Genomic DNA, 226,484 nt, shown 5'->3' on the forward strand with positions numbered 1-226,484 from the left:
CCCCCGCATACAGGGCCCGACCGCTCGCGACGGCGATGTCCAGAGCCTGGAGCGTCTCGTCCAGCGGTGTGACGGGGTCGAAGGCGTGGATCTGCCACAGGTCCACGTAATCCGTCCCGAGCCGCTCCAGCGACGCGTCGAGCGCGGCGAGCAGATGCCCGCGCGACCCGTCGAAGCGCCGGTCCGGATCGGGCACGCTGCCCGCCTTCGTCGCTATGACCAGGTCCCGGCGCGGCACGAGCCGCTCCACGATCCGGCCCAGCAGATACTCGGCATCCCCGCCGCCGTAGACGTCGGCCGTGTCGACGAGCGTCCCGCCCGCCTCCCAGAAGACCTTCAACAGGTCGGCGGCATCGTGCTCGTCGGTGTCCCGGCCCCAGGTGAGGGTGCCGAGTCCGATACGGGACACGCGCAGGCCGGTGCGGCCGAGATGCCTCTGCTCCATGGGCGCTGAGATTACTGGCCAGGGGCCGACGCCGAGAGAGCCTGTGGACAACCTCCCCCTGCCGTATCCCGGGCACCCGCGCTAGAGTCCCCGGAACAGGGACGTTACTGATCAGTAAGAGGGAGCGGTTATGCGGCTCGGTATCAACCTCGGTTACTGGGGTGCGGGGATGGACGGCGACAACCTCGCCGTCGCGCAGGAGGCCGACAGGCTCGGCTACGACGTCTGCTGGGCCGCGGAGGCGTACGGCTCCGACGCGCCCACCGTGCTCAGCTGGATCGCCGCCCAGACCGAGCGCATCGACGTCGGTTCCGCGATCCTCCAGATCCCGGCCCGCCAGCCCGCCATGACGGCGATGACCGCCGCCACCCTCGACTCGCTCTCCGGCGGCCGCTTCCGCCTCGGCCTCGGCGTCTCCGGCCCCCAGGTCTCGGAGGGCTGGTACGGCGTGAAGTTCGACAAGCCGCTCGCCCGCACCCGCGAGTACGTCGAGATCGTCCGCAAGGCGATGACCCGCGAGCGTCTGACGTACGAGGGCGAGCACTGGACGCTCCCGCTCCCCGGCGGTCCGGGCAAGCCGATCAAGCTCACCGTCCACCCGCAGCGCGAGCACATCCCCCTCTACATCGCCGCGATCGGCCCGAAGAACCTGGAGCAGACCGGCGAGATCGCCGACGGCGCCCTGCTGATCTTCCCCTCCGCCGACCACCTGGAGGAGACCGCCGTCACGTACCTGCGCGCGGGCCGGGAGAAGGCCGGCAAGACGATGGACGGCTTCGATGTCTGCCCCACCCTGCCGCTGGCCGTCGGTGACGACGTCACCGGTCTCGCCGACATGTTCCGCCCGTACACCGCGCTGTACGTCGGCGGCATGGGCAGCCGCAAGCAGAACTTCTACAACCAGCTCGCCCAGCGCATGGGATACGAGAAGGAGGCCGCCGAGATCCAGGACAAGTACCTGTCCGGCGACAAGGCGGGCGCGGCCGCGGCGGTGCCGCATCAGCTGATCGACCAGACGGCGCTGCTCGGTTCCGTGGAGCGGATCGCCGACCGGATGACGGCCTACGCCGCCGCCGGGGTCACCACCCTGACCCTCTCCCCGGCCGGTTTCACGCTCGACGAGCGCATCGCCGGGCTGCGCGCCGGCACCGAGGCCCTGGAACTCGCCGGCGTCGCCTGACGAGGAGTCTGCGGCCGTGGTGGGGGCTCGGGGGTCTTCCCCGCCACGGCCGTCACGCGGTACAACGCGCGACCGGCGCGGCGGTTACTGCCGCGGCGCCGCGTGCCACCGCCCGTTCGGACGAGTCGGTCCCGTCACCTGTTGCCGCGTTCGGCGGCCCGCATTTGACTCGTTCTCTGCGGATGCCTTCACGGAGGTGGCAGCGATGCTCTCGGCCCGAAGCATTTTCCAGGAGATCGTCGACAGCGACGAGACCTACCAGTTGTTCTGCTCCATCGCGGCCAGCGGCGAGACGCAGGGCGGCTGGGAGAACGCGCGCATCGCGGCTCTGGTCCCCGAGAGCATGCGTCATCTTGCACCGAAGATCACCCGCCACGGCGCGGACGAGGACAAGCACGGCCGGATCTTCGGCGCGCTCCTCAGGAAGCGGGGGCTGGACCCTGTCCCCGTACCACCCGAGACCGACTACACGATGCTGCTCGAGAAGCGGGGCATAGGGCTCGCACACGACAAACTGCGCCGCGACGAGCCGCTCACCGAAGAGGACATCGTCGTCTATCTCGCGCACAGCCGGGTCACCGAGCAGCGCGCCGCCGACCAGATGGTCACGCTCGTCACGTACTTCGGCGACCACCCGGAGGTCGGGAGGGCCATCACGATGATCTCCGCGGACGAGAACAACCATCTGGCCTACTGCCACGAGGAGTTGCTCCGCCTCGCCGCGGCCGGGCACGGCCGCAGGATCCAGCAGGTGCTGCGGGAGAGTGCGCTCAACGAGATCGCGGTCTACCGCGACGTCAGCCTGGCCGTGATGGGCCACATGGGCCGGCTGCTGCGCTGGCCGGCGGCCAAGTCGGCGGCGCTCGCCGCGGGCATCCACGGGGTGTACGCGTACGAGCGGCTCGGCGGCTGGCGGCGCATGGTCTCCCTCGCGATGCCGGAGCGGCGCGGAGCGCTCGACGGGCCGCCCACCCCCGCGCCCGCCGTCTGACCGGTCCGACGCCGGACCTACAGCCAGCCCCGGTGCTTGAACAGCCGGTGCAGGCCGACGACCGCGCCCGCCATCAGCAGCAGGACCGCCGGATACGCCCACACCCAGTGCAGCTCCGGCATGTGGGTGAAGTTCATCCCGTAGACGCCGGCGACCATCGTCGGGACCGCGGCCATCGCGGCCCAGGCCGAGATCTTGCGCATGTCGTCGTTCTGCCGCACGCCCATCTGCGCGAGATGGGCGGACAGGATGTCCGACAGCAGCCGGTCCAGCCCCTCCACCTGCTCGTTCGCCCGGGTCAGATGGTCGCTGACATCCCGGAAGAACGGCTGCGAGTGCTCGTCGACGAACGGCACGCCGGCCCCCGCGAGCCGCGTCATCGGCGCCGCCAGCGGCCCCGCCGCCCGGCGGAACTCCAGCACCTGGCGCTTGAAGGTGTAGATCCGCGCCGCCGTGTTCCTGGCGTCCTTGCCGCCCGGGGCGAAGACCTCCGCCTCCATCTCCTCCAGGTCCAGTTGCAGCTCGGCGGCCACGTCTATGTAGTGGTCGACGACCGCGTCGCTGATCGCGTAGAGCACCGCGGTCGGCCCGTGCCGCAGCACCATGGGCTCGGCCTCCAGCCGTTCGCGCACGGCGCGCAGCGGGGCGCCCTCGCCGTGGCGGACCGTCACCACGAACGAGTCCCCTATGAAGACCATCAGTTCGCCGGCGCTGACCGCATCGCTCTCGGGCTCGTAGACCACCGGCTTCAGCACCACGAACAGCGAGTCGTCGTACACCTCCAGCTTCGGCCGCTGATGCGCCTTGAGCGCGTCCTCCACCGCCAGCGGGTGCAGGCCGAACTCCTCGGAGACATGGTCGAACTCCTTCTCCGTCGGTTCGTGCAGGCCGATCCACAAGAAGGCGTCCCCCGTGGCCCGCGCCTCGTCCAGGGCGTCGGAGAAGTCCGACGGGCCCTCGGTGCGGCGTCCGTCGCGGTAGATGGCGCAATCTACGATCATCCGAGCATTTTCTCCAGGTCGACGGCCGCACAGTAGGAGGCCGAGGTTGCGTCACAGTCTCACTTCTCCGGAGACGATTGTGTCCGGCGGCCCGTCGTCGAACCACGCGGTAGGCGGATACCCACCGCACCGGGGCTGACACGGCCCGCCCACGCAGGGGGCTTTGTCACGCTCAGGGGATGCCTCCTGCCCGATCACCCGGCAGACCCCGGCATGCGGGACGGACCGCCGTAGGCTTGCGGCCATGGCCACGCTCATCCTCGTACGGCACGGACGTTCCACCGCCAACACCGCCGGTGTGCTCGCCGGCCGGACGCCCGGCGTCCACCTCGACGAACGCGGGGCAGCCCAGGCCGCCGGCCTGCCTGCCCGCCTCGCCGGGGTGCCCCTCGCCGCCGTCGTCTCCAGCCCGCTGGAGCGCTGCCGCGAGACCCTGCAGCCGCTGCTCGACGCGCGGCCCGGGCTGACCCTGGAGACCGACGGGCGGATCGGCGAGTGCGACTACGGCGACTGGTCGGGCCGCAAACTCGGCGAACTCACCGACGAGCCGCTGATGGAGGTCGTGCAGCAGCATCCGTCCGCCGCCGCCTTCCCCGGCGGCGAGTCGATGCGCGCCATGCAGGCCCGCGCCGTCGACGCCGTCCGCGACTGGAACGCGCGCGTCGAGCAGGAGCACGGCGACGGCGCCGTCTATGCGATGTGCTCGCACGGGGACATCATCAAGTCCCTGGTCGCCGACGCCCTCGGCATGCATCTCGACCTCTTCCAGCGCATCCACGTAGAGCCCTGCTCGGTCACCGCGATCCGCTACACCCGCACCCGCCCCTTCCTGCTGCGCCTTGGCGACACAGGGGACTTCAACTCGCTCGTGCCGCGCGTGAGCGGCGAGGAGGAGAGGAGCGAGGAGAGCGGACGTGCCGTCGTCGGAGGCGGCGCGGGCGCACCGTGATCGCGTCGCGCAGTAGGGTGGACGGGCCGAAAGACCGATCCGAAGACCGATCCCAAGGGAGACAGGACGTGTCCCGTCAGGTGTTCCTCTACGACCCGCCGGAGCGTTTCGTGGCCGGCACGGTCGGGTTGCCTGGACGCCGTACGTTCTTCCTGCAGGCTTCCGCCGCAGGGCGCGTCACCAGCGTCGCTCTGGAGAAGACCCAGGTCGCCGCGCTCGCCGAGCGGATCGACGAGCTCCTGGACGAGGTGGTGCGCCGCACCGGGGGCAACGCACCCGTGCCGGCCATGGCCCCCGCGGACGTCGCCGACACCGCGCCGCTCGACAATCCGGTCGAGGAGGAGTTCCGCGTCGGCACGATGGCGTTGGCGTGGGACGGCGAGGAACAGCGCATGATCGTCGAGGCGCAGGCGCTCGTCGAGCTCGACGCGGACTCCGAGGAGGACCTCGCGGAGGCCGAGGAGCGGCTGCTGCAGGACGAGGAGAACGGCCCCCCGATGCTGCGCGTCCGGCTCACCGGCGCCCAGGCCAGGGCGTTCGCCAAGCGTGCGCTGGACGTGGTGAACGCCGGCCGGCCCCCGTGCCCGCTGTGCAGCCTGCCGCTCGATCCGGAAGGACACGTATGCCCGCGCCAGAACGGATACCGACGGGGCGCGTGAGCACGGCCGACGTGCTCACCCTCCTGGCGAAGGGCGAGATCACCGTGCGCGGACGGCTCCGTGAGGCGTCCAACGCGGTGCTCTACTGCACCGTGGCCTACGAGGGCGACGAGGCTTACTGCGTCTACAAACCGATCGCCGGCGAGCGTCCGCTGTGGGACTTCCCCGACGGCACGCTCGCCCAGCGCGAGGTGGCGGCGTACGAGCTCTCGGAAGCCACCGGCTGGGGTCTCGTGCCGCCCACCGTGCTGCGGGACGGCCCCTACGGGCAGGGCATGGTCCAGCTGTGGATCGAGGCCGACCCGGAGGCCGCGCTGCTCGCGCTCGTCGAGGACGAGGAGCCGGGCGAGGGCTGGAAGGCGGTCGGCTTCGCCGATGTCGGCGAGGGGCGCACGGCCCTGCTCGTCCACGCCGACGACGAGCGGCTGCGCCGCCTGGCCGTGCTCGACGCGGTGATCAACAACGGCGACCGCAAGGGCGGCCACCTGCTGCCCACGGTCGATGGAGCCCTGTACGCGATCGACCACGGGGTGACGTTCAACACCGAGGACAAGCTGCGCACGCTGCTGTGGGGCTGGGCGGGGGAGCCGCTGCCCGCCGAGGCGACCGAGACGCTCACGTCGGTGGCCGCCGCGCTCACGGACGGGGCGCCGCTCGCCACCCGTCTGGCCGAATTGCTCACCTCCGCCGAAGTCGCCGCCGTACGGGCCCGTGTGGCGGCGCTGCTGGCCTCGGGTGCCCATCCCGTCCCGTCGGGCGAGTGGCCTGCGATTCCCTGGCCGCCGGTGTAGCGGGTCGCTCTGGCACAGTTCCCAGCTGATCGCAAGAGTGCCCAACCGGCCAAGAGCAGTGATCCGGTTCGTATGCGGAACATGCGTCCGGTTAGGCTCGAGGCATGCATGCCTGGCCCGCTTCTGAGGTCCCCGCCCTGCCCGGCAAGGGCCGCGACCTCCGGATCCACGACACCGCGACCGACGGTCTGGTGACCCTCGACCCCGGTCCCGTCGCCCGTATCTACGTCTGCGGCATCACGCCGTACGACGCGACCCACATGGGTCACGCGGCGACCTACAACGCGTTCGACCTCGTGCAGCGCGTGTGGCTCGACACCAAGCGGCAGGTTCACTACGTCCAGAACGTGACGGACGTGGACGATCCGCTGCTCGAGCGCGCGATCCGCGACGGGCATGACTGGACCGAGCTCGCCGAGCGCGAAACGGCCCTGTTCCGCGAGGACATGACCGCCCTGAGGATGCTGCCCCCGCAGCACTACATCGGCGCCGTCGAGGCGATACCGGGCATCGTTCCCCTCGTGGAACGGCTCCGGGACGCGGGCGCCGCGTACGAGCTCGAGGGCGACGTCTACTTCTCCGTGGAGGCGGACCCGCACTTCGGCGAGGTCTCCCGGCTCGACGCCGAGGCGATGCGGCTGCTGTCCGCGGAGCGCGGCGGCGACCCGGAGCGCCCCGGCAAGAAGAACCCCCTCGACCCGATGCTGTGGATGGCCGCCCGTGAGGGCGAGCCCAGCTGGGACGGCGGCAGCCTCGGCCGCGGCCGGCCGGGCTGGCACATCGAGTGCGTCGCCATCGCCCTCGATCACCTCGGCATGGGATTCGACGTGCAGGGCGGCGGCTCCGACCTGGCCTTCCCGCACCACGAGATGGGCGCGTCGCACGCCCAGGTGCTCACCGGCGAGCACCCCTTCGCCAAGGCGTACGTGCACGCGGGCATGGTCGCCCTCGACGGCGAGAAGATGTCCAAGTCCAAGGGCAACCTGGTCTTCGTCTCCAAGCTGCGCCGTGACGGCGTGGACCCCGCCGCGATCCGCCTCTCCCTCCTGTCGCACCACTACCGGGCCGACTGGGAGTGGACGGACACGGTGCTGAGCGACGCGGTCGAGCGGCTCGGGCGCTGGCGCGCGGCCGTCTCCCGGCCCGACGGCCCGTCCGCGGACAGCCTGGTGGAGGAGATCCGCGAGGCGCTCGCGAACGACCTCGACGCCCCCGCGGCGCTCGCCGCGGTCGACCGCTGGGCCGCACTGCAGCAGTCCGAGGGCGGCTCGGACGAGGGCGCTCCGGGGCTGGTGTCCCGCGCGGTCGACGCTCTGCTGGGCGTGGCGCTCTAGGGACGGAGCCGGGCGTGCCGGGCGGGCGGTCGCCCGCCCGGCACGCGGGCGCTTGCCCTGCGACCCTCGCCGCTCAGTCGCCGGCCTCAGGACCGACCGTTGTGAGCGCCGGCTCTGTCCGAGCCGCGGATCCAGCTTCGACGTGCCGCCGACGCCCGACACCGAGGACGACGTGGTCGCCCTCGACCAGGGCTGAGCGGCCGTACGCGCGGCGGGGTGGCACCGGCTTGCGGCACCACCCCGCTCCTCGTCGTGTCCCTAGGTCCTCGGACCCTCAGTCCTCCGACGACCCGGTCGCCTCGCCGCCGTCGTCCCCGCGGTCCGGCTCCCGCTCGGCGCCCGGCTCGTCACCCGGCTCCGCCGCATCCGGTTCCGGCCGGGGCGGCGCGGGCGGACGCGTGCGCCCGCTGGAGGTGTCGCGCAGGTACGAGCTGCCCTCGCCGCCGTCGGTCGCGTGGCCGCCGTGCCCGCCGTCACGCCGCCGCAGGTAGCGCTCGAACTCCCGGGCGATGGCCTCGCCGGACGCCTCGGGCAGCTCGGCGGTGTCCCGCGCCTCCTCCAGCGTCTGCACGTACTCGGCCACTTCCGTGTCCTCGGCGGCCAGTTGGTCCACCCCCAGCTGCCAGGCCCGTGCGTCCTCGGGCAGTTCGCCGAGCGGGATGCGCAGGCCGATCAGGTCCTCCAGGCGGTTCAGCAGCGCCAGGGTGGCTTTGGGGTTGGGCGGCTGGGACACGTAGTGCGGGACCGCGGCCCACAGGCTCACCGCGGGGACCCCGGCGTGGGTGCACGCCTCCTGGAGGATGCCGACGATGCCGGTCGGCCCCTCGTACCGCGTCTCCTCCAGGTCCATCGTCCGCGCGAGATCCGGGTCGGAGGTGATGCCGCTGACCGGCACCGGCCGCGTGTGCGGGGTGTCGCCGAGCAGCGCTCCCAGGATCACGACCATCTCGACGCCCAGCTCGTGGGCGAAGCCCAGGATCTCGTTGCAGAACGAACGCCAGCGCATGGACGGCTCGATGCCGCGGACCAGGACCAGGTCGCGTGGCTTGTCACCGCCGACGCGCACCACGGAGAGCCGGGTGGTGGGCCAGGTGATCTTCCGTACACCGCCGTCCAGCCACACCGTGGGCCGGTTGACCTGGAAGTCGTAGTAGTCCTCGGCGTCGAGCGCCGCGAACACCTCGCCCTTCCACTCCCGGTCCAGGTGAGCGACCGCGGTGGATGCGGCGTCGCCGGCGTCGTTCCAGCCTTCGAACGCGGCCACCATGACCGGGTCGATCAGCTCGGGTACCCCCTCGAGCTCGATCACCCAGGCCTCCTTCCGAAGTTCCCTTTATTACGTCCCAACCTTACGGCTTGTCGGGTGCCCCGCCGCAGCCCCCTTGCACGCCCGGGTGAACATCCCGGAGCCGGGCAGATGTCGGGGGGCGGGGACGACGAGAGGCTTATTCATCCGAGCTGTGAGGGGATTTTCCGTCCGGACCCTGGACTGGCGCGCCCGTTCGGCGCTATACATCGGATGTCCATCAGGGAGATCCGATGTTCCGCTCACCGGGGGTGCGTGCATGAGTCAGACCGTCACGGAGTTCGAGGTCCACGACGTCCGCTTCCCCACCTCGGAACAGCTCGACGGCTCCGACGCCATGAACCCGGACCCCGACTACTCCGCGGCCTACGTCGTGCTGCGCCTCGGCGACGGAAGCGAAGGCCACGGATTCTGCTTCACCATCGGACGCGGCAACGAAGTCGTCGCCGCCGCCGTGGAGGCGCTGCGGCCCTATGTGGTCGGCCGCCCCGCACCCTTCACCGCCGCCGGACTCGCCGCGCTGCACACCGACCTCACCCATGACTCCCAACTGCGCTGGCTCGGCCCCGAGAAGGGCGTGATGCACATGGCGGCGGGCGCGGTCGTCAACGCCGCCTGGGACCTCGCCGCCACCCACGCCGGGCTCCCCGTATGGGAGTTCCTCGCCTCCATGACGCCCGAGGAACTCGTCGGACTGGTCGACTTCCGCTACCTGACCGACGTCCTCACCCGCGACGAGGCACTCGCCATCCTGCGCGCCGCCGAGCCCGGCAGGGCCGAGCGCGCCGCGCGGCTGCGGGAGCGCGGCTACCCGGCATACACCACGTCGCCCGGCTGGCTCGGATACACCGACGAGAAACTCGTCCGGCTGGCCAAGGAGGCCGTCGCCGACGGATTCGGTCAGATCAAGCTGAAGGTCGGCGGCGACATCGAAGACGACGTCCGGCGCATGAAGCTGGCCCGCGCCGCCGTCGGACCCTCCGTACGCATCGCCGTCGACGCCAACCAGCGCTGGGACGTCGACGACGCCGTCCGCTGGATGACCGCCCTCGCACCGTACGAGCCCCACTGGATCGAGGAGCCGACCAGCCCCGACGACGTACTCGGCCACGCCGCCGTCCGCGCGGGCCAGCCCGTCAAGGTCGCCACCGGTGAACACGTCGCCAACCGCGTCGTGTTCAAGCAGCTCCTGCAGGCCGGGGCCGTCGACTTCGTGCAGATCGACGCGGCACGGGTCGCAGGGGTCAACGAGAACCTCGCCATCCTGCTGCTCGCCGCCAAGTACGGCGTCCCGGTCTGTCCGCACGCGGGCGGGGTCGGGCTGTGCGAACTCGTCCAGCACCTGGCCATGTTCGACTACGTCGCCGTGTCCGGCACCTGGGAGGACCGCGTCATCGAGTACGTCGACCACCTCCACGAGCACTTCACCGACCCGGCCGTGGTCGTCGGCGGCCGGTACGCGGCGCCGCGCGCACCCGGGTTCTCCGCGCGCATGCTGCCCGCGTCGATCGCCGCCCACAGTTATCCGTACGGGCCCGTCTGGCAGGCCCGCCGCACCGCACCGGAGGTCAGCCGATGAGCGCCGCAGGACCGGACTTCGCACGGGACTTCGAAGGACTGGGTGCGGTGGTGACCGGGGGAGCGTCCGGCATCGGCGCGGCCGTGGCCGCGCTGCTGCGGGACCGGGGCGCCCGCGTCGCCGTCCTGGACCGCGACCCGTCCGGAGCGCCGGACGGGGTCCTCGCGCTGAAGGCCGACGTCACCGACGACGACGCCGTGCGCACGGCCGTCGACACGGCGGCCGCCGAGTTCGGGGCCCTGCACACGGTCGTGTCCAACGCGGGCGTCGGCGCCGTCGGCACGGTCGCGGACAACTCCGACGACGAGTGGCACCGCGTGCTGGACATCAACGTGACGGGCATGGTCCGCGTCGCCCGGCACGCCCTTCCCCATCTGCGCGCCGCGGCCGCCGAACGTCCTGGCTGCGTCTCCGTCACGCACACCTGCTCCATCGCCGCCACCGCCGGTCTGCCCGGGCGCGCCCTCTACAGTGCGAGCAAGGGCGCCGTCCTGTCCCTGACCCTCGCCATGGCAGCCGACCACGTCCGCGAGGGCATCCGCGTCAACTGCGTCAATCCGGGCACCGCCGACACCCCGTGGATCGGCCGGCTGCTCGACCGGGCCGACGACCCCGCCGCCGAGCGCGCCGCGCTGGAGGCCCGCCAGCCCACGGGCCGGCTGGTCACGGCCGCCGAGGTCGCCGCGGCCATCGCCTATCTCGCAAGCCCCGCCGCGGCGGCCGTCACCGGTACGGCACTCGCGGTCGACGGCGGAATGCAGGGACTGCGCCTGCGACCCGCCACCTGAGCCGCCGACACCCAACGAAGGACGGGACCATGAGAGTGCGTACGACGAGTGCCGCGGCCTGCGCCGTGCTTCTGGCCGTCACGGCCCTGGCCGGCTGCAACCGGGGCACGGACAGCGCATCCGGCGCCGGCAAGGTGGGCATCGACCTGCCGCGCAGCGACAGCGACTTCTGGAACTCCTACCAGAGCTACATCGAGAAGGGCGTCAAGGGCGGGGAGGTCGACGCGCTGTCCCTGACCAACTCCCAGAACGACATCGGAAAGCTCGTCTCCAACGTGCAGGTCTTCACCGACCAGGGAGCCAAGGCCGTCGTCATGGCCCCGCAGGACACCGGCGCGATAGCCGAGACCCTGGACACGCTGGAGGAGAAGAAGATCCCGGTCGTCAGCGTCGACACCCGCCCCGACAAGGGCAGCGTCTACATGGTGGTGCGCGCGGACAACCGGGCGTACGGCGAGAAGGCCTGCGAGTACCTCGGCGACCAGCTGAAGGGGAAGGGCAAGGTCGTCGAGTTCCAGGGCGACCTGTCCTCGATCAACGGCCGCGACCGCTCCGAGGCGTTCAAGTCCTGCATGGACAAGAACTACCCCGGCATCCGGGTCTTCGAGCTCGCCACCGAGTGGAAGGGCGACGTGGCCTCGGCCAAGCTCCAGTCCACCCTCGCCGCCCACCCCGACATCAACGGCATCTACATGCAGGCCGGCGGCGTCTTCCTGCAGCCGACCCTCGCCCTGCTGGAGCAGAAGAAGCTCCTCAAGGCGCCGGGGCAGCCGGGCCACATCACGATCATCTCCAACGACGGCATCCCCGAGGAGCTGGACGCCATCCGTGCCGGGAAGATCGACGCGACGGTCTCGCAGCCGGCCGACCTGTACGCCAAGTACGCGCTGTACTACGCCAAGGCGGCGCTCGAAGGGAAGACGTTCAAGGAAGGTCCCACCGACCACGACTCCGTGATCGTCAAGCTCCCGAACGGCTTCGAGGACCAGCTCCCCGCACCGCTGGTGACCAGGGAGAACGTGGACAACCCCGAACTGTGGGCCAACCAGCTGGAGAAGTGACCATGCGAACGGCGCCCGCAGCAGCGGCAGTTCACGCGCAAGGCATCGTCAAACGCTTCGGCCCCACCGTCGCGCTCGACGGCGTCCGCCTCACCGTGGCCCCCGGCGAGTCCCACGCGCTCGTCGGGCGCAACGGCGCGGGCAAGTCGACGCTCGTCAGCGTCCTTACGGGCCTGCACCGGCCGGACGCGGGCACGGTGACCTTCGACGGCGAACCCGCGCCCCCCTTCGGCGACACGGCGGCGTGGCAGTCCAAGGTCGCCTGCGTCTACCAGAAGTCGATGGTCGTCCCGGACCTGACCGTCGCCGAGAACCTGTTCCTGAACCGGTTCGAGGAAGGCAGCCGCTTCATCGGCTGGCGGCGGCTGCGGCAGCGCGCGTCCGAACTGCTGGGCGCGTACGGGGTGGACGTCGATCCCGGGGCGCGGGCGAAGGACATCGGCGTCGAGCAGCGGCAGTTCGTCGAGATCGCCCGGGCCCTCTCCTTCGGCGCCCGGCTGATCATCCTCGACGAACCCACCGCCCAGCTCGACGCCGCGGGCATCCAGCGCCTGTTCGGCAAGCTGCGGGAGCTGCAGGACCAGGGCGTCGCCTTCCTGTTCATCTCGCACCACCTTCAGGAGGTCTACGACCTGTGCGCCACTGTCACCGTCTACCGTGACGCCCGCCATGTCGTCACGGCGCCCGTCGCCGACCTGCCCAAGGCGGACCTGGTCTCGGCGATGACCGGCGACGCCACGAGCAGCGCCTCCGCCTGGCACGCGCCCGTCGGCGCGCTGCGCGAGGCCGAGACGGTGCTGCGCACGGAAGGGCTCGGCCTGGAGGGTGCGTTCGAACCCGTCGACATCGAGGTGCGGGCGGGTGAGGTGCTCGGCATCGCGGGCGCCGCCGCCAGCGGCAACACCGCGCTCGGGGAGACGCTGGCCGGGCTGCGCAAGGCGACCACGGGCCGTCTCACCGTACGCGGCAGGCCGGTGAGAACCGGCAGCGTGCCGCACGCCCTGGACGCCGGGATCGGCTACATCCCCGAGGACCGGCACATCCAGGGCCTGGTGCCCGGGCGCAGCGTCGCCGAGAACGCCACGCTCACCGTGACCGACCAGCTCGGCCCCTGGGGGACCGTCCTGCCCTCGCGGACCCGGGAGTTCGCCGACGCCATGATCAGCGCGCTGGACATCAAGACGCAGGGACCCTCGCAACCGGTGTCCGGGCTGTCCGGCGGCAACCAGCAGAAGGTCGTCGTCGCCCGTGCGCTGGCCCGAGATCCCAGCGCGCTCGTGGCGGTGCGCCCCACCGCGGGCGTCGACGTGAAGTCCAAGGACGCGCTTCTCGGCGTCGTACGGAAGGTGGCCGACGAAGGGCGCGCGGCCGTGATCATCTCGGACGAGCTGGACGACCTGCGGGTGTGCGACCGGGTGCTCGCGCTGTTCCACGGGCGGGTCGTGGCGACGTTCGGCAGCGGGTGGACGGACGGAGAGCTGGTGGCGGCGATGGAAGGCGTGGGAGAGCAGCGATGACAGGGACGATACGGCCGCTGACAGGCGACGAGCCGGCCACCGCAGCCGGCGGCGGCGCACGAGGGACACTGCGGCTGATCCGCTGGAGCGACTTCTCGCTCGTGCCGGTGATCCTGGTGCTGATGGTGATCGGTTTCATCGTCTCGCCGGTGTTCCTGACCGCCGGCAACCTCATCAGCGTGGTCCAGCAGTCCTCGGAGCTGAGCCTGCTCGTGCTGGGCCAGGCGCTCATCCTGATCTGCGGACGGATGGACCTGTCGCTGGAGTCGACGATCGGGATCGCGCCCGTCGTCGCGATGTGGCTCGTCCTGCCGGTCGGGGGCGGCCGGTTCGCGGGCCTCGAACTGCTGCCGGTCTGGACGGCCATCCCCGTCTGCCTGCTGGTCGGGACGGCGATCGGCGTGGCCAACGGCTTCCTGATGCTGAAGCTGCGGGTGAACGGCTTCATCGCGACGCTCGGGATGCTGACGATGCTGCGTGGCCTGCACATCGGCATCACCGAGGGCAAGTCGATCACGGACGTGCCGGAGTCGTTCCGCTACCTCGGCAAGACGGACTGGTTCGGTGCGCCGGCCGCGGTGTGGATCTGCCTGGTGCTTTTCGCGGCGGGCGGGGCGGCACTGGCGTACCTGCGCCACGGGCGCGCGCTGTACGCGATCGGCGGCAACCCGGAGGCGGCACGGGCGGCGGGCATCCGCGTGGACCGCATCACCTGGATCGTGCTGGCGGTCGGCGGCCTGCTGGCGGCGTTCGCCGGTGTGCTGTACACGGGCCACTACGGCTCGGTGGCGGCGACACAGGGCAACGGCTGGATCTTCCAGGTCTTCGCGGCGGCGGTGATCGGCGGGATCAGCCTGAAGGGCGGGCGGGGGACGCTGTTCGGGGCGCTGACGGGTGTGCTGACGCTGCAGCTGGTGGTGAACGTGATGACGCTGGGCGGGGTGCCGGCGCTGTGGAACCAGTTCCTGAACGGAGCGATCATCATCGTGGCCCTGGTGATCTCCCGCTTCGCGAGCGGCGAACGCCAGGACTGACGTCGGTAACCGGGGGCTCCGCCCCCGGACCCCCGCGCCTCAACCGCCGGCGGGGCTGGATGTGCGCGGCATACTCGTCGGGCTCCGCCCCGGACTCCGCGCCGGGCACGGACGGGGACTGCCTGTGCCAGTCGCCCTGTCGGGGCTCGGCCCCCGTCCCGTCTCGGGCCTCGCCCCGAGCTCCGCGGCCTGGGACGCCGACGGGGGCGCCCCGTCGGATCTCGGCCCCCGCCTCCGTCGTGGCTCCCCCGAGCCCCGCGGCCTGGGACGCGCGCGTGGCTGCCTGTGCCTGGCCCTCCATCGGGGCTCGGGCCGGCCTCCGTCCCGAGCTCGGGCCGGACGCGGACGGGCTGGATGTGCCGGGGGTACTCGTCGGGTTCCAGCCCCGCCCCCGGGCCTCGGACGCGTGTGTGGCTGCCTGTGCCTGGCCCCCCATCGGGGCTCGGCCCGGCCTCCGTCCCGAGCTCCGCCCCCAGCTCGGGCCGGACGCGGACGGGCTGGATGTGCCGGGGGTACTCGTCGGGTTCCAGCCCCGCCCCCAGGCCTCGGACGCGGGCGGGGCTGTCTGGTGCCCGGCGCCCCATCGGGCTCCGCGCCGGGCGCGGGCGGGGCTGTGTGCGCCTGGGGTAGTCGTCGGGTTCCAGCCCCGGGTTCCGCGTGTGAGACGCGGACAGGGCTGTCCGTGCCGGGAGTGCTCGTCGGGTTCCAGCCCCTTGAACGCCGGCGGCGTTGCCTGTGCCCGGCGCCCCGTCGAGGTCCCGAGGTCCGGGACGGGAAGTGTCCGCCGACGGCTGGGCTGCCGCGCAGCGGCGATCCCAGCCCGTCCGGGGGCGCCTCCCCACGGCCGCCATGCCGTAGGGAGTTCCAGGACACCGCGCGAAGCGCGGTACGGGCCGGGGCGGAGCCCCGAGCGCCCGCGCCCGCCAGGGCGCAGGGCCACGGGGGCCGGGGCGGAGCCCCGGTTCGGGAAGGGGGTGGGGAACCGTCACAAAGTCGACCGCAGCCACTGCTCCACGCTCGCCACATGCACCGTCGCCCACGACCGCGCCGCCTCCGCGTCGCGGTCCCGCAGGGCCGCCAGGATCGCGCGGTGTTCGTGGAGCGTGCGGCTCACCGCGTCCTCCTGGGTCAGGCCGCGCCAGATGCGCGCCCGGGTCGTCGGGCCGGAGAGGCCGTCGAGCAGGGAGCACAGCACCGAGTTCCCCGAGGACTGCACGATGCCGCGGTGGAACTCCAGGTCCGCCGCGACCAGTTCCTCCACCGACGGCTGTGCCCCCAGCGCATCCAACTGCTCGCCCAGCGCCGCCAGTTCGGACTCGCTGATCCGCGTCGCCGCCATCGCCGTGGCCGCCGGTTCCAGGATCCTGCGTACCGCCAGGAACTCCAGCACCGTGTCGTCCCGGTGGAAGTCGACGACGAAGCTCAGCGCCTCCAGGAGCAACTGCGGGTCCAGGCTCGTCACATACGTGCCGTCGCCCTGCCGCACATCGAGGATGCGGATCAGGGACAGCGCCCGCACCGCCTCCCGCAGCGAGTTCCGCGACAGGCCCAGCTCCGCGGCCAGTTCGCTCTCCTTGGGGAGCCGGTCGCCCGGGCGCAGTGCGCCGGAGACGATCATCCCCTTGATCTTCTCGATGGCCTCGTCGGTGACAGCCACGGGCGACCTCCATACATCCGATGTATCGATGATTATGCCGCCTGCGGCCGCCCACGGTCACGGCCTTCCCTCGCGTACGCCACGTCCCCGGGGACGTGGCGTAAGTTGACGCAGTCTGCTGTCTGCCCGTTTCCGCAGATCCCCGTCCGCGGGAGGAACCCTCATGACGACTGTGGCCAACCCGCCTGTCCATTACTCGATAGCCGCGCGACTCGAGCGGCTTCCTCACTCCCGCTGGCACGTCAAGGTCCGTTTCCTGATCGGTGCCGTCACCTTCTTCGAGGCGTTCGACCAGCTGCTGGCCGCCTCCGCGCTCCCCGTCCTGCGGAAGGAGTGGAACCTGACGACGGCAGGGGCCACCCTCGCCCTGACGGCGGCGTCGATCGGCATGCTCTTCGGCGCTCTCGCGGCCGGCTGGCTCGGCGACCGCATCGGCCGCGTGCGCACGGTCGCCCTCGGCGTCGCCGTGACGGGCCTCGCCTCGCTCGCCGTGGCGCTCTCCGACGGGATCGAGGCATTCTCCCTCTTCCGCCTGATCCAGGGCATCGGTATCGGCGGCGTCGTCCCCGTCGCCGCCACCTACATCAACGAGATCGCACGCTCCGACAACCGCGGCCGCCTGGTACTCCTCTACGAGATGATCTTCCCGGCCGGCCTGGCGGCGGCCAGCCTCGTCGCCGTGTGGGTGGTCCCCACCCTCGGCTGGCGGGCGATGTTCGTCATCGGCGCCGTACCCGTCCTGTTCGCCGCCCTGCTCCCGCGCCACGTGGCCGAGTCCCCGCGCTGGCTGCTGGCCCGCGGCCGTACGCAGGAGGCCGAGCAGGTCATCGCGCGCATCGAGGCGGAGGTCGCCGAGGCCACGCGGGGGCCACTGCCCGCCCCGGCGCCGTCCGTACGGTCGGAGGAGGACACGTCGCGGGGCCGGCTGCGGGAACTGTTCTCGGGCCGCTACCTGCGCCGTACGGCGGTCGTCTCCGCGCTCTGGTTCGTCGCCTACTACGTCAACCACGGCATCTCCACCTGGCTGCCGTCCCTCTACACCAAGAACTTCGGCCTCGACCTGAGCACCGCGCTCGGCTACACCCTGCTCGGCAACGTCACCGGACTGCTCGGCACGCTCGTCGTCGCGCTGGTGATCGACCGGGTGGGCCGCAGACCCGCCCTCGTGACCGCACTCGGCGGCACCGCGGTCACCCTCGGCATGCTGGCTCTGGCCGGTGCGACCTCCGGCCTCCAGGTCGCTCTCCTCGCCTCCGGCACGACCTTCTTCCTCTACACGGTCAACTCCGGGCTCTACCTGTACTCGCCCGAGCTCTACCCGACCCGCAACCGTGCCAAGGGCGCCGCGTTCGGCGGCCTGTGCAACCGGCTCGGCGTCATCCTCGGGCCGGTCGCCCTGGGCGCGATCCTCGGCGCGGGCGGCAGCCTGGCCATGGTGTTCGCGCAGTTCGCGGCGGTGGCGGCGGTGGGCGCCGTCGTCGCCCTGCTCGCCGTCGAGACGAAGGGCAGGACGCTGGAGGAGCTCAACGCATGACGAGAGGGGCGGCACACCCGCGGTGTGCCGCCCCTCTCGTACCGGTTCCTACTTCTTGCCGAGCAGGTCCTCGACCTTTCCGCGGATCTCGTCCGTCGCGAGACCCCGGATCGTCAGGGTCGTACGGCGGCGCAGCACGTCGTCCGCCGTCTCGGCCCACTCGTGGTCACGCGCGTACACGACCTGCGCCCAGATCTCCGGCGCGTCGGGGTGGACGCGCTCGGCCAGCGCCGGGTCCTCGCTCGCCAGACGGGCTATGTCGAAGGACAGGGAGCCGTAGTGGGTCGCGAGGTGGCGGGCGGTGTCGGCCGCCATGCGCGGGCCCGGCGTGCCGCCGTCGACGAGCAGGCGGTGCGCGACCGCGTTCGGGTTGGCGATGCCCGGCAGCGGCAGCTTCTTCGGCAGCTGGGCGATCGGCTCCATGTCCTCCGCGAGCGGCCGGCCCGGGAGCGTCGCCAGCTTGTGCATCACCGTGCGGCCGATGTGGCGGAAGGTCGTCCACTTGCCGCCGGCCACCGACAGCATGCCGCCGCGGCCCTCGGTGACGACGGTCTCCCGCTTGGCCTTGGACGTGTCGCCGGGGCCGCCGGGCAGGACGCGCAGACCCGCGAAGGAGTACGTGATCAGATCGCGCGACAGCTGCTGGTCGCGGATCGAGAACGCGGCCTCGTCCAGGATCTGCGTGATGTCCTTCTCGTTGACCGCGACGTCCCCCGGGTCGCCCTCGTACTCCTCGTCCGTCGTACCGAGCAGCAGCATGTCCTCCCAGGGCAGGGCGAACGTGATGCGGTACTTGTCGATCGGGGTCGCGAGCGCCGCCTTCCAGGGAGAGGTGCGCTTGAGGACGAGGTGCGCGCCCTTCGACAGGCGGATGGAGGGGGCCGCCTCCGGGTCCTCCATGCGGCGCAGGTGGTCCACCCACGGACCGGTGGCGTTGAGCACGAGGCGGGCGTCGACACCGAACTCGGTGCCGTCGGTGCGGTCCTTGAGCTCGGCGCCGGTGACCCGGCCGCGGGTGAAGCGCAGGCCGGTGACCTCGGCGTGGTTGAGGACGGTCGCACCGGCCTCGACGGTCGCGCGGACGGTCATCAGGGCCATGCGCGCGTCGTTCATCTGGTCGTCGCCGTAGACCGCGACGGCCTTCAGGTTGTCGGTGCGCAGCTCGGGTACGTCGGCCGCGGCCTTCGCCGGGCTGAGCAGGTGACCGACGCCGTCGCCGAAGGCGGAGAGCGCGGAGTAGGCGAACACGCCCGCGCCGAGCTTCGCCGCACCGTGCGGGCCGCCCTTGTAGACCGGCAGGTAGAACGTGAGCGGGTTGGCCAGGTGCGGCGCCACCTGGCGGGAGACGGCACGCCGCTCGAAGTGGTTCTCCGCGACCAGCTTCACCGCGCCGGTCTGCAGGTAGCGCAGACCGCCGTGGAGGAGCTTGGAGGAGGCGGAGGAGGTGGCGCCGGCGAAGTCGCCGGCGTCCACCAGGGCCACCCGCAGCCCGGACTGCGCGGCATGCCAGGCGGTGGAGATGCCCAGGATGCCGCCGCCGATCACCAGGAGGTCGTACGTCGCCGTGGAGAGCTGCTCCCGGGTCTCGGCGCGGCTCGCTGCCTTGAAGGAGGACACCGTCGAGCCGGAGGCCGGGCGCGTCCCGTGGTCGGGGACGCTCTGCAGGGTGGTCATCATTGCTCCTCGTCAGTTTTCCTCGTCGAGCCAGCCCATGGTCCGCTCCACGGCCTTGAGCCAGTTCTTGTACTCGGCATCACGCTTGTCAGCGTCCATGCGCGGGGTCCACTCGGCGGCCCGGCGCCAGTTGGCGCGCAGCGCGTCGGTGTCCGGCCAGAAGCCGACGGCCAGGCCGGCGGCGTAGGCAGCGCCGAGGCAGGTGGTCTCGGCGACCATCGGACGCACGACCGGCGCGTCCAGGAAGTCCGAGAGCGTCTGCATCAGCAGGTTGTTGGAGGTCATGCCGCCGTCGACCTTGAGCGCGGTCAGCTCGACGCCGGAGTCCTTCGTCATGGCGTCGGTGATCTCGCGGGTCTGCCAGGCGGTGGCCTCGAGAACGGCGCGCGCGATGTGCGCCTTGGTGACGTACCGGGTCAGTCCGGCGATCACACCGCGGGCGTCGGAGCGCCAGTACGGGGCGAAGAGGCCGGAGAAGGCCGGGACGAAGTAGGCGCCGCCGTTGTCCTCGACCGAGGAGGCGAGGGTCTCGATCTCGGCGGCCGAGTTGATCAGGCCCATCTGGTCGCGCATCCACTGCACCAGCGAACCGGTGACGGCGATCGAGCCCTCCAGGGCGTAGACCGCCTTCTGGTCGCCGATGCGGTAGCCGACGGTGGTCAGCAGGCCGTTGTAGGAGTTGACGGGCTCGTCACCGGTGTTCATCAGCATGAAGGTGCCGGTGCCGTACGTGGACTTGGCCTCGCCCTTCGAGTAGCAGGTCTGGCCGAACAGGGCCGCCTGCTGGTCGCCGAGCGCGGAGGCCACCGGGATGCCGTCCAGCGCGCCGCCCTTGGCCAGCCCGTACACCTCGGCGGAGGAACGGATCTCCGGCAGGATCGCCGCGGGCACCTCCATGGACTGGAGGATCTTGTCGTCCCACTCCATGGTGTGCAGGTTCATCAGCATGGTGCGGGAGGCGTTGGTGACGTCGGTGACGTGGACGCCGCCGTCGACTCCACCGGTCAGGTTCCAGATGACCCAGGAGTCCATGGTGCCGAAGAGGATCTCGCCGCGCTCGGCGCGCTCACGCAGGCCCTCGACGTTGTCGAGCAGCCAGCGCGCCTTGGGGCCGGCGAAGTACGAGGCGAGCGGCAGGCCCGTCTCACGGCGGAAGCGGTCCTGGCCCACATTGCGGCCGAGCTCCTTGCAGAGCGCGTCGGTGCGGGTGTCCTGCCAGACGATGGCGTTGTGGACGGGCTCACCGGTGTTCTTGTCCCACAGCAGCGTCGTCTCGCGCTGGTTGGTGATACCGATGGCCTTGACGTCCGCGGAGGTGATGCCGGCCTTCCCGATGGCGCCCGCCACGACCTCCTGGACGTTCGTCCAGATCTCGGCGGCGTCGTGCTCGACCCAGCCCGGCTTCGGGAAGATCTGCTCGTGCTCCTTCTGGTCGACGGAGACGATCCGGCCGTCCTTGTCGAAGACGATGCAGCGGCTGGAGGTGGTGCCCTGGTCGATGGCCGCGATGAACGGCCCGGTGGTGTGTGCGTCGGTCACGGGGTGCTCCTGCTCATGTCTGTCATGAATACGGCTCGTGCTGCTGATACGGCTCAGGCGAACGCGATGTTGTAGATACCCGCACCGACGGCCGCACCGATCAGCGGACCGACGACGGGGATCCAGGCGTAGCTCCAGTCGGAGCCGCCCTTGTTCGGCAGCGGGAGCAGCGCGTGCACGATGCGCGGACCCAGGTCGCGGGCGGGGTTGATGGCGTAGCCGGTGGGGCCGCCGAGGGAGAGACCGATGCCGACGACGACGAGGGCGACCATCAGTCCGCCGAGCGGGCCGAGGCCCTTGCCGCTGTCGTTCAGACCCTGCGTGAGCACCGCGAGGACCAGCACTGCCGTGCCGATGATCTCGGTGGCGAGGTTCTGCCAGACATTGCGGATCTCCGGGCCGGTGGAGAAGACGCCGAGCACCGGGCCGGCCTTGCCGCTGCCCTCCTCGTGCGGGCCCTCGATCGCCTTGTCGGCCGGGTCGCCCACGATCTCGGGGTCGGTGAGATGGGCGTGGAACTGTCCGTAGTAGGCGATCCAGACCAGCGCCGCGCCGATCATGGCGCCGAGCAGCTGGCCGGCGAGGTAGACGGGGACGGTGCCCCAGTCGTTGTCCTTGATCGCGATGCCGACGGTGACGGCCGGGTTGAGGTGGGCCCCCGAAAGGGCTCCCGTCATGTAGACCGCGGTCAGGACCGCGAAGCCCCACCCGAAGGTGATGGCCAGCCAGCCGGCGTTCTGCGCCTTCGAGCGCTTGAGTACGACAGCGGCGACGACGCCGCCGCCGAGCAGGATGAGAACGGCGGTACCGATGATCTCGCCGATGAAGATGTCGGAGTTGGACACCCGCGACTCCTTTGTCCTTCGTCCAGGGGAAGGCGAACCCCGGGTCCCTCCGGTGGTCCGCGCCCTCAGCAGAGGGCGTTCTCCCGGTCTGGCGTTGCCACACTCTAGCGCGTATTGCCGTTAGCTGTTCGACATTGCCGACCGGTGAACGGCAGTTTTGCCCCCTGGTAAACACGACGTCAAGGGTTGTGTCCGGCGAAAACCGGATCGTTACCGATGATGCGCCAAGGCGATCAGAACCGCCCGGCGCCGAGGTCCCTCGATACGGCCCGCGCGCAGTCGCGCACCGCCGCCACCAGCTCGGACCGCAGCTCCCTGGTGCCGTCGCAGACGCGCTCCACGGCGCCCGTGATGGCCACGGCGCCCACGGGCATGCGCCGCCGGTCGTGGATGGGGGCGGCGACAGCCGCCACGCCCTCCCACGTCTCCTCCACGTCGGCCGCCCAGCCGCGCGCCCTGGTGTGGTCCAGCACGGTCTCGAACTCGTCGAGCCCGGTCACCGTCCGCGGGGTGAACGCCTTGCGGTCGACCTCGAGCGCCTCGCTGTGCGCCACGGGGTCGTACGCCGCCAGCACCTTGCCCAGGGCCGTGGAGTGCAGCGGCTGCATGGCCCCCACCTCGAGGACCTGCCGGCTGTCGTCCGGCCGGAAGACGTGGTGGACGATGAGCACGCCGTGCTGGTGCAGGACGCCGAGATGCACGCTCTCGCCGCTGGAGCGCGCGAGGTCGTCGGTCCACACGAGGGCGCGGGCCCGCAGCTCGTGCACGTCCAGATAGCTGTTGCCGAGCCGCAGGAGCTCGGCCCCCAGCTGGTAGCGGCCGGACGCGGTGTCCTGTTCGACGAACCCCTCGGCCTGGAGGGTGCGCAGAATGCCATGGGCCGTACCCTTGGCCAGTTCCAGTGAGGAGGCGATGTCCGACAGTCCCAGCCGACGTTCTCCGCCGGCGAGCAGCCGCAGCATCGCGGCCGCACGCTCCAGGGACTGAATGTTCTTCGCCATCGGATCGGCCCTTCTCACTGCGGTTCGACGATCTTGGTAGTGGTTCGACAATGCTGAACACTATCGGCCCATGCCGACCTTGGTCATCGCGGAGTGAGTATCCCCCGGTCGAGCTACCCACGGAAACCCCGCACGGCACCGTTCCGTCCGCCTCGTGGGACACCTCCCCGCAGGAAGGAGGCGCACGGCTACTCTGGCTGCGTGCGCCTTCCACCGGAAGACGCAAAGCCGACAGCCGTCGCATCCCAGGGAGCACATTCCATGGCCTCGTCGCCGACCCCTTCCGCTGACAGCCGGACTCGAATCGACGCACTGCGCGAAGCGCTCGCCACCCGGGTGGTGGTGGCCGACGGCGCGATGGGCACGATGCTCCAGGCCCAGGACCCCAGTCTCGAGGACTTCGAGAACCTCGAGGGCTGCAACGAGGTCCTGAACGTCACGCGCCCCGACATCGTCCGTTCCGTCCACGAGGCCTACTTCGAGGTCGGCGTCGACTGTGTCGAGACGAACACGTTCGGCGCGAACCTCGCGGCGCTCGGCGAGTACGACATCCCCGAGCGCGTCTTCGAACTGTCCGAGGCAGGCGCCCGCCTCGCCCGCGAGGTCGCCGACGCATACACGGCCTCGACCGGGCAGCAGCGCTGGGTGCTGGGCTCCATGGGCCCGGGCACCAAGCTGCCGACGCTGGGCCACGCCCCGTACACGGCCCTGCGCGACGCCTATCAGCAGAACGCCGAGGGCATGATCGCCGGTGGCGCCGACGCGCTGCTCGTCGAGACGACCCAGGACCTGCTCCAGACGAAGGCCGCCATCCTCGGCGCGCGCCGCGCGCTGGACGCGACCGGCTCCAGCCTGCCCGTGATCTGCTCCGTGACGGTCGAGACGACCGGCACGATGCTGCTCGGCTCGGAGATCGGCGCGGCCCTGACCGCGCTGGAGCCGCTGGGCATCGACATGATCGGTCTGAACTGCGCCACCGGCCCGGCCGAGATGAGCGAGCACCTGCGGTATCTCGCCCGCCACTCCCGTGTCCCGCTGTCCTGCATGCCGAACGCCGGCCTCCCGGTCCTCGGCAAGGACGGCGCCCACTACCCGCTGACGGCGCCCGAGCTCGCCGACGCGCAGGAGACGTTCGTCCGCGAGTACGGCCTCTCGCTCGTCGGTGGCTGCTGCGGTACGACGCCGGAGCACCTGCGTCAGGTCGTCGAGCGGGTGCGCGGCATCCGGCCGGCGGTCCGCGAGCCGCGCCCGGAGCCGGGCGCCGCGTCGCTGTACCAGACGGTGCCGTTCCGGCAGGACACCGCCTACATGGCGATCGGTGAGCGGACGAACGCCAACGGCTCGAAGAAGTTCCGCGAGGCCATGCTGGAGGGCCGCTGGGACGACTGTGTGGAGATGGCCCGCGACCAGATCCGCGAGGGCGCCCACATGCTCGACCTGTGCGTCGACTACGTCGGCCGTGACGGCGTGGCGGACATGGAGGAGCTGGCCGGCCGGTTCGCCACCGCGTCGACGCTGCCGATCGTGCTGGACTCGACCGAGGTCGAGGTCATCCGCGCCGGCCTGGAGAAGCTGGGCGGCCGGGCCGTCATCAACTCGGTGAACTACGAGGACGGCGACGGGCCCGAGTCCCGCTTCGCGAAGGTCACGCGCCTGGCCCAGGAGCACGGTGCCGCGCTGATCGCGCTGACGATCGACGAGGAGGGCCAGGCCCGTAGCGTCGAGCACAAGGTGGCGGTCGCGGAGCGGCTCATCGACGACCTCACCGGCAACTGGGGCATCCACGAGTCGGACATCCTCATCGACACGCTGACGTTCACGATCTGTACGGGCCAGGAGGAGTCCCGCAAGGACGGCGTCAACACCATCGAGGCGATCCGGGAGCTGAAGAGGCGTCACCCGGACGTGCAGACCACCCTCGGTCTGTCGAACATCTCCTTCGGCCTCAACCCGGCCGCCCGCATCCTGCTCAACTCCGTCTTCCTCGACGAGTGCGTGAAGGCCGGCCTGGACTCGGCGATCGTCCACGCCTCCAAGATCCTGCCGATCGCGCGCTTCGACGAGGAGCAGGTCAGCACGGCGCTCGACCTGATCTACGACCGGCGCGCCGAGGGCTACGACCCGCTGCAGAAGCTGATGGCGCTGTTCGAGGGCGTCAACACCAAGTCGATGAAGGCCGGCAAGGCGGAGGAACTGCTCGCCCTGCCGCTGGAGGAGCGCCTCAAGCGGCGCATCATCGACGGCGAGAAGAACGGCCTCGAGGCCGACCTCGACGAGGCGCTGCGGGACCGGCCCGCCCTGGACATCGTCAACGACACGCTGCTCGACGGCATGAAGGTCGTCGGCGAGCTGTTCGGCTCGGGCCAGATGCAGCTGCCGTTCGTGCTCCAGTCGGCCGAGGTGATGAAGACCGCGGTCGCCTACCTGGAACCGCACATGGAGAAGACGGACGACGAGGGCAAGGGCACCATCGTCCTGGCCACCGTCCGCGGCGACGTGCACGACATCGGCAAGAACCTCGTCGACATCATCCTGTCCAACAACGGCTACAACGTGGTCAACCTGGGTATCAAGCAGCCCGTCGCCGCGATCCTGGACGCGGCGAAGGAGCACAAGGCCGACGTCATCGGCATGTCCGGCCTGCTCGTCAAGTCCACGGTGATCATGAAGGAGAACCTGGAGGAGCTCAACCAGCGCAAGCTGGCCGCCGACTACCCCGTCATCCTCGGCGGCGCCGCCCTCACCCGCGCCTACGTCGAGCAGGACCTCCACGAGATCTACGAGGGCGAGGTGCGTTACGCCCGTGACGCCTTCGAGGGCCTGCGCCTGATGGACGCCCTCATCGCGGTCAAGCGCGGTGTGCCCGGCGCCGTCCTGCCCGAGCTCAAGCAGCGCCGGGTGCGCGCCACCGCCTCCGCCGTGGTGGAGGAGGCGGCCCCGGCCGAGGGCGCGGTCCGCTCCGACGTGGCCACGGACAACCGGGTACCGGAGCCGCCGTTCTGGGGCACTCGCGTCGTCAAGGGCATCCCGCTCAAGGAGTACGCCTCCTGGCTCGACGAAGGCGCCCTCTTCAAGGGCCAGTGGGGGCTCAAGCAGTCCCGCACCGGTGACGGACCGTCGTACGAGGAGCTGGTGGAGAGCGAGGGCCGGCCCCGCCTGCGCGGCTGGCTGGACCAGCTGCACACGCAGAACATGCTGGAGGCGGCCGTCGTCTACGGCTACTTCCCCTGTGTGTCCAAGGGCGACGACCTGATCCTCCTGAACGAGGACGGCTCCGAGCGCACGCGCTTCTCCTTCCCGCGCCAGCGCCGTGGCCGCAGGCTGTGCCTCGCGGACTTTTTCCGTCCCGAGGAGTCCGGCGAGACCGATGTCGTCGGCCTCCAGGTGGTCACCGTCGGGTCCAGGATCGGTGAGGAGACCGCGAAGCTCTTCGAGGCCGACTCCTACCGCGACTACCTCGAACTGCACGGGCTGTCCGTCCAGCTTGCGGAGGCCCTCGCCGAGTACTGGCACGCGCGCGTCCGCGCCGAGCTCGGTTTCGGCGGCGAGGACCCCGCGGACGTCGAGGACATGTTCGCGCTCAAGTACCGCGGCGCCCGGTTCTCGCTGGGTTACGGCGCCTGCCCCGATCTGGAGGACCGCGCCAAGATCGCCGAGCTGCTGCAGCCCGAGCGGATCGGCGTGCAGCTGTCCGAGGAGTTCCAGCTCCATCCGGAGCAGTCCACGGACGCGATCGTGATTCACCACCCCGAGGCAAAGTATTTCAACGCACGCTGATCGGACGAGTCGTACACTGGTCGGTCCAGTGCAGGCCGGTCACCAGACCGTGCGGGAAAGCCGCAGGGTCAGGTGGCCGGCCTTCTCGTCCCTTCCGGAGGTGTGCCCATGACCAGCACGGTCCCCGCGTCCCTGACCCGTTCGGCCGATGGGGCGGCGCTCCAGGCCGTCTTCCTCGACATGGACGGCACCCTGGTCGACACCGAGGGCTTCTGGTGGGACGCGGAGGTGGAGGTCTTCGCGGATCTCGGGCACCAGCTGGACGAGACATGGCGGGACGTCGTCGTCGGCGGTCCCATGACCCGCAGCGCCGGCTACCTGATCGAGGCAACGGGTGCGGACATCAGCCTGGCCGAGCTGACCGTGCTGCTCAACGACAAGTTCGAGGACCGGATCGGACGCGGTGTGCCCCTGATGCCGGGAGCGGAGCGGCTGCTCGCCGAGCTGGCCGCGCACAACGTGCCCACGGCGCTGGTCTCCGCCTCCCACCGCCGCATCATCGACCGCGTCATGGCCTCCCTCGGCCCCCAGTACTTCGCCCTGTCCGTCGCGGGGGACGAGGTGCCGCGGACCAAGCCGCACCCCGACCCGTACCTGCTGGCCGCCCAGGGGCTGGGCGCCGACCCCTTGAGATGCGCGGTCGTCGAGGACACGGCGACCGGGGTGGCCGCCGCCGAAGCGGCCGGGTGCCGGGTCGTCGCGGTGCCGTCGGTGGCGCCGATCGCGCCCGCCGCGGGCCGAATCGTCGTTCAGTCGCTCGAAGAAGTCGATGTGCTTTTCCTGCGCACGCTGATCACCTCACCGCACTGATGCGTGTACTGTCCGTGTTTCTCGAATGCCCGGGAAACTCGGGGCGGCGGGTCACGCTTTTTCCGTGACTCTTGCGATGACTGTTCGATGATCGAGAGTGCGTTCCCCATGGTGACGTTCGTCACTGTGTGTGCCGTCTCAGTGGGCCGCGCCCGGCGCCCGATGCCCCGTTCGACCGGGATCGGGCGTCTTGGGCTGTCCGGTTTGCGGGAGGAGCGCATGAATCCTCCAGGCGCGAACCGCATCTGCCCAGGGGTTGATGATCACTCAGCGATTACGCCCCAACTCGGGTCCGGTCACGCTTTCCTGGCGCCGCCGACTAATCTCATCGCGAGAACTTCACCGCGTCGCCGTGGTGTCCCGCCGGCCACCAAGCCGTCGGAAACACAGGACCGATCGCTCTGTATCCCCGGCCCGATCGCGCCGCCCCGACCGGGTGGAAGCGGTGGAGTGACTTGCACACACGCTGTATCACAGTGCCGGATGGATAAGGGAGTACGTCCAGGATGAACCGTAAGACTTTGGTGCCGCTGGCCATGATCGGCCTGCTCGCGCCCGTGCTCGTCGCCTGCGGCAGCACGGACGGCGGGTCGGGCGGCGGTGACGCCATCGTCGTGGGCACCACGGACCAGTTCGCCGCCACCGCCGACTCTCCCGCGCCGCTCGACCCGGCCTACGCCTACGACACCGGCGCCTGGAACGTCCTGCGCCAGACCGTCCAGACGCTGATGCACCCGCCGCGCGGCGGTGGCGAGCCCGTCCCGGACGCCGCCGAGTCCTGCGTGTTCACGGACACCGCGAGCGAGAGCTACCGCTGCAAGCTGCGCAGCGGACTGAAGTTCGCCGACGGCACCCCGGTGACCGCGGAGGACGTCAAGTTCTCCATCCAGCGCGTGCTCGACATCGACGCCGACAACGGCACCGCCGCCCTCCTGTCGAACATCGACACCATCGAGACCAAGGGCGACGACGAGGTCATCTTCCATCTCTCCACGCCCGACGCCACCTTCCCGTACAAGCTCTCGACGCCGGTCGCCGCCATCGTCAGCCCCAAGCAGTACGACGGGAAGAAGCTCCGGGAGGGCTTCGAGGTCGAGGGCACCGGCCCGTACACCATGGAGAGCGAGACCGATGGGGACCGCGTCTCCAAGGTCGTCTTCACCAAGAACCCCAACTACAAGGGCGACATCAAGCTCCGCAACGACCGGGTCGAACTGCGGTCGTTCCCCGACGCCGAGGCCATGGGCAAGGCGCTCGAGTCCGGTGAGATCGACATGATGACCCGCGCGATGTCCCCCGAGCAGATCAAGGAACTCTCCACCGCACCCAAAGAGGGCATCACGCTCACCGAGGTCCCCGGCCTGGAGATCCGCTACCTCGCCTTCAACACGAACGACCCGTCGGTGAAGAACAAGGCCGTGCGTCAGGCGATGGCGGCCGTCATCGACCGCGGCCAGATCGCAGGCCAGGTGTACGGCTCCACCGCCGAGCCGCTCTACTCGCTCATCCCGTCGAGCATCGCCGCGCACACCAACTCGTTCTACAACAAGTACGGCGAGCCGAGCCGCAAGAAGGCCGCGGCCCTCCTGAACGACGCGGGCATCGACACCCCCGTCGAGCTGGAGCTGAACTACACCACCGACCACTACGGCGCGGGCACGGCCAAGGAGTTCGAGACGCTCCGCGACCAGCTGAACGCGACCGGACTCTTCGACGTGACCATCAAGGGCACCGAGTGGGCCAAGTTCCGCCCCGCCCAGAAGCGCGGCGACTACGCGGTCTACGGCCTCGGCTGGTTCCCCGACTTCCCGGACCCGGACAACTACACCGCCCCGTTCCTCGACAAGGGCAACTTCCTCAACTCTCCCTACGTGAGCGAAGAGGCGCGCAGCCTCATCCCGCAGTCGCGCCGCGAGGCCGACCGCACCGCGGCCTCCCCGGCCTTCAAGAAGATCCAGGAGATCGTCGCCAACGACGTGCCCGTGCTGCCGCTGTGGCAGGGCAAGCAGTACGTCGCCGCCCACGACGACATCACGGGTGTCGAATGGGCGCTCAACACCAGCTCCGACCTTCAGCTGTGGGAGCTGGCCCGGGGCAGCGGCGTCTGATACCGGCGCACCCGCAGACGCGAACGGCCGGTGTCCGTCGGTGGAACCCACCGACGGACACCGGCCGTTGCCCGTCGTGCCCCGCGCTCACTGAGCGCCGGGGCGCACCAGACCGCTCTCGTAGGCGTACACCGCGGCCTGGACGCGGTCGCGCAGGCCCAGCTTGGTGAGCACATGGCCGACATGCGTCTTCACGGTCGTCTCGCTCACGAAGAGATCCGCGGCGATCTCCGCGTTCGACAAACCCCGGGCGACCAGCTTCAGCACCTCGACCTCGCGGTCGGTCAGCGTGTGCAGCGTGTCCGGCACGGGCTCCTCGCCCGACGGCAGATGATCGGCGTACTTGTCGAGGAGCCGCCGGGTGATGCTCGGCGCCAGCATCGCCTCGCCGGCCGCGACCACCCGGATCGCCTGCACCAGCTCATTGGCCGGGGCGTCCTTCAGGAGGAAGCCGCTGGCGCCGGCGCGCAACGCCTCCACCACGTACTCGTCGAGGTCGAACGTCGTCAGCACCAGCACCTTCGCCGGGCCGTCCCGGCCCGGGCCCGTGATCTGCCGGGTCGCCTCGACACCGTCCATCCGCGGCATCCGGATGTCCATCAGCACCACATCGGGCTGCAGTGCCCGCACCTGATCGAGGGCCTGGAGGCCGTCCCCGGCCTCGCCCACCACCGCGATGTCCTGCTCAGCCTCCAGGATCATCCTGAAGCCGGTGCGCAACAGCGGCTGGTCGTCGACCAGTAGGACGCGGATTGCCACGGGTACTCCTTCTTTAGACCGGGCCCATTCTGCCCTGACCATCCTCGGCCGACGCGGCCGGGGAAATGCTCAGCGGATAAACCGGGGGAGTGCCCCCGAATTCCGGACAGAACTCCTGGTGGTCGCACCAGCCGCACAGCTTGGTCGGGCGCGGGCGCCAGTCGCCGGTCCGCGTCGCCTGCCGGATCGCCTCCCACAGGGCCAGCAGCTTGCGCTCCATCCGCTCCAGGTCCGCCATCACCGGGTCGTACGTCAGCACGTCACCGCTGCCCAGGTACACGAGCTGGAGCCGGCGGGGGAGCACGTTCTTCAGGCGCCAGATCACCAGCGCGTAGAACTTCATCTGGAACAGCGCGCCCTCGCTGTACTCGGGGCGGGGTGCCTTGCCCGTCTTGTAGTCGACGATCCGCACCTCGCCGGTCGGCGCGATGTCCACCCGGTCGATCACCCCGCGCAGCCGCAGTCCCGAATCCAGCTCCGTCTCGACGAACATCTCCCGCTCGGCGGGCTCCAGCCGGGTCGGGTCCTCCAGCGAGAACCACCGCTCCACCAGCTGCTCCGCCTCGCCCAGCCAGCGCGCAAGCCGCTCGCCTCCGGCGTCCTCGGCGAACAGCTCGCCCAGCTCCGGCTTCGTCTCCAGCAGCCTCTGCCACTGGCCGGGAATCATCGCCTTCGCCCGCGGAGCCGTGCGCTGGAGGGCCGGATCGTCGAAGAGCCGCTCCAGCACCGCGTGCACCAGCGTCCCGCGGGTCGCCGCCTCGCTCGGCTTCTCCGGCAGCCGGTCGATCACCCGGAACCGGTACAGCAGGGGGCACTGCATGAAGTCGCCCGCCCGGGAAGGCGACAGGGACATCGGCTCCGCGGCCGGCCTCGGCACCACGGCAGCGGTCGCCGCACCGTCCGCCTCGGCGTCGGACCCGGGCTCGGCGGCAGCGGCGGACGGCCCGCCGACGGGCTGCTGGCTCGTACTCATGACGCAGACCCTACGGCCCGCCACTGACAGCGAGCGGCATACCATCGACGACAGGACCTCGCGCGTGCATGATCGAGCGAGCGACACCTTTTGCGAAGAGGCTCGGCGACGAAGGGACCCCGTGAACGAGGACGACACGAGCGGCGAGCGCGAGCGGCCGCGGTCCGACGCGGGCAAGACCGCGCCGGGCGGCGGCAGGAAGCGCGGCTCGGGCGAACCGGGCGGAGGCATTCTCATGGGCCGCCCCTTCGGCGTGCCCGTGTACGTCGCCCCCAGCTGGTTCGTCGTCGCCGCACTGATCACGTGGATCTTCGGCGGTCAACTGGACCGCGTCCTGCCCGAACTGGGCGGCGCCCGCTACCTCGTGTCGCTGTTCTTCGCGGTCGCCTTCTACGCCTCCGTCCTCGTCCACGAACTCGCCCACACCGTCGCCGCGCTCCGCTTCAAACTGCCGGTGCGGCGCATCCAGCTCCAGTTCTTCGGCGGCGTCTCCGAGATCGAGAAGGAGACCGAGACACCCGGCCGCGAATTCGTCCTCGCCTTCGTCGGCCCGCTGCTCTCCCTCGTCCTGGCCGGGCTGTTCTATCTCGGCATGACGGCCGTCGAGCCCGGCACCGTGCCCGGCGTGCTGCTCGCAGGACTGATGATCTCCAACCTGATCGTCGCCGCGTTCAACCTGCTGCCCGGACTGCCCCTCGACGGCGGCCGCATGCTGCGCGCGGTCGTCTGGAAGATCAGCGGCAAGCCCATGACCGGCACCATCGCGGCCGCCTGGGTCGGCCGCGCCCTCGCCGTCGCCGTCCTCATCGGCCTCCCGCTGCTCACCCACACCGGTGCCCTCGGCAACGCCACCGAGGACATCGGGGGCATGGAGACCGTCACCGACGCGCTGCTCGCTGCGATCCTCGCCGCCATCATCTGGACCGGCGCCGGCAACAGCCTGCGCATGGCCCGGCTCCGCGAGCACCTGCCCGAACTCGCCGCCCGCGCGCTCACCCGCCGCGCCGTCCCCGTCGAGTCGGACACCCCGCTCTCCGAGGCGCTGCGCCGCGCCAACGAGGCCGGGGCCCGCGCCCTCGTCGTCGTCGACGGCCACGGGGAGCCCACGGCCCTGGTGCGCGAGGCCGCCATCGTCGGTGTCCCCGAGCACCGCCGCCCCTGGGTCGCGGTGAGCGGCCTGGCCCAGGAGCTCACCGAGGACATGATGGTCCCCGCCGAGCTCGCCGGCGAGGCCCTGCTCGACAGGCTCCGCGCCGCGCCCGCGACGGAGTACCTGGTGGTGGAGGAGACCGGCGAGATCTACGGCGTCCTGTCCACGGCGGACGTCGAACGCGCCTTCGTCGCGGCGATGGCGCGGCCGGCTTCTTCCTCATAGGGGCTCGGTTCTCCTCCGGGGCGCTCAGGCGTGCGTCGACCTGCAACAGAGCAGACGGCGAGTGTCTGTGCCGCCCGGGGCGTGGTCCGGGGCGGGGCCGGGGCCCGGTAGGCTGGTCACATGTCCGAACCGACCGGTGCCGCCCGCCGTCGCGGGCCCTTCAAGGTCGGGGACCAGGTCCAGCTCACCGACCCCAAGGGACGCCACTACACGTTCACGCTCGAGGCCGGGAAGAACTTCCACACCCACAAGGGTTCCTTCCCGCACGACGAGCTGATCGGCGCTCCCGAGGGCAGTGTTGTCCGTACCACGGGAAACGTCGCCTACCTCGCGCTGCGCCCCCTGCTCCCCGACTACGTCCTGTCCATGCCCCGCGGCGCCGCCGTGGTCTACCCCAAGGACGCGGGGCAGATCCTGGCCTTCGCCGACATCTTCCCCGGCGCACGCGTCGTGGAGGCCGGTGTGGGCTCGGGCTCGCTGAGCAGCTTCCTCCTGCGCGCCATCGGCGACCACGGCATGCTCCACTCCTACGAGCGCCGCGCGGACTTCGCCGAGATCGCCCAGCAGAACGTGGAGCGCTACTTCGGCGGCCCGCACCCCCGCCTGGCAGCTCACGGTCGGCGACCTCCAGGACAACCTCACCGACTCCGACGTCGACCGCGTCATCCTGGACATGCTCGCGCCCTGGGAGTGCCTGGAGGCCGTTTCCAAGGCGCTCGTCCCCGGCGGCATCCTGTGCTGCTACGTCGCCACGACCACCCAGCTCGCGCGCACCGTCGAGTCCATCCGTGAGATCGGCTGCTTCGCCGAGCCGCAGCCCTGGGAATCGATGATCCGCAACTGGCACGTCGAGGGACTGGCCGTCCGCCCCGACCACCGGATGATCGGACATACCGGCTTCCTGGTCACAGCCCGCCGTCTCGCCGACGGCGTGGAGCCCCCGATGCGCCGCCGCCGTCCCGCCAAGGGCGCGTACGGCGAGGACTACGAAGGGCCCAACAAGGGCTGACCGCACCCGTACAACACGACGGCGCCGCCGCCGAGTTCCCGTGCCCTGGCCGGAACTCGACGGCGGCGCCGTCGTATTGACCCCGCGTCGGCGAGCCTTTTGCGCCCGGGGCCTGTCACCGCGGACTCTTTACCCGAGGCTTACGGACCCCCCTGTTCCGGTCCCTTGTGACGTATGGCACGATGCTGGCCACCCCCACAAGCCCTGGCCTCTCAGGAGACTCCCCGCGTGCAGAACTCCGCAGCCGTCCCGGACCTCGCGCACACCCACGCCCGCCCGGTGCACTGGCTGGCCACCGCGACGGCGATGGCCGCGGTCGTGGCCGCCGCCGGCTTCGTCCAGCCCGACGCCGCCACGGCGTCCCAGAAGGGCTCGGAATCACGCACCGTGACGGCACCCGCCCCCACGCCGGCCCCCGATCCGGAGGGCGTCGAGATGCCCCTGGAATGCGGCGGTGTCGACAGCGTCGTCACCAAGCGGGCCACCGGCGACCTCGACGGCGACGGCGGTCCCGAGACCGTGGTGGCGGCCCGGTGCGACGCTGGTTCGGGCACCCCGCCCAGCGGCGTGTACGTCCTCGCGGCCGGCCGCGGGACCGCGGCACGCGTCGTGGCGACGCTGGTTCAGCCGGCAGAGAAACTCAGCGTCGGCTCGCTCGCCGTACGTGACGGAGCGATCACGGCAACTCTGCTCGGATACTCCTCGCCGGAGGTGCCCAGCTGCTGCCCCGACGAGCGGGAGAACGTCGAATGGCGGTGGCAGGGCGGGAAGTTCGTGCGAGCCGTCCAGCCGGAAGCGCGCGGTATGTGACCACTCACTCCGCGTCGGGGCCGTAGACCTCTACCCTGTCCGAAACCCGACGTACGTGAATGCAGTCGCCCGGGCACTCCTTGGCGGAGTCGACGACGTCGTTCAGCAGCGGCAGGGGCACCGGCGTTGTCGCGCCCGGGTCCTGGAGCAGTTCGTCGTCCCCGGACTTCACGTATGCGAGGCCGTCGATGTCGAGTTCGAAGACCTCGGGGGCGTACTGCGCACAGATTCCGTCGCCGGTGCAGAGGTCCTGGTCGATCCAGACCTCGAGAGCCTCGGCGGCACCGTCGGTGGGAACCTCGTGCTGCACGGTCATATCTCCTGCCGTTTCCTTCGTCGGGCGCAGTAAGTGATACAAGTCGCGCCAGCCCTGACGGGTGTTGAACGCTTCGACGATACAACCGACCGCTTTCCGATGTTGCCGGGTGGGTATCTGCTGGGTATTCCCCTGGCACGAGGGAGAGCGCAAGGGTGAAGATCGGACACACCCCTTCCGTCTTTGTGATCTAGGGGTTTCAATCACCACCCACACAGGTAGGGTCAGGAAGCGTCCAGCTCCCCTTGGAGGAGGTGAGGACCGTGGCAGCCCACGACGACGACATCAACCGCGGCATCCGGCCGGGGCGGGGGTCTGAAGACCCAGCCGGCCAGGTTGCCTATCTCGAGCAGGAAATCGCCGTCCTGCGCCGCAAGCTCGCCGACTCTCCGCGTCATACGAGGATTCTCGAAGAGCGGATCGTCGAGCTGCAGACCAACCTGGCCGGCGTGTCCGCACAGAACGAGCGGCTCGCCAACACGCTCCGTGAGGCCCGCGACCAGATCGTGGCCCTCAAGGAGGAGGTCGACCGGCTCGCGCAGCCGCCGGCCGGCTTCGGTGTCTTCCTGCAGGCGAACGAGGACGGCACGTGCGACATCTTCACCGGGGGCCGCAAGCTCCGGGTGAACGTGAGCCCCAGCGTCGAGGCCGAAGACCTCCGGCGCGGCCAGGAGGTCATGCTCAACGAGGCGCTCAACGTGGTCGACGCCATGGAATTCGAGCGCGCCGGGGACATCGTCACCCTCAAGGAGATCCTGGAGGACGGCGAGCGCGCCCTGGTGATCGGGCACACCGACGAGGAGCGGGTGGTGCGGCTCGCCGAGCCGCTGCTGGACACCACCATCCGCCCCGGCGACGCGCTGCTGCTCGAGCCGCGCTCGGGCTACGTCTACGAGGTGATCCCGAAGAGCGAGGTCGAGGAGCTCGTCCTCGAAGAGGTCCCGGACGTCGACTACGACAAGATCGGCGGCCTCGGCGGCCAGATCGAGATGATCCGCGACGCGGTCGAGCTGCCGTACCTCTACCCCGACCTCTTCAAGGAGCACGAACTGCGGCCGCCGAAGGGCATCCTGCTCTACGGCCCGCCCGGATGCGGCAAGACGCTCATCGCCAAGGCCGTCGCCAACTCCCTTGCCAAGAAGGTCGCCGAGGTGACCGGGCAGCCCGCGGGGAAGAGCTACTTCCTCAACATCAAGGGCCCCGAGCTCCTCAACAAGTACGTCGGTGAGACCGAGCGGCACATCCGCCTCGTCTTCCAGCGTGCCCGGGAGAAGGCGGGCGAGGGCACCCCTGTCATCGTCTTCTTCGACGAGATGGAGTCCCTCTTCCGCACGCGTGGATCGGGCGTCAGCTCGGACGTGGAGAACACCATCGTCCCGCAGCTGCTCGCCGAGATCGACGGTGTGGAGGGCCTGGAGAACGTCATCGTCATCGGCGCCTCCAACCGCGAGGACATGATCGACCCCGCGATCCTGCGGCCCGGCCGGCTCGATGTAAAGATCAAGATCGAGCGTCCGGACGCGGAGGCCGCCAAGGACATCTTCGCCAAGTACCTGACCCCCTCGCTCCCGCTGCACGCCGACGACCTCGGCGAGCACAGCGGATCGAAGGAGGCCGCGGCCCACGCCATGATCCAGTCGGTCGTGGAGCAGATGTACGCGGAGTCCGAGGAGAACCGCTTCCTCGAGGTCACGTATGCCAACGGCGACAAGGAAGTCCTCTACTTCAAGGACTTCAACTCCGGCGCGATGATCCAGAACATCGTCGACCGGGCCAAGAAGATGGCCATCAAGGCCTTCCTCGACCACAACCAGAAGGGCATCCGCGTCTCCCACCTGCTCCAGGCCTGCGTGGACGAGTTCAAGGAGAACGAGGACCTGCCCAACACCACCAACCCGGACGACTGGGCCCGGATCTCCGGAAAGAAGGGCGAGCGGATCGTCTTCATCCGCACCCTCGTCACCGGAAAGCAGGGCGCCGACACCGGCCGGTCCATCGACACGGTGGCGAACACCGGTCAGTACCTGTAAGGCAGGCGTACCGGCTGCGGATGCCGCGGTCCCCCGCGACGGCAGGGGGCGGGTATCCGCAGCCGGATGCTTTCCGGCCAGGTGGGACCACACCGAGCAATGACCGAATTGATCTCCCCACCCACGCGACGGCGTTCTAGGCTCGTCGGTACCGCCGAGTCGCGGAGTGCGGGGACGGGCACCGCACGCGCACCGGAGAGCCAGCGGTATCTGAGCGCCGCTCCCAGCGGGGAGCGCCGCCGGGCAAGGAGGGCCGCATGACCGTACGGCGAGTAATGGGAATCGAGACGGAGTACGGCATCTCCGTCCCCGGCCACCCGAACGCCAATGCCATGCTCACCTCGTCCCAGATCGTCAATGCCTACGCGGCGGCGATGCACAGGGCGCGCCGCGCCCGCTGGGACTTCGAGGAGGAGAATCCGCTGCGGGACGCCCGCGGCTTCGACCTCGCCCGCGAGGCCGCCGACTCCAGCCAGCTCACCGACGAGGACATCGGCCTGGCCAATGTGATCCTCACCAACGGCGCACGGCTCTACGTCGACCACGCCCACCCCGAGTACAGCTCGCCCGAGGTGACCAATCCGCGCGATGCCGTGCTCTGGGACAAGGCCGGCGAACGGATCATGGCCGAGGCCGCCGAGCGGGCGGCCCAGCTGCCCGGGGCGCAGCCCATCCATCTGTACAAGAACAACACCGACAACAAGGGCGCGTCCTACGGCACGCACGAGAACTACCTGATGAAGCGGGAGACCCCGTTCTCGGACATCGTGCGCCATCTGACGCCGTTCTTCGTCTCCCGCCAGGTCGTCACGGGCGCGGGGCGGGTGGGCATCGGCCAGGACGGCCACGAGCACGGCTTCCAGATCAGCCAGCGCGCGGACTATTTCGAGGTCGAAGTGGGCCTCGAGACCACCCTCAAGCGCCCGATCATCAACACCCGCGACGAACCGCACTCCGACGCCGAGAAGTACCGCAGGCTGCATGTGATCATCGGCGACGCGAACCTGTCGGAGATCTCCACGTACCTCAAGCTGGGCACCACGGCCCTGGTGCTCTCCATGATCGAGGACGGATTCATCGCGGTCGACCTCGCGGTCGAGCAACCCGTGCGCACACTGCACCAGGTCTCGCACGACCCGAGCCTCCAGCATCTCGTCACACTCCGTAGCGGCCGCACACTCACCGCCGTCCAGTTGCAGATGGAGTACTTCGAGCTCGCGCGCAAGTACGTCGAGGAGCGGTTCGGCGCCGACGCCGACGACCAGACCAAGGACGTCCTCACGCGCTGGGAGGACACGCTCAACCGCCTCGAGAACGACCCCATGAGCCTGTCCGGCGAGCTGGACTGGATCGCCAAGCGGGAGCTCATGGAGGGCTACCGTCGCCGCGACAGCCTGGACTGGGACGCGGCACGCCTCCACCTCGTGGACCTGCAGTACGCGGACGTGCGGCCGGACAAGGGCCTGTACAACCGTCTGGCGGCCCGAGGGAAGATGAAGCGCCTTCTGGACGAGCAGGCCGTCGAGCGGGCCCAGGCCAGCCCTCCGGAGGACACCAGGGCCTATTTCCGCGGCCGCTGCCTGGAGCAGTACGCGGACGACGTTGCGGCCGCGTCGTGGGACTCGGTCATCTTTGACCTGCCCGGCCGTGACTCTCTGCAACGAGTGCCCACGCTGGAGCCGTTGCGTGGTACACGTAATCACGTCAAGGAACTCCTGGACCGCTGCCGCACGGCCGAAGAGCTGGTCCGCGTGCTGTCGGGGGGCTGACCGGGGGCTGAAAGTCCTCCCGTCCGGGAATCATCGAGGTGGTCCCCGGACGTTGAGCGAAAGTGCGGGGCCGATGTCGGACCCGGCTTGTAGGGTCTGATCTTGACCGAACGAACTCACGTCAGGGCAAACCGAGCGGGGTGAGGGACATGGCGACCAAGGACACCGGCGGCGGACAGCAGAAGGCCACGCGTTCCACTGAGGAGGTCGAGGAGCAGACGCAGGACGCGCAGGCGGCCGAAGACCTCAAGGAGCGCCAGGAGAAGCTGTCGGACGACGTCGACTCCGTACTGGACGAGATCGACGACGTCCTCGAGGAGAACGCGGAGGACTTCGTGCGTTCCTTCGTCCAAAAGGGCGGCGAGTAACGACCGTTGTCCGTCCCGGCTCCCGTCGGCGAAAGCCGGGGGGACCGGGACGGATGACCGGCCGCGGCGCGGGTAAGGTCCGTGCACAGTTCGAAAGATCGGCCCGCGCGTGCAGAGGCGGGCCGCCGCCTACCCGGAAGGAAACGCGTGGAAGCCAACCCTCGTAGCACCGGGCGTCTGCCGGCAGCCTTCCTGACGCCGGGCTCCTCGTCCTTCATGGACTTCCTCGGCGAGCACTCACCGGAGCTGCTCCCGGGCAACCGCTCGCTGCCGCCCGTGCAGGGAGTCTTCGAGGCCCCGCACGGCACGACCATCGTCGCGACGACGTTCGCCGGCGGCGTGGTGCTGGCCGGCGACCGCCGCGCCACCATGGGCAACATGATCGCGCAGCGCGACATGCAGAAGGTCTTCCCGGCCGACGAGTACTCGGCCGTGGGCATCGCCGGCACCGCCGGCCTGGCCGTGGAGATGGTCAAGCTGTTCCAGCTGGAGCTGGAGCACTTCGAGAAGGTCGAGGGCGTCCAGCTCTCCCTGGAGGGCAAGGCCAACCGCCTCTCCACGATGATCCGCAGCAATCTCGGCATGGCCATGCAGGGCCTGGCCGTGGTGCCGCTCTTCGCCGGTTACGACATCGACCGCGACAAGGGCCGCATCTTCTCGTACGACGTCACGGGCGGCCGCTCCGAGGAACAGGGGTACGCGGCCACCGGCTCCGGCTCGATCTTCGCGCGCGGCGCCATGAAGAAGCTCTACCGCGAGGACCAGACCGAGCAGCAGGCCACCACGCTGGTCGTCCAGGCGCTCTACGACGCCGCCGACGACGACTCGGCGACGGGCGGCCCGGACGTGGCCCGGCGGATCTACCCCATCGTCACGGTCATCACCGACGAGGGCTTCCGCAGGCTCACCGAGGCCGAGACCTCCGAGATCGCCCGTTCGATCCTCGAAGGCCGCCTGGCCCACCCCGACGGCCCGCGTGCCGCGCTGCTCTGATCCATGTACTCGCCTTTGACAGAAAGGGACGGATAGCCGGTGTCGACGCCGTTCTATGTCTCACCCCAGCAGGCCATGGCCGACCGGGCGGAGTACGCCCGCAAGGGCATCGCCCGCGGTCGCAGCCTCGTCGTCATGCAGTACGCCGACGGCATCGTCTTCGTCGGCGAGAACCCGTCCCGCGCCCTGCACAAGTTCAGTGAGATCTACGACCGGATCGGCTTCGCCGCGGCCGGCAAGTACAACGAGTACGAGAACCTGCGCATCGGCGGTGTGCGCTATGCGGACCTGCGGGGATACACCTACGACCGCGACGACGTCACGGCCCGCGGCCTCGCCAACGTGTACGCGCAGACGCTCGGCACCATCTTCTCCAGCGCCGGTGAGAAGCCGTACGAGGTGGAGCTGGTCGTCGCCGAGGTCGGCGCGTCCCCCGAGGGTGACCAGATCTACCGCCTCCCGCACGACGGTTCGATCGTGGACGAGCACGGCTCGGTCGCCGTCGGCGGCAACGCGGAGCAGATCAGCAGCTTCCTCGACCAGCGGCACCGCGACGGGATGTCGCTGGCCGAGGCGCTGAAGCTCGCCGTCCAGGCCCTGTCCAGCCAGGCCAACGGCAGCGATCGGGAAATCCCCGCCGAGCGCCTGGAGGTCGCGGTTCTGGACCGTACGAGGCCGCAGGCGCGGAAGTTCAAGCGGATCATCGGGCGGCAGCTGTCGCGGTTGCTGGAGGCCGAGGAGGCCGCCACGGCGCCCACCGACGCCCCTTCGGACATCGAGGACACGGAGGAGGGCGCGGAGTAGCGCGCTCGACATCCCCTGTCGCCCGTGCCCCGGGCCGCCCGTGCGGTCCGGGGCACGGCCGTGCCGGGGGCCGGAGGGGCCTTACGGGGTCAGGTACGGCCTGCGGGGCGCACGGTGGGCGGGAGTGCCCAGTGGTGGAGTTCGTCGCCGTGACGGGTCAGCCAGGTGCCGTCGCCGAGCGCGGTGACGGCCGTGCCGACCCGGCGGGGATAGCGCAGCCTGCCCAGCGGCGCGAGGGTCCGCGCGTCGCACAGCCAGTGGCGGGTGGCGGGCGGCCTGCACCGGGCGAAGATCCGGCCCGCGACGAGGACATGGGCGGCGTCGATCAGGCAGGCCGCGGTGAACTCGTCGTTCTCGGGGTCCGCGGCGAGCGCGGACAGGTCGAACAGCGCGGTCTGCTCGTCGCTCGCGGCGTCGTGCGCGGCGAGCTCGTCACGGTCGTCGTTGACGGCGATATGTTCGGCGCGCCGCAGGGTGAGGGCCCGGCTGGTGCCGGGCAGGAAGCCGACGACCTCGTGCATGCCGACCCCGCCGCGGATGTGGAGCCCGTCACGGCGGGGTTCGACCCACCAGGTCGTCCAGCTCGCCCATGCCGTCCAGCAGGACAGCGCCAGCAGGTGGCCGTCGGGGTGCCAGGTGCCGGTCAGGTCGGAGGCGATCGAGCCGACGGGCCGCTCGGCGAGGACGGCGCCGGTGGCGGTGTCCAGGAGCAGCAGCGTGTCCCGGACGTACACGCGCTCCTCGGTGTCCGGCTTGAGCGTCGGCACGACGGCGCAGACCAGCCGGCCGTCGGGGCTGACGACCGGAGCACCTGGTGGCCGCGGGTCGCGTGAGCCGTGGTGCCAGACGGGGTGGGGGAGCGCCCAACGGGTGTGCCCGTCGGAGCCGACCGCCCGGATCCTGGCGCTCTCGGCCGCGACGACCGACCCGTCGGGCAGCGGGGTGGCTTGGGACGGGCAGGGCAGCGCCAGGGAGTGCAGCAGCGACGGTCCGCCCGCGAGGAACGCCGTGCGGTCGTGCAGCTCCAGCCGGTCCTCGTGCCGGACGCCGAGACGCCCGCCGGACGCGGGGTGCACCGAGCCCGGAGTTCGTACGCCGCCGAGCAGCGTCGCGTCGATCGGGCGCTGGGCCGCACTGGTCATGATCGCGATCGTTCCACGGCCCGTCGCGGCGCCTCAAGAGCGGACGCAGCGAATCGGTCAGGCGGACGGCCGGCCGTCCGCGGCCGGTCGCGCGGCGCCGTCGGCGGACGCCGGGCCGCTGTGCGCCGGGGGCGCCGAGGAGCCGCGTACGGCCAGTTCGACGGGGAGGACGTCCTGTTCGGGCGGCCGGTTGTCCAGCACCGCGAGGAGCGCCGACATGCCGCGTTCGCCGATCCGTTCCGCGGGGAGGCGGACCGTGGTGAGCTCCGGCTCCACCGCGGTGGCCAGCGCGAGGTCGTCGAAGCCCGTGACCGAGACGTCCTCGGGGACGCGCAGCCCGAGCCGGCGCACCGCCTTGCAGGCGCCCGCGGCCAGGATGTCGTCGTCGCAGACCAGCGCGGTCGGTCTGGGGCCCGGCGCGGTGAGGGCCCGCTCGGCCGCCGCGCGGCCGGAGTCCACGTCGAGCGGTGCCGCGACCGTCGTCAGTTCCGCGTCGGCCACGTCTGCAAGGGCCGAGCGCAGCGCCCGCGCGCGCACGTCGAACGTCCAGGAGGCGACGGCGGACGCGAGATGGACGAAACGCCGGTGCCCCAGCCCGAGCAGATGGTCCGTCACCTGCCGCATGCCGTCGGCGATGTCCAGGTTGACGTGGGCGGCGACGCCGGTGTCCGAGGGGTCGCTGTCCAGCATCACGAGCGGCAGGTCGCTGCCGCGGATCGCGGCGAGGGTATCGGCGGCCATCGAGGAGGCGATGACGCCGTCGAGAGCGGCGCGGGCGGACGCGAACGGGTCCCTGGCGGGCCCGATGCCCTCGGGGGACGGGTAGAGGACGACGCCGAAGCCGTGCCGGGCGGCGACGGTGGCCGCACCGGTGTAGACGCGGGCGAAGAACTCGTTGGTGAGGGCCGGTACGACGAGCAGCGCCGTCCTCGTGCGTCCGAGACGCAGATTGCGCGCGGCGAGGTTGGGCCGGTAGCCGATCTCCCGGGCAGCGTCGCGCACCACAGAGGCGGTGCGCTCGGAGACGCGGCCGCGCCACTTGTCGCCCAGGACCAGGGAGACCGTGGCTTGTGAGACCCCGGCGACGCGGGCCACGTCCTTGCTGGTGGGCCGGGTGGAGCCCACTTCCGCCGGGACGGGACGGCCCTCGGGGGTCGGGTGTGCCATGCGGTGCCGTCCTCGGCCGCGCTGTGTGTTCTGCGAGCGTCCGGGGTGGCGGCACGGTGGACCCGCGGACTGCCGACATGGTACGTATGGACGAGAAAGTTATACGTAAAACCTCGGCAGGTCCGGGGGAGAGGGGTCCCGGATGGCCGTCGGATACGCAGAGATCCTCAGGGCGCCGCATGCGGCACGGCTGCTGACCGGCACCCTCGTGGGCCGGCTGCCCGCCGCCACCGCCCACATCGCCATCGTCCTGTTCACACGCGCCGAAGGCGGCAGCTACACCCTCGCCGGCGCCCTCGCCGCGGTGTACGGGCTGGCCACGGCGGTGGGCCAGCCGCTGCTCGGCCGCGCCGTCGACCTGTACGGACAGCCGAGGGTCCAGTTCCCCTCCGCCGTCGTCTCGGCGCTCGGAATGCTGCTGCTGGCCGTCGTCGGGACCGGCTCGCTGCCCCTCGCGTACACCGCGGTGATCGTGGCAGGACTGTTCACGCCGCCGCTCGAGGGCGGACTGCGGGCCCTGTGGCCGAGCGTGCTCGGCCAGGAGGAGCGCGTGCACCGGGCCTACGCCATGGACGCGGTCGCGCAGGAGATCATGTTCACCGTGGGCCCGCTGCTGGTCACCCTCCTGGTCTCGGTCTGGTCGCCCGCCGCCGCGCTCCTCGTCATCAACGCGACAGGCGTCGCCGGTGCCCTGTCCGTCGTGCTCTCCCAGCCGTCCCGTGCCTGGCGCTCGGCCCCTCGCGAGGCGCACTGGCTCGGTGCCCTGCGCTCGCCGGGGCTTCTCGCCCTGCTCGGCGCGTTCTTCTTCGTGGGCCTCGCGCTCGGCTCCATCACCGTCGCCGGCGTCGCCTACGCCGACGACCACGGCCGCGAGGCCGTCTACGGCTGGCTGATGGCCGCACTCGGTCTGGGCGCCCTCGTCGGCGGCACCGTGTACGGAGCGCGGCAGTGGGCGGGAGCGCCCGAGTCCAGGCTGCGCGCCATCGTCGCCCTGCTCGCCCTCGGCTACCTGCCGCTCGTGCTCACTCCGGGTGTCGTCGCGATGACCGCGCTGTCGGCGCTGGCCGGCGTCTTCCTCGCCCCCGCCATCGCCTGCGCGTTCATCGTCGTCGACCGGCACGCCCCGCGCGGCACCGTCACCGAGGCGTTCTCGTGGCTGGTGACCACCTTCGGCGTCGGCGCGGCCGTCGGCACGGCTGTCGCGGGCCCCGCCGTCGAGATCGGCGGCACCGCGTGGAGCTTCGCCGTCGCCGGCGCGGGCGGATTCGCCGCCCTGCTCGTTCTGACGGCCACTCAGCGCGTGCTCGCCGTCGCGGGCCGTACCGAGGACATTGCGGGCTCAGGTCCGGACTCATCGGAAAATGATCGAAACGGGGCCGCCCAACCCGGTTTCAGTTCAGGCCGTGAGGCGTAATGTTCAGACATGGACCGCCGCATTTTCGGGCTGGAGAACGAGTACGGCGTCACGTGCACGTTCAGGGGACAGCGCCGACTGTCACCTGACGAAGTGGCGCGCTACCTCTTCCGCCGTGTCGTGTCATGGGGCCGCAGCAGCAATGTCTTTCTGCGGAACGGCGCCCGCCTGTACCTCGACGTGGGCTCGCATCCGGAATACGCAACGCCGGAATGCGACAACGTGACCGAGCTGGTCACGCACGACAAGGCCGGCGAGCGCATTCTGGAAGGCCTGCTCGTCGACGCCGAACGCCGCCTGCACGAGGAGGGAATCGCGGGCGACGTCTATCTCTTCAAGAACAACACCGACTCGGCGGGAAACTCCTACGGCTGCCACGAGAACTATCTCGTCGCCCGGCACGGCGAGTTCTCCCGGCTGGCCGACATCCTCATTCCCTTCCTCGTGACCCGGCAGCTGCTCTGCGGCGCGGGCAAAGTGCTGCAGACGCCGCGTGGCGCGGTCTACTGCGTCAGCCAGCGCGCCGAGCACATCTGGGAGGGCGTCAGTTCCGCCACCACCCGATCCCGTCCGATCATCAACACCCGCGACGAACCGCACGCGGACGCCGAGCGCTACCGCCGTCTCCACGTCATCGTCGGCGACTCGAACATGTCCGAGACGACCATGCTCCTCAAGGTCGGCGCCACCGACCTCGTGCTGCGCATGATCGAGGCGGGCACCGTCATGCGCGACCTCACCCTGGAGAACCCGATCCGGGCCATCCGCGAGGTCAGTCACGACATCACCGGCCAGCGCAAGGTGCGCCTCGCCTCCGGCCGAGAGGCCTCCGCCCTGGAGGTCCAGCGGGAGTACTACGAGAAGGCCGTCGACTTCGTCGACCGCCGGGGCATCCGCACCGGCACGGTCGCCCAGGTCCTCGAGCTCTGGGGCCGCACGCTCGACGCGATCGAGACCGAGGACCTCGACCGCATCGGCACCGAGATCGACTGGGTCATGAAGTACAAGCTCCTGGAGCGCTACCGCGCCAAGCACAACATGACCATGTCGCACCCGAGGGTCGCCCAGATAGACCTCGCGTACCACGACATCCACCGTCGGCGCGGGCTCTACTACCTCCTGGAGAAGAAGGGACAGGCCGCCCGCATCTGCAACGACCTGAAGATCTTCGAGGGCAAGTCCGTGCCCCCGCAGACCACCCGGGCCCGGCTGCGCGGCGACTTCATCCGCCGTGCGCAGGAGCAGCGGCGGGACTTCACGGTCGACTGGGTGCACCTCAAGCTCAACGACCAGGCGCAGCGCACCGTGCTGTGCAAGGACCCGTTCCGTTCGGTGGACGACCGCGTGGAGAAGCTCATCGCCGGTATGTAGCACGCGTCAGCACCGACGGCCGGAACGCCACACGGGCCCCGCACGTTCCTCGTGCGGGGCCCTTGGCACGCCCTAGAGTGTCCGCAACTACTGAGTCGTAAGAGATCTGAGGAACACGTGCGCCGACTTGCCGGCCTTCTCGTCGTGCCCCTGCTGCTGTTGTCGACAGCGGCTTGCGGCAGCGAAGACAAGGACTCCGATTCCGCTTCCACCTCTGCCGTCTCGATGACGAACGGGCTGCCCACGATCACCGCCGGCAAGAAGTTCGGCGAGAAGCCGACCCTTGCCAAGGGCGAGGGCAAGCCGCCGGGGGACCTGAAGGTCAACGTCATCAGCGAGGGTGACGGCCCTGCCCTGAAGAAGGGCGACCTCGCCAAGGTCGACTACCTCGGGCAGCTGTGGGACGGCGACAAGCCGTTCGACAACAGCTTCGACCGCGGTGAGCCCTTCGCGGTCACGATCGGTGGCGGCGGTGTCATCGAGGGCTGGCAGAAGGCCCTGGAAGGCCAGAAGGTCGGCAGCCGGATCGAGGTCTCCATCCCGCCGGAGCTCGGTTACGGGGCCCAGGGCCAGGGCGAGATCCCGGCCAACGCGACGCTCGTGTTCGTGATGGACATCGTCAAGGGCACCAGCCTGCCGGCCACCGCCAAGGGCAGCGAGGTCGCCCAGGACAACATCGACCTGCCCAAGGTCGGCACCAACACCGACGGCAAGGCGCCCTCCATCACCGTGCCCAAGAAGGACGCGCCGGCCAAGCTCGTGTCCAACTACATCATCGAGGGCACCGGACCCGCGGTGAAGGCGAGCGACACGGTGGCCGTCCAGTACAAGGGCGTCCTGTGGAAGACCGGCAAGGAATTCGACAGCAGCTACGCCAGGGGCGGAGCGCCGGTCAACTTCCCGCTGGCGCAGGTGATTCCGGGCTGGCAGAAGGGCCTGGAGGGCAAGAAGGCCGGCAGCCGCGTCCTGCTGGTCGTGCCGCCGGACATGGCCTACGGGGACCAGGAGCAGCAGGGCATCCCCGCCAAGTCCACGCTGGTCTTCTCCGTCGACATCCTGGCAGTTCTGTAAGACTGTCCCGGTTGACTCGCACGAAGAACGCAAGGAGCGACATCCGTGAGCATCGATAAGCCCGAGATCGACTTCCCGGGCGGCGAGCCGCCGGCCGACCTGGAGATCAAGGACATCTGGGAGGGCGACGGCCCGGAGGCCAAGGCGGGCGATACCGTCTCCGTCCACTACGTGGGCGTGGCCTTCTCCACCGGCGAGGAGTTCGACGCCTCGTGGAACCGCGGCACCCCGCTGCAGTTCCAGCTCGGCGCCGGCCAGGTCATCGCGGGCTGGGACCAGGGCGTTCAGGGCATGAAGGTCGGCGGCCGTCGCCAGCTGACCATCCCCGCACACCTGGCCTACGGCGACCGCGGCGCCGGCGGCGGCCGCATCGCCCCCGGCGAGACGCTGATCTTCGTCTGCGACCTGGTCGCCGCCTGACGGAGCGTTCCGCAGCGCTGCACAGCGTGACGAGGGCCCGTGCCTTCCCCTGACTGCGTCCGGGGACCCAGGCACGGGCCCTCGCTTTTGTCCGGACACCCCGGGGCGGTACGGTCGACGGGCGTAAGGACTCCATCAGATGAGGTGAAGGGCGTCGATGGCCATTGCCAAGGCCGAGCGGCTGATGAATCTCGCGCTGTGTCTGCTCGGGACCCGGCGCCCGCTCAGCAAGCGCGAGCTGCGCGGGTCCATCGAGGCGTACCTGGAGGCCGGCTCCGACGACTCCTTCAACCGGATGTTCGAGCGCGACAAGGACGATCTGCGCGAACTCGGCCTGGTCATCGAGACGGTGGAGTCCCTCGACGGCGACATCGGCTACCTCGCGCGCCGCGACAGCAACCGCCTGCCCCCGATCACCCTCGACGCCGAGGAGGCCGCCGCCCTGGGCCTGGCCGCCAAGGTGTGGCAGCAGGCCCGCCTCGCCGGCGCCGCGAGCGGCGCCCTGCAGAAGCTGCGCGCGGCCGGCATGCCCGAGACCGAGGACGCCTACGAGGCGCACCACAGCGCCCTCGAACCCCGTATCCCCGTCCACGAGTCCGCGTTCGAGCCGCTGATGCTCGCCTGCCGCGACCGCCGCCCGGTCCTGTTCGACTACCGCAAGGCCAACGCCGCACAGCCCGAGCAGCGCCATGTCGAGCCGTGGGCCCTCGAATGCTGGCGCGGCCACTGGTACCTCGCCGGATACGACCGGGGGCGCGGGGCCGAGCGGGTCTTCCGGCTGTCCCGGATCAGCGGCAGGGTCCGCTCCTCGCGGTCCGGCGCGTTCACCGTGCCCGTGCCCGACGTCGTCACCGTACGGGAGACCGTCGAGAGCTGGGCGGGGGAGACCGCGACCCGCTCCGCCCGGATCCGGCTGCGGTCCGGCTGCGGCTACCCGTTGCGCTCACGGGCCACGGCCGTACGGGAACTCGGCGACGGCTGGGACGAGTTGGAGATTCCGTACGGACACGGACTGGACGCCTGGCTCGTCGAGTTCGGCCCGGACGTCGTCGTGCTGGAGCCCGCGGATCTGCGGGCCGACGTGGTGGACCGGCTGCGTGCCGTGGCCAAGGGCTGAGGGGGACTCGAGGACCATGGCCGCGAACGCCATCGACCAGACCCGGCGCATGCTGTCGCTGGTGACGTATCTGCGGGAGCGCCCCGGCGCGCGCATCGCCGACGTCGCCCGCGCCTTCGGCATCAGCGAGGACGAGCTGATCTCCGACCTCGACGTCCTGCCCATGTGCGGGACGAGCTTCCGCGGCGGCGACCTGCTGGACATCGACACCGACGGCGAGCGCATCTGGTGGCGCAACCCCGACGCGTCCGGCGAGTCCACCGCCGAGCCGCTGCGCCTGGCCGCCGACGAGGCGACCGCGCTCCTCGTGGCGGCGAGGGCCGTCGCCACCCTGCCCGGCCTGCGGGAGGGCGACCGGGACGCGCTGCTGCGGGCCACCGCGAAGATCGAGGGCGCCGCCGGCGAGGCAGCCGGAGCGAGCTCCAGACTGTCGGTGACCTTCGAGTCCGAGGGCGGCGTCTTCGCCGACGTCGACCGGGCCATCTCCGAGCGCCGCCGGCTGTGGCTGCGCTACTACTCGCCGGCGCGCGACGAGCTCACCGAGCGCGAGGTCGACCCCATCCGCCTCTTCGCCGTCGGCCACACGTACATGGAGGCGTGGTGCCGCCTCTCCGAGGCGCGCCGGACCTTCCGGCTGGACCGCGTGGCCGAGATCCGGCTCCTCGACGCCCCGGCCGCGCCGCCCGAGATCGAACTGCGCGACCTGTCCGAAGGACTCGTGCAGCCCTCCGCCGACGACCCCGAGGTGATCGTCGACGTCGGCCCCGGCGGACGCTGGGTCGCCGAGTACTACCCGCACGACAGCGCCGAGGAGCTCGCCGACGGGGGGCTGCGCATCACCCTGCGCACACCGGCGCCCGCCTCCCTGCGCAGGCTCGCACTGCGGCTCGGCCGCGACGGGCGGATCGTCTCCCCGCCCGAGCTCGCGGCCAGCGCGAGGACGGCGGCACAGGACGCGCTCGCCGCCTATGACGGCCAGGACGACGGACGGGACGAAGGAGTACGGCGCCTGTGACTGTGATCCCCCAGATCCCCGCCGCCGTCGCGCCGGTCCTCTTCAAGGCGGCCTGCCCCGACTGCCGGGCGCGCTTCGAACTGTCCGCGGGCGCGCTGCGGCTGGCGATCGGCGGCAGCCGCCGTACCACCTTCTACTCGTTCACCTGCCCCGAGTGCGGCTCCGCCGTCCGCAAGCCGGCCGGTGAGCGCATCGTCGAGCTGCTGACCGGCGGCGGCGTGCGGACCCTGCGCCTGCACAGCACCGGCTGAGGACGGTCTAGGCTCGTCGCATGTTCTGGCCCATGCTCGCCATCGCCCTCGGATTCCTCGGCGTCGCCGTCCTGGGGGTCCTCGGTATCAAGGTCTTCGTCGAGGCCCAGCGCCTGGGCCGGGAGGTCGCCCGCACCGCCGAGCGGATCGACCGGGCGGCCGAGGACCTGGAGCGGGCGGCGACATCCCTCGCGCGGAACGGGGAGACGCTGCGCTGAGCCGCCCGGAGAAGGCGGCCGGAGATCACGGACGCACCCTGCTGCGAGGCTGATCAGGGCGGTACGCTGCTGATGGCGGCACCGGAGATGAGGCGCCGACCGCTGATGGGTGTATGCACAGGGATTGCCCTGCGTTTACCCGTCCGAGTTACGATCGCTGCCGAGTCGCTTCGGACGTCAGTCCGAGGTGGCCCGAAGCCAAGAGCCCCAAGCCGCCTCGGTGAGAAGGTAGAGACAGTTATGTTCCGACAGATCGGCCCCACCGAGATCATCATCATCGCGCTGCTCATCCTTCTGCTGTTCGGGGCCAAGAAGCTTCCCGACATGGCGCGTTCGCTGGGCAAGTCCGCCCGCATCCTCAAGAGCGAGGCCAAGGCGATGAAGTCGGAGGGCCAGCCCGCGGCGACGCCCGCGGAGCCGAAGGACCCGGCGCAGGGTCAGACCGCGCCCCGCACGATTCAGGCCGCGCCCGGCGATGTCACCAGCGCTCGCCCTGTGACCGAGCCCACCGACACCCCCCAGCGCTGACCCAAGGCCATTCGATGGTGGCCTGCCGCACGAGATGAGGACGTGGGTTGCTCAAGTCTGCCCGCTCGAATGAGAAGGAGAAGGACCCCGAGGGGCGGATGCCGCTCGCGGACCATCTGCGTGAGCTCCGCAACAGGCTCGCGAAGGCCATGCTGGCGATCATCATTGCCTCGGCCGTCGCGGTGGCCTACAGCCAGGAGCTGATGGAGTTCCTCACCTCGCCCGTGCCGGAGTGCGGGAACGACGGCCCGAAGACCGGCGGCGTGTGCGCCACTGTCGTCTACACCGACCTGCTGTCGCCGTTCACCACGACGGTCAAGGTGGTGCTGATGGCGGGCATCGTCGTCTCCTGCCCGATCTGGCTCTACCAGTTGTGGGCCTTCGTCGCCCCGGGCCTGCACAAGAACGAGAAGAAGTACAGCTACTACTTCGCCGCCGCCGCGGCCCCGTTGTTCGCCCTTGGCGTCTACTTCGCCTACCTGATCATGCCGGTGAGCATGAAGGTGCTGCTCTCCATCACCCCGGCCCCGGCGGAGAACCTGCTCAGCGTCGACAAGATCCTGGACTTCACCGTCCGGATGGTGCTGATCTTCGGCTTCTCCTTCGAGCTGCCGCTCCTGCTGATCATGCTGAACCTGACGGGCATCGTGACCGGCCGGCGCATGCTCGGCTGGTGGCGGGGCGCCGTCATGGGCATCTTCGTCTTCGGCGCGATCGCCACGCCCTCCACCGACCCGCTGGGCATGGTGGCTCTGTCCGGGCCGATCATCCTGCTCTACTTCGTCGCCGTCGGCTTCTCGCTCCTCAACGACCGCCGCAGGCACCGCAACGACCCCGATGCGGGGCTCGACGACGACGAGGCGTCCCACCTCGATCTGACCCCGTCGGAGATCGGCGAGATCGAGACGGTCCCGGCCTCCCGCGCGTTGCCCGAGCAGGCCACCGGCGACGCCGACGGCGGCCGCTCGAACCGGCTCAACGGGTACGACGACGTCACCTGATCCGTAGTCATGGACGCACGCACAGTGAGGGGCCGGGGGGAATCCCCGGCCCCTCCTCGTGTGCAAACGGCGCCCGGCGCGGGTAGGCCCAGAGGTAGGTGCGCCCGTCATTTAAAGATCCGCTCACTGTCAGAGGGGGCGGGTAGGCTCATGAGCAAGATGACCGAGGATCTCTCTCCCGCCGAGCGCTATGCCGCCGCACGCGTCCGCGCTGCTGAGGAGGCCACTGCGCTGGCCCCCTTCCGCGCGTTGTACGACTTCGACCTCGATCCGTTCCAGATCGAGGCATGCCAGGCCCTGGAGGCGGGCAAGGGCGTGCTCGTCGCCGCACCCACCGGCTCCGGCAAGACCATCGTCGGTGAGTTCGCCGTCCACCTGGCCCTCGCGCAGGGCCGTAAATGCTTCTACACCACGCCCATCAAGGCCCTGTCCAACCAGAAGTACACGGATCTCGTCAGGCGCTACGGCGCGGAGAAGGTCGGCCTCCTCACCGGGGACAACAGCGTCAACTCCGAGGCGCCCGTGGTCGTCATGACCACCGAGGTCCTGAGGAACATGCTGTACGCGGGCTCCCAGTCGCTCAGGGGCCTGGGCTACGTGGTCATGGACGAGGTCCACTACCTCTCGGACCGCTTCCGCGGCGCCGTCTGGGAGGAAGTGATCATTCACCTCCCCGAGTCCGTGACGCTCGTGTCACTGTCCGCGACGGTGTCCAACGCGGAGGAGTTCGGCGACTGGCTGGACACCGTGCGCGGCGACACCGAGGTGATCGTCTCCGAGGAGCGGCCCGTCCCGCTGTGGCAGCACGTCATGGCCGGCCGCCGGATGTACGACCTCTTCGAGGAGGGCACCGACCACGGCGGCCGCGGCCGGAGCAGGCGCGAGGTCAACCCCGACCTGGTGCGTCTGGCCCGCATGGAGAACCAGCGCACGTACAACCCCCGCGACCGGCGCCGCGGGAAGATGGTCCGCGAGGCCGACCGCGAGCGCGAGCGGCGCCAGCGCAGCCGCATCTGGACGCCCGGCAGGCCCGAGGTCATCGACCGGCTGGACGCCGAAGGACTGCTGCCCGCCATCACGTTCATCTTCAGCCGCGCGGCCTGTGAGGCCGCCGTGCAGCAGTGTCTGTACGCGGGCCTTCGGCTCAACGACGACGAGGCGCGCGGCAGGGTGCGGGAGATCGTCGAGCAGCGCACGGCCGCCATACCCACCGAGGACCTCCACGTCCTCGGCTACTACGAGTGGCTCGAAGGTCTGGAGCGCGGTATCGCCGCCCACCACGCGGGCATGCTGCCGACCTTCAAGGAGGTCGTGGAGGAGCTGTTCGTACAGGGCCTGGTGAAGGCCGTTTTCGCCACGGAGACGCTGGCGCTCGGCATCAACATGCCCGCCCGCTCGGTGGTGTTGGAGAAGCTCGTCAAGTGGAACGGCGAGCAGCACGCGGACATCACCCCCGGCGAGTACACCCAGTTGACCGGCCGGGCCGGCCGGCGCGGCATCGACGTCGAGGGGCACGCCGTCGTCCTGTGGCAGCGCGCCATGGACCCGGAGGCGCTCGCCGGACTCGCCGGCACCCGTACGTATCCGCTGCGTTCCAGCTTCAAGCCGTCGTACAACATGGCGGTCAACCTGGTGCACCAGTTCGGCCGGCACCGCTCGCGCGAGCTGCTGGAGACGTCGTTCGCGCAGTTCCAGGCGGACCGGTCGGTGGTCGGCATCTCCCGCCAGGTCCAGCGCAACGAGGAGGGCCTGCAGGGTTACCGGGAGGGCATGACCTGCCACCTCGGCGACTTCGAGGAGTACGCGCGGCTGCGCCGCGACCTCAAGGACCGCGAGACGGAGCTGGCCAAGCAGGGCGCCGCCCAGCGCAGGGCGGCGGCGGCCGCCTCGCTGGAGAAGCTCAAGCCGGGAGACGTCATCCACGTCCCGACCGGCAAGTTCGCGGGCCTCGCGCTGGTGCTGGACCCGGGGCTGCCCGCGGGCCGGACCAACGGACACCGCGGCGGCTTCGAATACCACGACGGGCCGCGCCCGTTGGTGCTCACGGCCGAGCGCCAGGTCAAGCGGCTGGCGTCCATAGATTTCCCGGTGCCCGTCGAGGCGCTGGAGCGGATGCGCATCCCGAGGTCGTTCAACGCCCGTTCCCCGCAGTCGCGACGCGACCTGGCGTCCGCCCTGCGCACCAAGGCCGGTCACATCGTCCCCGACCGGCACCGCAAGTCGCGGTCGCCCGCGGCGGACGACCGTGAGATCACGCGCCTGCGCGCCGAGTTGCGCGCGCACCCCTGCCACGGCTGCGACGAGCGTGAGGACCACGCCCGGTGGGCCGAGCGCTACCACCGCCTCCATCGCGACACCCGCCAGCTGGAGCGCCGGATCGAGGGGCGCACGAACACGATCGCGTGGACCTTCGACCGGATCGTCGCCCTGCTGACCGAGATGGACTACCTGCGGGGCAACGAGGTCACCGAGCACGGCAAGCGGCTCGCCCGGCTGTACGGCGAGCTGGACCTGCTGGCGAGCGAATGCCTGCGCGACCGGGTCTGGGAGGGGCTCAACCCGGCCGAACTGGCCGCCTGTGTATCCGCGTTGGTCTACGAGGCGCGGCAGGCGGACGACGCGGTGGCGCCCAAGGTGCCGACGGGCCGGGCGAAGACCGCGCTGGCCGAGATGGTCCGCATCTGGGGCCGGCTGGACGCCCTGGAGGAGGAGTTCAAGATCAACCAGGCGGAGGGCGTCGGGCAGCGTGAGCCGGACTTCGGCTTCGCCTGGGCCGCGCACCAGTGGGCGTCCGACAAGGGGCTCGACGAGGTGCTGCGCGAGGCGGAGATGCCCGCGGGAGACTTCGTGCGCTGGTGCAAGCAGGTCATCGACGTGCTCGGCCAGATAGCGGCGGCCGCGCCCCGTGAGAACAGCACCGTCGCGAAGAACGCCCGCAAGGCGGTCGACGCGCTGCTGCGGGGCGTCGTGGCCTACAGCTCGGTCGGCTGAGACCAGGAGCGTTCGGCTGGGACCAGGGGCCGGGCCCCCACCCGACGGTGGGGGGCCCGGCCGCACCCGGCTCAGCTCCAGAACCGGTCTTCCTCGTCGATGTCCTCGGTGCACTGGTCGATGTCGGTGACCTTGCCGCCGACGATCGTGAAGAACAGTCCCTGGCGGATCTCGAGGCCGTGGTCGCCCCGGTCGGCACGGGACGTGTGGAAGGACATGACGTGTCCGCGCCCGTCGGCGAGCACCGCGTCCAGCTGGACCTGCATGGTGCCGTTGGTCGCCTCGCCCATGCGGCGGAAGAGATCGAGAATGGCATCGCGTCCCTTGTGGTGCCCGGAGAGCATGTTGTTGCCCGGGACGTGGTAGACCGCGTCGGCCGTCAACAGGGAGCCCATCGTCTCCATGTCGCCTTCGCTGAACGCTACGTAACCCTTGCGGACCAGGGCGCAGTCGGGGTGCTCAGACATGGCGAACCACACCTTTCGTGCCTGTTCCTACTGTTTGTTCAATCATCCGCCGGGGCCGACGGACTGTCCACGCCCGTGGAATCCGGCCAGCGACCCGGCCAGTTCGGTGAGCTCGGCGAGCCGTAGCACCCGGTTGCCCCAGCCCGGCAGCGGCACGTGCAGGGCCCGCGTCCAGCGCGCGGGTACGGCCCCGATCCCGTGGACCGCGCCGGCCAGCGCGCCGGTCACCGCCGCGACGGTGTCCGTGTCGCCGCCCAGATCGATCGCGGCCGCCAGCGACGCCTCGAACGACGACGTGGTGCGCAGCGCCCAGACCGCCGAGCCGAGGCAGGGCCACACCGCGCCGTTGAACTCCGTCGCGAGGCCAGGGTGCCAGTCAGGGGCGAGGACCGCGGCCCAGCGGGCACGGTGGCCGGGATCCACCTGGGCGAGCGCCTGGGGGACGGCGGCCAGCGGGTCGGCCCCCTCAAGGGCCACGCGGATCAGCTCGTGCAGCACGGCTGTGCCCTCCCAGGCGGCGCGGTCGCCGTGCGTGAGCGCCGCGAGCTCGCGTGCCGCGGCCATCGTCGCCGAGCGGCCTGCCCCGGCGAAGAAGACCGCGGAGGTCGAGGCGCGCATCAGACTTCCGTTGCCGGCGGCGCGACCCGTCATCTGGAAATGCAGGGCCGCTGCCATGTCCCACGGGTCCCCGCCGGTGAGGACCTGCTCCGTCTGGAGCCCGATGTCCTTGGGATCGCCGGCGGCCCACATCTGGAACCGCGCGAAGACGTCCTGGCCGTTCACCCCGCCGTGCTCGAGCAGCGACTCGCCGACGAGTACGGCCATGTGCGTGTCGTCCGTCGCCTCGCCCGGATCCCAGCCGCCCCCTCCGCGCATCTCGCCCGGCCCGTCCCCGAAGCGGGCGCGGTACACGCCCGGTTCACCGAACTCGAAGGGCGCGCCGAGGGCGTCGCCGACGGCCGAACCGACGACGGTGCCGACGGCACGGTCCAGGCGCGAGGGGGCGGGGGGCTGCTCCATCGCGTCAGCATAGGAGCGGCCGTTGCGGCCGTGACGCCGAGGGTCAGGACGCGCCGCCGGGGCGGTGGCGCGGCTTCGTGCCGCGTGCGCGGTGCGCGTCGCGCGCAGCGCCAGGAAGGCGAGCAGCCCGATCGGGGACAGCAGGACGGTCAGTACCGGCAGGGGGCTCATCACCAGGGGGTGGATCTCCAGGCGCCGGCCCTCCCGGTACATCCACCGGCCGAGCAGCAGGTCCCACTCGCCGGCCAGAAGGAGACCTCGAAGAGGGAGCGGGTCATGCGACGAGCTCCTTGCCGTCGTGCGCGGAGTCGCTCACTCCGACAGGAGGACTTGCCGAGGGCGTCGTGCGCAGGGCGGCCCACGTGCCCGCCGCAGCGGCGGCGACGATCGCGGCGGCGGCGCCGAGCGTCGTCCCGTCGGGGTGGATCAGGGCCTGACCGCGCAGGGCCTGCCACGTCACCAGGGCGAACACGGCGGCGTACGTCCCGCAGGCGACGAGGACGAGGCGGAGGCGGACGCGCTCGTCGGCGAGGCGGGTGAAGCGCGGGGCGAGGGCGACGAGCAGGAACAGGGCGAACGGCAGCACCTGCAGGGCGTGCAGTCCCACGAAGTGCGCGATGCGCAGATCGCCGCCGGTGGTCTCCCAGCCCGTGAGCGGCATCGAGGGGCCGCCGTCCGTGACGCCCACGCCATGGGCGCCGACGACATCGGCGGTGCCCTGCTCCATCCGTATCCGCTGCTCCGGGGTGGGTTGCGCCATCACGAAGCCGAGAGCGGCGCCGGCCAGTGCCAGCACCGCGCCGCACCGCATCGCCCAGGCGGACGCGCGGTCCGCGAGCTCCGCGCGGAACAGCAGGGCGGCGATGAGCAGCGTGGCGGCCCACAGGACGACGACCGTCACCGCCATGGTGTCGAACACGGCCTTGTCGAAAGGCGTTTCGTTGTTGAAGTGGCTGCGCCTGCCGCGCGCCGCCTGGCCGGTGATCAGGATCATCTCGATCCCGCTGGTCACGGCCACGACGGTGCCGCCCCACCAGCCGGCCCGTCGGAAGCGGGGCAGCAGGGACAGCATCCAGGCGAGGGACAGCGCGTACGCGACGAACGACACCGAGAACTTGAACGGCTTGAACCAGACCGGTGCGCCGGCGACGACCCGGTCGTCGACGGCCAGGCCGACGGCCGAGACGACGGCGAGCACGGCCATCGACGCGGCGAACGCGAGCAGCGGCCTGTGCCACGACGTCCATGCGGACATGGAGACCCCCAAAGGTGATTATGGATAGCAGAGCTGTCCGCTATCCGATAGGGGGACTATCTATGATGGGTGCGGTGAAGGCAAGGGCGGAAAGGTGAACGCGTAGTGCGCATCGGTGAGTTGAGCCGCAGGACCGGGGTTTCGGTCCCCACGATCAAGTACTACGTGCGGGAAGGGCTGCTGCCCGCAGGGGAGTTGAGCAGCCCGAACCAGGCGAGCTACGACGACCGGCACGAACGCAGGCTGCGCCTGATCCGGGCGCTGCTCGACATCGGAGGGTTGTCCGTGGCGGCGATCCGGGAGGTGGTCGCGGCGGTCGACGACCCGGACAGGTCGGTGCACAAGGTGCTGGGGGAGGCGGCGCACCGGATCACTCCGCGGTACGCGCAGGGCGGTGACGACGCGTCACTCGCGAGGGCGCGGGCCGAGGTCGAACGGCTGATCGCCCGGCGGGGCTGGCAGGTCGACGTCGGCGACCCGGCGGCCATGGCCCTGTCCGAGACGCTGGCGGCACTGGACCGCGTGGGCCACGGGGCGTTCGCGGAGGTTCTCGACGACTACGCCGACGCGGCCGACCGGGTGGCCGACGCGGACCTGGCGTACGTGGCCGGCAGGGCGGGCCTGGACGACCTGGTGGAGGGCGTCGTGGTCGGTACGGTCCTGGGCGACGCGATGCTGGCGTCCCTGCGACGCCTGGCCCAGACGCACCGCTCGGCGAAGAGGTACGTGGACTAGCCCGGGGGTACGACCCGGGTACGCGGACCGCCCGGCTTCGAACGTCAAGGCCGTTCGGGTTTGTGGGCGAGAAAGGTGGCGAAAGTCCTCTCAGCCCCTTCGCTGGGTTCCTCCACCAGACGTGCGGTGAGGACCAGCCCCGCCTGCTTCAGGAGTTCGGCAATCCGATGAGGCGGCAACAGGTAGGACTCGTAGGACACCGGATGACCGCCGTATGCCTGTGTGGGACGTAGATGCTGGCCCGCCCCTACGTGGCCGGCCAGCATCAAACAGCCGCCAGGCGCGAGAGTGCGGTGGAACTCGCCGAACACCACCGGCAACAACGCCGGTGGGGTGTGGTGGGTGGAGTAGTACGCGAGGATGCCGCCGAGGTCGTCGTCCTCGATCGGGAGCGAGGTCATCGAGCCGACGCTGAAACGCAGATCTGGGTAGGCCTTACGGGCCAGCTCGACCATGGCGGGCGAGAGGTCCATGCCGAACGCAGGCACTTGCCGCTCGGCAAGGTAAGCCGTGACTTTGCCGGGCCCGCATCCCAGGTCGGCGACGGGCCCGAGACCGGCCGTTCGCACCACCTCTGCGAACACGTTCAGCATCCCTCGGGACAGCGGATCCAACTCCGCCGGAGGCTTGACCTGTTCGAAGTAGTCGGAGGCGACCGTGTCGTACGACTCCCGGACGGCGGCGAGGTAGGAGAGATCAGGCATGCGGGCGACTCTAGTGAGGACCCGCAGCCCACGTGATCACTTTCTTGGTCCGGAAAAGCGGCGCATGGCCCCGGCACGACCCTCCGCGGGGCCCCTGCGCAGGCGCGCGGGTACGGACCGGCCTCGGTTACGCCGCCCGCTCCTGTTCGCGCTCCACCTGATCGTTCCACTCGCGCTTGATCGCGCGCCACGCCTCGTCCGACTTGCCCAGGCGCCAGTAGCCCGAGATCGACAACTGCTCGCGCGGGACGCCGCGTTCCATGCGCAGGTGGCGGCGCAGTTCCTTCACGCAGCCCGCCTCGCCGTGCACGAACGCGCTGACCTCGCCCTCCGGGAAGTCCAGCGCCGCCACCGCGGCCACCAGCGCCTCGCCCGCCGGGCGGTCGCCGCGGTGCAGCCAGGTGATCTCCACGTCACCGGGCGCGGCGATCTTCTGTTCGTCCTCCGGGCCGGCCACCTCCACGAAGGCGTGCACCACCGCGTCGGCCGGCATCTGCTCGAGCGCCACGGCGATCGCCGGGAGCGCGCTCTCGTCGCCTGCCAGCAGGTGCCAGTCGGCCGTGGGCGCGGGGGCGTAACCGCCGCCCGGGCCCAGGAAGCGCACCGTCTCGCCGACGCGGGCGCGCGCCGCCCACGGCCCCGCGAGGCCCTCGTCGCCGTGGACGACGAAGTCGATGGTCAGCTCGCGGTGCACCGCGTCCCAGTACCGCACGGTGTACGTGCGGTTGGCGGGCCACTGGTCGCGCGGGAACTCCTCGCGGATCCGCTCCATGTCGAACGGCTCCGGGTAGCGCACGCCCGCCGCCGGGAAGACGAGCTTCACGTAGTGGTCGGTGTACTCGCCGCCGATCTCGAACGAGGACGACGCGTCGAGGCCCAGCACCACCCGCACCATGTGCGGCGTCAGTCGCTCGGTGCGCAAGACCTTCGCCTCGTGGACCTTCGGTGCCTTGCGGGCCGGTCGCTCTGCCACGGTGCTCTCCCCTGGAAGTGTGCGCATGCTTAGGCTTGCCTAAGTTAACACTTCCGCGGGCTCGGCACCTCAGCGCTCCAGCGCCGACAGCAGCCGTACCACCGCCCCGCCCAGTCCCCACCGCTCCGCCAGCTCCTTCAGCGCGCCCGGGTCGCGCGGTGCGCTCGGCCGGGACGCGTCGAACTCGGGCAGCGGCACGTCGGAGGCGACCCTGACGACCTTCGGCGCCACGGCGACGTATTCCCGCGCCTCGTCCAGGCGCTTGCGCTGCGAGGGCGTCAGCTTCGACGTGCGGTCGTCGACCGCCGCCATGATCCCGGCCAGGTCGCCGTACGTGTCGAGCAGCTTGGCCGCCGTCTTCTCGCCGATGCCCGGAACGCCCGGCAGCCCGTCGCTCGGGTCGCCGCGCAGCAGGGCGAGGTCGACATACCCGGGCCCGTCCACGCCGTACTTCTCGTGCAGCCACGCCTCGTCCGTCACCTGCAGCGTCCCGACGCCCTTCAGCGGGTAGAGCACCCGCCGCTCGCGGGCGTCGTCGACCAGCTGGAAGAGGTCGCGGTCGCCGGTGACGATGTCGACCGGGCCCGGGGCACGCGCCGTCAGCGTGCCGATCACGTCGTCCGCCTCGTATCCGTCGGCGCCGACGCGGGCGATGCCGACCGCCGCCAGCACCTCCTGGATCACCGGCACCTGCGGATCCAGCGTGTCCGGCGTCTCCTCGACGTCCGGGCCCACCTCGTGCTCCTCGGCCACCCGGTGCGCCTTGTACGTCGGGATGAGGTCGACCCGCCACTGCGGCCGCCAGTCGTTGTCCCAGCAGGCGACGAGGTCGTCCGGGCGGTGGTCCTGCACGAGCCGTGCGATGAAGTCCATCAGCCCGCGCACCGCGTTGACCGGGGTGCCGTCGGGAGCCCGGACCGAGTCGGGGACCCCGTAGTAGGCGCGGAAGTACAGGGAAGCGGTGTCGAGGAGCATCAGGCGTCGCGTCACATCGAAGATGATGCCGTACCCCACTGACAGCGACCCGCCGCCCCCGCAAGACACCTCCGCCGTGAAGTGGATCACCTTTCTGTTTGCCCTTTTCGGGCCGGGGCAGGCGCGGAAGCGGAGCGAATCCCGTCGCAATTTCAACCATTGCACCGGGCAAGCGGGCGGACCCCGCAGTGCTCCACGGCCTGCTCACGGCGGTGGCGGGCCGTTCCCCGTTCTACGCGTGAGGTGTATGTGTCCAGGCTGCAGGCCGAGCACTTGTACAAAGTGTTCGGCAGACGACCCGACGAAGCGGTGACCCGGCTCGAGAGCGGCGCCGACCGAGGCGAGCTGCGCGCCGACGGAACGACCGCGGCGGTCATCGACGCCTCGTTCACCGTCGAGCCCGGTCAGATCTTCGTCGTCATGGGTCTGTCGGGATCCGGCAAGTCCACGTTGCTGCGCATGCTCAACGGACTGCTGGAGCCCACCGCCGGACGCGTGCTCTTCGACGGTCAGGACCTGACCGCCCTCAGCCCCCGCGAACTGCGCGCCGTGCGCTCCACCAGGATCAGCATGGTGTTCCAGCACTTCGCGCTCTTCCCGCACCGCAGCGTGCTGGAGAACGCGGCCTACGGCCTCGAGGTGCAGGGCGTCCCCCGCGCCGAACGCGCCGAGCGGGCCGCCGAGGCACTGGAACTGGTCGGCCTGGCCGGCTGGGAGAACTCCTGGCCCGACGAGCTCTCCGGAGGCATGCAGCAGCGTGTGGGCCTCGCCCGTGCCCTGGCCACCGACGCCGATCTGCTGCTCATGGACGAGTCCTTCAGCGCGCTCGACCCCCTGATCCGCCGCGACATGCAGGACCAGCTGCTGGAGCTGCAGAAGCGCCTGAGGAAGACCATCGTCTTCATCACCCACGACCTCAACGAGGCCATGCGCCTCGGCGACTCGATCGCGGTGATGCGCGACGGCAGGATCGTCCAGCTCGGCACCGCCGAGGACATCCTCGTCACGCCCGCCAACGACTACGTGGCCTCCTTCACCCAGGACGTCGACCGCTCCCGCGTGCTCACCGCCGGTGCGATCATGGCCGACGCGGACACCGTGTACGGCACCCTGACGGACAGCGGCGAGGAGATGCGCGTCGCGAAGGACGTGCTGGCCGCGGCCCCCGCCACGGTCGGCGCCGACACCCCGATCCTCGAGCTGTTCACTCCCTGCTCCACCAGCGGCGTCGCCGTCGCGGTCACGGACGACGACGGCGCGCTCATCGGCGTCGTACCGAGGGAGCGGCTGCTCGCGGTCCTCGGCGAGCCGATGAACCCGGGCACGCCCCTCGACGTGCCCGCGCAGCTGACGCCCGCAGCCGCGAAGACGGCCGCCCCCGCGGACAAGGCGGTCGCCAGTGCCTAGGCTTCACCTCGGCGACTGGGTCGACAGCGGTGTCGACTGGCTCCAGCGCCATCTGTCCTGGCTGTTCGACGCGATCAGCTCGCTCGTCACCGGGATGTACGACGGGATCGACGCGGCCCTGTCCGCGCCCGAGCCCCTGCTCTTCGCCGGCGTCCTCGCTGTGGCCGCCTGGTGGCTGCGCGGTCTGCTCGCCGGTGTGCTCGCGTTCGCCGGCTTCGCCCTGATCGACTCCATCGAGCTGTGGAACGACGCGATGTCGACCCTCTCGCTGGTGCTCGTCGCGACCATCGTGACGCTGGTGATCTCCGTACCGCTCGGCATCTGGGCCTCGCGCTCCAAGGCCGTCAGCGCCGTCACACGGCCGGTACTGGACTTCATGCAGACCATGCCGGCGATGGTCTACCTGATCCCCGGCATCATCTTCTTCGGCGTCGGCGTCGTCCCCGGCATCATCGCCACCATCGTGTTCGCCCTGCCGCCCGGCGTCCGCATGACCGAGCTCGGCATCCGGCAGGTCGACGGCGAACTCGTCGAGGCGGCCGAGGCGTTCGGCACCACCCAGCGCAACACCCTGCTGCGCGTCCAGCTGCCGCTCGCCCTGCCGACGATCATGGCCGGCATCAACCAGGTCATCATGCTGGGCCTGTCGATGGTGGTCATCGCCGGCATGGTCGGCGGCGGCGGCCTCGGCGGCGCGGTCTACCGCGCCATCGGCAACGTCGACATCGGTCTCGGCTTCGAGGCCGGCATCTCCATCGTCATCCTCGCCATGTACCTGGACCGGATCACCGGTGCGTTGGGCCGCCAGGTCTCGCCGCTCGGACGCCGCGCGCTCGCCAAGGCCCGCGCGATGGCCGGCGGTGTCAAGATCTGGAACCACCGCCCCCGGCCCGCCGTGGCCGTCGTGGGCGTCGTCGTCCTCGCGCTCGCCGCGGGCGGCATGGGCATGTTCGGCGGCGCGAAGACGCAGAACACCTCGGACGCGGCGGACGTCGGCCAGGGCAAGAAGATCTCCGTCGGCTACATCCCGTGGGACGAGGGCATCGCCTCCACGTTCCTGTGGAAGGAACTGCTGGAGCAGCGAGGTTTCGAGGTCGACACCAAGCAGCTGGAGGCCGGTTCGCTCTACACCGGGCTCGCCGGCGGCCAGATCGACTTCCAGACCGACGCCTGGCTCCCCGTCACCCACGCCTCCTACTGGGAGAAGTACCAGGACGAGCTGGAGGACATGGGCACCTGGTACGGCCCCACCTCGCTGGAGCTGTCCGTCCCGTCGTACATGAAGGGCATCGACTCCCTGGAGGACCTCAAGGGCAGGTCGGGCCAGTTCAAGGGCCGCATCATCGGCATCGAGCCGAGCGCCGGGATGATGGGCCTCCTCAAGGACAAGGTCCTGAAGGACTACGGCCTGGAGGGCGAGTACGAGGTCGTCGACGGCTCCACGCCCGGCATGCTCGCCGAGCTGAAGCGGGCGTACGACAAGAAGGAGCCCATCGTCACCACCCTGTGGTCGCCGCACTGGGCGTACAGCACCTACGACCTGAAGAAGCTCAAGGACCCGAAGGGCTCCTGGGGCAAGGGCGACGGTGTGCACACGCTCGCGCGCAAGGGCTTCGGCGCCGACAACCCGCAGGTCGCCGCGTGGCTGAAGAACTTCAGCATGACCGAGAAGCAGCTCACGGACCTCGAGGCGAAGATCCAGGAGACCGGCAAGGGCAAGGAGCAGGAAGCCGTCCGCGCCTGGCTGAAGGACAACCCCGGCCTCGCCGACAAGTGGGCCCCCCTAGGCAAGGCGGGCAAGACCGCAGGCGGCAAGGAGAGCGCGACCGCGCCCTGAACGGTACGTCGAAGGAGTGGACTCCCTCGACTACCTCAAGGGGCCTGGATGGAGAAGAACCCGGGCATCGCCGACCGCATGGCCCTGAGGTAGCCGCGGTAACCGCGCCGCATCGCCGCCGCACCCGCGAAAGGGGTGGGTCCCCTGCCGAGCCGCACCGCCGCTCGGCAGGGGACCCACCCCTTTCGGCCGTGACCGCCGTGATCGCGCTACTCCAGCGCTCGATGAGTACGGATGGGCCAATGCTGCGTATGGTGATACAGGACCCAGGGGAGGGGAGCCCGGCCCATGGACGCGAAGGACGCGAAGGACGCCAAGGAGAGGGAAGAGCCTCTCCGGGTGGGCGCGGCCGTGCGCAAACGGCGCCGGGCACTGCGTCTGACCCTCGCCGCCGTCGCGGCCCGCAGCGGCCTGTCCGTGCCCTTCCTCAGCCAGATCGAGAACGAGCGCGCCCGCCCCAGCATCCGCTCCCTCCAGCGCGTCGCCGACGCCCTCGACACCACGGCGGAGACGCTGCTCGCCGCCTCCGACTCGGCCCGCACCATCGACCTCGTACGCGCCGGTGACAGCACCCACCCCGGCGCGCCGCCGCCGGGAGTCCGCTCCCTGGTGCGCGGCCGCCACCAGCTGCACGCCACCGAGTACAGCGGCGAGCGCGAGACCGAGGGCGAGTTCCAGCACCGCAACGACGAGCTGATGTACGTGGCCGAGGGGGCCGTCGAGGTGGAGGCCGAGGGCCGCGCCCACCGGCTCGGCCGCGGCGACTCGCTCTTCCTGTCCGGCGGCGTGCGGCACCGCTGGCGGGCCACCAGTGCGGACACCCGCATCCTCGTCGTCGCGGTCGCCGACCACATCGCGGCGAACAACGACCCGCGGGGCTGACCGCGTGCGCGTCGTCTCCCTGGTGCCCTCGCTGACCGAGGCCGTCGCCGCGACCGCGCCCGGGTTGCTGGTCGGCGCCACCGACTGGTGCAGCAGGCCCGCCGGCCTCGACGTCGTACGCGTCGGCGGCACCAAGAACCCCGACGTGGCGGCCGTCGCGGCGCTGCGGCCCGACCTCGTGATCGCCAACGAGGAGGAGAACCGGGAGCCCGATCTCGCGGCGCTGCGTGCGGCGGGGATCGAGGTCGTGGTCACCGAGGTGCGCGGCCTGGACCAGGCGCTGAGCGAGCTGGAGCGCGTCCTCGTCGACGGCTGCGGCCTCGCCCGGCCGCGCTGGCTCGACGAGGCCCGGCGGGTCTGGTCGTCCATCGAGCCCGTCGTCGGCGTGCGGGCCGTCGTCCCGATCTGGCGCAGGCCCTGGATGGTGCTCGGCCGCGACACCTTCGCCGGGGACCTGCTCGCCCGGCTCGGCGTCGCCAACGTCTACGCCGGCCACGCCGACCGCTACCCGCGCATCCCGCTCGACGAGCTGCGGGGGAGCGGCGCAGACCTGGTCGTCCTGCCCGACGAGCCCTACGCCTTCGGCCCCGACGACGGTCCCGAGGCCTTCCCGGCCCTGCCCGCCGCCCTCGTCGACGGGCGTTCGCTGACCTGGTACGGGCCCTCCCTGGTCGACGCCCCCGGGGTGCTCAGCGCCGCCCTGCGAGCAGCTCCCCGCGCAGCACACCCCGGACGGTGAGGGCACCGGCCACGGCCCAGGCCACGGCGAGGAAGACGTACAGGACGATCGCCAGCCACTCGTAGGCCACCAGTCCCGTGTGGCGGGCCAGCGTCTGCGCCCCCGTCACGCACGTGCCGACCGGGAAGGTGAACGCCCACCAGCTCATCGTGAACGGCAGCCCCGCACGGGCGGCGCGCACCACCATCGCACCGGCGAGCGCCAGCCACAGCAGCGCGAAGCCCATCACCGGCACGCCGTACACGACGGCGAGCGCGCCGAGACCGTGCGCGTACGACGCCTCGATCGCGCGCGGGGCCACGTCCGCCAGCTTGTTCACGGCGGTCGTCGACTGGCCGAGCGGACCGAGGACCAGGAACAGGGCGGGCGTCAGTGCCAGGGGCAGCGGGCCGTGGTGCACGAGCCGCGCGAAGACGACCGGCAGGATGAGCAGCGTCGCCAGCAGGCTGATCCCGAACATGGCGTAGCTCGCCAGCAGCAGCGCCTCCCGCCCCTGGCCGGCGGGCAGATGCGGCACCAGCAGCGGCCCGAAGGACGCGGAGACCATCGGCGCCACGACCGGCAGCAGCCACACGGGCGAGGCACTGCCCGGGGTCACCTTGTGGCGCACGACCATGAGGTACGGCACGGCCACGGCGGCCACGAGACCCACGGCCGTCCCCACCGCGAACAGCGCCGCCGCGACCGGCAGGGCCGCGTGGCCGCCGACCAGGCCACGGCCCACCGTCGGCGCGCCCGCACCGACCGCCAGCAGCGCCATCGACAGACAGCCGTAGAACGGCGCGACGGCCGGGTCGAGCAGGTGCGCGCGGGCCCGGTCACGGTGACGGACCCAGTGCGCGGCACGGGCCGCCAGCAGGACCGTCAGCAGCACGGCCGACAGCGCCCACACGGCGGCGCACACGGTGTGCAGTCCCGGGACGCGCACCGGAAGCGCGTCGCCGGCCGTGCCGACGATCGCGGTTCCCATGACCGCCGCGTACCAGTTCGGGCCGAGCTCCCTGACGGACGGCAGCCGCACCGCGAGCGGTCGCCGGGGCGAGGCGGACAGGCGGCTGCGGGGATGGGCGACGGTGACCATGGCGTCACCCTCCCGCCTGGCCGCACGGCCCACCAGGGACCATTTCCCTATCACCTCATAAACTGGTCTTATGAGTGACGAGGAGCGTGTGCCGCTCGCCCACCGCGTGCCCGACCTGGGAGCGCTCGAACTGCTGCTCGCCGTCGCCCGGCACGGCAGCCTGGGGCGTGCCGCCCGCGAGCTGGGCATCACCCAGCCGGCGGCCAGCAGCCGCATCCGCTCCATGGAACGCCAGCTCGGCGTGGCCCTCGTCGACCGCTCACCGCGCGGCTCCCGGCTCACCGAGGCGGGGGCGCTCGTGACCGACTGGGCGCGCCGGGTCGTCGAGGCGGCCGAGGCGTTCGACGCGGGGGCGCAGGCGCTGCGGGGGCGTCGTGACTCACGGCTGCGGGTGGCCGCGAGCATGACGATCGCCGAGTACCTCCTGCCCGGCTGGCTGATCGCGCTGCGCGCCGAGCGCCCCGGCACGGCCGTCTCGCTGCTCGCAGGGAACTCCGCGGCGGTCGCGGAGCGGCTGCTCGCCGGGGAGGCGGACCTGGGCTTCGTCGAGGGCCTGGCGGTCCCGGAGGGGCTGGACGGGGCGATCATCGGCCACGACCGCCTGTTCGTGGTCGCCGCGCCGGCCCACGCGTGGGCGAGGCGGCGGCGCGCCGCCCTCACCCCCGAGGAACTGGCCGCCTCGCCGCTCGTCCTGCGCGAACGCGGCTCCGGTACGCGGCAGGTCCTCGACTCCGCGCTGTCCCGGTACGGCGGGCTGTCCGACCCGCTCCTGGAACTCGCCTCGACGACCGCGGTGAAGGCGGCGGCGGTGAGCGGGGCGGGTCCGGCGGTGCTCAGTGAGCTGGCGGTGACGGAGGAGCTGGCGTCGCGCCGCCTGGTCCGCATCCCGGTGGCGGGGGTCCGTCTCGACCGCGACCTGCGGGCCGTCTGGCCCCACGGCCAACGCCCCGCGGGCCCGGCCCGCGACCTGCTCTCGCTGACGCGGGCGCCGCGGTAGGGGGCGGGCAAATCCAGCCCCGCCGGCGTTTGAGGCGCGGGGGTCCGGGGCGGAGCCCCCGGTTACGGGAAGGGGCGGGGAGAGGAAAAGGCCCCGCGCAGCGCTACCCCGCCGCCGCGTCCACCAGCGCCGACATCACCCGGACGTCCGTGCCCATCTCCGGATGCCACTGGACCCCCAGCACCCACGCGTCGCCCGGCCTCTCCACCGCCTCCACCGTGCCGTCCTCCGCGTACGCGGACGGAACCAGGCCCTCTCCCAGGCGGTCCACCGCCTGGTGGTGGTACGTCGGCACCGGCGCGGCCTCCGGCACGATCCCCGCGTACAGCGTTCCCGGCACCGGCTTCACCGCGTGTTCGCCGAACACGCCCACCGCCCCGTCCGGCCCGATGTGGCCGTCCAGGTGCTGGACCAGCGTCCCGCCGAGCGCCACGTTGAGCAGCTGCATGCCGCGGCAGATGCCCAGCAGCGGTGTCCCGGAAGCCAGCGCGGCCCGGATCAGGGCCAGTTCCCAGGTGTCGCGCTCGGGAGCCGGCGGGCCCGTGCGGGGCGAGCGTTCGGCGCCGTACCGCTCCGGTTCGACGTCGGGGCCGCCCGCGACGACCAGGCCGTCGAGCCGGGCGACCACCGATCCGGCGACCGCCGGGTCGTCGGGCGGGAGCATCGCGGCGAGGCCGCCGGCCGCCTGGACCAGCCGGGGATAAGCGGCCGGCAGCAGGGCGGCGGACATGTCCCACACACCCCACCGCGCGGACGCCTCCAGGTAGGTGCTGACACCGATGAGCGGCTTGGACCCACGCGACACGTGCACTGCGTTCACTTCCGTTCGAGCTCGGCCTCGGCCGCCGCCAGCGCGGCGAACTCCTCCTCGGGAGCCTGCGCCACCAGCCGGTGCCGACTGTAGAACGCGAAGTAGGCGAGGGCCACGGCGTAGACGGCGAGCGCCGTGAAGGCGGCGTCCTTGTCCACCAGGAACGTCGCCACCAGCGCGGACAGCGCCAGCACGAAGGCGACGGACGAGGTGACGACACCGCCGGGAGTCCGGTAGGGGCGGGGGAGTTCGGGTTCGCGGCGGCGCAGCACGATGTGGGAGAGGGCCATCAGCGCGTAGCTGATCGTGGCGCCGAAGACCGCGATGTTCAGCATCCGCGCGCCGTTTCCGGTCCCCGCCGCCAGCGCGAAGCCGATCGCGCCGGGGATCAGCAGCCCCAGGTACGGGGACTTGCGCCGGCTGGTCAGCGACAGGAACCGCGGCAGGTACCCGGCCCGGGACAGGGCGAAGAGCTGCCGGGAGCCCGCGTAGATCAGGGAGAAGAAGGAGGCGACGAGACCGGCGAGGCCGGCGTAGTTCACGAAGCGGCTGAGCGGGGTCGGGTCGCCGTCCCCCTGGAGGGCCACGACCAGCGGGTTGCCCGCCTCCTGGATGGCCGCCGAGCCGCGCGCGCCGGTCGAGGCGAAGAACGTCAGCACCGCGAGCAGGACCAGGATGCCCATGGAGATCGCCAGCGCACGCGGCATCGAGCGCACCGGGTCCTTGGCCTCCTCCGCCGCGAGCGGCACCCCCTCGACGCCGAGGAAGAACCACATGCCGAACGGGAAGGCGGCCCAGATGCCGAGCAGACCGAACGGCAGCCACGAACTCGCGCCGAAGGCGTCCTTGTCGACCGGGATGTCGTCCAGGCCGCCCGCGTGGAATTCGGTGAACGCGCCGAGGGCGAAGATCAGCAGGGCGGCGACGGCGATGGCCGTCACGACCAGACTGAAGCGCAGCGCCTCGCCGACGCCCCACAGATGGATGCCGATGAAGATCGCGAAGCAGGCGAGATAGACCGGCCAGCCGGACTCCAGGCCGAACAGTCCGAGGGATTCGACGTAGTCGCCGATGAAGATCGAGATCGCGGCGGGCGCGAGGATGTACTCGATGAGGATCGCCGTGCCGGTGAGGAAACCGCCCCACGTGCCGAGCGCTCGACGGGCGAAGCCGTAACCGCCGCCGGCAGTCGGCAGAATCGCGGACAGTTCGGCGAGGGCGAAGACGAGACAGGCGTACATCGCGCCCATCAGCAGGGTGGCGACGGCGAGTCCGCCGAAGCCGCCCTTGGAGAGGCCGATGTTCCAGCCGGAGAAGTCGCCGGAGACGACGTACGCGACGCCGAGACCGGTCAGGAGCAGCCAGCCGGCGCTGCCCCTGCGCAGGGTGCGGCGGTTCAGATAGGCGTCCCCCACGGGCTCGGCCGAGGAGGGCGCGGGGGACGGGGTGCGCGAGGTGGTGCCTTCAGCCATGGGTCGCTCCTGGCTCAGGTCGCTCAGGTCAAAGGTTTGTGCGGACACCTTTGCGGTACTCCGGCGGCAGCGCAAGCCCTCCGGGTAAAGCCGAGGTTACGGATCGGCCCTCGGCCCCCTGGCCGACGCCCGCCAGCGCCCTGTGGACCGGCCCGCGGCCACCCTGCCGGCGCCGTCCCTCGCGCCCGCCTCTCAGGGCAGAAAGCCGCGCAGCAGCGCCGCCGTCCCCTCGCAGTGCTCCCGCATCACCTCTCGCGCCGCGTCCGCGTCCCCCTCCAGGACCGCCTCGACGAGTGCCGCGTGCTGGTGCTGCGAGTGCTCCAGGTTCCGCACGAGCAGCGGGATGCAGTCGAGCAGATCGTTCAGCTTCGCCCGCACCGCGGCGTACTGCGCGGTCAGACTGGGCGAGCCCGACAGCTCGGCCAGCGTCAGGTGCAGCAGCGTGTCCTGCCTGCGGTACTCCGCGAGCGGCGCGTCGTGCGTCGCCGCCAGCGCCGTGCGCAGCCGTTCGGCGCACTCGTCGGTCAGTCCGCGCGTCGCGCACAGTCCGGCCGCGCCCACCTCCAGCACCTCGCGGAAGCGCAGGGTGTCGTCCACGTCCACACCCGCGAGCCGCCGGCGCAGCTCGTCCTCGCCCTGGCTGTCCGGCCGGTGCAGCACGAACGTTCCGCCGTAGCGGCCCCGCCGGCTCTCCACCAGGCCCTGATCGGTCAGCACCTTGAGCACCTCGCGCAGCGTGACCCGGCTGATGCCCATCCGCTCGGCCAGCTCCCGCTCCGCGGGCAGCCGCTCGCCGCCGGAGACCAGCCCGAGCCGCAACAGCTGGAGGATCTGCTCGAGCGCCTCCTCGAAGCCGTTGCCCGCGCGCACGGGGCGCAGCACGGGGGTGAGCCGGTCGGCCGGCCCGTCCGTCGTCCCGCCTGTCTTCGCCACCTCGCCGTTTCCCCTTCCCAAGCAATGGTCTTCAGCAATACCTTATGACTCCCGGCTGACCCAAGGAGGCGTAATCCCGTGGCAGACCGCACACCACCACTCGCCGTCGAGGAGCTGCGCGCCCTCGTCGCGAGCGGCGAGATCGACACAGTCGTCCTGGCCTTCCCCGATATGCAGGGACGGCTCCAGGGCAAGCGGTTCGCCGCACCCTTCTTCCTCGACGAGGTCGTCGAACACGGCACGGAGGGCTGTAACTACCTCCTTGCCGTCGACGCCGAGATGAACACCGTCGACGGCTACGAGATGTCCTCCTGGGAGCGGGGGTACGGCGACTTCGCCATGCACCCCGATCTCACCACGCTGCGCCGCGTCCCGTGGAACGAGGGCACCGCACTGCTCGTCGCCGACCTCGCGTGGAACGACGGCTCGCCCGTCGCCGCCGCGCCCCGCCAGATCCTGCGCCGCCAGCTGGAGCGCCTGGCCGAGCACGGGTACACCGCGCACGTGGGCACGGAGCTGGAGTTCATCGTCTTCAAGGACACCTACGAACAGGCGTGGGACCGCGACTACCGCGGCCTCACCCCGGCCAACCAGTACAACATCGACTACTCCGTCCTCGGCACCGGCCGCATCGAACCCCTGCTGCGCCGGATCCGCAACGAGATGGCGGTGGCCGGACTGACGGTCGAGTCCGCCAAGGGGGAGTGCAACCCCGGTCAGCACGAGATCGCCTTCAAGTACGACGAGGCCCTGGTCACCTGCGACCAGCACGCCGTCTACAAGACGGGCGCCAAGGAGATCGCCGCGCAGGAGGGCGTCTCGCTCACCTTCATGGCCAAGTACAACGAGCGCGAGGGCAACTCCTGCCACATCCACCTGTCGCTCCAGTCGATCGACGAGGCCGGCACCAACGTCATGGCGGGCGACGGGCCGGGCGGCATGTCGCCCGTGATGCGCCACTTCCTCGCGGGCCAGCTCGCCGCCCTGCGCGATTTCTCCCTGCTGTACGCGCCGAACATCAACTCCTACAAGCGCTTCCAGCCCGGCACCTTCGCCCCGACGGCCGTCGCCTGGGGCTACGACAACCGCACCTGCGCGCTCCGCGTCGTGGGACACGGCCGCTCTATGCGGTTCGAGAACCGGCTGCCCGGCGGCGACGTCAATCCGCACCTCGCCGTCGCCGGTCTCGTCGCGGCCGGCCTCCACGGCATCGAGCAGCGGCTCGAACTGCCCGACGCGTGTGCGGGCAACGCCTACACCGCCGACTACGAACACGTCCCGACCACCCTGCGCGAGGCCGCCGAGCTCTGGGAGAACAGCCCCATCGCCAAGGCCGCCTTCGGCGACGAGGTCGTCGCCCACTACCGGAACATGGCGCGCGTCGAACTCGAAGCCTTCGACGCAGCGGTCACCGACTGGGAGCTCCGCCGCTCCTTCGAACGCATGTGAGGCCCTCCTTGACCGCCCAGCACCACGTACTGAACCCCGCCACCGAAGAGGTCGTGCGCACCGTCCCGGCGACCACGGCCGCCGAGGTCGACGCCGCAGTCACCCGCGCCGCCGCGGCCCAGCGGCAGTGGGCGGCAGCCGCCCCCGCCGACCGGGCGAGGCTGCTGCGGCGCTTCGCCGCGGTCGTCGACGACCACGTCGAGGAGCTGGCCCGCCTCGAAGTCCTGGAAGCCGGGCACACCGTCAACAACGCCCGCTGGGAAGCGGGCAACGCCCGCGACCTGTTCGACTACGCGGCCGGGGGAGTGGAACGCCTGAACGGCCGCCAGATCCCCGTCCCCGGCGGCCTGGACATCACCGTCCTCGAACCGCTCGGTGTCGTCGGCGTCATCGCGCCGTGGAACTTCCCCATGCCGATCGCCGCCTGGGGCACCGCCCCCGCGCTCGCCGCCGGCAACGCCGTCCTGCTCAAGCCCGCCGAGACCACCCCGCTCACCGCGCTGCGCCTCGCGGAACTCGCGCTGGAGGCGGGCCTTCCCGAGCACCTGTTCCAGGTGCTGCCGGGCGCCGGGGACGTGGCGGGCAACGCCCTGGTCGAGCACCCGGGCGTCGCCAAGATCGTCTTCACCGGGTCGACCCGTGTCGGCAAGCAGATCATGGCCAAGTGCGCCGACCGCGTGAAGCGGGTGACCCTCGAACTCGGCGGCAAGAGCCCCAACATCGTCTTCGCCGACAGCGACCTCGACGCCGCGGCGGCGGCCACCCCGATGTCGTTCCTCGACAACTGCGGCCAGGACTGCTGCGCCCGCACCCGCATCCTCGTGCAGCGCTCTGTGTACGACCGCTTCCTCGACCTGCTCGCACCCGCGATCGAGTCCGTGGTCGTCGGCGACCCGTCGGACGAGAAGACACAGATGGGACCCCTGATCTCCCGGACCCAGCTGGACCGGGTGCGGTCCTACGTCCCCGACGACGCGAAGGCGATCCGCGGCACCGCCCCCGAGGGGCCCGGCTTCTGGTTCCCGCCGACGGTCCTCACCGACCTCGCGCCCGACGCGCCCGCCGCCTGCGAAGAGGTCTTCGGGCCCGTGGCCGCCGTGCTTCCGTTCGAGGACGAGGAGGACGCCGTACGGCTCGCCAATGCCACCGAGTACGGACTGTCCGGTTCGATCTGGACCCGCGACGTGGGCCGTGCGCTGCGCGTCTCACGGGCGGTCCAGGCGGGCAACCTGTCCGTCAACTCCCACTCCAGCGTCCGCTACTGGACGCCGTTCGGGGGCTACAAGCAGTCCGGCCTCGGCCGCGAACTCGGCCCCGACGCCCTCACCGCTTTCACCGAGACCAAGAACGTCTTCATCAGCACGGAGGCCTGAGCACCCATGACCGTTGACACCCCCATCTGCCGCCGCCTCGTGGGCCGCACCGCAGTCATCACCGGCGCCGGCAGCGGCATCGGTCTCGCCGCCGCGCGCCGACTGGCCGCCGAGGGCGCGAACGTCGTCTGCGGCGACATCGACGAGACCGCCGGCAAGGCGGCTGCCGACGAGGTCGGCGGGACGTTCGTACGCGTCGACGTCACCGACGCCGAGCAGGTCGAGGCGCTGTTCAAGACGGCGTACGACACCTACGGCAGCGTCGACATCGCGTTCAACAACGCGGGCATCTCGCCGCCCGACGACGACTCGATCCTGGAGACGGGCCTGGAGGCGTGGAAGCGCGTCCAGGAGGTCAACCTGACCTCGGTCTACCTGTGCTGCAAGGCGGCCATCCCCTACATGCGGCAGCAGGGGAAGGGCTCGATCATCAACACCGCATCGTTCGTGGCACGCATGGGCGCCGCGACCTCGCAGATCTCGTACACCGCGTCCAAGGGCGGCGTACTCGCGATGTCGCGCGAACTCGGCGTGCAGTTCGCCAGGGAGGGCATCCGGGTGAACGCGCTGTGCCCCGGGCCGGTCAACACCCCGCTCCTCCAGGAGCTGTTCGCCAAGGACCCGGAGCGGGCCGCGCGCCGCCTGGTGCACATTCCGGTCGGGCGGTTCGCGGAGGCGGAGGAGATCGCCGCCGCGGTGGCGTTCCTCGCCAGCGACGACTCGTCGTTCGTCAACGCCACCGACTTCCTGGTCGACGGCGGCATCGCGGGGGCGTACGTCACCCCTGTGTAGTGCCCGCCGGTGCCGCGCATAGGGTGTCCGGATGAGCATGACGACCCCTCCCGGCTGGTATCCGGACCCGCAGGCGCCCGGCACCGAACGGTGGTGGGACGGCTCGGTCTGGGCCGCGCACACGCGCGCGGCCCAGGCGCCGTCGGACACCGGGGCGCAGGCGTACGGACCCGGGCAGATGCCTGGGCACGGACCCGGGCAGCCGGCGTACGGCCCCGGCTCCGGTGCCCTGTCACAGGGCCAGGGCGGTGGATTCGGGCCCCCCGCCGTGCCCCAGCCCCTCGCGGCCGGTGGCCCGGGCGGTGGCAGGCGCCGGGTCGTGGCGCTGGCCGCCGCGGGCGCCGTGCTCGTCGCCGCGGTCGCCACCGGCGCCGTGCTGCTCGCCGACGACGATTCGGGCACGCCCGACGCCGCGCCGGCCACCACGGCCGCTTCCGTCCCGGCGACCTCGGGGCCGGAGCAGAGCGCGTCGCCCACCGCGACCGCCGACGAGGACTCCACGGAGCTCGTCGACCAGCTCAACGGCATCACCATGCCCATCCCCGAGGGCTGGGAGAAGTCGAGCAGCGCTCTCGGCTCCGGCACGACGATGTACACGGACGAGACCTACGACTGTCCGGGCGGCGGTTCGTCGATCTGCCGGCACGGCCGGGTGACCTCCATGACGGCCACCCAGTCCGGCGGCGCAGGCACACCGAAGGCCGTGGCCGAACAGGACATCGAGAAGGCGGCCGAGGAGGCGTACGACGAGGACGCGCTCGGCACCCGCATCCACGGCGGCATCACATCGCACACCGTCGTGAAGTCGCAGAACTTCGCCGTCGCCGGACGCTCCGGGTACCTCGTGCGCTGGCGGGTCGTCACGGGAGCGGGCCCCGGCGGCTATGTGCAGTCGCTCGTCTTCCCCTCCCACACGGGCACGGAGGCGCTGGTCGTCGTGCGCTTCTCCTTCGACGCCGGACCGGACGGACCCCCGCTCGCCGACATGGACAGGATCGCGTCCAGCATCCGCCCGATCGGTGACGCCACCAGCGGCGGCGTCGGCAGCACCATCGGCCCCGGCTGACGCACCTGCCCGGCGCACCGGGTGAGCGCATCACGGCGCACCGGGGAGGAGTCTGACTGTGCCCCCCCGCTGGGATATGACGGAGCGTCAGGCGACGGGCGCTGACGGTGCATCGGGCGACCGCGTGACGGTCACTCGGCGAGCGCGCGGTAGAGCGAGGCGACGGAGGGGTGCCGGCCCGCGTTCTTCCCCGTCCGTATGGTGAGCCGGCCGGCGATCTCGGAGACCGGCACACCCTGGTCGCGCAGCGCGCGGGCGGTGGCCAGCATCTCGTCGTCGATCACCTTCGGGCGCCCGCCGCCGCGCCGCGGCCGCACGTCGCCGTGCCCCGCGTACTCGATACGGAGGGGCCCCTCACCGAAGTCCTGCGACGGTTTTTCGCAGAACTCGTTCTCATAATCCGGCGTCTCGGCATAGCCCGTGGTGTCCGCCGGGACGGTGTCGCCGAGCGATTCCAGCAACTCGCGCAGCAGACCGGCGAGGGTGTGGCGGCCGCTCTCGTCCAGCGCTCCCAGCACCCGGTTCTCGGTGGCCAGATGGTCGGGGAGCACCCGGTCGACGAGCGCCAGACCCTCGTCGGTGAGTGAGACGTGCACGACGCGCCCGTCCGAGGCGCTCGGGGTGCGGGTGACCAGGCCGCGAGCCTGCAGACGGTCCAGGCGCTGGGTGATGGCCCCCGAGGTGACCATCGCCGATCGCGTCAGCGCCGCGGGCGTGAGGCGGTGCTCGGGCCCGCTGCGCCGCAGGGTGGCGAGGACGTCGAAGGAGGCCCTGTCCAGGCCGTGGGCGGCGAAGGTCTGCCCGAGTTCCGACGCGATGAGGCGGGAGAGCCGCGTCAGGCGCCCGATCACCGCCATGGGCGACACGTCGAGGTCGGGGCGCTGGGCTCCCCACTGCCTCACTACGAGATCCACGTGGTCTGCCATGAAAAGAGTCTAGCGAATCTCTTAGTGATGAGTTACTTTGGCTTAGTGCTAAGCAACCAATTGAGAAACGGCCGACTTGGCGTCGTGCTGTTGACCGCGCTTGCTCCGGCCATCTGGGGCACCACCTATCTCGTCACGACCGAGCTGCTGCCGCCCGGGCGCCCGTTGCTCGCCGCGGTGATCCGCGCACTGCCCGCGGGCCTGCTGCTCGTGGCCGTCACGCGGCGGCTGCCGCGGGGCATCTGGTGGTGGCGTGCACTGGTTCTCGGCGCGCTGAACATAGGCGTGTTCCTCGCGCTCCTCTTCGTCGCGGCCTACCGGCTGCCGGGCGGAGTCGCGGCCACCGTGGGCGCCGTGCAGCCCCTGTTCGCCGCAGGACTGTCCGCCGCGATCCTCGGGGACCGGCTCACCCGGCGCACCGCGCTCGCGGGGGTCGCGGGCATCGCCGGCGTGAGCCTGCTCGTCCTGCAGGCCGACGCCCGGCTGGACGCGCTCGGGGTCGCCGCCGCCCTCGGCGGCGCCCTGGTCATGGCCACCGGCGTGGTGCTCGCCAAGCGGTGGACCTCGCCCGCACCGCTGCTCGCCACGACCGGGTGGCAGCTCGTCGCCGGCGGACTGCTGCTCCTCCCGGTGGCGCTGCTCGTCGAGGGTCCGCCCCCGGCCGGCCTGACCACGCAGAACGTGCTGGGTTACGCCTACCTGTCACTCATCGGCGCGGCCGTCGCCTATGCGCTCTGGTTCCGAGGGATCCGCGCACTGCCGCCGACCGCGGTGTCCTTCCTCGGGCTCCTGAGCCCGCTCGTCGCGACCGTGCTCGGCCTGATCGTCGCCGGCGAGCGGCTCAACGGCCTCCAGGCCGTCGGCGGCATCGTCGTCGTCGCCGCCCTCATAGCCGCGCAGACGCAGAGGCAGCCATCCCCTCGTACGGCAGCCGCTTCCGCCGCCGTGCCTCAGCCCGTCCCGTCCTCGGCCGGGGCCACCGGCCACGGCGGTACCCCGACCCCCACCGGCCGGGGGGCACGACAGCAAGGAGCCCAGCCATGCGCATGACCGTCTTCGGAGCCGCGGGGAACGTCGGACGAAGGACCGTGACCGAGGCGCTCTCCCGGGGACACGACGTGACCGCCGTCGTCAGGCACCCGGATCGCTTCGCGGACCTGCCCCACCGGGCCCGACCCCACGTGGCCGACGCCGCCGACCCGGACGCCGTCGCCCGCGCGAGTGCCGGGCAGGACCTCGTGATCAGTGCGACGAGACCGGCGCCCGGCCGTGAGCGGGAGCTCGTGGCGACCGCCGAGGCGCTGCTCGCAGGAGTCGCCCGCACCGGCGTACGGCTCCTCCTCGTCGGCGGCGCCGCATCGCTCACGCTCCCCGGCAAGGGGCCGCTCACCCTGGCCGAAGGGCCCGGTTTTCCGTCGGAGTTGGGGCCGATCGCCGCCGCCTGCGCCGCGCAGCTCGATGCCTGCCGGGCCTTCGCGTCCGACGCGGACTGGACGTATCTGAGCCCGCCGGCCCTGCTCGAGCCGGGCGAGCGCACCGGTGACTACCGGCTGGGCCGCGACGAACTGCTCGTCGACGACGAGGGCCGCTCCGCCATATCCATGGAGGACTTCGCCGTGGCCCTGCTGGACGAGGCGGAGCGGCCCCGGCACCGGCGGGCGCGGTTCACCGTGGCGTACTGACCTCCGTCATGCCGACCGCTACAGGAAGGTGCGGCCCTCACCCCGGTAGGTCGGCGCCGTGCCCGTCACCCGCTCGCCCTCGACCAGGTGCAGGGTGTCGAAGCGCTCGCACAGCTCACCGGCCTTCGCGTGGCGGAACCACACCTTGTCACCGATCAGCAGATCGTCGGCAGCGTGCCCGATCAGCGGGGTCTGCACCTCGCCCGCCCCCTCCTTGGGGTCGTAACGCAGGCCCTCCGGGAGGTGGGGGACCGGCAGCCGGTCCGGCCCGGCCGCCCCCGACGCGGGATAGCCCCCGCCGAGTACAGTCACGACACCCACGCCCGGCCGGCGGACGACGGGCTGTGCGAACAATGCGGCCGGACGCCCGGAGAAGGAGGTGTAGTTGTCGAACAGTCGCGGCACGTACAGGCCCGAACCGGCCGCGATCTCCGTGACCGCGTCCTCCTCCGCCGTGTGCTGGACGCTCCCGGTCCCGCCGCCGTTGACGAACTCCAGATCGGGCTCCACCGCACGCACCGCCCGCACCACGGCTGCCCGGCGGGCGGCGAGCTCCACCCGAGCGGCGCGCTGCATGAGCCGTACGGCCCGCGACCGCAGCGGCGAACCGTCGACCGAGTCACCCACCCCCGCGATGTGGCCCTCGTACGCCATCAGGCCCACCAGCCGGAAACCCGGCCGCCGCACCACGGACCGGGCGATCTCGGCCATGTGGGCGGGCTCGCGGATCGGCGACCGGCGGGCGCCGATCCGCACCCGGCCGCCGAGCAGGTGCAGCGCCGTGTCCAGCTCCAGGCAGACCCGGATCTCCTCCTTGCCGCCGCCACGGGACCGGTCGATGAGCTCCAGCTGGGAGAGGTCGTCGACCATCACCGTCACGGCCCCGGCAAGCTTGGGATCGCCCGCGAGCTCCGCGAAACCGGACCGGTCCGCTGACGGGTAGGCGAGCAGCACGTCGTCGAATCCGGCCCGCGCCAGCCACAGGGACTCGTCCAGCGTGAACGACATGATCCCGGCGAAGCCGTCGCGTGCCAGGACGCGCTCCAACAGGGCCCGGCACCGGACCGACTTGCTCGCCACCCGGATCGGCTTGCCTGCGGCCCGGCGGACGAGGTCGTCGGCGTTGGCGTCGAACGCCCCGAGGTCGACGATCGCGACAGGGGCGTCCAGATGCGCGGTGGCCTTGTCGTAGCGGGCCCGGTCTGCGGGACGGGGAGTCATGGGCCGAGCTTGCCAGACCGGATTACCCCGGGGTAGGGGATGTTCTGGGCAGATCCCCCGGACCCCCCGCCGCATGGCGGTCCGGCCCAGCGCAGCCCGTTAGAGTGACATGCACAGTGGCCTGCACGAGGTGGCGAACAGGCCTGCCCCGAACGGTGATCCGTCGGTGGTACGTGTCGAGCAACGGGGGGCGGAATGAGCACGGAGGCACAACGCCCTTCCGGCGCCCAGCCCCCGCCCCGCTCCCGCATCGCCGACGCGCTCCTCCCACCCGAACCGCCCACCCCGGACCCGTCCTCCTCGCTGCCGCCCAGTGCCGCGCCGGGGGCGCCCGCTCCGGCATCCGTATCCGTGGCCGCGACCGCTCCGGCGTCCACACCGGCTCCGGCCGCGCCCGGGCCTGCCGTGCCCTCCCAGGACCGGTCCGGCGGCTCCGGTCCCACAGTGGCGCCACAGACGGTGGCGCCCCAGCGCACCGCACCTCGCGCGGCGGACACGGCTGCCCCATCAGGTCAGCCCGGTCAGCCCGCGGCCGCGTCCGGCACGCCCGCCGCACAGCCGCCTGCCGCCGGGGCCGCGACACCGCGCCCCGGCATGACCGCGCCTGGCGCCGAACGTTCGGGCGACGGCTCCCGTGCCGGGTCCGCCCCGCGCACGCCACGGCCCGCGCCTGCCGCTCCGGCGCCCGCGTCGCGTCCGAGCGTGTCCCCGCAGCGGACCACGCCGCCCCCCGCTCGCGACGCCGCCGCGCCCGCGACGGGAGCGACCCCACAGGCCACCCGGGCCGTGCCCGCTCCCGCCGGGCCGTCGGCGCCGCCACCGCAGGCCGCCACGCCCGCGCCTGCCGCCGGGCCGGCGACCCCGCCGCCCGCATCCGCCCCGGACACGCTCCGTACGAGTCCGCCCCGCCCCGCCGTGTCCCCCGAGCGCCCCACGCCGCCCGCGACCGCCGGTGCTCCCTGGGCCCCGCCGGGGGACGGGAGCATCCCGGAGGAGACCACCACCCGCCTGCGTCCCACCGCCCCGGCGCCCGGACCCCGGCGGGTACCCGCCCCCGCAGCGCAGCCGCCGGTCGTGCCACCCGTGCCGCGGCGAAGGCCCGTCGGACACGTCGACATGACGCCGCGGCCCGGTGCGCCCCGCCCGCCCGCCAATCACTGGGCCCCGCCCGAGGCCCCCACCGAACTGACCACGCGGCTGCGGCCCGTACGCACCCGGCACCCCGCGCGGACCATCGGCGCCGTCGCCTGCGTCGTCCTCGGGCTCGGGCTCATCGGCGGCGCCGTGACCGGCCTGTGGCTCACCGGCGACTCCAGCGCCGACACCGCCGAGCGCGACACCTACGGGAAGGTGCGCGCCATGTGGCACAGCGTCCCCGTGGACAAGCTGTTCCCGCCCACCCTCAAGGGCAACGGCGCCGGACCCGGCGGGGCCGATCGCGTCTGGACGCGGATCGCCGTCGCCCCGGACAGCGGCTGCGCACCCGCGCTCGACCCATTGCTCGTCAAGACGCTGGAGCCGGTCGGCTGCGCCCGTGTCGTGCGCGCCACGTACACCGACGCGACCGCGAGCAGCGTCACCACGGTCGGCCTCGTCTTCACCGAGGCCGAGCATGGCGGCATGCTCGCGCTCCACAACCGGTTCGCCACCGAAGGGCTCGGCGAGCGCACCGACCTGATGCCCCGCACGCTGCCGGCCAAGGGCACGGTCGCTGCCGGATTCGGCGACGAGCAGCGTGCCAGCTGGACCGTCGACGTCGTGACCGAGGCGCCCGTCGTCGTCTACGCCGTCTCCGGTTTCGCCGACGGCCGCCCCGTCCCCGACCCGCAGCCCGCCGACGAGGCCAAGGCGGACGGCGCGACGACCGCCCCCGCGCAGTCCGGGCTCGGCCACGACGCCGCCGGCATCGCCGACCGCATCGAACGGGGCCTGCGGACCGCCGTCGGCCGTGCCGCGGAGGAGACCGAATGAGCCTCCACCCGCGCGTCCCGCGCCCTCGCCGTCTCCACCCGCGCCGCCACCGCCTCAGCGCCGCACTCGTCGCCGCGGCCTTCGCCGTGCTGCCCGCCGCGACGCCCGCGCACGCCGACGCGATCCGCGCCCAGCAGTGGAGCCTGGACGCCCTCCACACCGACCAGGCCTGGCAGACGACCAAGGGCGAGGGCATCACGGTCGCCGTCCTGGACACGGGCGTCGACGACCAGCACCCCGACCTCGCCGGATCCGTGCTGCCCGGCAAGGACTTCATCGGCTTCGGCGCCCAGCGCGGCGACCGCCCCTGGGCCCGTCACGGCACCGCGATGGCGGGCATCATCGCCGCCCACGGGCACGGCCCCGGCCAGGAGGCCGGCGTGATGGGCATCGCCCCGGAGGCGAAGATCCTTCCCGTCCGCGTCATCCTCGAAGGCGGCGACAAGGCGCGTGACCGGGCCCGCAAGTCACGTGGCACGGCCCTCGCCCAGGGCATCCGCTGGGCGGCCGACCAAGGTGCCGACGTCATCAACCTCTCGCTCGGCGACGACAGCGAGTCGGCCCACCCCGAGGCGGGCGAGGACGCCGCCGTCCAGTACGCCCTCTCCAAGGGCGCCGTCGTCGTCGCCTCCGCGGGCAACGGCGGCGAGAAGGGCGACCACATCTCCTACCCCGCCGCCTACCCGGGCGTGATCGCGGTGACGGCGGTCAACCGTTTCGGGACGCACGCCTCCTTCTCCACCCGCCGCTGGTACGCCACGGTCAGCGCCCCCGGCGTCGACATCGTGCTGGCCGACCCGGACCGGAAGTACTACCAGGGTTGGGGCACCAGCGCCGCCGCGGCCTTCGTCTCCGGCGCCGTCGCCCTCGTCCGGTCCGCCCACCCGGACCTCACCCCGGCCCAGATCAAGAAGCTCCTGCGCGACACGGCCCGCAACGCCCCCGAGGGCGGCCGCGACGACTCCCGGGGCTACGGGTTCGTCGATCCGGCAGCGGCGATCACCGAAGGTGCGCGGCTGCGGCCCGGCGACCTGAAGGCGGCTGCGTCCGGTTACGACGAGCGGTACTTCGGCCGGGGCCCCGACCCGGAGGAGGACGGCGTCGAACCGGCAGGCTGGCTCGCCCCCGTGGCCGGCGGCCTCGGCGTGCTCACCCTCGCCGCGGCCGTCGTGCTCTGGAGCGGAGGCCGCCGGAGCCACGGCGGCTCCTTCTGACGCGAGCCGGGACCATCGGCCGCCGCGCAACGCGCGAGCCGGGGACCGCCGCAACCCGCGACCGCGGAGGCCGCGGCCCGCGGCCCCTTCCTGACGAGAGGCGCGCGCCGGCGGTCACGAGCAGGACGTTAGGCTCGACGCGTGGCGCTCAAGAACATCCCGGACCCCGGTTTCTCCGACGACGACGGCACCGCCGACCCCTCCCTGGAGGCGGCGCTCGCCGCCTGGGCCGAGGACCGCACCGCTGAACGGCCCGTGCTGGAGGCGCTCAGGAGCGCACGGCTCCTCGTCCCCGTCGTCGCCGTCCTCGGCGAGGTCGAGGAGGACGAGAACGGGCTGCGTCGCGAGAAGACCAGCGACATGGCCGTGCCCACCCTGACGGCCGGTGATCGCCGCGCCCTGCCCGCGTTCACCTCGCTCGCCTCGCTCGCCCTGTGGGACCCCGAGGCCCGCCCCGTCGCCGTCCCGCTGCACCAGGCGCTCCAGGCCGCGGCGCACGAGAAGGCGGACACGCTCGTCATCGACCTGGCCGGCCCGGTCCCGTACCAGCTGACCGGACACGCCCTGCTCGCCCTCGCCGAGGGCCGCACCAGCACCGACCCCCTCGCCGATCCGGCCGTCACCGCCGCCGTGCGCGACAGGCTGGCCGCCGAGCCCGCCGTCCTGCGCGCGCACCTGGGGCCCGGCCGTGACGCTGACGGCACCCTCGCGCTCGTCCTCGCGCCGGACGCGGTCCCGGCCGAGGCGGGGCGACGTGTCGCCGAGGCGCTGGCGTCCGACGACGTACTGAGGGCCCGCCTGGTGCGGGGCCTCGACCTGGCACTGCTGCCGGCCGGGGCCACCCCTCCGGGCGGGCCCTTCTACGTCAGGGAGTAGGTCTCCGAACAGGTCAGCCGTAGACCGGGCCGGTGTACTTCTCGCCCGGTCCCTGGCCCGGCTCGTCCGGCACCAGCGACGCCTCGCGGAACGCGAGCTGCAGCGACTTCAGTCCGTCGCGCAGCGGAGCCGCGTGGAAGGAGCTGATCTCGGTCGTGCTCGCGTCGAGCAGACCGGCCAGCGCGTGCACCAGCTTGCGGGCCTCGTCGAGGTCCTTGTGGTCATCGCCGTCCTCGGTCAGACCGAGCTTGACGGCGGCGGCGCTCATCAGGTTGACGGCGACCGTGACGATCACCTCGACCGCGGGGACCTCGGCGATGTCGCGGGTCATGGCGTCGAAGTCGGGGGCCTCCTGGGCGGAGGGCTCTTGGGGGGAGGTCGCGTCACTCATGACGCACACGATATGCCCCGCCGCGCAGGTCACCGCCGCGGCCACCGGTTAGCCGCATCGCCCGGGAGCTGCTAACCTTGTGTGACGACCGGCTGGACACCTGCGTGCCCAGCCCACAAGTGGAGGCTCCGATCTCCCACCTGGCCGCCCTCCGGGCGGCGGGTCACCGGTCAGGCGGCGCCCATCGTTCCGTACGGACGATGGAGTCGCCCGATGTGCGCCCCGCGGTCCACCGCGGCGGTGCTCCGGTATTCATGGAGCAGCCGCCTGTGTCCCGTCCGGGGCATTTTTCGTGTTCCGGCGCGGTTGGTCTGACGAAACAGACGTTACGCGGCTGTCTGCCAGGCGGTCGTGTGGTGCTACTTAGGAGGATCCATCAGCGCCGAGCCCCGCATCAACGACCGGATTCGCGTTCCCGAGGTGCGACTTGTCGGTCCCAGCGGCGAGCAGGTCGGGATTGTTCCGCTTGCCAAGGCCCTGGAGCTTGCGCAGGAGTACGACCTTGACCTGGTCGAGGTCGCGGCGAACGCCCGTCCGCCCGTGTGCAAGCTCATGGACTACGGGAAGTTCAAGTACGAGTCGGCCATGAAGGCCCGTGAGGCGCGCAAGAACCAGGCGCACACGGTCATCAAGGAGATGAAGCTCCGGCCGAAGATCGACCCGCACGACTACGACACCAAGAAGGGTCACGTCGTCCGGTTCCTCAAGCAGGGCGACAAGGTCAAGATCACGATCATGTTCCGTGGTCGTGAGCAGTCCCGCCCCGAACTTGGCTTCCGTCTTCTGCAGCGTCTCGCGGCGGACGTCGAGGACCTCGGCTTCATCGAGTCGAACCCGAAGCAGGACGGCCGGAACATGATCATGGTTCTCGGCCCCCACAAGAAGAAGACCGAGGCCATGGCCGAGGCCCGTGAGGCCCAGGCCGCACGCAAGGCGGAGCGCCAGGGCTCGCAGGACGCCGACGCCCCGGCCGACACATCCTCCGAGGGGTGACCCGCGGGGCCAGCCGGACAGGCGGCCCCCGGTCCCGCCCGGAACCCACAACGAAGATCTGACGCTCCCGCAGTCCGGTGCCCGCACCGGGGGAGCGCCACTGATGAGGAGATACGGCGCGATGCCGAAGAACAAGACGCACAGCGGTGCCAAGAAGCGCTTCAAGATCACCGGCTCCGGCAAGGTGCTCCGTGAGCGCGCCGGCAAGCGCCACCTGCTCGAGCACAAGTCGTCCCGTCTGACGCGCCGCCTCACCGGCAACGCCGAGATGGCCCCGGGCGACGCCGCGAAGATCAAGAAGCTTCTCGGCAAGTGACGTCCTCCGTCCCCGACGCAGGGGACGGGACGCCGGGACCGGGACCTATTCGTTTCCGGGCCGTGTGATCACGCACCACGGCCCCGCTACAAGGAGTTAACAAGTGGCACGCGTCAAGCGGGCAGTCAACGCCCACAAGAAGCGCCGGGCGATCCTCGAGCAGGCCAGCGGTTACCGCGGCCAGCGTTCGCGCCTGTACCGCAAGGCCAAGGAGCAGGTCACCCACTCTCTGGTCTACAACTACAACGACCGCAAGAAGCGCAAGGGCGACTTCCGTCAGCTGTGGATCCAGCGCATCAACGCCGCTGCCCGCGCCAACGGCATCACCTACAACCGCTTCATCCAGGGTCTGAAGGCCGCCAACATCGAGGTGGACCGCAAGATCCTGGCCGAGCTCGCGGTCAACGACGCAGGCGCGTTCGCCGCGCTGGTCGAGGTCGCCCAGAAGGCGCTGCCGAGCGACGTCAACGCGCCCAAGGCTGCCTGACGGCCGCACCGAGCGTGACCGGACCCGCAGGCCCCAGGGCCTGCGGGTCCGGTGTGTTTGACCGAGCCCCGCGACCGACCCCCAGCCGACCGAGGAAGAGAGCCCCAGGCGCCCATGCCCACCCCCGAGCTGATCTCCCCGCGTTCCCCGCGGGTCGCCGCCGCCCGGCGGCTCGCCAAGCGGAACTTCCGGGGGAAGGACCGGCTGTTCATCGCCGAGGGGCCGCAGGCCGTCCGTGAGGCCGTCGCCCACCGGGGCCCCGGCGGCGAACCGACCCTCGTCGAGCTGTTCACCACCGTCGAGGCGGCCGAGCGGTACGCCGACATCGTCGACGCCGCCCGCGCCGCGGGCGCCCGCGTGCACCACGCCGCCGACACCGTGCTCGCCGAGGTGTCCCAGACCGTCACCCCGCAGGGGCTCGTCGGGGTGTGCCGTTTCCTGGACTCGCCGTTCGAGGACATCCTCGCCGCCCGGCCCCAGCTCGTCGCCGTCCTCGCCCACGTACGGGACCCCGGCAACGCGGGCACCGTGCTGCGCTGCGCCGACGCCGCGGGCGCCGACGCCGTCGTCCTCACGGACGCCTCCGTCGACCTCTACAACCCCAAGTCCGTACGCGCGTCGGTCGGGTCGCACTTCCACCTGCCGGTCGCCGTGGGCGTTCCGGTGGAACAGGCCGTCCGGGGCCTGAAGGAGGCCGGGGTGCGCGTACTCGCCGCCGACGGCGCGGGCGACGACGACCTCGACGACGAGCTCGACGCCGGGACCATGGGCGGCCCCACCGCCTGGATCTTCGGCAACGAGGCATGGGGCCTGCCGGAGGAGACCCGCGCCCTCGCCGACGCCGTCGTACGCGTCCCCATCCACGGCAAGGCCGAGAGTCTGAACCTGGCCACCGCCGCCGCCGTATGTCTGTATGCCTCGGCGCGCGCCCAGCGGGCCGGGGCCCGGGGCGCCACCCGCTGAGGGAGTACTCGCTCAGGGGGTCCGCCACGTCACGTTCAGCTAGTAGGGTGACGGGCTCGGGGCCCACTCGGCAGCGGAGAGGTGGGGTACGGGGACATGACCGTCGGGACCAGCAGGCCGAACCGGACACCGGAGGCCGTCCTGTGCCGCACCGGCGGTCCCGAGGTGTCCGGGGCCGTGTCCGTCGTCGACCCCGACGACCTCCCCGACGGGCTGGTCGTCGCCGACGAGACCGGCCGCGTCGTCTGCTTCAACGAGGCCGCCGAGCGCATCACCGCCGTGTCCAAGGCCGACGCCATCGGCGCCCCGCTGGAGCGTGCGCTGCCGCTGGAGGACCTCAAGGGCCGTCGCTGGTGGACGCTGACCGATCCCTACGGCGGACTCTCCACCCGGGTCGGCCAGCCCGAGCGCAACCTGCTGCTCCCCGGCGGCCGCGAGATCCTCGTGTCCGCCCGCTACGTGCGCGACGTTCCCACCGGGCCGCTGCGCCGGCTCGTCGTCAGCCTCCGCGGCACCGAGGCCCGGCGCCGCACCGAACGCAGCCACGCCGAACTGATCGCCACCGTCGCCCACGAGCTGCGCTCCCCGCTGACCTCCGTCAAAGGTTTCACGGCGACCCTGCTCGCCAAGTGGGAGAGGTTCACGGACGACCAGAAGCGGCTGATGCTGGAGACCGTCGACGCCGACGCGGGCCGGGTCACCCGGCTCATCGCCGAGCTCCTCGACATATCCCGCATCGACTCCGGCCGGCTCGAGATCCGGCGCCAGCCCGTCGACATCGCCGCCGCCGTCACCCGCCACGTCCAGGCGCACACAGCCGCCGGCCAGGCGCCCGACCGGTTCCTCGTCCGCATCCGGCCGGGGCTGCCGGATCTGTGGGCCGACCCCGACAAGATCGACCAGGTCCTCGGCAACCTGCTGGAAAATGCGGTGCGCCACGGCGAGGGAACCGTCACCATCGAGGTGGCGCCGGCACCGGCGAAGGACGACGAGAAGGGCACGGCAGTCACCGTGAGCGACGAGGGTCCCGGCATCCCCGAGGAGTCGATGGGCCGTGTCTTCACCCGCTTCTGGCGGGGGAGCAAGCGCGGCGGCACCGGGCTGGGCCTCTACATCGTCAAGGGCATCGTCGAGGCGCACGGCGGGACGATCACCGTCGGCCGGGGACCCGGCGGCGGCGCCGAGTTCCGATTTATCCTGCCCGTCGGCACTCCGGCCCACCTCCTGTAGAGGCCGCCGGGCAGCCCACGGGCTCATCCGCATCCCCGCACCCCGTTAGACTCGGCCTTTGGCACCTTTGCGTCCTCGGTCGTCCCTGGTCGACGTGCGGGGTCCCCAGCCAGCCCATTCGGAAGTACGGGAAGAGATGTCCGCACCCAATAAGTCGTACGACCCTGTTGAGGTCGAGGCACTGAAACCGGAAGAGATCGAGCGCATGCGGGACGAGGCGCTCGCCGCCTTCGCCGCCGCCGCCGACCTCGAAGCGCTCGCCCACGCGAAGACCGCGCACACCGGTGGCACCTCGCCGCTCTCCCTCGCCAACCGCGAGATCGGCGCACTGCCGCCGCAGGCCAAGGCCGAGGCCGGCAAGCGCGTGGGCCAGGCCCGTGGCGCCGTCAGCAAGGCGCTGGCCGCGCGCCAGTCCGAGCTGGAGGCCGAGCGGGACGCCCGGGTGCTCGTCGAGGAGTCCGTCGACGTCACGCTGCCCCACGACCGCGTCCCGGCAGGTGCCCGCCACCCGCTGACCACGCTCATGGAGCGTATCGAGGACGTCTTCGTGGCCATGGGCTACGAGGTGGCCGAAGGCCCCGAGGTCGAGACCGAGTGGCTCAATTTCGACGCGCTCAACATCGCCGCCGACCACCCCGCCCGCGGAGAGCACGACACCTTCTTCGTCGCCGACGCCGACGGCACCTCGGACTCCGGCGTCGTGCTGCGCACGCACACGTCGCCCGTCCAGGTCCGGTCGATGCTGGACCGCGAGCCGCCGGTCTACGTGATCTGCCCCGGCCGCGTCTACCGCACCGATGAGCTGGACGCCACGCACACCCCGGTGTTCCACCAGGTCGAGCTGCTCGCCGTCGACGAGGGCCTGACCATGGCCGACCTCAAGGGCACTCTCGACCACATGGTCCAGGCGCTGTTCGGCGAGGGCATGAAGACCCGGCTGCGGCCGAACTTCTTCCCGTTCACCGAGCCGTCCGCCGAGATGGACATGGTCTGCTACGTGTGCCGCGGCGAGTCCGTCGGCAACCCGGACCGGCCCTGCCGCACCTGCTCCAGCGAGGGCTGGATCGAGCTCGGCGGCTGCGGCATGGTCAACCCGAAGGTGCTCATCGCCTGCGGTGTCGACCCCCAGAAGTACAGCGGATTCGCCTTCGGGTTCGGCATCGAGCGGATGCTGATGTTCCGCCACAACGTCGAAGACATGCGAGACATGGTCGAGGGTGACGTCCGGTTCACCCGGCCGTTCGGGATGGAGATCTGATGCGGGTCCCGCTTTCTTGGCTGCGGGAGTACGTCGACCTGCCGGCGACGGAGACCGGCCGTGACGTCCAGGCCAAGCTCATCTCCGCCGGCCTCGAGGTCGAGACCGTCGAGCAGCTCGGCACCGGGCTCAAGGGCCCGCTCGTCGTCGGCCAGGTCCTGACCATCGAGGAGCTCGACGGCTTCAAGAAGCCGATCCGCTTCTGCACCGTCGACGTCGGCCAGGCCAACGGCACGGGTGAGCCGCAGGAGATCGTCTGCGGCGCGCGGAACTTCTCCGTCGGCGACAAGGTCGTCGTCGTGCTCCCCGGTGCGGTGCTGCCCGGTGACTTCGCGATCTCCGCCCGCAAGACGTACGGCAGGACGTCCCACGGCATGATCTGCTCGGGCGACGAGCTCGGCATGGGCGACGACGGCAGCGGCGGCATCATCGTGCTGCCGCCCGAGCACGAGGTCGGAACCGACGCGATCGAGCTCCTCGAGCTCGTCGACGAGGTCCTCGACATCGCCGTCACCCCGGACCGCGGATACTGCCTGTCCATGCGCGGTGTCGCCCGCGAGGCGGCCATCGCCTACGGACTGCCACTGCGCGATCCGGCGCTGCTCGACGTGCCCGCGCCCAACTCCTACGGCTACGAGGTCCAGGTCTCCGACCCCGTCGGCTGCGACCGCTTCACCGCGCGCACCGTCGTCGGCCTGGAGCCCGAGGCCCGCTCCCCGATCTGGCTGCAGCGCCGGCTGCAGAAGGCCGGGATGCGACCGATCTCGCTCGCCGTCGACATCACCAACTACGTGATGCTCGAGCTCGGCCAGCCGCTCCACGCCTACGACCGCTCCCGTGTCGACGGGCCGATCGGGGTGCGCCGCGCCCAGCCCGGCGAGCAGCTCACCACCCTCGACGGCACCAAGCGCGTCCTCGACGCCGAGGACCTCGTCATCACCGACAACCGCGGCCCCATCGGCCTCGCGGGCGTCATGGGCGGGGCCAACACCGAGATCGCGGACGCCCAGCCCGACCCGGAGACCGGCCGGATCAGCGGCACGACCGAGGTCGTGATCGAGGCCGCGCACTTCCACCCGGTCGCCATCGCCCGTACGGCGCGCCGCCACAAGCTGTCCTCCGAGGCGTCCAAGCGCTTCGAGCGCGGCGTCGACCCGCAGGCCGCGGCCGCCGCCGCGCAGCGGACCGTCGACCTGCTGGTGCTGCTCGCGGGCGGCACCGCCGAGGCCGGCGTCACCCAGATCACCGCGGCCGCCGCGCCGCGCACCGTCACGATGCCGGCCGACCACCCCGACCGGGTGGCGGGCGTCGCGTACGGGCGCGAGACCGTGGTGCGCCGCCTCCAGGAGGTCGGCTGCGACGTCCTGGGCCAGGACGAGCTCGTCGTCACCGTCCCGTCGTGGCGCCCCGACCTCGCCCACCCGAACGACCTCGCCGAGGAGGTCATCCGGCTCGAGGGCTACGAGAACCTGCCCTCCACGCTGCCCACGCCGCCGTCCGGCCGCGGCCTCACCGCCCGGCAGCGGCTGCACCGCCGGATCGGCCGGGCGCTGGCCGGTGCCGGGTACGTCGAGGCGCCGAACTACCCGTTCGTCTCCGAGCAGGTCTTCGACCAGCTCGGCCTCGACGCGGACGACCCGTGCCGCAGTGTCGTCAAGCTCGTCAACCCCCTCTCCGACGAGGAGCCGGCGCTGCGCACCACGCTGCTGCCGGGTCTGCTCGGCGCACTGCGCCGCAACGACGGCAGGGGCAGCCACGACCTGGCGCTCTTCGAGACCGGACTGGTCTTCCGGCCGACCGGCCAGGAGCGGCGGGCGGTCCAGCTGCCCGTCGACCGCCGTCCGACCGACGAGCAGATCGCCGAGCTGAACGCGGCGCTGCCGCACCAGCCGCGTCACGCGGCGGTCGTGCTGTCCGGCGCCCGTGAGCAGGCCGGCTGGTGGGGCAAGGGCCGCCCGGCGGGCTGGGCGGACGCCGTCGAGGCCGCCCGGACCGTGGCGGCCGAGGCAGGTGTCGAACTCATCGTCCGCAAGGGCCAGTACGGTCCCTGGCACCCGGGACGCTGCGCCGTCCTCTCGGTCGCCGTGGACGGCGAGGAGCACACCGTCGGCTTCGCCGGCGAGCTGCACCCGCGCGTGCTGAAGTCCCTGGGCCTGCCGGAGCGCACCTGCGCGATGGAGCTGGACCTGGACCGGGTCGAGGGCGCGGCGACGGGTGTCGTGCAGGCACCGAGCATCTCCACCTTCCCGGTGGCCACGCAGGACGTGGCGCTCGTCGTCGCGGACGACGTGCCCGCGGTGGACGTGGAGGCGGCGCTGCGGGAGGGCGCGGGCGAACTGCTGGAGGCGGTCCGGCTGTTCGACGTGTTCACCGGCGAGCAGATCGGCGAGGGCCGCAAGTCGCTGGCGTACGCGCTGCGGTTCCGCGCGCCCGACCGCACCCTGACGGTCGACGAGGCGTCGGCCGCGCGGGACGCGGCGGTGTCGCTGGCGGCGGAGCGCACGGGAGCGGTACTGCGGGGCGCGTGACGCCTCTGGGATCCGGGGCCCGGGGGCGCTGCCCCCGGGCCCCGTCGTGCTTCCGCCCAGCCCCAGCCCCGGCGCCGCGACGCTCCTCGTCACCTGCGTGACGACCGCGCGCGCGGGTGCCGGCGCAGTCGGGGAAGCACTGCGCCGGCACCCGCCCGGAACCCTCCCATCTCCAGGGCCTGTGCTGCCTCGCGGTGTCCGGCAGGAGGGGGACTGCCGCTGCGGCCGGCGCCGTCCGCCCTGCCGCGGAGTGTCGGGCAGATCAGCAGGGCAGACGACGCGAGGGGGGCCGCCGCACTGTACGAGGGGGAGCCGGCGGCCCGGCCGCCTCTGTGAGAGGCAGTTCAGTCAACCGACCCCCGGTGTGCGGCGGGAGAGCACGCACGGTGCGGAACGGGGCACTTGTTTCACACCCCGTGCGAATCGTCCTCTACTAGGCTGAGGCGGACCGAGTCACCGGAGGGGCCCATGCAGCCCAATACTCTGCTCGACGCCCTGCTCGACGAAGCGGGCATCTCCCACGCCGGTCTCGCGGCGCGCGTCAATCAGGCCGGCCGGGCCAGAGGACTGTCGCTGCGCTACGAACACACCGCGGTCGCCCGCTGGTTGAAGGGCCAGCGCCCGCGAGGGCAGGTGCCGGATCTGATCTGCGAGGTCTTCGCCGTCCGGCTGCGCCGCGTCGTCACGCTCGACGACATCGGCCTCGGCGTACCGGGCGAGCCAGCGCCGCCGCAGGGGTCGTCGCTGTCCGGCTTCGTGGAGCGCGCCGCGGCCCTGTGGCGCTCCGACGAACAGCAGCGTCCGCACATCGTCGAGGCGCCCGCCGTCACCGGAACGCCGGCCGTGATGCCGGTCTGGGAATGGGAGAACCCTCCCGAGGACTCGGACGTCTCCCGCGCCGGCCTGACGTGCGTGAGCATGGCCGACATAGAGATGCTCAGGGCCGCCCGTGCCCACTACGAGCTGATGTACCGCAAGGCCGGCGGGATCGCGACCCGCTTCCGCGTCGTCGGCTTTCTCAACGCAGAGACCGCCCCGCTGCTGCGCGGCGCGTACAGCGACACCCTCGGCCGCCAACTGCACCGCGCGACCGGCGGACTTGTCGCCGTCGCCGGGATCTGTGCGTACGACTCCGACGCGCACGGTCTCGCCCAGCGCTACTTCCACCAGGCGCTGCGCCTGGCGAAGGCCAGCGGCGACCGGGGACTTGGCGCGTACGTGATCGCGCTGCTCGTCAACCAGTCGCTGTTCATGTCCGACTTCCGCCAGGCCGTGGCCTTCGCGGAGGCCGCGCTGCGTGCCGCCGGACACCAGATCACTCCCGCGCTCGCGGCCGACCTGTACGCGATGCAGGCCAAGGCATACGCTCACCTCGGCGACGCCACGAGCGCTCTGCGGTGCATCCGCCGGGCCGAGTCGGAGGCGGAGCGGATCCGTCCGGGGTACGAGCCGGACGAGACGGGCTACGTCCAGCCGGGGCTGGTCAACGTCCAGGTGGCGGAAGCCCTGTTGAGCCTGGGCGACCTGGCCGCGGCCCGCGAGCACGCGGCGACCGCGGTGGACACCCCCGCGCACGACCGCGGCCGGGTGCACCGGCTGGCGATGCTCAGCCAGATCGAACTGCGCCAGGGCGAGGCGGACCGCGCGGCGCGGACGGCGGCACGGATGGTGGAGCGGGTCCGGGGGATGGAGTCGCAGCGGCTGCGGGACCGTCTGCGGACCGTGCGCGAGCATCTGGTGACCAGTGGCTGTGCCGATGCCGCCGAGGCGGCCCACCTCATCGACGGAGCGCTGCGCGTTCCCCTCTGAGCCGGGCCCTGCTGCCATATTGCCATCGACTTGTCGGAAGGTGGCAGAAGCGTGCAGTGGATGAACTTAAGCGAACGAACTGTGTATGAGAACCGTTGGTTCAGGGTCAATCTGGCGGATGTCGCCCTCCCGGACGGCCGTCACCTGGACCACTTCCTGATTCGGCTGCGCCCGGTCGCCGTCGCGACCGCGGTCAACGAGGCCAACGAGGTGCTGATGCTCTGGCGTCACCGGTTCATCACCGACAGCTGGGGCTGGGAACTCGCCGCGGGAGTCGTCGAGGACGGTGAGAGCGTCGCCGACGCGGCGGCGCGCGAGATGGAGGAGGAGACCGGCTGGCGTCCCGGTCCCCTCCGTCATCTGCTCACCGTCGAGCCGTCCAACGGCCTCACCGATGCCCGGCACCACCTCTACTGGGCCGAGGACGCCACCTACATCGGCCACCCCGAGGACGACTTCGAGTCCTCACGCCGCGAGTGGGTACCGCTCAAGCTGGTGCCCGACATGATCGCCCGCGGTGAGGTCCCGGCCGCCAACATGGCGGCCGGACTGCTGATGCTCCACCATCTGCGCCTGGGGTAAGGCCCCGGTCTGCGCCTGGGGTGAGGCCCCGGCCACGGCCTAGGGGCTCACCGCCTGCCACACCGCGACCGCCAGCGCCCCCAGCGCGGTGAGCGCCGCCACGGCGGGCAGGGGCCATCGGGCGTGTTCGAGCGCCCCGACGCGAGCGGTCAGGTCGGCCAGTTCCCGGTCGATCTGGTCGCCCCGCTGGGCCAGCAGTGCCAGGTGGCCGTCGATACGGGCCAGTCCCACGTCGATGCTGCGGCGCAGTTCGGCGAATTCCTCGACGGCCAGTAAGTGATCAGGGTCGGTGGACACGGATGCTTCTCCTGTTCGGGTAGTCGTACGCGGACCCTTGCTGAACGGGACCGAGTCAACTCACCCCGACGGGAGGGCGGGAGCGTGCGCGCATGGCATATGCGGGCACGCCCCGCGCACCCCGTGTGAATCCTTGTTCGAATTCTCCTGCGGCCGTGTCAGGAGTAGGTGTAGAAGCCCGAGCCGGACTTCCGGCCGAGCCGGCCCGCGTCGACCATCCGCTGGAGCAGCGGGGGAGCGGCGTACAGAGGCTCCTTGTACTCGGCGTACATCGAGTCGGCGACCGAGGCGACCGTGTCCAGGCCGATCAGGTCCGACAGCTTCAGCGGCCCCATCGGGTGGGCGCAGCCCATCTCCATGCCGTTGTCGATGTCCTCACGGCTGGCGATGCCCGACTCGAACATCCGGATCGCGGACAGCAGGTACGGGATGAGCAGGGCGTTCACCACGAAGCCGGAGCGGTCCTGCGCCCGGATCGGGTGCTTGTCCAGCACCTGCTGCACCACGGCCTCGGAGCGCTTGATCGTCTCCTCGGAGGTGGTCAGCGCCGGAATCAGTTCGACCAGCTTCTGCACCGGGGCCGGGTTGAAGAAGTGGATGCCGATGACCTGGTCGGGACGCGAGGTCGCGACGGCCAGCCTCACCAGCGGGATCGAGGAGGTGTTGGAGGCGAGGATCGCGTCCTGCCGGGTCACCACCTGATCGAGTACCTGGAAGATCTCAGTCTTGACCTGCTCGTTCTCGACCACGGCCTCGATGACGAGATCGCGGTCGGCGAACTCCCCGAGGTCGGTCGTGAAGGAGAGGCGCTCCAGGGTGGCGTCGCGCTCCTCCTCGGTGATCTTTCCGCGCTCGGCCGCCTTGGTCAGGGAGTTGTACAGCCGGGTGCGGCCGATCTCCAGCGCCTCGCCCGTGGTCTCGGCCACCTTCACCTCGAGGCCGCTGCGGGCACACACCTCCGCGATGCCCGCGCCCATCTGGCCGCAGCCCACCACTCCGACGCGTGCAATGTCGGCCATTGAGTCCGTCACCTGATGCCTTTCGCTGGTCCTTCGGTCGGCAGGTCCCCCGTACGGTTCCGGCGCCCGCCGACCCCCCGACGTTACTCCGGACGCGTGGGTGACCGAGCCGCAGGGGCGGGCATGCTCTGCGGGACACGGCAATCGCTACCGTCAGCGACAAGGGTGGGCATATGGGGCATTTGAGGAGAAGAGGTTTTGTGGTCGCGGCGGCCGGAGCACTGGCCGCGCTCGCGACGAGCGGGGAGGCGGCCTTCGCCCGCTCCTCGGAGGGGGCCGGGGCAGCGGGGGAAGGGGTGCCGATGGGCAGGGCCGCGCGGGGGAAGCGGGCCACGCGGGAGTTCCGCGGGATGTGGCTGGCGACGGTCGGCAACCGCGACTGGCCGTCGGTGCCGGGCCTGAGCGCGGCCGAGCAGCGCGCCGAGCTGCTGGCCCACCTCGACACCGCGGTGGAGCGCCGGCTGAACGCGGTGATGTTCCAGGTGCGGCCGACGGCCGACGCGCTGTGGCCGTCGCCGCACGAGCCGTGGAGCCAGTACCTCACCGGTGTCCAGGGGCGGGATCCCGGCTGGGACCCGCTCGGTACCGCGGTGCGGGAGGCGCACCGGCGCGGTCTGGAACTGCACGCCTGGTTCAACCCGTACCGGGTGGCGATCCACGCGGACCCCTCCAGGCTGGTGCCCGGCCATCCGGCCAGGCAGCACCCGGACTGGATCGTTCCGTACGGCGGGAAGCTGTACTACAACCCTGGCATGCCTGAGGTCCGGGCCTTCGTCGAGGACGCCATACTGGACGCCGTCCGCCGCTACGACATCGATGCCGTGCACTTCGACGACTACTTCTACCCGTATCCCGTCGCCGGCCAGTACTTCGACGACGACGCGGCCTGGGCCCGCTACGGCTCGGGATACGCGAACAGGGCCGCCTGGCGCCGGGCCAACGTCGACCTGCTGGTGCGGGAGATGGGCGCGCGGATCAGGAGCGAGAAGAAGCACATCCGCTTCGGGATCAGCCCCTTCGGCGTTTGGCGCAACGCCTCCACCGACCCGGCCGGGTCCCGTACGACAGCGGGCGTGCAGACGTACGACGACCTCTACGCCGACACCCGTACCTGGGTCAGGCGGGGCTGGATCGACTACGTCGTCCCGCAGGTGTACTGGCACATGGGCTTCGCCGCCGCCGACTACTCGACACTCGTGCCCTGGTGGTCGGCCGTCGCCGACGGCACGGGAGTCGACCTGTACATCGGCGAGGCGCTGTACAAGGCGGGAATCCCGGGCCAGCCCGCGGCATGGCACGACCCCGCGGAACTCTCCCGCCACCTCACGTACGCCTCGCGGTACCCGCAGGTGGGCGGACACTGCTTCTTCTCCGCGCTGGAGGTGAGGGCCGATCCCCTGGGGGCGATGACGAAGGTGGTGGAGGACCACTACCCGACCCGGGTGCGGACGGGGGGCTGAGCCCGGCGCCCGCGCTCCCGGACCGGGACGGTGTGGTCAGGACTTCTCGTGGTGCTGGACCACGCAGTCGGGCCCGGGGGACAGCACCGCTTCGTGCCCGTCGTCGAAACGGACGCGGTACGGAGGAGTGCCGTCGGGTCCCAGCACCTTGAGGACTTCGGCGTGCTTGTCGTGCTGCCCCACGGTCCTGCCGTGCACCAGCAGCGTGTCGCCCTCGTTTGCTTGCATCCGGAGTGACCTCCTCGGCAACCGGTCCGTTTGGTGGGTCTTTTCGAGTCTACGGCCGGGGGTGCGCCGCGCATCCCCGGCCGTAGACCTCAGGTCCCCGGCCGTGGACCTCAGGTCCGGGCCCGCTGGGTGACCGCGATGCACACGAGGACGCCCACGGCGGCGAGCGGGGCCTCGGGGGAGAGGGTCTCGCCGAGGAGGGCCACCGACCAGACCAGGGTGAGCAGCGGCTGGGCGAGCTGGAGCTGGCTGGCCCTGGCGATGCCGATCTCGGCCATGCCGCGGTACCAGACGTACAGCCCGAGGAAGGTCGATCCGACCGCCACCCAGACCAGTCCGGTCACGCCCTTGGCGGTGAGGTGCACCGGCTCGACGGAGAGCGCGACGAGGGACCCGGCCACGCTCAGCGGAAGGCACATGACCAGCGCCCAGCCGATGACGTGCCATCCGGGCATCACCGAGGCGAGCCTGCCGCCCTCGGTGTAGCCGGCGGCGCAGACCAGCAGGGCGCCGAAGAGGTACAGATCGCCCGTGTGCAGGGCCCCGCCGCTCTGCTGCACGGTGAAGGCGATCACGACCACGGCTCCGGCGAGCGCGGCAGCCCAGAACGTGGGCGACGGCCGGCGACCCGTGCGCAGGGCCGCGAAGACCGCCGTGGTCAGCGGCAGCAGTCCCACGACGACCGCGGCGTGCGAGGTGGTCGAGGTCTGCAGGGCCAGGGTCGTCAGCAGCGGAAAGCCCACGACGACCCCGCCGCCGACGACCGCGAGTCCTGCCCAGTGGCGGCGCTCCGGGACGCGGACGCGCAGCGCCAGCAGGAACCCGCCCGCGACGAGCGCCGCGAGGACACTGCGCACGGCGACCAGGGACCAGGGGCCGAAGCTGTCCAGGCCCCAGACGGTCGAGGGGAACGTCAGCGAGAAGGCGAGGACGCCGAGCGCGGCGAGGACCGTGCCGCTGCTGACCGCTATCGTGGTGGTGGGAGTAGCGCTATCCTGTGCTGTCATGCAAGAGCGTAGCAGTGTGGCCGAACTGGCGAACTCGCTGAAGCGGGAACTGGACCGCTACTCACCAGGAGGGAAGCTGCCGTCGAGCAGAGCGCTCGTCGAGCGCTACCGCGTCTCGCCGGTGACCGTCTCCCGCGCGCTCGCCCAGCTCGTCGCCGAAGGACTTGTCGTCACGCGGCCCGGTGCCGGGGCCTTCCGTGCCCACCCGCGCACCGACGCCCCGCCGGCCGGCGACACCTCCTGGCAGGAGGTCACCCTCAGCGCCGACGCCGCCGCCGAGGCGGTACCGCGCACCGTCGACGCGTCCGGAGTCCTCGTCACCCTGGCCGTGCCCCCGCCGGGCGTCGTCGAGTTCAACGGCGGCTACCTGCACTCCTCCCTCCAGCCCGAACGGGCCATGGCGGCGGCCCTCGCCCGCGCCGGCCGCCGCCCCGGAGCCTGGAGCAGACCGCCCACCGACGGCCTGCCCGAACTGCGCGAATGGTTCGCCCGCTCGATCGGCGAGACGGTCGGTCCGGCGGACGTCCTGGTCACGGCGGGCGGCCAGTCCGCGCTCACCACCGCCCTCCGCGCGCTCGCCCCGCCCGGCTCGCCCGTCCTCGTCGAATCGCCCACGTACCCCGGCATGCTGGCCATCGCCCGTGCCGCGGGGCTGCGGCCGGTCCCGGTTCCGGTGGACGCCGACGGCGTGCGGCCCGACCTGCTCGGCGCCGCCTTCCGCGCCACCGGGGCCCGCGTCTTCGTCTGCCAGCCGCTCTTCCAGAACCCGACCGGCGCGGTCCTCGCCTCCGAGCGCCGCCCCGAGGTGCTGCGTGTGGCCCGAGAGGCGGGCGCGTTCGTCATCGAGGACGACTTCGCGCGGCGACTCGTCCACGAGGACGCGGGCCCGCTGCCCAGGCCGCTCGCGGCCGACGACCACGACGGCGTCGTCGTCCACGTCAGCTCGCTCACCAAGGCCACCTCGCCCAGCCTGCGCGTCGGCATGCTCGCCGCCCGCGGACCCGTGCTCGGACGGCTGCGCGCCATCCACGTCGTCGACACCTTCTTCGTCCCCCGGCCCCTCCAGGAAGCCGCACTCGAACTCGTCGGCGCGCCCGCGTGGAACCGTCACCTGCGTGCCGTGGCCGGCGAACTGAAGGTCCGCCGCGACACCATGACGGCCGCGCTGCGGCTCCACCTGCCCCACCTCGCCCTGCCGCACATCCCCTCCGGCGGCTATCACCTCTGGCTGCGACTGCCCGACACCGTCGACGAGAGCGCACTCGTCGCCGCAGCGCTGCGGGCCGACGTCGCGGTGGCCCCCGGCCGCCCGTACTTCTCCGCCGAACCGACCGCCGGGCACATCCGCCTGAGCTTCGCGGGCGTCGCCGGTGTCGGTGAGATCACCGACGGGGTGCGCAGGCTGGAGACCGCCTACGGCGAGCTGACGAGGTGACCGCAGGCCCCGGGGATACTCCGATGACAGCCCTCGGACCCGTGTGCGACGCTCCCGCCATGACCGAGGTGATGCATGGCGCGTACACGATTTCCGCCGACCCGGCCCGGCTGGACGAGGACCGGATCCACCACTGGCTCTCCACCGAGGCGTACTGGGCGCTCGGGCGCAGCCGGGAGAAGCAGGACCGGGCCATCGCCGGATCGGTCAACTTCGGTGCGTACGAGACGGTCTCGGGGCAGATGGCCGGCTTCGCGCGGGTGGTCACCGACCACGCCACCTTCGCCTGGCTCTGCGACGTCTACGTCGACCGGTCCGCCCGGGGCGAGGGGCTGGGCACCGCATTGGTCACCGCCGTCCGCGACCACTTCGCGCCCCTGGGACTGCGCCGCATCCTGCTCACCACCGACGACGCCCACGGCCTCTACGAGAGGCTGGGCTTCACGGAGCTCGCCGTCCCCGGCAACTTGCTCAACCTGATGTTCGAGTGACCCCCTTGACCTGCGAGGCATTGACCATCACCATCACGCCATGACTGTCCGGGTCACCCTGATCGCCGCGGCGCGCAGCTCTCCGCTGCTCACGGAGCGGTTCGACGACGACCGGCCGCTCGACCAGGCGGGCTGGCACGAGGTGCAGCTCGCCGCGCACGCGCTCGTGCCGCTGAGCGCGGCCGAGCTGCGCTACTGCTCGCCCACCACCCGCAGCCGTGCGACCGGCGAGGCGCTCGGCTTCGCCCCGCTCGCCCAGCCGGCCCTGCGCGACTGCGACATGGGCCGCTGGCGCGGCTGCACGCTCGCCGAGGTGACCGCGCGCGAGCCCGCCGCGGTCGACGCCTGGCTCGCCGACCCGCGCAGCGCCCCCCACGGCGGCGAACCGCTGCTCGCGTTCATCTCGCGGATAGGCGGCTGGCTCGACACCCGGCCCGCGGACGACTGCCGTGCGATCGTGGCCGTGGCCGAACCGTCCGTGGTGCGGGCGGCCTTCGTGTACGCACTGCGCGCCCATCCCTCGATGTACTGGAACGTCGACGTCCGCCCGTTGTCGACGGTCACCCTCACCGGACAGCCGGGCCGCTGGCACCTGTGCCTGGAGGCGGCCGCCTGACCGGCGGGACACGGCTACCTCGCCGTCCCCACCACCCGCTCCGGCGTGATCCGGATGACCACGCGTACGGTCTCCGGCGGGAGGTCCAAGTACTCCTGCCCCGCGCCGGGACCCTCGTACTCCTCTGCCAGCCGCACCGCGAGCCCGCGTCCCCGGTCCTCCGTGACGGTCGCGGTCCCGCGCACCTCCACGTAGCGCAGCGGGTCCTTGCGGTCGTACACGGTCAGCGAGACGCGCGGGTCGCGGGCGATGTTGCGGTCCTTGCGCCGGCCGGCCTGCGAGGAGATCACCAGCGCGTCGCCCTCGCGGCCCACCCAGACGACCGACGTCTGCGGGCTGCCGTCGGGCAGTACGGTGGCGAGCACCGCCGGATTCGGCTCGTCGAACATCAGGCGGGCGGACTCGCTGAGAGGTATCGGCACGGGCAGAGGGTAACCTCCGCCCCGGTCGAGGTCATGGGGAAAACGGCCGTCCCTCACACCGGCCCGAGATCGCGGAGTCTGCGCTCCAGGCAGGCGGCCTCCGCCGCGTTCCCGGCGCCCGCGATCGCCGCTTCGTAGGCCGACGCCGCCTCGGCGCGGCGTCCGAGCCGCCGCAGCAGATCGGCCCGCACGGCGTGCAGCACGTGGAAATCGCCCAGCGTGGGGACGAGTGCCTCCACCAGGTCGAGCGCCGGGCGGGGGCCCCGCACCTCGGCCACGGCGACCGCCCGGTTGAGCGCCACCACCGGACTCGGCGCGATCGCCGTCAACTGGTCGTACAGGCGGAGGATCTGGCCCCAGTCCGTGGTGGCCGCGTCGCGCGCGTCACTGTGCACCGCGCTGATCGCCGCCTGGATCTGGTACGGCCCCGGCCTGCCGCGGCGCAGACACCGCCGCACCAGCGCCTGGCCCTCGGCGATAAGGTCCCGGTCCCACAGGCCACGGTCCTGCTCGGCGAGCACCACCAGCTCGCCGTCCGGGCCGGTGCGTGCGGGGCGACGGGACTCCGTCAGCAGCATCAGCGCCAGCAGGCCCAGCACCTCGGGCTCGTCCAGCATCAGACGGGCCAGCAACCGGCCCAGTCTCACCGCCTCCGCACACAGGTCCTCGCGCACCAGCCGGTCGCCGGAGCCCGCGCTGTAGCCCTCGTTGAAGACCAGGTAGACGACCGACAGCACGGCCGGCAGCCGGTCGGGCAGCTCGGCCTCGTCCGGGACGCGGTACGGGATCCGCGCATCGCGGATCTTGCCCTTGGCGCGGACCAGGCGCTGCGCCATGGCGGACTCGGTCACCAGGAACGCGCGGGCGATCTCCGCCGTGGTGAGCCCGCCGACCAGCCTCAGGGTCAGGGCGACGCGGGCGGCAGGCGCGAGAGCGGGATGGCAGCAGGTGAAGATCAGCCGCAACCGGTCGTCCTCCACGGGACCCTCCTCGAGCGGACGTTCGCGCGCATGCAGCAGCGCGGCCTGGGCGTGCCGGTCCGCCCGGGACGCCTCCCGCCGCAGACGGTCGATCGCCCTGTTGCGGCCGGTGGTGATGATCCAGCCCGCCGGGCCGGGCGGCACCCCGTCCACCGGCCACCGCTCCAGTGCCGCGGTGAACGCGTCCTGGACCGCTTCCTCGGCGATGTCGATGTCGCCGAAGACCCGGACGAGGACGGCGACGGCGCGTCCGTACTCCTCGCGGAAGACCCGCTCGACGGCCGCCGCGCCTCCCGTCCCCGCCGGCCCCGTCGTCATCCGCCGCTGCCGTGGGCGAGCGGCCTCACCTCGATCGGCAGCGTGATCGCGCGGGCCAGCTCGCGGCCCCACGCGAGCGCCGCGTCGAGGTCGGGCGCCTGGATGACGGTGAAACCGCCGAGATGCTCCTTGCCCTCGACGTACGGACCGTCGGTGGTGAGCACCTCGCCGTCCTTGAGCGTGAGGACGGTGGCGGTGCCCGGCGGGTGCAGCCCGCCGGAGAACACCCAGGCCTCGGCCTCCCTCAGGTCGGCGATCACGGCCTCGACGTCCCGCATGACCGGGTCCAGGACCTCGGGCGGCGGCGGGTCCCCGTCGGGCTGGTAGATGCTGAGCAGGTACTGCTGCATGGTGGCCTCCTCGGTGCGGTCGCGGCGTCCTGCCGCGTTCTCACCCTCTACACGAACGGGCCGGCCCCGGATCGACACGCCCCGCCGAGAAATTCCAGTGCGCGACGCCGGACCGTCCCTGGCGGGGTTGTGCGGCCCGGGGCGGCCGGGCCGCACCGTTCATGCGGCGGGCGTGAACACCAGGGACGCGTTGTGGCCGCCGAAGCCGAACGCGTTCGTCAGCGCCGCCTTGGGACCGACGCGCCTCGGCCCGCCCGTGACGACGTCGAGCTCCACCTCCGGGTCCGGCCGGTCCAGGTTCAGCGTCGGCGGAACGATCCCGTCCCGCACGGCGAGGATCGTCGCCAGCGCGCCCATCGCCCCTGCGGCGCCGAAGAGGTGGCCCGTCATGGACTTGGTCGCGGTGACGGCCGGGTGCGTGCCGACCGCCTCCGCGACGGACCGCGCCTCCACCAGATCGCCCACGGGGGTCGAGGTGGCGTGCGCGTGCACGAGACCCACGGCCCCGGGCGCCACTCCGGCCGCCTCGAGGGCCAGCCGCATCGCGCGGACCTGGCCCTCCGGGTGCCCGGCCGTGATGTGGTGGGCGTCGGAGGTGACGCCCGCCCCGGCGAGCGAGGCATGGGCACGGGCGGCCCTGGCGGCGGCGAACCCGGCCCGCTCCAGGACGACCACCACCGCGCCCTCGCCGATGACGAATCCGTCCCGGTCGGCGTCGAAGGGCCGCGAGGCCCGGCCCGGCTCGTCGTTGCGCGTCGAGTGCGCCTTGGCCTGTGCGAAACCGGCCAGCGGCAGCGGGTGGACGCAGGCCTCGGTGCCGCCGGCCACGACGACGTCGGCCCGGCCGAGCCGGATCAGGTCCAGGCCCATGGCGATCGCCTCGGCCCCGGAGGCGCACGCACTGACCGGGGTGTGGGCGCCGCCGCGGGCGCCGAGTTCGATGCTGACCCAGGCGGCGGGGCCGTTCGCCATCAGCATCGGCACGGTGTGCGGGGACACGCGCCGTACGCCGGACGACTCCAGGACGTCGTCCTGTCCGAGCATGGTCAGCGCGCCGCCGGTACCCGTGCCGATCACCACGGCGAGCCGCTCCGGATCGACCTCCGGGCGTCCGGCGTCCGCCCACGCCTCGCGCGCCGCGATCAGGGCGATCTGCTCGCAGCGGTCCAGGCGGCGCGCCTGTACCCGCTCCATGACCTCGGCCGGTTCGACCTTGAGCCGCCCCGCGATCCGTACGGGCAGTTCTGCCGCCCACTCGTCCTCGATCGCGGTGATCCCGGACTCGCCGGCGAGCAGCGCGGACCAGGTCGAGGCGACGTCGCCGCCGAGCGGGGTGGTCGCGCCCAGCCCCGTGACCGCCACGTGGTTCATGCCTCCCGGCATGGGAACCCCCTTTGTAGTGGAGTGACAACACCCGGTCCGGTCGGTCGCGGGTGTTCCGGTCTGTTGTGCCTCCACCCTGCCAAGTGCAGAAGGCCGAGCCGTGTGCGGCGATCGACCGAGTCGGTGATGATTGTTCTGTAGAGTTCCGACACTTCCTTGATGCTCATTACATCTACTCGCGCGAGAGGTCATTGCATAGTTCTGCATCGCTGCGTATAGTCATGCCATCGGTGAGGAGGCTTTCGATGACGGTTCGAGCAGCAGTGGCAGGGGCGAGCGGGTACGCGGGCGGAGAGTTGCTCCGACTGCTGCTGGCGCACCCAGAGGTCGAGATCGGCGCCCTCACCGCCAACTCCAACGCGGGCCAGCCGCTCGGCGCACTGCAACCGCACCTGCTGCCGCTCGCCGGCCGGGTGCTCCAGCCGACGACCGCCGACGTCCTCGCCGGCCACGACGTCGTGTTCCTCGCCCTTCCGCACGGCCAGTCCGCCGCCGTCGCCGAGCAGCTCGGGGACGACGTCCTGGTCGTCGACATGGGCGCCGACTTCCGGCTCGCCGACTCCGCCGACTGGGAGGCGTTCTACGGCTCCGAGCACGCCGGCACGTGGCCGTACGGCCTCCCCGAGCTGCCGGGCGCCCGCGCCGCGCTGGAGGGGTCCAAGCGTGTCGCGGTGCCCGGTTGCTATCCCACGGCCGTCTCGCTCGCGCTGTTCCCGGCCTACGCCGCGGGACTCGCCGAGCCCGAGGCCGTGATCACCGCCGCCACCGGCACCTCCGGCGCGGGCAAGGCCCTCAAGCCGCACCTGCTCGGCTCCGAGGTGATGGGCTCGATGAGCCCGTACGGCGTGGGCGGCAGCCACCGGCACACCCCCGAGATGATCCAGAACCTGAGCGCGGTGGCCGGGGAGCGCGTCACCGTCTCCTTCACCCCGACGCTCGCGCCGATGGCGCGGGGCATCCTCGCCACCTGCTCGGCGAAGGCGAAGCCGGGCACGACCGCGGGCGACGTCCGCGCCGCGTACGAGAAGGCGCTGGCGGACGAGCCGTTCGTCCACCTGCTGCCCGAGGGGCAGTGGCCCGCCACCGCCTCCGTCTACGGATCGAACGCCGTCCAGATCCAGGTGGCGTACGACCAGGCGGCCGGGCGCGTCATCGCCATCAGCGCCATCGACAATCTCACCAAGGGCACCGCGGGCGGCGCGGTGCAGAGCATGAACATCGCCCTCGGATTCGCCGAGGGCACGGGTCTTTCCACGATTGGAGTTGCGCCGTGAGCGTGACCGCAGCGAAGGGATTCACGGCGGCGGGCATCGCCGCCGGGATCAAGGAGAACGGCAACCCGGACCTGGCCCTCGTGGTCAACAACGGGCCGCGCCGCGCCGCCGCGGGCGTCTTCACCTCCAACCGCGTCAAGGCCGCGCCGGTCCTGTGGTCAGAGCAGGTCCTCAAGGGCGGCGAGGTCACCGCCGTGGTCCTCAACTCCGGCGGCGCCAACGCCTGCACCGGTCCCAAGGGCTTCCAGGACACCCACACCACCGCGGAGAAGGCGGCCGATGTCCTCGGCATCGGCGCGGGCGAGGTCGCCGTCGCGTCCACCGGACTCATCGGCGTCCTGCTCCCCATGGACAAGCTGCTGCCCGGCATCGAGCAGGCGGCCGCCCAGCTCAGCGAGCACGGCGGCGAGAAGGCCGCCATCGCCATCAAGACCACCGACACGGTCCACAAGACTGCTGTCGCGCAGGGCGAGGGCTGGACCGTCGGCGGCATGGCCAAGGGCGCGGGCATGCTCGCCCCGGGCCTCGCCACCATGCTCGTCGTGCTCACCACCGACGCGGACCTGGACGCGGCCACCCTCGACAAGGCACTGCGGAACGCCACCCGGCAGACGTTCGACCGGGTCGACTCCGACGGATGCATGTCCACCAACGACACCGTGCTGCTGCTCGCCTCCGGCGCGTCCGGCGCGAAGCCCGCGTACGAGGAGTTCGCCGACGCCGTGCGCACGGTCTGCGACGACCTGGCCCGGCAGCTGATCGGCGACGCCGAGGGCGCCTCCAAGGACATCCGCATCGAGGTGATCAACGCGGCGACCGAGGACGACGCCGTCGAGGTCGGCCGCTCCATCGCCCGCAACAACCTCCTCAAGTGCGCCATCCATGGCGAGGACCCGAACTGGGGCCGGGTGCTCTCCGCCATCGGCACCACCAAGGCCGCCTTCGAGCCCGACCAGCTGGGCGTCGCCATCAACGGCGTCTGGGTCTGCAAGAACGGCTCCGTCGGCGAGGACCGCGACCTGGTCGACATGCGCTACCGGGAGGTGCGCATCACCGCGGACCTGGCCGCGGGCGCCGAGTCCGCGGTCATCTGGGCCAACGACCTCACCGCCGACTACGTCCACGAGAACAGCGCGTACAGCTCATGAGCACCACGAGGAAGCACACCGCCCTGCCCAAGGCGCAGATCCTCATCGAGGCGCTGCCCTGGCTGACCCGCCACAACGGCAAGATCGTCGTCATCAAGTTCGGCGGCAACGCCATGATCGACGAGGAGCTGAAGGCAGCCTTCGCCCAGGACGTCGTCTTCCTGCGGCACGCCGGGCTCAAGCCCGTCGTGGTGCACGGCGGCGGCCCGCAGATCTCCGCCGCGCTCGACCGGCACGGGCTGGTCAGCGAGTTCAAGGCCGGCCTGCGGGTCACCACGCCCGAGGCCATGGACGTCGTACGGATGGTGCTCGCCGGGCAGGTCCAGCGCGAGCTGGTCGGCCTGCTCAACCAGCACGGGCCGCTCGCCGTCGGCCTCACCGGCGAGGACGCCCACACCATCACCGCCACCAAGCATCAGCCGACCATCGACGGGGAACTCGTCGACATCGGCCGGGTCGGCGAGATCACCGGGATCGACACCGGCGCCATCGAGGCACTGCTCGCCGACGGACGCATCCCGGTGATCTCCTCGATCGCCCGTTCCGAGGACGACGGACACGTCTACAACGTCAACGCCGATACGGCGGCTGCGGCACTCGCTGCGGCGCTGGGCGCCGAGACGCTGATGGTCCTCACCGACGTCGAGGGCCTGTACGAGGACTGGCCCCACAGCGACGAGGTCATCAGCCGCCTCACCGCCACCCAGCTGGAGAAGCTCCTGCCCGACCTCTCCAGCGGCATGGTCCCCAAGATGGAGGGCTGCCTGCACGCCGTGCGCAACGGGGTCAACACGGCCCGTGTGATCGACGGCCGGGTGCAGCACTCGATCCTGCTGGAGATCTTCACCGACGAGGGCATCGGCACGATGGTCGTGCCGGACGGACAGGGGGACTGACATGACGAACCAGGAGCTCACGCACCGGTGGCAGGGCGTGATGACGGACAACTACGGCACGCCGAGGCTGTCCCTGGTCCGCGGCGAGGGCGCCAGGGTCTGGGACGCCGACGGCACCGAGTACACCGACTTCGTCGGCGGCATCGCGGTCAACGCGTTGGGCCACGCCCACCCCGCGATCGTCGAGGCCGTCAGCCGTCAGATCGCCTCGCTCGGCCATGTCTCCAACCTCTTCGTCGCCGAGCCGCCCGTCGCGCTCGCCGAGCGGCTCGTCCAGCTCTTCGGCCGGCCCGGCCGGGTCTACTTCTGCAACTCCGGCGCCGAGGCCAACGAGGCCGCCTTCAAGATCGGCCGGCTGACCGGGCGCGGGCACATGGTCGCCACCACCGGCGGGTTCCACGGCCGGACCATGGGTGCCCTCGCCCTGACCGGACAGCCCGCCAAGCAGCAGCCGTTCCTGCCGCTGCCCTCGGACGTCACCCACGTCCCCTACGGCGACGCCGAGGCGCTGCGCGCGGCCGTCACCGAAGACACCGCACTGGTGATCATCGAGCCGATCCAGGGCGAGAACGGCGTGGTCGTACCGCCCAAGGGATACCTCGAGGCGGCGCGGAAGATCACCCGGGCCACCGGCACCCTGCTCGTCCTCGACGAGGTCCAGACCGGCATCGGGCGGACCGGCCACTGGTTCGAGCACCAGGCGCACCAGGGCGTCGAGCCCGACATCGTCACGCTGGCCAAGGGTCTGGGCGGCGGACTGCCCATCGGCGCGACCGTCGTCTTCGGCGAGGCGGCGGAGCTGCTGAAGCCCGGCCAGCACGGCACGACGTTCGGCGGCAACCCCGTCGCCTGCGCCGCCGGACTCGCCGTCCTCGACACCCTCGCGGCCGACGGAGTCCTCGACTCGGTCAAGCGGCTCGGCGAGAAACTGCGCGACGGAATCGAGGGTCTCGGGCACCCGTCCGTCTCCCGTGTCCGTGGCAGCGGCCTGCTGCTGGGTATCGTGCTCACCGGACCGCTCGCACCGAAGGTGCAGCAGGCGGCCCAGGATGCCGGGTTCCTGGTGAACGCCCCCGCGCCCGATGTCGTACGGCTCATGCCGCCCCTGATCATCGGCGACGCCGAGGTGGACGCGTTCCTCCAGGCGCTCCCGGGCATCCTCGACGCGAGCAACGGGGAAGGACGAGCCGGAGAATGAGACGACGATGACCGATGCCCGGTACGCCGAAAACGGTGAGCACGGCGGCCCCGCCGTACCGCAGACCCGCACGGCCCGCCACCGCCGGATCGTGGACATCCTCAACCGCCAGCCGGTGCGCTCACAGAGCCAACTGGCCAAGCTCCTCGCGGACAACGGGCTGAGCGTCACGCAGGCGACGCTCTCCCGCGACCTCGACGAGCTGGGCGCGGTGAAGATCCGCAACACGGGCGGCGAGCTGATCTACGCGGTGCCCAGCGAGGGCGGTTTCCGCACTCCGCAGGCGCCGCTGGGCGAGTCCGCCAAGGAGGAGCGCATGCGGCGCCTCTCCGCTGAGCTGCTGATCTCCGCGGAGGCGTCGGCGAATCTCGTGGTGCTGCGTACGCCGCCGGGCGCGGCCCAGTTCCTGGCCTCGGCCATCGACCAGGCCGAACTGCACGACATCCTCGGCACGATCGCGGGTGACGACACCCTGATGCTGATCAGCCGCGACCCGGCCGGCGGGCAGGCTCTCGCGGACCATCTGCTGCGGCTCGCGCAGAAGGAGCGCTGAACCGATACGGCGCGGCACTCCCCGGCCGGGTGCCGCGCCGCGCTGTGCCTCAGCGCGTGCTCACCGGGGGCAGCGGCGGCAGCGGCAGCGGCAGTCCCGGAAGGCCGTCGATGCTGGCCGCGATGTGCTCCTTCTTGGCGAAGTACGCGTCCAGCGACGCGTCGTCCTCGCGCGCGAACCGCTTTCCGTGCAGATCGCGGTCCTCGTCGTACGTCATGAACGGCACGGCGTACCCGCAGGTGTCCCGGATCAGTTCGGCCGTCACCACGATGACGGCGCGCAGCCCGTGCGGTGACGGATCGATCCCGGGAAAGTGCGCGAGCAGCCCGGCCCAGCGCTCGTCGTCGCGGAAGACCGCCTCGCCGCGCCCGTGCACGCGGACGATGTTGGGCGGCCCCTGGAAGGCGCACCACATCAGCGTGATGCGGCCGTTCTCGCGGAGGTGGGCGATCGTCTCCGCATTGCTGCCGGCGAAGTCGAGGTAGGCGACGGTCCGTTCGTCGATGACGGCGAACGACCCCTTCAGGCCCTTGGGGGAGAGGTTGACCGTGCCGTCCTCCGACAGCGGCGCGGTCGCGGTGAAGAACAGCGGTTGGGCCTCGATGAAGGCACGGAGTCGTCCGTCTATGTGCTCATGCGTCTTTCCCATGGGGGAATTATCGCCGTGCGGTGCGGCGCCCACCGGTGGTTTCAGAGCCTGAGACCCAGGTGGCCGCGCATCACGTTCATCACGTAGTCGCTGAACAGATGCGTGCACCGCCCGAGCAGCGCGTCCAACTCCGCCCGCACACCGCCCTCGTCCGCGCGGAGGTCCGCGTACGGCAGCTCCTCGAGCCAGCGACGCTCCTGCACGGTGGCTGCCGCGTTCCGCCGCACACCGGGGTCGGCGTCGGACAACAGGCGGACAGCGGCGCGCAGTTGGGTGACACCTCCGTGCGCCTTCAGCAGCCGGAAGGCCGCCCGGCGCGTGTGCGCGGGCAGCTCGGGCGACAGCCGCGCGAGGAGCGCCTCCGCCGGCAGCCGGCGCGCGAACGGCAGGAGGGCGCGCGCCGCTTCGCGGGCCACGGCCGCCGACGGGTCGTCGAGCAGCGGGTGTACGTCCTCCCAGGGGACCGCCTGGAGCAGTCGCAGACCGGCGACCGCCTGGGCGCGCACCCCCGCCACGGGGTGCGTGAGAAAGCCGCGCAGCAGAGCGGCGTCCTCGCGCCGGCCGCACTCGGCGAGCCCTGTCACGGCCCAGGGCACGAGCGCGCCGGGGTCGGCGCACAGCTCCGTGCAGGCGGCGTGCGGGTCCCCGCCGCTCCCGCTCACGAGCCAGCGGGCGCAGGCGCGCACCAGAGGAGAGCGGTCGGTGAGGTGACGGGCCGCCTCGTCCGCACGGCCCGCCCGCCGCAGCGCGGTCACCCCGGCCGACCGTACGAGCGGCGCATGGGCGCCCAGCAGGATGTCGACGGCCTCGTCGTCCGGTCCCTCGGCCGCCATCGCGGCGAGCGCCGCGTCCGACCACCACCGCCACAGGACGGGGTCCAGGTCGTCGGCCGCGTGCCGCGCGAGCTCGCGTGCCCCGAGCAGGCCGTGGTCCAGGACGACGCGGGCGACGAGCCGCCGGGCGGCGGTGTCCCGGCCGAACCCGCCGAGCCGGGCGAGCGCGAGGTGCGGCGCGGCCCGCAGGGTCTCCTCGAACAGCTCACGGGCCCACACCCCCAGCTCGCGGCGGCCGACCCGCAGTACCAGCGGGGTCAGGGTGCGCAGCGCGGCCTCGGGCTCGGCCCGGAGGTGCTCCGCGAGCATCCGGCGGGCCCGCAGCCGCACCGGCTCGACCCAGTCGGCGCACCTGATGACGGTGAGGTGCCAGAAGGCGGGACTGCTGCCTCCCGCGGCGAGGGCCGCCTCCCTCACCCGTCCGTCCGGATGGCACAGAGCGGTCTCCGGCTGAGCCCTCAGCCGGTCGGCCGGCTCGCTGCCGTACCGGCCGAGCTCGCGCACCGCGTGGTCGAGGGCCGTCCAGCAGTCCGGGTCGTCGAAGTCGAGGACGTGGCTCGCCGGGAGTCCCCGCATCAGGTGGCCGACGGCTTCACGGCCCGCCGACGTGTCCCATCGCTTGCCCCAGCCCATCTGTTCTCCCCCTGATCGTCCGTGGTGGGTGCCGAGCCTAGGGAGGTTGTGCGGCCGGGACCAGCGCTTTTCCGGGTCGATTGACAAAACATACGGAACTCTGCATAGTTATACCTGTCAGTGATCGCACCGTAAGGAGAACCCCGTGACCGAGCGCGTCGTACTCGCCTACTCGGGCGGCCTGGACACCTCCGTTGCCATCGGCTGGATCGCGCAGGAGACGGGCGCCGAGGTCGTCGCGGTCGCCGTGGACGTCGGCCAGGGCGGCGAGGACCTGGACGTCATCCGCAAGCGCGCTCTCGCCTGCGGTGCTGTCGAGGCCGAGGTCGCGGACGCCAAGGACGAGTTCGCCGAGGAGTACTGCCTCCCCGCGATCAAGGCCAACGCGCTCTACATGGACCGCTACCCGCTGGTCTCCGCGCTCTCCCGGCCGGCGATCGTCAAGCATCTCGTCGCCGCCGCCAAGAAGCACGGCGCCACCACCGTCGCCCACGGCTGCACCGGCAAGGGCAACGACCAGGTGCGCTTCGAGGCCGGCATCGTCGCCCTCGCGCCCGAGCTCACGTGCATCGCCCCGGTCCGCGACTACGCGATGACCCGGGACAAGGCGATCGCCTTCTGCGAGGAGAAGCAGCTTCCGATCGCCACCAGCAAGAAGTCGCCGTACTCCATCGACCAGAACGTCTTCGGACGGGCCGTCGAGACCGGCTTCCTGGAGGACATCTGGAACGCGCCGATCGAGGACATCTACGAGTACACCTCGAACCCGGCGGAGCCGCGGGAGGCCGACGAGGTCGTCATCACCTTCAAGGAGGGTGTCCCGGTCGCCGTCGACGGCAAGCCCGTCACCGTGCTCCAGGCCGTTCAGCAGCTCAACGAGCGGGCCGGCGCCCAGGGCATCGGCCGGATCGACATGGTCGAGGACCGGCTCGTCGGCATCAAGTCCCGCGAGGTGTACGAGGCCCCCGGCGCGATCGCACTGATCACCGCCCACCAGGAGCTGGAGAACGTGACCGTCGAGCGCGAGCTCGCCCGGTACAAGCGGCAGGTCGAGCAGCGCTGGGGCGAGCTGGTCTACGACGGCCTGTGGTTCTCGCCGCTCAAGCGGGCCCTGGACGGCTTCATCGACGAGGCCAACCGGCACGTCAGCGGCGACATCCGGATGACGTTGCACGGCGGCCGGGCCGTCGTCACCGGCCGGAAGTCCGACGAGTCGCTGTACGACTTCAACCTCGCCACCTACGACTCGGGCGACACGTTCGACCAGTCCAAGGCGCAGGGCTTCATCGAGATCTTCGGCCTGTCGCAGAAGATCGCGGCGCGGCGTGATCTGCGGGCGTAGCCCACGGGACCTCGCGTAACCCGCACGCGTCGTGACGGGACCTCGCGTAACCCGCACGCGTTGTACAGACCGCCTCCCCGGACAGTCCGGCAAGGCCGGGGGCGGTGTCCCCCGGGCGACCTCCGGGGGAGGCCGCACATCACAACCCTCCCAAGGAGCAACAGCTGTGAGCAGCAACAACGGTGACGTCCGGCTCTGGGGCGGCCGCTTCGCCGACGGCCCCGCCGAGGCGCTGGCGAAGCTGTCGGCGTCGGTCCACTTCGACTGGCGTCTGGCGCCGTACGACATCGCCGGGTCCCGTGCCCATGCGCGCGTGCTGCACAAGGCGGGCCTGCTCACCGAGGACGAGCTCACGCGCATGCTGGCCGGCCTGGACCGGCTGGAGGCGGACGTCGCCTCCGGGGAGTTCACCGGCACCATCGCCGACGAGGACGTGCACACCGCACTCGAGCGGGGCCTCCTCGAGCGGCTCGGCCCGGACCTCGGCGGCAAGCTCCGCGCCGGCCGCTCCCGGAACGACCAGGTCGCCACGCTCTTCCGGATGTACCTGCGGGATCACGCCCGGATCATCGGGGGGCTCATCGCCGACCTCCAGGACGCCCTCGTCGGCCTCGCCGAGGCGCACCCGGACGTCGCCATGCCGGGCCGTACGCACCTCCAGCACGCCCAGCCCGTTCTGTTCGCGCACCACGTCCTCGCGCACGTGCAGTCCCTGTCCCGCGACGCGGAGCGGCTGCGCCAGTGGGACACCCGTACCGCCGTCTCCCCGTACGGCTCCGGCGCGCTGGCCGGCTCTTCCCTCGGGCTCGACCCGGAGTCGGTGGCCAAGGACCTGGGCTTCGAGCGCGGTTCCGCGGGCAACTCGATCGACGGAACGGCCTCGCGCGACTTCGTCGCCGAGTTCGCCTTCATCACCGCGATGATCGGTGTGAACCTCTCCCGGATCGCCGAGGAGGTCATCATCTGGAACACGAAGGAGTTCTCCTTCGTGACCCTGCACGACGCCTTCTCGACCGGGTCGTCGATCATGCCGCAGAAGAAGAACCCCGACATCGCGGAGCTCGCCCGCGGCAAGTCCGGACGCCTCATCGGGAACCTCACCGGCCTGCTCGCCACGCTCAAGGCACTGCCGCTCGCCTACAACCGCGACCTCCAGGAGGACAAGGAGCCGGTCTTCGACTCCTGCGACCAGCTCGAGGTCCTGCTGCCCGCGTTCACGGGGATGATGGCGACGCTCACCGTCAACCGGGAGCGCATGGAGGAACTCGCTCCCGCCGGCTTCTCGCTCGCCACCGACATCGCCGAATGGCTGGTCAAGCAGGGCGTGCCGTTCCGGGTCGCACACGAGGTCGCCGGTGAGTGCGTCAAGGAGTGCGAGCAGCAGGGCATCGAGCTCGACCAGCTGACGGACCAGCAGTTCGCGAAGATCTCGCCGCACCTCACGCCCGAGGTCCGCACCGTCCTGAACGTGCCCGGCGCACTGGCCTCCCGCAGCGGCCGCGGCGGCACGGCCCCCTCGGCGGTCGCCGTCCAGCTCAACGAGGTCAAGGCCGATCTGGTGATACAGCACGCCTGGGCCTCCGCCAAGGCCAAGCGCTGACGGCCCGCAGCACTACAGCGCCGCCGCCCAGTCCGCGAGCGCGTCGAAGTCCGGCCGGGTCAGCCCGATCCGCTCGTCGACGCGCAGCAACAGGGCGGCGGCGAGGTGCTGTTGCTCCACGTACTCGTGGTCGTACGGCGTGATGTCGTCGTCGACCCAGGCGAAGGGCCGCCCCGCCGCGTACTCGAGGATGTACTGCGTCTTCCAGAAGGTGCCGCGCGGCGCCCTTCCGTGCATCTGGGGCCAGTCGACGAACGGCAGCTCCGGCAGCCCGAGCCGGGGCCCGATCCAGTCGTTCGCCTCGCCCTTCCAGGTCGTCGCCCACACCAGGTCGTACCACCGCGCGAGGGCGAGCAGCTCGGTGCCGTGACCGGGGTTGAGCCACACCCGCAGCGGTTTGCCGTCCGTCCAGCCGGTCGGGCGCATCCGGTGCGTGCCGTATCCCTCCGGTCTGCGCTCGGGTTGGGCCGCGTACGGATTGAGCGGGCCGTCGACGTCGATCAGCAGCAGGGGTTTCACGGGCAGCCGTCTCCTTGGGAAAGTCAGCGGGGCGGTCGGGCGCGGGCGCGCCGGTGGGCGGCCACGCGTTCGCGGGTGGCGCAGCGGTGTGAGCAGGAGCGATGGGCGGGGCCGCTGCCGACGACGGTGAAGACGTTCCGGCCGGTGCGGAGGGTGACCGCCGGGGGCCCCGGATCAGGACGGTCGGCGCGAGACACGACGACGCGAGGAACCACTCACCCCACGGGGCGTCGTCGCGGCCCGGGTGGGGGGACCTCCGCGGTGCCGCCGTGCGAAGTCAGGCGCAGTGTACCGGCGTTGAGCGCCGGCAGCCGGTTCGGCACGGTGACCGCGGCGTCGAGGTCCTCGGCCGCGAAGGCCTCCGGCAACAGCGAGCGGCGTCCCGCATCCGGGCGAGGTCCGTGCCGGACAGCGCGATTGCACCGCTCCCGCCGTGGTCGTCGTCAGCACCCGCTCGACCCGCGCCGCGTCCACCGGCTCCTCGTCCGGGACCGGGCACGGAAGGGGCCGGACACCACGGCCCGACGGAGGCGCCCTGGACCTACGGCCTGATGGGACACTCGTGCATTGAATGATACATTAATGTCTCATATGGCTTATCATCGTCTCATGGCCATGGATCATGAACAGGTACTCCGTACCGCCGCCGCCCTGCTGTCCCGGAAATCGACCGCCACCATGGACGAGGTCGCCCGGGCCGCCGGCATCGGCCGTGCCACGCTGCACCGCCACTTCGCCGGCCGCGACGCACTCGTCCGCGCGCTCGAGGCGTTCGGCATCCAGGAGTTCGAGGGCGCGCTCGACCGGGCGCGGCTCGACGAGGGAGACGCGAGCGACGGCCTGCGGCGGCTGATCGCCGAGATGGAGCCCGCCGCCGATCTGCTGGCCTTCCTCTACAGCGAGAGCCAGCTGTTCGAGGGGGACCAGGTCAACGAGGGCTGGTCGCGGCTCGACGCCCGGGTCGCGGCGTACTTCCGGCGCGGCCAGGAGCGGGGCGAGTTCCGCATCGATCTCCCGCCCGCATGGCTGACCGAGGCGCTGTACGCGCTGATCGGCTCCTGCGCGTGGGCCGTCATGGACGGCCGCGTCGCCAAGAAGGACTTCCAGTACATGACCGCCGAGCTGTTGCTCGGCGGAGCTCGACGGAGTGTGAAGACATGATCAGCACCTTGCGGCCCACGACCAGGGCGGACGAGACCGTGTACCGCCCCGGGCGGTGGCTGGCGCTCTCCGTCCTGGTGCTGGCCGTCCTGCTGGTGGCGGTCGACGCGACCGTCCTCGGCCTCGCGACCCCGTTCCTGAGCGAGGACCTCGAACCGACCGGCAACCAGCTCCTGTGGATCGGTGACGTCTACTCCTTCGTCATCGCCGGACTCCTCGTCTCGATGGGCAGCCTCGGCGACCGCATCGGGCGCAAGAGGCTCCTGCTCGGCGGCGCGGTCGCGTTCGGCGCCGTGTCCGTGCTCAACGCGTACGCCACCAGCCCCGAGATGATGATCGCCGCCCGGGCGCTGCTCGGTGTCGCGGGCGCCACGCTGATGCCGTCCACGCTGGCCCTGATCCGCAACATCTTCCACGACCCGAAGGAGCGCAGCCTCGCCATCGGCATCTGGGGCGCCATGGCCTCGGCCGGCGCCGCCGTCGGACCCGTGGTCGGCGGCTTCCTGCTGGAGCACTTCTGGTGGGGCTCCGTCTTCCTGATCAACCTGCCCGTGATGGCCGTCCTGGTCATCGTCGGCGTCAAGCTGCTGCCCGAGTCCAGGAACGCGGGGGCCGGTCCGTGGGACCTTGCCAGTGTCGCCCTGTCGCTCGTGGGCATGGTCGGCGTCGTGTACGCGATCAAGGAGGCGGCGAGCCACGGCCCCAGTCCGGTCGCGGGCGCCGCGGCGGTGATCGGCGTCGCCGCGCTGTACGGCTTCGTACGCCGGCAGCTGACGCTGCCCGCACCGCTGCTCGACATGCGGCTGTTCCGGAACCGGGGCTTCTCCGGCGCGGTCCTCGCCGACCTGCTGACCATTCTGGGCCTGTCCGGCCTGGTGTTCTTCCTGTCCCAGTTCCTGCAACTGGTCCAGGGCAGGCAGCCGTTCGAGGCCGGACTCGCGGAGCTGCCCGCCGCGATCGGCGCGGTGGCCACCGGACTCGTCGCCGGCACCGTGGCCCGGCGCTTCTCGGTACGGTCGGTGGTCGCGGGCGGTCTGGCCGCCGTCGGCCTGGCACTGGCCGCGCTGACGTTCCTGGGCCAGTCCACCGGCTATCCGATGCTGGGCGCGGCACTGCTGGTCGTCGGCGCGGGCGCGGGCTTCTCGTTCACCGTCACGGCCGACGTGATCCTCTCCAGCGTGCCCAAGGAGCAGGCGGGCGCGGCCTCCGCGGTGTCCGAGACCGCCTACGAACTCGGCGCGGCGCTCGGCATCGCGCTGCTCGGCTCCGTCCTGACCGGCGTCTACAGCGGCTTCGTCACCCCGGCCGGAGTGCCGGCGGCCACCGCGTCGGCGGCGCACGAGTCACTGGGCGGCGCGGTGGAGGCGGCCGCCCGCCTGCCCCACGGCGAAGCGGCGGCGCTGCTGGCCGCTGCGCAGGAGGCCTTCGTCGACGGCCTGCGGGCGGCGGCGGGCGCGGGCGCGGTGGTCCTGCTGGCGACGTCGGCCGCGGCGTGGTTCCTGCTGCGGGGGCAGAAGCTGGCTGACGGCGTGGAGCACTGACGCACGGGGGCCGCCGGGCGAGCTGTTTCGCTCCGTGGAATCCAGCCCCGCCGACGATTGAGGCGCTGGGGGTCCCCCACGCCCGCAGGGCGTAGGTGGGGGTCCCTCCCACGGCCGCCAGGCCGTAGGGGGAGGGCCCGGGGACGGAGCCCCGGGCCCTCCCCGACAGGCTCAGGCCGCCTTCGCCTTCGTGGCGTACATGTCCACGTACTCCTGGCCCGACAGCCGCATGACCTCCGCCATCACCGAGTCCGTGACCGCCCGCAGCACATAGCGGTCGCGGTCCATCCCCTCGTAGCGCGAGAACTCCATCGGCTCGCCGAAGCGGACCGTCACCCGGCCCGGGCGCGGCAGGCCCGCGCCGCCCGGCTGGAGCTTGTCCGTGCCGATCATCGCGAAGGGGACCACCGGCGCGCCCGTCATCAGCGTCAGGCGCGCGATGCCCGTACGGCCCCGGTACAGACGGCCGTCGGGGGAGCGGGTGCCCTCGGGGTAGATGCCGAAGACCTTGCCCTCCTCCAGCACCCGGCGGCCCGTCATCAGCGCGGCGACACCGCCGTTGGCGCCGTCGCGGTCGACCGGGATCATGCCGACGCCGGTGAAGAACCATGCCATCGCGCGGCCCTTGAGGCCCTTGCCGGTGACGTACTCGTCCTTGCCGATGAAGAACACCGGACGGTCGGTCACCAGGGGCAGCACCATCGAGTCGATGAAGGTGAGGTGGTTCCCGGCGAGGATCACCGGCCCCGTCCCCGGAATGTTCTCGGCGCCTTCCACGCGGGGGCGGAACATCAGGCGCAGGAACGGCCCAAGCACTGCCTTGATGAGCGTCAAGCGGGACAACGGGTCCTCCGGTGTCATGGGACGGGACGGTGATGGCCGGCGCAGTCGCTGCATGCGGTGCGTGAGTCTGTGCAGGTGAGGACGATACTCGCGGGTCGCGCCCCTCGCACATCGGGTTCACGAAGGTGATACGCACTGTTGACGCGCGTTTTTGCGGTGTTCGCCCAGGGTCTGCCGCGGGTAAGGGGCGGCTGCCTACGATCGGGCGACGCTCGACAGGTGCGGGACATCACATGGAGGAACGTTTCATGACACAGGGTGCGAGCAGCAGTCCGGCACGCCGAACCATTCTGGGAGCCGCCGTTCTGAGTACGGCCGTTCTCGGCGTCGGCGCAGGTGCGGGCGCGGCACAGGCCGGTGAGCGCCCCGGCGGCGGCCCGACGTACAAGGGACTGCCCGTGCCCGCCGTGATCGCGCACCGCGGGGCCAGCGGCTACCGGCCCGAGCACACCCTCGGGGCGTACCAGTTCGCCCTCGACATGGGCGCGCACGTCATCGAGCAGGACCTGGTGCCCACCAAGGACGGTCATCTCGTATGCCGTCACGAGAACGACATCACGGGCACCACGGACGTCGCCCAGCACCCCGAGTTCGCCTCGCGCAGGGCCACCAAGTCCGTCGACGGCGTCAGCATCACCGGCTGGTTCACCGAGGACTTCACGCTCGCCGAGCTGAAGACGCTCCGCGCCAAGGAGCGCATACCGGGCACCCGCCAGGAGAACACGCTCTACGACGGCCGCTGGACCGTGCCCACCTTCGAGGAGGTGCTGCGCTGGGCCGAGGACGAGGGCCGCCGCCGCGGCCGCCCGGTGTGGCTGCACGTCGAGACCAAGCACCCCACCTACTTCCGGGGCATCGGGCTCGGTCTCGAGGAGCGCCTGGCCAAGCTGCTGCGGCGCTACGGACGCCATCGCGCGGACTCGCCGACGTTCCTGCAGTCCTTCGAGCCCACCAGCATGGAGCGCATGGCGCGGCTCGTGGGCACGCCGCGCGTCGTCCTGCTGTGGACTCCCGACGACCGCCCGTGGGACTTCCGGGAGTCGGGCGACCCGCGCACCGTCGCCGACCTGGTCACGCCCGAGGGGCTGGTCTGGATCGCCGGATTCGCCCAGGGCATCGGCCCGTTGCTCGACCTCGTCATCCCCAAGGACGCGAACGGCCGCCTGACCGAGGCCACGACGCTCGTGCGCGACGCGCACGCCGAGGGCCTGGTGGTGCACCCGTACACGATGCGCAACGAGAACAGCTTCCTGCCCGCCGACTTCCGCCGCGGCACCGACCCCAACGCCTACGGGGACGTCTTCGGCGCGTACAAGGCGTATCTGGCGACCGGGATCGACGGCATCTTCACCGACAACCCGGACACGGGCCTGCTCGCGGTGGCGGACTTCACCGCCTGACGAGCCTCCGGCCCGCCGGCGGGGTCCGGTCACGCCACACCCGGACCCCGCGGACCCGGCCGCCCGTCACGGGCTGCCGGGTCCTTCCCGTCGGTCTCAGGCGACCGGAGTCCGGTTGACGGCCGATCGCCGCTCCCCGGCGGCTTCGGCCACAGGCGACGGCCCCCGTACGAGTGATGGCGCCCGCTCTCCGAAACCGCGGGCCCCCAGGCGGACGTCAGGCCGGGCATGACGGTTCTCGACGAAACCCCCGCCCATGTCGTCAGCGTCCTCGGCCCGCTCGTCAGCGCCGAGGCCACCGCGGAGGCGCCCGGCACCGCCCTGGAGGCAGGTGACCTCGAACAGGCCGTGTGGGTACGGCTGCTGGAGCGGCTCGACGACGACGGCCCGCCGCCGGACGTCGCCCGCTGGGTCAAGGCGGCCGTCCGCGCCGAGGCCCGCCGTGCCCGCCGTACGGCCGCCCGGGAACTGCCGTACCGTCACGAACCCGCCGACGGCCCCGCCGCCGACCCGTCCGGCGGCCCCGAGCCCGCCGCCCTGCGGTCGGAGCGCCGGCGCGCGCTGCGCGCCGCCGTCGCCCGCACCCCAGGGAACTGTCCCCGGCTGCTGACTGCGATGTTGTCCCCGAAGGACCCCACCTACCGCGAAATCGCAGGGACGTTGGGAATGTCACAGGGGAGTCTGGGGCCGATGCGTTCCCGCTGCCTGGGATGTCTGCGCAGAATGCTCGCGGCAGAGGTTGCGGCTCCTGAACATCGGGGAAAGGAGCGGTAGACAACCGGCGGACAGGTGAGCGGGAGGCATGCGCACATGGGCATGAGCGTGACCATCTCAGCGGCGGGTGAGCACGATGCGGAGCACATCCTCAAACTCCAGTACCTGTGCTACCAGACCGAGGCCGAGCTCTACGGCGACTACGGCATCGAGCCCCTGACCCAGACCCTCGCCGACCTGCGGGAGGAGATCTCCCAGGGGCACGCGCTGGTGGCCAGGCTCGGCGACGAGGTGGTCGCCTCCGTGCGCGGCCGCGTCGACGAGAGCGGCACGGCCAGGATCGCGAAGCTCATCGTGCACCCGCGGATGCAGCGCCACGGACTCGGCGGCCGGCTGCTCGACGCGATCGAGGCGCGTTTCGCCGGAGACCCGGACACCAAGCGGTTCCAGCTCTTCACCGGCCACCGCAGCGAGAGCAACCTGCGCCTCTACCGCAGCCGCGGATACCTACCGGTCTCCACGGAGGAGGTCGGCCCGCGCCTGACGCTGGTCACGCTGGAGAAGGAGCAGACGCCCGGCGCCTTCGCCGCGAGCGCCTAGGCGGCCGCGCTCCGGCTGCGCGCACGGCGCAGCCAGAGCATTCCCGTCACCGGCAGCAGCACCGGGATGAAGAGGTAGCCCATCCCGTACCCGGACCACACCGTCGAGTCGGGGAACGCGGACGGCTCCGCCATCGTCCAGGTCCCCACGATCAGTACGCCCGCGAGCTCGGCGGCGCAGCACACCAGCGCCGCCCTGCGGGCCGTCTCCCCGCCGCGCACCAGGGTGTACGTGATGAACGCGTACACCGCGGCGGCGACGGCCGAGAGCACGTGCGCCAGCGGCGCGCTGCCGAAGTCGGTCAGGATCTGGTAGACGGAGCGCGACACGGCACCGACGGACATCACGCCGTACAGCCACACCAGCAGCAGCCCCGGACCCCGCACCAGCCTGGTCCGCTCGGTCTCCGTCGTGGGCCCGGCCATCGTCAGCCTCCCCAGATGTCGTGGAGCCGTACTTCCAGGACGGCGAGTACGACGGCGCCGGCCGCCACGGTCGCCGAACCCCAGCGGGTGCGCTCCGCCAAGGACAGGAACCCGGCGGCGGGCACCGCGAGCGCGGATCCGATGAGGTACGCCAGGAAAATGGCCGTGCCCTCGTCGGCCTTCTCGCCCCGCGCCAGCTGCACGACTCCGACGACCAGCTGGGCGAGCGCCAGGACGGACACCACGGCCATGCCGATGAAATGCCAGTCCTTGGTCGGCTGATCGCGGTACGCGGCGAATCCGCACCACGAGGCGAGGGCGAGCGCGGTCACGGCGACCGCGATCGTCAGGGCGTCGAGCATGGGCTCGAGCGTATTACGGCGCGAGGGGCGCGCTGCGCGCGACCCCGGCCCGAGGGGCCGGCGACCGCGCCCTAGGGTCGTGGCCATGGAGATCCACGCCGAAGCCCTGCTGTTCGACAACGACGGAACCCTCGTCTCCTCCCTGGAGTCGGTCGACCGCTGCTGGACCAAGTGGGCGCACGAGTACGGAATCACGGCGGAGGACTTCGCCCGCGTCGAGCTGCACGGCCGCCCCGCCGCCGAGATAGCCGCCGACCTGCTGCCCGCCGATGCGGTGCCGGAGGCGGTCGCCCGTATCGAGACCCTGGAGGTCGAGGACGTCGCCGGGTCGGTGGTCGCACTGCCCGGCACGCTCGCGCTCCTCGCGCAGCTGCCGCCCGAGCGGTGGGCCGTCGTCACCTCGGCCACCCGGCGGCTCGCCGAGGCGCGGCTCGACGAGGTGGGCATCACGCCCAAGACGACCGTCGCCGCCGACGACATCACCCGCGGCAAGCCCGACCCGGAGCCGTACCTGCTCGCGGCCCGGCGCCTCGGCGCGGACCCGGCGCGCTGTGTCGTCTTCGAGGACGCCCCGGCCGGGCTGGCCTCGGGGCGTGCCGCCGGCATGCGCACCGTGGCCTTGACCACAACGCATCGCGCCGACGAGCTGGTCGCCGACGTGATCGTGACCGATCTGTCGGCGGTGTCCGTGCAGGTGACGGCGGCCGGCGTGACGATCCGGACCGGAGCGTAAGCGTCCACATAGCGTGCCGGCTGTGTCCGCATAGCGGACGCGGCCGGTTTCCTCGCGTGTGTGTCTGCTTTACTTGCAGCCATGACCACGACGAGCAGCCGCACCCTTGCGACCGAGGCGATCACGACGCCCGGTGCTCGTTGTATGTGTCGAATGTGCGCCTTCTGAGGGTCCCTGACCGCCTCGCGCCCCGAAGCGAGACCGACAGCCGCGCCGCGTCCGATCGTCCCCGCAGCCACGGAGAACGCCCCGGACCGAGCCTGCCCGCGCACGCCTCGCCCCCGGCCACCAGCCGAGAAGGCCGCAGCGCGAAGAGCTGTCTGAAACGAATGCCCCGTGCCCGGCGGACACCGCGCCGCGCACTCGACAGTGACGGAAACCCTGTGATCACCACCAAGGGCCTGACCAAGGTCTACTCATCGCGAGGCCGCGAAGTCACCGCTCTGGACGGCGTCGACCTGCATGTCCGCGAGGGCGAGGTCTTCGGCGTCATCGGCCGCAGCGGCGCCGGGAAGTCCTCGCTCATCCGCTGTGTCAACCTCCTCGAACGCCCCACCTCCGGCACGGTGAGCGTCGACGGCCAGGACCTCACCGCGCTCGCCGGCCGGGGCAGGCGCGCGTCGAAGGAACTGCGCGAGGCCCGCAGCCGTATCGGCATGGTCTTCCAGCACTTCAACCTGCTGTCCTCGCGCACCGTCAAGGACAACGTCGAACTGCCCCTGGAGATCCTCGGCGTGTCCGGCGCCGAGCGTTCCCGCAAGGCGCTCGAACTCCTCGACCTCGTCGGCCTCGCCGACAAGGCCAAGGCGTACCCCGGCCAGCTCTCCGGCGGACAGAAGCAGCGCGTCGGCATCGCCCGCGCCCTCGCCGGAGACCCCAAGGTGCTGCTGTCCGACGAGGCGACCAGCGCCCTCGACCCCGAGACGACCCGCTCGATCCTCCAGCTGCTGCGCGACCTCAACCAGCAGCTCGGACTGACGGTGCTGCTCATCACGCACGAGATGGACGTCGTCAAGACCATCTGCGACTCCGCCGCCCTGATGAAGAAGGGGAAGATCATCGAATCCGGCACGGTGAGCGAACTGCTCGCGACCCCCGGCTCCGAGCTCGCCCAGGAACTGTTCCCGGTGAGCGGCGACGCCTCCGGCCCCGACAGCACCGTCGTCGACGTCACCTTCCACGGCGAGGCCGCCACCCAGCCGGTGATCTCCCAGCTCTCGCGCACGTACAACGTCGACATCTCGATCCTCGGCGCCGCCATGGACACCGTCGGCGGCAAGCAGATCGGCCGGATGCGCATCGAACTCCCCGGCCGCTACGAGGAGAACGTCGTCCCCGTCGGCTTCCTGCGCGAACAAGGCCTCCAGGTCGACGTCGTCGACGCGGACACCGCCGCCGCCATCCCGGCCCAGGCCACCGCACTCGTCGAGGAGGTCGCGAAGTGACCTGGTCCGAGATGCAGCCCCTGCTCACCCAGGGCACGCTCGACACGCTCTACATGGTGCTGTGGTCCACCCTCGTCACCGTCGCCGGCGGACTCCCGCTCGGCGTGCTGCTCGTCCTCACCGACAAGGGCGGACTGCTGCAGAACACCCCGGTGAACAAGGTCGTCGGCGTGATCGTGAACGTCGGCCGCTCGCTGCCGTTCATCATCCTGCTGATCGCGCTGATCCCCTTCACCACCCTGGTCGTCGGCACCTTCATCGGCCCCACCGCGATGATCGTGCCGCTCGCCGTCGGAGCCATCCCCTTCTTCGCCCGGCTCGTCGAGACGGCGGTCCGCGAGGTCGACCACGGGCTCGTCGAGGCTGTCCAGTCCATGGGCGGCTCGATCCCCACCATCGTCCGCAAGGTGCTGCTCCCGCAGGCGCTGCCCTCGCTGGTCGCGGCCGTCACCACCACCGTGATCGTCCTCGTCGGCTACTCGGCGATGGCCGGAGCGGTCGGCGGCGAAGGTCTCGGCTCCAAGGCCGTCACCTACGGCTTCCAGCGCTTCGAGACGCAGTTCATGCTCGTCACCGTCGTGATCCTGATCGCACTCGTGACCGTCGTGCAGCTCGTCGGCGACACAGTCGTGCGGCTGCTGGCCCGCCGCGGACACGCCGCGGGCTGACCCGCGGACGTCCACCCAAACAGCCCGCACTCCTTGTCCGGGCGTTGTTCCACCCATCAGAAAGAGGCACTTTTCGTGCGTAAGAACATCAAGCTCACCGCTGCCGCCGCCGCCACCGCCGCCCTCTCCCTCGGCCTCACCGCCTGCGGCACGGCCTCCGACCCGGGCGCCCAGACCGACTCCGGTGCCAAGGCCGACGCGTCCGAGGCGCTCGTCGTCGCCGCGTCCCCGACGCCGCACGCCGACATCCTGAACTTCGTCAAGGACAAGCTCGCGGCCAAGGAGGGCCTCAAGCTGGAGGTCAAGGAGTTCACGGACTACGTCCTGCCGAACACCGCCACGCAGCAGGGCCAGGTCGACGCGAACTACTTCCAGCACAAGCCGTACCTGGACGACTTCAACAAGAAGAACAAGACGACCATCGTCCCCGTCGTCAACGTCCACCTCGAGCCCCTCGGCCTCTACTCCAATAAGGCCAAGGACATCAAGGACATCAAGGCCGGCCAGACCGTCGCCGTCCCCAACGACACCACCAACGAGGGCCGCGCGCTCAAGCTGCTCGCCGACAACGGTCTGATCACCCTCAAGGCGGGCGCCGGAAACGACGCCAAGCTCTCCGACGTCCAGGACGCCAAGGGCCTGAAGTTCAAGGAGCTGGAGGCCGCCACGCTGCCCCGCGCCCTGAACGACGTCGACGCCGCCGTCATCAACGGCAACTACGCCATCGAGGCCGACCTCGAGCCCGCCTCGGACTCCCTGGTGCTGGAGAAGGCCGAGGGCAACCCGTACGCCAACTTCCTCGCCGTCAAGGACGGCAACGAGGACGACCCGCGCGTGCGGAAGCTCGCGAAGCTCCTGAACTCGCCCGAGGTGAAGAAGTTCATCGAGGACACGTACCAGGGCTCCGTCGTCGCCGCCCCCGGCGCGGCCAAGTAGTCACGGCGCCACGCCACTTGACGTCGGCCCCGGGCGCCTACCAAGGTGCGCGGGGCCGCGTCGTACCTGCACCCGGCCATGCACAGCCGGCAGCCGATGTTGCATGCTGTGCCTTTACGGCTACGCCCACACGGCAACGACCCTTTCGACGGTCCTGGCATGGAGCAGTGCATGACTCACACCTTCCCGGACGTGTCCATCAGCACGGAGCGGTTGGTGCTGCGCCCCTTGGAGGACGCCGACATCCCGGCTTTCACCGAGATGATGAACGACGAGCTGACCACGGCCTGGACGTCGGTGCCTCACCCCTACACGGCGCAGGACGCCGAGGACTGGGTGCGCAGGATCGCTCCTGCTGAACGAACCACGGGCCGTGGCATCGTCCTCGCCGTGACCGAGTTCCTCACCCAGCGGCTCGTCGGCACCGTCCACCTGCGGAACACCGACTGGCGCACGCTCGCCACCGAGGTCGCCTACGTCACCGCGCCCTGGGCGCGCGGCGAGGGCTACGCCACCGAATCCGTCCTCGCCGTCGCCCAGTGGCTTTTCCGCAACCAGCGGTTCGAGCGCATGGAGCTGCGTACGGCCGCCGACAACACCGCCTCCCAGCAGGTCGCCCAGAAGATCGGCTGCATCAGCGAAGGCGTCCTGCGCAACGCCTGGATAGTGCGCGCCCAGACGGAGGACGGCGCCTGGACCGACGTCCGCACCGACCTGATCGTGTGGAGCCTGCTCCCCGAGGACCTGGAGGCCGACCGCCTGGCCGAGGCCGGCTACGCCTCCTACACCGACTGGAACTGAGGCCGCCGGCTCCCGCCTCCCGGGCACGGAGGCACACCCTCACCGCCCACGAACCGCTCCGGGTACGCTCACGAGGCGACCCCACGAGGCGTCGCACATCCGCGGAAGCACCCTCGACCTGCAACAACTCCAGGAGACTGACGAGATGGCCGACCGGGTCACGGTGATCGGCTGGGACGGCTCACCGCTCACCCAGGCGGCCAGGTCCGCGCTGTCGGCCGCGACCCTGGTCGCCGGCGCCGCCCACCACCTGGCCCTGCCCGAAGTCCCGCCCCGCGCCGAACGCATCCGCCTCGGCAGCGTCGACCTCGCCGCCCGGCGCATCGCGGGCCACCGCGGCAGCGCGGTCGTGCTCGCCGACGGCGACCCCGGGTTCTTCGGCGTCGTCCGCACGCTGCGCGCGCCGGAGCACGGCCTGGAGGTCGAGGTCGTCCCCGCCGTCTCGTCCGTGGCCACCGCCTTCGCCCGGGCCGGCATGCCGTGGGACGACGCCCGGATCGTCGTCGCCCACCGCCGCACACTGCGCCGCGCCGTCAACGTGTGCCGGGCCCACACGAAGGTCGCCGTCCTCACCTCCCCGGGCGCGGGCCCCGCCGAACTCGCCCTCCTCCTCGACGGAGTGCACCGCACCTTCGTCATCTGCGAGGAACTGGGCACCACCCGCGAACAGGTCACCGTCCTCACCTCCGACAAGGTCGCCGACCTTGTGTGGCGCGACCCCAACGTCGTCATCGTCATCGGCGGAGCAGGCCGCCTCACCGCCGCCTCCGGTACCGGATCCGGCTGGATCGCCGGCCACGAACCGGGCTATCCGCCGGAGCTGCGCGGCTGGGCCCTGCCGCCCGCCGACCCGCAGGCGCCGCAGGCCGGTGAAGGCGAGTACGCGGGGCTGCGCGCCGCCCAGCTGGCCCGTCTCGGCCCCCGCGTCGGCGACCTCGTGTGGGACATCGGCTCCGGCGGCGGCGCGCTCGCGGCCGAGGCCGCCCGCTTCGGAGCCGCGGTCATCGCGGTCGACGCCGACCCGGACGCCTGCCGCCGCAGCGAGAGCGAGGCACGGCGTCTGGGCGTCCAGCTCCAGGTCGTCCAGGGCCGCGCCCCGCACGTACTGGAACGGCTGCCCGAACCGGACGTCGTACGCATCGGGGGCGGGGGAGTGCCCGTCGTCACGGCGGTCGCCGACCGCAGGCCCCAGCGCATCGTCACCCACGCCTCCACCCGCGACGAGGCGGAGGCGATCGGCGCGGCCCTGGCGGCCGGGGGCTACGACGTCGAATGCGCGCTGCTCCAGGCCGTCGAACTGGACACCGCCGACTGGACGGAGCGCGAACGCACCGTCGTCTTCCTGCTCTGCGGCCGCCACCCGGAGCCCCGCGCGTAGACCCGCCCGCTCTCGGCGAACCCCGGCCCACGCCTCCTGCCGCGGACGGTGGGAGGTAGGCTGGCCGATCGTTGTACCGCAGCCGGGCGTTCGCCGATTGGTTCGTCAATGTCCGGAAAAGGGAGTCACTTTGGCTCCCGTTTGTGGTACGTCGGAACCTGGGGGGCGCGCGACGTGGCGCAGCCCACAGCGGTCGGCGGCGGATCTTGCTGCCATGGTGGCGAACGACGGCGACAATGCTTGGGTCCGGGGTCGATCGTGCCGCGCGGCGCACACGCTCGTTGTTGTTCACGGGCGTCAGGTGTGCCGGTCGGGCGTCCCGGGCGATGGGCGAAGGAGCAAACCGATGGGCGAGGGGAACGCATGACTGACACCGGCCAGATCCCGGGCGAGGGGCTGCCGGAGAACGCAGGCATGGTGGAGCAGCCGGGCGTCCCCGCCCCCGGCGCGTACACCTACCTCGAACCCTCCGAGCACACCTCCGAAGAGGACGACCTCCTGCTGATGCCGGGAGCCCAGGGAGCCTGGAGCGACCCGCAGCAGGTGCCGATGGCGCAGGCGCCACAGGCGCACGGAGCACCCGCCGCCGACCAGTACGCGGCGGCGCCCGTCTCCGTTCAGCCGATGGACCGTCAGGACGCCGCTGCGCAGCACGGAAGCGGCGCGTACCAGGTGGACTACCAGGCGGCGGGGTACGCCACGCACGAGTACCCGGCCGCGCCCGGGGTCCCGCAGCCCGTCGGGCAGGAAGCGGCGCCCGAGCCGGCGCCCGCCCCCGAGTTCGTCGAGGTCACCCCCACGCCGGTGGCCGGCGCCGCCGCGTACGCGCAGGGGGCGCAGCCGCACGACTCCCAGGCGCAGCTGCCGCAGGAGCAGCCCGCGTTCCAGGAAGCGGAACTCCAGCAGGCAGCGCCGGTCCACGCGCAGGACGCCCCCGCACAGGACGTCCACGCGCTCGGGGCCGAGGGCGCTCCGCTGTCCGGCGCACCGTCGCAGCAGGTGTCCCAGGAGGGCTTGCCGCAGGAGCCGGTGGCGCAGGTCCAGGGCACCATGTCCGTCGTGCCCGGCGTGGCGCCGGGCGACCATGTGCCCGAGGCGGCCCACGGCGCCCACGCCGCGCCGGCCGGCGCCGACGCGCACACCCCCGTCATGGTCGACGCCCCGGCCCCGGCCGGGGAGGCCGCCCACGCCGCTCCGCAGGAGGCCGTCGCCGCGCCCGCGCCGGAGTACGCGGCCGCGGCGCAGCAGACGCCGCACGAGACCGGCGCCCACGAGGCCGGCGGCCGGGACTCCGGTTCCGTCGACCTGGGAGCCGTACGGATGCCCGCGGCCGCCACCTCCGCCATGCCGACGCCGCCGCCCGCGCGCCGCCCGCTCCACATGGGGCCGCCGGTGCCCGAGCCCAACAGCGGCGTAGTGCGCTCGCTCGCCGACCGAGGACCCGCGGGGACCCCGCCGCACCCGATGGTCGTACGGCCCGCCCCGGCGCAGGCCGCCGCGACGGGCGTGGAATACCTCGACGTTCCGGGCGAGGAGCACGCTGCCGGGCTTCCGGGCCCTCAGCTCGGCGACATCCCGCCGCAGCCCGGCGCGCCCTGGGACCCGCAGCCGCCGCACGAGCAGGCGCAGCACGCCCCGGCGGCATCGGCAGAAACGGTCGTCCCCGAGGCGGTCGCCGAGCCGGTGACCGCGCAGGCCGACGCCGGTGCGGAGACGGCCGAAGGCGCCGAGGAGAGCGTGAACGCGACCGCGCAGGAAGCCACCGTGCCCGCTCCGCGCGCCGGCGGCTCCGAGCCGCCGCAGCCCGCGGAGACAGCGGCGGAGGCCGTGGAGCCCGTGGAGACAGCGGCGGAGGCCGTGGAGGCGGCGACGGAGACCACCGCGGAGGCCGCGGCCGCCGAGAGCACCGAGCCCGCGACGGAGGCCGGCGTGGAAGAGCCTGTGGCGCAGGCCACGGAGGACGCCGGGCCGTCCGAGGCCGACGAGCCCGCTGAGGCCGAGCCCGTGACCGCCCCGGAGTCCGCTGCGGCGGAGACCGAGCAGGTCGCCGCCGCCGAGGCACCGGCAGCACAGGCCGAGTCCGCCGGCGCACAGGAGGCCGAAGCGTCCCCCGAACCGGCGGACTCCTCGGCCGAAGCGGCCCCCGAGGTCGCGGCGGAGGCGGCTCCGGAGCAGGCGACCGAGCAGGCGCCCGTGCCCGAGGACACCCCCGCGCCGCAGAACGCCGAGACCGCGGAGCCCGGGGGCGACACCGCCGAGCCCGTCGCGGCCGATGCCGTCGCCGCCGATGCCGGTGCCGCTGAAGGCCGCCCCGAGCCCGCCGCCGAGAACGCCCCCGAGGCCGACGCCGCGCCCGGCACCCCCGAGCCCGCCGCGCCCGCGACCGCCCCCGAGGCCGACGCCGTGACCGCCCCCGCGCCCGGCTACGACGACGCCGAACGCGAGGCCGTCCTGCGTGTCATGCGCGAACGGCGTGACATCCGCAACGGCTTCCGCAGCGACCCCATCCCGCACGAGGTCCTCCTGCGCGTCCTCGAAGCCGCGCACACCGCGCCGAGCGTCGGCCACTCCCAGCCCTGGGACTTCGTGGTCATCCGCTCGGCCGAGACGCGCCGCACGATGCACGAACTGGCCCAGCGCCAGCGCGAGGCGTACGCCAAGTCGCTGCCCAAGGGGCGGGCCAAGCAGTTCAAGGAACTGAAGATCGAGGCCATCCTCGACACCCCGGTGAACATCGTGGTCACCGCCGATCCCACCCGCGGCGGCCGCCACACCCTGGGCCGCCACACGCAGCCGCAGATGGCGCCCTACTCCTCGGCCCTCGCCGTCGAGAACCTGTGGCTCGCCGCGCGCGCCGAGGGACTGGGCGTCGGCTGGGTCTCCTTCTTCGACGAGCGCGAGATGGTCCGTACGCTCGGCCTGCCCGAGCACCTCGAAGTCGTCGCGTACCTCTGCGTGGGCTACGTCGACGAGTTCCCCGAGGAGCCCGAGCTGATGCAGGCGGGCTGGTCCAAGCGCCGCCCGCTGTCGTGGGTCGTCCACGAGGAGACGTACGGCCGTCGTGCGCTGCCCGGGGAGGAGCCGCACGACCTGCTCCAGGAGACCGTCACCAACATCCGCCCGCTGGACGCCAAGGCGCTCGGCGAGGCGTGGGAGCGCCAGAAGCGGATGACCAAGCCGGCCGGCGCGCTCGGCATGCTGGAGATCATCTCCGCACAGCTCAGCGGCCTGTCCCGGATGTGCCCGCCCCCGATCCCGGAGCCGGCGGCGGTCGCCATCTTCGCGGGTGACCACGGCGTGCACGCCCAGGGCGTCACGGCCTGGCCGCAGGAGGTCACCGGCCAGATGGTCGCTAACTTCCTCGGCGGGGGAGCGGTCTGCAACGCCTTCGCGAACCAGGTCGGCGCCGAGGTCTGCGTGATCGACGTGGGCGTGGCCTCCGACCTGCCCGCCACCCCGGGGCTGCTGCCGCGCAAGGTCCGGCCCGGCACGGCCGACTTCACCACCGGCCCCGCGCTGACCCGCGACGAGGTGGTCGCCGCGATCGAGGTCGGCATCGAGACGGCCCGCGACCTGGTGGCCGCCGGCAACAAGGCGCTGCTGACCGGCGAGATGGGCATCGCCAACACGACCACGTCCGCGGCCCTCATCGCCGTCTACACGGACGCCGACCCGGCGGAGATCACCGGCCGCGGCACCGGCATCAACGACGAGATGCACGCCCGCAAGGTCGACGTCGTGCGCCGCGCGCTCGAACTCCACCAGCCCGACCCCGCCGACCCCATCGGCGTGCTGTCGGCCGTGGGCGGCCTGGAGCACTGCGCACTCGTCGGCCTCATCCTCGGCGGTGCGTCGCTGCGCACGCCGGTCGTCCTCGACGGCGTGAGCACCGGCGCGGCGGCCCTGGTCGCCCGCGCCATCGCCCCCGAGGCGCTGGCCGCGTGCATCGCGGGACACCGCAGCGCCGAGCCGGGCCATGTGGCCGCGCTCAACAAGCTGGGCCTGCGCCCGCTCGTCGACCTCGACCTCCGCCTCGGCGAGGGCACGGGCGCGCTGCTGGCGCTTCCCGTCGTCCAGAGCGCGGCACGCGCCATGCACGAGGTCGCCACGTTCGACTCGGCCGGCGTCACGGAGAAGTAGCGCACCGGCCCGGGCGTCCCGCGGGACGCCCGGGCCGGGTACACGGCCGGCAACGGCCACACCCCCGGCCACGGAACCGACAGGGACGCTTCCGGGCCACGGCGCGCGGTCGGGGCCGGGTACGGCGCCGGGCCACGGAACCGTACCCTGGTGCCAGCAGCGCCCCCACCAGCCGCTTCACCGCCGCAGCGGCCCCCGCACACGCACCACCCGCACGAGGAGCCGCACCGCCATGCCCGAGCCCGCCGAGCACCCCGCCTACCCTGTCGGACTGCGCCTGACCGGGCGGCGTGTCGTCGTCATCGGCGGCGGCCAGGTCGCCCAGCGCCGCCTCCCGGCCCTCGTCGCGGCCGGTGCCGACGTCACGCTGGTCTCACCGTCCGCGACCCCGTCCGTCGAGGCGATGGCCGAGTCGGGCGAGATCACCTGGACGCGGCGGCGGTACGAGGACGGCGACATCGCCGACGCCTGGTACGCCCTCGTCGCCACCAGCGACCCCGACGCCAACGCCCGCGCCTCGGCCGAGGCCGAGCGCACCAAGACCTGGTGCGTCCGCAGCGACGACGCCGAGGCCGCCACCGCATGGACCCCGGCCACCGGCCGCAGCGAGGGCGTCACGGTCGCCGTGCTCACCGGCCGCGACCCGCGCCGCTCGGCGGCCGTGCGGGACGCCATCGTCGAGGGCCTGCGCGACGGCAGCATCGCCGCACCGCACCGCCGCACCCGAGCCCCGTTCGTCGCCCTCGTCGGCGGCGGCCCCGGCGATCCGGATCTGATCACGGTGCGCGGCCGTCGTCTGCTCGCCGACGCCGACGTCGTCATCGCCGACCGCCTCGGACCGCGCGACCTGCTCGACGAACTCCCGCCGCACGTCGAGGTGATCGACGCGGCCAAGATCCCGTACGGCCGCTTCATGGCGCAGGAGGCCATCAACAACGCGCTCATCGAGCACGCGAAGGCCGGCAAGTCCGTCGTACGGCTCAAGGGCGGCGACCCGTTCGTCTTCGGCCGGGGCATGGAGGAGGCGCAGGCCCTCGCGGCGGCGGGCATCCCCTGCACGGTCGTGCCCGGCATCTCCAGCTCGATCTCGGTGCCGTCGGCGGCGGGCATCCCGGTCACCCACCGGGGGGTCGCCCACGAGTTCACCGTCGTGAGCGGGCATGTCGCGCCCGACGACCCGCGGTCGCTCGTCGACTGGCAGTCCCTGGCCAAACTGACCGGCACCCTCGTGATCCTCATGGGCGTCGACAAGATCGGCGCCATCGCCCAGGCGCTCGTCACCCATGGCAAGGCGCCGGAGACCCCGGTCGCCCTGGTGCAGGAGGGCACGACCGCCGCCCAGCGCCGCGTCGACGCGACGCTCGCCACGGTCGCCGAGGCCGTACGGGCCAACGAGGTGCGGCCGCCGGCCGTCATCGTCATCGGCGATGTCGTCGGCGTCGGCGTCCCGCCGATCAAGTAACTCGCGGTAACAGAACTCCGCGCGAGCCGTTGGCACCGCACCACCGAGAAGGCAGTATCACCCCGTGGCTGAACTCATCACCGTCGACGACCCCGACGACCCGCGCCTGGCCGACTACACCGGCCTGACCGACGTCGAACTGCGGCGCAGGCGCGAGCCCGCCGAGGGACTGTTCATCGCCGAGGGCGAGAAGGTGATCCGCAGAGCCCGGCAGGCCGGTTACGAGATGCGGTCGATGCTGCTGTCCGCCAAGTGGGTCGACGTCATGCGCGACGTGATCGACGAGGTCCCCGCGCCCGTGTACGCCATCGACCCGGGCCTGGCCGAACGGGTCACCGGCTACCACGTGCACCGCGGCGCGCTCGCCTCCATGCAGCGCAAGCCCCTGCCGGCGGCCGGGGACCTGCTGGGCGAGGCCCGCAGGGTGGCCGTCATGGAGTCGGTCAACGACCACACCAACATCGGCGCCATCTTCCGCAGCGCCGCCGCCCTCGGCATGGACGCCGTGCTCCTCTCCCCGGACTGCGCGGACCCGCTCTACCGGCGGTCCGTGAAGGTGTCCATGGGCGCGGTCTTCTCGGTCCCCTACGCCCGCCTCGACAGCTGGCCGAAGGGCCTCGAAGCGGTCCGCGAGGCCGGGTTCAAGCTGCTTGCCCTCACCCCCGACGAGAAGGCGTCCTCCATCGACGAGGCGGCCCCGCACCGGCTGGAGCGGGTCGCCCTGATGCTGGGCGCCGAGGGCGAGGGCCTGTCGGCCAAGGCATTGAGGGCCGCCGACGAGTGGGTGCGCATCCCCATGGCACACGGAGTCGACTCGCTCAACGTGGGCGCGGCGGCCGCGGTCGCGTTCTACGCGGTGGCGACCGGGCGCCCCGGAGCCTGACCTACAGCTGCTGCGCGGCGGCGATGCCCAGCGCCACGATCAGCGTCACCACGAAGAAGACGACGATCCGCTGCCGCAGCAGCCGCGGATTGGCGGGCCGCCGGCCCGCCGACGTCGTACGCACCCCCGGCCGCGTCCCGTTCTGACGGCCGTTCGTCCTGCCGTTCGTACGGCCCGTGCCGCGCCCGGTGTTGCGGGCCTGCGGCGGCCGGGAGCCGCCGCCCGTGCGGGACGGCGGCTGCGGCCGCTGCGCCGACGAGCCGCCCGTGCGCCGTTCCAGGCGCTCGGTCCGCTCCGTGCGCTCGGTGTAGCGCGAGGTCGGCCGGTCGATCTCCACCCGCTCCCGCTGCACGGGCGGCCGGACGTCGTGCAGGCCCTGTGCCTCCCTGGCGGCGATCTCCTTGAGGCGCATGGACAGCTGCAGGGTGCTCGGCCGTTCCTCGGGATCCTTCTCCAGGCAGGCGGCCACCAGCGGGGCCAGCGCGTCCGGCACGCCCTGCAGCTGCGGCTCCTCGTGCACCACGCGATACAGCATCACCTCGGAACTGCCGTGCCCGAAGGGCGAGTCGCCCATCGCCGCGTACGCGAGCGTCGCACCGAGCGCGAAGACGTCCGTGGCGGGTGTGACGACGGCGCCGCGCACCTGCTCGGGCGCCAGGAAGCCGGGGGAGCCCACCGCCGTGCCCACGTGCGTGAGCGTGCTCGCCCCGGTCGCCCAGGCGATGCCGAAGTCGATGATCCGGGGCCCCTTGGGCGACAGCAGGATGTTCGACGGCTTCAGATCACGGTGGACCACGCCGGCCTCGTGGACCGCGACGAGACCCTCCGAGAGCGCCGCCCCGACCGCGGCGACGTCGGCGGCCCGCAACGGACCCTCCTCGGCCACCTTGTCGTGCAGGGACGGGCCGGGGACGTACTGCGTGGCGAACCAGGGGCGGTCCGCCTCCAGGTCCGCGGCCACCAGCCGGGCCGTGCAGCCGCCGCGGATGCGCCGCGCCGCCGAGACCTCCCGGGCGAACCGCGACCGGAACTCCTGGTCCTCCGCGAGATCCGGCCGGATCACCTTCAGCGCGACCCGCTGGCCGCGGCGGTCGGACCCCAGATAGACGACACCCATGCCGCCCGCGCCGAGCCGCCGGTGAAGCCTGAACGAGCCGACGACACGCGGGTCCTCGCGCCGGAGCCGCATCATCGCCATTGTCCGTCCCCTACCTACGGTGGGAGGCCCCACCCCGCTGCCCGGTCGTCCGTTTGACGTGCCACAGCTTACGTACCGCCGCGCCGGTGTGCTCATAGGCCGCGCCCTCGCGCCCGGATCGATTGTCAGTGCCGGGTGGGAAACTTGAGGAGTGGTCAGGGGAGGCCGGATCCGTCCCCCCGGACCCGTGCGCGATCTCAACGGTCAGTCGCAGAAGGGGGATTGGATCAATGAAGGGCGACCGGGTGGAAATCGTCGTGGACGCGGGAGACACGACACGTACGTACGAAGTGGTGGCAAGCCGGGCGGGCCGCCGGGTGGAGACGGCGGTGCGCAGAGGGGTGGTGGAAGTGAGCGAAGTCACCAGATCGGGCACGGTCGTGCGCACGGCGCGTTTCATGGCCAACCGCGTGCTGGCGCTGGTCGAGCAGCCGGTTCCGCGCGACGACGACGCCGATGGGGAGCGTCCCCTCCGGGAAGTCCCCAAGTCGTAGGTCCGCATCTCCACCCAGGGGAGTACACGACCGGGAGGCGGCTCATCCTCCGGGAGGCCCGGCAATCGGTACGCGGGCATGACGTCCGGGCCCCGCCGTTTCCCTAATGTTGATGTCAAGCGGCGGGTGCAGCACTCGTCCCCCGAGGTCAGACACTCGCCGCTGCCAACCACGACAGGAGAGGGACCATGGCGGACACGGCATCGCGCAAGGCCTACGCCGGGCTCGGCGTCCGTCCCTCCGGCACGCGCCACCCTCTGGTGGCGACGGCCATGGTCCTTCCCCTCGCGGCACTGCTGGTGGTCGTCTTCGGCGGCTGGGATGCGGTGGTCACACAGGCGTCGTCCGTGGGCGTGATGCTGGGGCGCTGAAGAGCGCCCCGGGCCCGGAAGAGCGGTCCGGGTCGGGGACATCCGGCCAACAACCCCGTGGGGACGGGGGTGCGGCGGACGGCAGCGTTTGGCCGGTCAGCTGGGGAGCTGACCGGCCATCGCGCATGTCGGGCGACATCGAGCCCCTCCGGCGTTCGAGGCGCGGGGGTGCGGAGGCGGAGCCCCGGTTTCGGCAGGGGGCGGGACAAGCCCCGTGCAGCGGCCCGGCGCGATTACGCTCCACGACGTGACCGCCCTACTCGTCCGCATCCTGGCCACCGTCGCCCGCGACGCCGCCCACCGCGCCACCCCTGGCGGCGCCCCCTGCCCGGCCTGCGGCGCCGGAGGCGCCCCCATGGACGGCGAGACGCTCGCCGACCGCCCCGACGGCACCGTCGTACGGCACGGCGAGGCTGTCGCCAAGGCGCACGCCCCCGAGACCGACCCGGTCGCCCACCGCGCCCGTCTCGCCCTGGCCGCCCATCCGGCGCTGGCGGGCATCCTCCTGCCGCCGCTGCCGCCTCCAGCAGGCGTACTCCCGCAGCTCCGCCCCGTCACGGCCTGGCCCTACGGCGTCCCCGTCGACCCCGCCGACCCCGACGCGGCCCCATGGGAGGAGGCGGGCGTCCTCCTCGCCCGGCTGCACGGCGTCGAGACCGCCGGCCTTCCCGGCCCGCTGCCACCCATGCGCGGCCCCGCCAAGGCCGCGGCCGCCATGGCGCGCATGGAGGCCGCCGCGGGCGACCACCCCGCCGCGCCCGCGGTCCGGCGCGCCTGGGAGCGCCTCCCCGCGTGGGCCAGAGGCGAGGGATTCCCCGGCGCGCCGAACCGTGGCCCCCGCACCCTCTGCCACGGCGACCTGCACCTCGGCCAGCTCGTACGCCACCCCGTCCCCGACGGCCCCTGGCTGCTCATCGACGTCGACGACCTCGGCCTCGGCGACCCCGCCTGGGACCTGGCCCGCCCCGCGGCCTGGTACGCGGCCGGCCTGCTGCCCCCACAGATCTGGCAGCGCTTCCTCGGCGCCTACACGGCCGCGCACGGCCCGGCGGTCCCGTCCCACTGCGACGACCCCTGGCCCCAACTCGACGTGCCCGCCCGGGCGCTCACCGTCCAGACCGCCGCGCTCGCCCTCGCGAAGTCCGCCGCCGAAGGCCGGCAACCGGACGACGTGGAAAGCGCGGTGATCGACACTTGTGCCCGAATCGGCACACTCCCGCCCGAGTTGGCGTGCGAACCCTCGTCATAGGGTGAAGTCCTCGTCGCCGGGCATGCATCCGGCGACGTCGACCGAACGGCGAGAGGCAGAGCAGACGATGCAGTGTCCCAAGTGCCATGCAGCGATGCACACGTACAACCGCAACGGGGTCCAGATCGAGCAGTGCAGCGGCTGCCGCGGGATATTCCTCGACTACGGCGAGCTGGAGTCCCTGACCCGGCTGGAGTCCCAGTGGGTGCAGCAGGCGCCGCCCCCGCCGCCGGCCCCGCAGGCGTACCCGGCCGCTCCCGCCCCGGCCGCGCCGGCCTGGGGAGCCCCGCACCACGGCGGTCACCACGGTGGGCACTACCGTCAGCGCAGCTTCGGCCGGATGCTCTTCTCGTCCTGAACGGCTCCGTGATGCGGGTCCCTCCGCACGGCTGACCACGGCCCTCACCGCCGGCCCGGGCGCCCCCGAAGCGTCCGGGCCGGCGGCCGGACGGGGATCCACGCACGGAACAGCCGGCGGACGACGCGCCCCGCACACGACGAAGCCCCGGCCGTCGAGACGGCCGGGGCTTTTGAGGGTGCGCGATACTGGGATTGAACCAGTGACCTCTTCCGTGTCAGGGAAGCGCTCTCCCGCTGAGCTAATCGCGCAGGTCACCGCACTGCTGCGGCGTACTGCGAGGTGCTGCGTGCGCGATACTGGGATTGAACCAGTGACCTCTTCCGTGTCAGGGAAGCGCTCTCCCGCTGAGCTAATCGCGCGGGGATCCTTGCGGACCAGTGGACGATACTGGGATTGAACCAGTGACCTCTTCCGTGTCAGGGAAGCGCTCTCCCGCTGAGCTAATCGTCCATGGAGGTGGAGACGGGATTTGAACCCGTGTAGACGGCTTTGCAGGCCGTTGCCTCGCCTCTCGGCCACTCCACCCGGAGTGCGGGGGGTCGGGAAGATCCCCCATTCTCGAGCGGACGACGAGATTCGAACTCGCGACCCTCACCTTGGCAAGGTGATGCTCTACCAACTGAGCCACGTCCGCCTGTCGTTTCCGTTTCGCTTACGCGTCCCGGCGACGTGTTGAACTCTAGCGGATTCCTGGGCCAGTACAAAAACGCGTTTGTGCAGCGTGCTGAGGTGTGTACGCGTCGCGGCAGCTCATCGGCGGCTCGGCGGCGGCCGACCGGCCGCTCTTCCCCGCCCCATCCCCGCCGGTCATAGACTCACAGACGTGCACGCCCTCGCTCCTCTGGCCCGCTTCGGCCCCCTCGTCGCCACCGACCTCCGGGACGTCACCAGCGACCCCTCTGTTCTGGACTCCTCCGGGTTCTGGGCCGTCGCCGCGGACTTCGAGGGGCGGCTGACCTGCGCCCGCTTCGGCGACGTCCGTACGGAACCGGTGCCCGAGCCCGTGCCCGGACGGTGGCGGGGCCCGGCCGCCGGGGACTGGACCTCGTCGCTGGACCGCGCCTCCTACACCGCCGGCGTACGGCGCATCCGCGAGCACATCGCGGCCGGCGACGTGTACCAGGCGAACCTGTGCCGGGTGCTGTCCGCGCCGCTGCCCGACCCGGACGGCGCCGACGTCGACGAGCTCACCGCGCTGCTGGCCCGCGGCAACCCCGCCCCGTACGCGGGGACGATCCGTCTCCCCGCGCACGGAGTCGAGATCGCCACCGCGTCGCCCGAGCTGTATCTGCGCCGCGCCGGCCGCACCGTCGAGTCGGGACCGATCAAGGGCACCGGCCGGACCGCCGAGGACCTGCTCGAGAAGGACCACGCCGAGAACGTGATGATCGTGGACCTCGTCCGCAACGATCTCGGCCGCGTCTGCGCCACCGGAAGCGTGAGCGTGCCCGCACTGTGCGCGGTCGAGCCGCACCCGGGACTGGTCCACCTCGTCTCCACCGTGCGCGGCGAGCTCGCCCCGGAGGCCGGCTGGAGCGAGCTGCTGGCGGCCACGTTCCCGCCCGGCTCGGTCACCGGCGCCCCCAAGTCCAGCGCGCTGAAGATCATCGAGGCGCTGGAGACCTCTCCCCGCGGCCCGTACTGCGGAGGCATCGGCTGGGTCGACGCCGACCGCGGCACCGGCGAGCTCGCCGTCGGCATACGCACGTTCTGGATCGACCGCCGGGCCCCGGACGGTCCCGCGCTGCGCTTCGGCACCGGCGCCGGGATCACCTGGGGCTCCGACCCCGAGCGCGAGTGGGACGAGACCGAACTGAAGGCGTCCCGGCTGCTCGCGGTAGCGTCGGGTGCGTACGAGGCAAGCGGAAGGACAGCTGGATGAAGCTCTGGGTCAACGGCGAGCTCAAGGACGCCGAGGACGCGCGGGTGTCGGTCCTCGACCACGGCATGACCGTGGGCGACGGCATCTTCGAGACCGTGAAGGCGGTCCACGGGCAGCCCTTCGCCCTCACCCGCCATCTGGAACGGCTCACGCGCTCGGCCCGTGGCCTCGGCCTGCCCGAGCCCGACCACGACGAGGTGCGCCGCGCCTGTGCCGTCGTCCTCGACGCCAACCCGATGCCGCTCGGGCGCCTGCGCATCACCTACACCGGAGGGCTCTCACCGCTCGGCTCCGACCGCGGCGACGCCGGTCCGACCCTGGTCGTCGCCCTCGGCGAGAGCGGCCGCAGGCCCGACACCACCGCCGTGATCACCGTCCCGTGGACGCGCAACGAGCGCGGCGCGCTGACCGGCCTGAAGACCACCTCGTACGCCGAGAACGTCGTCGCCCTGGCGCGGGCGCACCAGCAGGGCGCCTCCGAGGCGCTGTTCGCCAACACCGTCGGGCAGCTCTGCGAGGGCACCGGCTCGAACGTCTTCGTCGTCCTCGACGGCGAACTGCACACCCCGCCGGTCTCCTCCGGCTGCCTCGCGGGCATCACCCGCGCCCTGACCGTGGAGTGGACGGGAGCCAAGGAGACGGACCTGCCGCTCGACGTGCTCGGCCGGGCCGAGGAGGTCTTCCTGACCTCCACCCTCCGCGACGTGCAGGCCGTCGTCCGCATCGACGGCCGCGAGATCGGGCAGACCCCCGGCCCCGTGACGACGAAGGCGATGCGCGTCTTCGAGGAGCGGGCGGCCGCCGACCCGGACCCCAAGTCCCTGTAGGAGCAGGCCCGTCGGAAAACGTGGTGTCGGACGGCCGCGGGGCAGGTAGAAAGTCCCCGATGACCACAACCCTGCGGCCCACCGGGCCGATACAGCGCGATGAGTCCGGCGCCGCCTCGCGGGCGTACGACGTCTGTGTGAACGGCCGGCCGGTCGGCTCCGTCCTCCTCGCGACGGACGCCGGGGCCGGCCCCTCGGTCGGCTACGTACGCTCCCTGACCGTCGACGACGCGGACCGCAGGCGCGGCCGCGGCACCGTCGCCGCGCTCGCCGCCGAGGAGGTGCTGCGGGGCTGGGGCTGCACCGAGGCCCGCACCTCCGTCCCGGCCGACGGCACCGCCGCCCTGCGCATGGTCTCCGCCCTCGGCTACACCGAGCGCGGCCGCACCATGCTCAAGGAGCTGCCGGACGGTCCGCCCCCGCTGCCCGGCGCGGTCGAGGGGCGGCCCATGGACGAGGCCGAGTTCGACGGGTGGCGCTCCAAGGCGGTCGCGCACTACGCCGAGGAGTGGATCGCCAGGGGAGTGCCGCGCGAGGAGGCCCTCACCCGCTCGGAGAACCTCCACCGCACCCTCCTGCCGGAAAGTCTCGCGACGCCGGGCGCCGAGCTGTACTGCCTGGTCGCGGAGGGCACCGTGGTGGGACACGTCTGGGTCGCGACGCGGCACGAGGTGCGCCCGGGGGAGCAGGGAGCCTATGTCTTCGACGTCGAGGTGGCCGAGGAGCACCGCGGCAGGGGCTACGGCCGCGCCCTGATGCTGCTCGCCGAGCGCATCGCACGCGCCGCCGGCAACACGCTGATCGGTCTGCACGTCTTCGCGGGCAACACCCCGGCGCAGCGCCTCTACCAGTCCCTCGGCTACCGGGCCACGCACCACAACTTCGTCAAGCGGCTCCTCTGACCGCGGGGGCTACGGGGTGTCCGTCCGTTCCCTAAGCAGCCGCTCGGCGATCTCCTCGATCCGGGCGCGCAGCCCCTCCTGGCTCTTTCCGCCGTCGAGGCGCTCGCCGCCGATGACGTACGTCGGCGTGCCCGTCACCCCGATCGCCTTGCCCTCGGCCTGGTCCGCGTCGACGATCAGGATGTGCCGGCCGTCGATCAGGGCGGTGTCGAACTCCTCGGCGTCCAGGCCGAGTTCGCGCGCCACCTCCAGCAGCACGGGCTCGCCCCGCGCCGCCAGGTCATCGGTGCGCTCCAGAACGGCCTCCGCGTACGGCCAGCCCTTCCCCTGCTCGGCCGCCTCCTCCGCGGCCTGCGCGGCGGAGAACGCGTGCTTGTGCTTGTCGAGGGGGAAGTGCCGCAGCCGCAGTTCCAGCCGGTCGCCGAACCGCGCGCGCAGGGCCCGCAGGTCCTCCAGGGCGGTATGGCAGTCGGGGCACTGGAGCTCGCACCAGACGTCGAGGACGACGGGGCGGGCGGTGGTGGAGTCGCTCATGGGGCCAGTCTTCCAGCCGGTCCCCGGCGCACCCAACCGGGACCGCAGGAGGAGACCGCCCCCGAGATCACCCTGAGGTCGCCGCCGGGCATGGCCCGCGGTGAGGGGGACGGTGCAGGATGGAAGGGACGTAACACCTCGTGCCCGCCGATGCCTGGAGGACCGGATGCTTGCCGAGACCATGTGTTCTGCGGTGTCCGCGGCGGGCCTGGGCATCGCCGCGATCACGGCCTACCGCAGGCGTTTCCTCGCCGCGACCCGGATCGCCGCGTACTCCCTGGTTCCCGTCGGCCTGGTGCTGACCGGGGCCGTCCAGTGGCTCGTGGACACGGCCTTCAGCCCGTCGGCCTGGCTCGGCTTCGGCCTGCTCGGCGGCGCCTGGCTGCTGTTCATGACCACCCGTGCCGTCGAACGGCGCTCCGGAGGCAGTCGCCGGGAGCGCAAGGCAGCCGCCGCGGCGCAGCAGCGCTCCGCCGACGAGTCCGGCGCGTCCAGGCCCGCCCTCGGCGGTGCGCGTCCGTCCACGGCGCCGAAGGCGACCGCGGCCGACGACTTCAGCGACATCGAGGCGATCCTGAAGAAGCACGGCATCTAGGGCTCGTGGGCCCGGACCGGGCGCGGGCGCCGGGTCCTGCCGCGCGGCTGCACGGGATGTGATGAACTGCCCCGCCCTCGGGGTGTGTTGGTCGATCACGCCGTGGCGCGCTGCGTCATGATCGGCCCCGAGATGCTCGATACCTCCCGGGGCCAGGCCCCCGCACCGACCCCAGAGCCGCGCGGCTGCTTGTTCGCGCTCTCCCAGCCGCCCCTCATGATCTTCCTCGGCGTGATCGGCGTGCTGCTGCTGATGGGCGCGGTGCATGACCTGTTCCTGCTGTGACCCGTCCGTGCCCTCGGCGGCCGGAGACGTCCGGGGTGCGGAAGGAGCGGGCCGCGCGCCCGTCAGCCGGCGGCTTCCTTGCGGCGGGCCCGGTAGGCCGCGACATGCAGCCGGTTCCCGCACGTGCGGCTGTCGCAGTAACGCCGTGACCGGTTGCGCGAGAGGTCGACGAAGGCACGCCCGCAGTCCGGCGCCTCGCAGCGCCGCAGCCGCTCCTGCTCGCCCGCGACCACGATGAACGCCAGCGCCATCCCGCAGTCCGCCGCGAGATGGTCCGCCACCGAGGCGCCCGGCGCGAAGTAGTGCACGTGCCAGTCGTAGCCGTCGTGGTCGGTGAGCTGCGGCGTCGTGCCGGCAGCCGCGACGAGCTGGTTGATCAGTTCTGCCGCGGTACGGCTGTCCCGCGCCGCGAAGACCTCCGCGAAGCGGTCCCGCACGGCCTGCATCGCGGCGAGGTCCTTCTGCCCCAGGTCACCCACGTCGCTGACGTGGTGGCTCCGTACGAACTCGTCGAGCGCCGCGACGTCCGCGAGTCCGTCCTCCTGGTCGCCTTCCGGTGCGGTGTTCACCAGATCGACGACGGTGTCGAGGGCGATACGGGTGTCGTGGGGGATCAGCACGATTCGCTCCCTGGCCGGCCGCGGGCCGGTGCCCGCCGAATTGCGCCGACTCTAGCGGTTCGTGCCGGGATCGCAGCAGCGCCGTCGTCACGGTGGATTCCGTGACGACGGCGCCGGTGCCGGCTGTATGGGAATTCTCCGCGCGGCGCCGTCTCCCCGAGATGGACGGCGCCGGGCGGCTTTTCGCCTGGCTCAGCTTTCGGCCAGGATGTGCGAGAGCTCCGTGTCGAGGTCGAAATGCCGATGCTCGGTGCCCGGTGGCACCGCGGCGTCCGTCCGCTTGAGAAACGACTCCAGGGCCCGCGCCGGGGCCTCCAGGAGGGCTTCGCCCTCTGGGGAGCTGAGGGCGATGCAGACGACGCCCTGGCCGTGGCTGCGGGACGGCCAGACTCGTACGTCGCCCGTGCCGGTGGGGCGGTGCAGCCCCTCTGCGAGGAGGTCGCGGGCGAAGACCCACTCGACCGTCTCTTCGGCTCCGGTGTGGAAGGTGGCGTGCACGGCGTAGGGATCGGCCGTGTCATACCGCAGGCCCGCGGGTACAGGCAGTGAGGACTCGCTCGATACAACGAGGCGCAGGTGCAGCTCGCAGCTGACCGTGGTGTTCATAAGCGCCAGGGCCTTTCGCTCAGTGTGCGCTCGGGGATTCGCACGTCGGCGAAATCGACATGCCACCTACGGTGCCGTTGTAAACCCCTCTGACCGTTTTGTGATCCCTCGGGTCGCTCGTACGGGCGTGCATTACTTTGTGTTATACGGCCAATCCGGTGATGGTGTTCGATCGGGTAAGTTGGGCGTTATGAACGCGCAGAGTGACGAGCGGGACGAGGCGGTCGCGGCCGCGGCCTCCGCCCCCGCGACGGGGGACGTGACGACGGGCGCGGCGCAGCCGGCCCAGGAGGCGGCGAGGGACGACGAGCGGGAGCTCGGCTCGCGGGCGCCGCACTTCATCAAGCGGTCGAGAACGCTGCACATCAGCTGGCAGGTCGGCGTCTTCGTCGTCGGCCTCGCGGTCGTCGGCGCGGGCGTGGCGATGCTCGTGCTGCCGGGCCCCGGCTGGGTCGTGATCTTCGGCGGCATGGCGATCTGGGCCACCGAGTTCGTCTGGGCCCAGCTGGTGCTGCGCTGGACCAAGCGCAAGGTCACCGAGGCCGCCCAGCGCGCGCTCGACCCCAAGGTCCGGCGGCGGAACATCATCCTCACGACGGTCGGCCTGGTGATCATCGCCGTGCTCGTCGGCATCTACCTCTGGAAGTTCGGCATCGTGATGCCGTGGAAGATCGACGAGTGACCCCGCAGTGGTCCTGGGGACCCGCTGACATGGGGTAATGTTTGCGGTGCGCCCGGGCGATTAGCTCAGTGGGAGAGCGCTTCGTTCACACCGAAGAGGTCACTGGTTCGAACCCAGTATCGCCCACCCGGACCGAAGGCCCCGGAGACACCAGTCTCCGGGGCCTTCGGCGTTCAGCGCATCCGGCCCAGGCTCTCCCGGAGCCTGCGCGCGTCCCGCAGCCGCTGCTCGTACGTGGCGCCGACCGCGAGCAGCAGCAGACCCGCCACCGCCGGGGGCAGCCAGCGGGGGAGCGCGTCGACGACCTGGACCACGTACGGGGCGAGCTCGTGGAGGGCGTCCAGCGCGAGCACCGCGCCGCCCAGCACCAGCAGCGCCTGCAGCCGCAGCCGCGCGCCCGCGAGGGTGACGGCGAGCGCGGCCACGCCCAGCAGCAGCGGCCGCAGCCAGTGCTCGTCGCCCCAGGCCGCGAACAGGCTCGGCACCAAGGTCGCCGCGAGACCGGGACCGTACGACGTCCACGACGACGCCTGCGGGTCCCGCCGGCGGCGCAGCGCGCCGATCACGAGCGCGGGGACCGTGACGGGCAGCGTGTACGCCTCGGGCGAGGCCACCTCGGAGGCGAACAGACGCACCCACGTGGCGAGCACGAACAGCACCGCGGCGACGTACCCGGCGGCCGGGCGGCGCTCGGCCCGCACCGCTGTGCCCGCGGCGATCACGCCGCACAGGGCCAGCACCAGGGCCAGGGTGGGGACGTGTCCAGTGGCGAGCAGTACGGCGACCAGGCCGGCGCCGGCCGCGGTGGCCTCCACCGGCAGGGCCACGGAGTGGCGGCCGAGGCGTGCACCGGCGAGGGCGGCCGCCGCGGGGACGAGCAGCAGCACGAGGGCCGCGCGGTGCGGCGGCAGCCCGGCGGCGGCCGCGCAGGCCCCGGCGAGGCCGGTCGCGAACACGGTCGCCGCGCAGGCGGCCACCTGCTGCCCCGGGCCGCGCGGCCGGAACGCCGCGGCCACGAGCGCCGCCGGCAGCACCCCCAGCACGACGAACGTCGCCGGACGCGTCGCCAGGGACAGCAGCGCCACGCTCACCGAGCCGGCCAGGCCGCAGGCCAGGGCGGTGTGCGCGAGCGGGGCGGTCCGTACGGCGCCGAGGGCGAAGAGCGCCACGGCGAGGACCAGCTGCCAGCCGACCGCGATGCCGTACGGCACGTCGAGGACCACGGGCAGGACCAGCAGCGCGGCCCAGAAGAGGGCCAGGGAGCCGCAGGCCGCGGCGGGACGGAGCAGGGTGCCCAGCGCGCTGCCGCGGCCGGCGGCGGCCGACGGAGGGGCACCGGCCGTTGCGTGGTCCGTGGCGGCCTGCGACGCGCTGTCGTCGGCCGGAAGGCGGCGCGCCACCAGCGCCGCCGTCGCCGCGAGGACCGCGAGGACCAGCGGGGCAGCCGGGAGAACGGAGAGCGGCACGTCCAGGGACAGCGCCTCCCGCGTGCCCGCCGGTGCCGTCGACCAGATCTCCGTGATCCGCGTGGCCGGGCCCGCGAGCGATATGAGCACCGCAGGCAGCGCCGTCACCGCGGCCGCCGCCTGCACGGCGCCCGCCGACCGCGCGAGACCCTGCCGCACACGGTCGGGCAGGGACGTGCGGACGACCGCGAGGAGCGCCGTCGCGCACAGGAGGTAGCCCACTACCGCCCACCCCTGCGGGACCGCCGTACGGATCAGCCCGCCGACGGCCGCGACCGCCGCCAGACCGGCGACCACCGACGCGCCCGGCGCGGCGGCCGGCGAACGCCACGCCGCGAACAGCGCCACCGCCGAGGCCGCGAGCAGCAGGACCGCCGGACCGGCCGCCTCCCCGGGCGAGCCGGCGGCCACGGAGAGCCACAGGCCGGTCAGCATCGCCAGACCGCCCGTGACCGAGGCGGTCACCCACGCGAACCCGCGCACCACCGCCGGCCGCCCCCACAGCGCCACCGCGACGTCCGCCGCCGCGGTCAGCAGCAGCGCCCACTCCATCGGGGGCGCGGCCGGACCACCGGCCAGCGCCCACAGCGGCAGCGGCAACTGCGCCGTCACCAGCGCCGTCGGCAGCGGGGCGCGCAGCCGCGGCAGGGCCAGGCCGTACGCGGACCAGAGCCCTGCCAGCACCGCCGACACCCCGGCCGCGTACGCCAGTCCGTCGGTGCCCGCCAGGGCGACCCGGTGCACCGCGTACGCGTCCAGCACCATCAGCACCAGCCCCAGAACACCCACCGACTCGGCCGTCGAGACGAGACCACGGCGCAGCAGGACCGCCGGCGTGCCCAGGGCCGCCAGCGTGACCGCGCCGAGCACCGCCGCGCGGCCGCCGATGCCCATGTGGCCCCAGCTGACCAGCGTGAACGCGATCGCCGCGACGGCCAGCAGGATGCCCCCGAGCGTCAGCAGCACGTTCTGCACGCTCGGCGGGGACGCCTCGGCGTGCGGCCGCGGACCGGCCGGCCAGGAACCCGACGGCGGGAAGGGCGGCGGCGCGGACGCGGTGACCGGCGGCCGCAGGGCGGCCAGCAGCCAGCTGCGCCGGGCCAGCAACTGCGTCCGGCGGGCGTCCAGTTGACGCAGCTCGCGGTCGAGGATCGCCAGTTCCTCGGCGGGTGTCGGAACGTTCTCCATGGCCGGAAGTGTGGCGCCCGCCACAAGGCCCGGACATGGGCGCGGATACTCAGATCCGCCGTGAGTACGCCCGGGGCGGTCGCAGCGGGCCAGACTGGGGCCATGGACTGGTGCCGCTACCGCTTCCGCAGCGTCTGGGACCTGCCCGCCGCCCCGGAGGCCGTCTACCGCGTCCTGGAGCGGGCCGAGGAGTACCCGCGGTGGTGGCCGCAGGTGCGCGCCGTCGACCTCACGGGCGAGGAGTCCGGCACCGTCCGCTTCCGCTCCTTCCTCCCGTACGACCTCCGGGTCACCGCGCACGCCGGCCGCCGGGACCCGGCGGCCGGCGTGCTGGAGATCGCGCTGGACGGAGACCTGGCGGGCTGGTCGCGCTGGACCGTGACGGAGCACGGCGCCGGGACGCGGGCCCTGTTCGAGCAGGAGGTCGAGGTGCACAAGCCGCTGATGAGGCGCCTCGCCGTGCCCTGCCGCCCGGTCTTCAGGGCCAACCACGCGCTGATGATGCGCGGTGGACGGCGCGGTCTGGCCGCCTACCTCGAAGCGGTTTGAAGGAAGGCGGCGACGCCCTGTATGGTTCAGTGCGTTCCCGGGCGATTAGCTCAGTGGGAGAGCGCTTCGTTCACACCGAAGAGGTCACTGGTTCGAACCCAGTATCGCCCACCGGGAGAGGCCGGTCCGTCAGCAGGCGGACCGGCCTCACGCGTTCGTGCCGCCGGCCGTCACGCCGCCGCGGGCAGGTCCGGGCGCAGCGGCCACGCCGGATCGACCGGCTCCGGGACACCGCTGCGCGCGAACCACGCCTGCAGCCCCCGCGCCTGCGCCGCGTGCCACACCGCCTGCAACGTGTGCAGCTCCGCGGCGGACAACCGCTCCAGCCGCGACGCGAAACGCCGCCCCACCGCCCGTACGACCTCCATCGCCGCCAGCGCGTCGGCCGCGGCGTCGTGTGCCCCGTCCAGCGCCACGTCGTAGTGCGCGCACAGATCGGTGAGCGTCCGCCGCCCCTTGCGATAGCGGTCCAGGTGCTTGTCCAGCACCCGCGGATCCAGCACGCACAGCGGTACGTTCTCCAGGTAGCGCGCCAGCGACGAGGCCCGGTGACGGCGCAACTCCCGGTCCAGGATGGTCAGATCGAAGGGTGCGTTCATCACCACCAGCGGGCGCGACGCCGCGCACTGGTCCGCCAGCGACCTCGCTATCTCCTCCATCACCGGCGCCGGCCAGCGGCCGTTGCGCTGGAGGTGATCGTCCGTCAGGCCGTGCACCTCGGTGGCGGCCGGCGGCACCGGGATGCCCGGATTCACCAACCACCGTGTGATGCGCGGCCGTCCGCCGGGCGTGTCCTGGACGACCACCGCGGCCGACACGATCCGGTCCGCCTCGACGTCCACTCCGGTTGTCTCCGTGTCAAATGCGGCCAGCGGGCCGTCGAACCAGTGCGTCATCCCAGAACTCCTCGCACGTGCCTGGCAGATGGGCGAAGGGCCCTGCCCGAATCGGTGATACCCGGGCTGTTTGCGCCGTACGCCGCGCGGTGACAACACAGGTGACGGGGAAGGAAATTGCCATGGCGCTCGCCCAGCCCGAATCGGGAGGGCTGTCCCCCGCAAGCGGGAGGTGCCCCCAGCCCCAGCGGACCGTTCCGTTGCGCGGAGCACTCGCCACCACCGCCTGCATGGAGACGCTCCAGGTGGGCTATCTGCACGCGGTCGCCGCCGCGGCCGGCTGCTCACTGTCCCAGCCGTTCCCGGACAACGGCATCGACTGGCACGTCAGCCACAGCTCGGCCCGGCACACGGTCGACGACGAAGTGACCATCAAGGTGCAGCTCAAGTGCACCTACCAGATCCCGCCCCACCCACCGGGACCCGCGTTCTCCTTCACCCTCGACAACGACCATCTGGTGAAGCTCGCCCGCACACCGGTCTCGGTGCACAAGATCCTGGTCGTCATGCTCGTCCCCCGCACCCAGGACGAGTGGCTGCGCGCCAGCCACGACCGGCTCGACCTCAGGCACTGCTGCTACTGGACCAATCTGGCAGGCCACCCGGTGACGGGCAGGCGCCGGACCACTGTGCGGATCCCGACCACGCGGATCTTCGACGACCGCGCGCTCTGCGAGATCATGGCGCGCGTCGGGGCGGGAGGAAGACCTTGACGCACCGGCCCTTCGACGAGCACCTCCACCGATTCCCCCAGCCCGGCAGCCGCCCCCACCCCACGGCCCACCCGCCCGGCCCCTGGGGCGCCACCGCGGAGCCGGACCCGGCCCAGATCGACCCGGCCGTCCTCGGCGCCCTCCTCGACCGCCACGGCTGGCGGCGCCGCGGCGGGGCCGCCGGGCGCTACACGCGCTGGACCCCGCCCGGCCCCGTCGCCGGCGGCACCAGCCTGCTCGTACCCGAGAGCCGCGCCTTCCCCGACTGCGAGGACCTCATCGGCGAAGCGCTCACCGCACTCGCCCGCAGCGCCGCCCCCTCGGCCCGCGACGTCCTCGTCGGGCTCACCGTTCCCAGCGACGAGATCCGCTGGTTGCGTGACATCCCCCAGGGACCGTCCGGCACCGTCTCGTGGACCGCGCAGGAACAGCTGCGCTCGGCCGCCCGCCAGATGCTGCTGGCCGGCGCCCTCGCCGCACGGGGCCGCGCCGGCTACTACGGCGCCCGTCACCGCAGGCAGGCGCAGGCACTGCTCGAAGGCGTCCTCGTGGGCCCGGCGCCCGGCGGCCGTTCTCTCACCGCTTTCGTCCCCGTGCAGACCGGCCGCGCGGTCGCCGTCCGGCTCGCCCACGCGCTCCAGGCCACCCGCGAGGCCATCGACTACCGGCGGGCCGCGGGCGGCATGGAGGCGTTCGACACCGCCGTGCAGGCAGGCGTCAGCCGCGAGCTGACCGAGGCCGTGATCGCGCTCGTGCGCGGCTCGGAGGGAGCGCGCATCACGCTCGACTGGTCCCCGGCCGCCGGAGTGCCCCAAGGCTGCGCCGCCCGCATGGAGCCGGTGGAGTTCTCGGCGGGGGACCTGCCCGCCCTGCGCGAGGCGGGTGCCCGCTACCTCCAGGAGGAGCCGTCCGTCCCCGTGCGGATCACCGGCACTGTCGTCCGCATGCGCCGCTCGGGACCACGGGGCCCGGGCACCGTACGGCTGCGGGTGCTGGCCGGGGCCGAGGTGCCGCATGTGCGGGTGGCGCTGGACGAGGACTCCTACCGCACGGCCGGCCATGCCCATCTGGTCGGAATGCCGATCCGGTTGATCGGCCGGCTGGAGAGCCGGGGCGGATTCCGGCGGCTGACCGACGCCTCCGGCGTGACCCCCGTGCCGGTCGACGAGGCGGAGCGGGACCGGCTGATGAAGTCGCTCCAGGAGAACCTGGACTTCTTCGGGGAAGCGGGGGACGAGGAGGACTGACGCCCGCCCCCGCAACCGTTTCGCGAGTGGTCGCTCCGGCTCGGTACGATTCCTGGTGCGCGTGCTGTGCCAGGCCGTGCATCCGCCTTCAGTCAGGAGAGACCGGTGTCAGACGTCCGTGTGATCATCCAACGCGATTCCGAGCGGGAAGAGCGCGTGGTGACGACGGGCACTACGGCCGCCGACCTCTTCGCCGGCGAGCGCACGGTCGTCGCCGCCCGCGTGGCCGGAGAGCTGAAGGACCTCGCGTACGAGATCAAGGACGGCGAGGAGGTCGAGCCCGTCGAGATCTCCTCCGAGGACGGCCTCAACATCCTGCGCCACTCCACCGCGCACGTCATGGCCCAGGCCGTGCAGGAGCTCTTCCCCGAGGCCAAGCTCGGCATCGGCCCGCCGGTCAAGGACGGCTTCTACTACGACTTCGACGTCGAGAAGCCGTTCACGCCCGAGGATCTCAAGGCCATCGAGAAGAAGATGCAGGAGATCCAGAAGCGCGGCCAGCGCTTCTCGCGCCGCGTGGTCACCGACGACGCCGCCCGCGAGGAGCTCGCCGACGAGCCGTACAAGCTGGAGCTGATCGGCCTCAAGGGCTCCGCCTCGCACGACGACGGCGCCGACGTGGAGGTGGGCGCCGGCGAGCTCACGATCTACGACAACCTGGACGCCAAGACGGGCGACCTGTGCTGGAAGGACCTCTGCCGGGGCCCCCACCTGCCCACCACGCGCAACATCCCGGCCTTCAAGCTGATGCGCAACGCCGCCGCCTACTGGCGCGGCAGCGAGAAGAACCCGATGCTCCAGCGCATCTACGGCACCGCCTGGCCGTCCAAGGACGAGCTGAAGGCGTACCTGGACTTCCTCGCCGAGGCCGAGAAGCGCGACCACCGCAAGCTCGGCAACGAGCTGGACCTCTTCTCCATCCCGGACCAGATCGGCTCCGGCCTCGCGGTCTTCCACCCCAAGGGCGGCATCATCCGCCGGGTCATGGAGGACTACTCGCGCAAGCGGCACGAGGAGGAGGGGTACGAGTTCGTCTACACCCCGCACGCCACCAAGGGGAAGCTCTTCGAGACGTCGGGCCACCTCGACTGGTACGCCGAGGGCATGTACCCGCCCATGCAGCTCGACGAGGGCGTGGACTACTACCTCAAGCCCATGAACTGCCCGATGCACAACCTGATCTTCGACGCGCGCGGCCGGTCCTACCGTGAACTGCCGCTGCGCCTCTTCGAGTTCGGGACCGTGTACCGCTACGAGAAGTCCGGCGTCGTGCACGGTCTGACCCGTGCCCGCGGCTTCACCCAGGACGACGCGCACATCTACTGCACCAAGGAGCAGATGGCGGACGAGCTCGACTCGACGCTCACCTTCGTGCTCAACCTGCTCCGCGACTACGGTCTGACCGACTTCTACCTGGAGCTGTCCACCAAGGACCCGGAGAAGTTCGTCGGCAGCGACGAGGTCTGGGAGGAGGCCACCGAGACGCTGCGGCAGGTGGCCGAGAAGCAGGGTCTGCCGCTGGTCCCGGACCCGGGCGGCGCCGCCTTCTACGGCCCGAAGATCTCCGTCCAGGCCAAGGACGCGATCGGCCGGACCTGGCAGATGTCGACCGTCCAGCTCGACTTCAACCTGCCGGAGCGCTTCGACCTCGAGTACACCGGCCCCGACGGGACCAAGCAGCGCCCGGTCATGATCCACCGTGCCCTGTTCGGCTCGATCGAGCGGTTCTTCGCGGTGCTGCTCGAGCACTACGCGGGCGCGATGCCGCCGTGGCTGGCGCCCGTCCAGGCCGTCGGCATCCCGATCGGTGACGCGCACGTCGAGTACCTGCAGCAGTTCGCGGCGGACGCGAAGAAGAAGGGGCTGCGGGTCGAGGTCGACGCGTCCTCGGACCGGATGCAGAAGAAGATCCGCAACCAGCAGAAGCAGAAGGTCCCGTTCATGATCATCGTCGGTGACGAGGACATGAACGCGGGCACCGTCTCCTTCCGCTACCGCGACGGCTCGCAGGAGAACGGAATTCCGCGCGAGGAGGCCCTGGCCAAGCTCGTCGACGTGGTGGAACGACGGGTCCAGGTCTGACCCGAGCAGGCACGCGAGGGGCGGTCCCGGAAGGGGCCGCCCCTCGCCGCATGCCGCCCTCAGCGGCGAATATGCTGGCACGCATGACGACTGAGCCGGAGCAGCAGATCGGAGTCGGGACGCCTGACTCGTTCCAGCGCCTGTGGACGCCTCACCGCATGGCGTACATCCAGGGCGAGAACAAGCCGACCGGCCCCGGGGCCGACGACGGCTGCCCGTTCTGCTCGATCCCGTCGAAGTCCGACGAGGACGGTCTGATCATCGCCCGCGGCGAGACGGTCTACGCCGTGCTCAACCTCTACCCCTACAACGGCGGCCACCTGATGGTCGTCCCGTACCGCCACGTCGCCGACTACACCGAGCTGGACGACGCCGAGACCGTCGAGCTCGCACGGCTGACCAAGGAGGCCATGACCGCCCTGCGGGCGGCCTCCGGCGCCCACGGGTTCAACATCGGCCTCAACCAGGGCAGCGCCGCCGGGGCCGGGATCGCCGCCCACCTGCACCAGCACATCGTGCCCCGGTGGGGCGGCGACACCAACTTCATGCCCGTCATCGGCTCGACCAAGGTGCTGCCGCAGCTCCTCGCCGACACCCGCCGGATGCTCGCCGCCGCCTGGCCCCTCTGAGCCGCACGGGAGCCGTCCGCACCGGAGCCGCCCGCGCCGGAGCCGTCCGCACCGGAGCCGCCCCCGCGCCGGAGCCGTCCGCCTCACGCGTCGTACAGGTCCGCGTTCCGCGGAGTCGGGTCCTGGACGAACCCGCTGACGACCATGGAGCGGTTGTCGAACTTCTCCGTGCTGACGCCGTTGTCGGCCAGGACCTTCATCGCGGCGGCGTGAGCCACGCGCAGCACCGGAGTGGCGGCGCGCATCGCGTCGTCCGCCATGAACCGGTGCCGCCAGGGCTTCTCGGCCCAGGCGTGACGCAGTCCGAACGGCTCCGGCAGCACCAGCTTGCCGCCGAGGAAGTCGAGCAGCGGCGGGAACCAGGTGAAGGGCGCCCGCACCGCCAGGCGTACGACCTCGGGCGCGTCCACCAGCGGCAGCACGCGGTCGACGGTCTCCCAGAACTTGACGGTCTTGCTGACGGTGACGGTCTTGGGCTCGGGCTTGGTCGTGAACAGGGAGTGGACCGGGCCGAGCGCGTGCCCGGTGACCTCCACGCGCAGGGTCTCGTGGAGCACGGTGACCGTGATCATCATGGTGATGACCAACTGGCCGTCCCACAGCGTGAACTGCACGCCCAGGTAGTGGCGGTTGCCGCCGCCGAACTGCTGGTGGTTGCAGATGCGCTGTATCTCGTGGCCCCTGACCTGGAAGGTCTCCACGTCCTGGCCCTCGGGCCTGGCGACCGCCGCGGCGTTCTCGCCGACCGGGGAGACGATCCAGTGCCGGACGGACGGGGTCGGGAAGCCGCCGGAGTTCAGCGGGCCGCGTTCCAGCAGCTTCAGCTTGTCGTGGATGGCCCTTATGACGTCCCAGCTGCGGAACTGGTTGATCTCCTTGCCCGGTTCGCTGGGGACGAGCTCCTCGGCCATCTGCCAGCTGCCCCAGCGGGTGCCCATGCCCAGTATTCCCTTGGGGCCCGCGTAGAAGACGACGTTGGAGTGCTGCTCGGCGGTGAGCTTCTGCAGACCCTGGCGCAGCTGCTCACGGGCGGTCTCGTCGGGATTTCCCGGCACGGCCTCGGGGACCTTCGCGCCGATGCCGCCGCCTCCGGAGAGGAGGCTGTCCCATCGCGCGCGCATGTCCTTCGCGGTCGACTCGCAGATCCTCTTCGCGAGCATCCAGCCGACGACCGGGGCGACGATCATGCCCCGGATGTAGTAGCCCCAGAACCCTGTGAACGGCAGCCGCAGCAGCAGGACCACGGCCATGATGCCGAGGCCCACGAGCAGGAGGGTGCCAACGGCTCCGGCGCCCTTGTTCGCCGCGCCGGCGAGGGTGCGGCGCAGCTGGAACACGCCCATCCACAGCAGGAGTCCGGGCAGGAAGAGCAGTCCGCACAGCGCCATGACGGCGGTGAGCCTGGCGTCCCGCTCCTTGCGGATGCGGGTGGCGGCCAGGCAGTGCTCCACGACGGTCTGGGGCTCGGTGCCGAAGGACTGGATCAGCGCCTTGCGGGCGCCGCCGAGCATCCGTACCTGGACCGCCCGGGAGAAGGCCTCACCGAGGTTCGGCTCGAAGAGGGAGAACTTGCCCGGCGTCACCTCGGACTTGTGCCACTCGCTGTTGGCCTTGAGGATCTCGGCGACCGGGCCGTCGCGGTACGCCGCCGAGGCGAGCGCATGAGTCGCCGCGGTCTGCCCGGCCGACCCCATGAGCGGGACCTGAGCCCCGGGTGTGAAATCGAATCCGTCTGTCACTACCGCCCCCATCGCCGCACGCGTCCGCACTGCGGCCTGTTCCCAACTGCCGCGCCCCGCACACCTGATGAGCTGGACACCTCAGCGTATCGGGGGCCGGGCGGTCGCGGCAGTGGACATCGGGACGGCCGTCCGCCGGCGATGTGCGCCGGCGGACGGCCAGCGGCTAGGAGGCCTTCGCCTTCGCCTCCTCGCGCATCCGGTCCGCCACCTGCTGCGGCATCGGCTCGTGCCGTGCGTAGGTCCGGCTGAACCGGCCCGTGCCGTGCGAGATGGAGCGCAGGTCGACCGCGTAGCGCCCGATCTCGATCTCCGGCACCTCGGAGCGCACCAGCGTGCGCCCGCCGCCCGCCTGTTCGGTGCCGATGACCCGGCCGCGGCGGCCGGACAGGTCGCTCATGACCGGCCCCACGTACTCGTCCGGGACGAGCACCTGCACCTCGGCCACGGGCTCCAGCAGGTTGATCCGCGCCTCGGCCGCGGCCTCGCGCAGTGCGAGGGCGCCCGCGGTCTGGAAGGCCGCGTCGGAGGAGTCCACCGAGTGCGCCTTGCCGTCCCGCAGGGTGACCCGTACGTCGACGAGCGGATAGCCCGCGGCGACACCGCGCGCGGCCTGGGCGCGTACGCCCTTCTCCACGGACGGGATGAACTGGCGCGGCACCGCTCCACCGACGACCTTGTCGACGAACTCGACGCCGGAGCCGGCCGGCAGGGGTTCGACGTCGATCTCGCAGATCGCGTACTGCCCGTGGCCGCCGGACTGCTTCACATGGCGGCCGCGACCCGCGGAGCCGGCGGCGAAGGTCTCGCGGAGCTGGACCTTGTGGGGCACGACGTCGACCTGGACGCCGTAGCGGTTGCGGAGCCGTTCGAGGGCGACGTCGGCGTGTGCCTCGCCCATGCACCACAGCACCACCTGGTGGGTGTCCTGGTTCTGTTCGAGCCGCATCGTCGGATCCTCGGCGGCGAGGCGGGTCAGGCCCTGCGACAGCTTGTCCTCGTCCGCCTTGCTGTGCGCCTGGATGGCGAGCGGCAGCAGCGGATCGGGCATCGTCCAGGGCGCCATCAGCAGCGGGTCGTCCTTGGCCGAGAGGGTGTCCCCGGTCTCGGCGCGGGACAGCTTCGCGACGCAGGCCAGGTCACCGGCGATGGCGTGGGGGAGCGGGCGCTGCTGTTTGCCGAAGGGCGCGGACAGGGCGCCGACGCGCTCGTCGACGTCGTGGTCCTCGTGTCCCCGGTCGGCCAGCCCGTGACCGGAGACGTGCACCGTCTCGTCGGGCCGCAGCGTCCCGGAGAAGACGCGCACCAGGGAGACACGGCCGACGTAGGGGTCCGAGGCGGTCTTGACCACCTCGGCGACGAGCGGTCCGGCCGGGTCGCAGGTGATCGCGGGCCGCGGGGTCCCGTCGGGGGTCGTGACGTCGGGCGGCGTCGTCTCGAGCGGGGTCGGGAAGCCGCCGGTGATCAGCTCCAGCAGCTCGACCGTGCCGAGGCCCTGCCGGGCGCCGTCGGCCGCGGGGGCGGCGGCGAGGACCGGATGGAAGGTGCCGCGCGCCACGGCCTTCTCCAGGTCGTCGACGAGGGTCTTGAGGTCGATCTCCTCACCGCCGAGGTAGCGGTCCATGAGGGTCTCGTCCTCGCTCTCCGCGATGATGCCCTCGATGAGCCGGTTGCGGGCCTCCTCGATCAGCGGGGTCTGCGCGGGGTCGGGCGGGGACTCCTTCCGTTCGCCGGACGAGTAGTCGAAGATCTTCTGCGTCAGCAGTCCGACGAGGCCGGTGACCGGTGCGTGACCGTCCGCCTGCTGGGGGCCGTACTGCGGCAGATGGAGCGGCAGGACCGCATCGGGGTCGTCGCCGCCGAAGATCTGCCCGCAGACGGCGGTGAGCTCCTCGAAGCCGGTGCGCGCGGTCTCCAGATGCGTCACGACGATGGCGCGCGGCATGCCCACCGCCGCGCACTCCTCCCACACCGCGCGGCACGCGCCCGCCACGGCGTCGGCCTCCTGCGCGGCCGAGACGACGAAGAGGGCCGCGTCCGCTGCTCGCAGACCGGCCCTCAGCTCCCCGACGAAGTCCGCGTATCCGGGAGTGTCGAGAAGATTGATCTTGTACCCGCCCCATTCGACGGGCACGAGGGACAGCTGTACGGAACGTTGCTGACGGTGCTCGATCTCGTCGTAGTCCGAGACCGTGGCGCCGTCCTCGACCCGGCCGGCCCGGTTGACCGCTCCCGCGGTCAGCGCCAGCGCCTCGACCAGCGTCGTCTTGCCCGACCCGCTGTGGCCGACCAGCACCACATTCCGTACGGATGCGGGGTGGTCGGCCGTTACTGCTCTGCCGGCGGCTCCGGGGTGTGCATGCGCTTTGTCGCCCATGATCTTGCCTCCCGATCGATTGCACGGCGAGGAGGGAAAGCCGCGGGCGCGGCAAGCCGGGACGATGTCCCGAATCGTCGTCCGGGGCAGCTCCGGCGATGCCCGCGGTGGTCTTTCGAGCTTTCCACTGTCGTCATGGTGCGTCCATACGTCGGACGCCGCAGCACCTGTCCGGGTCCGGCCCGTGGGCCGTCACCGTCCTGGCTACGATGGGCCAGCCGGTGGCCGTAGGGGCCACACGGCCCACCGAACCCTCGGGAAGGCCATGCTGAACAAGTACGCGCGTGCATTCTTCACGCGTGTTCTCACACCGTTCGCCGCGTTTCTGCTCCGCCGCGGGGTGAGCCCCGACGCCGTCACGCTGATCGGCACGGCCGGAGTCGTGGCAGGAGCGCTGGTCTTCTTCCCCAGAGGCGAGTTCTTCTGGGGCACGATCGTCATCACGCTGTTCGTCTTCTCCGACCTCGTCGACGGCAACATGGCCCGGCAGGCGGGCGTCTCCAGCCGCTGGGGCGCGTTCCTCGACTCGACGCTCGACCGGGTCGCCGACGGCGCGATCTTCGGCGGTTTCGCGCTCTGGTACGCGGGCAAAGGCGACGACAACATGCTCTGCGCGGTGGCGATCTTCTGCCTCGCGAGCGGCCAGGTCGTGTCGTACACCAAGGCCCGTGGAGAGTCGATCGGCCTGCCCGTGGCCGTCAACGGACTGGTCGAGCGCGCCGAGCGGCTCGTCATCTCGCTGGTCGCCGCCGGCCTCGCCGGCCTCCACGGGTTCGGGGTGCCCGGCATCGACGTCCTTCTGCCGATCGCGCTGTGGATTGTCGCCGTCGGCAGCCTGGTGACGCTGGGGCAGCGGGTCGTCACGGTACGGCGCGAGTCCGCCGAAGCCGAGGCCGCCGAGGCCCGGCAGCCCGGCGGGGCCCGGTCCGGCGGGGCCGAGCAGGAAGGGGCCGGGGCATCATGATGCGCGACCGTTTGACCGACGCCCTGTACGGACTGGGCTGGGGCGCGGTGAAGAAGCTGCCCGAGCCGGTGGCCGCCGGACTCGGCCGCACCATCGCCGACGCCGCCTGGAGGCGGCGCGGCAAGGGCGTGCTGCGGCTGGAGTCCAACCTCGCACGCGTCGTTCCCGACGCGGGGGCCGAGCGCCTGGCCGAGCTCTCCAAGGCGGGCATGCGCTCGTACATGCGCTACTGGATGGAGTCCTTCCGGCTGCCGAACTGGAACCAGGAGCGCGCCCGGCTCAGCTTCGACCCCAAGGACATCCATCACCTGACGGACGGCCTCGCGTCGGGGCGGGGCGTCGTCATCGCCCTGCCGCACCTCGCCAACTGGGACGTCGCCGGGATCTGGGTGACCCGGGCCCTCGGCATCCCCTTCACCACGGTCGCCGAACGCCTCAAGCCGGAGTCGCTGTACGACCGGTTCGTCGCCTACCGCGAGAGTCTCGGCATGGAGGTCCTGCCGCACACGGGCGGGTCGGCCTTCGGCACGCTGGCCCGGCGGCTGCGCGACGGCGGCCTCGTCTGCCTGGTCGCGGACCGCGACCTGTCCGCCTCCGGCGTCGAGGTGACCTTCTTCGGCGAGACGGCCCGCATGCCCGCAGGTCCCGCGCTGCTGGCCCAGCAGACCGGCGCCCTGCTGCTCCCGGTGACGCTCTGGTACGACGAGACGCCCGTCATGAAGGGCCGCATCCACCCGCCTGTCGAGGTCCCCCGGTCAGGCACGCGCGCCGAGAAGACGTCCTCCATGACGCAGGCCCTCGCGGACGTCTTCGCCGAGGGCATCGCCGAGCACCCGGAGGACTGGCACATGCTGCAGCGGCTGTGGCTCTCGGACCTCGAACCGCGGGAGGACAGGACGTGAGGATCGGCATCGTCTGTCCGTACTCGTGGGACGTGCCCGGTGGCGTGCAGTTCCACATCAGGGACCTGGCCGAGCACCTCATCGGGCTCGGGCACGACGTCTCCGTCCTCGCCCCCGCGGACGACGACACACCCCTGCCGCCCTACGTGGTCTCCGCGGGCCGCGCCGTGCCCGTGCCGTACAACGGCTCGGTCGCCCGGCTCAATTTCGGCTTCCTGTCCGCGGCCCGGGTGCGGCGCTGGCTCCACGACGGCACCTTCGACGTCATCCACATCCACGAGCCGGCGTCGCCTTCCCTGGGCCTGCTCTCCTGCTGGGCCGCGCAGGGGCCGATCGTCGCCACGTTCCACACGTCAAACCCGCGGTCGCGGGCCATGATCGCGGCCTATCCGATCCTGCAGCCCGCGCTGGAGAAGATCAGCGCGCGGATCGCCGTCAGCGAGTACGCCCGCCGCACGCTCGTGGAGCACCTCGGCGGTGACGCGGTCGTCATCCCGAACGGCGTCGACGTCGGCTTCTTCGAGAAGGCCGAGCCGAAGGCGGAGTGGCAGAACGGCACGATCGGCTTCATCGGCCGCATCGACGAGCCGCGCAAGGGCCTGCCGGTGCTGATGAAGGCGCTTCCGGCGATCTTCGACGCCTGCCCGGACACGCGGCTGCTGGTCGCGGGGCGCGGTGACGAGGAGGAGGCCGTCGCGTCCCTGCCGGCCGCGATGCGCTCCCGGGTCGAGTTCCTCGGGATGGTCAGCGACGAGGACAAGGCACGGCTGCTGCGCAGCGTCGACGTGTACGTGGCGCCCAACACGGGCGGCGAGAGCTTCGGCATCATCCTGGTCGAGGCGATGTCGGCGGGCGCGCCGGTGCTGGCCTCCGACCTGGACGCGTTCGCCCAGGTGCTGGACAAGGGCGCGGCGGGGGAGATGTTCGCCAACGAGGACGCGGACGCGCTGGCCTCGGCGGCGATCCGCCTGCTGGGCGACCCGGACCGGCGGCGGGAGCTGCGCGAGCGGGGCAGCGCGCACGTGCGGCGGTTCGACTGGTCGACGGTGGGCGCGGACATCCTCGCCGTGTACGAGACGGTGACGGACGGCGCGGCGTCGGTGGCGACGGACGACCGGCCGGGCCTGCGGGCCCGCCTGGGGCTGGTGACCCGGGGCTGAGGCCCCTGCCCGGCCGGGCAGGGGCGCGCCGGGCTCACGGACAGGGCCCACCACGGGAGCGCGGCCAGGTCCGCCGCCCTCCCCACAGCCCCTCGGGCGTGAGGAGGCGCCCTCATCGGCCCGGTAGCCTTGCCGCCCGTGAGCACCCTGATCTGGATCGTCGTCGCCCTCGTGGCCATCGGCATGTACCTCAGCTGGACCGCCGGGCGACTCGACCGGCTCCACGCGCGGATCGACGCCGCCCGGGCCGCGCTCGACGCGCAGCTCCTGCGGCGCGCCTCGGTCGCACAGGAGCTCGCGACCTCCGGGGTGCTCGACCCCGCCGCGTCCATCGTGCTGTACGAGGCCGCGCACGAGGCGCGGCAGGCGGAGGAGGAGCACCGCGAGGTCGCCGAGAGCGAACTCAGCGCCGCACTGCGGGCGGTGTTCGGGGAGGCCGAGCAGATGGAGGCCCTGCGCGCGGTACCGGGAGGCGAGGACGCCGCCGGCGAGCTCGCGCAGGCGGTGCGCCGCGTCCCCATGGCGCGCCGGTTCCACAACGACACCGTCCGCGCCGCGCGCGCCCTGCGCCGGCACCGCACGGTGCGCTGGTTCCGGCTCGCGGGCCACGCCCCGTTCCCCCTGGCGTTCGAGATGGACGACGAGCCCCCCGCGGCGCTGGCGGACCGGCCCGCCTGAACGGTGCCCGGCCGCGCCGGCGGACCGGCCCCACCCAAAACGATCCACGGGGTGACTATTGGCCCTTGATGTGGACTGGTCCCCGGATGTTCCATCGGTGACGCATCACAACGTCGTCATCGAGTGAGGTCCATCCGTGTCCAGCACCACCACCCCGCAGACCCCCGAGACCGGTACCGCCCGCGTCAAGCGCGGCATGGCCGAGCAGCTCAAGGGCGGCGTGATCATGGACGTGGTCAACGCCGAGCAGGCGAAGATCGCCGAGGATGCCGGCGCCGTGGCCGTCATGGCCCTGGAGCGCGTGCCCGCCGACATCCGCAAGGACGGCGGCGTGGCCCGGATGTCCGACCCGAACATGATCGAGGAGATCATCGACGCGGTCTCCATCCCGGTGATGGCCAAGTCGCGTATCGGCCACTTCGTCGAGGCCCAGGTGCTGCAGTCCCTGGGCGTCGACTACATCGACGAGTCCGAGGTCCTGACCCCGGCCGACGAGGTCAACCACAGCGACAAGTGGGCCTTCACCACCCCGTTCGTCTGCGGCGCCACCAACCTGGGCGAGGCCCTGCGCCGTATCGCCGAGGGCGCGGCCATGATCCGCTCCAAGGGCGAGGCCGGCACGGGCAACGTCGTCGAGGCCGTCCGTCACCTGCGCCAGATCAAGAACGAGATCGCCAAGCTGCGCGGCTTCGACAACAACGAGCTGTACGCCGCCGCCAAGGAGCTGCGCGCCCCGTACGAGCTCGTCAAGGAGGTCTCCGAGCTCGGCAAGCTGCCGGTCGTGCTGTTCTCCGCCGGTGGCGTGGCCACTCCGGCCGATGCCGCGCTGATGCGCCAGCTCGGCGCCGAGGGCGTCTTCGTCGGCTCCGGCATCTTCAAGTCGGGCGACCCGGCCAAGCGCGCCGCCGCCATCGTGAAGGCCACCACCTTCTACGACGACCCGAAGATCATCGCGGACGCCTCCCGCAACCTGGGCGAGGCCATGGTCGGCATCAACTGCGACACCCTGCCCGAGGCCGAGCGCTACGCGAACCGGGGCTGGTAATGACGACGCCCGTGATCGGTGTCCTGGCCCTCCAGGGCGACGTACGGGAGCACCTGATCGCCCTGGCCGCGGCGGACGCCGTGGCCAGGCCGGTGCGGCGGCCCGAGGAACTGGCCGAGGTCGACGGCCTGGTGATCCCCGGCGGCGAGTCCACGACCATGTCCAAGCTCGCCACGCTGTTCGGCATGCTGGAGCCGCTGCGCGAGCGCATCGCGGCGGGCATGCCGGTCTACGGCACCTGCGCCGGTCTGATCATGCTCGCCGAGAAGATCATCGACCCGCGCTCGGGCCAGGAGACGCTCGGCGGCATCGACATGATCGTCCGCCGCAACGCCTTCGGCCGGCAGAACGAGTCGTTCGAGGCGACCGTCGAGGTGTCCGGCGTCGGTCCCGTAGAGGGCGTCTTCATCCGCGCCCCGTGGGTGGAGTCCGTCGGCGCCCAGGTCGAGGTGCTCGCCGAGCACGACGGCCACATCGTCGCGGTACGGCAGGGCAAGGTGCTCGCGACTTCGTTCCATCCCGAGCTGACCGGTGACCACCGCGTGCACGGCCTGTTCGTCGACATGGTGCGCACGGGGGCCTGACAGGATCCCGGTAGGATCTCTGGGGTTCGTGCAGGAATTGGTTACGCGAAGGAGACAGGCAGATGTCCGGCCACTCTAAATGGGCTACGACGAAGCACAAGAAGGCCGTGATCGACGCCAAGCGCGGCAAGCTCTTCGCGAAGCTGATCAAGAACATCGAGGTCGCGGCCCGTACCGGCGGCGGTGACCCCGACGGCAACCCGACGCTGTTCGACGCCATCCAGAAGGCCAAGAAGAGCTCGGTTCCGAACAAGAACATCGATTCCGCGGTCAAGCGCGGCGCCGGCCTGGAAGCCGGTGGCGCCGACTACGAGACGATCATGTACGAGGGCTACGGCCCGAACGGTGTGGCGGTGCTCATCGAGTGCCTCACCGACAACCGCAACCGCGCCGCCTCCGACGTGCGGGTCGCCATGACCCGCAACGGCGGCTCGATGGCCGACCCGGGCTCCGTCTCGTACCTGTTCAACCGCAAAGGCGTCGTCATCGTCCCCAAGGGGGAGCTGACCGAGGACGACGTCCTCGGCGCCGTCCTGGACGCGGGCGCCGAGGAGGTCAACGACCTCGGCGAGTCCTTCGAGGTGCTGAGCGAGGCCACCGACCTGGTCGCGGTCCGCACCGCCCTCCAGGGGGCCGGTATCGACTACGACTCGGCCGACGCCAACTTCGTCCCGACCATGCAGGTCGAGCTGGACGAGGAGGGCGCGCGCAAGATCTTCAAGCTGATCGACGCGCTCGAGGACAGCGACGACGTGCAGAACGTCTTCGCCAACTTCGACGTCTCGGACGAGGTCATGGAGAAGGTCGACGCCTGATCCACGCTCGTACGACGGGCCGGCGGGGGCATCCCCGTCGGCCCGTCGCGTTGTCGGCGGTTGTCGGTGGCAGCCGATAGCCTGCACAAACAGCTGAGCGAAGGAGGGGTGGGACGCGTGCGCGTTCTCGGGGTGGACCCTGGGCTGACCCGGTGCGGTGTCGGCGTCGTGGAGGGAGTGGCCGGCCGTCCGCTGACGATGCGTGGCGTCGGTGTCGTCCGGAGCCCGGCGGACGCCGATCTGGGCCACCGGCTGGTCGCGATCGAGCAGGGCATCGAGCAGTGGCTCGACGAGCACCGCCCCGAATTCGTCGCCGTCGAGCGCGTGTTCAGCCAGCACAATGTCCGCACGGTGATGGGCACGGCCCAGGCCAGCGCCGTGGCCATGCTCTGCGCCTCCCGTCGCGGGATCCCCGTCGCCCTGCACACGCCCAGCGAGGTCAAGGCGGCCGTCACCGGCACCGGACGGGCCGACAAGGCGCAGGTCGGCGCCATGGTGACCCGGTTGCTGCGGCTCGACGCACCGCCGAAGCCTGCCGACGCCGCGGACGCCCTCGCCCTCGCCATCTGCCACATCTGGCGCGCCCCCGCGCAGAACCGCCTGCAGCGGGCGGTCGCCGCGCATCACGCAACGAAAGGCCGGACCGCATGATCGCCTTTGTGAGCGGCACGGTGGCCGCCCTCGCCCCGACCACGGCCGTGATCGAGGTCGGCGGCGTCGGCATGGCCGTGCAGTGCACCCCGAACACCCTCTCCGGGCTGAGACTCGGTCAGGAGGCAAGGCTCGCCACGTCGTTGGTGGTCCGGGAGGACTCGCTGACGCTCTACGGCTTCGCCGACGACGACGAGCGCCAGGTGTTCGAGCTCCTGCAGACCGCGAGCGGCGTGGGCCCGCGCCTGGCCCAGGCGATGCTCGCCGTGCACACACCGGACGCGCTGCGGGTCGCCGTCACGAGCGGCGACGAGAAGGCGCTGACGGCGGTGCCGGGGATCGGCAAGAAGGGCGCGCAGAAGCTGCTGCTGGAGCTGAAGGACCGGCTCGGCGCGCCGGTCGGCTCCACGCCCGCGGTCGGTGCGCCGGTCAGCCAGTCCTGGCGCGACCAGCTGCACGCCGCGCTGATCGGCCTCGGCTACGCGACCCGCGAGGCGGACGAGGCGGTGACGGCTGTGGCGCCACAGGCGGAGTCCCTGGGCCCCGCGCCCGAGGTGGGCCCCCTGCTCCGAGCCGCGCTCCAGACCCTGAACAGGGCACGCTGAGGTCCGTGCGGGGTGTTCCCCTACTCGCCGCATACGCAGCCCCGCCGGCGATTGAGGCGCGGGGGTCCGGGGGCGGAGCCCCCGGTACGGGAAAGGGCGGGGAGGGGAAAACGCCCCGCGCAGCGCCCCCGCCCGCACGCAACCGTACGAACCGAGAAGGCAGACACCACGTGAACTGGGACGACGAGACCACCGCCGAGACGGAACCGCGGCTGGTCGGCGGCGCCGCCGACGGCGAGGACCAGGCTGTCGAGGCGGCCCTGCGACCCAAGTCGCTGGCCGAGTTCGTCGGCCAGGAGCGCGTCCGCGAGCAGCTCGACCTCGTGCTCAAGGCGGCCCTCGCCCGCGGCGCCACCGCCGACCACGTCCTGCTCTCCGGTGCACCCGGCCTCGGCAAGACCACCCTGTCGATGATCATCGCCGCGGAGATGAACGCCCCGATCCGCATCACCTCGGGCCCCGCCATCCAGCACGCGGGCGACCTCGCCGCCATCCTCTCCTCGCTCCAGGAGGGAGAGGTCCTCTTCCTCGACGAGATCCACCGCATGTCCCGGCCGGCCGAGGAGATGCTCTACATGGCGATGGAGGACTTCCGCGTCGACGTGATCGTCGGCAAGGGCCCGGGGGCCACCGCCATCCCCCTGGAGCTGCCTCCGTTCACCCTCGTCGGCGCCACGACCAGGGCCGGTCTGCTGCCGCCACCCCTGCGCGACCGCTTCGGCTTCACCGCGCACATGGAGTTCTACGAGCCCGTCGAACTGGAGCGCGTCATCCACCGTTCGGCACAGCTTCTCGACCTCGACATCGAGGCGGAGGGCGCCGCCGAGATCGCCGGCCGCTCACGCGGCACGCCGCGTATCGCCAACCGTCTGCTGCGCCGCGTCCGGGACTACGCCCAGGTCAAGGCGGACGGCCTCATCACCCGGGAGGTGGCCGCGGCCGCCCTCGGCGTGTACGAGGTCGACAGCCGCGGCCTGGACCGGCTGGACCGGGCGGTGCTGCAGGCGCTGCTCAAGCTGTTCGGGGGCGGCCCGGTCGGTCTGTCCACGCTCGCGGTCGCGGTGGGGGAGGAGCGCGAGACGGTCGAGGAGGTGGCCGAGCCCTTCCTCGTACGCGAGGGTCTGCTGGCCCGGACCCCCCGGGGCCGGGTGGCCACGCCCGCGGCCTGGGCGCACCTCGGGCTCGTGCCGCCTCAGCAGGGCACAAGTGGACAACAGGGGCTGTTCGGGGCGTGACGGCGAGGGGAGTCGTCCCCTGCGGAACCACGGTGGGATGCTGGGCGTTGTTCCAGTGATGCGGACTCGCTTAGACTCCGCCGATGCCGACCTTCCGGGTCGGCATGCCCACCCCCGTAGATCAGGCCGTTCATCAGCGCGGTCGTGCGAAGGAATTCCCCGCCGTGGATATCTTGACCCTCCTCCCTTTCATCGTGCTCATCGGGGCCATGTTCCTGATGACCCGCTCCGCCAAGAAGAAGCAGCAGGCGGCCGCGCAGATGCGTGACCAGATGCAGCCCGGCACCGGAGTGCGGACCATCGGTGGCCTCTACGCGACCGTCAAGGAGGTCAACGACGACACGGTCCTCCTCGAGGCGGCCCCCGGAGTGCACCTGGTGTTCGCGAAGAACGCCATCGGCGCGGTCCTCGCCGACGACGAGTACAACCGGATCGTCCACGGTGACGACGATGTCAAGACCGACAGCGCCACCGTCGTCCCCGACGACGCGTCCTCGCTGAGCGGCGACACCGCGGCCGACGAGACCACCGACTCCGACAAGATCGACCTCGGCAAGAAGGCCGACACGGACGCGGACGACGCCGAGGTGAAGGACGCCGACACCAAGGACGGCAAGACCGACGGCGAGGCCGACGCGAAGTAGTCACGATCGGGGACCGCGGCGGCGCCCACCGGCGCCGGGCGGTCCCCCGGTTGTGCCGACTGACCTTCGGGGGCAGGTCCCCACAACACTTCGTGGCCGCCTCGGCGCACACCCGGCGCAGGCGGTTGGACAGGGAGAAACGAGAAGGTGGCAGCACCGAACAGGGGCCGAAGGCCCGCGGGGGCTCAGGGTAAGCCGGGGCGTTCCCTGGTTCTGATCCTGATCGCCATGGTCGCGCTCACGGGTGGCATGTTCTGGGCGGGGCAGCTCACGCCGCGTCTGGGCATCGACCTGGCGGGCGGTACGACCATCACGCTCGAGGCGAAGAGCGAGCCCGGCAAAGAGAGCGCCGTCAACGAGACCAACATGAACACCGCGGTCGGCATCATCGAGCGCCGTGTCAATGGTCTGGGTGTCTCCGAGGCCGAGGTCCAGACCCAGGGCGACCGGAACATCATCGTCAACATCCCCAAGGGGACGAATTCCGAGCAGGCCCGTGAGCAGGTCGGCACCACCGCCCAGCTCTTCTTCCGGCCCGTGCTGACCGTCGCCGCCGGCGGCCCCGCAGCCCCCGAGCCCTCCCCGAGCGCGTCGTCCAGCGGCAAGCCCAAGGACGACAAGGCGACGGACAAGCCGAAGGCCGGTGCCCCCTCCGGCTCCCCGTCGGCCAGTGCGACCACCCAGGGCCGTGCCGTGACGGAGGGCCTCAAGGCCCCCGCGGCGAGCCCCACGCCGTCCGCCTCGGACAAGCCGAAGACGTCCGAGAGCCCGGCGCCCTCGGACAAGCCCGAGCCGACGCCCTCCAGCGACCCGGCCTCCGCCGCACTGGAGAAGCAGTTCACCGCTCTGGACTGCACGGACGCCAAGGCCCGCGGCAAGCTCGGTGACGGCGTCAAGCCGACCGAGACCGCCCTCGCCTGTGGCAAGAACAGCGTGGGCCAGTGGGAGAAGTACATCCTCGGCCCGGCTGAGGTGGACGGCAAGGACGTCGACGACGCCAAGGGCCAGCTCGACCAGCAGCGCGGCATGTGGATCGTCACGATGGACTTCACCGAGAGCGGTGCCAAGAAGTTCCAGAAGATCACCGGCCGCCTGTCCCAGCAGCAGCCCCCGATGAACCAGTTCGCCATCGTCCTCGACGGTGAAGTGGTCTCGGCCCCGCAGGTGAACCAGACGCTGAGCGCCAGCGCCGAGATCACCGGCAACTTCACCCAGGACTCCGCCCAGAACCTGGGCAACATCCTGTCCTACGGCGCCCTGCCCCTGTCCTTCGAGGAGCAGAGCGTCACCACGGTCACCGCCGCCCTCGGCGGTGAACAGCTCCAGGCGGGTCTGATCGCCGGTGCGATCGGCCTCGCGCTCGTCGTGATCTACCTGGTCGTCTACTACCGCGGCCTGGCCCTGATCGCGATCCTCAGCCTCATGGCTTCCGCGATCCTGACGTACACGATCATGGCTCTGCTCGGCCCGGGCATCGGCTTCGCGCTGAACCTGCCCGCAGTCTGCGGCGCCATCGTCGCGATCGGTATCACCGCCGACTCGTTCATCGTCTACTTCGAACGCATAAGGGACGAGATCCGCGAGGGCCGCACGCTGCGTCCGGCCGTGGAGCGTGCCTGGCCGCGTGCCCGGCGCACGATCCTGGTCTCCGACTTCGTGTCGTTCCTCGCCGCCGCCGTGCTCTTCGTCGTCACGGTCGGCAAGGTCCAGGGCTTCGCGTTCACGCTGGGTCTGACGACCCTGCTCGACGTGGTGGTCGTCTTCCTGTTCACCAAGCCGGTCATGACGATCCTCGCCCGCCAGAAGTTCTTCGCGAGCGGCCACCCGTGGTCCGGACTGGACCCGAAGCGGCTCGGCGCCAAGCCGCCGCTGCGCCGCTCCCGTCGCATCTCCGCCCCCACCGACCCGAAGGAGGCGTGAGATGTCACGACTCGGAAACCTCGGTGCCAGGCTGTACCAGGGCGAGGTCGGCTACGACTTCGTCGGCAAGCGCAAGATCTGGTACGGCGTCTCGATCCTGATCACCATCACGGCCATCCTCGGCGTCGTGGTCCAGGGCCTCAACATGGGCATCGAGTTCAAGGGCGGTGCCGTCTTCACCACTCCGAAGACCAGCGTGTCGGTCGCCCAGGCCCAGGAAGCCGCGGAAGAGGCCTCCGGCCACCCCGCGATCGTCCAGGAGCTCGGCACCGGCGGCATGCGCATCCAGGTCAGTGAGCTGGACACGCAGCAGGCCGACAAGGTCGCCGCCGAGCTCTCCGAGACGCTCGACGTGGACGCGGAGCGGATCAACGCCGAGCTCGTCGGGCCCAGCTGGGGCGAGCAGATCGCCAACAAGGCGTGGACCGGCCTCGGCGTCTTCATGATCCTCGTGGTGATCTACCTGGCCATCGCCTTCGAGTGGCGCATGGCGGTCGCGGCCCTGGTCGCGCTGATCCACGACATCACCATCACCGTCGGCGTCTACGCCCTCGTCGGCTTCGAGGTCACGCCGGGCACGGTGATCGGTCTGCTCACGATCCTCGGTTACTCGCTGTACGACACGGTCGTCGTCTTCGACTCCCTCAAGGAGGGGTCGAAGGACATCACCAAGCAGACCCGCTGGACCTACAGCGAGATCGCCAACCGCAGCATCAACAGCACCCTGGTGCGTTCGATCAACACCACGGTCGTCGCCCTGCTGCCGGTCGCCGGCCTGCTGTTCATCGGTGGCGGTGTCCTCGGCGCCGGCATGCTGAACGACATCTCGCTGTCGCTGTTCGTCGGTCTCGCCGCCGGTGCGTACTCCTCGATCTTCATCGCCACTCCGCTGGTCGCCGACCTCAAGGAGCGCGAGCCGCAGATGAAGGCCCTGAAGAAGCGGGTGCTCGCCAAGCGCGCGGCCGCCGCGGCCAAGGGCGAGTCGCCGGAGTCCGAGCAGACCGACGGCGCCGACGACGCCGACGACGACGTGCAGGAGGACGCGGCGCCGGCCGGCGCCGTCGTCGGCCAGCGCGGCCGCGGGCGCGGCCGTCCCTCGGGCAGGCGCCGGTGACCGCCGCCGACACCAGGGAGCTGCTGCTCAGCCGCATCCGCGATGTCGCCGACTACCCGAAGCCGGGAGTGGTGTTCAAGGACATCACGCCCCTGCTCGCCGACCCGGTCGCCTTCACCGCGCTGACGGACGCGCTCACCGAGCTCTGCGTCCGGCACGGCGCGACGAAGATCGTTGGCCTCGAGGCACGCGGCTTCATCCTCGCGGCGCCGGTCGCCGTCCGCGCCGGCATCGGGTTCATTCCGGTGCGGAAGGCCGGCAAGCTGCCCGGGGCGACGCTGGGACAGGCGTACGAGCTGGAGTACGGCACCGCCGAGATCGAGGTGCACGCCGAGGACCTGAGCGCGGGAGACCGCGTCATGGTCATCGACGACGTCCTCGCCACCGGCGGGACCGCCGAGGCCTCGCTGGAGCTCATCCGGCGGGCGGGCGCGCAGGTCGCGGGCATCGCGGTCCTGATGGAGCTCGGCTTCCTCGGCGGACGTGACCGGCTGGACGGCGCCCTGGGCGGGGCGCCGCTGGAGGCGCTGATCACGCTCTGACGGCCGGCCGCGAGGCCGCCGCACGGCACACGACGGGTGCCCCGGATCTGTTCCGGGGCACCCGTCGCCGTTCCCGGTGGTCCGAGGCGGCACCTGTGGCGCATGCCTCTCCACCGCCTCGTGCGCACCTGGACTGCCGGGTCGATACCATGGGCTTTCCGGGCCTGACCGGGACCCGGAACCGCACGAGGAGTGCCCTTGCCAGACGAGGCCCAGTCCGCCGCCGCGCAGCCCGGCCAGAAGGCCGAAAAGGCCGCGGCAGCCCCCGTCACGCCCGAGCCGAAGCCGGAGCCGAAGCCGGACCGTCAGCCGCAGCCCGCCGCGCCCGAGCGCGTGAGCCAGGTGCCCGTCTCCGCGCCCAAGCCCGTGCCGCCCGCCACGTCGCGGTCCGGCGGCTCCTCGAATCGGGTACGCGCCCGTCTCGCCCGTCTCGGCGTGCAGCGCTCGTCGCCGTACAACCCGGTGCTGGAGCCGCTGCTGCGGATCGTGCGCAGCAACGACCCCAAGATCGAGACCTCCACGCTGCGCCAGATCGAGCGCGCCTACCAGGTCGCGGAGCGCTGGCACCGCGGCCAGAAGCGCAAGAGCGGCGACCCGTACATCACGCATCCCCTCGCCGTCACCACCATCCTCGCCGAGCTCGGCATGGACCCGGCGACGCTGATGGCCGGCCTGCTGCACGACACCGTCGAGGACACCGAGTACGGCCTCGACCAGCTGCGCCGCGACTTCGGCGACTCCGTGGCCCTGCTCGTCGACGGCGTCACCAAGCTGGACAAGGTCAAGTTCGGCGAGGCCGCGCAGGCCGAGACCGTGCGCAAGATGGTCGTCGCCATGGCCAAGGACCCGCGCGTCCTGGTCATCAAGCTCGCCGACCGCCTGCACAACATGCGCACGATGCGCTACCTCAAGCGGGAGAAGCAGGAGAAGAAGGCCCGCGAGACGCTGGAGATCTACGCCCCGCTGGCGCACCGGCTGGGCATGAACACCATCAAGTGGGAGCTGGAGGACCTCGCGTTCGCGATCCTCTACCCCAAGATGTACGACGAGATCGTGCGCCTCGTCGCCGAGCGCGCGCCCAAGCGCGACGAGTACCTCGCGATAGTGACCGACGAGGTCCAGGCGGATCTCCGCGCGGCGCGCATCAAGGCCACCGTCACCGGCCGCCCCAAGCACTACTACAGCGTCTACCAGAAGATGATCGTCCGCGGCCGTGACTTCGCGGAGATCTACGACCTGGTGGGCATTCGCGTCCTCGTCGACACGGTCCGCGACTGCTACGCGGCCCTCGGCACGGTGCACGCGCGATGGAATCCGGTCCCCGGCCGGTTCAAGGACTACATCGCGATGCCGAAGTTCAACATGTACCAGTCGCTGCACACGACGGTCATCGGCCCCAACGGCAAGCCCGTCGAGTTGCAGATCCGCACCTTCGACATGCACCGCCGCGCGGAGTACGGCATCGCGGCCCACTGGAAGTACAAGCAGGAGACCGTCGCCGGGGCCTCCAAGATCCGTACGGACGTCCCCAAGGCCGGCAAGGGCACCGCGGGCCAGGACACCGTCAACGACATGGCCTGGCTGCGGCAGCTGCTGGACTGGCAGAAGGAGACCGAGGACCCCAGCGAGTTCCTGGAATCCCTGCGTTTCGACCTGTCCCGCAACGAGGTCTTCGTCTTCACGCCCAAGGGCGACGTCATAGCGCTCCCGGCGGGCGCCACCCCCGTCGACTTCGCCTACGCCGTCCACACCGAGGTCGGTCACCGCACCATAGGCGCGCGGGTCAACGGCCGGCTCGTCCCGCTGGAGTCGACCCTCGACAACGGCGACCTGGTGGAGGTCTTCACCTCCAAGGCCGAGGGCGCGGGCCCCTCCCGCGACTGGCTCGGCTTCGTCAAATCGCCGCGGGCCCGCAACAAGATCCGCGCCTGGTTCTCCAAGGAGCGCCGCGACGAGGCCATCGAGCAGGGCAAGGACGCCATCGCGCGCGCCATGCGCAAGCAGAACCTGCCGATCCAGCGCATCCTCACCGGCGACTCCCTGGTCACCCTCGCACACGAGATGCGCTACCCCGACATCTCCTCGCTGTACGCGGCGATCGGCGAGGGCCATGTGGCCGCGCAGGGCGTCGTGCAGAAGCTGGTGCAGGCCCTCGGCGGCGAGGAGGCCGCCAACGAGGACATCGCCGAGTCCACCCCGCCCTCCCGCAGCCGCAGCAAGCGCCGCAACAACGCGGACCCGGGCGTGGTCGTCAAGGGTGTCGAGGACGTGTGGGTCAAGCTGGCCCGCTGCTGTACGCCCGTCCCCGGCGACCCGATCATCGGCTTCGTGACCCGCGGCAGCGGCGTGTCCGTGCACCGCGCGGACTGCGTCAACGTCGACTCGCTCTCGCAGCAGCCCGAACGGATCCTCGACGTCGAGTGGGCGCCCACCCAGTCGTCGGTCTTCCTCGTCGCCATCCAGGTCGAGGCGCTGGACCGCTCCCGGCTGCTGTCGGACGTGACCCGCGTCCTGTCCGACCAGCACGTCAACATCCTGTCGGCGGCCGTGCAGACCTCCCGCGACCGGGTGGCCACCTCGCGCTTCACCTTCGAGATGGGCGACCCCAAGCACCTCGGCCACGTGCTGAAGGCGGTCCGCAGCGTGGAGGGCGTCTACGACGTCTACCGCGTCACCTCCGCGCGTCGGCCCTGACGGGCCGCGTCCGCGTCGGCGGTCCGCCGACAGCCCCGAGACGGCTCGCCCTGCGCGGCTGAGCCGTCGGCCCACGGGCTCGTCGGCTGCCGCGCAGGGGCACGGCTCCGCCGGAAAGCGCCGGATGTACGGGAGGGCCCCGGTACGCATCGCGTACCGGGGCCCTCCTCGTCAGCCCAAAGCCGGCGCGTCAGCCGCCGAACTCCTCCAGGCCCTTCAGCGCCTGGTCCAGCAGCGCCTGACGGCCCTCGAGCTCCTTGGCGAGCTTGTCCGCCTTGGCGTTGTTGCCCGCCGCACGCGCCGTGTCGATCTGCTCACGCAGCTTGTCCACGGCCGCCTGCAGCTGGCCGGTCAGACCCGCGGCACGCGCACGCGCCTCCGGGTTCGTCCGGCGCCACTCGTTCTCCTCGGACTCCTGCAGGGCCCGCTCCACCGCGTGCATCCGGCCCTCGACCTTCGGCCGGGCGTCGCGCGGCACGTGGCCGATGGCCTCCCAGCGCTCGTTGATGGACCGGAAGGCGGCGCGGGCGGCCTTGAGGTCCGTCACCGGCACCAGCTTCTCGGCCTCGGCCGCGAGCTCCTCCTTGAGCTTGAGGTTCTCCGCCTGCTCGGCGTCGCGCTCGGCGAACACACCGCTGCGCGCGGCGAAGAAGACGTCCTGCGCACCGCGGAAGCGGTTCCACAGGTCGTCCTCGGCCTCGCGCTGGGCACGGCCCGCCGCCTTCCATTGCGCCATCAGGTCGCGGTAGCGGGCGGCGGTGGGGCCCCAGTCCGTCGATCCGGACAGGGCCTCGGCCTCGGCCACCAGCCGTTCCTTGGTCTGACGGGCATCCTCGCGCTGCGCGTCCAGCGACGCGAAGTGCGCCTTGCGGCGCTTGGAGAACGCCGAGCGGGCGTGCGAGAAGCGGTGCCACAGCTCGTCGTCGGACTTCCGGTCGAGCCGGGGCAGGCCCTTCCAGGTGTCCACGAGTGCCCGCAGCCGCTCGCCCGCGGCCCGCCACTGGTCGCTCTGCGCCAGCTGCTCGGCCTCGGTGACCAGCGCCTCCTTGGCCTGGCGCGCCTCGTCGCTCTGCTTCGCGCGCTGCGCCTTGCGCTCCTCGCGGCGCTTGTCGACCGTCGCCACGAGTGCGTCGAGACGCACGCGCAGGGCGTCGAGGTCCCCCACGGCGTGGTGCTCGTCCACCTGCTGACGCAGGTGGTCGATCGCCGCCATGGCGTCCTTGGTCGACAGATCGGTGGTCTTCACCCGCCGCTCGAGGAGGCCGATCTCGACCACCAGGCCCTCGTACTTGCGCTCGAAGTAGGCCAGCGCCTCCTCGGGAGAGCCCGCCTGCCACGATCCGACGACCTTCTCGCCCTCGGCAGTACGCACGTACACGGTGCCCGTCTCGTCGACGCGGCCCCACGGGTCGCTGCTCACAGCGCCTCCTCAACCTGATGCCCGCGAGGGAGTTCGTCCCCGGGCATCGTCCACAGTTTCCTGGGACGGGCCTCGCCCGTCCTGAGCAACGCGAAGCCGGCCCGCGCTGCACAACGCCAATCTAGGCGACCGGCCGCCTGGCTGTCCGCACTCAGCGCGGCCGAAATTCCCCGGCTCACACCTTGGGGACGGTGGCCTTCTCGATGCTGACGGCCTTCTTGGGCGCACCGTCGCTCGCACCGCCCGCGACACCGGCCTTGCCCACGGCCTGTACGGCCTTCAGGCTCTTGTCGTCCATCGTGCCGAACGGCGTGTACGTGGGCGGCAGTTTGCTGTCCTTGTACACGAGGAAGAACTGGCTGCCGCCCGAGTTCGGCTGACCGGTGTTCGCCATCGCGACCGTGCCCGCCGGGTACGTCACGGTGCCGTCGGCGCCCGCCTTGCCGAGCGCCGTGAGGTTCTCGTCCGGGATCGTGTAGCCGGGACCGCCGGTGCCGTCGCCCTTCGGGTCGCCGCACTGCAGGACGAAGATGCCCTGCGTAGTGAGGCGGTGACACTTGGTGCCGTTGAAATAGCCCTTGTCCGCCAGCGACTTGAACGAGTTGACCGTGCGCGGGGTCTTCGCCGCGTCCATCGCGATCGCGATGTCGCCCTCGTTCGTCTTGAGGGCGAAGGTGTACTTCGCCTTCTTGTCGATCGACATGGCGGGCTCGGGCGAGCTGCTCTCGGACGGCGACGGGGTCGCGCTGGGCGAGGCGTCCGACGAGGCGCTGTCGTTCTTGTCGCCGTCGCTCAGGGCCGCCCCCGCGTAGACGGCGCCGCCGGCGGCGACCACGACGGCCAGGGCGGCCGCGATGATCGCGTTGCGCTGCTTCGCCTTCTTCCGCGCCTGCTCCCGACGCTGCTGCTGGCGCTCGAACTTCTCCCTGGCGAGCTGCCGCCGCCGCTGATCGCTGCTGACCACCGGGTCTTCTCCTTGTAGGTCGAGAACGTCGAAAACGTCGTGTCCGTCGAGGTGCCGTGTACGTGGCGTGGTGCCGACCGCCGGGCTTCGCCCCGTACCGTATACGGGTTGGCTGTGTGGTGAGCAGCGCCGGTAGGCTCTGAACTGCTGTGATCGACGCGGCAGTGCCGCCCGTCGATCCGCCGCATGCCTCTCGACGACCGAACTGAGGACGATCGTGCTTATTGCCGGGTTCCCCGCCGGGGCCTGGGGGACCAACTGTTACCTGGTCGCCCCCGCCGCCGGCGAGGAGTGCGTGATCATCGACCCGGGCCACCAGGCCGCCCAGGGGGTCGAGGAGACGCTCAGGAAGCATCGGCTCAAGCCCGTCGCCGTCGTGCTCACGCACGGCCACCTCGACCATGTCGCCTCCGTCGTACCCGTCTGCGGCGCCCATGACGTGCCGGCCTGGATCCACCCGGCCGACCGCTACATGATGAGCGACCCCGAGAAGGCCCTCGGCCGCTCCATCGGCATGCCGCTCATGGGCGAGCTGACCGTCGGGGAGCCCGACGACGTCAAGGAGCTGACCGACGGCGCCGCGCTCAGCCTCGCCGGCCTCGACTTCTCCGTCTCGCACGCACCGGGCCATACCAAGGGGTCGGTGACCTTCCGGATGCCCGAGTCCGCGGACGTTCCGTCCGTCTTCTTCTCGGGCGACCTGCTGTTCGCCGGCTCCATCGGACGCACGGACCTGCCCGGCGGCGACATGGACGAGATGCTCGAGTCGCTGGCCCGGGTGTGCCTGCCGCTCGACGACTCGACCGTGGTGCTGTCCGGCCACGGTCCCCAGACGACCATCGGCCGTGAGCGCGCCACCAACCCGTATCTGCGCGAGGTGGCGGCCGGCCTCGGGAGCACACAGCCCGCTCCCCGACGAGGAATGTGACGAGACCTTCCGTGAGTGTTTTCCAGGCCCCCAAAGGCACGTACGACCTGATCCCGCCGGACTCCGCGAAGTACCTCGCGGTGCGCGACGCGATCTCCGCCCCGCTGAAGAACTCCGGCTACGGCTACATCGAGACGCCCGGCTTCGAGAACGTGGAGCTGTTCGCGCGCGGTGTCGGCGAGTCCACCGACATCGTCACCAAGGAGATGTACGCCTTCGAGACCAAGGGCGGCGACCGGCTCGCCCTGCGCCCGGAAGGCACCGCTTCCGTGCTGCGCGCGGCCCTGGAGGCGAACCTCCACAAGGCCGGCAACCTGCCCGTGAAGCTCTGGTACTCGGGCTCGTACTACCGCTACGAGAAGCCGCAGAAGGGCCGCTACAGGCACTTCTCGCAGGTCGGCGCCGAGGCGATCGGAGCGGAGGACCCGGCGCTGGACGCCGAGCTGGTCATCCTGGCCGACCAGGCCTACCGCTCGCTCGGTCTGCGCGACTTCCGCATCCTGCTGAACTCGCTGGGCGACAAGGAGTGCCGCCCCGTGTACCGCGAGGCGCTCCAGGGCTTCCTGCGCGACCTCGACCTCGACGAGGACACCCGCCGCCGGGTGGAGATCAACCCGCTGCGGGTCCTCGACGACAAGCGCGCCGACGTGCAGAAGCAGCTGGTGGGCGCGCCGCTGCTGCGCGACTACCTGTGCGACGCGTGCAAGGCGTACCACGAGGAGGTGCGGGCGCTGCTGACGGCGGCCGGTGTCGCCTTCGAGGACGACGAGAAGCTGGTGCGCGGGCTCGACTACTACACGCGCACCACGTTCGAGTTCGTCCACGACGGTCTCGGCTCGCAGTCCGCGGTGGGCGGCGGCGGCCGATACGACGGCCTGTCCGAGATGATCGGCGGCCCGGCGCTGCCGTCCGTCGGCTGGGCGCTCGGCGTCGACCGCACGGTCCTCGCACTGGAGGCCGAGGGCGTCGAACTCGACCTGCCCGAGGCCACCAGTGTCTACGCGGTCCCGCTCGGCGAGGAGGCTCGCCGTGTGCTGTTCGGCGTGGTGACCGAGCTGCGCAAGGCCGGCGTCGCCGCCGACTTCAGCTACGGCGGCAAGGGCCTCAAGGGCGCCATGAAGAACGCCAACCGTTCCGGCGCCCGGTACGCCCTCGTCGCGGGCGAGCGCGATCTCTCCGAGGGCGTGGTCCAGCTCAAGGACATGGAGTCCGGCGAACAGCAGCCCGTCGCGCTGGACGGCGTGGTCGCCAGGCTGCGCGCCGAGCTCGGCTGACCGCGCGACGCGAAGGGGCCCGGGGCGTCAACTGCCGTGGGCCCCTTCGCCGTTGTGCCGGTCCGGGACCATCGCCCGGGGGCGTTCCTTATCCGGAGCGAACGGAGAGAACCGGGCGCGGTGCGGCAGAATGGCGGTGCCCAGCAGACCGGCGAACGATGGAACGGCGATATGACGACTGCAGCGGTTGACGGCGTGTCCTCCGGGACGGGGGACGACGAGCGCGGGCGTGTCGGTGCGGGGCGTGGGTTCGCGTGGATGCTGGTGATCACGGGTGCTGCGGGGCTGCTGGCGGCATGGGTGATCACGATCGACAAGTTCAAGCTGCTGGAGGACCCGGGGTTCACGCCGGGGTGCAGTCTGAATCCGGTGGTGTCGTGCGGGAACATCATGAAGAGCGAGCAGGCGGCGGTGTTCGGGTTCCCGAACCCGATGCTCGGTCTGGTCACGTACGCCATGGTGATCGCGATCGGCATGGCCCTGCTGGCGGGGGCCCGCTACCGCCGCTGGTACTGGCTGGGGCTGAACGCGGGGACGCTGTTCGGGGTCGGGTTCTGCACGTGGCTGATGCAGCAGTCGCTGTACGAGATCAACGCGCTGTGCCTGTGGTGCTGCCTGGCGTGGGTCGCCACGATCGTCATGTTCTGGTACGTGACCTCGCACAACGTGCGGAACGGGCTGCTGCCCGTGCCGGCCGGACTGCGGAGTTTCTTCGGCGAGTTCACGTGGGTGCTGCCGGTGCTGCACATCGGCATCATCGGGATGCTGGTGCTGACCCGCTGGTGGGACTTCTGGACCGGCTGACCGGCCAACCGGCGGTGTCAGTGCTCTGACATAGGCTTCACAACGTGGAGCCCGACCTGTTTACCGCCGCAGCCGAAGAACGCCAGGAGAAGGACCCGACCAGCAGCCCCCTGGCGGTCCGGATGCGCCCGCGCACCCTGGACGAGGTGGTCGGCCAGCAGCATCTTCTGAAGCCCGGATCACCGCTGCGCAGGCTCGTCGGCGAGGGCGGCTCCGGCCCGGCGGGCGCCTCCTCCGTGATCCTCTGGGGACCGCCCGGCACCGGCAAGACCACCCTCGCGTACGTCGTCTCCAAGGCGACCAACAAGCGCTTCGTCGAGCTGTCCGCCATCACCGCGGGCGTCAAGGAGGTCCGGGCGGTCATCGACGGCGCCCGCCGGGCCGCGGGCGGCTTCGGCAAGGAGACCGTCCTCTTCCTCGACGAGATCCACCGCTTCTCCAAGGCCCAGCAGGACTCCCTGCTCCCCGCCGTGGAGAACCGCTGGGTCACCCTGATCGCGGCCACCACGGAGAACCCGTACTTCTCCGTGATCTCCCCGCTGCTCTCCCGCTCCCTGCTGCTCACCCTGGAGCCGCTCACCGACGACGACATCGCCGCCCTGCTGGAGCGCGCGCTCACCGAGGAGCGCGGGCTCGGCGGCGCGCTCACCCTCCAGGAGGACGCGAGGGCGCACCTGCTGCGCATCGCGGGAGGCGACGCCCGGCGGGCCCTGACCGCCCTGGAGGCGGCGGCCGGCGCGGCCATCGACAAGGGCGAGGAGGAGATCACCCTCGAGACCGTCGAGGAGACCGTCGACCGCGCCGCCGTGAAGTACGACCGCGACGGGGACCAGCACTACGACGTCGCCAGCGCGCTGATCAAGTCGATCCGCGGTTCGGACGTGGACGCCGCGCTGCACTATCTGGCCCGCATGATCGAGGCGGGGGAGGACCCCCGGTTCATCGCCCGCCGGCTGATGATCTCGGCCAGCGAGGACATCGGTCTCGCCGACCCCACGGCTCTGCCGACCGCCGTGGCGGCCGCCCAGGCCGTCGCCATGATCGGCTTCCCCGAGGCCGCTCTCACCCTCAGCCACGCGACGATCGCCCTGGCACTCGCCCCGAAGTCGAACGCCGCCACGCTCGCCATCCAGGCCGCCCGGCAGGACATCCGCGACGGCCTCGCCGGCCCCGTCCCGCCGCACCTGCGCGACGGCCACTACAAGGGAGCCCAGAAGCTCGGCCACGCCCAGGGCTATGTCTATCCGCACGACGTCGCCGGAGGCATCGCCGCCCAGCAGTACGCGCCGGACGCGGTCCACGGCCGCCGGTACTACGAGCCCACGCGTTACGGAGCCGAGGCGCGGTACGCGGACGTGGTGGAGAAGGTGCGCGAGCGGCTGCGCGGGGACGCGAAGTAGCCCGCACCGTGCCTGTCAGTGCGCGGCGGCCCCGAAGAGCGTGTGCATCGCGCGCCGCAGTGCGGTGATGTCCCGCACGGGCTCCGGGAAGTCGAAGCGGGCGTCGAACGGCTGCTCCCCCGTGAACCGCACGCGCAGTCCGAAGCGGTCCATGGCCAGCGGCACCGCCTGCCGTCCTGGGCCCGTCGTGTCCGTGCCGCGCTCGCCGAGCAGTTCCGCGAGCGCCTGCACCTGGTCGAAGTGCGCGGCGTGCAGATGCTGGAGCAGTTCGGTCTCGTGGGCCACGAGCGGGTCGGCGGACGCCTGCGCCAGCTCCTCCGCCTCGACGGCGGACGCGCCCCACAGGTCGTCGACGCTCGCCTCGCCCACCTCCAGGCGCAGCATCATGGCGCCGGGCTCGGCCGCCAGGCCGGGCGCGCAGGTCAGCCAGCCGGAGACCAAGGCGCGGCCGCGGATACGGTTGGGCACGGCGACCGGCGCGACGTCGATGATCTCCAGCACGGCCGAGAGCTCGTCGTCCTGCGCGTGGGTCGCGGCCCGGACGACGGGGGAGTCCGCCGGGAAGAGGAGGAACACCTCCCCGTCCGAGCCGAACGTCCTGGCCTGCGGGCTCAGCTGGTCGGGCCGGGCCCCCTCCACTCCGGGAACGAGCAGCACCGCCGAGCATGTACTCTGTACGAGAGTTCGTGTGCGCTCGGCTGCTGACGGCATCCGAGTGATTTCAAGCCCGCTGGGACGCGGCTGACCATGAGCTGATCGGACCTCCGTCACCTCGACGCTCGACGAAGCGTCGGCGTTCTTCGTGCTGTCCGTGATGCGCTTGGTGTTCCCAGGGCGAGACATGCGATCTCCTTGAGTAAGGTGAGCCTAACCTAACCTACAACGGAGGTCTGGAGAACGTGCCTAACCAGTCGCGTCCCAAGGTCAAGAAGTCCCGTGCGCTCGGTATCGCGCTGACGCCGAAGGCCGTCAAGTACTTCGAGGCCCGCCCCTACCCGCCGGGCGAGCACGGCCGTGGCCGCAAGCAGAACTCGGACTACAAGGTCCGTCTGCTCGAGAAGCAGCGTTTGCGCGCCCAGTACGACATCAGCGAGCGCCAGATGGCGCGCGCCTACGACCGCGCCAAGAAGGCCGAGGGCAAGACCGGTGACGCGCTCGTCATCGAGCTCGAGCGCCGCCTCGACGCCCTGGTCCTGCGTTCGGGCATCGCCCGCACCATCTACCAGGCCCGTCAGATGGTCGTCCACGGCCACATCGAGGTCAACGGCGGCAAGGTCGACAAGCCGTCCTTCCGTGTCCGTCCCGACGACGTCGTGATGGTCCGCGAGCGCTCCCGCGACAAGGCCCTGTTCCAGGTCGCTCGCGAGGGTGGCTTCGCCGCCGACGGTGAGACCCCGCGCTACCTGCAGGTCAACCTGAAGGCCCTGGCGTTCCGCCTGGACCGTGACCCGCAGCGCAAGGAGGTCCCGGTCATCTGCGACGAGCAGCTGGTCGTCGAGTACTACGCCCGCTGATCCTGGGGTCCTCCCAGCGGCAGCCGGCGGAGTAGCTCCCCGCGCCTCAGCCCGCCGCTTCCCCGCCGTTTCCGGTGGGGGAGCCGGCGGGCTTTCGCGTGTGCGGGGCCGCGGGCCGCATCGCGCTGCCGCACCGGGAACGGCCGCACGTCCTTGCGTCGGCCGACTGCGGGCAGACCGCTCCGAGGGGGCATCCGGTCGCCGGGGGAGGAGCCGGGGCGAGAGGATCGTCGCATGGGGCACGCAGCGCACTGAGCCGTAAGCGCTCCGTACAATCGGATCCTCATGGCCGCCCCTTGCCGACCGCTAATGCGGTATGGGGTGCCACCCGGGGCGCGATAGGGTCGGGATACGACTTTTCAGGTGCCAGACGACAGCAGAGAGCGGTGCGCAGTGACCGGTGGAGAGGTTGCCGGGATTCTGGTGGCCGTCTTCTGGGCGATCTTGGTCTCCTTCCTGGCCGTGGTGCTGGTGAGGCTGGCGCAGACGCTCAGAGCGACCACCAGACTCGTGGCGGACGTGACCGAACAGGCGGTGCCCCTGCTGGCGGACGCCTCCGCGACCGTGCGCGCCGCGCAGACCCAGCTCGACCGGGTGGACGCCATCGCGAGCGACGTCCAGGAGGTCACCTCCAACGCCTCGGCGCTCTCCACGACCGTCGCGTCGACGTTCGGCGGACCGCTCGTCAAGGTCGCCGCCTTCGGGTACGGCGTACGGCAGGCGCTCAGCCGCAGAGGCGACGACGCCCCGGCACCGGAGACGAGGCGCACCGTGATCGTCGGCCGGTCCGTGCCGCCCGCACGACGCAAGAAGCGGAAGGGCTGAGGCGCCATGTTCCGCCGCACGTTCTGGTTCACCGCGGGCGCCGCGGCCGGCGTCTGGGCCACCACCAAGGTCAACCGCAAGCTCAAGCAGCTGACCCCCGAGAGCCTCGCCGCCCAGGCGGCCGACAAGGCGATCGACGCGGGCCACCGCCTCAAGGACATCGCCGTCGACATCCGCGCGCAGATGCTCCAGCGCGAGGCCGAACTGGGCGAGGTCCTGGGACTGAACGCGGCACCCGGCGGTGAACTCCCCGCAGCCGGGCGCCGGGCCGCGATCGAGCCCGACCGGCCGGCACCGATCACGTACCTGCACAGCAGGACCAAAGACTCGTACCGCACGAACAAGGACACCACCGAAGCCTCGGGCCCCGAGACTTCGTACAACCGGAATGAGGACCACTGATGGAGTCGGCTGAAATCCGCCGCCGCTGGCTGAGCTTCTTCGAGGAGCGCGGGCACACCGTCGTCCCTTCGGCGTCGCTCATCGCGGACGACCCGACTCTGCTGCTGGTCCCCGCGGGCATGGTCCCCTTCAAGCCGTACTTCCTCGGCGAGGTCAAGCCGCCCGCTCCCCGTGTCACCAGCGTGCAGAAGTGCGTGCGCACGCCGGACATCGAAGAGGTCGGCAAGACGACCCGGCACGGCACGTTCTTCCAGATGTGCGGCAACTTCTCCTTCGGCGACTACTTCAAGGAAGGCGCCATCAAGCTCGCCTGGGAGCTGCTCACCAGCCCCCAGGACAAGGGCGGTTACGGCCTGGAGCCTTCGAGGCTCTGGATCACGGTCTACCTGGACGACGACGAGGCCGAGCAGATCTGGCGCGATGTCATCGGCGTGCCCGCCGAGCGCATCCAGCGCCTCGGCAAGAAGGACAACTTCTGGTCCATGGGCGTCCCCGGCCCCTGCGGACCGTGCTCCGAGATCAACTACGACCGCGGTCCGGAGTTCGGCGAGGAGGGCGGCCCGGCCGTCAACGACGAGCGCTACGTGGAGATCTGGAACCTGGTCTTCATGCAGTACGAGCGCGGCGCCGGCGAGGGCAAGGAGGACTTCCCGATCCTCGGCGACCTGCCGTCGAAGAACATCGACACCGGCCTCGGCCTCGAGCGTCTCGCCATGATCCTGCAGGACGTGCAGAACATGTACGAGACCGACACCCTGCGCGTCGTCATGGACAGGGCCACCGAGCTGACCGGCGTCCGCTACGGCGCCGACCACGGCTCCGACGTCTCCCTGCGCGTGGTCGCCGACCACATCCGTACGTCCACGATGCTCATCGGCGACGGTGTCACCCCCGGCAACGAGGGCCGCGGCTACGTGCTGCGCCGCATCATGCGCCGCGCCATCCGCAACATGCGGCTGATGGGCGCCACCGGCCCGGTCGTCAAGGACCTGGTCGACGTCGTCATCGAGACGATGGGGCAGCAGTACCCGGAGCTGATCACCGACCGCAAGCGCATCGAGACGGTCGCCATCGCCGAGGAGGCCGCCTTCCTCAAGGCCCTCAAGGGTGGCACCAACATCCTCGACACCGCCGTCACGGAGACCAAGGCCGCCGGCGGCACCGTGCTCCCCGGCGACAAGGCGTTCCTGCTCCACGACACGTGGGGCTTCCCCATCGACCTCACCCTCGAGATGGCCGCCGAGCAGGGCCTGAGCGTGGACGAGGACGGCTTCCGCCGTCTGATGAAGGAGCAGCGGGACCGGGCCAAGGCCGATGCCAAGGCCAAGAAGTCCGGCCACGCCGACCTGTCCGCCTACCGCCAGGTCGCCGACAACTCCGGAACCACCGAGTTCACCGGCTACAGCTCCACCGAGGGCGAGTCGACCGTCGTCGGTCTGCTCGTCGACGGCGTCTCCTCGCCGGCCGCCTCCGAGGGCGACGAGGTCGAGGTCGTCCTCGACCGCACCCCCTTCTACGCCGAGGGCGGTGGCCAGCTCGCCGACCAGGGCCGGATCAGGATCGACACGGGCGCCGTCATCGAGGTCCGCGACGTCCAGCAGCCCGTCCCGGGCGTCAGCGTCCACAAGGGTGTCGTCCAGGTCGGCGAGGTCACCGTCGGCGCCTCGGCCCACGCCGCCATCGACGTACGCCGCCGCCGGGCCATCGCCCGCGCCCACAGCGCCACGCACCTGACCCACCAGGCCCTGCGCGACGCCCTCGGCCCGACGGCCGCCCAGGCCGGCTCGGAGAACTCCCCGGGCCGCTTCCGCTTCGACTTCGGCTCGCCGAACGCCGTCCCCGGCACGGTGCTCACCGACGTCGAGCAGAAGATCAACGAGGTCCTCGCCCGCGAGCTCGACGTGCACGCCGAGGTCATGAGCATCGACGAGGCCAAGAAGCAGGGGGCCATCGCCGAGTTCGGCGAGAAGTACGGCGAGCGCGTTCGCGTCGTGACCATCGGCGACTTCTCCAAGGAGCTGTGCGGCGGTACGCACGTCCACAACACCGCCCAGCTGGGCCTGGTGAAGCTGCTCGGCGAGTCCTCCATCGGCTCCGGTGTGCGCCGTGTCGAGGCCCTCGTCGGTGTGGACGCGTACAACTTCCTCGCCAAGGAGCACACGGTCGTCGCCCAGCTCCAGGAGCTCGTCAAGGGCCGCTCCGAGGAGCTGCCGGAGAAGATCGCCTCCATGCTCGGCAAGCTGAAGGACGCCGAGAAGGAGATCGAGAAGTTCCGTGCGGAGAAGGTGCTCGGCGCCGCCGCCGGTCTCGCCGAGGGCGCCAAGGACGTCCGCGGCGTCGCCCTGGTGACCGGCACGGTCCCCGACGGCACCTCCGCCGACGACCTGCGCAAGCTGGTCCTCGACGTCCGCGGCCGCATCCCCGGTGACCGCCCGGCCGTCGTCGCCGTGTTCACCACGGCCAACGGCCGTCCGCTCACCGTCATCGCCACCAACGAGGCCGCCCGCGAGCGCGGCCTCAAGGCCGGCGACCTGGTCCGCACGGCCGCCAAGACGCTGGGCGGCGGCGGAGGCGGCAAGCCGGACGTCGCCCAGGGCGGCGGCCAGAACCCGGACGCCATCGGCGACGCCGTCGCCGCCGTCGAGCGTCTCGTCGCCGAGACGGCCTGATGACCATGCGCAGAGGACGTCGTCTCGCGATCGACGTCGGGGACGCCCGGATCGGGGTCGCCTCGTGCGACCCCGACGGGCTCCTCGCCACGCCGGTGGAGACCGTGCCGGGACGCGACATCCCGGCCGCCCACCGGCGGCTGCGTCAACTCGTGGAGGAGTACGAGCCGATCGAGGTCGTCGTCGGCCTGCCCCGCTCGCTCAGCGGCGGTGAGGGACCGGCGGCGAAGAAGGTCCGCAGCTTCGCACAGACACTCGCCCAGGGCATCAAGCCGGTCCCAGTACGACTGGTGGACGAGAGGATGACCACAGTGACGGCCACCCAGGGCCTGCGCGCTTCGGGTGTGAAGTCCAAAAAGGGCAGGTCCGTCATCGACCAGGCTGCCGCTGTGGTGATCCTCCAGAACGCTCTGGAGTCCGAACGGGTGTCCGGCATTGCTCCGGGAGAGGGCATCGAAGTGGTTGTCTGATCGCGATACGGTAACGTTCCGCGCGATGCGGCGTGTTCGAACAGCCGCCGCACCCAAGAGAGGCGGATCGTGTCGCGCCGTCTCGCGGCCCTAGGGGATCGATGACTGAGTATGGCCGGGGCCCCGGCTCCGAACCGTGGCATCCCGAGGACCCCTTGTACGGGGACCAGGAATGGGGAGGCCAGGCGGCCGCGGCCGGCCACGCTCCGTACGGCGGCCAGACGCAGCAGCAGTACCCCCAGGCGCAGCAGGACACGTACCAGCAGCAGTACGGCAGGCAGCAGGACACATACCAGCAGCAGTACGGCACGCAGCACGACGCGTACCAGCAGCAGCACGACGCGTACCAGCATCAGCAGGCGCACGACCCCTACCAGCAGCCGTACGACGGCGGCTGGGACACCGGGCAGCAGACGGCCATGCCCTACGGCGCCGATCAGGCGGGCGGCCACGGGGGCCATCCCGCCGGCTACGGCCGTGCCCAGGAGGCCGACTACTACGGCAGGTCCGAGGCGTATCCCCCGCCGCAGCCCCCCGGCCGCCGGCAGCCGGAGCCCGAACCGGCCACCGACTGGGACAACGAGGTGGCGCAGGAGGAGACCCACCCCTTCTTCACCGGTGACGACGGGCGCGGTGACGACGGCGACGACGGACGCGACGAGGAGCCGCGCGGCGGGGGCCGCGACCGGCGCGGCAAGGGCAAGAAGAAGAGCCGCAACGGCCTGGCCTGCCTGGTGGTCGCGGCGGTCCTCGTCGGCGGCCTCGGCGGCGTCGGCTACCTCGGATACCAGTTCTGGCAGGACCAGTTCGGCGCGGCCGAGGACTATGCGGGCGACGGCAGCGGATCGGTCCAGGTGGAGATCCCGAAGGGCGCCGGCGGCTACGAGATCGGCAAGATCCTCAAGGAGTCCGGCGTCGTCAAGAGCGTGGACGCCTTCGTCTCCGCCCAGGAGAAGAACCCGAAGGGCAACACGATCCAGGACGGCGTGTACGTCCTGAAGAAGGAGATGTCGGCGGCGAGCGCCGTGGAGCTCATGCTGAGCCCCGCCAGCCGCAACAACCTGATCATTGCCGAGGGCAGGCGCAACGTCCAGGTCTACGCGGACATAGACAAGCGCCTCGAACTGAAGCCGGGCACCACGCAGGACATCGCCGAGAAGGAGGCCGATAACCTGGGCCTCCCGGACTGGGCCAGGAACCACCCGGACGTCAAGGACCCGCTCGAAGGCTTCCTCTTCCCGGCCAGCTATCCGGTCGCCAAGGGCGCCAAGCCGGAGGCGGTCCTCAAGAAGATGGTCGCCCGTGCCAACCAGGAGTACGAGAAGGCCGGCCTGGAGGCGAAGGCCAAGGGCCTCGGTCTCAAGAACCCCTGGGAACTGCTCACGCTCGCCAGCCTGGTCCAGGTCGAGGGCAAGACGCACGACGACTTCCGCAAGATGTCCGAGGTCGTCTACAACCGCCTCAAGCCGACCAACACCGAGACGAACCAACTGCTGCAGTTCGACTCGGCGTTCAATTACCTCAAGGGTCAGAGCAAGATTGACATCTCTGAGGACGAGATCAACAGTAACCAGGACCCTTACAACACGTACACCCAGAAGGGCCTGACGCCCGGGCCGATCAGCAACCCGGGCAACGAGGCGATCGCGGCCGCCCTCAACCCGACGAGTGACGGCTGGATGTACTTCGTCGCCACGGACGGCATGAGCAAGACGGAGTTCGCCAAGACGCACGACGACTTCCTGAAGCTGAAGGACAAGTTCAATGACAGCTAGGCCCGGGGCTCGCCGGGCGGCCGTCCTCGGGTCGCCCATCGCGCACTCCCTGTCCCCGGTGCTGCACCGCGCCGCCTACGCCGAACTCGGCCTCGACGACTGGTCCTACGACCGGTTCGAGGTCGACGAGGCGGCGCTGCCGGCGTTCGTGGAGGGGCTGGACGCCTCCTGGGCGGGTCTGTCGCTGACCATGCCGCTGAAGCGGGCGATCATCCCGCTGCTCGACGGCGTCAGCGACACCGCCGCCTCGGTGGAGGCCGTCAACACGGTCGTGTTCACCGGCGACGGCCGTCGCCTCGGCGACAACACCGACATCCCCGGAATGGTCGCCGCACTGGGGGAACGCGGTGTGGAGAAGGTCGAGTCCGCCGCCGTCCTCGGCGCCGGCGCCACCGCCTCCTCCGCGCTCGCCGCGCTCGCGCAGATCTGTGCCGGGCCGGTCACGGCGTACGTGCGCAGCACGGCCCGTGCCGACGAGATGCGCGGCTGGGGCGAGCGGCTCGGCGTCGACGTCCGCGTCGCCGACTGGTCCGCCGCCGCCGAGGCGCTGAGCGCTCCGCTGGTCATCGCCACGACCCCCGCCGGCACGACCGACGCCCTCGCGGCCGAGGTGCCGGAGCGGCCGGGCACGCTGTTCGACGTGCTGTACGAGCCGTGGCCCACGGCGCTCGCGGCCGCGTGGTCCGGCAGGGGAGGCGCGGTGGTCGGCGGCCTCGACCTTCTGGTGCACCAGGCGGTGCTCCAGGTCGAGCAGATGACGGGCCGCTCGCCTGCGCCGCTGCGGGCGATGCGTATCGCTGGTGAACGCGCGCTCGGAGCCCGCTAGTATCTGCGCGTTCGATCAGGAGCACGTCAACAGCACAGGGGGAGCCCGGCCATGGAAACCGGTCAGCCGCAGGCGTCGATCGCCAGGAACATCTTCGAAGGCATCGTCCAGTTCCTGCCCGACTGGCTGCAGATCCCGATTCTGTGCCTGATCATCCTGCTGGTCGTCCTCGCCTGGGTGTCCTCGGTCCGCAGCAAGATCGCGCGGCGCCGTGCGGCGCGCAACCCGCAGCCCGTACCCACGGCCCCCGGCAGCCAGGGCAGCGGCGCGGACCACCTCGGTCAGTACGCCCCGGCGCAGCAGGCCCCGCAGGCACCTCCGCAGCAGCCCAGCGGCGCGGACTACCTCGGGTCGTACGCGCCGCAGCAGCGCCGCGACGGCGACTGACGACCCGCTGCCGGCTGTCCACGGGCGTCCGCCAGGTGGACCGGTGGCCGGGAGCCGGACGCGGACGTGGGAGGATCGAGGGAGGCGGGCCAGGGCCGCGCCTCCCCGGCCCCTGCCGGGAGGTTTCCCCAGGCCGCGCCGTCGCAGTTCCACGCGCGAGCATGAGGAGCACCGTTGAGCAGGTTGCGTTGGCTGACCGCGGGCGAGTCGCACGGACCCGCACTGGTGGCGACGCTGGAGGGTCTTCCCGCCGGTGTGCCGATCACCACCGAGATGGTGGCGGACCACCTCGCCAGGCGGCGCCTCGGCTATGGGCGCGGTGCCCGGATGAAGTTCGAGCGCGACGAGGTGACCTTCCTCGGCGGCGTCCGGCACGGTCTCACCATGGGCTCCCCGGTGGCGGTCATGGTCGGCAACACCGAGTGGCCGAAGTGGGAGAAGGTCATGGCGGCCGACCCCGTCGACCCCGACGAGCTCGCCCAGCTGGCGCGCAACGCGCCGCTGACCCGTCCCCGCCCCGGCCACGCCGACCTCGCCGGCATGCAGAAGTACGCGCTGGAGGAGGCCCGGCCGATCCTGGAGCGGGCGAGCGCCCGTGAGACCGCGGCGCGCGTCGCGCTCGGCGCGGTGGCCCGTTCGTACCTCAAGGAGACGACGGGCATCGAGATCGTCTCCCACGTCGTCGAGCTCGCCTCGGCCAAGGCGCCGTACGGCGTCGTCCCGGTGCCCGCCGACGAGGAGCGCCTGGACGCCGACCCCGTCCGCTGCCTGGACGCCGACGCGAGCAAGGCGATGGTCGCGGAGATCGACCAGGCCCACAAGGACGGCGACACCCTCGGTGGCGTCGTCGAGGTCCTCGCGTACGGCGTGCCCGTCGGGCTCGGCTCGCACGTCCACTGGGACCGCCGCCTCGACGCCCGGCTCGCCGCCGCGCTCATGGGCATCCAGGCCATCAAGGGCGTCGAGGTCGGCGACGGCTTCGAGCTCGCCCGGGTGCCCGGCTCCCAGGCGCACGACGAGATCGTGCCCGGCGAGGACGGCATCCGCCGCAGCTCCGGCCGTTCCGGCGGCACGGAGGGCGGCATGTCGACCGGCGAGCTGCTGCGCGTCCGGGCCGCGATGAAGCCGATCGCGACCGTGCCGCGCGCCCTCAGGACGGTGGACGTCACCACGGGCGAGCCGGCCGCCGCGCACCACCAGCGGTCCGACGTGTGCGCCGTGCCCGCCGCCGGCATCGTCGCCGAGGCCATGGTCGCGCTGGTCCTCGCGGACGCCGTCGCCGAGAAGTTCGGCGGCGACAGCGTCGGCGAGACCCGCCGCAACGTGCAGTCGTACCTCGACAACCTCCACATCCGGTGAGCGCCCCACTGATCGTCCTCGTCGGGCCGATGGGCTCGGGCAAGTCCACGGTCGGTGAGCTGCTGGCCGGGCTCCTCGATGTCGAGTTCCGGGACACCGACGCCGACATCGTGGCCGCGCAGGGCCGGGAGATCGCGGACATCTTCGTCGACGAGGGGGAGGCGTACTTCCGGGAGCTGGAGAGCGCGGCCGTCCGCGCCGCGCTCGCCGAGCACACCGGCGTCCTCTCCCTCGGCGGCGGCGCGATCCTCGACGAGGGCACCCGGGAGCTGCTGGCCGGACTGCCCGTCGCCTATCTGTCGATGGACGTCGACGAAGCGGTGCGGCGCGTCGGGCTCAACACCGCCCGTCCGCTGCTCGCCGTCAACCCGCGGCGCCGCTGGCGCGAACTCATGGACGAACGCCGCCACTTGTACACCGAAGTGGCCCGCGTTGTCGTCGCGACGGACGACCGCACACCTGACGAGGTCGCCCGCGCGGTCCTCGACGCACTGGAGCTGAAGACGGTAATTCCGGGTGACGACACCCCGGACCCCCGGCAGGAGACTGCATCTTCCGGGGGACAACCCCCGGACCCCCGGCAGGAGAAGAAGTGACTGACCAGGCAGTGACGCGTATCCAGGTCGGCGGCACGGCCGGCACCGACCCGTACGAGGTGCTGGTCGGCCGGCAGCTCCTCGGCGAGCTGGGCGGGCTGATCGGGCCCAAGGCACAGCGCGTGGCCGTCATCCACCCCGAGGCGCTCGCCGAGACCGGTGAGGCACTGCGCGCGGACCTCGCCGACCAGGGCTACGAGGCCGTCGCCATCCAGGTGCCCAACGCGGAGGAGGCCAAGACCGCCGAGGTCGCCGCCTACTGCTGGAAGGCGCTCGGACAGACCGGCTTCACCCGCACCGACGTGATCGTCGGCGTCGGCGGCGGTGCCACGACCGACCTCGCGGGGTTCGTCGCGGCCAGCTGGCTGCGCGGCGTGCGCTGGATCGCCGTGCCCACGACCGTGCTCGCCATGGTGGACGCGGCCGTCGGCGGCAAGACCGGCATCAACACCGCCGAGGGCAAGAACCTCGTCGGCGCCTTCCACCCGCCGGCGGGCGTGCTCTGCGACCTGGCCGCGCTCGACTCGCTGCCGGTCAACGACTACGTGAGCGGCATGGCCGAGATCATCAAGGCCGGTTTCATCGCCGACCCGGTGATCCTCGACCTCATCGAGGCCGACCCCGAGGGCGCGCGGACGCCGGAGGGCCCGCACACGCACGAGCTGATCGTCCGCTCCATCCAGGTCAAGGCGGACGTCGTCTCGTCCGACCTCAAGGAATCCGGCCTGCGCGAGATCCTCAACTACGGCCACACGCTCGCCCACGCGATCGAGAAGAACGAGCGCTACAAGTGGCGCCACGGCGCGGCCGTGTCGGTCGGCATGGTCTTCGCCGCCGAACTGGGCCGCCTCGCCGGGCGGCTGGACGACGCCACCGCCGACCGGCACCGCGCCGTCCTCGAGTCCGTCGGGCTCCCGCTGACCTACCGCGGCGACCAGTGGCCCAAGCTGCTGGAGACCATGAAGGTCGACAAGAAGTCCCGCGGCAACCTGCTGCGTTTCATCGTTCTCGACGGCCTCGGCAAGCCGACGGTCCTCGAGGGCCCCGACCCGGCGGTGCTGCTCGCCGCGTACGGGGAGGTCTCCGCATGAGCCGCCGGACGCTGGTGCTCAACGGCCCCAATCTCGGCCGCCTGGGCTCCCGCGAGCCGGACGTGTACGGCGCGACGTCGTACGCCGGGCTCGTGGAGACGTGTCAGGCGCTCGGCAAGGAACTCGGTCTCGACGTCGAGGTCCGGGAGACCAACGACGAGGGCGAGATGATCCGCTGGCTCCACGAGGCGGCCGACGGATCGATTCCGGTCGTTCTCAACCCCGGCGCCTTCACGCACTATTCGTACGGGATGCGTGACGCGGCGGCCCAGCGGACCGCGCCGCTGATCGAGGTGCACATCTCCAACCCGTACACCCGCGAGGCCTTCCGGCACACGTCCGTGGTCGCCTCGGTCGCCAGCGGCACCATCGCGGGCTTCGGCATCGGCTCCTACCGGCTCGCGCTGCGCGCGCTGGCCGACGAACTGGACGGCTGACGCCGGGACCCGGGCACTTCTCGCCGCCCCCGGCCGTTGTGGCGACAGCGGCCGGGGGCGGTCGCACATCCGAACGGCTCCGGGAGGGTACCGTTCGGTGGATCAGCGTCAGTCGCACGAGACGGAGTGGCACCGGATGCAGCACGCAGTGGGGGCTCCGCTGCCGCCTCACCACCGCCCGGGGCAGGGTCCGGCCGCATGGACACCCAGCGCCCACCACCCGGGTCCGGTTCCCGGCCCTCCCGGCGGGCCGCCGCCTCCACCGCCCCCGCCTCCTCCGATGTCCGGCCCCGCGCAGCCGGGGTGGCCCGCCGCGCCGCAGCACCCGTCCGCGCCGCCGTCCCGTGAGACGACGGGCCACGTCCAACTGCCGCCAGGGCAGCCCGTTCCGATACCCGACCCGCCTCCGGCGGACATCGGCACGGGGACGGCCATGCTCGCCGTGCTGCTGATCGGCCCCGCCGGCGCGGGCAAGACGACGGTGGCCCGCCACTGGGCGAGGCACCGCCGTGTGCCCACGGCGCACATCAGCCTCGACGACGTCCGCGAGTGGGTCTGCTCCGGGTTCGCCGACCCCCAGGACGGCTGGAACGACAACTCCGAGGCTCAGTACCGCCTCGCCCGCCGCACCTGCGGCTTCGCCGCGCGCAATTTCCTGGCCAACGGGATCTCCTGCATCCTCGACGACGCGGTCTTCCCCGACCGCCCGGTCGTGGGCCTCGGCGGCTGGAAGCGCCATGTGGGCCCCGGCCTTCTGCCGGTGGTGCTGCTGCCGGGCCTGGAGATCGTCCTCGAACGGAACGCGGAGCGCACGGGCAACCGCCGTCTCTCGGACGAGGAGGTCGCGGGCATCCACGGCCGGATGGCGGGCTGGTACGGCTCGGGCCTGCCGATCATCGACAACTCGAAGTACGACGTGGAAACGACGTCCCGCGTACTGGACGACGTCCTGGCCCGCGCGATCGCCAGCCCCCCGACCTGGTAGCCCCCTCGGGCTCCGCCCCTGCCCGCGCCCTGTCGGGGCTTGGTTCGGCGCGCTCGCGGGCTTGAGGCTCGGCGGGTTGCGCTCCTGCCCGAGCTACGCCCCCGTCGGGGCTCTGCCTCGAACCCCGCGCCTCCATCGCCGGCGGGGCTGGATGGTGCCCTGCGCAGCGGGACCGCCCATGGCCGCCAGGCCGTCGGGAGCCCCGGTTTCGGGAAGGGGCGGGGTGGGGAGGCGCCCCGTGCAGCGGCTGTGTCCGCGGCCGCCAGGCCGGAGGGACCGCCGCCTTGAAACGCCCGCCGGGCTGAAGTTGCGGCCGCCAGGCTGTAGGGGCACGGGGTCTGGGGCGGAGCCCCGGTTTCGGGAAGGGGCGGGGTGGGGGAAGCGCCCCGTGCAGCGGCTGTGTCCGCGGCCGCCAGGCCGGAGGGACCGCCGCCTTGAAACGCCCGCCGGGCTGAAGTTGCGGCCGCCAGGCTGTAGGGGCACGGGGTCTGGGGCGGAGCCCCGGTTTCGGGAAGGGGCGGGGTGGGGGAAGCGCCCCGCGCAGCGGCGGTGCCCGCGGCCCCCGCGCCCGGAAGGACCCCCGCTCGGCCGCGTCACCAGGCCGGTCCGCCATCGGGCTCGTACGCTCGGAGAATGTCCGAGGTCTTTGGCGCCCGACGCGGTCGGCTGCGCGACCGGTGCGCAGCCGCCGGCAGCGCAGCGGTCCTGATCTCCCGACCCGCCAACGTCCGCTATCTCGCGGGCACCGCCCCGTCCGGCGCCGTGCTGCTGCTCGGCCCCGACGAGGACGCCCTGCTGTGCCCCCGCACCCCCACCGGCGACCCCATCGACGGGCGGCCCGACGAGGAGCTGCGGCTGACCGTGCTCCCCACCTCCGCCGGTGACCCGGCCGTCGCCGCCGCCGAGCTGGCGGGCGGTTCCTCGGCGGACGCGCTGGCCGTGGAGGAGCACCACCTGACCGTCGCCCGGTACCGGGCCGTGCAGTCCGTCGCACCGCGCCTGCGCATCACCGACCTCGGTCTCGCCGTCGAGCAGCAGCGCATCGTGAAGGACGAGGACGAGATCGCCTGTCTGCGCATCGCCGCCGAGATCACCGACCAGGCCGTCGGGGAACTCCTCGAGTCCATCCTCGTCGGCCGCACCGAACGGCATCTCGCCCTCGAACTGGAGCGCCGTCTCGTCGATCACGGCGCCGACGGCCCCGCCTTCCCCACGTCCGTGGCCACCGGCCCGAACTCCGGGCGGCCCGGCCACCGCCCCAGCGACCGCCGTGTCGAGGAGGGCGACTTCCTGTCCATCTGTCTCGGCGCGAACTACCGCGGCTACCGCTGCGAGATCGGCCGCACCTTCGTGATCGGCACGACTCCCGCGGACTGGCAGGTCGAGCTCTACGAGCTCGTGTTCGCCGCTCAGCGCGCAGGCCGCGAGGCACTGCTGCCGGGCGCGGCCTACCGCGAAGTGGATCACGCGGCACGCCAGATCCTCGACGCCGCGGGCCACGGCGACGACCTCGCCCCTCGCACGGGGCACGGCGTCGGGCTCGAAATCGGTGAGGACCCGCAGCTCGCTCCTGCGGCCATGGGTAAACTGGACGCTTGCGTGCCGGTCACCGTCGAACCGGGGGTCCACCTCCCGGGCCGGGGCGGCGTCCGGATCGATGACACGCTCGTCGTGCGCCAGGAGGCGGACGGCGGCCCCGAGCTACTCACCATCACGACCAAGGAGCTGCTCGCGCTCTAGTGCGCGCCTCCGCAGCCACTGGGTCGTCCACCAGCGTCAGTCCAGGAGATTCCGCAACCGTGGCTTCCACGAACGACCTCAAGAACGGCATGGTGCTCAAGCTCGACGGAGGCCAGCTCTGGTCCGTCGTCGAGTTCCAGCACGTCAAGCCCGGCAAGGGCCCGGCCTTCGTGCGCACCAAGCTCAAGAACGTGCTCTCCGGCAAGGTCGTCGACAAGACCTTCAACGCAGGCGTGAAGGTCGAGACGGCCACCGTCGACCGCCGCGACATGCAGTTCTCGTACATGGACGGCGAGTACTTCGTCTTCATGGACATGCAGACCTACGACCAGCTGATGATCGACCGCAAGCAGGTCGGTGACGCGGCGAACTTCCTCATCGAGGGCTTTACGGCCAGCGTCGCGCAGCACGAGGGCGAGGTGCTCTACGTCGAGCTCCCGGCCGCCGTCGAGCTCACCATCCAGCACACCGAGCCTGGCGTGCAGGGCGACCGCTCCACCGGTGGCTCCAAGCCCGCCACCCTGGAGACCGGCTACGAGATCCAGGTCCCGCTGTTCATCACCACCGGTGAGAAGATCAAGGTCGACACCCGTTCGGGCGACTACCTCGGCCGGGTGAACAGCTAACCGTGGCTGCCCGTAACAAGGCCCGCAAGCGGGCCTTCCAGATCCTCTTCGAGGCCGACCAGCGCGGGGCGTCCGTGCAGACGGTCCTCGCGGACTGGGTCCGGCACGCCCGTTCGGACGACCGTCAGCCGCCGGTCGCCGAGTACACCATGGACCTCGTCGAGGGTTACGCGGAGCACGCGGACCGCATCGACGAGCTCATCGCCACGTACGCGGTCGGCTGGACGCTGGACCGGATGCCGGTCGTCGACCGCAACATCCTGCGGCTCGGGGCGTTCGAGCTGGTGTGGATGGACGAGACGCCCGACGCGGTGGTGATCGACGAGGCAGTGCAGCTCGCCAAGGAGTTCTCCACCGACGAGTCGCCGTCGTTCGTGAACGGCCTGCTGGGCCGCTTCAAGGACCTCAAGCCGAGCCTCCGCCGCGACTGAGCCGCGCGGCCGGCTTCACCGGGCCCGGGGCAGAAGACGACCGTCTTCTGCCCCGGGCCCGGTGCTTTCCGGCCACGCCGAGCACCCTGCGCCCCGCCGGCGCACCGAAAGGATTCCGCCAAGGGTCGGCGCTGTGAGGATTCCGTGCGAAGGTTCGTGAGGCGAGCGCAGGCCCCGCCGAGCCGCCGCGGCCTCCGGCCTGCCGGCCGTCCGCGAGGTACGGCCCCGCCCGGGCCAGGGCCGCTGTCGGGCGCGACGGTCGGCGTCTCCGCACTGGCCGGAGGCGGTCCGGGGCGCGGCTGGCAAGGACGGCCGGCGCCGCCCACTGAGCCGCGGCCAGGGCCGCCCACCCCGCCCACCCCGCTCGCCACCTCGTCGGCCGGGCGCGCCCCGTACGACGAAGGGCGGGCCGGTCGGAGCCGGTCCCGCCCTACGACGTGACGTTTTTTCAAAAAGTGAGGTCAGCTCTCTTCGTGCGCGACCGCACGACGCGCGTCCGCGTCCAGCACGCCCCAGCTGATCAGCTGTTCGGTCAGGACCGAGGGCGACTGGTCGTAGATCACGGCCAGCGTGCGCAGGTCGTCCTGGCGGATCGAGAGCACCTTGCCGTTGTAGTCGCCGCGCTGCGACTGGATCGTCGCCGCGTAGCGCTGCAGCGGGCCCGCCTTCTCCTGCGGGACGTGGGCCAGGCGCTCCAGGTCCAGGACGAGCTTCGGCGGCGGCTCGGCGGCCCCGCCCGGCGTCGTGCCCGGGAGCAGCTCCTGCACCGGGACGCCGTAGAAGTCCGCGAGCTCGGCAAGGCGCTGCACGGTCACGGCACGGTCGCCGCGCTCGTACGAGCCGACCACGACGGCCTTCCAGCGGCCCTGGGACTTCTCTTCCACGCCGTGGAGGGACAGTCCCTGCTGGGTGCGGATGGCGCGGAGCTTGGCCCCGAGCTGTTTTGCGTATTCGCTGGACATATAGCTCCCCGGACGCTGTGACAACGTGCGGCTCCGCCGCGCGACTGGTAACTCACTGTGAGGTTACGCAGCGTGACTTGGCTGAGTCAAGCCGAATGATCCGGACCGGTTTCGGCCACGGGCCGGGCCTACCCGGATCAGTACACCTATCAAGCACTGGTAACGTGGACGGCGCAATTCCGACGTCCTTTAAGAACCGTCCCGTGAGGCGGAGAAGGAGGTCCGTTTCATATGGACACGCAGAACTCCGATGCGGCCCGCCCCGTTCTCGAGGCTCCCGACATAGCGCGGGTACTGACCCGCATCGCCCACGAGATCGTCGAACGCGCCAAGGGCGCCGACGACGTGGTGCTCCTCGGCATCCCGACCCGCGGCGTCTTCCTCGCCCGCCGGCTCGCCGACAAGCTCGAAGGCATCACCGGCCGGAAAGTGCCGGTCGGCTCCCTCGACATCACCATGTACCGCGACGATCTGCGGCTGAAGCCCGCCCGTGCGCTGGCCCGCACGGAGATCCCGGGTGACGGCATCGACGGCCGCCTCGTCGTCCTCGTCGACGACGTGCTCTTCTCCGGCCGCACCATCCGCGCCGCGCTCGACGCCCTCGGCGACCTCGGGCGCCCGCGCGCCGTGCAGCTCGCGGTCCTCGTCGACCGCGGCCACCGTGAGCTGCCCATCCGCGCCGACTACGTCGGCAAGAACCTCCCCACGTCGCTGCGCGAGACGGTCAAGGTCCAGCTCGCCGAGGAGGACGGTCGCGACACCGTGCTGCTCGGCCTGCGGGAGACCGCCGCGGCCGGCGAGCGGTAGCACCTCCGTACGACCCACCCCTCGTACGGCGTGCGCTGCTGCGCGCCCGCATGTCTTACGAACCTCCACAGACCTGGAGAAACACCCAGATGATGCGCCACCTCATCTCGGCCGCCGACCTCACCCGCGACGACGCCGTCCTCATCCTCGACACCGCGGAGGAGATGGCCCGGGTCGCCGACCGGCCGATCAAGAAGCTCCCCGCACTGCGCGGCCGCACGGTGTGCAACCTCTTCTTCGAGGACTCGACCCGCACCCGGATCTCCTTCGAGGCCGCCGAGAAGCGCCTGTCCGCCGACGTCATCAACTTCGCCGCCAAGGGGTCGAGCGTGTCCAAGGGCGAGTCCCTCAAGGACACCGCCCAGACCCTGGAGGCCATGGGCGTCGACGCCGTCGTCATACGGCACAGCGCCTCCGGCGCCCCCTACCGCCTCGCCAACTCCGGCTGGATCGACGCGCCCGTCATCAACGCCGGTGACGGCACCCACCAGCACCCCACCCAGGCCCTGCTCGACGCCTTCACCATGCGCCGCCGACTCGTCGGCAGGGACGCCGGGCTGGGCCAGGACCTGGCCGGGAAGCGGATCACGATCGTCGGAGACGTCCTGCACAGCCGGGTCGCCCGCTCCAACGTCGACCTGCTGCACACCCTCGGCGCCCATGTCACGCTCGTCGCGCCACCCACCCTCGTGCCCGTCGGCGTCGGGACCTGGCCCTGCGAGATCTCGTACGACCTGGACAGCACCCTGCCCAAGTCCGACGCCGTGATGATGCTGCGCGTCCAGCGCGAGCGCATGAACGCCGCCTTCTTCCCGACCGAGCGCGAGTACTCCCGCCGCTACGGCCTGGACGGCGACCGCATGGCCAAGATGCCCGAGCACGCCATCGTGATGCACCCCGGGCCGATGGTCCGCGGCATGGAGATCACCGCCGAGGTCGCCGACTCCGACCGCTGCACGGTGATCGAGCAGGTCGCCAACGGCGTCTCCATCCGGATGGCCGTCCTCTACCTGCTGCTCGGCGGCAACGAATCCGACGCCCCCAACCCCCGTACCGAGGAGAAGTAAGACGATGAGCAAGACCCTGATCCGCGGTGCGAAGGTACTCGGCGGCGAGGTCCAGGACGTACTGATCGACGGCGCCACCATCGCGCAGATCGGCACCGGGCTGTCCGACGAGGGCGCCCAGGTGATCGAGGCCGGCGGGCAGATCCTGCTGCCGGGCCTCGTAGACCTGCACACCCACCTGCGCGAGCCCGGCCGCGAGGACTCCGAGACCGTCCTCACCGGCACCCGCGCCGCCGCGAGCGGCGGCTACACCGCAGTGTTCGCCATGGCCAACACCTTCCCGGTCGCCGACACCGCCGGCGTCGTCGAGCAGGTCTACCGGCTCGGCAAGGAGTCGGGCTACTGCGACGTGCAGCCCATCGGCGCCGTCACCGTCGGTCTGGAGGGCAAGAAGCTCGCCGAGCTCGGCGCGATGCACGAGTCCGCGGCCGGCGTCACCGTCTTCTCCGACGACGGCAAGTGCGTCGACGACGCCGTGATCATGCGCCGCGCGCTGGAGTACGTGAAGGCGTTCGGCGGCGTCGTCGCCCAGCATGCCCAGGAGCCGCGGCTCACCGAGGGCGCCCAGATGAACGAGGGCATCGTCTCCGCCGAGCTCGGCCTCGGCGGCTGGCCCGCCGTCGCCGAGGAGTCGATCATCGCCCGCGACGTGCTCCTCGCCGAGCACGTCGGCTCCCGCGTGCACATCTGCCACCTGTCGACCGCCGGCTCGGTCGAGATCGTCCGCTGGGCCAAGTCCCGCGGCATCGACGTCACCGCCGAGGTCACCCCGCACCACCTGCTCCTGACCGACGAGCTCGTGCGCTCCTACAACCCGGTCTACAAGGTCAACCCGCCGCTGCGCACCGAGCGCGACGTCATGGCGCTGCGCGACGCGCTGGCGGACGGCACGATCGACATCGTCGCCACCGACCACGCCCCGCACCCGCACGAGGACAAGGACTGCGAGTGGGCCGCGGCCGCCATGGGCATGGTCGGTCTGGAGACCGCCCTGTCCGTGGTCCAGCAGACGATGGTCGAGACCGGGCTGCTCGACTGGGCCGGCGTCGCCGACCGCATGTCGTACGCGCCCGCGCGCATCGGACGGGCGGCCGGGCACGGCCGGCCCGTCTCGGCAGGTGAGCCCGCGAACCTCACGCTGGTCGATCCGGCATACCGTGGAGTCGTGGACCCCGCGGGCTTCGCCTCCCGCAGCCGCAACACCCCCTACGAGGGTCGTGAGCTGCCGGGACGCGTGACCCACACCTTCCTGCGGGGCCGTGCGACGGTCGTGGACGGGAAGCTGGCGTGACACCTGCACTCATCACCATGGCGGCGGAGCAGAAGTCCGCGGAGGTGACCGACTGGGCGGCCCGCCTCGGCTGGGTCGCCGGACTGCTGCTCTTCATCGCCTTCGTCTACTGGCTGATGCGCCAGGGCTGGAAATGGCGCGGCAGCCTCCAGTCCGATCTCCCCGAGCTCCCGGCCGTGCCGGAGCAGCCCGGCGAGGCGAAACTGACGATGAGCGGCCGCTACCACGGATCCACGACCGCCGGCCAGTGGCTCGACCGGATCGTCGCCCACGGCCTGGGCGTGCGCAGCCGGGTCGAGCTCACGCTCACGGACGCCGGACTGGATGTCGTACGGCCCGGGGCGCAGGACTTCTTCGTACCGAGGGAGGCACTGCGCGAGGCCCGGCTCGACAAGGGCATCGCGGGCAAAGTCCTCGCCGAGGGCGGTCTGCTGATCGTCACCTGGGCACACGGCGGCAAGCTCATCGACTCCGGCTTCCGCTCCGACCACGCGGCCGAGCAGAGCACCTGGGCCGACACCCTCAACACCATGATCAAGACAACGGAAGGCACCGCACGATGACGACCTCCACCAGGGGAGCCGCCAAGGCTCCCGCCGTACTCGTCCTGGAGGACGGCCGCACCTTCCGCGGCCGTGCCTACGGGGCCGTGGGGGAGACCTTCGGCGAGGCGGTGTTCAACACCGGCATGACGGGCTACCAGGAGACCCTGACGGACCCCTCGTACCACCGCCAGGTCGTGGTCATGACCGCGCCGCACGTCGGCAACACCGGCGTCAACGACGAGGACGACGAGTCGAAGCAGATCTGGGTCGCCGGCTACGTCGTCCGTGACCCCGCCCGCATCCCGTCCAACTGGCGCTCGCGCCGCTCCCTCGACGAGCAGCTGACCGCCCAGGGCATCGTCGGCATCAGCGGCATCGACACCCGCGCGCTCACCCGCCACCTGCGCGAGCGCGGCGCCATGCGCGTCGGCATCTTCTCCGGCGAGGCGCTGGCCGACGACGCCACCCTGCTCGCCCGGGTCCAGCAGGCCCCCGAGATGAAGGGCGCCGACCTCTCCTCCGAGGTCGCCACCACCGAGGCGTACGTCGTCCCGGCCATCGGCGAGAAGAAGTTCACCGTCGCCGCCCTCGACCTCGGCATCAAGGGCATGACCCCGCACCGCATGGCCGAGCGCGGCATCGAGGTGCACGTCCTGCCCGCGACCGCCACCGCCGACGACGTCTACGCGGTGAATCCCGACGGCGTGTTCCTCTCCAACGGCCCCGGCGACCCCGCCACCGCCGACCTGACCGTCATCAAGGCGGTGCTGGAGCGCAGGACGCCGCTGTTCGGCATCTGCTTCGGCAACCAGCTGCTCGGCCGCGCGCTCGGCTTCGGCACGTACAAGCTGAAGTACGGCCACCGCGGCATCAACCAGCCCGTGCAGGACCGCACGACCGGCAAGGTCGAGGTCACCGCGCACAACCACGGATTCGCCGTCGAGGCGCCCCTCGACAAGGTCTCCGACACTCCCTACGGCCGCGCCGAGGTCTCCCACGTCTGCCTGAACGACAACGTGGTGGAGGGCCTCCAGCTGCTCGACCAGCCGGCCTTCAGCGTCCAGTACCACCCCGAGGCGGCCGCCGGCCCGCACGACGCCGCGTACCTCTTCGACCGCTTCGTATCCCTGATGGAGGCCGAGCGTGCCTAAGCGCACCGATATCCAGTCCGTCCTGGTCATCGGCTCCGGCCCGATCGTCATCGGCCAGGCCGCCGAGTTCGACTACTCCGGCACCCAGGCCTGCCGCGTCCTCAAGTCCGAGGGCCTGCGCGTCATCCTGGTCAACTCCAACCCGGCCACGATCATGACCGACCCGGAGATCGCCGACGCCACCTACGTCGAGCCGATCACCCCCGAGTTCGTCGAGAAGATCATCGCCAAGGAGCGCCCCGACGCGCTGCTGCCCACCCTCGGCGGCCAGACGGCGCTCAACACCGCCATCTCCATGCACGAGCAGGGTGTGCTGGAGAAGTACGGCGTCGAGCTGATCGGCGCCAATGTCGAGGCCATCAACAAGGGCGAGGACCGCGACCTGTTCAAGGAGGTCGTCGAGGAGGTCCGGCGCAAGATCGGCCACGGCGAGTCCGCCCGCTCGGTCATCTGCCACTCGATGGACGACGTCCTGGGGGGCGTCGAGACGCTCGGCGGTTACCCCGTCGTCGTCCGCCCCTCCTTCACCATGGGCGGCGCCGGCTCCGGCTTCGCGCACGACGAGGACGAGCTGCGCCGCATCGCCGGTCAGGGCCTCACGCTCTCCCCGACCACCGAGGTGCTCCTGGAGGAGTCCATCCTCGGCTGGAAGGAGTACGAGCTGGAGCTGATGCGCGACAAGAACGACAACGTCGTGGTCGTCTGCTCCATCGAGAACTTCGACCCGATGGGCGTCCACACCGGTGACTCCATCACCGTCGCCCCGGCGATGACCCTCACCGACCGCGAGTACCAGCGCCTGCGCGACATCGGCATCGCGATCATCCGCGAGGTCGGCGTGGACACCGGCGGCTGCAACATCCAGTTCGCCGTCAACCCCGACGACGGCCGGATCATCGTCATCGAGATGAACCCGCGTGTCTCCCGGTCCTCCGCGCTCGCGTCCAAGGCCACCGGCTTCCCGATCGCCAAGATCGCCGCGAAGCTCGCCGTCGGCTACACGCTGGACGAGATCCCGAACGACATCACGGAGAAGACGCCGGCCTCCTTCGAGCCGACCCTCGACTACGTCGTGGTCAAGGCCCCGCGGTTCGCCTTCGAGAAGTTCCCGTCCGCCGACGCCACCCTCACCACCACCATGAAGTCGGTCGGCGAGGCCATGGCCATCGGCCGGAACTTCACCGAGGCGCTCCAGAAGGCCCTGCGCTCCCTGGAGAAGAAGGGCAGCCAGTTCTCCTTCACCGGCGAGCCCGGGAACAAGGACGAGCTGCTGCGCGAGGCCGTGCGCCCGACCGACGGCCGGATCAACACCGTCATGCAGGCCATCCGCGCGGGCGCCACGCCCGAGGAGGTCTTCGAGGCGACGAAGATCGACCCCTGGTTCGTCGACCAGCTGTTCCTGATCAAGGAGTACGCCGACGAGCTCGCCGCCGCCGAGAAGCTCTACCCCGGGCTGCTCGCCGAGGCCAAGCGACACGGCTTCTCCGACGCCCAGATCGCCGAGATCCGCGGCCTGCGCGAGGACGTGGTGCGCGAGGTGCGGCACGCGCTCGGCATCCGCCCGGTCTACAAGACGGTCGACACCTGCGCCGCGGAGTTCGCCGCCCGGACCCCGTACTTCTACTCGTCCTACGACGAGGAGTCCGAGGTCGCGCCGCGCACCCGGCCCGCCGTGATCATCCTCGGCTCCGGCCCCAACCGCATCGGCCAGGGCATCGAGTTCGACTACTCCTGCGTCCACGCCTCCTTCGCGCTGCACGACGCCGGGTACGAGACCGTGATGGTCAACTGCAACCCGGAGACCGTCTCCACGGACTACGACACCTCCGACCGCCTGTACTTCGAGCCCCTCACGCTCGAGGACGTGCTGGAGATCGTCCACGCCGAGTCGCTCGCCGGTCCCATCGCCGGCGTCGTCGTCCAGCTCGGCGGCCAGACCCCGCTGGGTCTCGCCCAGGCGCTGAAGGACAACGGCGTCCCGGTCGTCGGCACCTCCCCGGAGGCCATCCACGCCGCCGAGGACCGCGGCGCCTTCGGCCAGGTCCTCGCCGAGGCCGGTCTGCCCGCGCCCAAGCACGGCACGGCCACCACCTTCGCCGGCGCCAAGGCCATCGCCGACGAGATCGGCTACCCGGTCCTGGTCCGCCCGTCGTACGTGCTCGGCGGCCGGGGCATGGAGATCGTCTACGACGAGGCGCGGCTTGAGGCGTACATCGCCGAGTCCACCGAGATCTCCCCGACCCGCCCCGTGCTCGTCGACCGCTTCCTCGACGACGCGATCGAGATCGACGTCGACGCGCTCTACGACGGCCATGAGCTCTACCTCGGCGGCGTCATGGAGCACATCGAGGAGGCCGGCATCCACTCCGGCGACTCGGCCTGCGCCCTGCCCCCGATCACCCTCGGCGGCTTCGACATCAAGCGCCTGCGCGCCTCCACCGAGGCGATCGCGAAGGGCGTCGGCGTCCGCGGCCTGATCAACATCCAGTTCGCCATGGCCGGCGACATCCTGTACGTCCTCGAGGCCAACCCGCGCGCCTCCCGGACCGTCCCCTTCACCTCGAAGGCGACCGCGGTCCCGCTCGCCAAGGCCGCCGCGCGCATTTCGCTCGGCGCGACCATCGCCGAGCTGCGCGAGGAAGGCCTGCTGCCGAAGAACGGCGACGGCGGCACCCTGCCGCTGGACGCGCCGATCTCCGTCAAGGAGGCCGTCATGCCCTGGTCGCGCTTCCGCGACGTGCACGGCCGCGGCGTGGACACCATCCTCGGCCCGGAGATGCGCTCCACCGGCGAGGTCATGGGCATCGACTCGGTCTTCGGCACGGCGTACGCCAAGTCGCAGGCCGCCGCCTACGGACCGCTGCCCACCAAGGGACGCGCCTTCGTCTCCGTCGCCAACCGCGACAAGCGCTCGATGATCTTCCCGGCGCGCGAGCTGGTCGCGCACGGCTTCGAGCTGCTCGCCACGTCCGGCACGGCCGAGGTGCTCAAGCGCAACGGCATCAACGCCACCGTCGTGCGCAAGCAGTCCGAGGGCCCGGGTCCGGACGGCGAGCGGACCATCGTCCAGCTCATCCACGACGGCGAGGTCGACCTCATCGTCAACACCCCGTACGGCACCGGCGGCCGGCTCGACGGCTACGACATCCGTACGGCGGCGGTGGCCCGCTCCGTACCGTGCCTCACGACGGTCCAGGCGCTCGCCGCGGCGGTCCAGGGCATCGACGCCCTCAACCACGGCGGCGTGGGCGTCCGATCGCTCCAGGAACACGCGGAACACCTGACCGCGGCCCGCGACTAGCAGCCATGAGGGGGACACCGGAAACGGTGTCCCCCTCCTCATGAGGACACCACTTCCCATGTACAAGTTCTTCTTCCACCTCGTCTTCAAGCGCATGGACCCGGAGGAGGCCCACTACCTGGCCTTCCGGTGGATCCGCCTCGCGGCCCGCGTCCCCGTCCTGCGCACCTTCGTCGCCGCGGTGCTCGCCCCCCGCCACAAGGAGCTGCGCACCGAGGCCCTCGGACTGCGCATGCACGGCCCGTTCGGCCTCGCGGCCGGCTTCGACAAGAACGCCGTCGCCATCGACGGCATGGCCATGCTGGGCTTCGACCATGTCGAGATCGGCACGGTCACGGGGGAGGCCCAGCCCGGCAACCCCAGGAAGCGGCTCTTCCGGCTGGTCCCGGACCGCGCCCTGATCAACCGCATGGGCTTCAACAACGAGGGCTCGGCCGCGGTCGCCGAACGGCTGCGCACCCGGGTGCCGGTCTTCAGGACCGTCGTCGGCGTCAACATCGGCAAGACCAAGGTCGTCCCGGAGGCCGAGGCCGCCGCCGACTACGTGCAGTCGACCGAGCGCCTGGCCGCCCACGCCGACTACCTGGTCGTCAACGTCTCCTCGCCCAACACCCCCGGCCTGCGCAATCTCCAGGCCACCGAGTCGCTGCGCCCGCTGCTCACCGCCGTGCGCGAGGCGGCGGACCGCACGGTCACCGACCGCCGCGTCCCGCTCCTGGTCAAGATCGCCCCCGACCTGGCGGACGAGGACCTCGACGCCGTGGCGGACCTCGCGGTCGAGCTGGGCCTCGACGGCATCATCGCCACCAACACCACCATCGCCCGCGAGGGCCTGGGCCTGACGTCCTCGCCCGAGCTGATCAGGGAGACCGGCGGCCTGTCCGGCGCCCCGGTCAAGGCGCGCTCCCTGGAGGTCCTGCGCCGCCTGTACGCCCGCGTCGGGGACCGCATCACCCTGGTCGGCGTCGGCGGCATCGAGAACGCCGAGGACGCCTGGCAGCGCATCCTCGCCGGCGCCACCCTCGTCCAGGGCTACAGCGCCTTCGTCTACGAGGGCCCGTTCTACGCCCGCGCGATCCACAAGGGCCTCGCCGCCCGCCTCGCGGCCAGCCCGTACGCCACCCTCGCCGATGCCGTCGGCGCCGAGACGCGAAAGGTCACCGCATGAGTCCTCTGGAGCCCTTCGGCACCCGCCTGCGCCACGCCATGGACACCCGAGGTCCGCTGTGCGTCGGCATCGACCCGCACGCCTCGCTGCTGACCGCCTGGGGCCTGAACGACGACGTCGCCGGTCTGGAGCGGTTCACCCGCACCACGGTCGAGGCGCTCGCCGACCGGGTCGCCGTCCTGAAGCCGCAGTCCGCGTTCTTCGAGCGCTTCGGCTCGCGCGGCATCGCCGTCCTGGAGAAGGCCGTCGAGGAGGCACGGGCCGCCGGCGCGCTGGTCCTGATGGACGCGAAGCGCGGCGACATCGGCTCGACCATGGGCGCGTACGCGGAGACGTTCCTGCGCAAGGGCTCGCCGCTGTTCTCGGACGCCGTCACGGTGTCCCCGTACCTCGGCTTCGGTTCGCTGCGGCCCGCGCTCGACCAGGCCGTGCTGAGCGGCTGCGGCGTCTTCGTCCTGGCGCTGACCTCCAACCCGGAGGGCGCTGAGGTGCAGCGCTCCACGGCGGCGAACGGCGCGTCCCTGGCGCAGCTGATGCTGCAGCACATGGCCGCCGAGAACGAGGGCGCCGAGCCGCTCGGCTCCGTCGGCGCCGTCGTCGGCGCGACGCTCGGCGACGCCGGCGTGGACCTCGACATCAACGGCCCGCTGCTGGCTCCGGGCATCGGCGCCCAGGGGGCGACCCCGGCGGACCTCCCCGGCGTCTTCGGCGCGGCCGTCGGCAACGTCGTGCCGAGCGTCAGCCGCGGTGTGCTCAGGCACGGCCCGGATGCGGCCGCGCTGCGGGCCGCCGCCGAGCGGTTCACGGACGAGGTGCGCGAGGCGGTGGCGTCGGCCGGGGTCTGACCCGGGACGTCAGGAGCGTGCGCGTGCGCTCTCGGGTACCGGTCGCACGCGCTGCGTGACCACCGAGAACCCAAGGGTGCGCATCCATGCAGGACTTCTCGGCCGAAAAGCTGGTCGTTATGTCGGAAATGTCCTGGTCGGTCGATGCTGACCAGGACTTTTCGTCTGTTCTCGCTGACTGGAGCGGTGATGGCCGCTAGTCTCCGTCCAAGAGCGAACGTGCAGGCGGCGTCCCGCAAAGGGTCCTGCGTTGCTCGTTGCTCGCCTGGTGTGGGGCGACTAGGTTCCTCACCGGTCCGTATCCGACAGTTCGACATCCGAGGTGACGTAGGCGTGGCTCTTCCGCCCCTTACCCCTGAACAGCGCGCAGCCGCGCTCGAAAAGGCCGCCGCGGCTCGCCGGGAGCGGGCCGAGGTCAAGAATCGACTCAAGCACTCCGGCGCCTCCCTCCACGAGGTCATCAAGCAGGGCCAGGAGAACGACGTCATCGGCAAGATGAAGGTCTCCGCCCTCCTTGAGTCCCTGCCGGGCGTGGGCAAGGTCCGCGCCAAGCAGATCATGGAGCGGCTCGGCATCTCCGAGAGCCGCCGGGTCCGTGGTCTCGGCTCCAACCAGATCGCTTCCCTGGAGCGCGAGTTCGGCGGCGGCGCCGCCTGACGTTCCCGGGCACCCCCGGGAACCTGGATAATCGCTGCATGGCAGCAGAGGTACGTCCGCGGCTGACCGTGCTCTCCGGCCCCTCCGGGGTCGGCAAGAGCACGGTCGTCGCCCATATGCGCAAGGTCCACCCCGAAGTCTGGCTCTCGGTGTCGGCGACCACCCGGAAGCCGCGGCCCGGCGAGAAGCACGGCGTCCAGTACTTCTTCGTCACCGACGAGGAGTTCGACAAGCTGGTCGCCAACGGCGAGCTGCTGGAGTGGGCCGAGTTCGCGGGCAACCGCTACGGCACGCCCCGTCGCGCGGTCCTCGACCGCCTGGAGGCGGGCGAGCCGGTGCTGCTGGAGATCGATCTCCAGGGTGCGCGGCAGGTCAAGGAGTCCATGTCGGACTCGCAGCTGGTCTTCCTGGCCCCGCCGAGCTGGGACGAGCTGGTCCGCCGGCTCACCGGCCGCGGCACCGAGTCCGCGGAGGTCATCGAGCGCCGGCTGGCGGCCGCGAAGGTCGAGCTCGCCGCCGAGTCGGAGTTCGACACGACCCTGGTCAACACCTCCGTCGAGGACGTGGCCCGCGAGCTGCTAGCCTTGATGGCAGTTGTTTGATCTTTTGTCCGATCTTTCTGCACGTTCTTCGGAAGGCCTAGAGTGTCCTCTTCCATCACCGCGCCCGAGGGCATCATCAACCCGCCGATCGACGAGCTGCTCGAGGCGACTGACTCGAAGTACAGCCTCGTGATCTACGCGGCCAAGCGCGCGCGCCAGATCAACGCGTACTACTCGCAGCTCGGTGAGGGTCTGCTCGAGTACGTCGGTCCGCTGGTGGACACCCACGTCCACGAGAAGCCGCTCTCGATCGCCCTGCGGGAGATCAACGCGGGTCTGCTCACCTCCGAGGCCATCGAGGGCCCGGCGCAGTAGGCGCGACGCATCGTTCTTCACCACAGGCCCGGCGGAGCATCCGCCGGGCCTGTGGTCTGTTCGGGGGGCGCGGAGGGCCGTCGCCCCGGAGTGATGCAGCATGGGGGAACCAACCGAGTGCGGGGAGGCGTGCAGTGGACGCAGTGGACGCGGGTGTCAGGCCGAGGGTCGTCCTCGGGGTCAGCGGCGGCATCGCCGCGTACAAGGCGTGCGAGCTGCTGCGCAGGCTCACCGAGTCCGGCCACGACGTCCGGGTCGTGCCGACGGCGTCGGCCCTGAACTTCGTCGGCGCCGCGACCTGGTCGGCGCTGTCGGGCCACCCCGTCTCCACCGAGGTCTGGAACGACGTCCACGAGGTCCCGCACGTCCGCATCGGCCAGCACGCCGACCTCGTCGTCGTCGCCCCCGCCACCGCCGACATGCTCGCCAAGGCCGCTCACGGCCTCGCCGACGACCTGCTCACCAACACGCTGCTCACGGCCCGCTGTCCGGTCGTCTTCGCGCCCGCGATGCACACCGAGATGTGGGAGCACCCCGCCACCCAGGAGAACGTCGCCACGCTGCGCCGCCGCGGCGCCGTCGTCATCGAGCCCGCCGTCGGCCGGCTCACCGGCGTCGACACCGGCAAGGGCCGGCTGCCCGAGCCGGGCGAGATCTTCGAGGTGTGCCGACGGGTGCTCGCCCGCGGGGTGACCGCCCCCGACCTCGCCGGTCGCCACGTCGTCGTCAGCGCCGGGGGCACCCGTGAACCGCTCGACCCGGTCCGCTACCTCGGCAACCGCTCCTCCGGCAAGCAGGGCTACGCCCTGGCCCGTACCGCGGCCGCCCGGGGCGCACGCGTCATCCTCGTCGAGGCGAACACCGGCATCCCCGACCCGGCGGGCGTCGACGTCGTCCACGTCGGCACGGCGGTCCAGCTGCGCGAGGCGGTCCTCAAGGCCGCCGCCGACGCCGACGCGGTGGTCATGGCGGCGGCGGTCGCCGACTTCCGGCCCGCCGAGTACGCCACGGGCAAGATCAAGAAGAAGGACGGCGTCGAGGCGCCGACCGTCGCGCTCGTGCGCAACCCCGACATCCTCGCCGAGATCTCGGCCGACCGCGCCCGCCCCGGACAGGTGATCGTCGGCTTCGCGGCCGAGACCGACGACGTCCTCGCCAACGGACGCGACAAGCTGCGCCGCAAGGGGTGCGACCTGCTCGTCGTCAACGAGGTGGGGGAGCGCAGGACCTTCGGGGCCGAGGAGAACGAGGCAGTCGTCCTGGCCGCCGACGGCGCCGAGACCCCCGTCCCGTACGGGCCCAAGGAGGCCCTCGCCGACACGGTCTGGGACCTCGTCGTCCCGCGGCTGGGCTGAGGGCCCGGCGGGCCGTGTGACGAACTCTGGGCGAATTTCCTGCGACGGCCCGCCTGCGAGAAACCAGCGAAATGTGGCGAATCGCTCAGTCCGCAGGCGCTATGGTCGTAGCGTCTCGGCCATGGACCACAGGTCAGGGGGCTCCCAAGCTGCGAGACGGGTTGTCCGGCGATGGAAAGCGACCGATAAACTGGTCAGCGGAACGTCGCGGGGCGCAGCCCCCTGCCGGTCCGTCAATGATCAGCCAGCAGCCGCTGCAACCCCAGGGAGCGATGTGTCCCGCCGTCTCTTCACCTCGGAGTCCGTGACCGAGGGCCACCCCGACAAGATCGCCGACCAGATCAGCGACACGATTCTCGACGCCCTTCTGCGGGAGGACCCGACGTCCCGGGTCGCCGTGGAGACCCTGATCACCACCGGCCTCGTGCACGTCGCCGGTGAGGTGACCACCAAGGCGTACGCCGACATCCCCACCCTCGTGCGCAACAAGATCCTGGAGATCGGTTACGACTCCTCGAAGAAGGGTTTCGACGGCGCCTCCTGCGGAGTGTCGGTGTCCATCGGCGCGCAGTCTCCCGACATCGCGCAGGGCGTCGACACGGCGTACGAGAAGCGCGTCGAGGGCGATGAGGACGAGCTCGACAAGCAGGGTGCCGGCGACCAGGGCCTGATGTTCGGTTACGCGTGCGACGAGACGCCCGAGCTGATGCCGCTGCCGATCCATCTCGCGCACCGGCTCTCGCGCCGCCTGTCCGAGGTCCGCAAGAACGGCACCATCCCCTACCTGCGTCCGGACGGCAAGACCCAGGTCACCATCGAGTACGACGGTGACAAGGCCGTCCGCCTCGACACCGTGGTGGTGTCCTCGCAGCACGCGTCCGACATCGACCTGGACTCGCTGCTCGCGCCCGACATCCGAGAGTTCGTCGTCGAGCACGTGCTCAAGCAGCTCGTCGAGGACGGCATCAAGCTCGACACCGACGGCTACCGCCTCCTGGTGAACCCGACCGGCCGCTTCGAGATCGGCGGCCCGATGGGCGACGCGGGTCTGACCGGCCGCAAGATCATCATCGACACCTACGGCGGCATGGCCCGCCACGGCGGCGGAGCCTTCTCCGGCAAGGACCCGTCCAAGGTGGACCGCTCGGCGGCCTACGCGATGCGCTGGGTGGCGAAGAACGTCGTCGCGGCCGGCCTCGCGGCCCGCTGCGAGGTCCAGGTCGCGTACGCGATCGGCAAGGCCGAGCCCGTCGGTCTGTTCGTGGAGACCTTCGGCACGGCGACGATCGATGTCGAAAAGATCGAGCAGGCCATCGCCGAGGTCTTCGACCTGCGTCCGGCCGCGATCATCCGCGACCTCGACCTGCTCCGCCCGATCTACGCCCAGACCGCGGCGTACGGCCACTTCGGCCGCGAGCTCCCCGACTTCACCTGGGAGCGCACGGACCGCGTCGACGCGCTGCGCGCGGCGGCGGGGCTGTGAGCCTGTAGCCGGACGGCTTTCCCAAGGGCCCTGGACCGTGTCGGTCCGGGGCCCTCGCGCGTGCTCGGGCACCCCGGGCGGGGTACGCAGGGGCCGCCGGCCGGGGTCGTCGGCGGTGGCCGCGGGTCCGGCGGCCGGGCGCACCGGTCCGGGCTGTCCGCAGAGCCGTGGCCGGGGCCGTCGGCCCGGTCGACGGGCTCCGGGCGGTGTCAGTGGGCTCTGGTAGGAATGAGGCTGTGAGCAGCGACGACGAGCAGCCGGAGGAGTCCGCCGCGGGCGGGCCCGAGCAGCTTGCGCTCATCAGGGAGACCGTGCGCAAGGCCAAGGTGCCCAAGGCCAAGCCGCGCACCTGGCGGGGGGCCGCACTCGCCCGTGAGCTGCCCGTCGCGCGGGTCGTCGTCAACAAGGGCGTCCTGCACCTCGACCAGTTCTTCGACTACGCCGTCCCCGAGGAGCTCGACGCCGCGGCACAGCCCGGTGTGCGGGTGCGCGTACGCTTCGGGGCGGGGGCGCACCGGGTGCGGGACGGGCGCCGTGAGGGCGGCGGGCTCATCGACGGCTTCCTGGTCGAGCGCCTGGCCGAGACCGACTACACCGGCCCCCTCGCGGCACTCGCCCACGTCGTCTCGCCCGAGCCCGTCCTCGGCCCGCAGATGCTCCGCCTCGCCCGCGCTGTCGCCGACAGGTACGCGGGCAGCCTCGCCGACGTGCTGCAGCTCGCGGTGCCGCCGAGGAACGGACGCGCGGAGGCCAAGCCGTCGCCCGAGCCGCTGCCGCCGCCCGCGCCTCCCGGAGCCGGATCCTGGGAGCGGTACGGGCGGGGGGCCGCCTTCATCGACGCCCTCGCGACGGGCGGCGCCCCGCGTGCCGTGTGGACCGCGCTGCCCGGCCCGCACTGGCCCGAGGAACTGGCCCGCGCCGTCGCCGCGACGCTCGCGTCCGGGCGCGGAGCGCTCGTCGTCGTGCCCGACGGGCGGCGCGCCGCCCGCGTGGACGCCGCCCTCACGGCCCTGCTGGGCGAGGGTCGCCACGCCCTCCTGACCGCCGAATCCGGGCCCGAGAAGCGCTACCGGCAGTGGCTCGCCGTGCGCCGGGGCTCCGTGCGGGCCGTGGTGGGCACGCGGGCCGCCATGTTCGCGCCGGTGCGGGACCTCGGGCTGGTCGTCGTCTGGGACGACGGCGACGCGAGCCACAGCGACGACAACGCCCCCTTCCCCCACGTCCGCGAGGTCCTGGAGCTGCGCGCCACCCATGACGGATGCGCCTTCCTGCTGGGCAGCACCAGCTGCACGGTCGAGGCCGCCCAGCTCGTCGAGAGCGGCTGGGCGATGCCGCTCGTCGCCGACCGGGCGCGGGTCAGGGCCGCGGCGCCCCTGGTGCGCACCGTCGGCGACCAGGACCTCGCGCGGGACGAGGCCGCGCGCGCGGCCCGGCTGCCCAGCCTCGCCTGGCAGGCGGTACGGGACGGGCTGCGGACCGGACCCGTGCTGGTCCAGGTCCCCCGCCGCGGTTACGTGCCCCGGCTCGCCTGCGAACGCTGCCGCACGCCGGCGCGATGCCGGCACTGCGCGGGGCCGCTGGAGGCACCGGACGAGCGCGAGCTGCGCTGCGCGTGGTGCGGGCAGGGGGAGCCCGAGTGGCACTGCGTCGCGTGCGGCTCGGTCCGGCTGCGGGCCCGGATCGTGGGCGCGCGCCGTACGGCGGAGGAACTGGGCCGCGCCTTCCCCGCCGTGCCCGTGCGCACCTCCGGCCGGGACCACGTGCTGGACGCCGTGCCGGGGCGCCCGGCGCTCGTGGTCTCCACGCCGGGCGCCGAGCCCGTGGCGGACGGCGGTTACGCGGCCGCGCTGCTGCTGGACGGCTGGGCCATGCTCGGGCGGCCCGATCTCCGCGCGGGCGAGGAGGCGCTGCGCCGCTGGATCGCCGCGGCCTCGCTGGTGCGGGGCCAGGAGGAGGGCGGCACGGTCGTCGTCGTCGCCGAGCCGACGCTGCGGCCGGTCCAGGCGCTCGTGCGGTGGGACCCGGTCGGCCATGCGCTGCGGGAACTCGCCGAGCGGGCGGAGCTCGGATTCCCGCCGGTGTCGCGGATGGCGGAGGTGGTGGGCCGTCCGGAGGCGGTCGCGTCGTTCCTGCTCGCCGCCGAACTGCCCGAGGAGGCCGAGGTGTTGGGACCGGTCCCGCTGCCGGTGACGGACGCCGGGCAGCCGCGCAGGCCCGGGGAGGCCCCGGTGGGGGAGCGCTGGGAGCGGGCGCTGCTGCGGGTGCCCCCGGGGAGGGGGGCGGCGCTGGCGGTTGCTCTCAAGTCGGCGCAGGCGTCGCGCCTCGCCCGTGGTGGCACGGACCCGGTCCGGATCAGGATCGACCCGCCGGACATCGGCTGAGGGGCGGCCCACTGCGGGGGCCGTAGCGCCCCCTTGGGCGGGCCGGGGCCTCGGGAGTGGGGCCCGGACTGCTTTCCGGCTGCCGGACGCCACGCCGTCTCGCGACGCCTCAGGTCCCGGCACCCCACCCCGGCCCCTCCCGCCGGTGGAGGCCGTTGCGGCTGTCGGTCGCCTCCACGGCGGTGGTCTCCGGTCCTCGGGAGCGGGCGGCTGCGGGCGCGGGGACGTCAGCCCCACCAGGCGTCAGCCGTTGCGCGGACCGGGAAACGCGCCCGGGCGCGGGTCCGCCGGCTGCGGAGGCATCGAGCGTGCGGCCGGAACGGCCGGCATCGGCGGCAGTGTGCGGGTCGTCGTCGGCTCGGGCTCCGCGGCACCCGGCTGGGGCGTCGCCCTGCGGGCACCGTAACGGCGGTGCACCGCCTGCTTCGTGACCCCGAGCGCCGAGCCCACCGCGTCCCAGGAGAAGCCCAGCGAACGGTCGAAGTCCACGGCCGCGGTCACCAGCGTCTCGACGCTGTCGCGCAGCTCCTGCGCGAGACGGACGGTCGGTGCCGGGGCCCTGCCGTAGACGACGAAGCCCGTGGACGGGCCGGAGCGGCGCGGGCGGTAGACATTGCCCAGCTGGGCGGTGAGCGTGCGCAATGCGTCCACCTGCCGGCGGACCCGCTCGATGTCCCGCACCAACAGGTGCAGACTTGCCCGGGCTTGGGCGTCATGGGTTGCGTGGTCGGCCATTGACAAGCCTCTCGAACCGGCGTTGAAAGGGGTCGGGCCGCATCCGGGCGGCCCGCTTCGGTCAATCTCTCTTGACCAACGCCCCAGCCGCCGATCTGGTCACGCTTCGGGGCGTATGCGCTTTTGCACAGGGCGCGTGGTCTCCCGTACGCCCCCTGCGGCCCTGCCCCATAGACTGGTGAGCTGCTCGTCGCACCAGTAGGAACCGCACACGTCCGAGAGGCAGTCAGCCACCGATGAAGCTCGTCTTCGCAGGTACCCCCGAGGTAGCCGTCCCCGCCCTGGACGCCCTGATCGCTTCGGGACGGCATGAGGTCGCCGCGGTGGTCACCAGGCCGGACGCCCCCGCCGGGCGCGGCAGGCACCTGGTGGCCAGCCCGGTCGCCCAGCGCGCCGAGGAGGCCGGGATCGAGGTGCTCAAGCCGGTCAGGCCGCGCGACGAGGCGTTCCTGGAGCGGCTGCGCGAGATCGCCCCGGACTGCTGCCCGGTCGTCGCCTACGGGGCCCTGCTGCCCAGGGCGGCACTCGACGTGCCCGCCCGCGGCTGGGTCAACCTGCACTTCTCTCTGCTGCCCGCCTGGCGCGGCGCCGCCCCCGTCCAGCACGCGATCCTCGCCGGCGACGAGATGACCGGTGCCGCCACCTTCCAGATCGAGGAGGGCCTCGACTCGGGGCCGGTGTACGGCGTGATCACCGAGCCCGTGCGGCCCACCGACACCAGCGGTGACCTGCTGACGCGGCTGGCCTTCGCCGGCGCCGGGCTGCTCTCGGCGACGATGGACGGCATCGAGGACGGCACCCTGAAGCCCGTGCCGCAGCCCGCCGAGGGGGTCTCCCTGGCCCCGAAGATCACCGTCGAGGACGCCCACGTGGACTTCGCCGCCCCCGCGCTGCGCGTCGACCGCGTCGTCCGCGGCTGCACGCCCGCCCCCGGCGCGTGGACGCTCTTCCGCGGCGAGCGGCTCAAGCTGATCCAGGTCACGCTGCTTCCCGACCGTACGGACCTGGCGCCCGGCGAGCTGGACCCGGGCAAGAACAACGTCTACGCGGGCACCGGATCGCACGCCGTCGAGCTGCTCTGGGTCCAGCCCCAGGGCAAGAAGCCGATGCGGGCGGCGGACTGGGCGCGCGGGGTGCGCATCGCCCCGGGCGAGAGGCTCGGCGCGTAGCCCCGTCCTGCCGGGAGGCACGGCGCGGCGACGTAGGGTGGGAGGGTTCAACCCTCTTCGAACGCGGAGCACCTTTTGAGCGAGCAGTCCCGTCGCCGTCCCCCCAAGCCGCACCGCCGGCCCAAGAAGGATCCCGTCCGGATCCTCGCCTTCGAGGCGCTGAGGGCCGTCGACGAGCGGGACGCGTACGCGAACCTGGTCCTGCCGCCCCTGCTGAAGAAGGCCCGCGACAAGGGCGACTTCGACGCGCGGGACGCGGCGCTCGCCACGGAGCTCGTGTACGGCACGCTGCGCCGCCAGGGCACGTACGACGCGATCATCGCGGCCTGCATCGACCGGCCGCTGCGCGAGGTCGACCCGCCCGTGCTCGACGTGCTCGCGCTCGGCGCGCATCAGCTGCTGGGGACGCGGATCCCGACGCACGCGGCGGTGTCGGCGAGCGTGGAGCTCGCGCGAGTGGTGCTCGGCGACGGACGGGCCAAGTTCGTCAACGCCGTGCTCCGCAAGATCTCGCAGGACGACCTGGACACCTGGGTGGAGCGCGTCGCCCCGCCGTACGACGAGGACGCCGAGGACCACCTCGCGGTCGTGCACTCACACCCGCGCTGGGTCGTCTCCGCGCTGTGGGACGCGCTCGGCGGCGGCCGCGCCGGCATCGAGGACCTGCTGGAGGCCGACAACGAGCGGCCCGAGGTGACCCTGGTCGCCCGCCCCGGCCGCACGACGACCGGTGAACTGCTCGACGTGCTGGGCGAGGGTTCGGCGCTGCCGGGCCGCTGGTCCCCGTACGCCGTCCGGCTCGCGGAGGGCGGCGAGCCCGGCGCGATCGCGGCCGTGCGCGAGGGCCGGGCCGGCGTGCAGGACGAGGGCAGCCAGCTCGTGGCGATCGCCCTGGCCAACGCCCCGCTGGAAGGCTCCGACGAACGGTGGCTCGACGGCTGCGCCGGGCCCGGCGGCAAGGCCGCGCTGCTCGGCGCTCTCGCGGCCGGTCGCGGCGCGACGCTGCTGGCCTCCGAGAAGCAGCCGCACCGCGCACGGCTCGTGGACCGCGCGCTGACCGGAAACCCCGGCCCGTATCAGGTGATCGCGGCGGACGGCACGCGCCCGCCGTGGCGCCCCGGGTCCTTCGACCGGGTGCTCGTCGACGTGCCGTGCTCGGGTCTCGGCGCGCTGCGCCGCCGGCCCGAGGCCCGCTGGCGCCGCCGCCCGGAGGACCTGGAGGGCTTCGCGCCGCTCCAAAGGGGCCTGCTGCGCGAGGCGTTGAGGGCCGTGCGGGTCGGCGGCGTGGTCGGGTACGCCACCTGCTCGCCGCATCTCGCCGAGACGCGGGTCGTCGTGGACGACGTGCTGCGCGGCCGCGGCGGCCCCGCGCCCGAGGCGGAGCTGGTGGACGCGCGGCCGCTGATGCCCGGCGTCCCGGCGCTCGGCGACGGCCCCGACGTCCAGCTGTGGCCGCATGTGCACGGGACCGACGCGATGTACCTGGCGCTGCTGCGCCGCACCGCGTAGCCACCGGGCGGCCGGCCCGTGTCAGCCGCGGCAGGGCCCGGCCTGTCAGCCGGGCCGGGCCACGGCGAGGTGGGTCCGCCGCGCCCTCACCTGAGGTCCGGTGGGGCCACCACTTCGGGTGCGATCCGCTGCTCGGCGTCCGGCAAGGGGCTCCAGAGGATCCGGGACGGCCGGTCGAATGGCCGGTATTGCGGTGGGCTGTGCGCATCCTGCGGGAGGCTGGTCCGTACCGACTACCGTCCCGGGGAGGGGAAGCGCCTCGGAACATGGCAGGCTTGGCACATGGCCGTTCAGATCAATCCCAGTATCCTCTCCGCCGACTTCTCGCGACTGGCGGAGGAGGCCGAGGCCGTCGCCGGCGCCGACTGGCTCCACGTCGACGTGATGGACAACCACTTCGTGCCCAATCTGACCCTGGGCGTGCCGGTCGTGGAGTCGCTCGCCAAGGCGACGGACACCCCGCTGGACTGCCACCTGATGATCGAGGACCCCGACCGCTGGGCTCCGCAGTACGTCGAGGCAGGCGCCGGCTCGGTCACCTTCCACGTCGAGGCCGCCGCCGCTCCCGTGCGTCTCGCCCGTGAGATCCGCGCCAAGGGCGCGCGCGCCTCCATGGCGCTCAAGCCCGCGACGCCGATCGAGCCGTACGAGGACCTGCTCCCCGAGCTCGACATGCTGCTGATCATGACCGTGGAGCCGGGCTTCGGCGGGCAGGCGTTCCTGGACATCATGCTGCCGAAGATCCGCCGCACGCGGGAGCTGATCGCCAAGCACGGTCTCGAGCTGTGGCTCCAGGTCGACGGCGGGGTGTCGGCGTCGACGATCGAACGGTGCGCGGAGGCGGGCGCCGACGTCTTCGTGGCCGGCTCCGCGGTCTACAACGCGGACGACCCGGCCGCGGCTGTGCGAATGCTCCGCGACCAGGCGTCGGCGGCCACCGCCTCGGCCGCCTGGGCGTGCGGCCACTGAGGAGCGCTCCGATGGCCGCGCTTGTTCAACCGATGTTGGCCCATCAGGGCTGATCAAGGACCGGCGGATCTGACAGGATGGCCGGACCCGGGAGTGTGTGTACGTGTGTACAGCAGTGAGGAGATCGCGGTGACTGCTAGGCCGGCGGGACGGTCCGCCCTGCGGATGGGGCCCGCTGAGCTGGTGCAGGCGGCGGCCATGGCGCGTCGCTTCTATCTCGAGGGCAAGTCCAAGATCCAGATCGCGGAGGAGTTCGGCGTCAGCCGCTTCAAGGTCGCGCGGGTCCTCGAGACCGCCCTCGAACGTGATCTGGTACGGATCGAGATCCGGGTGCCCGCCGAGCTCGACGCCGAGCGTTCGGACGCGCTGCGCGCCCACTACGGACTGCGGCACGCGGTCGTCGTCGAGTCCCCGGCGGAGGCGGACGAGTCGCCCGACCCGGAGAACCTGGGCGAGGTGGCCGCGGACCTGCTCGGCGAGCTGGTGAACGAGGGGGACGTACTGGGTCTGGCCTGGGGCCGTTCGACGATTCACATGGCGGCGGCGCTGGACCGGCTGCCGCCGTGCACGGTCGTGCAGCTGACGGGCGTCTACGACGCGGGGACCGCCGAGCGCGGCTCCGTCGAGGCGGTACGGCGGGCGGCCCAGGTCTCCGGCGGCGAGGCCCACCCCATCTACGCGCCGATGCTGCTGCCGGACCCGGCGACCGCGGCGGCGCTGCGGCACCAGACGGGGATCGCCCGCGCCTTCGACTACTTCGACAAGGTGACCGTCGCCTGCGTCTCCATCGGCTCCTGGGAGCCGGGCATCTCGACGGTCCACGACATGCTCTCCGACGAGGAGCGCGCGCACTACGCCTCGCTCGGCGTGGCCGCGGAGATGTCCGCGCACCTCTTCGACACACAGGGCCGCCGCGTCGGGCGCGACCTGGGGGAGCGGTGCATCACGGTCGAGGCCGACCGGCTCCGGCGCATTCCCGAGGTCGTGGCGATCGCGGGCGGCCAGCGCAAGGCGGAGGCGATCGCGGCGGTGCTGCGCTCCGGTCTCGTGACCAGCCTGGTCACGGACACCGCGGCGGCCGACCAGCTGCTGACGTCGGAAGCGGGCCAGCGGCCGGCGCTGGAGCGTGCGGACCCGGACGACTGACGGGGCGGCGGGCCGTGCGTCGCAGCGCGGTCCGCCGGGCCCCGTGACCGGCCGTTTGGAGGATCCGCTCGACGCACGGCGCCGTCACTGGAGCTTTCGCCGGGGCATGACAACGGACCCGGCATGGGAGAATGAAGTACGTGCGTTTTCCCCGGCTGCAATGCCCGGGGATCCTCCGATCGACTGGGATGTTCAGCACGTGCGTTTCCTCAATGACCAGAAGCCGCCGTACGACCTGACGTACGACGATGTGTTCATGGTGCCGAGCCGTTCGGCCGTGGGTTCCCGCCAGGGCGTGGACCTGTCCTCCCCCGACGGCACCGGTACGACCGTCCCGCTGGTCGTCGCCAACATGACGGCCATCGCCGGCCGCCGGATGGCCGAGACCGTCGCCCGCCGCGGCGGACTCGTCGTGATCCCCCAGGACATCCCGATCGACGTCGTCACCGACGTCATCTCCTGGGTCAAGACGCGCCACCACGTGCTCGACACCCCGATCGTCCTCGCGCCGCACCAGACCGTCGCCGACGCCCTGTCGCTGCTGTCCAAGCGGGCCCACGGCGCCGGTGTCGTCGTCGACGACGAGCACCGCCCCATCGGCATCGTCACCGAGCACGACCTGGCCGGCGTGGACCGCTTCACCCAGCTGTCCGAGGTCATGTCCAAGGACCTCCTGCTGCTGGACGCGGACATCGACCCGCGCGAGGCGTTCAACCGGCTCGACGGCGCCAACCGCCGCTACGCCCCCGCGGTGGACGGCGACGGCAGGCTCGCCGGCGTCCTCACCCGCAAGGGCGCGCTGCGCGCCACGCTGTACACCCCGGCCGTCGACGCGCAGGGCAAGCTGCGCATCGCCGCCGCCGTCGGCATCAACGGCGATGTGGCCGGCAAGGCCAAGCAACTGCTGGACGCCGGTGTCGACACGCTCGTCGTGGACACCGCACACGGCCACCAGGAGTCGATGATCAGCGCGGTCAGGGCCGTACGGGGCCTCGACCCGCACGTGCCGATCGTCGCGGGCAACATCGTGGCCGCCGAGGGCGTGCGCGACCTCGTCGAGGCCGGCGCGGACATAGTCAAGGTCGGTGTCGGACCGGGCGCCATGTGCACCACCCGCATGATGACCGGCGTGGGCCGCCCGCAGTTCTCGGCCGTCCTCGAATGCGCCGCCGAGGCGAAGAAGTACGGCAAGCACGTCTGGGCCGACGGCGGTGTCCGTCACCCGCGCGACGTCGCCATGGCGCTGGCCGCCGGCGCGTCGAACGTGATGATCGGCTCCTGGTTCGCCGGGACGTACGAGTCCCCGGGCGACCTCCAGCAGACCGCCGACGGGCGCCTGTACAAGGAGTCCTTCGGCATGGCATCCAAGCGCGCCGTGCGCAACCGCACCAGCGAGGAATCCGCGTACGACCGGGCCCGCAAGGCGCTGTTCGAGGAGGGCATCTCCCACTCGCGCATGTTCCTCGACCCGGCCCGCCCGGGCGTCGAGGACCTGATCGACTCGATCATCGCGGGTGTGCGCTCCTCCTGCACGTACGCCGGTGCCGGCTCCCTCGAGGAGTTCGCCGAGAAGGCGATCGTCGGCGTCCAGAGCGCCGCCGGTTACGCGGAGGGCAAGCCGCTGCACGCCAGCTGGAGTTGATGCGCCCGCGTGGCCGGCACCGTCCGGCTTCCGCGCCAGTCGCGGGGGCCGGACGCCGTGTTCCCGCGCGGGTTTTCCGCTTCCCCCGAAATCCCGTGCATAGGTGGGGACATCGAGGGTAGGCGCGCCTTCGCACTGACATCGGAGCAGGGGAGGACGAAGTGTCCACGGCGAGCACGGTCCCGACCGAACTCACGCAGCCTGGAGTCCAGCGCCCGGATATGGCGGAGCTGAATCTTCCGGATGTGCGGAATCCGGGGGAGGTTGCACCCAAGGACGCCCGCGAGATCTCCAAGGTCTTCTTCGAGCGGCTCGACTCGCTCGAAGAAGGCACGCATGAGTACCAGTACGTCCGTAACACTCTGATCGAGCTCAACCTGGCCCTGGTCAAGTACGCGGCCGGCCGCTTCCGCAATCGCGCCGAGCAGATGGAAGACATCGTCCAGGTCGGCACCATTGGCCTGATCAAGGCGATCGACCGCTTCGAACTCAGCCGCGAGGTCGAGTTCGCGACATTCGCCGTCCCGTACATCGTCGGTGAGATCAAGCGGTTCTTCCGCGACACCAGCTGGGCCGTCCATGTGCCGCGCCGGCTCCAGGAGTTGCGGATCGACTTGGCGAAGGCCGTCGACGAGCTCTCCCAGAAGCTGGACCACACGCCGACCACCGCCGAACTCGCCGAGCACCTGGGGCTGGACGAGGAGGAGATCATCGAGGGCGTCGTCGCCAGCAACGGCTACACGGCCGGATCCATCGACATGCCCATGGACGACGCCTCCGACCACGCCGCGGCACCGCTGTCCGACCGCCTGGGCGCACCCGACGCGGACTTGGAGACGGCGGAGAACGTGCAGGCCCTCAAGCCGCTGATCGAGGAGCTCGACGACCGCGACCGGCGGATCCTGCGCATGCGCTTCGGCGAGGAGATGACGCAGTCGGAGATCGGCGAGGAGCTGGGCGTGTCCCAGATGCACGTGTCGCGGCTGCTGACCCGGATCACCGGGCGGCTGCGTGAGGGGCTGCTCGTGGTGGAGTGACACCACCGCAGGAAACGGGCGGCGGGACCACCGCCGCCCGTCCCGAACCATATTCCCCCCACGGCAGAAACGGCGTCCTGGCAGACCAGGACGCCGTTTCTGTACGTGAGGGCGTCAGCAGGGTGCCTTGCGTACGTGAGGGCGTCAGCAGGTTGCCGCCGACGGACGCATCCAGGTCGCCTGGACCGTCTTCCCGTACGGCCGCGGGCAGACCTCGACGCGGCCCGCGAGCCGCTGCACCATGTGCCAGCCGAATCCGCCCTCGCCCGAGAAGGAGGGCGGGCGCGCGACGGGCGGCAGCGGGCTGGAGTCCTCGATCTGCACGACGAGCGTGTCCGCACCCGCCGTCAGGTGCAGGCGCCACCAGCCGGCCGTGTGCCGGACCGCGTTGGAGACCAGCTCGGAGACGACGAGCAGCACGGCGTCCGGGTCCGCCCAGGGGCAGTGGTGCAGCAGGAACTCCGCCGTGGCCGTACGGGCCCCCGCGGTGTGTCTGCTCTCCGGATGCGGCGATTCCTCGATCACCACATGGCGCTGTGCGTTCATCAACGGCTCGTCTACCCGGTCCGCGCGCGTCTATGGGAGTGTCTCGCCGCACACCCCCTGCGACGCCTTCCGTGATCTTCTCGTTCACCCGGGCGCAATGTTTCCCCGTGTGCCGCGTCAGCGCGCAATGATCGGCCGCTGATGCGCAACAACGGTGCATTACGGCTGTGAGCTGCGGACTCGTAGGCTCAGGGCCCGTACCAGGAGTGGCGGTGACCGTCTGCTCGGCGGTCCTTTTCCCCCTGCGTGGTTCCACGCCTGCGGGCCGCCGGAGGTCCCCCTCGCCGATCCCCGCAGCGATGAAGGAGCCCCGACGTGCTGGACCACGGAGCAGCGCCGCCCGCGACCGAGTCACCGTCCTCCCCGAACCCCACCCGCGGCCCCGGCCTCGGCGCGCGGCTCATGCGCCGCAAGCCCGTCGAGCGGCTGGTCGCCGAGGGCGGTCAGGGGGAGGGCGGAGCGCTCCGCCGCTCGCTGACCATGTGGCAGCTGACGATGATCAGCATCGGCGCGACGCTCGGCACGGGCATCTTCGTCGTGCTCGGCGAGGCCACCCCGCTCGCCGGCCCCGCCGTCGCGGTCTCCTTCGTCGTCGCGGGCCTGACCGCGCTGTTCTCGGCCCTGTCGTACGCCGAGCTCGCCGGTTCCATCCCGGTCTCGGGCTCCTCGTACTCCTACTCGTACGCCACCATGGGTGAGCTCGTCGCCTGGATCTGCGGCTGGTGTCTGGTGCTGGAGTACGGAGTCTCGGTCGCGGCCGTCGCGGTCGGCTGGGGCGAGTACGTCAACGAACTGCTCGACGGCACGATCGGCGTCACGATCCCGGACGCGGTCGCAGCCCCCCTCGGTGAGGGCGGCTTCATCAACCTGCCCGCGCTGATCGTCGTCCTGCTCGCCATGGTCTTCCTGATGGGCGGCGCCAAGGAGAGCGCCCGCATCAACACGATCATGGTCGTCATCAAGATCGCGACGCTGCTGCTCTTCTGCGGCATCGGCTTCCTCGGCATCAAGGCCGGCAACTACACCCCGCTCGCCCCGCTCGGCGTCACCGGCATCAGCGCGGCGGCGGCGACGCTCTTCTTCTCGTACATCGGCTTCGACGCCGCGTCGACCGCCGGCGAGGAGGCGAAGAACCCCAAGCGGGACCTGCCGCGCGCGATCATGCTGTCGCTGCTCATCGTCACCGTCCTGTACTGCCTCGTCGCGCTGATCGCCGTCGGCGCCATGCCGTGGCAGGACTTCGAGGGCACCGAGGCCGCGCTCGCCCAGATCATGAAGGACGTCACCGGCCACAGCTTCTGGAGCGTGGTGCTCGCGGCGGGCGCCGTCGTCGCCATCGCGAGCGTCGTCTTCGCCGTGCTGTACGGCCAGACCCGCATCCTCTTCGCCATGTCCCGGGACGGCCTCATGCCCAAGGCGTTCGCCAAGGTGGACGAACGCACCGGAACGCCCCGCGCCAACACCTTCATCGTCTCCGCCTTCTGCGCGGTGCTCGCCGCCACGATCCCGCTCGGCGAGCTCGCCAACGCCACCAGCATCGGCACGCTCTTCGCGTTCGCGCTGGTCAACGTGGCCGTCGTCATCCTGCGCTACACCCGGCCCACCATGAACCGGACGTTCCGGGTGATGCTGTTCCCGCTCACGCCGCTGCTCGGCTTCGGGTTCTGCCTCTGGATGATGATCAGCCTCCCGGGCGCGACCTGGGTGGTCTTCGGTGCCTGGATGGCCGCGGGCCTCGTGTTCTACTTCCTGTACGGCCTTCGCCGCTCCCGACTCGCCACAGCAGAGAAGTGATCCACCCGCAGTGCGACTGAACGATCTCGACGAACGCATCGTCCACGCCCTCGCCGAGGACGCCCGCCGCTCCTACGCCGACATCGGAGCGATGGTCGGCCTGTCCGCCCCCGCCGTGAAGCGCAGGGTGGACCGGCTGCGCGCGGACGGCGCCATCACCGGTTTCACCGTGCGGGTGGACCCGGCGGCGCTCGGCTGGGAGACCGAGGGCTTCATCGAGATCTACTGCAGCCGCAACACCTCGCCCGAGGCCATCGAGCGCGGGCTCAAGCGCTACCCGGAGATCGCGTCCGCCTCCACCGTCACCGGTGACGCGGACGCGATCGTCCAGGTCTTCGCCGCCGACATGCGCCACTTCGAACGGGTGCTGGAACGGATCGCGGGCGAGCCCTTCGTGGAGCGCACCAAGTCGGTGCTGGTGCTCTCGCCGCTGCTGCGGCGCTTCTCGTCGGGCGCGCCCGCGTAGCCGCAGGTCGAGAGCCGCGCAACGAATCGCCGCGGGAGGCACCGGCCACGCAACGGATCGTCCATCGGTCCGCAACGGTTGCGTCTTGTCCCCGCCGAGCCCGGAAACGTACCGTTTTTGACGTCTCACCGACACCTTCTTCTCCGCCCCCCTTCACGACAGAGGTCTGCCGATGCCGTCGCTGCGCACCGCCCTGCTCCAGAGCTCCGGACGGCCCGGTGACGTCGCCGAGAACCTGAAGGCGCTCGACGAGGCCGCGGGCCGCGCCGCGACCGCCGGCGCGCGCCTGCTGGTGTGCCCCGAGATGTTCCTCACCGGGTACGCGATCGGCGACGACGTGCCGAAGCTGGCGGAGCCCGCAGACGGCCCCGGCGCCCGTGCCGTCGCCGAGATCGCGGTGCGCCACGGCATCGCCGTCCACTACGGCTACCCGGAGCGCGCCGGCGACCTGATCCACAACTCGGCGCAGCTGATCGGACCGGACGGCGAAATCCTCGCGAACTACCGCAAGACCCACCTCTTCGGCTGCTTCGAGCAGCAGTGGTTCACCCCCGGTGACACCGCCGTCGTGCAGGCGGAGCTCGACGGCATCCGCATCGGACTGCTGATCTGTTACGACGTGGAGTTCCCCGAGAACGTGCGGGCCCACGCGCTGGCCGGCACCGACCTGCTCCTCGTGCCCACCGCCCAGATGCACCCCTTCCAGTTCGTCGCTGAATCGCTCGTTCCGGTCAGGGCGTTCGAGAGCCAGATGTACATCGCGTACGTCAACAGGACCGGTCCCGAGGGCGAGTTCGAGTTCGTCGGACTCAGCTCGCTCGCGAGTCCCGACGGCGCCGTCCGCACCCGCGCAGGACGAGGCGAGGAACTCGTCGTCGGCGACGTCGACCCCGCACTCCTCGCCGCCTCGCGCGAGAACAACCCCTACCTGCGCGACCGGCGGCCCGGCCTCTACCGCTCCCTGGTCTGACCGCCGGCCCCTCCCCGCCTCCCCCCGCTTCATCGTTTTCCGTGCAAGGAGTCCGTACCCCATGACGTCCACGGTGCCCACCACCGCCGTCCAGCACAGCGACGAGCAGCCGCCGATCACCATGTTCGGTCCGGACTTCCCGTACGCCTACGACGACTTCCTCGCCCACCCGGCGGGGCTCGGCCAGATACCCGCGACCGAGCACGGCGCCGAGGTCGCTGTCATCGGCGGCGGTCTGTCCGGCATCGTCGCCGCGTACGAGCTGATGAAGATGGGCCTCAAGCCCGTGGTCTACGAGGCGGACCGCATCGGCGGACGCCTGCGCACCGTGGGCTTCGAGGGCACCGGCACGGACGAGCTGAGCGCCGAGATGGGCGCCATGCGCTTCCCGCCCTCCTCCACGGCCCTGCAGCACTACATCGACCTGGTGGGTCTGACCACCAAGCCGTTCCCCAACCCGCTCGCGCCCTGCACCCCCTCCACCGTGGTGGACCTCAAGGGCCAGTCGCACTACGCCGAGACCATCGACGACCTGCCGCAGGTCTACCGCGAC

The 226,484-nt window shown here is 71.7% G+C and carries 211 protein-coding genes, 7 tRNA genes and 1 pseudogene (2 of these 219 cut by a window edge); 159 read left to right on the forward strand and 60 right to left on the reverse strand.

Going from position 1 to position 226,484, the window contains the following annotated elements; all coding sequences use genetic code 11:
• A protein-coding gene (locus tag QFZ82_RS31055; protein ID WP_307716290.1) for an aldo/keto reductase crosses the window boundary here: on the reverse strand, positions 1-445 show its start. Its footprint begins 539 nt before the window's first position; the window shows 445 of its 984 coding nt (coding positions 1-445); it begins with the start codon at positions 443-445; its stop codon lies beyond the left edge, outside the window.
• 130 nt (positions 446-575) lie between these two features.
• Here QFZ82_RS31055 and QFZ82_RS31060 point away from each other — a divergent pair, with 130 nt between their 5' ends.
• Both QFZ82_RS31060 and QFZ82_RS31065 read left to right on the forward strand, forming a co-directional pair.
• Positions 576-1,625, forward strand: coding sequence for an LLM class F420-dependent oxidoreductase (locus tag QFZ82_RS31060; RefSeq protein ID WP_307716291.1), 1,050 nt, complete (start codon positions 576-578; stop codon positions 1,623-1,625).
• Between the two features lie 205 nt (positions 1,626-1,830).
• Positions 1,831-2,616, forward strand: coding sequence for a ferritin-like domain-containing protein (locus QFZ82_RS31065; protein WP_307716292.1), 786 nt, complete (start codon positions 1,831-1,833; stop codon positions 2,614-2,616).
• A 17-nt stretch (positions 2,617-2,633) separates the two neighbouring features.
• Here the strand turns inward: QFZ82_RS31065 and corA are convergent, their stop codons facing one another.
• Positions 2,634-3,617 (reverse strand): magnesium/cobalt transporter CorA, encoded by a 984-nt coding sequence (gene corA, locus QFZ82_RS31070; RefSeq protein WP_307716293.1) that lies wholly within the window; start codon positions 3,615-3,617, stop codon positions 2,634-2,636.
• A 244-nt stretch (positions 3,618-3,861) separates the two neighbouring features.
• Between corA and QFZ82_RS31075 the strand changes: the two genes are divergently transcribed.
• The 4 genes from QFZ82_RS31075 to mshC all read left to right on the forward strand — a co-directional run bounded on the left by QFZ82_RS31075 (position 3,862) and on the right by mshC (position 7,350).
• Positions 3,862-4,566 (forward strand): histidine phosphatase family protein, encoded by a 705-nt coding sequence (locus QFZ82_RS31075; RefSeq protein WP_307716294.1) that lies wholly within the window; start codon positions 3,862-3,864, stop codon positions 4,564-4,566.
• 68 nt (positions 4,567-4,634) lie between these two features.
• Positions 4,635-5,225 (forward strand): DUF3090 domain-containing protein, encoded by a 591-nt coding sequence (locus QFZ82_RS31080; protein ID WP_256524417.1) that lies wholly within the window; start codon positions 4,635-4,637, stop codon positions 5,223-5,225.
• Positions 5,189-6,016 carry an SCO1664 family protein gene (locus tag QFZ82_RS31085; RefSeq protein ID WP_307716295.1) on the forward strand — a complete coding sequence of 276 codons (828 nt, stop codon included), beginning with the start codon at positions 5,189-5,191 and terminating at the stop codon, positions 6,014-6,016. Before QFZ82_RS31080 ends, QFZ82_RS31085 begins: the two co-directional genes overlap by 37 nt.
• 104 nt (positions 6,017-6,120) lie before the next feature.
• Entirely contained in the window at positions 6,121-7,350 is a 1,230-nt protein-coding gene (mshC, locus tag QFZ82_RS31090) for a cysteine--1-D-myo-inosityl 2-amino-2-deoxy-alpha-D-glucopyranoside ligase (protein ID WP_307716296.1), read from the forward strand.
• A gap of 274 nt (positions 7,351-7,624) precedes the next feature.
• On the opposite strand, the gene QFZ82_RS31095 is transcribed toward mshC, so the two are convergent.
• Positions 7,625-8,659 carry a PAC2 family protein gene (locus QFZ82_RS31095; RefSeq protein ID WP_307716297.1) on the reverse strand — a complete coding sequence of 345 codons (1,035 nt, stop codon included), beginning with the start codon at positions 8,657-8,659 and terminating at the stop codon, positions 7,625-7,627.
• A gap of 256 nt (positions 8,660-8,915) precedes the next feature.
• Between QFZ82_RS31095 and QFZ82_RS31100 the strand changes: the two genes are divergently transcribed.
• The 5 genes from QFZ82_RS31100 to QFZ82_RS31120 are packed head-to-tail and all read left to right on the forward strand — an operon-like array spanning position 8,916 to position 14,635.
• Positions 8,916-10,235: an enolase C-terminal domain-like protein gene (locus tag QFZ82_RS31100; protein ID WP_307716298.1), complete on the forward strand. Its 1,320-nt coding sequence runs from the start codon at positions 8,916-8,918 to the stop codon at positions 10,233-10,235.
• On the forward strand, positions 10,232-11,023 hold the full coding sequence (locus QFZ82_RS31105) for an SDR family NAD(P)-dependent oxidoreductase (protein ID WP_307716299.1): 792 nt from the start codon (positions 10,232-10,234) through the stop codon (positions 11,021-11,023). The genes QFZ82_RS31100 and QFZ82_RS31105 overlap by 4 nt, the downstream gene beginning before the upstream one ends.
• A 29-nt stretch (positions 11,024-11,052) precedes the next feature.
• Positions 11,053-12,084, forward strand: a complete 1,032-nt coding sequence (locus QFZ82_RS31110) for a sugar ABC transporter substrate-binding protein (RefSeq protein WP_307716300.1) — start codon at positions 11,053-11,055, stop codon at positions 12,082-12,084.
• A 2-nt stretch (positions 12,085-12,086) separates the two neighbouring features.
• Positions 12,087-13,601, forward strand: a complete 1,515-nt coding sequence (locus tag QFZ82_RS31115; protein ID WP_307716301.1) for a sugar ABC transporter ATP-binding protein — start codon at positions 12,087-12,089, stop codon at positions 13,599-13,601.
• Positions 13,598-14,635: an ABC transporter permease gene (locus QFZ82_RS31120; RefSeq protein WP_307716302.1), complete on the forward strand. Its 1,038-nt coding sequence runs from the start codon at positions 13,598-13,600 to the stop codon at positions 14,633-14,635. The genes QFZ82_RS31115 and QFZ82_RS31120 overlap by 4 nt, the downstream gene beginning before the upstream one ends.
• A 985-nt stretch (positions 14,636-15,620) precedes the next feature.
• Here QFZ82_RS31120 and QFZ82_RS31125 read toward each other — a convergent pair.
• Entirely contained in the window at positions 15,621-16,292 is a 672-nt protein-coding gene (locus tag QFZ82_RS31125; RefSeq protein WP_307716303.1) for a FadR/GntR family transcriptional regulator, read from the reverse strand.
• 163 nt (positions 16,293-16,455) lie between these two features.
• On the opposite strand from QFZ82_RS31125, the gene QFZ82_RS31130 reads away from it, so the two are divergent.
• A complete protein-coding gene (locus QFZ82_RS31130) occupies positions 16,456-17,826 on the forward strand; it encodes an MFS transporter (protein ID WP_307716304.1) in 1,371 nt (456 codons plus the stop codon).
• 48 nt (positions 17,827-17,874) lie between these two features.
• Here the strand turns inward: QFZ82_RS31130 and QFZ82_RS31135 are convergent, their stop codons facing one another.
• The 4 genes from QFZ82_RS31135 to QFZ82_RS31150 form a co-directional block, all read right to left on the reverse strand.
• Positions 17,875-19,500 (reverse strand): glycerol-3-phosphate dehydrogenase/oxidase, encoded by a 1,626-nt coding sequence (locus QFZ82_RS31135; protein ID WP_307717901.1) that lies wholly within the window; start codon positions 19,498-19,500, stop codon positions 17,875-17,877.
• Between the two features lie 12 nt (positions 19,501-19,512).
• The gene (gene glpK, locus QFZ82_RS31140) at positions 19,513-21,039 is read right to left on the reverse strand and encodes a glycerol kinase GlpK (protein ID WP_307716305.1); all 1,527 of its coding nucleotides are present in this window, start codon (positions 21,037-21,039) and stop codon (positions 19,513-19,515) included.
• Between the two features lie 53 nt (positions 21,040-21,092).
• Positions 21,093-21,884 carry an MIP/aquaporin family protein gene (locus tag QFZ82_RS31145; protein WP_307716306.1) on the reverse strand — a complete coding sequence of 264 codons (792 nt, stop codon included), beginning with the start codon at positions 21,882-21,884 and terminating at the stop codon, positions 21,093-21,095.
• Positions 21,885-22,117: 233 nt separating this feature from the next.
• Positions 22,118-22,885, reverse strand: a complete 768-nt coding sequence (locus QFZ82_RS31150) for an IclR family transcriptional regulator (protein WP_307716307.1) — start codon at positions 22,883-22,885, stop codon at positions 22,118-22,120.
• A gap of 261 nt (positions 22,886-23,146) precedes the next feature.
• On the opposite strand from QFZ82_RS31150, the gene metH reads away from it, so the two are divergent.
• The 3 genes from metH to QFZ82_RS31165 all read left to right on the forward strand — a co-directional run bounded on the left by metH (position 23,147) and on the right by QFZ82_RS31165 (position 29,580).
• Positions 23,147-26,662 (forward strand): methionine synthase, encoded by a 3,516-nt coding sequence (metH, locus tag QFZ82_RS31155; protein WP_307716308.1) that lies wholly within the window; start codon positions 23,147-23,149, stop codon positions 26,660-26,662.
• Positions 26,663-26,770: 108 nt separating this feature from the next.
• Positions 26,771-27,472 (forward strand): HAD family phosphatase, encoded by a 702-nt coding sequence (locus QFZ82_RS31160; protein ID WP_307716309.1) that lies wholly within the window; start codon positions 26,771-26,773, stop codon positions 27,470-27,472.
• Positions 27,473-27,978: 506 nt separating this feature from the next.
• Entirely contained in the window at positions 27,979-29,580 is a 1,602-nt protein-coding gene (locus QFZ82_RS31165) for an ABC transporter substrate-binding protein (protein ID WP_307716310.1), read from the forward strand.
• 87 nt (positions 29,581-29,667) lie between these two features.
• On the opposite strand, the gene QFZ82_RS31170 is transcribed toward QFZ82_RS31165, so the two are convergent.
• On the reverse strand, positions 29,668-30,339 hold the full coding sequence (locus QFZ82_RS31170; protein ID WP_177151020.1) for a response regulator transcription factor: 672 nt from the start codon (positions 30,337-30,339) through the stop codon (positions 29,668-29,670).
• Between the two features lie 13 nt (positions 30,340-30,352).
• On the reverse strand, positions 30,353-31,312 hold the full coding sequence (locus tag QFZ82_RS31175; RefSeq protein ID WP_373429352.1) for a RecB family exonuclease: 960 nt from the start codon (positions 31,310-31,312) through the stop codon (positions 30,353-30,355).
• A gap of 121 nt (positions 31,313-31,433) precedes the next feature.
• On the opposite strand from QFZ82_RS31175, the gene QFZ82_RS31180 reads away from it, so the two are divergent.
• The 3 genes and pseudogenes from QFZ82_RS31180 to QFZ82_RS31190 all read left to right on the forward strand — a co-directional run bounded on the left by QFZ82_RS31180 (position 31,434) and on the right by QFZ82_RS31190 (position 34,506).
• Complete coding sequence (locus QFZ82_RS31180) at positions 31,434-32,687, forward strand: site-2 protease family protein (protein WP_307716312.1); 1,254 nt, start codon at positions 31,434-31,436, stop codon at positions 32,685-32,687.
• 120 nt (positions 32,688-32,807) lie between these two features.
• Positions 32,808-33,696, forward strand: a pseudogene (locus QFZ82_RS31185) (tRNA (adenine-N1)-methyltransferase).
• Between the two features lie 228 nt (positions 33,697-33,924).
• Positions 33,925-34,506: a hypothetical protein gene (locus QFZ82_RS31190; protein ID WP_307716313.1), complete on the forward strand. Its 582-nt coding sequence runs from the start codon at positions 33,925-33,927 to the stop codon at positions 34,504-34,506.
• Between the two features lie 4 nt (positions 34,507-34,510).
• Here the strand turns inward: QFZ82_RS31190 and QFZ82_RS31195 are convergent, their stop codons facing one another.
• Positions 34,511-34,822: a ferredoxin gene (locus QFZ82_RS31195; protein ID WP_177151015.1), complete on the reverse strand. Its 312-nt coding sequence runs from the start codon at positions 34,820-34,822 to the stop codon at positions 34,511-34,513.
• Between the two features lie 263 nt (positions 34,823-35,085).
• On the opposite strand from QFZ82_RS31195, the gene arc reads away from it, so the two are divergent.
• The 5 genes from arc to prcA all read left to right on the forward strand — a co-directional run bounded on the left by arc (position 35,086) and on the right by prcA (position 40,786).
• Positions 35,086-36,852, forward strand: coding sequence for a proteasome ATPase (gene arc, locus QFZ82_RS31200; RefSeq protein WP_307716314.1), 1,767 nt, complete (start codon positions 35,086-35,088; stop codon positions 36,850-36,852).
• 257 nt (positions 36,853-37,109) lie between these two features.
• Positions 37,110-38,621, forward strand: a complete 1,512-nt coding sequence (gene dop / locus QFZ82_RS31205; RefSeq protein ID WP_373429353.1) for a depupylase/deamidase Dop — start codon at positions 37,110-37,112, stop codon at positions 38,619-38,621.
• 149 nt (positions 38,622-38,770) lie between these two features.
• Positions 38,771-38,989, forward strand: a complete 219-nt coding sequence (locus QFZ82_RS31210) for a ubiquitin-like protein Pup (protein ID WP_307716315.1) — start codon at positions 38,771-38,773, stop codon at positions 38,987-38,989.
• Between the two features lie 147 nt (positions 38,990-39,136).
• Positions 39,137-39,982, forward strand: coding sequence for a proteasome subunit beta (gene prcB, locus QFZ82_RS31215; protein WP_177151012.1), 846 nt, complete (start codon positions 39,137-39,139; stop codon positions 39,980-39,982).
• Between the two features lie 39 nt (positions 39,983-40,021).
• Positions 40,022-40,786 (forward strand): proteasome subunit alpha, encoded by a 765-nt coding sequence (gene prcA / locus QFZ82_RS31220; RefSeq protein ID WP_177151011.1) that lies wholly within the window; start codon positions 40,022-40,024, stop codon positions 40,784-40,786.
• An 89-nt stretch (positions 40,787-40,875) separates the two neighbouring features.
• On the opposite strand, the gene QFZ82_RS31225 is transcribed toward prcA, so the two are convergent.
• Both QFZ82_RS31225 and QFZ82_RS31230 read right to left on the reverse strand, forming a co-directional pair.
• Positions 40,876-41,928, reverse strand: coding sequence for a hypothetical protein (locus QFZ82_RS31225; RefSeq protein ID WP_307716316.1), 1,053 nt, complete (start codon positions 41,926-41,928; stop codon positions 40,876-40,878).
• A gap of 57 nt (positions 41,929-41,985) precedes the next feature.
• Positions 41,986-43,095 carry a LacI family DNA-binding transcriptional regulator gene (locus QFZ82_RS31230; RefSeq protein WP_307716317.1) on the reverse strand — a complete coding sequence of 370 codons (1,110 nt, stop codon included), beginning with the start codon at positions 43,093-43,095 and terminating at the stop codon, positions 41,986-41,988.
• A gap of 142 nt (positions 43,096-43,237) precedes the next feature.
• Between QFZ82_RS31230 and QFZ82_RS31235 the strand changes: the two genes are divergently transcribed.
• The 11 genes from QFZ82_RS31235 to QFZ82_RS31285 all read left to right on the forward strand — a co-directional run bounded on the left by QFZ82_RS31235 (position 43,238) and on the right by QFZ82_RS31285 (position 54,492).
• Positions 43,238-44,509, forward strand: coding sequence for an MFS transporter (locus tag QFZ82_RS31235; RefSeq protein ID WP_307716318.1), 1,272 nt, complete (start codon positions 43,238-43,240; stop codon positions 44,507-44,509).
• 9 nt (positions 44,510-44,518) lie between these two features.
• Positions 44,519-45,880: a Pup--protein ligase gene (pafA, locus tag QFZ82_RS31240; RefSeq protein WP_307716319.1), complete on the forward strand. Its 1,362-nt coding sequence runs from the start codon at positions 44,519-44,521 to the stop codon at positions 45,878-45,880.
• A gap of 117 nt (positions 45,881-45,997) precedes the next feature.
• Positions 45,998-46,951, forward strand: a complete 954-nt coding sequence (locus QFZ82_RS31245) for an FKBP-type peptidyl-prolyl cis-trans isomerase (protein ID WP_307716320.1) — start codon at positions 45,998-46,000, stop codon at positions 46,949-46,951.
• A gap of 45 nt (positions 46,952-46,996) precedes the next feature.
• On the forward strand, positions 46,997-47,371 hold the full coding sequence (locus tag QFZ82_RS31250; protein ID WP_177151005.1) for an FKBP-type peptidyl-prolyl cis-trans isomerase: 375 nt from the start codon (positions 46,997-46,999) through the stop codon (positions 47,369-47,371).
• A gap of 157 nt (positions 47,372-47,528) precedes the next feature.
• Entirely contained in the window at positions 47,529-48,488 is a 960-nt protein-coding gene (locus tag QFZ82_RS31255; protein ID WP_307716321.1) for a YafY family protein, read from the forward strand.
• Positions 48,489-48,504: 16 nt separating this feature from the next.
• Complete coding sequence (locus QFZ82_RS31260; RefSeq protein ID WP_307716322.1) at positions 48,505-49,503, forward strand: YafY family protein; 999 nt, start codon at positions 48,505-48,507, stop codon at positions 49,501-49,503.
• A 5-nt stretch (positions 49,504-49,508) separates the two neighbouring features.
• Complete coding sequence (locus tag QFZ82_RS31265; RefSeq protein WP_373429453.1) at positions 49,509-49,754, forward strand: hypothetical protein; 246 nt, start codon at positions 49,509-49,511, stop codon at positions 49,752-49,754.
• Positions 49,755-49,774: 20 nt separating this feature from the next.
• On the forward strand, positions 49,775-49,972 hold the full coding sequence (locus QFZ82_RS31270) for a hypothetical protein (RefSeq protein ID WP_307716324.1): 198 nt from the start codon (positions 49,775-49,777) through the stop codon (positions 49,970-49,972).
• Positions 49,973-50,212: 240 nt separating this feature from the next.
• The gene (gene tatA, locus QFZ82_RS31275) at positions 50,213-50,500 is read left to right on the forward strand and encodes a Sec-independent protein translocase subunit TatA (protein WP_307716325.1); all 288 of its coding nucleotides are present in this window, start codon (positions 50,213-50,215) and stop codon (positions 50,498-50,500) included.
• Positions 50,501-50,547: 47 nt separating this feature from the next.
• The gene (gene tatC, locus QFZ82_RS31280) at positions 50,548-51,501 is read left to right on the forward strand and encodes a twin-arginine translocase subunit TatC (protein WP_307716326.1); all 954 of its coding nucleotides are present in this window, start codon (positions 50,548-50,550) and stop codon (positions 51,499-51,501) included.
• Positions 51,502-51,660: 159 nt separating this feature from the next.
• Positions 51,661-54,492: an RNA helicase gene (locus QFZ82_RS31285; protein WP_307717903.1), complete on the forward strand. Its 2,832-nt coding sequence runs from the start codon at positions 51,661-51,663 to the stop codon at positions 54,490-54,492.
• A 71-nt stretch (positions 54,493-54,563) separates the two neighbouring features.
• Here the strand turns inward: QFZ82_RS31285 and QFZ82_RS31290 are convergent, their stop codons facing one another.
• From QFZ82_RS31290 to QFZ82_RS31300, 3 genes are read right to left on the reverse strand one after another with little or no spacing between them, the layout of a single operon-like run.
• Complete coding sequence (locus tag QFZ82_RS31290; RefSeq protein ID WP_307716327.1) at positions 54,564-54,959, reverse strand: nuclear transport factor 2 family protein; 396 nt, start codon at positions 54,957-54,959, stop codon at positions 54,564-54,566.
• Between the two features lie 42 nt (positions 54,960-55,001).
• Positions 55,002-56,228 carry an abscisic acid-deficient protein Aba4 family protein gene (locus tag QFZ82_RS31295; RefSeq protein WP_307717904.1) on the reverse strand — a complete coding sequence of 409 codons (1,227 nt, stop codon included), beginning with the start codon at positions 56,226-56,228 and terminating at the stop codon, positions 55,002-55,004.
• A gap of 25 nt (positions 56,229-56,253) precedes the next feature.
• Positions 56,254-57,234, reverse strand: a complete 981-nt coding sequence (locus QFZ82_RS31300) for a hypothetical protein (protein WP_307716328.1) — start codon at positions 57,232-57,234, stop codon at positions 56,254-56,256.
• Positions 57,235-57,339: 105 nt separating this feature from the next.
• On the opposite strand from QFZ82_RS31300, the gene QFZ82_RS31305 reads away from it, so the two are divergent.
• The gene (locus QFZ82_RS31305) at positions 57,340-57,969 is read left to right on the forward strand and encodes a MerR family transcriptional regulator (protein ID WP_307716329.1); all 630 of its coding nucleotides are present in this window, start codon (positions 57,340-57,342) and stop codon (positions 57,967-57,969) included.
• A 44-nt stretch (positions 57,970-58,013) separates the two neighbouring features.
• Here QFZ82_RS31305 and QFZ82_RS31310 read toward each other — a convergent pair whose 3' ends face one another.
• The 3 genes from QFZ82_RS31310 to QFZ82_RS31320 form a co-directional block, all read right to left on the reverse strand.
• A complete protein-coding gene (locus tag QFZ82_RS31310) occupies positions 58,014-58,673 on the reverse strand; it encodes a class I SAM-dependent methyltransferase (RefSeq protein ID WP_307716330.1) in 660 nt (219 codons plus the stop codon).
• A 127-nt stretch (positions 58,674-58,800) separates the two neighbouring features.
• The gene (locus tag QFZ82_RS31315; protein ID WP_307716331.1) at positions 58,801-59,646 is read right to left on the reverse strand and encodes a siderophore-interacting protein; all 846 of its coding nucleotides are present in this window, start codon (positions 59,644-59,646) and stop codon (positions 58,801-58,803) included.
• 69 nt (positions 59,647-59,715) lie between these two features.
• On the reverse strand, positions 59,716-60,621 hold the full coding sequence (locus tag QFZ82_RS31320; RefSeq protein WP_373429454.1) for a 5'-3' exonuclease H3TH domain-containing protein: 906 nt from the start codon (positions 60,619-60,621) through the stop codon (positions 59,716-59,718).
• Positions 60,622-60,870: 249 nt separating this feature from the next.
• Here QFZ82_RS31320 and QFZ82_RS31325 point away from each other — a divergent pair, with 249 nt between their 5' ends.
• The 4 genes from QFZ82_RS31325 to QFZ82_RS31340 all read left to right on the forward strand — a co-directional run bounded on the left by QFZ82_RS31325 (position 60,871) and on the right by QFZ82_RS31340 (position 65,486).
• Complete coding sequence (locus QFZ82_RS31325) at positions 60,871-62,028, forward strand: glycine betaine/L-proline ABC transporter ATP-binding protein (RefSeq protein WP_307716333.1); 1,158 nt, start codon at positions 60,871-60,873, stop codon at positions 62,026-62,028.
• Positions 62,021-63,865: an ABC transporter permease/substrate binding protein gene (locus tag QFZ82_RS31330; protein WP_307716334.1), complete on the forward strand. Its 1,845-nt coding sequence runs from the start codon at positions 62,021-62,023 to the stop codon at positions 63,863-63,865. Before QFZ82_RS31325 ends, QFZ82_RS31330 begins: the two co-directional genes overlap by 8 nt.
• Before the next feature lie 288 nt (positions 63,866-64,153).
• Entirely contained in the window at positions 64,154-64,747 is a 594-nt protein-coding gene (locus QFZ82_RS31335) for a helix-turn-helix domain-containing protein (RefSeq protein ID WP_177150993.1), read from the forward strand.
• Between the two features lie 4 nt (positions 64,748-64,751).
• Complete coding sequence (locus tag QFZ82_RS31340; protein WP_307716335.1) at positions 64,752-65,486, forward strand: helical backbone metal receptor; 735 nt, start codon at positions 64,752-64,754, stop codon at positions 65,484-65,486.
• On the opposite strand, the gene QFZ82_RS31345 is transcribed toward QFZ82_RS31340, so the two are convergent.
• Positions 65,437-66,567: a TDT family transporter gene (locus tag QFZ82_RS31345; protein WP_307716336.1), complete on the reverse strand. Its 1,131-nt coding sequence runs from the start codon at positions 66,565-66,567 to the stop codon at positions 65,437-65,439. The two genes, QFZ82_RS31340 and QFZ82_RS31345, sit on opposite strands and share 50 nt — an antisense overlap.
• Positions 66,568-66,637: 70 nt before the next feature.
• On the opposite strand from QFZ82_RS31345, the gene QFZ82_RS31350 reads away from it, so the two are divergent.
• Complete coding sequence (locus QFZ82_RS31350) at positions 66,638-67,564, forward strand: LysR family transcriptional regulator (RefSeq protein ID WP_307716337.1); 927 nt, start codon at positions 66,638-66,640, stop codon at positions 67,562-67,564.
• 103 nt (positions 67,565-67,667) lie between these two features.
• Here the strand turns inward: QFZ82_RS31350 and QFZ82_RS31355 are convergent, their stop codons facing one another.
• The 3 genes from QFZ82_RS31355 to QFZ82_RS31365 all read right to left on the reverse strand — a co-directional run bounded on the left by QFZ82_RS31355 (position 67,668) and on the right by QFZ82_RS31365 (position 70,780).
• The gene (locus QFZ82_RS31355; protein ID WP_307716338.1) at positions 67,668-68,375 is read right to left on the reverse strand and encodes a gamma-glutamyl-gamma-aminobutyrate hydrolase family protein; all 708 of its coding nucleotides are present in this window, start codon (positions 68,373-68,375) and stop codon (positions 67,668-67,670) included.
• A gap of 5 nt (positions 68,376-68,380) precedes the next feature.
• Positions 68,381-69,847, reverse strand: coding sequence for an ethanolamine permease (gene eat / locus QFZ82_RS31360; protein WP_307716339.1), 1,467 nt, complete (start codon positions 69,845-69,847; stop codon positions 68,381-68,383).
• A gap of 192 nt (positions 69,848-70,039) precedes the next feature.
• Positions 70,040-70,780, reverse strand: coding sequence for a FadR/GntR family transcriptional regulator (locus QFZ82_RS31365; protein WP_307716340.1), 741 nt, complete (start codon positions 70,778-70,780; stop codon positions 70,040-70,042).
• Positions 70,781-70,858: 78 nt separating this feature from the next.
• Here QFZ82_RS31365 and QFZ82_RS31370 point away from each other — a divergent pair, with 78 nt between their 5' ends.
• Genes QFZ82_RS31370 through QFZ82_RS31385 form a run of 4 tightly spaced genes read left to right on the forward strand, consistent with a single transcriptional unit; the run spans position 70,859 to position 75,460 of the window.
• Positions 70,859-72,229: a glutamine synthetase family protein gene (locus QFZ82_RS31370; RefSeq protein ID WP_307716341.1), complete on the forward strand. Its 1,371-nt coding sequence runs from the start codon at positions 70,859-70,861 to the stop codon at positions 72,227-72,229.
• 8 nt (positions 72,230-72,237) lie between these two features.
• A complete protein-coding gene (locus tag QFZ82_RS31375; protein WP_307716342.1) occupies positions 72,238-73,602 on the forward strand; it encodes an aldehyde dehydrogenase in 1,365 nt (454 codons plus the stop codon).
• 6 nt (positions 73,603-73,608) lie between these two features.
• Positions 73,609-74,394 (forward strand): 3-oxoacyl-ACP reductase, encoded by a 786-nt coding sequence (locus tag QFZ82_RS31380; RefSeq protein WP_307716343.1) that lies wholly within the window; start codon positions 73,609-73,611, stop codon positions 74,392-74,394.
• 31 nt (positions 74,395-74,425) lie between these two features.
• On the forward strand, positions 74,426-75,460 hold the full coding sequence (locus QFZ82_RS31385) for a DUF2510 domain-containing protein (protein ID WP_307716344.1): 1,035 nt from the start codon (positions 74,426-74,428) through the stop codon (positions 75,458-75,460).
• 131 nt (positions 75,461-75,591) lie between these two features.
• Here the strand turns inward: QFZ82_RS31385 and QFZ82_RS31390 are convergent, their stop codons facing one another.
• Complete coding sequence (locus QFZ82_RS31390) at positions 75,592-76,386, reverse strand: MarR family transcriptional regulator (protein ID WP_307716345.1); 795 nt, start codon at positions 76,384-76,386, stop codon at positions 75,592-75,594.
• 27 nt (positions 76,387-76,413) lie between these two features.
• Between QFZ82_RS31390 and QFZ82_RS31395 the strand changes: the two genes are divergently transcribed.
• Positions 76,414-77,436: an EamA family transporter gene (locus tag QFZ82_RS31395; protein WP_373429354.1), complete on the forward strand. Its 1,023-nt coding sequence runs from the start codon at positions 76,414-76,416 to the stop codon at positions 77,434-77,436.
• Positions 77,427-78,068 carry an NAD(P)-dependent oxidoreductase gene (locus tag QFZ82_RS31400; RefSeq protein ID WP_307716347.1) on the forward strand — a complete coding sequence of 214 codons (642 nt, stop codon included), beginning with the start codon at positions 77,427-77,429 and terminating at the stop codon, positions 78,066-78,068. The genes QFZ82_RS31395 and QFZ82_RS31400 overlap by 10 nt, the downstream gene beginning before the upstream one ends.
• A gap of 18 nt (positions 78,069-78,086) precedes the next feature.
• Here the strand turns inward: QFZ82_RS31400 and QFZ82_RS31405 are convergent, their stop codons facing one another.
• Positions 78,087-79,289, reverse strand: coding sequence for an amino acid deaminase/aldolase (locus tag QFZ82_RS31405; protein ID WP_307716348.1), 1,203 nt, complete (start codon positions 79,287-79,289; stop codon positions 78,087-78,089).
• A 521-nt stretch (positions 79,290-79,810) separates the two neighbouring features.
• Complete coding sequence (locus QFZ82_RS31410) at positions 79,811-80,308, reverse strand: hypothetical protein (protein WP_307716349.1); 498 nt, start codon at positions 80,306-80,308, stop codon at positions 79,811-79,813.
• 97 nt (positions 80,309-80,405) lie between these two features.
• On the opposite strand from QFZ82_RS31410, the gene QFZ82_RS31415 reads away from it, so the two are divergent.
• The 3 genes from QFZ82_RS31415 to QFZ82_RS31425 all read left to right on the forward strand — a co-directional run bounded on the left by QFZ82_RS31415 (position 80,406) and on the right by QFZ82_RS31425 (position 83,350).
• Complete coding sequence (locus tag QFZ82_RS31415; protein ID WP_307716350.1) at positions 80,406-81,260, forward strand: hypothetical protein; 855 nt, start codon at positions 80,406-80,408, stop codon at positions 81,258-81,260.
• Positions 81,257-82,474, forward strand: a complete 1,218-nt coding sequence (gene mycP, locus QFZ82_RS31420; RefSeq protein ID WP_307716351.1) for a type VII secretion-associated serine protease mycosin — start codon at positions 81,257-81,259, stop codon at positions 82,472-82,474. The genes QFZ82_RS31415 and mycP overlap by 4 nt, the downstream gene beginning before the upstream one ends.
• A gap of 141 nt (positions 82,475-82,615) precedes the next feature.
• Entirely contained in the window at positions 82,616-83,350 is a 735-nt protein-coding gene (locus QFZ82_RS31425; RefSeq protein WP_307716352.1) for an SseB family protein, read from the forward strand.
• Positions 83,351-83,363: 13 nt separating this feature from the next.
• Here the strand turns inward: QFZ82_RS31425 and QFZ82_RS31430 are convergent, their stop codons facing one another.
• Positions 83,364-83,741, reverse strand: coding sequence for a DUF1844 domain-containing protein (locus tag QFZ82_RS31430; RefSeq protein WP_307716353.1), 378 nt, complete (start codon positions 83,739-83,741; stop codon positions 83,364-83,366).
• A gap of 351 nt (positions 83,742-84,092) precedes the next feature.
• Here QFZ82_RS31430 and infC point away from each other — a divergent pair, with 351 nt between their 5' ends.
• From infC to QFZ82_RS31475, 9 genes are all read left to right on the forward strand, one after another.
• Complete coding sequence (gene infC, locus QFZ82_RS31435; RefSeq protein WP_307716354.1) at positions 84,093-84,734, forward strand: translation initiation factor IF-3; 642 nt, start codon at positions 84,093-84,095, stop codon at positions 84,732-84,734.
• Between the two features lie 121 nt (positions 84,735-84,855).
• Positions 84,856-85,050: a 50S ribosomal protein L35 gene (gene rpmI / locus QFZ82_RS31440; RefSeq protein ID WP_018848956.1), complete on the forward strand. Its 195-nt coding sequence runs from the start codon at positions 84,856-84,858 to the stop codon at positions 85,048-85,050.
• A 103-nt stretch (positions 85,051-85,153) separates the two neighbouring features.
• Positions 85,154-85,537: a 50S ribosomal protein L20 gene (gene rplT / locus QFZ82_RS31445; RefSeq protein ID WP_019325184.1), complete on the forward strand. Its 384-nt coding sequence runs from the start codon at positions 85,154-85,156 to the stop codon at positions 85,535-85,537.
• Positions 85,538-85,651: 114 nt separating this feature from the next.
• Positions 85,652-86,500: an RNA methyltransferase gene (locus tag QFZ82_RS31450; protein WP_307716355.1), complete on the forward strand. Its 849-nt coding sequence runs from the start codon at positions 85,652-85,654 to the stop codon at positions 86,498-86,500.
• Between the two features lie 96 nt (positions 86,501-86,596).
• Positions 86,597-87,730, forward strand: coding sequence for an ATP-binding protein (locus tag QFZ82_RS31455; RefSeq protein ID WP_307716356.1), 1,134 nt, complete (start codon positions 86,597-86,599; stop codon positions 87,728-87,730).
• A 136-nt stretch (positions 87,731-87,866) separates the two neighbouring features.
• Positions 87,867-88,988, forward strand: a complete 1,122-nt coding sequence (gene pheS / locus QFZ82_RS31460) for a phenylalanine--tRNA ligase subunit alpha (RefSeq protein WP_307716357.1) — start codon at positions 87,867-87,869, stop codon at positions 88,986-88,988.
• Positions 88,988-91,516: a phenylalanine--tRNA ligase subunit beta gene (gene pheT / locus QFZ82_RS31465; RefSeq protein WP_307716358.1), complete on the forward strand. Its 2,529-nt coding sequence runs from the start codon at positions 88,988-88,990 to the stop codon at positions 91,514-91,516. Before pheS ends, pheT begins: the two co-directional genes overlap by 1 nt.
• Before the next feature lie 468 nt (positions 91,517-91,984).
• On the forward strand, positions 91,985-93,325 hold the full coding sequence (locus tag QFZ82_RS31470; protein ID WP_307716359.1) for a transcriptional regulator: 1,341 nt from the start codon (positions 91,985-91,987) through the stop codon (positions 93,323-93,325).
• Between the two features lie 60 nt (positions 93,326-93,385).
• Positions 93,386-93,907 (forward strand): NUDIX hydrolase, encoded by a 522-nt coding sequence (locus QFZ82_RS31475; RefSeq protein ID WP_373429355.1) that lies wholly within the window; start codon positions 93,386-93,388, stop codon positions 93,905-93,907.
• 39 nt (positions 93,908-93,946) lie between these two features.
• Here the strand turns inward: QFZ82_RS31475 and QFZ82_RS31480 are convergent, their stop codons facing one another.
• The gene (locus tag QFZ82_RS31480) at positions 93,947-94,204 is read right to left on the reverse strand and encodes a hypothetical protein (protein ID WP_177153462.1); all 258 of its coding nucleotides are present in this window, start codon (positions 94,202-94,204) and stop codon (positions 93,947-93,949) included.
• 158 nt (positions 94,205-94,362) lie between these two features.
• Positions 94,363-95,223, reverse strand: coding sequence for a 3-hydroxybutyryl-CoA dehydrogenase (locus tag QFZ82_RS31485; protein WP_307716361.1), 861 nt, complete (start codon positions 95,221-95,223; stop codon positions 94,363-94,365).
• Between the two features lie 173 nt (positions 95,224-95,396).
• Between QFZ82_RS31485 and QFZ82_RS31490 the strand changes: the two genes are divergently transcribed.
• A complete protein-coding gene (locus QFZ82_RS31490; RefSeq protein WP_307716362.1) occupies positions 95,397-96,683 on the forward strand; it encodes a glycoside hydrolase family 10 protein in 1,287 nt (428 codons plus the stop codon).
• A gap of 36 nt (positions 96,684-96,719) precedes the next feature.
• On the opposite strand, the gene QFZ82_RS31495 is transcribed toward QFZ82_RS31490, so the two are convergent.
• Together QFZ82_RS31495 and QFZ82_RS31500 are read right to left on the reverse strand one after the other, a co-directional pair.
• A complete protein-coding gene (locus QFZ82_RS31495; protein WP_177153465.1) occupies positions 96,720-96,911 on the reverse strand; it encodes a DUF1918 domain-containing protein in 192 nt (63 codons plus the stop codon).
• Positions 96,912-97,021: 110 nt separating this feature from the next.
• Positions 97,022-97,918, reverse strand: coding sequence for a DMT family transporter (locus QFZ82_RS31500; RefSeq protein ID WP_307716363.1), 897 nt, complete (start codon positions 97,916-97,918; stop codon positions 97,022-97,024).
• Here QFZ82_RS31500 and QFZ82_RS31505 point away from each other — a divergent pair.
• The 3 genes from QFZ82_RS31505 to QFZ82_RS31515 are packed head-to-tail and all read left to right on the forward strand — an operon-like array spanning position 97,917 to position 100,460.
• Positions 97,917-99,353 (forward strand): PLP-dependent aminotransferase family protein, encoded by a 1,437-nt coding sequence (locus QFZ82_RS31505; RefSeq protein ID WP_307716364.1) that lies wholly within the window; start codon positions 97,917-97,919, stop codon positions 99,351-99,353. The genes QFZ82_RS31500 and QFZ82_RS31505 overlap by 2 nt on opposite strands.
• Positions 99,354-99,412: 59 nt before the next feature.
• Positions 99,413-99,844: a GNAT family N-acetyltransferase gene (locus tag QFZ82_RS31510; protein WP_307716365.1), complete on the forward strand. Its 432-nt coding sequence runs from the start codon at positions 99,413-99,415 to the stop codon at positions 99,842-99,844.
• 40 nt (positions 99,845-99,884) lie between these two features.
• Positions 99,885-100,460 (forward strand): histidine phosphatase family protein, encoded by a 576-nt coding sequence (locus QFZ82_RS31515; protein ID WP_307716366.1) that lies wholly within the window; start codon positions 99,885-99,887, stop codon positions 100,458-100,460.
• 14 nt (positions 100,461-100,474) lie between these two features.
• On the opposite strand, the gene QFZ82_RS31520 is transcribed toward QFZ82_RS31515, so the two are convergent.
• The 4 genes from QFZ82_RS31520 to QFZ82_RS31535 all read right to left on the reverse strand — a co-directional run bounded on the left by QFZ82_RS31520 (position 100,475) and on the right by QFZ82_RS31535 (position 103,913).
• Positions 100,475-100,882, reverse strand: coding sequence for a PPOX class F420-dependent oxidoreductase (locus QFZ82_RS31520; RefSeq protein WP_307716367.1), 408 nt, complete (start codon positions 100,880-100,882; stop codon positions 100,475-100,477).
• Positions 100,883-100,935: 53 nt separating this feature from the next.
• A complete protein-coding gene (locus QFZ82_RS31525) occupies positions 100,936-102,180 on the reverse strand; it encodes an RNA polymerase sigma factor (RefSeq protein WP_307716368.1) in 1,245 nt (414 codons plus the stop codon).
• Positions 102,177-102,530 (reverse strand): YciI family protein, encoded by a 354-nt coding sequence (locus tag QFZ82_RS31530; RefSeq protein ID WP_307716369.1) that lies wholly within the window; start codon positions 102,528-102,530, stop codon positions 102,177-102,179. Before QFZ82_RS31530 ends, QFZ82_RS31525 begins: the two co-directional genes overlap by 4 nt.
• Before the next feature lie 159 nt (positions 102,531-102,689).
• Positions 102,690-103,913 carry a beta-ketoacyl synthase gene (locus QFZ82_RS31535; RefSeq protein ID WP_307716370.1) on the reverse strand — a complete coding sequence of 408 codons (1,224 nt, stop codon included), beginning with the start codon at positions 103,911-103,913 and terminating at the stop codon, positions 102,690-102,692.
• A 245-nt stretch (positions 103,914-104,158) separates the two neighbouring features.
• Between QFZ82_RS31535 and argC the strand changes: the two genes are divergently transcribed.
• Genes argC through QFZ82_RS31560 form a run of 5 tightly spaced genes read left to right on the forward strand, consistent with a single transcriptional unit; the run spans position 104,159 to position 108,982 of the window.
• A complete protein-coding gene (gene argC / locus QFZ82_RS31540; protein WP_307716371.1) occupies positions 104,159-105,187 on the forward strand; it encodes an N-acetyl-gamma-glutamyl-phosphate reductase in 1,029 nt (342 codons plus the stop codon).
• Complete coding sequence (argJ, locus tag QFZ82_RS31545) at positions 105,184-106,335, forward strand: bifunctional glutamate N-acetyltransferase/amino-acid acetyltransferase ArgJ (RefSeq protein ID WP_307716372.1); 1,152 nt, start codon at positions 105,184-105,186, stop codon at positions 106,333-106,335. The genes argC and argJ overlap by 4 nt, the downstream gene beginning before the upstream one ends.
• Positions 106,332-107,231, forward strand: a complete 900-nt coding sequence (gene argB, locus QFZ82_RS31550; protein WP_307716373.1) for an acetylglutamate kinase — start codon at positions 106,332-106,334, stop codon at positions 107,229-107,231. Before argJ ends, argB begins: the two co-directional genes overlap by 4 nt.
• 1 nt (position 107,232) lies before the next feature.
• A complete protein-coding gene (locus QFZ82_RS31555; protein WP_307716374.1) occupies positions 107,233-108,429 on the forward strand; it encodes an acetylornithine transaminase in 1,197 nt (398 codons plus the stop codon).
• A gap of 7 nt (positions 108,430-108,436) precedes the next feature.
• The gene (locus QFZ82_RS31560) at positions 108,437-108,982 is read left to right on the forward strand and encodes an arginine repressor (protein WP_307716375.1); all 546 of its coding nucleotides are present in this window, start codon (positions 108,437-108,439) and stop codon (positions 108,980-108,982) included.
• Positions 108,983-109,031: 49 nt separating this feature from the next.
• Here QFZ82_RS31560 and QFZ82_RS31565 read toward each other — a convergent pair whose 3' ends face one another.
• Positions 109,032-109,631, reverse strand: a complete 600-nt coding sequence (locus QFZ82_RS31565) for a pyridoxamine 5'-phosphate oxidase family protein (protein WP_307716376.1) — start codon at positions 109,629-109,631, stop codon at positions 109,032-109,034.
• A gap of 41 nt (positions 109,632-109,672) precedes the next feature.
• Positions 109,673-111,097 carry a hypothetical protein gene (locus QFZ82_RS31570; RefSeq protein WP_307716377.1) on the reverse strand — a complete coding sequence of 475 codons (1,425 nt, stop codon included), beginning with the start codon at positions 111,095-111,097 and terminating at the stop codon, positions 109,673-109,675.
• A gap of 145 nt (positions 111,098-111,242) precedes the next feature.
• Here QFZ82_RS31570 and QFZ82_RS31575 point away from each other — a divergent pair, with 145 nt between their 5' ends.
• Together QFZ82_RS31575 and argH are read left to right on the forward strand one after the other, a co-directional pair.
• Positions 111,243-112,439, forward strand: coding sequence for an argininosuccinate synthase (locus tag QFZ82_RS31575; protein ID WP_307716378.1), 1,197 nt, complete (start codon positions 111,243-111,245; stop codon positions 112,437-112,439).
• Positions 112,440-112,605: 166 nt separating this feature from the next.
• Positions 112,606-114,039 (forward strand): argininosuccinate lyase, encoded by a 1,434-nt coding sequence (gene argH, locus QFZ82_RS31580; protein WP_307716379.1) that lies wholly within the window; start codon positions 112,606-112,608, stop codon positions 114,037-114,039.
• 12 nt (positions 114,040-114,051) lie between these two features.
• On the opposite strand, the gene QFZ82_RS31585 is transcribed toward argH, so the two are convergent.
• Entirely contained in the window at positions 114,052-114,558 is a 507-nt protein-coding gene (locus QFZ82_RS31585) for an HAD domain-containing protein (protein WP_307716380.1), read from the reverse strand.
• A 609-nt stretch (positions 114,559-115,167) separates the two neighbouring features.
• Here QFZ82_RS31585 and QFZ82_RS31590 point away from each other — a divergent pair.
• Together QFZ82_RS31590 and QFZ82_RS31595 are read left to right on the forward strand one after the other, a co-directional pair.
• Entirely contained in the window at positions 115,168-115,719 is a 552-nt protein-coding gene (locus tag QFZ82_RS31590; RefSeq protein WP_307716381.1) for a TetR/AcrR family transcriptional regulator, read from the forward strand.
• Complete coding sequence (locus QFZ82_RS31595) at positions 115,716-117,260, forward strand: MFS transporter (RefSeq protein WP_307716382.1); 1,545 nt, start codon at positions 115,716-115,718, stop codon at positions 117,258-117,260. The genes QFZ82_RS31590 and QFZ82_RS31595 overlap by 4 nt, the downstream gene beginning before the upstream one ends.
• Positions 117,261-117,431: 171 nt before the next feature.
• On the opposite strand, the gene QFZ82_RS31600 is transcribed toward QFZ82_RS31595, so the two are convergent.
• Positions 117,432-118,121 (reverse strand): 1-acyl-sn-glycerol-3-phosphate acyltransferase, encoded by a 690-nt coding sequence (locus tag QFZ82_RS31600; protein ID WP_307716383.1) that lies wholly within the window; start codon positions 118,119-118,121, stop codon positions 117,432-117,434.
• Between the two features lie 230 nt (positions 118,122-118,351).
• On the opposite strand from QFZ82_RS31600, the gene QFZ82_RS31605 reads away from it, so the two are divergent.
• From QFZ82_RS31605 to QFZ82_RS31615, 3 genes are all read left to right on the forward strand, one after another.
• Positions 118,352-119,503: a glycerophosphodiester phosphodiesterase gene (locus QFZ82_RS31605; RefSeq protein WP_307716384.1), complete on the forward strand. Its 1,152-nt coding sequence runs from the start codon at positions 118,352-118,354 to the stop codon at positions 119,501-119,503.
• 228 nt (positions 119,504-119,731) lie between these two features.
• A complete protein-coding gene (locus QFZ82_RS31610) occupies positions 119,732-120,277 on the forward strand; it encodes a sigma-70 family RNA polymerase sigma factor (protein ID WP_307716385.1) in 546 nt (181 codons plus the stop codon).
• Between the two features lie 36 nt (positions 120,278-120,313).
• Positions 120,314-120,817, forward strand: a complete 504-nt coding sequence (locus QFZ82_RS31615; protein ID WP_307716386.1) for a GNAT family N-acetyltransferase — start codon at positions 120,314-120,316, stop codon at positions 120,815-120,817.
• Here the strand turns inward: QFZ82_RS31615 and QFZ82_RS31620 are convergent.
• Together QFZ82_RS31620 and QFZ82_RS31625 are read right to left on the reverse strand one after the other, a co-directional pair.
• The gene (locus tag QFZ82_RS31620; RefSeq protein ID WP_307716387.1) at positions 120,814-121,242 is read right to left on the reverse strand and encodes a hypothetical protein; all 429 of its coding nucleotides are present in this window, start codon (positions 121,240-121,242) and stop codon (positions 120,814-120,816) included. The genes QFZ82_RS31615 and QFZ82_RS31620 overlap by 4 nt on opposite strands.
• Positions 121,243-121,244: 2 nt before the next feature.
• The gene (locus tag QFZ82_RS31625) at positions 121,245-121,604 is read right to left on the reverse strand and encodes a hypothetical protein (RefSeq protein ID WP_307716388.1); all 360 of its coding nucleotides are present in this window, start codon (positions 121,602-121,604) and stop codon (positions 121,245-121,247) included.
• A gap of 85 nt (positions 121,605-121,689) precedes the next feature.
• Between QFZ82_RS31625 and QFZ82_RS31630 the strand changes: the two genes are divergently transcribed.
• From QFZ82_RS31630 to QFZ82_RS31670, 9 genes are all read left to right on the forward strand, one after another.
• Entirely contained in the window at positions 121,690-122,337 is a 648-nt protein-coding gene (locus QFZ82_RS31630) for an HAD family hydrolase (protein WP_307716389.1), read from the forward strand.
• 383 nt (positions 122,338-122,720) lie between these two features.
• Complete coding sequence (locus QFZ82_RS31635) at positions 122,721-123,782, forward strand: methionine ABC transporter ATP-binding protein (protein ID WP_307716390.1); 1,062 nt, start codon at positions 122,721-122,723, stop codon at positions 123,780-123,782.
• Complete coding sequence (locus tag QFZ82_RS31640; RefSeq protein WP_307716391.1) at positions 123,779-124,450, forward strand: methionine ABC transporter permease; 672 nt, start codon at positions 123,779-123,781, stop codon at positions 124,448-124,450. Before QFZ82_RS31635 ends, QFZ82_RS31640 begins: the two co-directional genes overlap by 4 nt.
• A gap of 75 nt (positions 124,451-124,525) precedes the next feature.
• Positions 124,526-125,386: a MetQ/NlpA family ABC transporter substrate-binding protein gene (locus QFZ82_RS31645; protein ID WP_307716392.1), complete on the forward strand. Its 861-nt coding sequence runs from the start codon at positions 124,526-124,528 to the stop codon at positions 125,384-125,386.
• Positions 125,387-125,557: 171 nt separating this feature from the next.
• Positions 125,558-126,187, forward strand: coding sequence for a GNAT family N-acetyltransferase (locus QFZ82_RS31650; protein ID WP_307716393.1), 630 nt, complete (start codon positions 125,558-125,560; stop codon positions 126,185-126,187).
• Between the two features lie 145 nt (positions 126,188-126,332).
• On the forward strand, positions 126,333-127,565 hold the full coding sequence (gene cbiE, locus QFZ82_RS31655; RefSeq protein ID WP_307716394.1) for a precorrin-6y C5,15-methyltransferase (decarboxylating) subunit CbiE: 1,233 nt from the start codon (positions 126,333-126,335) through the stop codon (positions 127,563-127,565).
• A 363-nt stretch (positions 127,566-127,928) separates the two neighbouring features.
• Complete coding sequence (cobT, locus tag QFZ82_RS31660) at positions 127,929-131,705, forward strand: nicotinate-nucleotide--dimethylbenzimidazole phosphoribosyltransferase (RefSeq protein ID WP_307716395.1); 3,777 nt, start codon at positions 127,929-127,931, stop codon at positions 131,703-131,705.
• Between the two features lie 232 nt (positions 131,706-131,937).
• On the forward strand, positions 131,938-133,167 hold the full coding sequence (gene cobA, locus QFZ82_RS31665; protein WP_177153638.1) for a uroporphyrinogen-III C-methyltransferase: 1,230 nt from the start codon (positions 131,938-131,940) through the stop codon (positions 133,165-133,167).
• Between the two features lie 64 nt (positions 133,168-133,231).
• Positions 133,232-134,050 (forward strand): RNA methyltransferase, encoded by an 819-nt coding sequence (locus QFZ82_RS31670; RefSeq protein WP_307716396.1) that lies wholly within the window; start codon positions 133,232-133,234, stop codon positions 134,048-134,050.
• A 1-nt stretch (position 134,051) separates the two neighbouring features.
• On the opposite strand, the gene QFZ82_RS31675 is transcribed toward QFZ82_RS31670, so the two are convergent.
• A complete protein-coding gene (locus QFZ82_RS31675; RefSeq protein ID WP_307716397.1) occupies positions 134,052-135,248 on the reverse strand; it encodes a serine/threonine-protein kinase in 1,197 nt (398 codons plus the stop codon).
• Between the two features lie 230 nt (positions 135,249-135,478).
• On the opposite strand from QFZ82_RS31675, the gene QFZ82_RS31680 reads away from it, so the two are divergent.
• The 4 genes from QFZ82_RS31680 to QFZ82_RS31695 all read left to right on the forward strand — a co-directional run bounded on the left by QFZ82_RS31680 (position 135,479) and on the right by QFZ82_RS31695 (position 137,720).
• The gene (locus QFZ82_RS31680) at positions 135,479-135,742 is read left to right on the forward strand and encodes a hypothetical protein (RefSeq protein WP_307716398.1); all 264 of its coding nucleotides are present in this window, start codon (positions 135,479-135,481) and stop codon (positions 135,740-135,742) included.
• A gap of 188 nt (positions 135,743-135,930) precedes the next feature.
• Positions 135,931-136,113: a hypothetical protein gene (locus QFZ82_RS31685; RefSeq protein WP_215183029.1), complete on the forward strand. Its 183-nt coding sequence runs from the start codon at positions 135,931-135,933 to the stop codon at positions 136,111-136,113.
• A gap of 247 nt (positions 136,114-136,360) precedes the next feature.
• Complete coding sequence (locus QFZ82_RS31690) at positions 136,361-137,362, forward strand: phosphotransferase family protein (protein ID WP_307716399.1); 1,002 nt, start codon at positions 136,361-136,363, stop codon at positions 137,360-137,362.
• Positions 137,363-137,429: 67 nt separating this feature from the next.
• A complete protein-coding gene (locus tag QFZ82_RS31695; RefSeq protein WP_177153633.1) occupies positions 137,430-137,720 on the forward strand; it encodes a zf-TFIIB domain-containing protein in 291 nt (96 codons plus the stop codon).
• A gap of 179 nt (positions 137,721-137,899) precedes the next feature.
• Here QFZ82_RS31695 and QFZ82_RS31700 read toward each other — a convergent pair.
• The 5 genes from QFZ82_RS31700 to QFZ82_RS31720 all read right to left on the reverse strand — a co-directional run bounded on the left by QFZ82_RS31700 (position 137,900) and on the right by QFZ82_RS31720 (position 138,357).
• Positions 137,900-137,971 (reverse strand) — tRNA-Val (locus QFZ82_RS31700).
• A 39-nt stretch (positions 137,972-138,010) separates the two neighbouring features.
• Positions 138,011-138,082 (reverse strand) — tRNA-Val (locus tag QFZ82_RS31705).
• A gap of 19 nt (positions 138,083-138,101) precedes the next feature.
• A tRNA-Val gene (locus QFZ82_RS31710) sits at positions 138,102-138,173 on the reverse strand.
• Position 138,174: 1 nt separating this feature from the next.
• Positions 138,175-138,248 (reverse strand) — tRNA-Cys (locus QFZ82_RS31715).
• A gap of 36 nt (positions 138,249-138,284) precedes the next feature.
• Positions 138,285-138,357, reverse strand: a tRNA-Gly gene (locus tag QFZ82_RS31720).
• A 189-nt stretch (positions 138,358-138,546) separates the two neighbouring features.
• Between QFZ82_RS31720 and QFZ82_RS31725 the strand changes: the two genes are divergently transcribed.
• From QFZ82_RS31725 to QFZ82_RS31735, 3 genes are read left to right on the forward strand one after another with little or no spacing between them, the layout of a single operon-like run.
• Entirely contained in the window at positions 138,547-139,605 is a 1,059-nt protein-coding gene (locus QFZ82_RS31725; RefSeq protein WP_307716400.1) for a chorismate-binding protein, read from the forward strand.
• Entirely contained in the window at positions 139,602-140,432 is an 831-nt protein-coding gene (locus QFZ82_RS31730; RefSeq protein ID WP_307716401.1) for an aminotransferase class IV, read from the forward strand. Before QFZ82_RS31725 ends, QFZ82_RS31730 begins: the two co-directional genes overlap by 4 nt.
• A gap of 59 nt (positions 140,433-140,491) precedes the next feature.
• Positions 140,492-141,334, forward strand: coding sequence for a GNAT family N-acetyltransferase (locus QFZ82_RS31735; RefSeq protein ID WP_307716402.1), 843 nt, complete (start codon positions 140,492-140,494; stop codon positions 141,332-141,334).
• Positions 141,335-141,343: 9 nt separating this feature from the next.
• Here QFZ82_RS31735 and QFZ82_RS31740 read toward each other — a convergent pair whose 3' ends face one another.
• Complete coding sequence (locus QFZ82_RS31740; RefSeq protein WP_307716403.1) at positions 141,344-141,868, reverse strand: DsbA family protein; 525 nt, start codon at positions 141,866-141,868, stop codon at positions 141,344-141,346.
• Positions 141,869-142,034: 166 nt separating this feature from the next.
• Here QFZ82_RS31740 and QFZ82_RS31745 point away from each other — a divergent pair, with 166 nt between their 5' ends.
• Together QFZ82_RS31745 and QFZ82_RS31750 are read left to right on the forward strand one after the other, a co-directional pair.
• Positions 142,035-142,463 (forward strand): hypothetical protein, encoded by a 429-nt coding sequence (locus QFZ82_RS31745; RefSeq protein ID WP_307716404.1) that lies wholly within the window; start codon positions 142,035-142,037, stop codon positions 142,461-142,463.
• 84 nt (positions 142,464-142,547) lie between these two features.
• Entirely contained in the window at positions 142,548-142,748 is a 201-nt protein-coding gene (locus QFZ82_RS31750) for a hypothetical protein (protein ID WP_177153624.1), read from the forward strand.
• 62 nt (positions 142,749-142,810) lie between these two features.
• Here the strand turns inward: QFZ82_RS31750 and QFZ82_RS31755 are convergent, their stop codons facing one another.
• Together QFZ82_RS31755 and QFZ82_RS31760 are read right to left on the reverse strand one after the other, a co-directional pair.
• A complete protein-coding gene (locus QFZ82_RS31755; RefSeq protein WP_307716405.1) occupies positions 142,811-143,368 on the reverse strand; it encodes a CGNR zinc finger domain-containing protein in 558 nt (185 codons plus the stop codon).
• 192 nt (positions 143,369-143,560) lie between these two features.
• Positions 143,561-143,974 (reverse strand): SsgA family sporulation/cell division regulator, encoded by a 414-nt coding sequence (locus QFZ82_RS31760; RefSeq protein ID WP_003959770.1) that lies wholly within the window; start codon positions 143,972-143,974, stop codon positions 143,561-143,563.
• Positions 143,975-144,164: 190 nt separating this feature from the next.
• On the opposite strand from QFZ82_RS31760, the gene QFZ82_RS31765 reads away from it, so the two are divergent.
• Both QFZ82_RS31765 and QFZ82_RS31770 read left to right on the forward strand, forming a co-directional pair.
• Positions 144,165-144,656, forward strand: a complete 492-nt coding sequence (locus QFZ82_RS31765; RefSeq protein ID WP_307716406.1) for a TIGR02611 family protein — start codon at positions 144,165-144,167, stop codon at positions 144,654-144,656.
• A gap of 54 nt (positions 144,657-144,710) precedes the next feature.
• A tRNA-Val gene (locus QFZ82_RS31770) sits at positions 144,711-144,782 on the forward strand.
• A 47-nt stretch (positions 144,783-144,829) separates the two neighbouring features.
• Here QFZ82_RS31770 and QFZ82_RS31775 read toward each other — a convergent pair.
• Positions 144,830-147,310 (reverse strand): SCO7613 C-terminal domain-containing membrane protein, encoded by a 2,481-nt coding sequence (locus QFZ82_RS31775; protein ID WP_307716407.1) that lies wholly within the window; start codon positions 147,308-147,310, stop codon positions 144,830-144,832.
• Between the two features lie 102 nt (positions 147,311-147,412).
• Here QFZ82_RS31775 and QFZ82_RS31780 point away from each other — a divergent pair, with 102 nt between their 5' ends.
• Both QFZ82_RS31780 and QFZ82_RS31785 read left to right on the forward strand, forming a co-directional pair.
• Positions 147,413-147,859, forward strand: a complete 447-nt coding sequence (locus tag QFZ82_RS31780; protein ID WP_307716408.1) for an SRPBCC family protein — start codon at positions 147,413-147,415, stop codon at positions 147,857-147,859.
• Between the two features lie 39 nt (positions 147,860-147,898).
• A tRNA-Val gene (locus QFZ82_RS31785) sits at positions 147,899-147,970 on the forward strand.
• 59 nt (positions 147,971-148,029) lie between these two features.
• Here QFZ82_RS31785 and QFZ82_RS31790 read toward each other — a convergent pair.
• Positions 148,030-148,755: a 3'-5' exonuclease gene (locus QFZ82_RS31790; RefSeq protein WP_307716409.1), complete on the reverse strand. Its 726-nt coding sequence runs from the start codon at positions 148,753-148,755 to the stop codon at positions 148,030-148,032.
• Positions 148,756-148,877: 122 nt separating this feature from the next.
• On the opposite strand from QFZ82_RS31790, the gene QFZ82_RS31795 reads away from it, so the two are divergent.
• The 4 genes from QFZ82_RS31795 to QFZ82_RS31810 all read left to right on the forward strand — a co-directional run bounded on the left by QFZ82_RS31795 (position 148,878) and on the right by QFZ82_RS31810 (position 153,426).
• Positions 148,878-149,468, forward strand: coding sequence for a DUF4365 domain-containing protein (locus QFZ82_RS31795; RefSeq protein WP_307716410.1), 591 nt, complete (start codon positions 148,878-148,880; stop codon positions 149,466-149,468).
• Positions 149,465-150,715, forward strand: a complete 1,251-nt coding sequence (locus tag QFZ82_RS31800) for a hypothetical protein (RefSeq protein WP_307716411.1) — start codon at positions 149,465-149,467, stop codon at positions 150,713-150,715. Before QFZ82_RS31795 ends, QFZ82_RS31800 begins: the two co-directional genes overlap by 4 nt.
• Before the next feature lie 105 nt (positions 150,716-150,820).
• Complete coding sequence (thrS, locus tag QFZ82_RS31805) at positions 150,821-152,797, forward strand: threonine--tRNA ligase (RefSeq protein WP_307716412.1); 1,977 nt, start codon at positions 150,821-150,823, stop codon at positions 152,795-152,797.
• 71 nt (positions 152,798-152,868) lie between these two features.
• On the forward strand, positions 152,869-153,426 hold the full coding sequence (locus QFZ82_RS31810) for an HIT domain-containing protein (protein WP_307716413.1): 558 nt from the start codon (positions 152,869-152,871) through the stop codon (positions 153,424-153,426).
• Positions 153,427-153,509: 83 nt separating this feature from the next.
• On the opposite strand, the gene QFZ82_RS31815 is transcribed toward QFZ82_RS31810, so the two are convergent.
• Both QFZ82_RS31815 and QFZ82_RS31820 read right to left on the reverse strand, forming a co-directional pair.
• The gene (locus QFZ82_RS31815; RefSeq protein WP_307716414.1) at positions 153,510-155,177 is read right to left on the reverse strand and encodes a hypothetical protein; all 1,668 of its coding nucleotides are present in this window, start codon (positions 155,175-155,177) and stop codon (positions 153,510-153,512) included.
• Positions 155,178-155,331: 154 nt separating this feature from the next.
• The gene (locus QFZ82_RS31820; RefSeq protein ID WP_307716415.1) at positions 155,332-157,542 is read right to left on the reverse strand and encodes an elongation factor G-like protein EF-G2; all 2,211 of its coding nucleotides are present in this window, start codon (positions 157,540-157,542) and stop codon (positions 155,332-155,334) included.
• Positions 157,543-157,807: 265 nt separating this feature from the next.
• On the opposite strand from QFZ82_RS31820, the gene pgsA reads away from it, so the two are divergent.
• The 15 genes from pgsA (at position 157,808) to QFZ82_RS31895 (ending at position 173,095) form a co-directional block, all read left to right on the forward strand.
• Entirely contained in the window at positions 157,808-158,506 is a 699-nt protein-coding gene (pgsA, locus tag QFZ82_RS31825) for a phosphatidylinositol phosphate synthase (RefSeq protein WP_307716416.1), read from the forward strand.
• Complete coding sequence (locus QFZ82_RS31830) at positions 158,506-159,408, forward strand: phosphatidylinositol mannoside acyltransferase (RefSeq protein ID WP_307717905.1); 903 nt, start codon at positions 158,506-158,508, stop codon at positions 159,406-159,408. Before pgsA ends, QFZ82_RS31830 begins: the two co-directional genes overlap by 1 nt.
• On the forward strand, positions 159,405-160,568 hold the full coding sequence (locus QFZ82_RS31835; protein ID WP_307716417.1) for a glycosyltransferase family 4 protein: 1,164 nt from the start codon (positions 159,405-159,407) through the stop codon (positions 160,566-160,568). The genes QFZ82_RS31830 and QFZ82_RS31835 overlap by 4 nt, the downstream gene beginning before the upstream one ends.
• 183 nt (positions 160,569-160,751) lie before the next feature.
• Positions 160,752-161,246: a hypothetical protein gene (locus QFZ82_RS31840; RefSeq protein WP_307717906.1), complete on the forward strand. Its 495-nt coding sequence runs from the start codon at positions 160,752-160,754 to the stop codon at positions 161,244-161,246.
• 136 nt (positions 161,247-161,382) lie between these two features.
• Positions 161,383-162,291 carry a pyridoxal 5'-phosphate synthase lyase subunit PdxS gene (pdxS, locus tag QFZ82_RS31845; RefSeq protein WP_177153221.1) on the forward strand — a complete coding sequence of 303 codons (909 nt, stop codon included), beginning with the start codon at positions 161,383-161,385 and terminating at the stop codon, positions 162,289-162,291.
• On the forward strand, positions 162,291-162,875 hold the full coding sequence (pdxT, locus tag QFZ82_RS31850) for a pyridoxal 5'-phosphate synthase glutaminase subunit PdxT (RefSeq protein WP_307716418.1): 585 nt from the start codon (positions 162,291-162,293) through the stop codon (positions 162,873-162,875). The genes pdxS and pdxT overlap by 1 nt, the downstream gene beginning before the upstream one ends.
• Before the next feature lie 62 nt (positions 162,876-162,937).
• Complete coding sequence (locus QFZ82_RS31855; protein WP_307716419.1) at positions 162,938-163,690, forward strand: YebC/PmpR family DNA-binding transcriptional regulator; 753 nt, start codon at positions 162,938-162,940, stop codon at positions 163,688-163,690.
• 117 nt (positions 163,691-163,807) lie between these two features.
• Positions 163,808-164,341: a crossover junction endodeoxyribonuclease RuvC gene (gene ruvC, locus QFZ82_RS31860; protein WP_307716420.1), complete on the forward strand. Its 534-nt coding sequence runs from the start codon at positions 163,808-163,810 to the stop codon at positions 164,339-164,341.
• Positions 164,338-164,946 (forward strand): Holliday junction branch migration protein RuvA, encoded by a 609-nt coding sequence (gene ruvA / locus QFZ82_RS31865; RefSeq protein ID WP_307716421.1) that lies wholly within the window; start codon positions 164,338-164,340, stop codon positions 164,944-164,946. The genes ruvC and ruvA overlap by 4 nt, the downstream gene beginning before the upstream one ends.
• Positions 164,947-165,116: 170 nt before the next feature.
• A complete protein-coding gene (gene ruvB / locus QFZ82_RS31870) occupies positions 165,117-166,181 on the forward strand; it encodes a Holliday junction branch migration DNA helicase RuvB (RefSeq protein ID WP_307716422.1) in 1,065 nt (354 codons plus the stop codon).
• Between the two features lie 164 nt (positions 166,182-166,345).
• Positions 166,346-166,825: a preprotein translocase subunit YajC gene (gene yajC / locus QFZ82_RS31875; protein ID WP_307716423.1), complete on the forward strand. Its 480-nt coding sequence runs from the start codon at positions 166,346-166,348 to the stop codon at positions 166,823-166,825.
• A 147-nt stretch (positions 166,826-166,972) separates the two neighbouring features.
• Entirely contained in the window at positions 166,973-168,745 is a 1,773-nt protein-coding gene (gene secD, locus QFZ82_RS31880; RefSeq protein ID WP_307716424.1) for a protein translocase subunit SecD, read from the forward strand.
• Between the two features lies 1 nt (position 168,746).
• Positions 168,747-169,859: a protein translocase subunit SecF gene (gene secF, locus QFZ82_RS31885; protein ID WP_307716425.1), complete on the forward strand. Its 1,113-nt coding sequence runs from the start codon at positions 168,747-168,749 to the stop codon at positions 169,857-169,859.
• Entirely contained in the window at positions 169,856-170,401 is a 546-nt protein-coding gene (locus tag QFZ82_RS31890; RefSeq protein ID WP_307716426.1) for an adenine phosphoribosyltransferase, read from the forward strand. Before secF ends, QFZ82_RS31890 begins: the two co-directional genes overlap by 4 nt.
• A gap of 333 nt (positions 170,402-170,734) precedes the next feature.
• A complete protein-coding gene (locus QFZ82_RS31895) occupies positions 170,735-173,095 on the forward strand; it encodes a bifunctional (p)ppGpp synthetase/guanosine-3',5'-bis(diphosphate) 3'-pyrophosphohydrolase (protein ID WP_373429455.1) in 2,361 nt (786 codons plus the stop codon).
• A gap of 190 nt (positions 173,096-173,285) precedes the next feature.
• On the opposite strand, the gene QFZ82_RS31900 is transcribed toward QFZ82_RS31895, so the two are convergent.
• The gene (locus QFZ82_RS31900) at positions 173,286-174,515 is read right to left on the reverse strand and encodes a DUF349 domain-containing protein (RefSeq protein ID WP_307716428.1); all 1,230 of its coding nucleotides are present in this window, start codon (positions 174,513-174,515) and stop codon (positions 173,286-173,288) included.
• A 175-nt stretch (positions 174,516-174,690) separates the two neighbouring features.
• On the reverse strand, positions 174,691-175,479 hold the full coding sequence (locus tag QFZ82_RS31905) for a peptidylprolyl isomerase (protein WP_307716429.1): 789 nt from the start codon (positions 175,477-175,479) through the stop codon (positions 174,691-174,693).
• A 217-nt stretch (positions 175,480-175,696) separates the two neighbouring features.
• Between QFZ82_RS31905 and QFZ82_RS31910 the strand changes: the two genes are divergently transcribed.
• From QFZ82_RS31910 to QFZ82_RS31925, 4 genes are all read left to right on the forward strand, one after another.
• A complete protein-coding gene (locus QFZ82_RS31910; protein ID WP_307716430.1) occupies positions 175,697-176,407 on the forward strand; it encodes an MBL fold metallo-hydrolase in 711 nt (236 codons plus the stop codon).
• 11 nt (positions 176,408-176,418) lie between these two features.
• The gene (hisS, locus tag QFZ82_RS31915) at positions 176,419-177,681 is read left to right on the forward strand and encodes a histidine--tRNA ligase (protein ID WP_307716431.1); all 1,263 of its coding nucleotides are present in this window, start codon (positions 176,419-176,421) and stop codon (positions 177,679-177,681) included.
• 171 nt (positions 177,682-177,852) lie between these two features.
• On the forward strand, positions 177,853-178,485 hold the full coding sequence (locus QFZ82_RS31920) for a vitamin K epoxide reductase family protein (protein ID WP_307716432.1): 633 nt from the start codon (positions 177,853-177,855) through the stop codon (positions 178,483-178,485).
• A 44-nt stretch (positions 178,486-178,529) separates the two neighbouring features.
• Positions 178,530-179,885: a replication-associated recombination protein A gene (locus QFZ82_RS31925; RefSeq protein ID WP_307716433.1), complete on the forward strand. Its 1,356-nt coding sequence runs from the start codon at positions 178,530-178,532 to the stop codon at positions 179,883-179,885.
• A gap of 15 nt (positions 179,886-179,900) precedes the next feature.
• Here QFZ82_RS31925 and QFZ82_RS31930 read toward each other — a convergent pair whose 3' ends face one another.
• Positions 179,901-180,596, reverse strand: coding sequence for a DUF2470 domain-containing protein (locus tag QFZ82_RS31930; protein ID WP_307716434.1), 696 nt, complete (start codon positions 180,594-180,596; stop codon positions 179,901-179,903).
• Positions 180,597-180,784: 188 nt separating this feature from the next.
• Here QFZ82_RS31930 and rpsD point away from each other — a divergent pair, with 188 nt between their 5' ends.
• The 16 genes from rpsD (at position 180,785) to nusB (ending at position 196,018) form a co-directional block, all read left to right on the forward strand.
• Positions 180,785-181,399: a 30S ribosomal protein S4 gene (gene rpsD, locus QFZ82_RS31935; protein ID WP_307716435.1), complete on the forward strand. Its 615-nt coding sequence runs from the start codon at positions 180,785-180,787 to the stop codon at positions 181,397-181,399.
• Positions 181,400-181,792: 393 nt separating this feature from the next.
• Positions 181,793-182,224: a DUF948 domain-containing protein gene (locus tag QFZ82_RS31940; protein WP_307717907.1), complete on the forward strand. Its 432-nt coding sequence runs from the start codon at positions 181,793-181,795 to the stop codon at positions 182,222-182,224.
• 6 nt (positions 182,225-182,230) lie between these two features.
• A complete protein-coding gene (locus QFZ82_RS31945; protein WP_307716436.1) occupies positions 182,231-182,626 on the forward strand; it encodes a hypothetical protein in 396 nt (131 codons plus the stop codon).
• Entirely contained in the window at positions 182,626-185,295 is a 2,670-nt protein-coding gene (gene alaS / locus QFZ82_RS31950; protein WP_307716437.1) for an alanine--tRNA ligase, read from the forward strand. The genes QFZ82_RS31945 and alaS overlap by 1 nt, the downstream gene beginning before the upstream one ends.
• On the forward strand, positions 185,295-185,765 hold the full coding sequence (gene ruvX / locus QFZ82_RS31955; RefSeq protein WP_307716438.1) for a Holliday junction resolvase RuvX: 471 nt from the start codon (positions 185,295-185,297) through the stop codon (positions 185,763-185,765). The genes alaS and ruvX overlap by 1 nt, the downstream gene beginning before the upstream one ends.
• Before the next feature lie 101 nt (positions 185,766-185,866).
• Positions 185,867-187,540 (forward strand): endolytic transglycosylase MltG, encoded by a 1,674-nt coding sequence (gene mltG / locus QFZ82_RS31960; RefSeq protein WP_307716439.1) that lies wholly within the window; start codon positions 185,867-185,869, stop codon positions 187,538-187,540.
• Positions 187,530-188,366, forward strand: a complete 837-nt coding sequence (locus QFZ82_RS31965; RefSeq protein ID WP_307716440.1) for a shikimate dehydrogenase — start codon at positions 187,530-187,532, stop codon at positions 188,364-188,366. Before mltG ends, QFZ82_RS31965 begins: the two co-directional genes overlap by 11 nt.
• Positions 188,367-188,417: 51 nt before the next feature.
• Positions 188,418-188,753 carry a hypothetical protein gene (locus QFZ82_RS31970; protein ID WP_307716441.1) on the forward strand — a complete coding sequence of 112 codons (336 nt, stop codon included), beginning with the start codon at positions 188,418-188,420 and terminating at the stop codon, positions 188,751-188,753.
• A 174-nt stretch (positions 188,754-188,927) separates the two neighbouring features.
• Positions 188,928-190,112 carry a chorismate synthase gene (gene aroC, locus QFZ82_RS31975; RefSeq protein ID WP_307716442.1) on the forward strand — a complete coding sequence of 395 codons (1,185 nt, stop codon included), beginning with the start codon at positions 188,928-188,930 and terminating at the stop codon, positions 190,110-190,112.
• 29 nt (positions 190,113-190,141) lie between these two features.
• Positions 190,142-190,708: a shikimate kinase gene (locus tag QFZ82_RS31980; RefSeq protein WP_307717908.1), complete on the forward strand. Its 567-nt coding sequence runs from the start codon at positions 190,142-190,144 to the stop codon at positions 190,706-190,708.
• Positions 190,705-191,799 (forward strand): 3-dehydroquinate synthase, encoded by a 1,095-nt coding sequence (gene aroB, locus QFZ82_RS31985; protein WP_307716443.1) that lies wholly within the window; start codon positions 190,705-190,707, stop codon positions 191,797-191,799. Before QFZ82_RS31980 ends, aroB begins: the two co-directional genes overlap by 4 nt.
• Positions 191,796-192,236 carry a type II 3-dehydroquinate dehydratase gene (aroQ, locus tag QFZ82_RS31990; RefSeq protein WP_177153193.1) on the forward strand — a complete coding sequence of 147 codons (441 nt, stop codon included), beginning with the start codon at positions 191,796-191,798 and terminating at the stop codon, positions 192,234-192,236. The genes aroB and aroQ overlap by 4 nt, the downstream gene beginning before the upstream one ends.
• A 136-nt stretch (positions 192,237-192,372) precedes the next feature.
• Complete coding sequence (locus QFZ82_RS31995; protein ID WP_307716444.1) at positions 192,373-193,221, forward strand: Pro-rich N-terminal domain-containing protein; 849 nt, start codon at positions 192,373-192,375, stop codon at positions 193,219-193,221.
• A 633-nt stretch (positions 193,222-193,854) separates the two neighbouring features.
• Entirely contained in the window at positions 193,855-194,961 is a 1,107-nt protein-coding gene (locus tag QFZ82_RS32000) for an aminopeptidase P family protein (protein ID WP_307716445.1), read from the forward strand.
• A gap of 59 nt (positions 194,962-195,020) precedes the next feature.
• Complete coding sequence (gene efp, locus QFZ82_RS32005; protein ID WP_177153303.1) at positions 195,021-195,587, forward strand: elongation factor P; 567 nt, start codon at positions 195,021-195,023, stop codon at positions 195,585-195,587.
• Positions 195,588-195,589: 2 nt separating this feature from the next.
• On the forward strand, positions 195,590-196,018 hold the full coding sequence (nusB, locus tag QFZ82_RS32010) for a transcription antitermination factor NusB (protein ID WP_177153302.1): 429 nt from the start codon (positions 195,590-195,592) through the stop codon (positions 196,016-196,018).
• 461 nt (positions 196,019-196,479) lie between these two features.
• Here nusB and bldD read toward each other — a convergent pair whose 3' ends face one another.
• Positions 196,480-196,980 (reverse strand): transcriptional regulator BldD, encoded by a 501-nt coding sequence (gene bldD, locus QFZ82_RS32015; protein WP_005319862.1) that lies wholly within the window; start codon positions 196,978-196,980, stop codon positions 196,480-196,482.
• Between the two features lie 231 nt (positions 196,981-197,211).
• On the opposite strand from bldD, the gene pyrR reads away from it, so the two are divergent.
• The 14 genes from pyrR to QFZ82_RS32085 all read left to right on the forward strand — a co-directional run bounded on the left by pyrR (position 197,212) and on the right by QFZ82_RS32085 (position 213,948).
• Positions 197,212-197,787: a bifunctional pyr operon transcriptional regulator/uracil phosphoribosyltransferase PyrR gene (gene pyrR / locus QFZ82_RS32020; protein WP_307716446.1), complete on the forward strand. Its 576-nt coding sequence runs from the start codon at positions 197,212-197,214 to the stop codon at positions 197,785-197,787.
• Between the two features lie 89 nt (positions 197,788-197,876).
• Positions 197,877-198,854 carry an aspartate carbamoyltransferase catalytic subunit gene (locus QFZ82_RS32025; RefSeq protein WP_307716447.1) on the forward strand — a complete coding sequence of 326 codons (978 nt, stop codon included), beginning with the start codon at positions 197,877-197,879 and terminating at the stop codon, positions 198,852-198,854.
• Between the two features lie 4 nt (positions 198,855-198,858).
• On the forward strand, positions 198,859-200,145 hold the full coding sequence (locus tag QFZ82_RS32030) for a dihydroorotase (RefSeq protein WP_307716448.1): 1,287 nt from the start codon (positions 198,859-198,861) through the stop codon (positions 200,143-200,145).
• A gap of 17 nt (positions 200,146-200,162) precedes the next feature.
• Positions 200,163-200,708, forward strand: coding sequence for a hypothetical protein (locus tag QFZ82_RS32035; protein ID WP_307717909.1), 546 nt, complete (start codon positions 200,163-200,165; stop codon positions 200,706-200,708).
• A complete protein-coding gene (gene carA / locus QFZ82_RS32040; protein WP_307716449.1) occupies positions 200,705-201,841 on the forward strand; it encodes a glutamine-hydrolyzing carbamoyl-phosphate synthase small subunit in 1,137 nt (378 codons plus the stop codon). The genes QFZ82_RS32035 and carA overlap by 4 nt, the downstream gene beginning before the upstream one ends.
• Positions 201,834-205,142: a carbamoyl-phosphate synthase large subunit gene (gene carB / locus QFZ82_RS32045; protein WP_307716450.1), complete on the forward strand. Its 3,309-nt coding sequence runs from the start codon at positions 201,834-201,836 to the stop codon at positions 205,140-205,142. Before carA ends, carB begins: the two co-directional genes overlap by 8 nt.
• Positions 205,143-205,200: 58 nt before the next feature.
• Positions 205,201-206,310, forward strand: a complete 1,110-nt coding sequence (locus tag QFZ82_RS32050; protein WP_307716451.1) for a quinone-dependent dihydroorotate dehydrogenase — start codon at positions 205,201-205,203, stop codon at positions 206,308-206,310.
• Positions 206,307-207,155: an orotidine-5'-phosphate decarboxylase gene (pyrF, locus tag QFZ82_RS32055; protein WP_307716452.1), complete on the forward strand. Its 849-nt coding sequence runs from the start codon at positions 206,307-206,309 to the stop codon at positions 207,153-207,155. The genes QFZ82_RS32050 and pyrF overlap by 4 nt, the downstream gene beginning before the upstream one ends.
• A gap of 333 nt (positions 207,156-207,488) precedes the next feature.
• A complete protein-coding gene (locus QFZ82_RS32060) occupies positions 207,489-207,812 on the forward strand; it encodes an integration host factor (RefSeq protein WP_005319887.1) in 324 nt (107 codons plus the stop codon).
• Positions 207,813-207,850: 38 nt separating this feature from the next.
• Positions 207,851-208,414 (forward strand): guanylate kinase, encoded by a 564-nt coding sequence (gmk, locus tag QFZ82_RS32065; protein WP_307716453.1) that lies wholly within the window; start codon positions 207,851-207,853, stop codon positions 208,412-208,414.
• Between the two features lie 42 nt (positions 208,415-208,456).
• Positions 208,457-208,729, forward strand: coding sequence for a DNA-directed RNA polymerase subunit omega (gene rpoZ, locus QFZ82_RS32070; protein WP_005319902.1), 273 nt, complete (start codon positions 208,457-208,459; stop codon positions 208,727-208,729).
• A 134-nt stretch (positions 208,730-208,863) separates the two neighbouring features.
• The gene (coaBC, locus tag QFZ82_RS32075; protein ID WP_373429356.1) at positions 208,864-210,084 is read left to right on the forward strand and encodes a bifunctional phosphopantothenoylcysteine decarboxylase/phosphopantothenate--cysteine ligase CoaBC; all 1,221 of its coding nucleotides are present in this window, start codon (positions 208,864-208,866) and stop codon (positions 210,082-210,084) included.
• Between the two features lie 274 nt (positions 210,085-210,358).
• A complete protein-coding gene (gene metK, locus QFZ82_RS32080; RefSeq protein WP_177153292.1) occupies positions 210,359-211,567 on the forward strand; it encodes a methionine adenosyltransferase in 1,209 nt (402 codons plus the stop codon).
• Between the two features lie 236 nt (positions 211,568-211,803).
• Positions 211,804-213,948 (forward strand): primosomal protein N', encoded by a 2,145-nt coding sequence (locus QFZ82_RS32085; protein WP_307716454.1) that lies wholly within the window; start codon positions 211,804-211,806, stop codon positions 213,946-213,948.
• A gap of 243 nt (positions 213,949-214,191) precedes the next feature.
• On the opposite strand, the gene QFZ82_RS32090 is transcribed toward QFZ82_RS32085, so the two are convergent.
• Positions 214,192-214,683, reverse strand: coding sequence for a hypothetical protein (locus QFZ82_RS32090; protein WP_177153290.1), 492 nt, complete (start codon positions 214,681-214,683; stop codon positions 214,192-214,194).
• A gap of 236 nt (positions 214,684-214,919) precedes the next feature.
• Here QFZ82_RS32090 and fmt point away from each other — a divergent pair, with 236 nt between their 5' ends.
• The 6 genes from fmt to QFZ82_RS32120 all read left to right on the forward strand — a co-directional run bounded on the left by fmt (position 214,920) and on the right by QFZ82_RS32120 (position 222,155).
• Complete coding sequence (gene fmt, locus QFZ82_RS32095) at positions 214,920-215,852, forward strand: methionyl-tRNA formyltransferase (protein ID WP_307716455.1); 933 nt, start codon at positions 214,920-214,922, stop codon at positions 215,850-215,852.
• Positions 215,853-215,927: 75 nt separating this feature from the next.
• Complete coding sequence (locus QFZ82_RS32100) at positions 215,928-217,361, forward strand: RsmB/NOP family class I SAM-dependent RNA methyltransferase (protein ID WP_307716456.1); 1,434 nt, start codon at positions 215,928-215,930, stop codon at positions 217,359-217,361.
• A 282-nt stretch (positions 217,362-217,643) separates the two neighbouring features.
• Positions 217,644-218,330, forward strand: a complete 687-nt coding sequence (rpe, locus tag QFZ82_RS32105) for a ribulose-phosphate 3-epimerase (protein ID WP_307716457.1) — start codon at positions 217,644-217,646, stop codon at positions 218,328-218,330.
• Positions 218,331-218,435: 105 nt separating this feature from the next.
• A complete protein-coding gene (locus QFZ82_RS32110; protein WP_307716458.1) occupies positions 218,436-219,476 on the forward strand; it encodes a sugar-binding transcriptional regulator in 1,041 nt (346 codons plus the stop codon).
• A gap of 160 nt (positions 219,477-219,636) precedes the next feature.
• Entirely contained in the window at positions 219,637-221,118 is a 1,482-nt protein-coding gene (locus QFZ82_RS32115) for a GuaB1 family IMP dehydrogenase-related protein (protein ID WP_307716459.1), read from the forward strand.
• 161 nt (positions 221,119-221,279) lie between these two features.
• The gene (locus QFZ82_RS32120) at positions 221,280-222,155 is read left to right on the forward strand and encodes an RNA polymerase sigma factor SigF (protein ID WP_307716460.1); all 876 of its coding nucleotides are present in this window, start codon (positions 221,280-221,282) and stop codon (positions 222,153-222,155) included.
• Between the two features lie 144 nt (positions 222,156-222,299).
• On the opposite strand, the gene QFZ82_RS32125 is transcribed toward QFZ82_RS32120, so the two are convergent.
• Complete coding sequence (locus QFZ82_RS32125) at positions 222,300-222,701, reverse strand: ATP-binding protein (protein ID WP_307716461.1); 402 nt, start codon at positions 222,699-222,701, stop codon at positions 222,300-222,302.
• Between the two features lie 315 nt (positions 222,702-223,016).
• Here QFZ82_RS32125 and QFZ82_RS32130 point away from each other — a divergent pair, with 315 nt between their 5' ends.
• The 4 genes from QFZ82_RS32130 to QFZ82_RS32145 all read left to right on the forward strand — a co-directional run.
• A complete protein-coding gene (locus QFZ82_RS32130; RefSeq protein ID WP_307716462.1) occupies positions 223,017-224,495 on the forward strand; it encodes an amino acid permease in 1,479 nt (492 codons plus the stop codon).
• Between the two features lie 10 nt (positions 224,496-224,505).
• Positions 224,506-224,961 (forward strand): Lrp/AsnC family transcriptional regulator, encoded by a 456-nt coding sequence (locus QFZ82_RS32135; RefSeq protein ID WP_307716463.1) that lies wholly within the window; start codon positions 224,506-224,508, stop codon positions 224,959-224,961.
• 172 nt (positions 224,962-225,133) lie between these two features.
• The gene (locus tag QFZ82_RS32140) at positions 225,134-225,931 is read left to right on the forward strand and encodes a carbon-nitrogen hydrolase family protein (RefSeq protein ID WP_307716464.1); all 798 of its coding nucleotides are present in this window, start codon (positions 225,134-225,136) and stop codon (positions 225,929-225,931) included.
• Between the two features lie 61 nt (positions 225,932-225,992).
• Positions 225,993-226,484 carry the 5' end (the start) of an NAD(P)/FAD-dependent oxidoreductase gene (locus tag QFZ82_RS32145; protein WP_307716465.1) on the forward strand. 1,206 nt of this gene lie beyond the right edge of the window, so the window shows 492 of its 1,698 coding nt (coding positions 1-492); it begins with the start codon at positions 225,993-225,995; its stop codon lies off the right edge, out of view.

Source organism: Streptomyces sp. V4I23 (assembly GCF_030817975.1).
In the GTDB taxonomy this organism is placed as follows: domain Bacteria; phylum Actinomycetota; class Actinomycetes; order Streptomycetales; family Streptomycetaceae; genus Streptomyces.

What these genes read in the sequence shown, in the direction of transcription:
- QFZ82_RS31795 (WP_307716410.1), top strand. Translation starts at nt 148,878, where the DNA reads ATGGCGCTCGCCCAGCCCGAATCGGGAGGGCTGTCCCCCGCAAGCGGG.
- pyrR (WP_307716446.1), top strand. Translation starts at nt 197,212, where the DNA reads ATGGACACGCAGAACTCCGATGCGGCCCGCCCCGTTCTCGAGGCTCCC.
- QFZ82_RS31625 (WP_307716388.1), bottom strand. Translation starts at nt 121,604, where the DNA reads ATGCTCGACGCCCTGACGATCGCGGTCGCCGTGACCGCGCTCGCCCTC.
- QFZ82_RS31730 (WP_307716401.1), top strand. Translation starts at nt 139,602, where the DNA reads ATGAAGCTCTGGGTCAACGGCGAGCTCAAGGACGCCGAGGACGCGCGG.
- QFZ82_RS31680 (WP_307716398.1), top strand. Translation starts at nt 135,479, where the DNA reads ATGAAGGGCGACCGGGTGGAAATCGTCGTGGACGCGGGAGACACGACA.
- QFZ82_RS31415 (WP_307716350.1), top strand. Translation starts at nt 80,406, where the DNA reads ATGACGCCGCGGCCCGGTGCGCCCCGCCCGCCCGCCAATCACTGGGCC.
- cbiE (WP_307716394.1), top strand. Translation starts at nt 126,333, where the DNA reads ATGGCCGACCGGGTCACGGTGATCGGCTGGGACGGCTCACCGCTCACC.
- QFZ82_RS31515 (WP_307716366.1), top strand. Translation starts at nt 99,885, where the DNA reads ATGACTGTCCGGGTCACCCTGATCGCCGCGGCGCGCAGCTCTCCGCTG.
- QFZ82_RS31525 (WP_307716368.1), bottom strand. Translation starts at nt 102,180, where the DNA reads ATGACGACGGGGCCGGCGGGGACGGGAGGCGCGGCGGCCGTCGAGCGG.
- QFZ82_RS31735 (WP_307716402.1), top strand. Translation starts at nt 140,492, where the DNA reads ATGACCACAACCCTGCGGCCCACCGGGCCGATACAGCGCGATGAGTCC.
- ruvX (WP_307716438.1), top strand. Translation starts at nt 185,295, where the DNA reads ATGACCATGCGCAGAGGACGTCGTCTCGCGATCGACGTCGGGGACGCC.
- mycP (WP_307716351.1), top strand. Translation starts at nt 81,257, where the DNA reads ATGAGCCTCCACCCGCGCGTCCCGCGCCCTCGCCGTCTCCACCCGCGC.
- argC (WP_307716371.1), top strand. Translation starts at nt 104,159, where the DNA reads ATGACGGTTCGAGCAGCAGTGGCAGGGGCGAGCGGGTACGCGGGCGGA.
- QFZ82_RS31995 (WP_307716444.1), top strand. Translation starts at nt 192,373, where the DNA reads ATGCAGCACGCAGTGGGGGCTCCGCTGCCGCCTCACCACCGCCCGGGG.
- pyrF (WP_307716452.1), top strand. Translation starts at nt 206,307, where the DNA reads ATGAGTCCTCTGGAGCCCTTCGGCACCCGCCTGCGCCACGCCATGGAC.
- QFZ82_RS31780 (WP_307716408.1), top strand. Translation starts at nt 147,413, where the DNA reads ATGGACTGGTGCCGCTACCGCTTCCGCAGCGTCTGGGACCTGCCCGCC.
- QFZ82_RS31695 (WP_177153633.1), top strand. Translation starts at nt 137,430, where the DNA reads ATGCAGTGTCCCAAGTGCCATGCAGCGATGCACACGTACAACCGCAAC.
- QFZ82_RS31830 (WP_307717905.1), top strand. Translation starts at nt 158,506, where the DNA reads ATGCGCGACCGTTTGACCGACGCCCTGTACGGACTGGGCTGGGGCGCG.
- QFZ82_RS31450 (WP_307716355.1), top strand. Translation starts at nt 85,652, where the DNA reads ATGCCCACCCCCGAGCTGATCTCCCCGCGTTCCCCGCGGGTCGCCGCC.
- QFZ82_RS31345 (WP_307716336.1), bottom strand. Translation starts at nt 66,567, where the DNA reads ATGGTCACCGTCGCCCATCCCCGCAGCCGCCTGTCCGCCTCGCCCCGG.
- pgsA (WP_307716416.1), top strand. Translation starts at nt 157,808, where the DNA reads ATGCTGAACAAGTACGCGCGTGCATTCTTCACGCGTGTTCTCACACCG.
- QFZ82_RS31115 (WP_307716301.1), top strand. Translation starts at nt 12,087, where the DNA reads ATGCGAACGGCGCCCGCAGCAGCGGCAGTTCACGCGCAAGGCATCGTC.
- QFZ82_RS31165 (WP_307716310.1), top strand. Translation starts at nt 27,979, where the DNA reads ATGAACCGTAAGACTTTGGTGCCGCTGGCCATGATCGGCCTGCTCGCG.
- QFZ82_RS31350 (WP_307716337.1), top strand. Translation starts at nt 66,638, where the DNA reads ATGAGTGACGAGGAGCGTGTGCCGCTCGCCCACCGCGTGCCCGACCTG.
- QFZ82_RS31980 (WP_307717908.1), top strand. Translation starts at nt 190,142, where the DNA reads ATGGGCTCGGGCAAGTCCACGGTCGGTGAGCTGCTGGCCGGGCTCCTC.
- cobT (WP_307716395.1), top strand. Translation starts at nt 127,929, where the DNA reads ATGACTGACACCGGCCAGATCCCGGGCGAGGGGCTGCCGGAGAACGCA.
- QFZ82_RS32090 (WP_177153290.1), bottom strand. Translation starts at nt 214,683, where the DNA reads ATGGCCGACCACGCAACCCATGACGCCCAAGCCCGGGCAAGTCTGCAC.
- QFZ82_RS31500 (WP_307716363.1), bottom strand. Translation starts at nt 97,918, where the DNA reads ATGACAGCACAGGATAGCGCTACTCCCACCACCACGATAGCGGTCAGC.
- pdxT (WP_307716418.1), top strand. Translation starts at nt 162,291, where the DNA reads ATGACGACGCCCGTGATCGGTGTCCTGGCCCTCCAGGGCGACGTACGG.
- QFZ82_RS31470 (WP_307716359.1), top strand. Translation starts at nt 91,985, where the DNA reads ATGCAGCCCAATACTCTGCTCGACGCCCTGCTCGACGAAGCGGGCATC.
- QFZ82_RS31765 (WP_307716406.1), top strand. Translation starts at nt 144,165, where the DNA reads ATGAACGCGCAGAGTGACGAGCGGGACGAGGCGGTCGCGGCCGCGGCC.
- mshC (WP_307716296.1), top strand. Translation starts at nt 6,121, where the DNA reads ATGCATGCCTGGCCCGCTTCTGAGGTCCCCGCCCTGCCCGGCAAGGGC.
- QFZ82_RS31135 (WP_307717901.1), bottom strand. Translation starts at nt 19,500, where the DNA reads ATGACCACCCTGCAGAGCGTCCCCGACCACGGGACGCGCCCGGCCTCC.
- pafA (WP_307716319.1), top strand. Translation starts at nt 44,519, where the DNA reads ATGGACCGCCGCATTTTCGGGCTGGAGAACGAGTACGGCGTCACGTGC.
- QFZ82_RS31120 (WP_307716302.1), top strand. Translation starts at nt 13,598, where the DNA reads ATGACAGGGACGATACGGCCGCTGACAGGCGACGAGCCGGCCACCGCA.
- QFZ82_RS32030 (WP_307716448.1), top strand. Translation starts at nt 198,859, where the DNA reads ATGAGCAAGACCCTGATCCGCGGTGCGAAGGTACTCGGCGGCGAGGTC.
- QFZ82_RS31970 (WP_307716441.1), top strand. Translation starts at nt 188,418, where the DNA reads ATGGAAACCGGTCAGCCGCAGGCGTCGATCGCCAGGAACATCTTCGAA.
- QFZ82_RS32115 (WP_307716459.1), top strand. Translation starts at nt 219,637, where the DNA reads ATGCCCGGGGATCCTCCGATCGACTGGGATGTTCAGCACGTGCGTTTC.
- QFZ82_RS31630 (WP_307716389.1), top strand. Translation starts at nt 121,690, where the DNA reads ATGGAGATCCACGCCGAAGCCCTGCTGTTCGACAACGACGGAACCCTC.
- QFZ82_RS31270 (WP_307716324.1), top strand. Translation starts at nt 49,775, where the DNA reads ATGTTCTGGCCCATGCTCGCCATCGCCCTCGGATTCCTCGGCGTCGCC.
- tatA (WP_307716325.1), top strand. Translation starts at nt 50,213, where the DNA reads ATGTTCCGACAGATCGGCCCCACCGAGATCATCATCATCGCGCTGCTC.
- QFZ82_RS31565 (WP_307716376.1), bottom strand. Translation starts at nt 109,631, where the DNA reads ATGGGAAAGACGCATGAGCACATAGACGGACGACTCCGTGCCTTCATC.
- QFZ82_RS31150 (WP_307716307.1), bottom strand. Translation starts at nt 22,885, where the DNA reads ATGGCGAAGAACATTCAGTCCCTGGAGCGTGCGGCCGCGATGCTGCGG.
- secF (WP_307716425.1), top strand. Translation starts at nt 168,747, where the DNA reads ATGTCACGACTCGGAAACCTCGGTGCCAGGCTGTACCAGGGCGAGGTC.
- QFZ82_RS31775 (WP_307716407.1), bottom strand. Translation starts at nt 147,310, where the DNA reads ATGGAGAACGTTCCGACACCCGCCGAGGAACTGGCGATCCTCGACCGC.
- alaS (WP_307716437.1), top strand. Translation starts at nt 182,626, where the DNA reads ATGGAGTCGGCTGAAATCCGCCGCCGCTGGCTGAGCTTCTTCGAGGAG.
- QFZ82_RS31510 (WP_307716365.1), top strand. Translation starts at nt 99,413, where the DNA reads ATGACCGAGGTGATGCATGGCGCGTACACGATTTCCGCCGACCCGGCC.
- QFZ82_RS31380 (WP_307716343.1), top strand. Translation starts at nt 73,609, where the DNA reads ATGACCGTTGACACCCCCATCTGCCGCCGCCTCGTGGGCCGCACCGCA.
- QFZ82_RS31400 (WP_307716347.1), top strand. Translation starts at nt 77,427, where the DNA reads ATGCGCATGACCGTCTTCGGAGCCGCGGGGAACGTCGGACGAAGGACC.
- QFZ82_RS31650 (WP_307716393.1), top strand. Translation starts at nt 125,558, where the DNA reads ATGACTCACACCTTCCCGGACGTGTCCATCAGCACGGAGCGGTTGGTG.
- QFZ82_RS31065 (WP_307716292.1), top strand. Translation starts at nt 1,831, where the DNA reads ATGCTCTCGGCCCGAAGCATTTTCCAGGAGATCGTCGACAGCGACGAG.
- QFZ82_RS31815 (WP_307716414.1), bottom strand. Translation starts at nt 155,177, where the DNA reads ATGGGGGCGGTAGTGACAGACGGATTCGATTTCACACCCGGGGCTCAG.
- QFZ82_RS31300 (WP_307716328.1), bottom strand. Translation starts at nt 57,234, where the DNA reads ATGTCCGCATGGACGTCGTGGCACAGGCCGCTGCTCGCGTTCGCCGCG.
- QFZ82_RS31290 (WP_307716327.1), bottom strand. Translation starts at nt 54,959, where the DNA reads ATGTCTGAGCACCCCGACTGCGCCCTGGTCCGCAAGGGTTACGTAGCG.
- QFZ82_RS31255 (WP_307716321.1), top strand. Translation starts at nt 47,529, where the DNA reads ATGGCCATTGCCAAGGCCGAGCGGCTGATGAATCTCGCGCTGTGTCTG.
- argB (WP_307716373.1), top strand. Translation starts at nt 106,332, where the DNA reads ATGAGCACCACGAGGAAGCACACCGCCCTGCCCAAGGCGCAGATCCTC.
- QFZ82_RS31405 (WP_307716348.1), bottom strand. Translation starts at nt 79,289, where the DNA reads ATGACTCCCCGTCCCGCAGACCGGGCCCGCTACGACAAGGCCACCGCG.
- corA (WP_307716293.1), bottom strand. Translation starts at nt 3,617, where the DNA reads ATGATCGTAGATTGCGCCATCTACCGCGACGGACGCCGCACCGAGGGC.
- QFZ82_RS31920 (WP_307716432.1), top strand. Translation starts at nt 177,853, where the DNA reads ATGACGACTGCAGCGGTTGACGGCGTGTCCTCCGGGACGGGGGACGAC.
- QFZ82_RS31475 (WP_373429355.1), top strand. Translation starts at nt 93,386, where the DNA reads ATGAACTTAAGCGAACGAACTGTGTATGAGAACCGTTGGTTCAGGGTC.
- QFZ82_RS31595 (WP_307716382.1), top strand. Translation starts at nt 115,716, where the DNA reads ATGATCAGCACCTTGCGGCCCACGACCAGGGCGGACGAGACCGTGTAC.
- eat (WP_307716339.1), bottom strand. Translation starts at nt 69,847, where the DNA reads ATGGCTGAAGGCACCACCTCGCGCACCCCGTCCCCCGCGCCCTCCTCG.
- rpe (WP_307716457.1), top strand. Translation starts at nt 217,644, where the DNA reads ATGGCCGTTCAGATCAATCCCAGTATCCTCTCCGCCGACTTCTCGCGA.
- QFZ82_RS31100 (WP_307716298.1), top strand. Translation starts at nt 8,916, where the DNA reads ATGAGTCAGACCGTCACGGAGTTCGAGGTCCACGACGTCCGCTTCCCC.
- QFZ82_RS31485 (WP_307716361.1), bottom strand. Translation starts at nt 95,223, where the DNA reads ATGGCCGACATTGCACGCGTCGGAGTGGTGGGCTGCGGCCAGATGGGC.
- metH (WP_307716308.1), top strand. Translation starts at nt 23,147, where the DNA reads ATGGCCTCGTCGCCGACCCCTTCCGCTGACAGCCGGACTCGAATCGAC.
- QFZ82_RS31555 (WP_307716374.1), top strand. Translation starts at nt 107,233, where the DNA reads ATGACGAACCAGGAGCTCACGCACCGGTGGCAGGGCGTGATGACGGAC.
- QFZ82_RS31505 (WP_307716364.1), top strand. Translation starts at nt 97,917, where the DNA reads ATGCAAGAGCGTAGCAGTGTGGCCGAACTGGCGAACTCGCTGAAGCGG.
- ruvA (WP_307716421.1), top strand. Translation starts at nt 164,338, where the DNA reads ATGATCGCCTTTGTGAGCGGCACGGTGGCCGCCCTCGCCCCGACCACG.
- dop (WP_373429353.1), top strand. Translation starts at nt 37,110, where the DNA reads ATGACCGTACGGCGAGTAATGGGAATCGAGACGGAGTACGGCATCTCC.
- aroQ (WP_177153193.1), top strand. Translation starts at nt 191,796, where the DNA reads ATGAGCCGCCGGACGCTGGTGCTCAACGGCCCCAATCTCGGCCGCCTG.
- QFZ82_RS31855 (WP_307716419.1), top strand. Translation starts at nt 162,938, where the DNA reads ATGTCCGGCCACTCTAAATGGGCTACGACGAAGCACAAGAAGGCCGTG.
- QFZ82_RS31615 (WP_307716386.1), top strand. Translation starts at nt 120,314, where the DNA reads ATGGGCATGAGCGTGACCATCTCAGCGGCGGGTGAGCACGATGCGGAG.
- gmk (WP_307716453.1), top strand. Translation starts at nt 207,851, where the DNA reads ATGGCAGCAGAGGTACGTCCGCGGCTGACCGTGCTCTCCGGCCCCTCC.
- QFZ82_RS31075 (WP_307716294.1), top strand. Translation starts at nt 3,862, where the DNA reads ATGGCCACGCTCATCCTCGTACGGCACGGACGTTCCACCGCCAACACC.
- QFZ82_RS32125 (WP_307716461.1), bottom strand. Translation starts at nt 222,701, where the DNA reads ATGAACGCACAGCGCCATGTGGTGATCGAGGAATCGCCGCATCCGGAG.
- QFZ82_RS31745 (WP_307716404.1), top strand. Translation starts at nt 142,035, where the DNA reads ATGCTTGCCGAGACCATGTGTTCTGCGGTGTCCGCGGCGGGCCTGGGC.
- QFZ82_RS32025 (WP_307716447.1), top strand. Translation starts at nt 197,877, where the DNA reads ATGATGCGCCACCTCATCTCGGCCGCCGACCTCACCCGCGACGACGCC.
- QFZ82_RS31310 (WP_307716330.1), bottom strand. Translation starts at nt 58,673, where the DNA reads ATGCCTGATCTCTCCTACCTCGCCGCCGTCCGGGAGTCGTACGACACG.
- QFZ82_RS32140 (WP_307716464.1), top strand. Translation starts at nt 225,134, where the DNA reads ATGCCGTCGCTGCGCACCGCCCTGCTCCAGAGCTCCGGACGGCCCGGT.
- QFZ82_RS32000 (WP_307716445.1), top strand. Translation starts at nt 193,855, where the DNA reads ATGTCCGAGGTCTTTGGCGCCCGACGCGGTCGGCTGCGCGACCGGTGC.
- QFZ82_RS31570 (WP_307716377.1), bottom strand. Translation starts at nt 111,097, where the DNA reads ATGGGCTGGGGCAAGCGATGGGACACGTCGGCGGGCCGTGAAGCCGTC.
- QFZ82_RS31160 (WP_307716309.1), top strand. Translation starts at nt 26,771, where the DNA reads ATGACCAGCACGGTCCCCGCGTCCCTGACCCGTTCGGCCGATGGGGCG.
- QFZ82_RS31945 (WP_307716436.1), top strand. Translation starts at nt 182,231, where the DNA reads ATGTTCCGCCGCACGTTCTGGTTCACCGCGGGCGCCGCGGCCGGCGTC.
- QFZ82_RS31760 (WP_003959770.1), bottom strand. Translation starts at nt 143,974, where the DNA reads ATGAACACCACGGTCAGCTGCGAGCTGCACCTGCGCCTCGTTGTATCG.
- QFZ82_RS31610 (WP_307716385.1), top strand. Translation starts at nt 119,732, where the DNA reads ATGACGGTTCTCGACGAAACCCCCGCCCATGTCGTCAGCGTCCTCGGC.
- QFZ82_RS32035 (WP_307717909.1), top strand. Translation starts at nt 200,163, where the DNA reads ATGGCGGCGGAGCAGAAGTCCGCGGAGGTGACCGACTGGGCGGCCCGC.
- carA (WP_307716449.1), top strand. Translation starts at nt 200,705, where the DNA reads ATGACGACCTCCACCAGGGGAGCCGCCAAGGCTCCCGCCGTACTCGTC.
- QFZ82_RS31235 (WP_307716318.1), top strand. Translation starts at nt 43,238, where the DNA reads ATGGCCGTCGGATACGCAGAGATCCTCAGGGCGCCGCATGCGGCACGG.
- QFZ82_RS31390 (WP_307716345.1), bottom strand. Translation starts at nt 76,386, where the DNA reads ATGGCAGACCACGTGGATCTCGTAGTGAGGCAGTGGGGAGCCCAGCGC.
- QFZ82_RS31130 (WP_307716304.1), top strand. Translation starts at nt 16,456, where the DNA reads ATGACGACTGTGGCCAACCCGCCTGTCCATTACTCGATAGCCGCGCGA.
- mltG (WP_307716439.1), top strand. Translation starts at nt 185,867, where the DNA reads ATGACTGAGTATGGCCGGGGCCCCGGCTCCGAACCGTGGCATCCCGAG.
- QFZ82_RS32050 (WP_307716451.1), top strand. Translation starts at nt 205,201, where the DNA reads ATGTACAAGTTCTTCTTCCACCTCGTCTTCAAGCGCATGGACCCGGAG.
- QFZ82_RS31740 (WP_307716403.1), bottom strand. Translation starts at nt 141,868, where the DNA reads ATGAGCGACTCCACCACCGCCCGCCCCGTCGTCCTCGACGTCTGGTGC.
- QFZ82_RS31285 (WP_307717903.1), top strand. Translation starts at nt 51,661, where the DNA reads ATGACCGAGGATCTCTCTCCCGCCGAGCGCTATGCCGCCGCACGCGTC.
- bldD (WP_005319862.1), bottom strand. Translation starts at nt 196,980, where the DNA reads ATGTCCAGCGAATACGCAAAACAGCTCGGGGCCAAGCTCCGCGCCATC.
- QFZ82_RS31685 (WP_215183029.1), top strand. Translation starts at nt 135,931, where the DNA reads ATGGCGGACACGGCATCGCGCAAGGCCTACGCCGGGCTCGGCGTCCGT.
- QFZ82_RS31225 (WP_307716316.1), bottom strand. Translation starts at nt 41,928, where the DNA reads ATGACCAGTGCGGCCCAGCGCCCGATCGACGCGACGCTGCTCGGCGGC.
- QFZ82_RS31110 (WP_307716300.1), top strand. Translation starts at nt 11,053, where the DNA reads ATGAGAGTGCGTACGACGAGTGCCGCGGCCTGCGCCGTGCTTCTGGCC.
- QFZ82_RS31620 (WP_307716387.1), bottom strand. Translation starts at nt 121,242, where the DNA reads ATGGCCGGGCCCACGACGGAGACCGAGCGGACCAGGCTGGTGCGGGGT.
- QFZ82_RS31230 (WP_307716317.1), bottom strand. Translation starts at nt 43,095, where the DNA reads ATGGCACACCCGACCCCCGAGGGCCGTCCCGTCCCGGCGGAAGTGGGC.
- QFZ82_RS31675 (WP_307716397.1), bottom strand. Translation starts at nt 135,248, where the DNA reads ATGGCGATGATGCGGCTCCGGCGCGAGGACCCGCGTGTCGTCGGCTCG.
- QFZ82_RS31535 (WP_307716370.1), bottom strand. Translation starts at nt 103,913, where the DNA reads ATGCCGGGAGGCATGAACCACGTGGCGGTCACGGGGCTGGGCGCGACC.
- QFZ82_RS31965 (WP_307716440.1), top strand. Translation starts at nt 187,530, where the DNA reads ATGACAGCTAGGCCCGGGGCTCGCCGGGCGGCCGTCCTCGGGTCGCCC.
- QFZ82_RS31590 (WP_307716381.1), top strand. Translation starts at nt 115,168, where the DNA reads ATGGCCATGGATCATGAACAGGTACTCCGTACCGCCGCCGCCCTGCTG.
- pheT (WP_307716358.1), top strand. Translation starts at nt 88,988, where the DNA reads ATGCGGGTCCCGCTTTCTTGGCTGCGGGAGTACGTCGACCTGCCGGCG.
- QFZ82_RS31605 (WP_307716384.1), top strand. Translation starts at nt 118,352, where the DNA reads ATGACACAGGGTGCGAGCAGCAGTCCGGCACGCCGAACCATTCTGGGA.
- QFZ82_RS31840 (WP_307717906.1), top strand. Translation starts at nt 160,752, where the DNA reads ATGTACCTCAGCTGGACCGCCGGGCGACTCGACCGGCTCCACGCGCGG.
- QFZ82_RS31385 (WP_307716344.1), top strand. Translation starts at nt 74,426, where the DNA reads ATGAGCATGACGACCCCTCCCGGCTGGTATCCGGACCCGCAGGCGCCC.
- QFZ82_RS31430 (WP_307716353.1), bottom strand. Translation starts at nt 83,741, where the DNA reads ATGAGTGACGCGACCTCCCCCCAAGAGCCCTCCGCCCAGGAGGCCCCC.
- fmt (WP_307716455.1), top strand. Translation starts at nt 214,920, where the DNA reads ATGAAGCTCGTCTTCGCAGGTACCCCCGAGGTAGCCGTCCCCGCCCTG.
- QFZ82_RS31320 (WP_373429454.1), bottom strand. Translation starts at nt 60,621, where the DNA reads ATGCTCCTCGACACCGCTTCCCTGTACTTCCGCGCCTACTACGGGGTC.
- QFZ82_RS31085 (WP_307716295.1), top strand. Translation starts at nt 5,189, where the DNA reads ATGCCCGCGCCAGAACGGATACCGACGGGGCGCGTGAGCACGGCCGAC.
- QFZ82_RS31060 (WP_307716291.1), top strand. Translation starts at nt 576, where the DNA reads ATGCGGCTCGGTATCAACCTCGGTTACTGGGGTGCGGGGATGGACGGC.
- QFZ82_RS31455 (WP_307716356.1), top strand. Translation starts at nt 86,597, where the DNA reads ATGACCGTCGGGACCAGCAGGCCGAACCGGACACCGGAGGCCGTCCTG.
- rpmI (WP_018848956.1), top strand. Translation starts at nt 84,856, where the DNA reads ATGCCGAAGAACAAGACGCACAGCGGTGCCAAGAAGCGCTTCAAGATC.
- QFZ82_RS31260 (WP_307716322.1), top strand. Translation starts at nt 48,505, where the DNA reads ATGGCCGCGAACGCCATCGACCAGACCCGGCGCATGCTGTCGCTGGTG.
- QFZ82_RS31210 (WP_307716315.1), top strand. Translation starts at nt 38,771, where the DNA reads ATGGCGACCAAGGACACCGGCGGCGGACAGCAGAAGGCCACGCGTTCC.
- QFZ82_RS31490 (WP_307716362.1), top strand. Translation starts at nt 95,397, where the DNA reads ATGGGGCATTTGAGGAGAAGAGGTTTTGTGGTCGCGGCGGCCGGAGCA.
- QFZ82_RS31930 (WP_307716434.1), bottom strand. Translation starts at nt 180,596, where the DNA reads ATGCCGTCAGCAGCCGAGCGCACACGAACTCTCGTACAGAGTACATGC.
- QFZ82_RS31790 (WP_307716409.1), bottom strand. Translation starts at nt 148,755, where the DNA reads ATGACGCACTGGTTCGACGGCCCGCTGGCCGCATTTGACACGGAGACA.
- QFZ82_RS31820 (WP_307716415.1), bottom strand. Translation starts at nt 157,542, where the DNA reads ATGGGCGACAAAGCGCATGCACACCCCGGAGCCGCCGGCAGAGCAGTA.
- QFZ82_RS31810 (WP_307716413.1), top strand. Translation starts at nt 152,869, where the DNA reads ATGCTGGCACGCATGACGACTGAGCCGGAGCAGCAGATCGGAGTCGGG.
- QFZ82_RS31175 (WP_373429352.1), bottom strand. Translation starts at nt 31,312, where the DNA reads ATGAGTACGAGCCAGCAGCCCGTCGGCGGGCCGTCCGCCGCTGCCGCC.
- QFZ82_RS31105 (WP_307716299.1), top strand. Translation starts at nt 10,232, where the DNA reads ATGAGCGCCGCAGGACCGGACTTCGCACGGGACTTCGAAGGACTGGGT.
- QFZ82_RS31600 (WP_307716383.1), bottom strand. Translation starts at nt 118,121, where the DNA reads ATGACACCGGAGGACCCGTTGTCCCGCTTGACGCTCATCAAGGCAGTG.
- QFZ82_RS31495 (WP_177153465.1), bottom strand. Translation starts at nt 96,911, where the DNA reads ATGCAAGCAAACGAGGGCGACACGCTGCTGGTGCACGGCAGGACCGTG.
- QFZ82_RS31195 (WP_177151015.1), bottom strand. Translation starts at nt 34,822, where the DNA reads ATGACCGTGCAGCACGAGGTTCCCACCGACGGTGCCGCCGAGGCTCTC.
- QFZ82_RS31560 (WP_307716375.1), top strand. Translation starts at nt 108,437, where the DNA reads ATGACCGATGCCCGGTACGCCGAAAACGGTGAGCACGGCGGCCCCGCC.
- cobA (WP_177153638.1), top strand. Translation starts at nt 131,938, where the DNA reads ATGCCCGAGCCCGCCGAGCACCCCGCCTACCCTGTCGGACTGCGCCTG.
- QFZ82_RS31395 (WP_373429354.1), top strand. Translation starts at nt 76,414, where the DNA reads ATGAGTTACTTTGGCTTAGTGCTAAGCAACCAATTGAGAAACGGCCGA.
- pheS (WP_307716357.1), top strand. Translation starts at nt 87,867, where the DNA reads ATGTCCGCACCCAATAAGTCGTACGACCCTGTTGAGGTCGAGGCACTG.
- QFZ82_RS31530 (WP_307716369.1), bottom strand. Translation starts at nt 102,530, where the DNA reads ATGCAGCAGTACCTGCTCAGCATCTACCAGCCCGACGGGGACCCGCCG.
- QFZ82_RS31335 (WP_177150993.1), top strand. Translation starts at nt 64,154, where the DNA reads ATGGACGCGAAGGACGCGAAGGACGCCAAGGAGAGGGAAGAGCCTCTC.